This window comes from Frigoribacterium sp. CFBP 8766, from assembly GCF_014841435.1.
In the GTDB taxonomy this organism is placed as follows: domain Bacteria; phylum Actinomycetota; class Actinomycetes; order Actinomycetales; family Microbacteriaceae; genus Frigoribacterium.
The window spans coordinates 1-230,686 of record NZ_JACYTX010000003.1; the positions used below are offsets into that span (position 1 = coordinate 1).

Sequence of the window (230,686 nt, forward strand, 5' to 3'; positions counted from 1 at the left end):
CCCCGGCGTGACGACGCGCGTGGCGCGGCCGCCCCTGCGAGACTCGGGACATGCCCGTACACGGTTCCCCGCTGCAGCGCCTCGGCTTCCTCACGATCGGGTCGTTCGACCCTGCGTCCCCGGCCGGCGGCCACGAGGACACGCTGCGCGTCATCGAGCGCGGCGAGCAGCTCGGCCTCGACAGCGCCTGGCTGCGGCACCGGCACCTGCAGCCCGGCATCTCGTCCCCCGTCGCGATCATGGCGGCCGCGTCGCAGCGCACCAGCCGCATCGAGCTCGGCACCGCCGTCACGCCGATCGGCGCCGAGAACCCGTTCCGCCTGGCGGAGGACCTCGGCACGGTCGACGTGCTGCTCGGCGGCCGCCTCAACCCCGGCTTCTCGACGGGCACGCCGATGAACTTCGACCTCTACCGCGACGCGATCTACCCCGACACCCTCGACCAGGAGGACCTCGGCCCCGACCGCCTCCTGCGCCTCCGCGACCTCGTCCGCGGCGACGTCGTCAGCGCCTCGCCGGGCCGCCGCGGCATCGAGGAGTTCAGCGACGTCGTGCAGCCGCACAGCCCCGGCCTCGTCGACCGGCTCTGGTGTGGCGTCGGCAGCACCCGGTCGGCGGTCTGGGCCGGCGAGCACGGGTTCCACCTGCTGGCGTCGAGCGTCACGAAGGCCGAGCAGGGCACGGACTTCGCGACGAACCAGCGCGCCCAGATCGACGCGTACCGCGACGCCCACCCGGCCGGCGCCTCCGCCCGGGTGTCACAGGGCCTCGTCGTCGTGCCGACCGACTCGGCGACCCCGGAGCAGCGCGCCCGCTACGCCGCGTACGCCGAGTCGCGCGCAGGACGGGTAGGCGTGCCGCAGGGCCCGGGACAGCTGCTGTTCGCCGCCGACCTGGTCGGCACCTCGGCCGAGATCGCCGACGCGCTGCACGCCGACCCGGCCTACCAGGCGGTCGACGAGGTCGCCTTCGCGCTGCCCTTCTCCCTCGAGCCGGACGACTACGCGCAGATCCTCACGGACCTCGCCGAGCACCTCGGGCCCGAGCTCGGCTGGGCTCCTGCGCCGACGCCCTGACGACCGCGTCCCCCTCCGCGCAGGCGCGATGAACCGCGTTCCGAACGATGAACCGCGTTCTATCCCCGTTCATGGTTCGGAACGCGGTTCGAGGCGAGAGAAGACCGGCCCTGGGCCTCTCGCGAGGCGGAACGGGTCGTGATGCGACCACAGCACGAGATCAGGCGCTGCCAGCGCCGCTGCCGCCGCCGCGCACCACGCGCTCGAGCAGCTCGAGGTCGATGCCGACGTGCGCCCGAGCGAGTGACGCCGCCTCACGTGCCCGCCCCGCGCTGATCGCGTCGACGATCGCCTCGTGCTCGGCGAGCGCGCGCAGCTCCATCTCGCGCATGCCGTCCCGACCGCCCCAGGGGTGGGCCGGCGCGGCGATGCTGACCCGCGCCTCCAGCTCGAACAGGACGTCGCGCAGGACGGCGTTGTGGGCGGCCTCGGCGATCGCGACGTGCAGCAGCTCGTCGGCCTTCTGCGAGGCGAGCCCCGAGTCGGCGGAGCGGTAGGCCTCGAGCCGGTCGCGCAGCAGGGCGACGTCGGCGTCCGTTCGGTTCTCGGCCGCCGCCTCCGCGACGGTGCCGTGCAAGCGGCCGATGGCCGCGCTCGTGTCGCTGAGGTCCGACCACCGGGCGGCGAGGGTGCGCTGCGCGACGGCGGACGTCGACCGGGCGTCCTGCTCGGGGCGGGAGTCCTGCGCGAGCACGAACGACCCGCCCCCGCGCCCGCGCTGCGTCTCGATCAGCCCCTGCTCGACGAGCCGCGCGAGAGCCTGCCGCACGGTCATGCGACCGACGCGCAGCGAGGTCGCGAGCTCGCGCTCGGCGGGGAGGCGCTGGCCGGGCAGGTACTCGCCGGTCGCGATCGCGGTGACGAGGCGGTCGGTGATGTCGTCGGCCCGGGTGGTCGGCTCGAGCGGCGCGTCGAGGGCGCCGGAGGCGGTCGTCTCGCTCGTCGTCATCCGCCCTGCCCCTGCCTGCGTCCGTTGTTACGTCCACGTTAAGTCACGAACAAAGGTCTTGGCACGAGACCTTTCCGGGTGCATGCTCTCTCGCATGTCCACGAGCACCGCCGACGTCCTCCCCTTCCGTGACGGCCACACCTGGCTCCAGGTGACCACGCCCGACGAGCCGCGCGCGGGCGCCCTGCCCCTCGTCGTGCTGCACGGCGGCCCCGGCATGGCGCACGACTACCTGCGGAACCTCGCGGCGCTCGCCGACGAGACCGGCCGCACGGTCGTCCACTACGACCAGTTCGGCTGCGGCCGCAGCAGCCACCGCCCCGGCGCCCCCGTCGAGACCTGGACCCCGGCGCTCTTCGTCGCCGAGTTCGACGCCGTCGTGGCGCACCTCGGCCTCGAGCGCTTCCACGTGCTCGGCCAGTCGTGGGGCGGCATGCTCGGCGCCGAGATCGCGGTGCGGCAGCCCGCGGGGCTCGCCAGCCTCGCGATCTGCAACTCGCCCGCCTCGATGCAGCTCTGGGTCGAGGGCGCGGCCGAGCTGCGGGCCCAGCTGCCGACCGACACGCAGGAGGCGCTGCAGCGTCACGAGGACGCCGGCACCACCACCGACCCCGAGTACCTCGCCGCGACGCAGGTCTTCTACGAGCGCCACGTCTGCCGTGTGGTCCCGATGCCCCAGGACTTCGTCGACAGCGAGGAGCAGATGGAGGCCGAGCCGACGGTCTACCACACGATGAACGGGCCGAACGAGTTCCACGTCATCGGCACGATGCGCGACTGGAGCATCGTCGACCGGCTGCCGCGCGTGTCCGCCCCGACCCTCGTCGTGGCCGGCGAGCACGACGAGGCGACGCCCGCCACCTGGCAGCCCTTCGTCGACGGCATCGCCGACGTCCGCTCGCACGTCTTCGCCGGAGCCAGCCACTGCAGCCACCTCGAGCAGCCCGAGGAGTTCCGCCGCGTCGTCGCGGCGTTCTTCGCGGCGCACGAGTCCTGAACCACCCCCACCGCACCTCCTCGTCGTTCACCCGCCTCGACCCGAGAAGAGACACCATGTCCGAGAAGACCGCGTCACCCGAGCTGAGCAACCAGCAGCAGCTCGAGCAGTACGGCTACAAGCAGGAGCTGAAGCGGTCGGTCTCGACCGTCGACCTGCTCATCTACGGCCTGATCTTCATGGTGCCCATCGCGCCGTGGGCGATCTTCGGCACCGTCTACAACGCGTCGTCGGGCATGGTGCCCCTGGTCTACCTCGTGGGCCTCGTCGCGATGATCTTCACGGCGCTCGCCTATGCGCAGATGGCCAAGTCGATCCCGCTCGCCGGCTCGGTCTTCTCGTACGTCGGCCGGGGCATCCACCCGATCGCCGGGTTCTTCGCCGGCTGGGCGATCCTGCTCGACTACCTGCTCGTGCCGACGCTGCTCTACGTGTTCGCGGCCGAGTCGATGATCGGCATCTTCCCGGGCAGCGCCCGCTGGATGTGGGCGCTGATCTTCGTCGCGATCAACACCGCGGTGAACCTGCTCGGCATCAGCTCGATCAAGATGATGAACCGCGTGTTCCTCGCGATCGAGGTCGTCTTCATCGCGATCTTCGTCATCATCGCCGTGGTCGCGCTGAACAACGGCACCATCCCCGGCGCGGAGTTCACGACCGACCCGATCTGGGACTCCAGCAAGGTCACCGCGCCCCTCATCGCCTCGGCGCTGTCGATCGCGGTGCTGAGCTTCCTGGGCTTCGACGGCATCTCGACCCTCTCGGAGGAGAGCACCGGCAAGCGAGGAGGCGCGGGCAAGGCGATGATCATCGCCCTGTTCATCGTGGCGTTCTGCTTCGTGCTGCAGACCTGGCTGGCGAGCGCGCTGGCGGGGGGCCGGGACTCGTTCCCCGAGGGCGAGGCCGGCAACGCGTTCTTCGACCTGGTCAGGGCCGCGTCGAACAGCGGCTGGGCGACGGCGTTCTTCGTCGTGAACGTGCTCGCGGTGGGCATCGCGAACGCGATGGCGGCGCAGGCCGCGACCTCGCGCCTCTTGTTCTCGATGAGCCGGGACAAGCAGCTGCCCGCGTTCCTCTCGAAGATCAACACGCGCAAGGTGCCGCAGGCCGCGATCCTCGTCGTCTCGGCGCTGTCGGCCGTGCTCGTTCTGTTCTTCGTCGGGCAGATCAACGTGATCGCGTCGCTGGTGAACTTCGGCGCGCTGTTCGGCTTCATGCTGCTGCACGTCTCGGTCGTCGTGCACTACGTCGTCAAGAAGAAGTCGCGCAACTGGCTGCTGCACCTCGTCGTGCCCGTGGTCGGGTTCCTGATCATCGGCTACGTGCTCGTCAACGCGGCCCCCGAGGCGAAGATCGGCGGGCTGATCTGGCTCGTGCTCGGCGCGGGCGTGTTCCTGTACTACCGCAGCCGAGGAGGCGCCGCCCCGACCCTGGGACAGGGCGCCGACGACGCCGCGGTCGCGTCGACCCCGGCCACCGACTCCGAGCGGCACGACGCGTGAGCGGCGGCGACCTGAACGACCCGGCCCTCTCGGGCGGTCGTGACGATCTCGGCGAGGCGGCCCCCGCCTCCTCGGGGCAGCTCGTCGGCATCGACCACTTCCTCGGCAACGAGCTCGGCCGCCCCGGCTTCACCGCCTCCGTCGAGCCGGTGCTGCGGATCACGCCGGGCACCGGCGAGACGATCGGCTTCGAGACGAGCGACGCGGTCTATGCCGAGCTGCACGGGCACCACGACCTCGCGCAGCTGTCGGTGCCGATCAACCCGGTCACCGGGCCGGTGTACGTCGAGGGAGCGATGCCCGGCGACGCCCTCGCCGTGACGGTGCACGACATCCGGCTGGTCGACCGCGGCTGGTCGGTCAGTCTGCCCGGCTCAGGAGCGCTGCAGCACGTGATGGGCGACGAGATGTTCACCCGGCGCGTGCCGATCGACGCCGACGGGGTGCACGTGACGTCGCGGCACACCTTCGCGGCGCGGCCGATGATCGGCTGCATGGGCACCGCACCCGCCGAGGGCGAGAACTCGACGATCATGCCGGCGTACCCGCAGGGCGGCAACATGGACGTCACCGAGAACACGATCGGCTCGACCGTCTACCTGCCGGTGATGATCGAGGGCGCGTACCTCTCGATCGGCGACGTGCACGCGATCATGGCCGAGGGCGAGTCGTCGTTCGTGGCGATCGAGGCGCAGGGCACCGCGGTCGTCTCGATCGACCTCGTGAAGGGCCTCGGGCTCCGGGCGCCGCGGATCGAGACGGCCGACGACTGGATCTTCGTCGGCCTCGGCGACCCCGTGCAGGAGAGCGTCCGGCGGGGCTACGAGGACGCGTTCGCGTTCCTCGTCGACGACCACGGCTGGTCGCGGGGAGACGCCTACGCCGTGCTCAGCGCGGTCGGGCACTCCCGGCTGGGCGGGCCGACGGGGTCGGTCGCGCCCGACCCGCTGCACCCGTTCGCGGCGGTCGGCGCGGTGACGCTGCACCGCGTGCCGAAGAGCGTGCTGTAGCCGCGCCGAGCTGCACCGCTTCGAACCGCGTTCCGTTCAGAGAACCCCGTTGCTCGAGGGTTCTCTGAACGGAACGCGGTTCGTCGCGAAGGGTCAGCTCTCGAGGTGCGCGAGCATCGAGCCGATCAGGTCGTTCGTGGGCACGTTGTACTGCTCGACGGCGATGTAGAGGTCGCCCCGGACGAACCAGGTGTGAGCCGCCTCGACCGGGTACTGCTCGACCTCGATCGGCTGCTGGCAGAGCTGGCCGCCGTGCGCGTCCTCGCAGGTGGCGCCCGCAGCGGTGACCTGATCGAGCAAGGAGGCGGCGGTCGGCTGGTCGAGACGGCCGAGGATCACGCCGATGCCGGTGATGTCGGCGGCGGGGTCGCGCCAGAAGCAGTCGAGCTCGGCGGCGGCGTCGACGATCTGGAACGGCTGCGCTCCGGCCTCGGGGACGGTCGCCGTCCGTGAGCCCCTGGCGGTGCCGTCACGACGCGGGAACTCGACCGGGTTGAGCGGGGTGCTGCCGAACGTGGCGGCGTAGGTGGCCCCGTCGACGATCTGGGTGCAGTCGGTCGGGATGGTCACGACGGGCGCGGCGGTCTCCGTCTCGGCGGGCTCCGTCGGCTCTGCCGTGGGCGACGACGTCTCGCCCGGCGTCTCCGTCGGGGTCGGGACGGCCACGGTCTCGGTCGGCCCCGCCGTGACGTCGTCGCCGGACGCGCCGCCGGCGCACCCGGTGAGCCCGATCAGCGTGGCGGCCACGAAGGCGGCGGCCCCCAGCGTCGTGCTGTGTCGTCGGTTCGTCATGGCGTTCCCCCTGCTGTCGTCTGCGGTGCCGTGCGCCCGTCGGTACGGGTGCCTGCGCCCACGGTAGCGAGCACGAGGAGGCGCACCGTCCTCCCCGAGGATGACGGGGCCGCCTGCCCGGTCACGATCCGATCACGCTGCCCGCGTGCCCGGCGAGTGCCTACGCCAGCTCGACGAACAGCGCCGAGACGAACTCGGTGCGCTCGACCATGCCGCCGAGGCTGATCCACTCGTGGCGGGCGTGGGCGCCGCCGCCGACCCCGCCGACGCCGTCGAGCACCGCGCAGCCGAGCGCCGCGGCGAAGTTGCCGTCGCTGGCGCCGCCCACCGACACCTCGCGCAGCTCGAAGCCGAGCGAGTCGGCCACGGCGGCGGCGCGTCCGTAGAGCGCGGCCGTCGCCTCCGTGCGCTCCATCGGCGGCCGGTTCCAGCCGCCGGCCACCTCGACGCGGGCGACCGGGTCGTGCGGCGCGAGGGCGGCGAAGATGGCCTCGACCCGCGCGGCCTCGTCCGCCGACGTGACCCGCACGTCGACCGAGGCGCGGGCGTGGCCGGCGCGGACGTTGGTGCGGGTGCCGCCCTGCACGATGCCGACGTTGAGCGAGGTGCCCGCGTCGATGTCGGCGGCGCCGTGCAGCTGCAGGATGATCCGGGCCATCTCGTCGACGGCGCTCGCGCCCGAGCGCGGGTGCAGACCGGCGTGCACCTCGACGCCGAACGTCTCGACCTCGAAGATGCCGACGCCCTTGCGGGCGGTCTTGACGGCGCCCTCCGCAGCGGACTCGAAGACGAGCACCGCGCCTCCTCGGGATACCTCGGCCTCGATGGCGGTGCGCGACGCGAGGCTGCCGATCTCCTCGTCGCCGTTGAGCAGCAGCCGGACGCCCGGCCGGGGCAGCCCCAGGGCGTCGGAGGCGGCGATCGCGTGCCCGAGCTGGATCAGCCCCGACTTCATGTCGAAGACCCCGGGGCCGGTCATGTGGTCGCCGTCGATCGTGACGGGCCACTCGGCGAGGGTGCCCTCGGACCAGACGGTGTCGTAGTGGCAGAGCGCCGAGACCCACTCGGCCGAGCCGGTGGGCGACGGGTACTCGAGGGTGACGGTGTCGCCGTAGCCCTCGACGACGTGGACGCGGCGCTCGGCGGGCGGGCCCACGGTGCGGCCGAGCCAGTGCTCGATCCACTCGAGGCCGCGGGCGAGCAGGTCGACGTCGTCGGAGGGCGTCTCGAGCGACGCGTAGGTGACCAGGTCGGCGACCATCGCCTCGCGCCGCTGCTCGATGCGCTCGCGCAGGGCGGTGATGTCGAGGTCTGTCACGGTGGTGCCTCCGGGGGAGTGGCGGCGCGGACGCCGACGTCGCTCGCCAAGAGGACGCACCCCCAGGGTAGGAGGCGCGGGTCGTGACCGCCCGCCCGCCTCCTGCGCGCACGGGTCAGGGCGCGTGCTCGCCCGGGGCCGGCGGCTGCAGGACGACCTGCTCGGCGCCCTCGCGGTCGAGCGTGCCGGGGAAGTTGTAGCGGCCGAACGCGCCGGTCGGATCGTGCGGGCTGACTGGCCGGGCGATCCGCGAGCCGCGGATCACGGCGAGCAGCAGCTCTCGCCGCTCGTCGTCGAGGACGGGCTCGGCGCGGTCCCGCAGCAGGACGGACGCCTTGCGTCCCTTCTCCTGCCCGAACCTCAGCAGCAGCCCCGAGGCGTCGTCGTTCGACAGGGGCCTGAGCTCGGCCGAGTCGACCTGCTCGAACGCGAGCACCCGGCCGCGGATCCGGAGGCGCTTCCCCACGACGTCGACCGCGAACGGTCGTGAGAGGCGCAGCACGACGTTCCAGGTGATCGCGGCCGCCGTGCTCCAGCCGACGAACCAGATCGGCACCGTGATCAGGCCCCAGGTCTGGAACGGCGACTCGCCCGACTTCGAGAAGAAGGCGCTCGCCGTGCCGACGAGCACCGCGATCGGCAACGCTGTCCGCATCCCCCGGAGGAACGCCCGCTGCTTGGGGGCGTCGGCGAACTCGACCCAGGTGCCGGCGTCGTCGGACATGCGCTCGAGGGTACGGGAACGGTGCCGGGCGAGTGCCGATGTCCCAGCGAGCGTCCCTGCGGTGTCGGCGGTGTCGGCGGCCGCCGATACAGTGACGGCGATCTGACGACGGCCGTCACGGCCACACCGACCACGACGAGAGGGCGACCGTGCGCATCCTGCACACCAGCGACTGGCACCTCGGGCGCACCCTGCACGGGGTCGACCTGCTCGAGCACCAGGCCGCGTTCGTCGACCACCTCGTCTCGCTCGTGGCCGAGCGCGACGTCGACGTCGTCGTGGTGGCGGGCGACGTGTACGACCGGGCCGTCCCCTCGGTGCCGAGCGTCCGCCTCCTCGGCTCGGCCCTGCGGCGCCTGAGCGATCACGCCGTCGTCATCGTGACCCCGGGCAACCACGACAGCGCCGTGCGGCTCGGCTTCGCGGCCGAGCTGATGCGGCCGGGACTGCACGTGCTCGCCTCGGTCGAGGCCCTCGACCGGCCCGTCGTCGTCGCCGACGAGCACGGGCCGGTCGCGTTCTACGGGCTGCCGTACCTGGACCCCGACACGGTCCGGCACACGCTGGCGCTGGGTGTCGGTGCGGGTGCCGGCGAGGATGCGAGCCTCGGTGCCGATGCGGGGCCCGGCCCCGCCGCCGAGCGCCTGCCGTTGCCGAGGTCGCACGAGGCCGTCGTCGCGGCCGCGATGGACAGGGTGCGCGCCGACCTCGCCTCGCGCCCCGGCACCCGTTCGGTCGTCGTCGCGCACGCCTTCGTCAGCGGGGGCGAGGCCAGCGAGAGCGAGCGCGACATCCGGGTCGGCGGGGTCGACTCGGTGCCCTCGGCCGTGCTCGACGGCGTCGACTACGTGGCCCTGGGGCACCTCCACGGCGCCCAGCGCATCGGCGCGTCCCGCGGCGAGCGACCCGTGATCCGGTACTCGGGCTCGCCCGTGGCCTTCTCGTTCGGCGAGCTCGGGCACGTCAAGTCGACCGCGCTCGTCGACCTCGACGCTGGGGGAGGCGCGACGGTCGAGCTCGTGCCTGCTCCCGTCCCGCGCCGGCTCGCGGAGGTGACCGACACCCTCGAGCACCTGCTCGACGGCCGACACGACGGCCTGCGCGACGCGTGGCTGCGCGTGCACGTGACCGACCCGGTCCATCCCGAGCGCCTGTACAGCCGGGTCAAGGCGCACTTCCCGCACGCGCTCGTCGTGCTGCACGAGCCGGTCGGCGCCGTCGACGCCCCCGCACTCCGCCTCGTGACTGCCGAGACCGATCCGCTCGAGGTGGCCGCCGACTTCGTCGCCTTCGCCTCGGGCGGCGCCGCGACCGACGCCGAGCTCGCGGCCGTGCGGCACGCCTACGAGACCGCCCGCAGCGCCGAGGAGTCCGCGTGAACCTGCACCGCCTCACCCTCCGCGCCATCGGGCCGTACGCGGGCGAGCACACGGTCGACTTCGCCGAGCTGGGCGCGTCCGGCACCTTCCTGCTCGAAGGGCCGACGGGCGCGGGCAAGTCGACGGTGATCGATGCCATCGTCTTCGCGCTGTACGGGTCGCTGGCCGGCGAGGGTGCGAGCCGCGACCGGCTGCGCAGCCACCACGCCGCCCCCGACGTCGAGCCGTTCGTCGAGCTCGTCTTCGAGACCGCCGCGGGCATCCACCGGGTGAGGCGCACCCCGGCCTGGCGGCGGCCGAAGAAGACCGGCACGGGCACGACCCCGGCGAACGCCACGGCGACCCTCGTCCGCCTGACGTCTCCCGACGCGACCGGCGGCGAGCCGGTCTCGACCAGCACGCAGGAGGTGGGTGGCGAGATCGGACGCATCCTCGGCCTGACGCGCCAGCAGTTCGTGCAGACGGTCGTGCTGCCCCAGGGCGAGTTCGCCGCGTTCCTCCGCTCGACGGGAGAGGAGCGTCGCACGATGCTCCAGTCGCTCTTCGGCACCGAGATCTACGAGGCGACGACGGCGCAGCTCGTCGAGGCTCGGCGTTCGGCGAACACCGAGGTGGCCGCCGCCGACCACGCCGTCGAGCTCGGCTGGGCGCGCCTGCGCGAGGCCGCCGGCGTCGGCAGCGACGACGAGCTCGGGGGCGCTCATGACGAGCCCGCACAGGGTGGCTCCGCGCTCGACGGCGACGCAACCCAGGGTGACGGGGCGTCCGACGCCGACGCCGACGCCGCGATCGTCGTCGTCCGTGACCTCGCCGCGCGACTGGACGCCGGGCCCGACTCCGACCCGGACGCGGTCCTCGCCGACCTCGTGGCGGCGGCCGCCACGGCGCAGTCGCTCCGTGACCGGCGGGCAGCCCGTCGCGACGAGCTGAGGTCGACCCTCGACGCACGACGTCGGCTCCGTGAGGCCCTCGACCGTCGGGCCGCGCTGCTCGTCCGCGCCGCCCAGCTCGAGGCCGCCGAGCCGGCCGTCCACGAGGCGCGTGACGACCTCGACGCTGCCGCCCGTGCCGACCTCGTCACGGGAGCAGCCCGAGGTGCAGCCAGAGCTGAGGAGGCGGTCCGTGCGACGGCGGACGAGCTCGCCCGGGCTGCGCGCGCGGCCTCCGCAGCCGGGGTAGCCGCTGCCGGCGCCGCTGGTGCCGACGCTCGACCCGACGCCGCCGCCGCCGCTGAAGCCTCGAGCGTGCCCGCCGCCCCCGCCGCCGCCCCCGCCCCCGATGCCGATGCCGCCCCCGCCCCCGACCTCGACCCCGACGCGGCCGCGCTGGTGGCCGAGCGCGACCGGCTCCGGTCCGAGCTGGCCCTGCTCGCCGAGACGGCCAAGGTCGAGGCGGCGCTGCCGGCGCGGCGAACCGCCGTCGAGTCGACCCAGGCGCGACTGTCCGCACTCGACGAGGCCCGTGCTGCCGCCGACGCCGAGCTCGCCGGTCGGCCCGAGGCCCGCGAGGTGCTCGAGGCCGAGCGCGACGATGCCGCCCGTCGAGCAGGAGGCCGCCCCGCGGCCGAACAGGCGCTGGCGACCGCCGAGCAGCAGGCCGCCGCCCTCGACCGCGTCGCGGTCCTCGAGCGGGACGCGGAGCAGGCCGCGACGGCGCTCGCGTCCGCCAGCCGCGACGCGGTCTCGGCCGTCGAGGCCGAGTCGGCCCTGCGCCTCCGCCAGATCGCCGGGCTCGCGGGCCAGCTCGCGACGACGCTCTCGGCGGGTGAGCCCTGCCCGGTCTGCGGCTCCGTCGAGCACCCGGCCCCGGCTGCCCTCACCCCCGAGCACCCGAGCGACGACGACGCCGACCTCGCCGCCGCTCGTGCCCGGTCGGCGCAGGACGCGCAGCGCCGCGCGGCCGAGCTCGCCTCCGCCGCCGAGGCCCGACATGACGACGCGCGCACGGCTCTCGACGGCCTCGATGTCGACGCTGCCCGGGTGGTGGTCGACGCTGCCCGGCTGCTGGTGCGCGAGGCCGTGGCCGCCGAGCAGGTCCTCGCGGCGGCCGAGCGCGCGCTCGTCGCGTTCGACGCCGACACCGAGCGTCGCCGGTCGGCTCTCGCCGTGGTCCTGACCGAGCACGCGACCCTGGCCGAGCGTCTCGTCGGCGAGCAGCGGCGACTCGACGACGACGCGGCCGTGGTCGGGGCCGCGCTGGCGGGGGCAGGCGAGTCCGTCGCCGGCATCGTCGCCGAGCGTCGGGCCCGCGCCGAGGCCGCCGAGCGCCTCCTGCGCGCCGTCGACGCCCACGGGACCGCCGTCGACGCGCGAGCCCAACGCGCGGCAGAGCTGGCCGCTGCCCTCGCCGAGTCGGGCTTCGACGACGCCGCGGCCGCGGCGCGCGCCGTGCTGCCGGCGCCCGAGCGTGACGCGCTGCGCACCCGGGTCGGACGGCACGAGGCCGACCTCGCCGTCGTCGCCTCCGGGCTGGCCGAGCCCGAGGTCGCCGGTCTGTCCGGCGACGAGGAGGTCGACGTCGACTCCGCCGTCGAGTCGCTGGCCGCGGCCGAGGCCGCCCTCGCCGGGGCAGCCGAGCTCGCGACCCGGCGTGCCGCACGGGCGACCGCGTCGGCGGCGGCCCTCGACGACCTCCGACGTGCGCAGCGGGCCGGGGCCGAGGTCGCCGACGAGGCCCGGGCCGTCGTGCGGATGGCCGACCTCGCCAGCGCGACCGGCTCCGTCAACGTCAAGGGCGTGACCCTCGGCACCTACGTGCTGCTGCGACGCTTCGACGACGTGGTCGCCGCGGCCAACGCCCGGCTCGGCGTCATGTCGAGCGGCCGGTACGCGCTGGAGGCGTCGGACGAGCGCGAGCAGCGGTCACGATCGCGTCGGGTGGGCCTCGCCCTCGCGATCCGCGACCACGCGACCGACACGACACGCGACCCCGCGAGCTTCTCGGGCGGCGAGACCTTCTACGCGTCGCTCAGCCTGGCGCTCGGGCTCGCCGACGTCGTGCAGGCCGAGGCCGGCGGGCTCGAGCTCGGCACCCTCTTCGTCGACGAGGGCTTCGGCTCGCTCGACCCCGAGACCCTCGACGCGGTGATGACCGAGCTCGGGCGCCTGTCCGACACGGGTCGCGTGATCGGCATCGTCAGCCACGTCGACGAGCTCAAGCAGCGCATCGCCGACCGCATCGAGGTGCGACGGCAGCCGGACGGCTCGTCGGTGCTGCGCACCNCCTGACCGCGGCTGGCTGCGCCCGAGCCTGAGCCCGAGCCCGGCGCACAGGGACGGGCGGGTCCGTCGCGACCGGGCGCTCGTGAGCGCCCGCCCGGGACGAACCCGCCCGTGGATGTTCATCGACCCCGGGAGGGTGCGTGTCGGCAGAGCCGGTCAGACGACCGGGCCGCCGCCGTCCTGCGTCGAGCGACGCGTGACCTGCTCGCCGCTGGCCGGGTCGACGGCCGTGCGCGCCTCGGTCACGGTGCGGCGACGACGCGTCGCGAACACGATGCCGAGGATCGTCACGAGGACGCCCGCCGCGATGAGGATGTAGCCGATCAGCATGATGTCGATGCCCGCGACCTGGAAGTCCAGGGCGTACGCGAGGATCGCGCCGATCACGATCAAGGCGATTCCGCCGCCGATGCTCATGGTGTCTCCTTCGTCGAGCGGGGGAGTGTCCACCGCGGTGGGCCACGGTACCGACGCCGCGCCTCCTGCGTCACCCCTTCTTCGGGCGTGCACGGGGGCAGACGGCGCCACGGGGGCGACGACCGTCGCACAAGTACGTCGGGAGACCTCCTCCCGCCGGGCCGCGTCCTCGCGGTATCCTCAACTCACTTCGGCGGGTACCCGGCCCTGGAGTCCCTGTTCAGCGACGTCCGTCGCTCGTGTTTCCCGGTGTGGGACACAGGGCCGGGTCCGTCGGAGCCCACGGTGCGCAGCCCGCCCCGTCCCCGGCCTCAGCCCCCGCAGCCCGCAGCCCGCAGCCCGCAGCCCGCGCGCGGCTCACGCCTCGGGCGTCGTCGCTCCGTGCAGCAGCTCCAACGCCGAGCGCACGCCCGCCGCGTCGAGCTGCCCGGGCGCGCTCGCCCCGTCCGCCGTCGCCGCGGCGAACGTGAGGCACGACCCGAAGGTCTCGCCGACGAGCCGGGACGCCGCGCCGAGCGGGCCCATCGACATGGTGATCGCCGGCACGAGGCCGGGGCCCGACCGGAAGTCGTCCGTCGCCGCGAGCAGGGTGAGCACGTCGGCCGGGCTCGCGGGCATCGCGGCGAGCTTCACGACGTCGGCGCCGTGCTCCTGCTGCTGCAGCAGGCGCGAGAGGATCTCGGCCCGCGGCGGCGTGCCCGCGAAGTCGTGCGACGACATGACGACGACGACGCCGGCGTGGTGCGCGGTCTCGACCACCGCCTCCCGGATGTCGGGCTGCGTGAACATCTCGACGTCGACCGCGTCGACGCCCCCGTCGCGGATCGTGCGGGTGAGCAGGTCGCCGTACTCCTCGGGCGTGATGTCGCGGTCGCCGCCCTCCTGCTTCGTGCGGAACGTGAACAGCACGGGGACGTCGTCGGGCAGCGCGGCCCGGACGGCCGCGACCGCCTCGCGGACCTTCTCGGCGTCGTCGACGGCCGTGAGGTGGTCGACCCGCAGCTCGACGAGGTCGTAGGAGGCGCGGGTCAGCTGGCCGGCAGCCTCGCCGAGCGCCGAGGCGGTCCGGGCGATCAGGGGAACGCACACCGCGGGCCGGCCGTCGCCGAGCACGAGCGACCGCAGCGTCGCGGGCTGGGGCGTCGGGCGCACGTCAGGCCACCGGCGAGGTCGTCGTGGCGGCGGAGACGATGGCGGCGTCCGCAGTGCTCGCCGCGGTCGCGGCCGTCGCCGCGGTCGAGCCCGTCTCCGGCAGGCCGACCGCGGCGCGCATGGCGGCGCGCACGCGGTCCTCGTCGTCGAGCCGCTCCTCCTGCGCTCGTCCGGTGAAGAGGCGCACCTGCGACACCGCCTGCTCGAACAGCATGTCGAGCCCGCTGAACGCGATGCCGCCGTCGGCCGACCAGGTCGACGCGACGCGGGTCGGCCACGGCTCGTAGGCGACGTCGAACAGGATCGACGACCCGCTCCGCGGACGCAGCGGGAGGTCGTCGGCGACCCCGCCGGGCAGGGTGCTGATGACGAAGTCGAGCGGAGCCAGCGTGCCGAGCTCGGTCAGGGGCGCGATGCTGATGTCGCCGCCCAGCTCGCTGGCCAGCGAGGTCAGCTCGCCGGCACGCATGGGGTTCCGCAGGTGCACCGAGAACGAGCGGGCTCCGAGCTGCCACGCGGCCCACATGGCCGAGGAGGCGGTGGCCCCGCCACCGAGGATCGTCGCGCTCTCGGGGCGCGCGTCGTGGTGCGCCTCGACCGTGCGGACGATGCCGTCGACGTCGGTGTTGTGGCCGTGGCGGCGTCCGTCGTCGTCGATGACGACCGTGTTGGCCACGCCGAGCGACAGGGCGAGCGGCGAGACCGTGTCGAGCAGGGGGAGGACCTCGCGCTTGAGCGGCATCGTGAGGCTCAGTCCGCGCCAGGGTCGGTCGCCGGTGTCGCCGGTGCCGGTGCCGCCGGTGGTCCCGGCCAGGAACTGCTCGAGCTCGCCCGAGGCGACCTCCGCGCGGTCGTAGTGCCAGTCGAGCCCGAGCTCCGCGTAGGCCGCCCGGTGGAGGGCGGGCGACAGGGAGTGGGCGATCGGCGAGCCGAGCACGGCCAGGCGGCGGGGAGCAGCGGACAAATCGGGCACCTCTCTGACGGCGGACGGACGCGACACAGTATGCCCGGGCCCCCTGGGCCGTCCCTCCTCCCGTCCGTGCCAGCATCGTCGGATGCAGATCCGTCCCTTCGCCCCCGCCGACACCGAGGCCGTCGTCGCCCTCTGGCACGAGTGTGGCCTCACGCGCCCCTGGAACGACCCGCACCGCGACATCGAGCGCAAGCTCGCGGTGCAGCCCGAGCTGTTCCTCGTCGGCACCGAGCTCGTCGAGCCGGGCGCCGCGGACGGCGACGGCGTCGCCGAGAGCGACGGCACCGGCGGCGGCGGCAGCCCCGAGGAGGTGGTGGTCGCGACCGCCATGGCCGGTCACGAGGGCCACCGCGGCTGGCTCTGGTACGTCGCCGTCGCGCCCGGGCACCGCGGCGGCGGACGCGCCCGTCAGATCGTCGCCGAGGCGGAGCGGCTCCTCACGGAGGCCGGCTGCCCGAAGGTGATGCTGATGGTGCGGTCCGGCAACGACGCCGCCGCGACCACGTGGGGCAGCCTCGGCTACGAGGCGGACGACGTCGTCGTCTACGGCAAGCGCCTCATCGCGGACTGAGTCGCGCCCTCGGCGAGCGGCAGGCCTGCGCGGCCGACGGGCACCCGCCGTGCGGCCGACGCTCAGTCCAGCGCCAGCAGCGCCGCCGCGCCGAGGGCCAGCACGAGCCCGCCGATCTGAGCCCTCGTCAGCCGCTCGCGCAGCACGACGGCCGCGAGCACGACGGTCGCCGCCGAGTAGAGCGCGGTCAGCACGCTCATCACGGTGAGGTCGCCGACCCGCAGCCCCACGAGGATCAGCACGTTCGCCCCGCTGTCGGCGACGCCGCAGGCGAGGGCCAGCCCCAGGGCGCGATGCAGGGGCAGGAGGTGCGGGGCGGCCTCGGCGACCGGCGCCGCGCCTCCTTCGCCCTGCTGCCGCAGCGGAGCGCGCCCCGGCTCCTCGGCCCGCGCGCGCCCCCGCACCCGCGCGACGAGAAGCAGCAGCAGCACCGCCCCTCCCGTCAGCACGAGGTTCGCCGACCGGTTGGCGACGAGCGGCACGAGCCCGGAGTCGTCCGGCGTCCGGTCGAGGAACACGAGCACCAGCCCGATCCCCGCGCCGGCGCCCAGGGCCATCAGCAGCCCGCGCGCGCTCGGTCGCGGAGCCGACGGATCGGGCACGAACCCGACGAGCACCACGGCGACGAGGGCGAGCGCGATGCCGGCCCAGCCCGCGCCTCCCAGCCGGGAGCCCTGCGCCAGTCCGACCCCCACCGGCACGATCGCCGAGACCACCGCCGTGAGGGGCGAGAGGATGCTCATGGGCCCGAGGGCGAGGCAGGCGTAGAGCAGGGCGAGGGCGACGGCTCCCGCGACGCCGCTGAGCAGGCCCCAGCCGACGGCCGCCGTCGAGGCCGTGCCGGGCACGACGAGCAGCAGCAGCGCGAGCACCACCAGCCCGCTCGCGGCGGCGATCGCCGTGACGCGCAGCGGGGCGATCCGGCGGGCCGCGAGTCCGCCGAGGAAGTCGGCCGAGCCGTAGGAGGCGGCGGCCAGCAGGCCGATGACGGCGGCGATCACGGCGACTCCAGGAGGTGCGGGGCGAGCCAGGACGACAGCTGTCGCCTCGCGAGACGGCCGTCGCGTTAACAACGGATGACGAAGCTGCGGGAGGCCTTGTCGGACTCCCAGCTGGATCTTATGGTCGTGGGGGCCGTCCCTCGACCGGGGGGCAGGCCGTCGAGGCCGATCCGGCCCCCACCCCGCAGCCCACCAGGAGACACACTCGTCATGCGCCCCCGCCCCGCCGCCACACCCCAGCGCGAGAACGGGGGCCGGCGACGTCGCCGCGCCGCCCTCTCGCTCGTCGCCGTCACCACGATGGGCCTCGGCGTCCTCGTCGCCGCCCCGGCCGCCCAGGCCGCCCCGCTCACCGTCGACATCGTCGGCATCAACGACTTCCACGGCCGCATCGAAGCCGACGACGGCGTGGGCCGCAACACGGTGATCGGCGGCGCTGTCTCGCTCGCGGGCGCCGTGGACGCGGTGCGGGCCTCGAATCCGAGCACGCTCTTCGTGTCGTCGGGCGACAACATCGGAGCGTCGACCTTCACCTCGTTCATCCAGCAGGACGAGCCGACGATCGAGGCGCTCAACTCGATCGGCCTCGACGTCTCGGCCACGGGGAACCACGAGTTCGACCAGGGCCAGGACGACCTCGACGGACGGGTCGACGACCTCAGCGACTTCCCCTACGTCGCGGCGAACATCATGCGCGGTGCCGAGCACGCGTACGACCCCTACGTCGTGAAGACGACGGCCAACGGCGTCCGCGTCGCCTTCATCGGCGCCGTCACCGAGACGATGCCGACGCTCGTCTCGCCGGACGGGATCGAGGGGCTCACCTTCACGCCCATCGTCCCGGCCGTCAACGCGGCGGCCGCGGAGATCGTCGCCGCCGACAGCGCCGACGCCATCGTGCTGCTCGTCCACGAGGGCGCCGCGGACGCGACCCCGGCGGCCATCGGGGGCGACACCGCCTTCGGGCGCATCGCCCGCGGCGTCAGCCCCGACGTCTCGGCCATCCTGTCGGCGCACACGCACGCCCAGTACAACACCACCGTCGTGCCCGACGGCGGCACCGTCCCGCGTCCTGTGGTCCAGACCAGCAGCTACGGCGCGTTCCTCAGCCACTTGACGCTGTCGGTCGACCCGGCGGCGACGGGTGCGCCGCGAGACACGGTCACCGCGAACCTGCTCGCCCAGCAGAAGCTGTTCGGCTACCCGGCGGGCCCGAACCCCGACATCGCGAAGATCGTGGCCGACGCGGTCGCCGTGGCCGAGGTGCGGGGGCGTGAGGTGATCGGCTCGATCGGCGACTCGTTCAACCGTGCCCGGCAGTCCGGCGGCGTCATCGAGAACCGCGCCGGCGAGTCCACGCTCGGCAACTTCGTCGCCGACGCCCAGCTCGCCACGACCACGGCCAACGGCGCGCAGCTCGCGTTCATGAACCCGGGTGGCCTGCGCGCCGACCTGACGTACGTCGGTCCGGACGGCGACGTCACCTACCGCGCCGCCGCTGCGGTCCAGCCGTTCGCGAACACCCTGGTCGTCGTCGACATGACGGGCGACGACATCCGCCGCGCGCTCGAGCAGCAGTGGCCGACGAGCACCCGGACGACCACGCTCAAGCTCGGCACGTCGGCGAACGTCTCGTACACCTACGACCCGACGGCCCCCGCAGGTGCACGCATCCGCACCCTGTCGATCGACGGCACGCCCGTCGACCCCGCCGCGGTCTACAAGGTGACGGTCAACTCCTTCCTCGCGTCGGGCGGCGACGGCTTCACGGCCTTCGCGAACGGGCTCCCGCACGCCGACAGCGGCAAGGTCGACCTGCAGAGCCAGCTCGACTACTTCGCCGCCCAGCCTGAGGACGAGCAGTCCCAGCCCGACTTCGCGTCGCGGTCCGTCGGCGTGGCAGGCCTGACGCCCGCGCCCGCCGCCGGGTTCGCTGCCGGCGACGTCGTGTCGATGACGCTGTCGTCGCTCGTGCTCAGCCAGGCCGCCCCCGAGGCGACGGGCGTGGTCACGGCCTCGCTCGACGGCGTGCAGCTCGCGTCGGCACCGATCGACGCGACGAACCTCGACTCGGGCGACGAGCAGGGCACCGCGACCCTGACCTTCACCGTCCCGGAGGGCATCATCGCCCCCACGGCTGGCCCCGTCACGCGCTCGCTCCGCCTCGCGGTGGCGGGCACCGGCACGGAGGTCGACCTGCCGATCGTGTTCGCCGCCGCCGCGGCCCCCGTGGTCGTCGACCCGACCCCCGGCGACGGTGACCCGGGCACGCCCGGCACCCCGGGCACCGGCGCGGGTGCCGCACCCGGCGCGGGTCCCGGCACCGGCGCGGGCACGGGCTCCAGCTCGACCCCGCGCCCCGCGGCCGCGGGCGACCTCGCCTTCACCGGCTCGGACGCGGCCACGACGGGCCTCCTGGCGGCGCTCGCCCTGATGCTCGCCGGAGCCGGCGTGCTCACGGCCACGCGCCTCCGCCGCCGTCGCGAGCTGCTCGCCGAGGCGACCGACTGAGCCCACGGGCATCTCCCGGCGGGCCGGTCGCACCTGCACAGGTGCGGCCGGGCCGCCGGCGTTAACCTCGGGGGCGTGACCACCGCCTCCGTCGAGTACCACCGGCTGTTCCGTGCGCTGCCGACGTACCGCTGGTGGCGGCCGCTGCTCGCCGCCGTGATCGGCGCCGTCCTCTACTGGGTGCTCGCGAACGCGGTCGTGCTGGCGATCTTCGCGGTCCTCCGGGCGGTCGGCGGCCAGGAACTCACCTCGACGGTCGCGCAGGGCGTCCAGGACGACCCGCTCGACGCCTCCCAGCCGCTCGTCCTGCTCACGACGCTCGCGTCCATCGCGACGCTGCTGCCTGCTGCCCTGCTCGCGACGAAGCTCGCCGGCCTCGGACGACTCGGCCAGCTGTCGAGCGTCACCGGCCGCCTCCGCTGGCGCTGGATGGCCCGCACGCTGCCCGCCGCCCTCGTGCTCATGACGCTGACGGTCGGCCTCAGCTACCTCGTGCTGCCCCCGCTGACGGGCCAGGCGATCGGCACGGGTCCCGTGACGACGCCGCCGGCCACGATCGTCTGGTCGGCGCTCGTCATCCTGCTGCTCGTGCCGCTGCAGGCCTCCGCCGAGGAGTTCGTCTTCCGCGGCTTCGCCATGCAGGCGCTCGGGTCGTGGATCGCCTGGCCCGTGGTCGCGATCGTGCTGCCGACGGCCGCGTTCGCGCTGTCGCACGCCTACAACCCGTGGGGAATGCTCGACGTCGCCGTGTTCGGGGTCGCGGCGGCGTGGCTGACCTGGCGGACGGGAGGGCTCGAGGCCGCCATCGTCGGCCACGTGCTCAACAACACCGTCCTGTTCCTGCTGCTGGCGCCCTTCGCGGGCACCGAGGCGAGCGACGGCAGCCCGCTGGGTCTCGCCGTCACGGTCGTCTGCACGCCGGTCTGGGCGTGGCTCGTGACCCGTGCCTTCCACAGGTCGGGGGAGCGTCGGTCCTCCCCGGCATCGCCCGCCGACGGCACCGTCCACGAGGAGGCGCAGGTCGGCTGACGCTGTCGGCGCAGCCTCCTAGACTCGTCGCGTGACCGACCCCGCCGCACCCACCGCCACCGCCGCGCCCTCCTCGTCGGGCCCCGCCGGCGCTCCCCTCGAGGTGCTGCAGCGCGTCTTCGGCTACGACGCGTTCCGCGGCGACCAGGCCGCGATCATCGACCAGGTGGTCGGCGGCGGCGACGCCCTCGTGCTGATGCCCACCGGCGGCGGCAAGTCGCTCTGCTACCAGGTGCCGGCGATCGTCCGGCCGGGCACGGGCGTCGTCGTCTCGCCCCTCATCGCGTTGATGCAAGACCAGGTCGACGCCCTCGAGGCGGTCGGCGTGCGGGCGTCGTTCCTCAACTCGACACAGGATCCCGACCAGCGGCGAGCCGTCGAGCAGGCCTTCGTCTCCGGCGAGCTCGACATGCTCTACCTCGCTCCCGAACGGCTGAAGCTCGACTCGACCAAGTCGCTGCTCGACCGCGGCCGGGTCTCGTTGTTCGCCATCGACGAGGCGCACTGCGTGGCTCAGTGGGGCCACGACTTCCGCCCCGACTACCTCGAGCTGTCGGTGCTGCACGAGCGCTGGCCCGACGTGCCCCGCATCGCCCTCACCGCCACTGCGACCGAGACGACGCACCGCGAGATCTCCCGTCGGCTCGAGCTCGACGACGCGGCGCACTTCGTCGCCGACTTCGACCGGCCCAACATCCAGTACCGCATCGAGGCGAAGGACGGCCCGCAGCAGCAGCTGCTCCGGTTCATCCGTGCCGAGCACGAGGGCGACGCGGGCATCGTCTACTGCCTGTCGCGCAAGTCCGTCGAGGGCACGGCCGAGTTCCTCGTCAAGCAGGGCATCGCCGCCCTGCCGTACCACGCGGGCCTCGACGCCGGCACGAGAGCACGCAACCAGTCGCGGTTCCTCCGAGAGGACGGCATCGTGATGGTCGCGACCATCGCCTTCGGCATGGGCATCGACAAGCCCGACGTGCGGTTCGTCGCGCACCTCGACCTGCCCAAGTCGGTCGAGGGCTACTACCAAGAGACCGGTCGAGCGGGGCGCGACGGCCTGCCGTCGACCGCGTGGCTCGCCTACGGGCTGCAGGACGTCATGCAGCAGCGCCGGATGATCGACCAGTCCGAGGGCGACGCCGAGCACCGTCGCAAGCTCGGTGCCCACCTCGACGCCATGCTCGCCCTCTGCGAGACCGTCGAGTGCCGGCGCGTGCAGCTGCTCGGCTACTTCGGCCAGGCGAGCACGCCGTGCCACAACTGCGACACCTGCCTGAACCCGCCGCAGGCCCTCGACGGCACCGTCCCGTCGCAGAAGCTGCTGTCGACGATCGTGCGCCTCAAGCGCGAGCGGAACCAGCAGTTCGGCGCGGGGCAGATCATCGACATCCTGCTCGGCCGCACGACGCCGCGCATCACCCAGAACCGCCACGAGCAGCTCTCGACGTTCGGCATCGGCACCGAGCTCACCGAGATCGAGTGGCGCGGAGTGGTCCGCCAGCTGCTCGCCCAGTCGGTGCTCGCGGTCTCGCCCGACGGCTACGGCACCCTGCTCATCACCGACGCGGCCGCCGAGGTGCTCTCGGGGGCGAAGCAGGTCCGCCTCCGCAAAGAGCCGGAGAAGGCTCCCCGTGTCCGCGGAGCCCGCGGGTCGTCGGGCAGCGGCTCGTCGCGCGGGTCACGCGGCGGCTCGGGGGCTGCCGACCTCGACGCGGCCGACGTGCCGCTGTTCGAGACGCTCCGTCAGTGGCGTGCGGGCATCGCGAAGGCGCAGGGCGTCCCGGCCTACGTCGTCTTCGGCGACGTGACGCTGCGCGGCATCGCGTCGAGCCGTCCGGGCTCGATGGGCGAGCTGGCGGGCATCAGCGGCGTCGGCCAGAAGAAGCTCGACACCTACGGGCAGCAAGTGCTCGACGTCGTCTCGGGGGTCGCCCCCGAGGAGGCGGCGGCCCGGGCGGCCGAGTCCGGTGCCGGCACCGGCGCGGCCGGCTCGGGCTCGACGTCTGGCTCGACCTCGGCCTCTGGCTCGACCCCGTCGTTCCGGGCGGAGACGAGCTCCCGCAGTCGTCCCGCCGCACGCAGTTCCCGCCCGGCGCCGACGACGAGCACGGCCCCGGCGGCCGACTCGGAGCCGTTCCCGTTCGACGACGAGCCGCCGTGGGACCCGTACGACGAGTCCGTCCCGCCCGACGACAACTACTGACGGGCCGCCCAGCCGGATACCGGGCCTGGCTGACGCGAACGGGACGAGGTGACGCGGGGCCCCGCGTCACCTCGTCCCTTTCGGGTCGTATGAGGCACCAGGGTCTCGCGTGAACGACCGCGTCGGCGCGGAGGAGTCGTGGCGGCAGATCAGCGGCGCGGGGCAGCCTGCTCGGAAGGGACGCCGGGAGGCACCACAGGTGCAGGCACGATCGCGACCGGCGCCGTCGGCGTCCGTCGCTCCGAGACGGGCCCGGCCGACCCGAGCCGCAGCTCCGTCGTCCGCTGGGCGAGCATCACGAGTGCGACGGTGAGGGCGATCATCGCGCCGAACCCGCCGAGGAAGGGCCCGCCGCCCAGTCGGGTCACGTACGCCGCAGAGAGCAGCATCGCGCTCGCCAGGGGCGTGGTCAGGTAGGCCGCGCGCACCGGGACCAGCGGCACCGTGCCTCCTCGGGTGCCCTGCACGCGGAGGGCGACGAGCGTCGCCGCCACCGCGGCGAAGAGCGCCCCGGCGGTCGCGTAGAGCGCCGTCGCGGCGAGCGGGGCCACGGTGCCGACGTGGCCGGCGTGGACCGCGCCGAGCACGGAGAGCACGGCGAAGCCGACGTGCCAGACGGGGGCGAGCAGCCAGGCGGCCCGCCTCACGCGACCCGCGGGCAGCGGCAGCAGGCCGTCGAGCGGCCCCTCGACGAGGTCGCCCTGCGTCCGTCGTCCGTCGTCGAGCGTCAGCCCCCGCTGCGCTCCTGTACCTCGTCCAGTCCCCACGCGGCGAGCATAGGGAGGGGCTCGGACGGGCCGCAATCCTCCCTGAGGGGGACACCCGTTGTCCCCGCACCGGGCGACAGCGGGCGAGAGGGGCGGCCCTGCCCGCCACCCGCCCCGCCCGAGGAGGCGGTGAAAGGGTGAGTAGATCTCGCTTCCGCGGAGGCCGACGTCGCTGCCGCGACCGGTCCGGGAACGGACCCCAGGAGGGCTCGTCGGCAGGTTCGACGCGACGCGCACGATGCTGCGCATGCCCCGCGAGGCATGCCGTCTGCGCCACAGTGGTGCCGTGCTCACCTTCCTCAGCCGCGTCGTGCTCGTGCCCCTCGTCCGGCTGCTCTGGCGCCCGAGGGTCGTCGGGCGGCGCAACGTCCCCCGCCGCGGTGCTGTCATCCTCGCGAGCAACCACCTCTCGTTCATGGACAGCGTCGTGATCACGCTCATGGCCCCGCGCGAGGTCTCGTTCCTCGCCAAGAACGCCTACTTCACGGGCACCGGCCTCAAGGGGCGGCTCAGCCGGTCGTTCTTCTCGGGCATCGGCGCCATCGGCGTCGAGCGGGGCGCAGGCGCCGCCGCCCAGCAGGCGCTCGACCTCGGCCTGGGCCGGCTCACCGAGGGGCACGCCTTCGCGATCTACCCCGAGGGCACGCGGTCGCTCGACGGTCGCCTGTACAAGGGCCGGACCGGCGTCGCCTGGCTCGCAATGACGAGCGGCGCCCCGGTCGTGCCCGTCGCGCTGACGGGCACCCAGGAGCTGCAGCCGGTCGGCACGACCGTGCCGCGCCTCCGTCGCTTCACCGTCGAGTTCGGCGAGCCGATCGACCTCTCGCACCACGGCGACGCCAAGTCGGGTCGCGCCAGGCGGCACGCGACGGACGAGGTGATGGCCGCGATCCAACGACTGAGCGGCCAGGAGGAGGCCGGCACCTACAACGAGCCGCCGACCCCGTCGGTCGTCGAGCGGGTCCGCCGCGCGATCCGGCGCGACCCCCTCGGGTCGGACGCCATCGACTGACCCGGACCGCGCCTCCCGGGGCCCCTCGAGGAGGCGCGTGACGCTTTCCGGGAACGGCTGCCGGAGGCGCGTCGCCCCTCCCCGGATCCGCTGCAGGAGGCGCGGTGCGCCTCCCGGGTCCGGTGTCGGCGGCCGGGCGTACGGTCGACCCCGGCGGCGCGCGGCGCCATCGGTGCGTCGACCGAACACGATCGACACCACGAACACGAACACGAACACGAACACGAACACGACGACGCGGCCCGGCGAGACGCCCGGCCGCAGGCGAGGAGCAGGCATGAAGGTCGCGGTGCTGGGCACGGGGATCATGGGGCAGGGCGTCGTCAGGACGCTCCTGCGCGAGGGGCACGACGTCACGGCGTGGAACCGCACCCGCGACAAGGCCGAGCCGCTCGCCGGCGTCGGGGCGACCGTCGTCGACACCGCCCGCGAAGCGCTCGACGGTGCCGAGGTCGTCGTCACGGTGCTGTTCGACGGCGAGGCCGTGCTCAGCGTGCTGCGCGAGGCGACCTCCACGGCCGACGCGACCGCCGCCTCCGACGCGACCGCCGCCGGCACCGAGGCCGACGGCCCCGTCTGGGTCCAGGCGAGCACGATCGGCGCCGCCGACACCGCGCGGGTCGTCGACCTCGCCGCCGAGCGCGGCGTGCCGCTGGTCGAGGCGATGATGCTCGGCACCAAGAAGCCCGCCGAGACCGGCACGCTGGTCATGCTCGCCGCCGGCGCCCCCGACCTCCTGGCCCGGGTGCAGCCCGTGCTCGACGCGATGGGCGCGAAGACGATCACCGCGGGCGACTCCGTCGGCCAGGGCACGGCGCTCAAGCTCGCCGCCAACGCGTGGATCGCGTCCGTCACCGCCGCGGCCGCCCAGTCGCTGGCCCTGACCCGGACGCTCGGGCTCGACCCGCAGCTGTTCCTCGACGCGATCGAGGGCGGGCAGGCCGACACCCCTTACGCGCACCTCAAGGGCGCCAGCATGATCGCCGGCGAGTACCCCGTGCAGTTCGCGCTCGACGGCCTCCGCAAGGACGTCTCGCTGATGCGCGAGGCCGCGACCGCGGCCGACGCCGGGTTCGACACCTCCCTGCTGGAGGCGCTGGCCGGTCTCTACGGCACCGCCTCCGACCGAGGGCACGGCGGCGACGACATCGCCGCGGTGCACACCGCCTTCACCGGGTGACCGCTCCCGGGGGCTGCGCTCCCGGAGCTGCTCCCCTGAGGCCGCGCCGCCCGGAGCTGCCTCCCCGGGGCTGCGTTCCTGAGGCTGCGTTCCTGAGAACTTCCTCCTCCGTGCTCGTCGGACGGAATGACCGCGCCGTGACCCGGGTTGGGTCGCAGGTGCGCGACGACGGGCACTCTCCCTGACGCGTCGCGAGGCGACGCGACCACCTCCTCCCTCACCACCGGAAAGGACCCCTTCGTGGATCTCTTCTCCTCCGCCGTCCTCGGCGACCTCGTCCTCTCGAACCGCGTCACCATGGCGCCGCTGACCCGCACCCGCGCCGACGCGGGCGACGTGCCCGGCGACATCGTGGTCGAGCACTACGGCCAGCGGGCCACCCTCGGCATGATCGTCACCGAGGGCACCTACCCGACCCAGGAGGGCAAGGGCTACACCGGCCAGCCCGGCATCGTCACCGACGAGCAGGTCGCCGGCTGGAAGCGCGTCGCCGACGAGGTGCACGCGAACGGCGGCACCATCGTCATGCAGGTGATGCACGCCGGCCGCGTCTCGCACCCCGACGTCACCGGCACCGAGCGGATCGTCGGCCCGAGCGCCGTCGCCATCGACGGCCAGCTGCACGTGCCCTCCGGCAAGGCCGCCTACCCCGTGCCGCACGCCCTCACCACCGAGGAGGTGCGCCAGACCGTGCAGGACTTCGTCACCGCCTCGAAGCGCGCCGTCCTCGAGGCCGGCCTCGACGGTGTCGAGCTGCACAGCGCCAACGGCTACCTGCTGCACGAGTTCCTCTCGCCCGTGTCGAACGTCCGCACCGACGAGTACGGCGGCAGCCCCGCCGCGCGCGCCCGCCTCGGCATCGAGGTGGCCGAGGCCGTCTCCGCCGCGATCGGCGCCGGCCGCGTCGGCATCCGCATCTCGCCGATGCACAACATCCAGGACGTCGTCGAGACCGACCTCGACGACGTGACCGCGACCTACGACGCCCTGATGGACGGCCTCGCCCCCCTCGGCCTCGCCTACATGAGCGTGCTGCACTCCGACCCGCGCGGCGAGCTCGTCCAGCGCCTCCGCCGCCGCTTCGGCCAGGCGGTCGTGCTCAACAGCGGCTTCGGCACGGTCACCGACCTGGCCGAGGCGAAGGACCTGGTCGAGAACGGCCACGCCGACGCCGTCGCCGTGGGCCGCATGGCCATCGCGAACCCCGACCTCGTCGCCCGCTGGGAGCGCGAGACGGAGCTCAACGAGCCGAACCCGGCCACGTTCTACGCCGACGGGGCGACCGGCTACACCGACTACCCGACGCTCGAGTCCGTCTCGCGCTGACCTCGGGGCGCCCCCCGCGCCTCCTCGGCACGCTCGCCGAGACGGAGCGAGAGCCCCGGCCCGGCACCTCCGGCCACGCCACGGCGTGTGCCCTGCACCTGCAGGGCGCACGCCGTCGTGCGTCCGCCCCCGATCGAGGTCTGTCCGAGGTCGGCGGCGCGGGATACGATCCTCGCGGCGGACGCACCCGGTCCGCCGTCGAGGAGCCGTCGCACCCGGCCCCGCCCGTCAGGAGCAGCCCGTGTCGCCGTCGATCCCTCCCACGCCCGCCGACCTCGAGCGCCTGGCCGGCCTGCTGCGCCACGGCCTGACGGGGGCCGAGATCGCCGTCGTCCCGTCCGCGTACTCGGCCGACCCGCGTGGGGCGGTCCGGGTCCGTCTCGGCCACCGCGCGTTCCTCGACCTCGCCGACGACGGCGCGTCCTGGTTCGTCGCGGGCCTCTGGGCCGACCAGGGCGGCGAGACCCCTCCGGGCGAGCGCCGTCGCGAGTTCCTCGCCGTGCCGCTGCAGGCCGAGGCCCCCGTCGTCGCGACCGCGGTCGTCGCCTCCGTCTGGCGCTGGGTCGAGGCGATCGGCGCGCAGGAGGCGGACGCTCCGTTCACGCGCACGTCCCGTTCCGCTCCTCCCGCGATCCCCGGCCCGGCCGCGTTCGGCGCGCCGGCGCCCGCGCCATACGCGACGGCCGCGCCCGATCCTCACGCGACGGCGCCCACGCCGTACGCGCCGTACGCGTCGACCGCGCCCGGCTCCACCTGGTCCGCTCCGTCCGCCCGGCCGCCGCGCCGCCGCAAGGGTCTCCTCATCGGGGGCATCGTCGCCGCCGGCCTCCTCGTGCTGGCGGGCGGCACCGCTGCCGCGGTCGCCGTCGCGCACTCGGCGGCGGAGCTCGCGTCGGCGTCGACCTCGCCGAGCGACGGTCCCGGCACGACCGGCGGCGACGCGGACGACCAGGGCGTCCAGCGCGACCCGGACGAGGCGGGCAGCGGCTCCGGCACGACCGGGGGCACCCCCGACATCTCGGCCTTCGACATCAGGGTGGGCGAGTGCTTCGGCTTCGGCGAGGGCGCGGCCAGGGGGTCAGGCGACATCGACGGCGTCGTCTACCAGCCGTGCGACGAGGAGCACGACAACGAGGCCTACGCGACCGTCGACGCCACGCAGCCCGGCTGGCCCGGCCTCGAGGCGATGACGGCGTTCGCGGACGAGGGCTGCTACGCCGAGTTCGAGTCGTTCGTCGGCATCCCCTGGGACGACTCGGTGGTCGAGTACGGCTACTTGACCCCCACCGAGCAGAGCTGGGCCGAGGGCGACCGCGAGGTCCTCTGCTACGCGTTCGTCGACGGCGACACGTCGCCGGGCACCCTCGAGGACTACGGCTACTGACGGCCGCCGTCCTCCGCTCCGCCGTGGCGCTGCGAGCCGCCGCCTAGGATCGTCAGGACGCCCGACCCGGATCGTCGCCGCCCCGCCCCCTGACCCAGGAGCCCCCGTGCAGCTCGTCGACCGCCTCTTCCGCACCGACGAGTGGCGGACCGTGCCGAACGCGATCACGGCCCTCCGCCTCCTCCTGCTGCCGGTCTTCGTCGTGCTCATCGTCGGCGAGCACTACTGGTCGTCGATGGTCGTCATCGCGGTCGTGTTCCTCACCGACTTCGTCGACGGCTTCGTCGCGCGCCGCACGCACACCACCTCCGAGCTGGGCGCCTGGCTCGACCCGGTGGCCGACCGGCTCACCGTCATCGTCGTGGTGCTGGCCTTCTGGCTGGGCGGACTGCTCAGCTGGCCGGTGTTCGTGCTGATCCTGCTGCCCGACGTGGTGCTGAGCCTGATCGCGCTGATCGCGTTCGGGGGCGCCTCCTTCCCCGTGACGTGGGTGGGCAAGGTCCGCACCGCCCTGATCTTCGTCGGCCTGCTGATGCTGCTCGTCGGCGTCGCGGTCGTGGCCCAGTGGCGCGGCTCCGAGGGCGGCGACGGCCCTGAGGCGCTCGGCCAGCTGCTCGTCGTCGTGAGCAGCTTCGTGCTGCTGCTCGGGCTCGTCGGGCACTACGTCGCCGCCGTGCTCTACGGCCGCGACCTGGCCCGCCGCTGGCGGGCTCGCGGCCGCACCGCCGCCTGACCGGCGTCCTGTCCTCGCCGGTGGACACCGCGCCTCCTAGGCTCGGGGCATGTCGTCGCGCACCCTCGCCGCCGCCCGTGAGCCACGGTCGCCCGTCGCCCTGCTGCTGCCCGGAGCCGGCTACGCGGTCACGGCGCCGCTGCTCGCCTGGTCGGGGGCCGTCCTCGCCGCCCGCGGCTGGCACGTCGAGGCGGTCACGTGGTCGTTCGACGCCCGCTCCGGTGAGGGCGACCCCGTCCCGCTGATCGAGGAGGAGGCGGTCGCGGCTCGCGAGTCGGCCCGCGCCGCCGGGGCGCACGGCCCGTGCGTCGTCGTGGCCAAGTCGCTCGGCACGCTCGCCCTGCCGTGGGCGCTCCGCGAGGGCCTCGCCGGCGCGTGGCTCACGCCGCTCAGCACCGACGTCGCCGTCCGGACGGCGCTCGGCGACGCCGGCCCGGAGCACCTCGTCGTGGCCGGCGACGCCGACCCGTTCTGGCGGCCCGCCGAGCTGGTGACCCGAGCAGACGTCGTCACCGTCCCGGGGGCCGATCACGGGCTCACGCTCGGCGACGACTGGCGTGCGTCGCTCGCGGCCCAGTCCGCCGTCTTCGAGCACCTCGACGCCTGGGCTGCGCGGTTCGGCGCGTAGTCGGCGGCCAGCGCCTCAGGTCGCGTCCCAGAGCCCCCGGTAGAAGGCGGTCCGCAGCGGGTCGGGGTCGATCCCGTAGGCGTCGAGCCAGACGGCGTCCCAGCCGGGGCCGTAGTTCCACTCGAGGCTCATCGTCGCGACGGCGATGTCGGCCCAGCGGTCGGCGGCCCCGAGCGCGTCGAGGTCGACGTGGCCCGACCACGTCCCGTCGTCGAGCAGCAGCGTGTTCGGCACGCACGCGTCGCCGTGGCAGACCACGAGCCGGTCGACCTCGGGGGCCGGCCCGAGCGAGTCGGGGTGCGACGACGGAGGCGCGGTGCGCGCCCGCGCACTCGTCGCGATCCGGTCCTCCACCGACCAGCTGAACGGGCAGTCGTCCACCGGCAGGGCGTCGTGCAGCACGCGGAGCCCGTGCCCCGCCGCCCGCACCGCACGCTCCGGGTCGCGCACCCACCGCAGGTCGACGGCGCTGCGGCCCGGCAGGCCCGCGGTCACGAGGTGGTCGCCCTCGTCGTCGCTGCCGATCTCGAGCACCCGCGGCACGACGGCGTGCTCGACGGCCCAGCGCAGGCGCATCTCCTCGGCGTGCAGGTCGAGCCCGCTGCCGTGCGGCGCCCACTTGGCGAACCGCCGGTCGGGACCGTCCCCGAGGCGGTACGTCACGCCTCCTGCCTCGTTCAGCCACACCGGCGTGACGGTGTCGCCGTCGGCCGCGGCGAGCACGGGCTCCGGCACCACGAGGAGGCGGTCGTCACCGGCCGAGGACGCGTCGGGGATCATCCGCCCACGCTACGGCAGCGCCCGCAGCGCCCGCAGCGCCCGCAGCGCCCGCAGCGCGGCGCCGACCGCGGCGGCGCCCACGTGGCCGCACCCCTCGGACCCGCGCGCACCCCTCGGCGCGCGCGAGGGTCTGCGCGGGTTCCGCGGGTCCGGACGCACTGGCGGCGCCTGCCGCGCACACGACGAGGCCCGCCCCGCTCAGCGGGACGGGCCTCGTCGACGTACGCGTGCTCAGGTCAGCGCGAGGCCTTCTTGGCCTTCTTGATCGCGGCCTTGCGGGCGACAGCGACGTTCTTCTTGGCGCTCTTGCGCGCCTTCTTCACCTGGGGGTCGTTCCAGAACGAGCCGACGTAGCCCGAGATCTGCTTGTAGCGACCGTGCCCGGCCTTCGCGCCGAAGGTGTAGGCGATGAACGCGATGATGGCGATGAGCAAGAATCGGAAACTCATGGGTCCTCCCAGGGAACGTTGACGTGTTGCCTCGACGGTAGTCCCCGCGCCTGTGCGGCGTCTCGCCCGTGCGGATGAGACCGCCGAGAACTCGCTCGGCGGCTCGACCGGGCCCCCGGCGAGCTCCGACCGGCCCCGACCTGGCCCCGCCGGGAGCCCCGTCCCCGCCCGCAACCGCCCGGAAACACCCTGGCAACACCCCGTCAGTAGCGTCGAGCCATGGCAGACCTCTTCGACCGCTACGCCGCGGCGACCCCGGCCCGGGGCTCCTCCATCAGGCAGCCGGCGCCCGCCTGGGACGAGATGTTCGCCTCCGACCGCGAGGTCCGCCGGGCGTACCAGGAGATCCACGCGACCCTCGAGGGCATGACGCAGGACGACCTGCGCGGCCGCACCGCAGCCCTCGCCGACTCGTACCTCGCGCAGGGCGTCACCTTCGACTTCGCGGGCGAGGAGCGACCGTTCCCGCTCGACGCCGTGCCCCGCGTGATCGAGCACGACGAGTGGCTGGACGTCGAGAAGGGCGTGAAGCAGCGGGTCAAGGCGCTGGAGGCGTTCCTCGCCGACGTCTACGGGCCGCAGCGCGCCGTCGCCGACGGGGTGATCCCCGCGGGGCTCATCACCAGCTCGAGCCACTTCCACCGCCAGGCCGCGGGCATCGACCCCGCGAACGGCGTGCGCATCCAGGTCAGCGGCATCGACCTGATCCGTGACGAGGCCGGCGCCTGGTGCGTCCTCGAGGACAACGTCCGCGTGCCCAGCGGCGTCAGCTACGTGATCTCGAACCGGCGGGTGATGGCACAGACGCTGCCCGAGCTCTTCGTCTCGATGAAGGTGCGCCCCGTGGGCGACTATCCCGCCCGCCTCCTCGCCGCCCTCAAGAAGAGCGCGCCGTCGGGGGTCGACGAGCCGACGGTGGTCGTGCTGACCCCCGGGGTCTTCAACTCGGCCTACTACGAGCACACCCTGCTGGCCCGGCTGATGGGCGTCGAGCTCGTCGAGGGCCGCGACCTGTACTGCTCGGGCGGCCGGGTGTTCATGCGCACGACCGGCGGTCCCGAGCGGGTCGACGTGATCTACCGCCGGGTCGACGACGAGTTCCTCGACCCGCTGCAGTTCCGTGCCGACTCCGTGCTCGGCTCGCCCGGCCTGCTGATGGCCGCGCGCCTCGGCACCGTCACCATCGCGAACGCGGTCGGCAACGGCGTCGCCGACGACAAGCTCGTCTACACGTACCTGCCCGAGCTGATCCGCTACTACCTGGGCGAGGAGGCGCTGCTGCCGAACGTGCGCACCTGGCGCCTCGAGGATCCCGGCGCCCTCGAGGAGGTGCTCGACCGCCTCGACGAGCTCGTGGTCAAGCCGGTCGACGGCTCCGGCGGCAAGGGGCTGGTCGTCGGGCCGGCCGCGAGCCGACGCGAGCTCGACGAGCTGCGCACCCGCCTGCAGCAGGACCCGCGCGGCTGGATCGCGCAGCCCGTCGTGCAGCTGAGCACCATCCCCACCCTCGTCGACGACGGCCTGCAGCCCCGCCACGCCGACCTCCGGCCCTTCGCCGTGCACGACGGCGACGACGTCTGGGTGCTGCCGGGCGGGCTGACGCGCGTGGCCCTGCCCGCGGGCCAGCTCGTCGTGAACAGCAGCCAGGGAGGCGGGTCGAAGGACACCTGGATCGTCGGCGGCGACGTGGCGGCCTGGGCAGGCCACGACGTGAGCGCCCTCATCGCGGAGCAGACGACGCCGACGCAGTCGATCCCGGTGATCACGCCGGAGGCGGCGGCCGCGGCAGCAGCGGCGGCCGCGGACCACACGCCCGACCACGCACCCCAGGACGACCCCCGCAACGACCAGCAGGCGCAGCAGCAGCAGCAAGAGCAACAGCAGAGACCCACGACCACGACTGAAGGACGACCATGCTGAGCCGCATCGCCGAGAGCCTCTTCTGGATCGGCCGGTACATCGAGCGGTCCGACGGGACGGCGCGCATCCTCGACGTGCACCTGCAGCTGCTGCTCGAGGACCCGTGGATCGACGAGGACACCGCCTGCCGCAGCCTGCTCGCGGTGATGGGCAGCGAGGCCGCCTCCGACGAGGCGCTGACACGCGGCGACGTGCTCGCCCGGCTGGCCGTCGACCGGCACGACCCGGCCTCCATCGCCTACTCGCTCGGCGCCGCCAGGGAGAACGCCCGACGGGCCCGCGAGATCGTCTCGACCGAGCTGTGGGAGTGCCTCAACACGACCCGCGCCCGCATGCCGCGAAAGGTCGCGGACGACAAGGTGCACGAGTTCTTCGCCTGGGTGCGGGAGCGCAGCGCGCTCGCCGTCGGCATCATCGAGAGCGCGACCAGCCGCGACGAGGTGTGGCAGTTCTTCACCCTGGGCCGGTCGATCGAGCGCGCCGACATGACGGCGCGGCTGCTCGCGACGCGCACGCTGACCGAGGCGTCGGGGCCGTCGTGGACGACGATCCTCCGCTCGTGCGGTGCCTACGAGGCCTACCTGCGGACCTACCGGGGCGTGCCGAGCGCCCGCAACGCGGCGGAGTTCCTGCTGCTCGACCGGCTGTTCCCGCGCAGCGTGATGTTCGCGGTCAGCCGTGCCGAGGCGTGCCTCCGCGAGGTCGAGCCGTCGAACGGGCGGGTGATCGCGACCGACGGGGGAGTGCGGATCCTCGGGCAGATGCGCAGCGAGCTCGAGTTCCGGCCGATCGGCGACATCCTCGACGACCTGCCGGCCCAGATGGACGCCGTCCAGGCGGCGACGAGCGCCGCCTCCGAGGCCATCCGCCAGCGGTACTTCCCGACCAGCGCGGCCCCGACCTGGGTCGGTGAGCGATCGTGAGCCGGCTGCGGATCCGCCACCACACCGGCTTCTCCTACGCCGGCGAGGCCGTGGCGAGCTACAACGAGGCGCGCATGCTGCCGGCGCACGCCGAGGGGCAGTTCGTGCTCTCGTCGCACCTCCGCATCGACCCCGCCGCAGGGACCCACGAGTACGTCGACTACTGGGGCACCCGGGTGTCGGCCTTCGAGGTGCTGCTGCCGCACCGGCAGCTGTCGCTGACGGCGACCTCGACCGTCGAGCTGCGGCCGGTGCTGCACCCCGAGACGACGACGGGCTGGGACGACCTGGCCCGCGTCGCCGGCGCCACCGCCCAGTTCGTGGAGCACCTCGAGCAGACGCCGCTGACGGCGCCGCCGGCCGACCTCGTCGACCTGGCCCTCGAGGCGAAGGGGGCGTCGACCTCGCCCTGCTCGACCGCGATGGAGATCTGCCAGAGGGTAGGAGGCGCGGTCCGGTACCTGCCCGGCGTCACCAACGTGAAGACGACGGCCGCCGAGAGCTGGGCCGCCCGGGCCGGGGTCTGCCAGGACATCGCGCACGTGACCGTGGGGGCGCTCCGCGCGGCGGGGATCCCGGCGCGGTACGTCAGCGGGTACCTCCACCCGCGGCCGTCGGCGGAGCTCCGCGAGACCGTCACGGGAGAGTCGCACGCCTGGATCGAGTGGTTCTGCGGAGCCTGGCACGGCTACGACCCCACGAACCTGATCGACATCGGCGACCGTCACGTGGTCGTCGGCCACGGCCGCGACTACCGCGACGTGCCGCCGCTGCGCGGGGTGTACGCGGGGTCGGGCGCGTCGTCGCTGTTCGTGACCGTGGAGATCACGCGCGAGGCGTAGCCGGCTCAGCAGCGAGCGAACGAGTACCCGGGGTCGTCGGCCGGCACCAGGTCGCGGTCGCGCACGACGGTGCTGCGCGGGGTCGTCGCCCGGGCGCAGAGCCCCTCGACGGTGTCGCGCAGGTCGTCCGTGTACTCGATCGCGAGCACGTGGTCGCCGTAGACGGACGTGTAGGCGTCGCACTCCGAGTAGCGGTCGCACTCCTCGGCCACCGCGAAGTCGAAGCCGATCTCGTCGCGGCCCCGCGCCTCCAGCTCGGCGGTGTTCTTCTGCCCGGCGAGCAGCCCGGTGTCGTGGGCCTCGCCGACGAGCAGGGTCGCGAAGGCGACCGCGTCGTCGAGGTCGAAGGCGCCGTCGGACCGGGTGTACGAGTCGAGGTTGTCGAACTCGACGGCGTCGAAGCCGTCGTCTGCGCAGCCCTGGACGGTCGCGCGCATCCGTTCGGCCACCGCCTCCCTCGTGGTCGCGTCGGCGAGGTCGAAGAGGTGCTCGTCGGGCCAGCCGGGGTCGACCAGCAGCTCGCCGGAGGAGCGGTGCAGCAGCCACTCGTCGGGCCACTCCACGCCCGGCTGGGTCTGGAACCCGTTCACGTAGCAGACGTTCCACACCCCGGAGGCAGGCTGCTCGGTGCTGTCCCGCACGACGATCCCGGTGCCGCTCGGCGGGTCGGAGGAGCCGCCGAGCTGGTAGTCGAGCGCCGCGCCGACGGGGAAGCCGTCCGGGTCCGGCGTGGCCGCCGGCATCGTCTCGACGAGGAGGGGAGCGCTGGCGCCGGACTCGCCCGGCGTGCAGCCCGTCAGCGAGAGCGCGAGGACGACCATGCCCGCGGCGGCTGTGCCGAGCGCCCTGGCCGCGGCTGTCCTGGGTCTGCGCATGCAGCGAGCATAGGTCCCCGGACAGCCGCGACCGCAGCTGCGGCCACGGCCGTGCCCGGTCCCTAGAAGGTGCGCAGCGGGATCTCCGCCGGCGCCTCCAGCAGGCGCTTCACCTCGTCGTCGAGCTTGACCAGGGTGATCGACGCGCCGGCCATGTCGAGCGACGTGCAGTACTCGCCGACGTAGCTGCGGACCGGGGTGATGCCCTGGGCGACGAGCTTCTCGTGGGCGATGCCGTAGAGCAGGTACAGCTCGCTGATCGGAGTGCCGCCGAGGCCGTTGACCATCAGAGCCACCTCGTCGCCGTCCGAGAACGGCAGATCGGACACGATGGGCTCGAGCAGCAGGTCGACGATCTCGTCGGCGGGCACGATCTTCTGACGGGCCCGGCCCGGCTCGCCGTGGATGCCGACGCCGACCTCGATCTCGTCGTCGCCCAGCTCGAACAGCGGCGAGCCCTTCGAGGGAGGCGTGCAGGCCGTCAGGGCGACGCCCATCGTGCGCGTGACCGAGTTGACCTTCTCGCCGACGCGGACGACCTCGTCGAGGTCGGCGCCCTCCTCGGCCGCCGCCCCGACCGCCTTGATCACGAAGAAGTTGCCGGCCACGCCTCGACGGCCGATCGTGTAGGTCGAGTCCTTGACGGCGACGTCGTCGTCGATGAACAGGGTCTTCACCTTGATGCCCTCGGCGTCGGCGAGCTCCTCGGCCATCTCGAAGGCCATCTTGTCGCCGGTGTAGTTGTTGACCAGCAGCAGCACGCCCTTCTCGCTCTGGACCCGACGCGCCGCCTCGACCACGTAGTCGGTCGGCGGGGCCGCGAAGACGTCTCCGGGGCAGGCAGCATCGAGCATGCCCTTGCCGACGACCATCACGTGGGCGGGCTCGTGGCCGGAGCCCGAGCCCTGCACGATCGACACCTTGTCCTGGTCCGGCGCGTCGGCGCGGACGATCAGGTTGTACTTCGGGTCGTAGGTGAGCGTGTCGGGGTTCGCCAGGGCGAGGCCCTTGAGCATCTCGGGGACGAACGCCTTCGGGTCGTTGATGAACTTCTTCATTGCGGGTGCCTCACTTCGTCGTGTGTCGCCGTGGTGGGAGGGGGAGGGGAAGTCGGTCGGACGTGCCGGGTCACCACGCGCCCGCGACGCGCTCGGCGAGCACGGCGACCGCGATCGCTCCGGGGTCGGGGGACCCGATGCTCCGCGCGCCCGTGTAGGAGGCGCGGCCCCGTCGTGCCTGGAGGCTCGCGGTGGCCTCGGCGGCGGCCCGCGCGACCTCGGCGGCGTGCCGCGCCGTCCCGGCCGCGTCGGTGCCCGCGGCGACGTCGGCCTCGACGGCGTCGGTCAGGGGCACGAGCGCGTCGAGCAGGGTCTTGTCGCCGACGTCGGCGCCGCCGCGCTTCTTGATGCCCTCGATCGCGGCCCGGAGCATCGCGACCGCGTCGTCGGGCGTCGTCTCGCTCTTGCCCTTCATCGTGATCGCGGCACGGAGGAAGGCGGTGCCCCAGATCGGGCCCGAGGTGCCGCCCATCCGGCTGCTCATCGTCGTGGCCACCTTCTGCAGGAACGCCCCGAGGTCGTCGTGGTCGAACTGGTCGAGGTCGGCGAGGACGGTCTCGAAGCCGCGCGCCAGGGAGTAGCCGAAGTCGCCGTCGCCCGCGACCGCGTCGAGGTCGCAGAAGTACGCCTCGTTGTCGACGCAGGTCTGGGCGATCAGCCGGACGGCGTCCACGAGACGGGACGAGTTCGTGTCGGCGGGGGGAGCGTCGTTGCTCATGTGTTCCTCGGTCTCCTGTGTTCGGGGTTCGGGTTCGGTCGGGTCAGTGCGTCAGCGCGACGAGGGTGCCGAGGTCCACGACGTCGAGGGGCCCGACGCCACGCGGGTCGGCGAGCACCCGGCTCGGGGAGGCGGGCAGGTCGCCCAGGCTGTCGACGACGAGCGCGGCTCCCGAGAAGTCCTCGTCGACGGTGAAGCTGCTCGTCGTCACGACCGTCGACAGGCCAGCGGCGACCGCAGCACGCAGGCCGTTGGCGCTGTCCTCGACGACGACGGCGTCGTCGGCCGGCACCCCCAGCTCGCGGAGCGCGAGCTCGTAGATGTCCGGGGCGGGCTTCTTGCGGGGGACGACGTCCCCGGCGAACACCGCGAACCGCGAGGCGGCCTCGGGCCCCACCACGTGCTCGAGCACGGCCCGGACGGACTCCTCGGCCGAGGTCGACGCGACCGCGAGCAGCCAGCCGGCGGCGTGCGCCTCGTCGGCGATGCGGGCGATGCCCGGGCGGCCGGGCATCTCGCCCGCCCGCACCTTCGCGGTGTACCGGCGGGTCTTCTCCGCGTGCCATTCCGCGATCGTCGCGCGCTGCGCCTCCTCGTCGTCGGGCAGGCCGGCGCGCTCGACGAACTCGGGTGTCAGCAGCGAGGTGAGACGCTCCTTGCCGCCGCCGATGCGCAGCACCCGTGCGTAGTCGTCGGCGCTCCACCGGACGGGCAGCCCGAAGTGCTCGAACGTCTCGTTGAACGCGGGGAGGTGGCCGTCGCGTTCCGTGTCGGCCAGCACCCCGTCGCAGTCGAAGAGGAGGGCCCTCGTCATCGTGCGCTCCCGGTGCCGGCGGCCTTGCCGTCGGCCCCGAACCAGGCGACGTGCTCGGCGATGACGTCGGTCACGGCGGCGGAGACGTCGGCGATCAGGCGGGGCGGGTCCCAGCGGTCCTTCGCGCGCGCCACCTCGAGGTGGGCCAGGGACGCCTGCATGTAGGCGTGCTTGACCGCCGTCGAGATGTTGACCTTCGAGACCCCCGCGTCGATGAACGACCGGAAGTCCGCCTCCGACAGGCCGGTCCCGCCGTGCAGCACGATCGGGCGGTCGGTCAGCGCCGCGAGCTCGGCCGCCCGCTCGGGCAGCAGCTGCGGGTGCGCCTTGTAGAGCCCGTGGCTCGTGCCCAGCTGCGGGGCCAGCAGGTCGCTGCCGGTGCTCTCCGCGATCTCGGCGAGCTGCTCGACGGAGTAGGCGTGCTGCGACTCGTCGCTGCCGACCCCGTCCTCGACGCCGAGGATGTTCTCGATCTCGGACTCGACGTCCACGCCGGCCGCGTGGGCCTCGGCGGTGACCTCGTGCGTCTCGCGCACGGCGTCGTCGAGGTCGCGGTCGGAGGCGTCGAAGAGCACCGAGGACCAGCCGGAGGCGATGACCTCGGTGAGGACCGCCCGGTCGGGGCAGTGGTCGAGGTGCAGGGCCACCGGCACGGTCACGTCGCGGGCCAGGGCGGCGAAGAGGTCGGTGACGAACGCGCAGCCAGCGGTGCGGACGGTCTTGGTCGAGATCTGGACGATGAGCGGGGACGCGGTCCGCTCCGCGGCGGCGAGCACGGCTCGCATGCTGATCTCGTCGAAGACGTTGACCGCGGGCACCGCGTAGCCGGCGTCCCGCGCGGTCCGGGTCATGGACAGTGTCGATGCGACCACGGATTCGACCTCACTTCCTCGTGGGGGTGGTGCCGCCTCCGGCACCTGCTCGGAATGTACATGTCCATACAGGGCTAGACAAGTAGACTCCGCAAGAATTCGCCGTGAGGGATCTGGGAGGGTGGTGCTCGTGTCCGACGTCGTCGACCGGGACTCCCTCGTCCCCCTCTACCAGCAGCTCGAAGAGATCTTCCGCGCGCGCATCGCGAGCGGCGAGTGGGCCCCGAGCCAGCGCATCCCGTCCGAGAACGAGCTCAACCGGCTGTTCGGCCTGAGCCGGATGACCGTCCGGGGGGTCCTCACGAAGCTCACCGCCGACGGGCTGCTGGTGCGGGTCCAGGGCAAGGGCACCTACGTCGCCCCCGACAAGATCACGGCCGTCTCGCCGGCCTACCAGGGTATCCGCGAGCAGCTCGAGGTGCTCGGCTACGACATCTCGACCGAGCTCGTCTCGTTGGTCTGCGAGCCCGCGCCGACGCGCGTCCGCGAGCGGCTGAGGCTGCCGCCGGGTGCCCTCGTCTTCGCGATCGTCCGGCTGCGCTCCGTCGACGGGCAGCCGCTGAGCGTCCACCGCTCGTTCGTGCCCGCCGACCTCGCACCGACCCTCGACCGTCTCGACGTCGTGGGCGAGCAGCTCTGCGTCGTGCTCGAGTCGGCGTTCGACCTGGCCATGCACGACGTCGCCGAGTCGCTCGAGGCGGTGGCCGTCACCGCGGTCGACGCCGAGCTGCTGCACCTGCAGCCGCGCGACCCGGTCCTGCAGCTGACCGACGTCATCTCGGACGCCGCAGGCGGTGCCTTCGAGTACTCGACGATCGTGTTCCGGGGCGACCGGATGCGGCTGTCGTTCGACTACAGCAAGCGCTGAGCCGCGGCCCCGCGGGGTGCTGCACCGTGCCCGCCCGCCAGGGCACCTGGGCCGTCTGGGCGCTCAGGGGGCTCGGCCGGGCTCTGGTCGTCGTGCTGCGGACGGTCCAGGTCCCGGGCTGCCGCGGGCGACGACGTGGCGAGCGGGACGCCCGCGCCGACGGCGGTCCGCTCGGACTCGTCCTCGAGTGGTCCGGGAGCCGAGGTCGCGTGCGCAGCCGTCGACCTCGCCGCCCCGGCGGCACGCGCAGCGGCCACGGACCGCGTGACCGCGTCCGTGAGGGAGCTCGTCGCGGAACGCCGCGCCGCAGCCGCTCGGTGGGTCGCCGAGGTCGCCGCGCGCCCTGCCATGGCCGCGTGCCGGCGGGTCGTCGTCCAGGCCGACGCGAGAGCAGCCGGCTCCGAGGCCGACGTGCGGACCGCCTCCTCGGGGGTGAGCACGGGCGCGGCGGGGGGCGGGGTCGGCGCCGTCTCCGAGCTCGACGCCGGCAGCCGTCCGAGCAGGCGGTCGGCCAGCGCGACGAGCAGCACGACGACGCCCCCGACGACGAGTGCGGACGCCAGCAGGAGGAACGAGACCGCGACGTAGTCGTAGGGGCCGTCGACGGCGCGGGCGTCCGCTGCCAGGCCGAGCGCACCTCCGGCGACGACGGCGGCGAGGGCCGCTGCCGCACACCGCGCTGTCCTGCCCATGTAAGGACCCTCCACGACGGGACGCCGCGGGGCCGGATCAGACCCGAGGACTCGTCATGGGCGGACTGTACGCCGGGCGGCCCGACCGTGGTAGCCCCTTGCGCTCAGCGGCCACGCGCTCACGACGTGCGCGACGCGACCTCGTCGGCGGCCAGCACGGCGGCGGCCTCGTCGCGCCGCTCGCGCGCGGGTCGGCCCCCGTCGCCGTCGTGCTCGACGGTGAAGTGCGGCACGAGCCGCGGGGCGATCCGCCGCACGACCCCGGCGTCCGCGGCCGCGGCGACCGGTGCCACGCGCCGCACCCGCAGGTGCTGACGGCGCACGAGCCAGACCACGGCGATCCCCGCGGCGACGAAGCCGGCCGCGGCGCCGACGCCGATCGCCCAGCGGGGCCCGGCCGTGTCGGCGACCCAGCCCACGATCGGGGCGCCGAGCGGCGTGCCGCCCGTGAAGATCGCCATGTAGAGCGCCATCACGCGGCCGCGCATCTCGGGCGCGGTCGACAGCTGCACCGTGCTGTTGGCCGTGGTCATCAGCGTGATCGACGACAGCCCGACGGCGACGAGCACGGCGGCGAACGTCCAGTAGCTGGGCATCAGCGCGGCGACGGTGCAGGTCACCCCGAAGGAGGCGGCGGCCAGCACCAGCACCCGCATCCGCGGGCGCTCGCGTCGGGCCGAGAGCAGGGCGCCCGTCAGCGACCCCACGGCGATGCACGACGACAGCAGGCCGAACCCGCTCGCGTCGACGCCGAACTCGACGCTCGCCATCGTCGAGGTGAAGATCGGGAAGTTGAGCCCGAAGGTGCCGATCACGAAGATCATCGTGAAGACGACGAGCAGGTCGGGGCGCCCCTTCACGTAGCGGAACCCCTCGCGGATCTGGCCCTTGGCCCGCGACACCGGCGGCTTGTGCTCGAGCTGCGACACCCGGATGAACCGCAGCGACAGCAGCACCGCCGCGAACGACGCCGCGTTGATCAGGAACACCCAGCCGGTGCCCACGCTCGCGATCAGCACGCCGGCGACGGCCGGGCCGAGGAGGCGCGCGCCGTTGAACGAGGCCGAGTTCAGCGAGACGGCGTTCGAGAGGTGCCCCGGGGGGACGAGCTCCGACACGAAGCTCTGTCGGATCGGGGCGTCGATCGCGTTCACCGTTCCGAGCAGGAGCGCGAAGATCCACACCATCCAGAGCTGCGCGACGTCGGTGAGCACCAGCAGGCCGAGGGCCAGGCCGAGCAGGGCCATCGTGCCCTGGGTGAGCATCAGCATGCGGCGCCGGTCGAACCGGTCGGCGATGAGGCCGGTGACGGGCACGAGCAGGATGGGCGGCGCGAACTGCAGCGCCATGGTGATGCCGACCGCGGTCGCGTCGTGGTCGGTGAGGTGGGTGAGCACGAGCCAGTCCTGCGCGGTGGCCTGCATCCACGTGCCCGTGTTCGAGACGAGCGCGCCGCCGAACCAGAGCCGGTAGTTGTAGAGGCCGAGCGAGCGGAACATCGCGCTCACGACCGGTTCAGCTTCCGCAGGATCTCGGTGGCGTCGGCCAGGGTGCGGCGCTCGTCGGCGGTCAGCGCGGCCAGCCGCGGCACCAGCCACTCGTCGCGGCGGCGTCGGGTCTCGAGCACGAACGCGGCACCCGCCTCCGTCGTCTCGAGCACCACCCGGCGACGGTCGTCGTCGTCGACCCGACGGCTGACCAGGCCGGCGTCGACGAGCTTGCCGACCGTACGGTTCATCGACGGGGGAGTGACGCCCTCGTGCTCGGTCAGGGCCCCGATGGTGAGCGGCTGCTCGTGGAAGACGTAGCCCAGGGCCGTCATCTGCGCGTCGGAGACGTCGACGTCGGCCTTCTGCTGGCGCATCCGGCGGGCGAGGCGGAGCACGGAGCCGCGCACGTCGGAGGCGAGCTGGGCGTGCGGGACGGTGCGGCGTGCGGGTGCTGCAGCTGCGGGTGCGGTGGTCTCGGTCATCGCCCGCCAGCCTAATCATTTAGCTCGCCTAAGTAAACGATCTGCCACGATGTACGACACCTGTTGCTGTCAGGTCCATGCAGGCGTATCGTCGAGGGCGGCTCGTCGAAGAGCCCCACACGACACGAGGAAGAAGCGACAGCATGGGCAAGTTCAGCGGCAAGACGGCGATCGTGACCGGCGGCGGGAGCGGCATCGGCGCCGAGGTCTCGCGCCAGCTCGCGGCGGAGGGGGCGTCGGTCGTCGTGACCGACATCAACGTCGAGGCGGCACAGCGCATCGTCGACGAGATCACCTCGGCCGGCGGCACCGCGGCCCCGTTCGAGCAGAACACCGCGAAGTGGGAGCACTCGGAGGCGGCCGTCGCGTTCGCGAAGGAGACCTACGGCGCCCTGCACCTCGCCGTCAACAACGCCGGCATCGGCGCCGCGCCGCAGACCATCGGCGACTACGACATCGCCGCCTGGGACAGGGTCCGCTCGGTCGACCTCGACGGCGTCTTCTACGGCCTCAAGTTCCAGCTGCCCGCGATGGTGGAGGCCGGCGGCGGAGCCGTCGTCAACATGGCCTCCGTGCTCGGCTCGGTCGGCATCGCGAAGAACGCCGCGTACGTCACGAGCAAGCACGCCCTGATCGGCCTGACCAAGGTCGCGGCGCTCGAGTACACGGCGCAGGGCGTCCGCACCAACGCCGTCGGCCCGGGCTTCATCGACACGCCGCTCGTCCGCTCGTCGATGTCGACCGACGAGCTGCACGCCCTCGAGGGCCAGCACGCGTCAGGCCGCCTCGGCACCGACTCCGAGGTCGCGGCGCTCGTGCTGTTCCTCCTCAGCCCCGAGGCCTCGTTCATCTCCGGCAGCTACCACCTCGTCGACGGCGGCTACTCGGCGCACTAGCGCGCGGCTCCTGCGATCCGCCCCGCGCGCCGCTTCAGCCCCGCTTCAGCGCACCCGCGCCAGGATGGGCACGCGGGCAGGGTGCGCGCGAAGAAGGGGCTGCCGTGCGCGTGCTCGTCGTCGAGGACCAGCCGACGCTGGCCGAGGGGCTCCGCGTCGGGCTCGAGGCCGAGGGCATGGCCGTCGACGTGGCGGGCACCGGCACGGACGCGCTCTGGCGCACGCGCGAGGGCAGCTACGACGTGGTCGTCCTCGACATCATGCTGCCCGGCATGAGCGGCTACGCCGTCTGCCGCGCGATGCGCGAAGGAGGCGACTGGACGCCGGTCATCATGCTCACGGCCAAGGACGGCGAGTGGGACCAGGTCGAGGCCCTCGACACCGGTGCCGACGACTACCTCACCAAGCCGTTCTCGTTCGCGGTGCTGCTCGCCCGCCTCCGTGCGCTCGTCCGCCGCGGGGCCCGGGAGCGGCCGGTCGTGCTCGAGGCCGGCGACCTGAGGCTCGACCCGGCGTCGCGCGACGTCCGCCGCGGCGACGAGCAGATCGAGCTGACGAGCCGCGAGTTCGCCGTGCTCGAGTTCCTGATGCGCCGTGCCGGCAGCGTCGTCACGAAGCGCGAGGTGCTCGACGGCGTCTGGAACGACGACTTCGAGGGCGACCCGAACATCGTCGAGGTGTACGTCCGGCACCTCCGCAACAAGGTCGACCGCCCCTTCGGCCGCGAGTCGATCGTCACCCTGCGTGGGGCCGGCTACCGGCTGGAGGCGCGGGGTGGCTGACGACGCCGGTCGCGTCGGCCCCGGTGGTCGCGACGACGACGGTGGCCGCGCGGCCCGCGCCGGTCGACAGGCCCGCACCGGTCGCCGTGGCTCGCTGCGCCTCCGCATCACCGCGGCCGCCGTGCTCGCTGTGGCGCTCACGCTCGGCGCGTTCGCGCTCGTCTTCGCGCTGGTGCAGCAGGCGGTGCTCGCGGACGCCCCGCGCTCGGCCGCGTCCGCCGACGTCGACCGGGCCGTCGCCGCGCTCGCGGGCGGGTCGAGCCCGGCCGTCGCCGTCTCCGGCGACGCGGACGGAGCGCTCGTGGCCGTCTTCGACTCCGCGGGGCAGCTCGTCGCGACGGGCGGCGACGACGACCTCGCCGGGTACGCGCGACAGCTCGCAGGGGCCGCCTCGGGCAGCCGGGTCTCGCTCGACGGGGACGACTTCGTCGTCGAGACCGACGGTGCCGAGTCGGTGAGCACGACCACGTCGACTCCCTCGCCGTCGTCGAGCCCGAGCGCGAGCCCGTCCACCGCGCCGGAGCCGTCGGAGTCCCCGTCCGACGACGACGACGCACTCGACGAGGACGACGCCGCCGAGGCCGCTCGCGACGCGGCCGACGACGCGCGTGAGGCAGCCGAGGACGCGAGCGCTGCGGCTGCCGCTGCCGCCGCCGCCGAGGGCGACGACGACCTCGACGTCCAGACCGTCACGACACGGTGGGACGTCGTGGCCGCGCGCTCCCTCGACGAGGCGCAGGCCGCCTCCTCGGCCAGCCTGCTGACGCTCGGCGTGGCCGTCCCCGTGGCGCTGCTCGTGCTGGGGGTGACGACCTGGTTCGTGGTCGGGCGGGCGCTGCGCCCGGTCGAGTCGATGCGCCGCGAGGTCGCCGAGGTGACCGCCGCGAACCTGTCGCACCGCCTCGCCGACCCAGGTGGGGGAGACGAGGTGTCGCGGCTCGCCTCGACCCTCAACGGCATGCTCGACCGGCTGGACGCCTCCGCGACCGCGCAGCGGCGCTTCGTCGGCGACGCCTCGCACGAGCTCAAGACGCCGCTCGCGACCATCCGCCAGCACGCCGAGGTCGCGCTGCTGCACCCCGAGAGCATCGACGGGCGGGCGCTGGCCGGCACCGTCCTCGGCGAGGAGGCGCGCCTCACCTCACTGGTGCAGGGCCTGCTGGTCCTCGCCCGCGCCGACGAGGGCGCGCTCGGCGTCGCCCGCCGCCCGGTCGACCTCGACGACCTCGTGCTGACGGAGGCGGCTCGCCTGCGGTCGGGCACGGGCACGGGCACGAGCGCGGGCGCGGGTGGGGGTGCGGCCTCGGGTTCGGGGTCGACCTCGGGCTCGGGCGAGGGCGTCGGTCGTGGCGTCTCCGTCGACGCCACGGCCGTGGGACCGGCACGTGTGCGCGGCGACGAGGGGCTGCTCGGCCAGGTCGTCCGCAACCTCGTCGCTAACGCCTCGCGGCACGCGCGCTCGGCGGTGGCCGTGGGGCTCGTCGAGACGGCCGACGGTCGCGCGGTCCTGACGGTCGACGACGACGGTGCGGGGGTCGACGCGGACGACCGCGCGCGGATCTTCGAGCGCTTCGTCCGCCTCGACGAGGCCCGCGACCGCGACGCCGGAGGCAGCGGCCTCGGCCTCGCCATCGTCGCGGAGATCGTGCGAGTGCACGGAGGGTCGGTGCGGGTCGAGACGGCGCCGCTCGGCGGGGCGCGCTTCGTCGTCGACCTGCCGGCCGACGCCGCCTGACCTGCAGGCCGACCTGCCTGACCTGTCGGCGTGACCAGCGCCTCCTCGCCGCCTCGATGTCGAGACACCCCGGAGTGGACCATGCACCCCGGAACGACGGGGTGCATCGTCCACTACGGGGTGCGGCGCGCAGTGACGGGCGGCGGGTGACTGACGGGCGGGCGGCGACGCTCGCTGAACGTTCCTTCAGGTCGCTTCAGGGGCGCTTCAGCGCCTGCCCGAGACAGTGGGGTCATCGCTCGAGAGAGCACCACTCGCCGCACCGCGGCCCACGATCGGAGACACCGTGAAGAACGTCCTGAAGAGCAAGAAGTCCCTCCTCGTCGCCGGCGGGGTCGTGGGGATCCTCGTGCTGGGCGGCGGCGGCGTGGCCGTCGCGTCGACCCTCGACGACCGCGTCGGCGGCGCGGCGAACGACCGGGCGCAGGAGGCGGCGCTCGCCGAGACCGGCGGAGGCACCGTCACCGACGTCGACCGCCTCGACGACGGCCTGCCCGGCTACGAGGTCGACGTCGTGCTGCCCGACGGCCGCGAGAGCACCGTGCTGCTGGGCGACGACTTCAGCGTCTCCTCGTCGCGCATCGACGACGACAGCGCCGGCCGCGACGACCGCTCTGGCCGCGACGACCGCTCCGGCCGTGACGACCGCAACGGCGACGACGACTCCGGCCGGGACGGCCGCGGCGACGACGACCTCTCCGACGACTCGACGGCCACGCCCGGCTCCTCGAGCACGCCCGGCTCCGGCAGCACCTCGGGCAGCGACGACGACCTCGTCGGAGCCGACTTCGACCAGGCCGCCGCAGCCGCGATCGCCGCTGCCGGCGGGGGCACCGTGACCGACGCCGACCGCAGCGACGACGGCGACACCGCGTACGAGGTCGACGTGCGCCTCGACGACGGGACCGAGGTCGACGTCGACCTCGACGCCTCCTTCGGGGTGCTCCGCACCGACGTCGACGACCGCCGCTGACCTGCCCGGCGCGCTCCGCGCCTCCTCCGCACCCTCCGGACCTGCGCACGCCCCCGTGCGCGCCGGAGGGTGTGCGGCGTAGGCCCGGGCTCCGGTTCGGGCTCCGCAAATGCCGACCGTTCGGGCCCTCCGTCGGCTGCAACACCGCGACATCCGGTGGTTGCAGCCCTCCCGGTCGGGTCCTGCAGCCCGAGTCGCCCCAGGCGCCGAGCCGCCCGCCGCCCACGGCCCGCTGATGCGAGGATGGCACCGTGCCCACCTTCTCCGCCGCGCGAGGCGACCACACGTTCGTCGACGCCCACGGCGTCACCGTCCACTGGTACGTCTGGCGGGCGGCTGACCCGCGCGGCTCCGTCCAGCTGATGCACGGCGTCGGCGAGCACGCGCTCCGCTACGAGGAGCTGGCGCAGGAGCTCGTCCGCGCCGGCTGGACGGTCTACGCCGACGACCACCTCGGCCACGGCGCGACCGGCCTCGGGCAGCACAGCGGTGACCACACGAAGCTCGGCCGCCTCGGCCCGTCGGGGCTGCGGGGAGCGGTGGAGGCGGTCGTCCAGTTCACGGGGATCATCCGCGACGACGCACCCGGCCTCCCCCTCGTGGCGCTCGGCCACTCGTGGGGGTCGCTGATGCTCCAGAAGATCGTCGACGAGCGGGCCTCGCTCTACGACGCCGTCGTGCTCAGCGGGACCGCGTACCGGGTGCCCGGCAGCATGAACGGCGGCGACCTCAACGCCCGGCACGCGCACCTCGGCACGACCGGCTTCGAGTGGCTGAGCCGCGACCCGGCGGTCGCGGCCGAGATGGCGGCCGACCCGCTGGCCGTCGACGCGAAGGTCGCGACCCTGTTCGGCTGGCGCGACGCGCTGCGCCTGCTCGGGCGTCCGGCCAAGCAGCTCGACCGCGACGTGCCGCTGCTGATCCTCGTCGGGGGAGACGACCCTCTCGGCGGCGAGGAGAGCGCCCGCAAGCTCGCCGAGGCCTACGTGTCGCGCAGCGGCCTCACGGACGTCGAGCTCGTCGTCTACGACGGCGCCCGGCACGAGGTCTTCAAGGAGACGAACCGGGCCCAGGTCTTCGCCGACCTCGTCGCGTGGCTCGACGCCCGCCTCCCGCGCCCCTGACCTGCCCTGCCGCGCCCCTCGACCCGCGGCGCGCCGTCGCCGTGCGCAAGCCGCAAATGCCGACCGCGGGACCTCGCATAGTGGGATATCCAAGGGTTGCGGGGCCGTTCATGCTGCTGCGGTCGGCATTTGCCACAGCCCCGACGCAGAGCGCGCAGGCATAGGCTGCAGCCATGCACGGTGAGTACAAGGTCCCTGGCGGCAAGCTCGTGGTGGTCGACCTGGAGGTGCGCGAAGGACGCATCGCCGAGTTCCGGCTCGCGGGCGACTTCTTCCTCGAGCCCGACACGGCGCTCGACGCCATCGACCATGCCGTGAACGGCCTGCCGGTCGAATCCGACGCGGCGTCCATCGCCGCCGCGATCAAGGCGGGCCTCCCCGACGACGCCGTCCTGCTCGGCTTCTCGCCCGACGCGGTCGCGACGGCCATCCGCCGCAGCCTCTCGAAGGCGACCGACTGGCGCGACCACGACTGGCAGATCATCCACGACGCGCCCGTCTCGCCGAACATGCACCTCGCCCTCGACCAGGTCCTGACCGAGGAGGTGGGGGCCGGCCGCCGCCAGCCCACCCTCCGCTTCTGGGAGTGGGACCAGCCCGCCGTCGTCATCGGCAGCTTCCAGTCGCTGCGCAACGAGGTCGACCTCGACGCGGCCGCCGAGCACGGCTTCGAGGTCGTGCGGCGCATCAGCGGAGGCGGCGCCATGTTCATGGACGCCCAGTCGATCGTCACCTACTCGCTCTACGCCCCCGGCGAGCTCGTGCAGGGCATGAGCTTCGCCGACAGCTACGCGTACCTCGACGAGTGGGTCATCACCGCCCTGAAGTCGCTCGGCATCGACGCGTTCTACCAGCCGCTGAACGACATCACCAGCGCGAAAGGCAAGATCGGCGGGGCCGCCCAGAAGCGCCTCGGCAACGGGGCCCTGCTGCACCACGCCACGATGTCGTACGACATGGACGGCGAGAAGATGGTGAAGGTGCTCCGCATCGGCCGCGAGAAGATGAGCGACAAGGGCACGACCAGCGCCGCCAAGCGCGTCGACCCGCTGCGCAGCCAGACCGGGCTGCCGCGCGCCGAGATCATCGAGCGCATGAAGCAGACGTTCACCGGCCTCTACGGCGCCGAGGTCGGCCACGTCACCGACGACGAGCTGCAGGCGGCCGAGCAGCTCGTCACCACGAAGTTCGCGACGCCGGAGTGGCTCCGCCGCGTCCCCTGAGCAGCAGAGCCTGACCGAAGGAGGCGCGGGCTCGGCCCCGGGGACCGGTCGCCGACCTCCCAGGACCCGGCCCCGAGCTCGGGACCCTCGAGTGGTCAGCAACTGTCCGTCCCGCGCGGGGGAACGACAGGAACTGACCACTCGACGTGACGCCCGGGCCATCGCGGCCCGTGCCCGTGCCCGTGCCCGTCCCCGAGCCTGAGGCCGGGCCCGTCCCCGAGGCCAGGGCCTAGCGCGTCAGGAGCTCCTGGTAGTCGACGTGTTCGTCGACCCAGTCGACGACGAACGGGCACATCGGCACGACGCGCAGCGACGTCTCGGAGCGGACGTCGTCGAGCGCGCCCTGCACGAGCTGTGCCCCGAGGCCGGCGCCGCGGCGGGCCGGCTCGATCTCGGTGTGCGTGAAGCGGATCTCGTCGCCGACGACGTCGTAGGCGGCGAGCCCGATCGTGCTGCCGTCCTCGACGAGGACGTACTGGTTCTGATCGGGGCGGTTCTCGACTGCTGTGCTCATCCCGACACGGTACGCCGGGTGGCTCCGGGGGTGTCCACCGGTGCGAGAGGATGGCGACCATGCCCGTCGACTGGACCCGCGCCTCCTCGAGTCTCGTGGTCCACGGCGACAACCTCGACGTGACCCCGACGCTGCCCGACGGCGCGTTCACGGTCGTCTACCTCGACCCTCCGTTCAACACGGGCCGGCCGCAGACGCGGCGCTCGACGACGTCGGTCCGCAGCGTGCCCGACTCGGTGACCGCCGTGACCGGTTTCAAGGGCCTCGGCTACGAGCGGATCCGCGGCGACCTGATGCGCTACGACGACCGCTTCGACGACTACTGGTCGTTCCTCGAGCCGAGGCTCGCCGAGGCGTGGCGGCTGCTCGCCGACGACGGCACGCTCTACCTGCACCTCGACTACCGCGAGGCGCACTACGCGAAGGTGCTGCTCGACGCGCTGTTCGGCCGCGACTCGTTCCTCAACGAGATCATCTGGGCCTACGACTACGGCGCCAAGAGCCGCAACCGCTGGCCGACGAAGCACGACACGATCCTCGTCTACGTGAAGAGCCCGAAGGGGTACTTCTTCGACTCGGAGACCGTCGACCGCGAGCCGTACATGGCGCCCGGCCTGGTCACGCCCGAGAAGGTCGCGCGCGGCAAGCTGCCGACCGACGTCTGGTGGCACACCATCGTGTCGCCGACGGGACGCGAGAAGACCGGCTACCCGACGCAGAAGCCCGAGGGGGTGCTGCGGCGCATGGTGCAGGCGTCGTCGCGCGAGGGCGACTGGGTGCTCGACTTCTTCGCCGGCAGCGGCACGCTCGGCGCGGTGGCCGAGGCGCTGGGTCGTCGCTACGTGCTGGTCGACAGCAACGAGGAGGCGGTGGCCGTCATGCGCAGACGCCTCCCGGACGCGACGTTCGTCGTCGCCGAGCCGCCCCGCGCCTCCTCGGCCAGCTGACCTGCGGCCGCAGCCGCCCGAGTTGCCGTCATGGCGGCTATAGCTCCGCAAATGCCGACCATCTGCCCGAAATCGCCCCTGCAACAAGGGGAAAAGCCGGTATTGCAGCGCGCCCGGTCGGCATTTGCGGCCAGCGGGTCCGGTCAGGCGGAGACGGGCTCCGAGCCGGCGTGGGCGTCGCGCGACGGCTCGGCGGCGGCAGTCCCAGCGGGGACGGCGTCGCGGCCCTCGAGCTCGGCGAGTGCCTCGGCCTCTGCCTCGGCCCGCGCCTCGGCCAGGGCGATCTCGGCGAGGGCGTGATCGTCGACGTCGACGGCGGCCGTCATGGCCTCGAGGAACGAGACGACGGCTGCGGTCTCGTCGGGCGAGAGCCCCTGGGCCGCGGTGATCATGCGGCCGTGCATGCCGGAGAGCGTGTCGGTGACCTCGGCGTGCGTGCCCTCGGTGGCCCGCAGCAGGACGCCGCGCTTGTCGGTGGGGTGGGGCAGGCGCTCGACGTGGCCGCTGGCGACGAGGCGGTTGATCAGCACGGACGTGGACGCGGAGGTGATGGCGAGGTGCTCGGCCAGCACCTTGGCGCTGACGGGCTCGTGCTTGCGGCCGGCCCGCACGAGGAACCGGAGCGCGGCGAGGTCGGTCTCGTTCATCTTCATGCTGTCGCGGGTGCGACGACGCATGTCCGACTCGGCGGCGCGGTAACGACGGAGGGCGTTCAGCACGGCGACTCCGCGCTCGCTGGCGCTGGAGCCGTACCAGTACCCCGTCGCGTCGTAGTTACGCCGGGTCGGCTCGGGAGGCATGCTAGAGAGTGTAGCTAAGCCGATCAGGGAGTCCTAGCCTGCGGCGAGCGTCGCGAGGGGTTCCCAGTCAGTTCATGGCGGGTGCGACCAGCCCCGGTCAGCTCGAGGAGGGTCGGTCCGAGGACGGCCCGCCCGACGCGGGGCGGTCCGAGGACGGCCCGCCCGACGCGGGTCGCTCCGCCGACGGCCCGTCGCCCTCGACGACCGGGACGCTGCCCGTCGTCGGCGCGACCAGCGCGCCCGATGCGGCCGCCGCCTCCTGCGCTGCCAGCTCGGCCGCGAGCCGGTCGTCGTTCGCCTCGTCGATGGCCGACTTCTGCCTCAGCGGCGTCGCCTTGAGGAAGAAGCTGAGCACGAAGGCGACGAGCACGATGCCGAGCGCGACCCAGAACACGGTGACGGTCGCCTGCGCGAACCCGTCGAGGAACGGCGCCGCCAGCCGGCTGTCGGCCGTGTTCAGGAACGACGTGTTGCCGTTCAGCGCTCCACCGACCTGCGACGTGTCGCCGTTCTGTGCCGCCTGGTAGAGGCCGAGGATGCTCGCGTTCGCGCTGTCGGCGGTGACGCTCGGGTCGGCGAGCGCGGCCTGGGCGTCGCGCTGCAGGGCCGGGTCGGCGAACGCCGCGGCGATCGTCTGCGGGATGCGCGAGAAGAGCACCGAGAACAGCACGGCGGTGCCGAGCGTGCCGCCGATCTGGCGGAAGAACGTCGACGCCGAGGTGGCCACGCCGATGTCGCGCGGGCCGACCGAGTTCTGCGACGCGATGGTGAGCGTCTGCATCAGCTGCCCGAGCCCGAGGCCGATCAGCAGCATGCCGATCATCATGAACCAGTAGGGCTTGTCGTACGAGAGGTTCGTGAACCAGAAGAAGCCGAGCGACATGAACGCGGTGCCCGTGATCGGGAAGATCCGGTAGCGGCCCGTCCGAGAGATGAGCTGGCCCGAGACGATCGACGAGATCATCAGCCCGGCGATCATCGGCAGCATCTGGAACCCGCTCTCGGTCGGCGTCGAGCCGAGCACGAGCTGCAGGTAGAGCGGCACGGTCAGCAGCGCGCCGAACATGCCGAAGCCGACCAGCACGCCGAGCACGGTCGCCATCGAGAAGGTGGCGTTGCGGAACAGCTTCAGCGGGATGAGCGCGTCGTCGCCCATCGCCCGCTCGACCAGGACGAACGACACGATGCCGATCGCGCCGATCACGTAGCAGGCGAAGGCGCCGGGCGACGACCAGCCCCACTCGCGGCCCTGCTCGGCGACGAGCAGCAGGGGCACGGCGGCGACGATCACCGAGGCCGCGCCCCACCAGTCGATGCGGACGTTCTCGCGACGCACCTGGCCGGGGATGTGCAGGAACCGCACGACGACCGCGAGCGCGACGACGCCGATCGGCAGGTTGACGAGGAACACCCAGCGCCAGCCGGTGACGAACAGGATCTGGTCGGCACCCGCGAAGAGCCCGCCCACCAGCGGGCCGATCACGCTCGAGATGCCGAACACGGCGAGGAAGTAGCCCTGGTACTTGGCGCGTTCGCGCGGAGCGAGGATGTCGCCCATGATCGTCAGCGGCAGCGCCATCAGGCCGCCGGCGCCCATGCCCTGCACGGCCCGGAACAGCGCGAGCTGGTACATGCTCGTCGAGAAGCCGGCCAGCAGCGAGCCCAGCAGGAAGATCGAGATCGCGATCAGGAACAGCGGCCGCCGGCCGAAGATGTCGGACAGCTTGCCGTAGATCGGCGTCGAGATCGTCGAGACGATCAGGTAGGCGGTGGTCACCCACGCCTGCAGGCTCAGCCCGTCGAGGTCGTCGGCGATGGTCCGCATCGACGTGCCGACGATCGTCTGGTCGAGCGCCGACAGGAACATGCCCGCCATCAGGCCGAAGATCACGAAGAGGATCTGGCGGTGGGTCATCAGCCCCTGTCGCTCCGCGGGTGCCGAGGAGGCGGTGGTCGCAGGGGAGGAGGAGGCGGTGGTTCTCGACATGGCGCGGCGTCCTTCGGAGGGCACGAGGTGGTGAGGCTGCGGAGCAGGGCGGGGGCTGCGGGACCGGGCGTGAGCTGCGGGACCGGGCGTGGGCTGCGGAACGGGAGGAGCGAGGCGGCGACGCTGCAGCCGAGGGAGGCGCACCGAACGTGCGCAGACCGCAAAAGTACTGCACCGGCACGGCTTCCACCAGACGTGGTGGCGAGCCTGGGGACGGAGCAGGCAGAGCTGCTGTCGGGGGAGGAGCCGTAGCCTGGTGCGATGCCGTCCTCCCGCCGCCGACCGTCGCGACACCGCCCGTCGGCGTCAGCCCCGCTGGCCGCGCTCGCGCTCGCCCTGGTGACGGCTGCGCTCGCGGGGTGCACCTCGGGTGCCGCGCCGGACGCGAGCACGAGTGCGAGGCCGAGCGCGCCTCCGTCGTCCTCTGCTCCCGCCGCGACCGCCGAGCCCTCCGAGGAGCCTGCCCCCGTGACCAGCCCCGCCGAGCCCCCGACGCCTGCCGCGCCCGCCTTCGACAAGTCGGCGATGTCGATCGACGACCCCGCGAGCCTCTGGGTCGTGAGCGACAAGCTGAGGCCGCTGAGCCCGATCGACTACGTGCCGAGCGACCTGGTCACCATCGACGTGGCGTCGCAGAACCCTCCCGTGTTCCGTCGCGAGGCCGGCGACGCCCTGCTCGCGCTGTTCGCCGCGGGGGAGGCGGAGGGGGCCGGGCAGTTCCAGGTGCAGAGCGCGTACCGGTCGTACGCCACGCAGGTGAGCGTCTACCAGGGCTGGGTCGACCGGCTCGGCCAGGCGCAGGCGGACATCCAGAGCGCTCGCCCCGGGCACAGCGAGCACCAGACGGGCCTCGTCGCCGACATCAGCCCGATCCCGCTGAGCTGCGCCCTGCAGGCCTGCTTCGGCGACACCGCCCAGGGGCAGTGGCTCGCCGCCAACGCCTGGCGGTACGGCTGGCTGCTGCGCTACCCGGCCGACAAGACGGCCGTCACGGGGTTCACCTACGAGCCGTGGCACTTCCGCTACGTGGGGGTGCCGCTCGCGACCGAGCTGCACACCACGGGAGTGACGACGCTCGAGGAGTTCTTCGGGCTGCCGGCCGCGCCGACCTACGCCGGCTGAGCCCGGACGCGCCGGCGGGCGAGTCCGGCGCCGGCGGTCCGTCGTGACGGACCGCGCCGACGCCGAACTCGCCCGTCGAGCCAGACCCGCCGTCCGGCGCCTGGCTAGGCGCCGAGCGCCGCGTCGACGATCTGCTTCGCCTCGGCCTGCACACGCGTGAGGTGCTCGGGGCCCTCGAACGACTCGGCGTAGATCTTGTAGACGTCCTCGGTGCCGCTCGGGCGGGCCGCGAACCAGGCCTTGTCGGTGACCACCTTGAGGCCGCCGACCGCAGCCCCGTTGCCGGGCGCCTCCGCCAGCTTGGCCGTGATGGGGTCGCCAGCGAGCTCGGTCGCGGTGATGTCGTCGCCGCTCAGCTTGCCGAGGCGTGCCTTCTGCTCCTTGCTGGCGGCGGCGTCGATGCGCTCGTAGACGGGGTCGCCGAATTCCTCGGTCAGCTCCGCGTAGAGCTGCGAGGGGGTCTTGCCCGTGACGGCGATGATCTCGCTGGCGAGCAGCGCGAGCAGGATGCCGTCCTTGTCGGTCGTCCACACCGTGCCGTCCTTGCGCAGGAACGACGCCCCCGCGCTCTCCTCGCCGCCGAAGGCGACCGAGCCGTCGACCAGGCCGGGCACGAACCACTTGAAGCCGACCGGCACCTCCCACAGGCGACGACCGTGCTTCTCGGCGACCTTGTCGATGATGCTCGACGACACGAGCGTCTTGCCGATCGCGGCGTCGTCGCGCCACTGCGGGCGGTGGGTGTAGAGGTAGTCGATGGCGACCGCGAGGTAGTGGTTGGGGTTCATCAGGCCGCCGTCGGGCGTGACGATGCCGTGGCGGTCGGCGTCGGCGTCGTTGCCCGTGAGCACGTCGAACTCGTCCTTGCGGTGCACGACGCTGGCCATCGCGGAGGCGCTCGACGGGTCCATCCGGATCTTGCCGTCCCAGTCGAGCGTCATGAAGCGCCAGGTGGGGTCGACGCCGGGGTTCGTGACCGTCAGGTCGAGGCCGTAGACGTCGCGGATGGCGCCCCAGTACTCGACGCTCGCGCCGCCCAGGGGGTCGGCGCCGATCTTCACGCCGGCCGCCTTGATGGCGTCGATGTCGATGACGTTGATCAGGTCGCCCACGTAGCCGCGCAGGAAGTCGTGGCGCCCGGCGCTGCCGTCGGCCTTGACGACGTCGACGTTGCCCGCGGCGATGATCTCGTTCGCGCGGTTCGCGATCCACGACGTGGCGTCGCTGTCGGCAGGCCCGCCGTGCGGGGGGTTGTACTTGAAGCCGCCGTCGCGGGGCGGGTTGTGGCTGGGGGTGACGACGATGCCGTCGGCCTTCTCGGTGTTGGCCGGGTCGGCGTTGTGCACGAGGATCGCGTGGCTCAGCGCGGGTGTCGGCACGTAGCCGCCGTCGGCGTCGGCGAGCACGTGCACGCCGTTGCCGACGAGCACCTCGATCGCCGTGCGCTCGGCGGGGGCGCTGAGCATGTGGGTGTCGCGCCCGATGAAGAGGGGGCCGGTGATGCCCTGGCCGGCGCGGTACTCGACGATGGCCTGCGTGATCGCGGCGATGTGCGTCTCGTTGAACGCGGTGTCGAGCGACGAGCCGCGGTGGCCCGAGGTGCCGAAGACGACCTTCTGCTCGGGCACCGACACGTCGGGGACGAGCGAGTAGTAGGCGTCGACGAGCTCACCGGTGTCGATGAGGTCGCTGTCGAGTGCGGGGGTGCCTGCGCGATCGGTCATGCGCTCATCCTGGCACCAGCCGCCGACCTCCGTCGCTGCCCGGCCACGGCGCTCAGCAGGCTCTCGGACATCAGCAGGCCCTGGGTCGTCAGCAGGCCCTGGGTCCTCAGTAGGCTCTCGGACATGCCGACCCCCGCCTCCTCGTCGACCTACAGCTACCTCGGCCCGGCCGGCACCTTCACGGAGGCGGCCCTCAAGCAGGTGCCCGAGGCCGCGGGCGCCGAGTGGCGCAGCGTGAACAACGTGGGCGAGGCGCTCGCCGACGTCGTGTCGGGCCGCAGCGTCGCCGCGATGATCGCGATCGAGAACAGCGTCGAGGGCGGCGTCTCGGCCACGCAGGACGCCCTGGCGACCGTGCCCGGCCTCCGCATCGTCGGCGAGTACCTGGTCGCGGTCGACTTCGTGCTCGTCGCGCGTCCGGGCACCCGCCTCGAGGAGGTGCGGGTCGTCAACGCGCACCCGGTCGCCTACGCGCAGACCCACCTCTGGCTCGAGGCGAACCTGCCGGGGCACGGGCACCTGCCGGCGACCTCGAACGTCGCCGCGGCGGCCGACCTGCTGTCGACGCCGGCCGGCGCAGGCCGCGCGGACGCCGCGGTGGCCCCGCCGACGATCACCGAGCACCACGACGTCGAGGTGCTGGCCCGCGAGATCGGCGACAACCGCAACGCCGTGACCCGCTTCGTGCTCGTCAGCCGCACCGTGCCGGTGCCGCCCGCGACGGGCGCCGACAAGACGAGCATCATCGTCGAGCTGCCCGAGGACGGCGCGGGCGCGCTCGTCGACATGCTCGAGCAGTTCGCGACCCGCGGCATCAACCTCAGCCTGATCCAGTCGCGGCCGATCGGCGACGCCCTCGGACGGTACCGCTTCGTGATCGACCTCGAGGGGCACGTGCTCGACGAGCGCGTCGCCGACGCGCTGCTCGGCCTCAAGCGGTTCAGCCCGAACGTCATGTTCCTCGGGTCGTACCCCCGGGCAGACGCCCGCCCGGTCGTCGTCGTGCCGCGCTACGACGACGACGCGTTCGTCGACGCGCGCGACTGGCTGCGCGGGCTGGTCTCGGGAGCCTGAGCCGCGCCTCCTGGGGTCGAGCGCGTCCCTCGGTCCGGCGTGCCCGACCGGGGGAGCGGAGGAGGCGCCGGTCGTCAGGCCGGGACGCGCACCGTCAGCGCCCCGGGGTCGACCCACGTCTTGATGGCGACGGCCTTGCCGACCGAGTCGCCGTCCATCTCGAAGTCCTGCGGCTCGTCGAGGCGCACGACGATCTCGCGCCCCTTCGAGTAGCGGACCGTGCGCACCTCGCGGCTGTGCGCCATGATCTTGCGTCCGACCGAGCTGCGACGCAGCACTCCGTTCTCCCACACGATCTTGACCCAGATCTGCACCCAGCCGAAGAAGCCGTCGGGGCGCAGGGCGACGATGTCGAAGACGCCGTCGTCGACCGCGGCGTCGGGCAACAGCATGATGTTGCCGGGCAGCAGCCCGCAGTTGCCGACGAGCACCGTGTGGGCACGCATCGTCTTGCGGCCCTGGCCGTCGAGGTCGTACCGGATGACCATGCTGTTGTCGTCGCGGAGCGAGCGCGCGATGGCGTCGACGTAGGCGAGCCAGCCGACGCGGGCCTTGAGCTTCGGGTTGGTGTTGGCGAGCATCTTGGCGTCGAGGCCGATGCCGGCCATGACGACGAACGCGAAGCGCTCCCGCTCGCCGTTCTCGCGCTCGACGTCGACGAGCCCGAGGTCGATGGCGCGGTCGCGGCCGGAGAACGCGGTGGCGACGGAGCCGTCGAGGTGGTCGAGATCGAGGTCCAGGTTGCGGGCCAGCAGGTTGCCCGTGCCGCTCGGCAGGAGGGCGATGGCGGCGTGCGAGCCCCGGAGCGCCTCGGCCACGGCGCGGACCGTGCCGTCGCCGCCGGCCGCGATGACGACGTCGGCGCCCTCGGCCACGGCCGTCGCGGTGATGCCGCCGCCGGGATCCTCGACGCTGGTCTCGTAGAAGCGGGTCGGCCCCCAGCCGGCCTCGGCCTCGTGCCGCAGCACGGCCGCGCGGAGCTTCGCGATGTCGACCTTGATGGGGTTGTAGACGACGGCAGCCGTCTTCTGGGCCGTCGCGGCGTCGGGCGCCGAGGGGGACTCGGCGGGCGAGGCAGCGGGGGAGGTCGTCATCCGCCCACCGTAACGGGCGGGCACGACGCGAGGCCTGCCTCCTGCACCGCCTGTGGAAGGATGCGCGGCCCGCACCTGTGCCTGGGGAGAGCGCCGAGCGTCAGGGGGCGTCCATAAGATGGACCCGTGATCGATCCCCAGCTGCTGCGCGATGCCCCCGACGTGATCAAGACGAGCCAGCGTGCCCGAGGTGAGTCGGAGTCGCTGGTCGACGACGCGGTCGCCGCCGACGCCGCCCGCCGTTCGGCCATCGCCTCGTTCGAGGAGCTGCGGGCCGAGCAGAACGCGTTCGGCAAGACCGTCGCCAAGGCGCCGAAGGAGGAGAAGGCCGGTCTCGTCGCGCAGGCCCAGCAGCTGGCCGCGAAGGTCAAGGAGGCGCAGGCCGCGTCGACCGAGGCCGACACCGCCTTCGACAAGGCCGTCCGGTCGCTCGGCAACGTCGTCGTCGACGGCGTGCCCGCCGGCGGGGAGGAGAACTTCGCGACGCTCCGCGAGGTCGGCACCCGCCCCTCCTTCGACTTCGAGCCCCTCGACCACGCCGACCTCGGCGAGAAGCTCGGCGCGATCGACATCAAGCGCGGCACGAAGGTGTCGGGCTCGCGCTTCTACTTCCTCCGCGGCATCGGCGCCCGCCTCGAGCTCGCGCTGATGAACATGGCGCTCGACAAGGCGATCGAGAACGACTTCACGCCGCTGATCACGCCGACGCTGGTGCGACCCGAGATCATGGCGGGCACCGGGTTCCTGGGCTCGCACTCCGACGAGGTCTACCACCTGCCCGCCGACGACCTCTACCTGACGGGCACGAGCGAGGTGGCCCTCGCCGGGTACCACTCCGACGAGATCCTCGACGTGACGGCCGGGCCCATCCGGTACGCCGGCTGGTCGACCTGCTACCGACGTGAGGCGGGCGCCGCCGGCAAGGACAACCGCGGCATCCTCCGCGTCCACCAGTTCAACAAGCTCGAGATGTTCAGCTACGTGCACCCCGACCAGGCCGAGCAGGAGCACGACGCGCTCGTGGCCCTTCAGGAGTCGATGATGCAGGCGCTCGGCCTCAACTACCGCGTGATCGACGTGGCGGCGGGCGACCTCGGCTCGAGCGCTGCGCGCAAGTTCGACATCGAGGCGTGGGTGCCGACGCAGGGCACCTACCGAGAGCTCAGCAGCACCTCGAACTGCACCACGTTCCAGGCTCGTCGCCTCGACACCCGCTACCGCACCGAGAGCGGCAAGACGGCGCCCGTCGCGACGCTGAACGGCACGCTGGCGACCACGCGCTGGCTGGTGGCGATCCTCGAGACGCACCAGCAGGCCGACGGCTCGGTCGTCGTGCCCGAGGCGCTGCGTCCGTGGCTCGGCGGCCTCGAGGTCATCGAGCCGGTCGCGTGAGCGGGGGCGACGTGGCGACGGACTCACCCGTGCCTGCTGGCTCGGGCGCCGTGTCCGGCCCGGGTGTCGTCTCGGCCGACGAGCGCTGGCTCGTCGCGCTCGACGTCGACGGCACCATCATGCAAGAGGGCGGCACCATCTCGGAGGCGGTGGCCGACCAGATCACCCGTCTCGCCTCCCAGGGGCACGCGGTGATGATCGCGACCGGACGGTCCGTGTCGATGACGCTGCCCGTGATGGACCGCCTCGGCCTCGTGTCCGAGTACGTGGTCTGCGCGAACGGGGCGATCACGCTGGGTCGCGACGAGTCGGCGCCGACCGGCTACTCGCAGTTCCACGTCGAGGAGTTCGACCCGACCGACGTGCTGACCACCATCCGCGAGGGCCTGCACGAGGCGGCCTACGCCGTCGAGGACCGCGACGGGGTCATGCGCTACTGCGGCTCGTTCCCCCAGGTGGAGCACACGGGCGGCGCCGAGAAGGTCGAGTTCGAGCAGCTCTTCGACATCGCGGCGACCCGCGTCGTCGTGGTGTCGCCGTCGCACGACACCGACGACTTCCTCGAGGTGGTCGAGCGGATGGGCCTGCAGAAGGTGAACTACAACGTCGGCTGGACGGCGTGGCTCGACATCGCGCCCGACGGCGTGACGAAGGCGACGGCCCTCGAGCGCGTGCGTGCCGAGCTCGGCATCCCGCGCGAGCGCGTCCTCGCCGTGGGCGACGGCCGCAACGACATCGCCATGCTGCACTGGGCCGCCGCCGAGGGCCGGGGCGTCTCGATGGGGCAGGCTCCCGACGACGTGCACGAGGTCGCCAACGAGCGCACCCGCACCGACCTCGACGACGGCCTCGCGGAGGCGCTCGCGCAGCTCTGAGCTGCCGCGGCGGCGCTGCGGCGCTGCCGCATGGCGCAACGCACCGGGTTTCGTGCACTGCACCGCGTCTAGACCCGGTGCGGTGTACGAAACCCGGTGCGGTGTCCTCGCGCGCGGGTTCGCGGGCCGCGGCGGCCTGCTGCCGCCGAGACCCGCGGAACCAGCGCGGACCCTCGCTCGCGCGGAGGGGTGCGCGCGCGTTCGGCTGGTGCGGACGCACCAGCCCCGCGGCGCCCGACGTGTGGGCCAGGCGCCGCGACGATCCTGCCCGGCTGGCGAGGCGCCTCCTCGGCTAGACTCGGCGCGGTCGCACCGGCTCCGGCGGGTGTGCCGGGAGGGCTGTCCGAGCGGCCGATGGAGCTTGTCTTGAAAACAAGTGGGCAGAGATGTCTCGTGGGTTCGAATCCCACGCCCTCCGCCACCACGGCCCGAACGAGCAGCCTCCCGAGCCCGGCCAGCCGGATCAGCCCGCCCAGCCGGATCAGCCCGCCCAGCCGGATCAGCCCGCCCAGCCGGATCAGCGCGCCGAGCCCGCCCAGCCGGATCAGCGCGCCGAGCCCGCCCAGCCTGCTCAGCGCGACGACGCGAATCGCCGGCGTCGAGACGCGCTAGTCGTCCGTCGGGCGGCGGCGCTGCTGCTTCGTGGCAGAGCGCTCGTTCTTCGCGGTGAGTCGACGGCGGTCCGAGCCGCGGGTGCGCCGGGTCGGACGTCGAGGCGCCGCGTCGGGAGCGAGGCCGGCCGCGACCACGTCGGCGAGCTTCGCCAGCGCGGTCTCGCGGTTGCGCAGCTGCGACCGCTGCTCGGACGACGTGACCGTCAGGGTCCCGTCGACGAGCCGGTCGCCGAGGCGGGCGAGCAGCAGGTCGCGCTGGTCGTCGCTGACGGCGGCCGAGGAGGCGACGTCCCACGAGAGCTGCACCCGGCTGTCGGACGTGTTCACGTGCTGACCTCCCGGGCCCGACGAGCGCGAGAACCGCCAGACGAGCTCGGCCGCGGGCACGGTGAGCGCACGCGACACGACGAGGTCCATGCGGTCAGCTTCGCACGAGGGAGGCGCGGGCGGTGAGGGAGGCGCGGGTGGGGCTGGGGCGGCGCGGCTACGCGCCCTGCCCGGTCGCCTTGCGCAGCAGCGCCGCGATGACGGGGCTCGTCGTCTCGTCGACGCTCGCGAGAGCGTACGACGTCGGCCACATGTCGCCGTCGTCGAGCTGGGCCGCGTCCTGGAAGCCCATCGTCGAGTAGCGGCCGCCGAACTTCGAGCCGGGCTGGAAGAACACGACGATCTTGCCGTCCGCGTCGGCGTACGAGGGGAACCCGTACCAGGTCTTGGGGGCGAGCATCGGGGCGTGCTCGAGGACCAGGGCGTGCAGTCCCTCGGCGACGACCCGCTCCTCCTGGGGCATCGCGGCGTGCGCGTCGAGGACCGCCTGCAGCTCGGCCGCCGCCTTGTCCGCGGACTTCTGCCGCTTCGCCTCGGCGCGCAGCTCGGCCGCGCGCTCCTTCATCGCCGCGCGCTCCTCCTTGCTGAAGCCCTGCTCGCCTGACGCCATGATGTGTTCCTCTCGTCGTGGACCCGTCGCCGCTGCTCGCACAGCCGCAGCCGCAGCCGCAGCCGCAGCCACGCGCACGGCAGCCGCGAGCGGGTCGCGCTCATCCTGGCCGCGCACCCCCGGCGCCACAAGTGCGCGCCCCTAAGGTGTGCACATGTCGTCGCCGTTCACGCGCATCCCCGCCGACCAGCACGTCGCCGCGAACGACCTCGCCTTCGCGGTGCGCGACGCGAACCCCGTCTCGCCCGGCCACACGCTGGTCGTGCCGCGACGCGAGGTGGCGACCTGGTTCGACGCGACGGCTGACGAGCACGCCGCCCTCACGGCCCTGGTCGAGGAGGTGCGGCTGCAGCTGGACGACGAGCTCGCGCCCGACGGCTACACCCTCGGCGTCAACGTCGGGGAGGCGGCCGGCCAGACGGTCATGCACCTCCACGTGCACGTCATCCCCCGGTGGGCGGGCGACGTGCCTGCGCCCCGCGGGGGAGTCCGGGGCGTGATCCCCGAACGGCGCGACTACCCGCCGACGCCGTAGGCGGCCAAGGCGGCCGAGCCGGCAGGCGGCCGGGCAGGCAGCCGAGCCGGCAGGCGAGCGCGGAGGAGGCCAGGCGACCAGTTGAAGCGGGGACGGCAGACCTGCCGTCAGGCGATCGACACCGCCGCCACGATCCGCTCCGCACCGAACCGCCAAGCAGCGTCGACGTCGCCGCCGAGGCCGAAGCCGCCGGCGAGCTCCATGCTCACGAAGCCGGCGGCCCAGGCGGTCACCGTGCGCGCCGCCTCCAGCGCCCGGTCCTCGCCCGCGAGGGCACCCGCGTGACGCAGGATCGGCCGGCTCGTCGCTGCACCGAACTCGGGCCGCGCGGTCGGGACGCCCGGCCCCGGCGTCATCACCAGCTGGAACGCCGCCGGCCGCTCGTGCCCGAAGGCGCGGAACCGGTCGACCAGGTCGCCCAGGTCGGCGCTCTCCTCGAGCCGCACGCCCACCTCCTCGAGGGTCGCCTCCGCCACCAGCTGCACCAGCTGGTCCCGCCCCTGCACCCGCTTGTACAAGGAGGGGGCGCGCACGCCGACCCGCTCGGCCACCGCCTGCATGGTCAGGCCGGCCAGCCCCTCCGTCTCGAGCAGGTCGCGGGCGGCGGTGACGATGGCCTCCAAGGAGGTGCGGTCGGGAGTCGGCATCCGTCCACCATACCTATTGACCGTAGCCATGATGGCTATGTATCGTAGCCATCATGAAGATCAGCGAGCACGTCCACCGCCTCGGCAACGACATCGTCGCCTCCTACCTCGTCGTCACGCCCGAGGGCGTCACCGCCGTCGACGCCGGCCTGCCCGGCCACCGCCGTGAGCTGCTCGCCGAGCTCGCCTCGCTCGGCCTCGGACCGGCCGACGTCGCCGGCGTCGTCCTGACGCACGGCGACTCCGACCACGTGGGCTTCGCCGAGTGGCTGCGCCGCGAGCACGGGGTGCCGGTCTTCGTCCACGCGGCCGACGCCTCCCGCGCGAAGGGCGGCGACAAGCCTGCCGGCTTGAAGCAGCAGATGAAGATCGGCGCGATGCTGCAGTTCCTCACGTACTTCGTCCGCAAGGGCGGCGCACGTTCGGCCTGGCTCAGCGAGGTCGTCGAGGTCCACGACGGCGACGTGCTCGACCTGCCCGGCTCGCCGCGCGTGATCAGCGTGCCCGGCCACTCGGAGGGCAGCATCGCCGTCCACGTGGCGCTCGCCGACGCCCTGTTCGTGGGCGACGCGCTGACGACCAGGCACGTGCTCACCGGAGCGGAGGGGCCGCAGCCGGCGCCCTTCACCGACGAGCCCGAGCGTGCCGTCGCGTCGCTGCGCGCCCTGGTCGACACGGGCGCGACGTGGGTGCTGCCCGGGCACGGCGCCCCCTGGGGCGGGGGAGTCGCCGCCGCGGTCGCCGCCGTCGAGGCCGCCGCCGCGCGCCTCTGACCCGCACGCTGCCGCGCCGGGTCCACGCGCGGACAGTGCGCGCACCGTGAGCGTCGAGGAGGCGCCCACCCGACGTGCAGGATCCCGCACCCCAGTCCTGCGCAGCGGGGACGCGCGACGTACCCCCACCCCCGAAGACGGGCGACGTGCGCCTCCGGACGGGGGGTAGGGGCAGCCGCGCCGTCGTGGTGCACTGAGCCAGTCGCGGCGCTCGCCGAGCGGGCCGGCGTGACCGGCACCTCCTCGTCAGCACCCTCCACGCACCTGCTCGCACACCACCTCCTCACCCCGAAGGACCCTCCCGTGATCGACCTCGCCCGCGCGGGCGTCGTCGCCGGGGCCGTCGTCGCGCTCGCGGCCGGTCTCGTCGTCGCACCTCCCGCCTCCTCGTCCCCCGGCTCGGCTGCGGAGGCCGCGGCTCCCCGCACGACCGCGACCACCACCTCCTCGACGATCCGCACCGCGTCGGCCGCGACCGTCTTCAAGGGCGGGCTGCACGTCGAGCAGTACGGTCCCGCGGCCACCGCCGCGACCCAGCTCGCCGCCCAGGGGCGCACCGTCGACGCCGCCGCGGCCCGCACGATCGCGGCGCAGCCGATCGCGATCTGGCTCGGCTCCTGGTACGACGACGCGATGCTGGTGAAGGTGATCCAGCGGAACCTGGCCGCCGCCGAGGCGAAGGGGACGACGCCGGTGTTCGTCACGTACGACATCCCCGGGCGCGACTGCGGCGGGCACTCCGCAGGAGGCGCGGCGAGCGACGCCGCCTACCTGGCCTGGAACCAGAAGGTCGCGACCGCGCTCGCGGGGCACCGTGCCGTCGTGCTGGTCGAGCCCGACTCGCTGGGGCACCTCAGCTCGTGCCCGGCCCTGACCGCGACCCGGACCGCCACGATCGCGAGCGCCGTCGCCGCCTTCTCGCGCGCCGGCGTGCCCGCCTACCTCGACGGGGGCAACTCGAACTGGGTGAAGCCCGCGGACATGGCCGTCAGGCTCAAGGCGGCGGGGATCGACAAGGCCCGCGGCTTCTACACGAACGTCGCGAACTACTACACGGTCGACCAGGAGCGGGCCTACGCCGACGCAGTCTCCGCCGCGACGGGCGGGGCTCGGTACGTGATCGACGTGTCCCGGAACGGGCGCGGGTGGAAGGGCACCTGGTGCAACGCCCCCGGCGCCGGACTCGGACAGACGCCCCGCGTGGCGACCTCGGGGACGAGCGCGCTCGACGCGCTGCTGTGGGTCAAGACGCCCGGCGCGAGCGACGGCACGTGCAACGGCGGGCCCGCGGCGGGCGTGTGGTTCCCGTCGTACGCGACGGCGCTGGTCGCGAACCGGCGCTGAGGCTCGGGCCGGGCGGGAGTCCCTCGGGCCCGTCGCGCGCTGATCGGCTTCCTGCCCGCGTGCGCTCGGAGCCGCAGATGCCGACCGCAGGTGCCCTGCAGCTCCGATCGTGACGGGAAAACCCGCTGTTGCAGGGGGCGCGGTCGGCATTTGCGGAAAGCAGACCCGCCGCGCTCCGGGGAGGACGGGCTGGTCTGAGCATGGGCTGCGCAGTCGCCCGGCCGCAGACGCGCAGGAGGCGCGGCGCGAGCCTCGCTCGCACCGCGCCTCCTGCAGGCGGCCGGGTCGTCCCGGCGGGGCCGACCTAGAGCGTGGCCTCGGACGGGTCCCAGGCCTCGGCGAGCGGCTGCGGCTTCGCGACGGTCGAGGCGACCTCGACGACCGAGCGCGACTCCGCGGCCTCGCTGACCGCGAGCAGCACATCGAGCACGTGCGAGGCGACGGCGCCGCTCGCACGCTCGGCGTCGCCGCCGCGCAGCGCCCGGGCGAGGTCGAGCACGCCCGAGCCTCGGCCGTACGTCGATCCCGCGGCCGTGAGGGTGCTCGGCTCGTCCTGGCCGAAGCGCCAGATCGTCGAGTCGCCCTCGAAGGTGTTGGGGTCGGGCAGCACGATGGTGCCCTCGGTGCCGCTGATCTCGACGAAGCCCATGCGGGGCAGCGCGTTCTGGAACGAGAAGGTCGACTGCGCCGACTGCCCGCCCTCGAACGAGATGAGCGCCGCGTGGTGCGTCGGCACCTCGACGGGGAACTCCGTGCCGGCACGGGGGCCGCTGCCGATCGAGCGCGTGGTGCGCGACGTCGACGAGACGGCGCTGACCGAGCTCGCGGCGCCGAACGCGTGCACGAGCGTCGTCACGTAGTACGGGCCCATGTCGAACAGCGGGCCGGCGCCTTTCGCGAAGAGGAACTCGGGGTCCGGGTGCCACGCGTCGGGCCCTGGCACGTGGAACAGCGTCGTCGCGGTCAGCGGCTCGCCGATGTCGCCGCGGGCGATCGCGCGCATCGCTGACTGGATGCCGGCGCCCAGCACGGTGTCGGGTGCGCAGGCGACACGGACGCCCGCGGCGTCGGCCGCGGCCAGCAGGTCGCTGCCCGAGGTGTGGTCGAGGGCCAGCGGCTTCTCGCTCCAGACGCTCTTGCCGGCGGCGACGATCTGGCGGCCGACCTCGGCGTGCACGGCGGGGATCGTCAGGTTGACGACGATCTCGATCTCGTCGATCGCCAGCAGCTCCTCGACGGTGCCGTGGCGGGGCACGCCGTACTCCTCGGCGCGCGACCGGGCGCGGTCGGCGATGAGGTCGGCGACGAAGAGGACCTCGAGGTCGGGGAACCTCGTCATGTTCTCGAGGTAGGTGCCGCTGATGACGCCCGCGCCGATGACGCCGACTCCGACGCGGCCCGTGCGGCCGGTCCCGCCGGTGGCGTCCGTCTCGACGCCGGTCACTTGTCGTTCTCCGCGAGCCACGCGAGCGACTCGGCGATGCCGTCGAAGACGTCTGCGCTGTAGTCGTCGAACTCGACGACGCGCAGCGCGTGCGGCGCGGCGGCGAGCACGGCGGCGACGTCGACGTCGCCCTGGCCGGCGGGCGTCTGGTTCTTGAACGCGGCGGCGAGGGCCTCGGGCACCTCCAGGGCGCTCTCGCTGCTGGGCAGCGCGGTGGCGATGTCGCCCGAGATGCGGCCGTCCTTGACGTGCAGGAACTGGACGCGGTCGCCCAGCGACCGCAACAGCGCGGGGGTGTCCATGCCGCCGACGGTCGACCAGAAGGTGTCGATCTCGAGCACGACGTCGTCGTTCAGGCGCTCGAGGAAGAACTCGTAGACGGGGCGCCCGTCGACCTTGTTCGCGAACTCCCACTGGTGGTTGTGGTAGCCGAACCTCAGTCCCGTCGCGGCCGCCTGCACCTGCAGCTCGTTGACGCGGTCGGCGATCGCGCGTGCGTCGTCGGCGGTCTGCCAGCGGTCGCTGGGGATGAAGGGGTCGATGACCGTGCCGACGCCGAGCTGGGCGGCGGCGGCGAAGGCGCGCTCGGGCTCGGTCGAGTCGATGACCGGCGCGTGGGCGGAGGGGGCGGTGACTCCCGAGGCGGCGAAGGCCTTCTCGAGCTCGTCGGCGCGGGCGACGAAGTCGTAGGGCTCGACCTTGGTGAAGCCGATCTCGGCGACGCGGGCGACGGCGCCCTGCAGGTCGGCCGAGAGGGCGTCCCTGACCGTGTAGAGCTGGACGGAGGGTGACGAGGTCATGGCGAACTCCTTTGTCGTGGTGGATCTCGTGGTGGCCGGAGGGCCGGAGAGGAAGATCGAGGGCGTGCACGTCAACTCTGTCACTTCTGTCGACCCATGACAAAAGGTTCCCGACGATCGACAGGACGGATCTCGGGATCGAGGAGGCGCCTCCTAGGCTGACGGGGTGCGCCTGCGACTCAGCCCCCGACTGCAGGGCGCCCCTCCCGTGGTCGTCGTGCTCGTGCTGTACGCCCTCTCGCGGCTCGTCTCGAGCGCCTGGCTCGGCGGGCTCTTCTCGCTCGCGATCTCGCAGGGCTGGGCCTTCGCGAGCCATCGTGCCGACCCGAGCTTCGCCTCCTTCTCGGGCTCGTGGGACGCCAGCTTCTACCGGACCATCGCCCAGCAGGGCTACCCGACCGAGCTGCCCGTCGACGACGACGGCCACGTGCTGCCCAACCCGTGGGCGTTCCTGCCGGTGTTCCCGGGGCTCGTGCGCGGCGTCGCGTCCGTGCTCGGCGTCGAGCTCGCCGGGAACGCCTTCTTCGCGATCGGCCTCGTCGTGGCCGTGGTCGCAGGAGGCGGCGCCGCGGTGCTGCTGCACCGGGTCGTCCTCGAGACGGTCGGCCCGCAGAGCGCCCTCTGGGCCGTCGCCCTGTTCTGCTTCGGGCCGCTCTCGTTCGTCCTGCAGGTCGCCTACGCAGAGAGCCTGATGCTGCTGCTCACCTTCGCGGCGCTGCTGGCCCTGGTGCGCCGGCAGTACCTGCTGATGGTGCCGTTCGGCGTCGTCGCCGCCTTCACCCGGCCCGGCGTGCTGGCGCTCGCCCTGGCGCTCGCCGTGACCGCGATCGTGCGGCTGCGACGCGAGGGTCGAGGGTTCAGGAGGCGCGAGCGCGTCTCGGTCGTCGTGGCCGGGCTGCTGATCTCGGCGGCGGGTCTCGCGTGGCCCGTGATCGCGGACCACGTGACCGGCCGCTCGGGCGCCTACCTCGACACCGAGCTCTCGTGGTGGGTCGGGTTCGTCGGGCGCCAGCACTTCGCCCCGCTGACGCCCTGGTTCGTGATGGCAGGCACGTTCCTCGGCGTGGCGGGGATCGTGCTCGTCGGGGTGCTGCTCGGCGTCGTGGCCTGGGCGTTCACCCGTCGCTCGACGCAGGCGATGGGCGTCGAGGTCGTGTCGTACGCCGCGAGCTACCTGCTCTACCTCGTCGCGGTCTTCCTGCCGCAGCAGAGCCTGCCGAGGTTGCTGCTGCCCGTCGCGCCGCTGCTCGGCCACCCCGTGGTCGTGGCCGTGCCGCGCCTCCGGTGGGTGCTGCTCGGGGTCGGCGTCGTGCTGCAGCCCGTCGCCGTCGTGCTGCTCTGGTTCGTCGGCTACCCCTGAACCCCACGAGCCCCCCGTTCTGGGCGACGGACCGTTTCGTCGGGTTCCGCCCGTTACGATGCCGTTCTGCCCGCCCATCGCGCAGGCACGATCCCCGCCGACCGTCACCGGGTCCGCGTCGTGCCCGCGTCGACCGAGAGGACTCCGCGTGACCGACGACCGCGACCGCACCGCCAGCCGCACCGAGAGCCGTACGGGCCGCCGCGCGGCCGAGACCTCGGGCCGAGGCGTCGCCCGTCACGGGCGCCTCCGGGCCACGGGTCCGCTCGGCACGATCGGCAAGGTCGTCGCCGGCGCCCTCGCCGTCGTGCTCGTGAGCGGGGCGTCCGTCGGGGCCATCGCGGCCTACCAGGTGCGCTCGGACCTCGGCACGGGCGTCGCGCTGCCCGCCGCGAAGGGGAAGACCCCGGTCGTCGCGTCCCCGCCGTCCGTCGACGCCTACCCGGGCGGCTTCAACGTGCTCGTCGTCGGCACCGACAACGACGCGGCCCAGGACGAGGGCGCGTTCGGCAAGCGCGACGCCACCCTCAACGACGTCAACATCCTGCTGCACGTGTCGGCCGACCACTCCAACGCGACGGCCGTGAGCATCCCGCGCGACATGGTGGTCCCGATCCCCGCCTGCGCGAAGGAGGACGGCAGCGGCTACTACTCGGCCATGTCCGCCCGGCCGATGAACGAGGCGTACTCGTACGGCGGCCTCAGCTGCGTCGTGTCGACCGTGTCCGAGCTGACCGGCCTCGACATCCCCTTCGCGGGCATGATCTCGTTCAACGGCGTCATCGAGATGTCGAACGCCGTCGGCGGCGTCCCCGTCTGCGCCGCGACCCCGATCAAGGACCGCTACACCGGCCTCGACATCCAGGCCGGCGAGACGGTGCTCCAGGGCGAGCAGGCGCTGCAGTTCCTCCGCACGCGCCACGGCGTCGGCGACGGATCCGACCTCGGCCGCATCAGCAGCCAGCAGGTCTACCTGTCGTCGCTCCTGCGCACGGTCAAGAGCGCCGACACCCTCACGAACCCGACCAAGCTGTATTCCCTCGCACGAGCGGCCGCGAGCAACATGACCCTGTCCGAGCAGCTCACCGACCTCGGCACCATGGTGCAGATCGGCTCGGCGCTGCGCGACCTCCCGCTCGACCAGGTCAACTTCGTCCAGTACCCCGGCACGACCGAGGGCACCGGCGTCTACGCGGGCAAGGTGCAGCCGATCACGTCGGTCGCGACGAAGCTCTTCGACGCGATCCGGGCCGACCAGCCGTTCACGCTCGAGGCAGGGAGCGAGGGGCTCGGTGCGGCGTCCGCCGCCATGGACGACGCGGCTGCGGGCGACGCGGCTGCGGGTGACGTCGCAGGAGGCGCCTCCGCGGCTCCCGAGACTCCCGCCGCCTCCGCGTCCGGGACGCCTGCCCCCACGACCCCGGCGACCGGCACTCCGACCGACCCTGCCGTGGCCCCTGCCGGCCCGGAGGTCATCTCCGGCCTCACGGGCCAGTCGGCGGCCGAGCAGACCTGCTCGGTCGGCTTCCTGCAGAAGTAGTCCTGCCGCCGGCGCCGGCGCCGGCGCGGTGCCCGGCAAGGCGGGAGAGAGGGCGCCCCGGCGAGTAACCAGCTCGCCGGGACGACCGGGGATCCCCGCGCGGGCGCCCGAACGCGCCGTGGGGGGCCCTGCGGTGCCGGGATCAGGGGTTCGGCACCGCAGGGGGTGTGACGTCGACGTCGTCGTCGACAGAGATGCCTCCGGTCGGTGCCGCGTCGGGAGCGGCACAGCGTCGGGAAGTGCGTCGGAGGTCGGGGTCGGCGCTGTCAGGGGGGGAGCCGTCGCGTCCGGGGACGCCCCGTGCTGCCGGGTGGTGCACGACTCCGCCGTCTCCGGCGCCAGGGGTACTCTATGAGTCGGCATATAGGTGGACAAGGCCGGGACGCCCCCCGAAAGGGGGATCAGCGGGTGAAACACGGGTGAGCAGGCCCGCTCGTCGCGCCGAGGAGGTGCGGCTCGGCCCGCCGACGAGGCATGGTTCGGCAGATCGCGTCCAGCCCGCTATGATCGTGGGTGCGCCGTCACGTCCCGCACGAGACTGCGCATGGAGCCGTCGCATAGTTCGGCCTAGTGCACCACCCTGCTAAGGTGGAGTTCCCTTTGTGGGAACCGTGGGTTCAAATCCCACCGGCTCCGCGGGGCCCCGTCGCGTTGTGATCTCGCCAGATCGATGCACGGGGCCTTTTTCTTTGCCCCGGCATGGTCGGACCAGCCGACACGGGGATGCAGGCCTCTCCCAGCCGCACCCCGTCAGCGAACCGCGGGGATGCAGGCCCCTCCGAGCCGCACCGCGTCAGCGAACCGCGAGGATGCTGCCCGCCGCCGTAGGGAACCCGTGAGGACGGCCGTCCGGACCCGTGCGCCGGTGTCTGCTGGGTGACCGTGCCCCCGTCGGGCACGCGACCGGCGCCGCCGGCCGCACCCGCTCCTCCTGGACTCGGAGTCACCACCGTGCTCGACCTCGTCTACCTGCTCGCCATCGTCGCCGTCATGGCGGTCGTCGCCCTCGTGGCGAAGGGGGTGGAGCGCCTGTGACCGCCCTCGGCATCGTCGCGGTCGTCCTCGCCGTCGCCGCCCTCGTCTACCTCGTGGTCGCGCTCGTCGCGCCCGAGAAGTTCTAGGCGGCCGGCGTGAACGACACCTTCGCGGGCCTCCTCCAGATCGCCACCGTCGTGCTGGTGCTCGTGGTGCTGCACCGGCCGCTCGGCGACCACATGGCGCGCACCTTCACGAGCACCCGCGACCTCGCGGCCGAGCGGCTGCTCTACCGCGTCATCGGCGTCGACAGCTCGTCCGAGCAGACGTGGCGGGCCTACCTCCGCGGCGTCCTGGCCTTCTCGGTCGTGGGCCTCGTCCTGCTCTACGTGCTGCAGCGCACGCAGGCGCTGCTGCCCGCCTCCCTCGGCCTGCCGGCCGTGCCGCCCGACCTCGCGTTCAACACCGCCGCGAGCTTCGTCGCGAACACGAACTGGCAGTCGTACTCGCCCGAGCTGACGATGGGCTACGCCGTGCAGCTCGCCGGCCTCGCCGTGCAGAACTTCGTCTCGGCGGCCGTCGGGATCGCCGTCGCCGTCGCTCTGATCCGCGGCCTCGCCCGCGCTCGCAGCGGCACCCTCGGCAACTTCTGGGTCGACCTCACCCGCTCGGTGACGCGCATCCTGCTGCCGCTCGCGGTCGTCGCAGCGTTCGTGCTGCTGGCCGGCGGCGTCGTTCAGACCTTCGCCGCGCCCGAGACGGTCGGCACGCTCACGGGAGGCTCGGCCGTGATCCCGGGCGGGCCGGTGGCCTCGCAGGAGGCGATCAAGCTGCTGGGCACGAACGGCGGCGGCTTCTTCAACGCCAACAGCGCGCACCCGTTCGAGAACCCGACCGCCTGGACCAACCTGTTCCAGGTCGTGCTCATGCTCGTCATCCCGTTCTCGTTGCCCCGCACCTTCGGCCGCATGGTCGGCTCGGCCCGCGAGGGCAGGGCGATCGCCGCCGTCATGACCACCATCGCCGTCGTCTCGCTCACCGCGATGACCTGGGCGGAGGTCCGGGGCGCCGGCACGGCTCCGCAGCTCGCCGGCGGTGCCCTGGAGGGCAAGGAGGTGCGGTTCGGCGTCTGGGGATCGACCCTGTTCGGCTCGACCTCGACGCTCACCTCGACGGGCGCCGTCGACTCGATGCACGACTCGTACACGGCGCTCGGCGGCATGGTCGCGATGATCGACATGATGCTCGGCGAGATCGCCCCCGGCGGGGTCGGCTCGGGGCTCTACGGGATCCTCGTGCTCGCCGTCATCACGGTGTTCATCGCGGGGCTGCTCGTCGGCCGGACGCCCGAGTACCTCGGCAAGGCGATCGGGCCGCGCGAGATCAAGCTCGCGAGCCTGTACATCCTCGTCACCCCGACCCTCGTGCTCACCGGCACGGCGCTGAGCTTCGCGATCCCGGCGGTGCGCGCCGACGTCGAGGGCACGTCGATCTGGAACCCCGGCCTGCACGGCTTCAGCGAGGTGCTCTACGCCTTCACGTCGGCCGCGAACAACAACGGCTCGGCCTTCGCCGGGCTCACGGCGAACACGCCCTGGTTCAACACGGCTCTCGGCGTCGCGATGCTGCTCGGCCGGTTCGTGCCGATCGTGATCGTGCTCGCCCTCGCCGGCTCGTTCGCCGCCCAGGGCAAGGCGCCCGCGACCGCGGGCACCCTGCCCACCCACCGCCCGCAGTTCGTGGGCCTCCTCGCCGGCGTCTCCGTGATCGTGACGGCGCTGACCTACTTCCCCGTGCTCGCACTGGGGCCGCTCGCCGAAGGGCTGAACTGACCATGGCCACCTCCACCGACACACCGACCGACTCGCCGACCGGCTCGTCCGTCGAGTCCACCACCCCCGAGCAGGGCGCCGGCGGCGCGACGGACGGCTCTGCCGGCTCGGGCTCGTCCCGGGGAGGCGGCGCCTTCAGCGTCGCCCAGCTCGCCGTGGCGCTGCCCGGCGCGCTCCGCAAGCTCGACCCCCGCCTGATGTGGCGGAACCCCGTCATGTTCATCGTCGAGGTCGGCGCCGCCTACACGACGGTGCTCGCGGTCGCGGGCCTGTTCGCCGGCCCGCAGACCTCCGGCGGCTCGGCCGTGCCCGGCTCGTTCACCTGGGCCATCGCGCTCTGGCTCTGGGCGACCGTCGTCTTCGCGAACCTCGCCGAGTCCGTGGCCGAGGGCCGCGGCAAGGCGCAGGCCGAGACGCTCCGGGCGACCCGGACCAGCACGACGGCGCGACGCGTGGCCTCGTGGGACGAGACCGGCGACCCCTCGGCCGAGCGCGCCTCCTCGGAGCAGGTGTCGTCGTCCGACCTCGTGCTCGGCGACGTCGTCGTGGTCGTGGCCGGCGAGGTCGTGCCGGGCGACGGCGACGTCGTCTGGGGCATCGCGAGCGTCGACGAGTCGGCCATCACGGGCGAGTCCGCCCCGGTGATCCGCGAGTCCGGCGGCGACCGCAGCGCCGTCACCGGCGGCACCCGCGTGCTGTCCGACCGCGTCGTCGTGCGCATCACGAGCAAGCCCGGCGAGACCTTCGTCGACCGGATGATCAGGCTCGTCGAGGGCGCCTCGCGGCAGAAGACGCCGAACGAGATCGCGCTGAACATCCTGCTCGCGAGCCTCTCGGTCGTCTTCGTCGTCGTGACCCTGACGCTGAACCCCATCGCCGCCTACAGCGACGCGTCGGTGAGCATCCCGGTGCTGATCGCCCTGCTGGTCTGCCTCATCCCCACGACGATCGGCGCGCTGCTCAGCGCCATCGGCATCGCGGGCATGGACCGCCTCGTGCAGCGCAACGTGCTCGCGATGTCGGGCCGGGCCGTCGAGGCCGCGGGCGACGTGACGACCCTGCTGCTCGACAAGACCGGCACCATCACCTACGGCAACCGGCGCGCGTCGGAGTTCGTGCCGCTGGACGGCGTCGCCCCGGGCGAGCTCGTCGACGCCGCGGCGACCGCGTCGCTCAGCGACCCGACCCCCGAGGGGCGCTCGATCGTCGACCTCGCCCTGACGACGGGCTGGCACGAGGGAGGCGCGTCGGGCTCCGCGGGCGACGGGAGCGTCGTCGTGCCGTTCACCGCCCAGACCCGCATGAGCGGCCTCGACCTGCCGGACGGGAGCGTCGTGCGGAAGGGGGCCGCCGCCTCCGTCGTCGCCTGGGCCGAGGAGGCACGCGCCCTGCCCGCAGACGGGCGCGAGCAGCTGCGGGGCCTGGTCGACGCCGTGTCGGAGGCGGGCGGCACGCCGCTGGTCGTCGCCGTCGCGGACGCCACGGGCGAGCGCCGGGTGCTGGGTGTCGTCCACCTCAAGGACGTCGTCAAGGACGGCCTGAGCGAGCGCTTCGCCGAGCTGCGCACGATGGGGATCCGCACCGTGATGGTCACGGGCGACAACCCGCTCACCGCCAAGGCCATAGCGGCCGAGGCCGGCGTCGACGACTACCTCGCCGAGGCGACACCGGAGGACAAGCTCGCGCTGATCCGCCGCGAGCAGGAGGGCGGCGCGCTCGTCGCCATGACCGGCGACGGCACCAACGACGCCCCGGCCCTGGCCCAGGCCGACGTCGGCGTCGCGATGAACACGGGCACGTCGGCCGCGAAGGAGGCCGGCAACATGGTCGACCTCGACAGCGACCCGACGAAGCTGATCGACATCGTGCGCATCGGCAAGCAGCTGCTCATCACCCGCGGCGCCCTGACGACGTTCTCGATCGCGAACGACGTCGCCAAGTACTTCGCGATCATCCCGGCCATGTTCGCCGGGGTGTTCCCGGGGCTCGGGGTGCTGAACGTGATGCAGCTGAGCTCGCCGGCCTCGGCGATCCTCTCGGCGATCGTCTTCAACGCGCTCGTCATCGTCGTGCTCATCCCGCTGGCGCTGCGGGGCGTCGCCTACCGCGCGGCGTCGGCCTCGCAGGTGCTCAGCCGCAACCTGCTGGTCTACGGGGTCGGCGGCGTCGTCGCGCCGTTCGTCGGCATCAAGCTGATCGACCTCGTCGTGGCGCTGATCCCCGGCTACTGAGCGCGCGCCTCCTGCTCGGCCCGCTCCTCCTGCACCACCGCCTCCTGCACCGCACCCGCACCACCAGAAGAAGGAACCCCATGGACACCCGCTCGACGCTGCGCCAGTACGGCACGGCACTCCGCGCGATGGTCGTCGCGACCGTCGTGCTCGGCCTCGGCTACACCCTGCTGGTCACCGGCGTCGGACAGCTCGTGCTGCCGCACCAGGCGGACGGCTCCCGGCTCACCGTGGACGGCGAGGTCGTCGGCTCGTCGCTGCTCGGCCAGTCGTTCGTCGACGCCGACGGGGCCGCCCTGCCCGAGTGGTTCCAGTCGCGTCCCTCGGCGGCGGGCGACGGCTGGGACGCCGGCGCCTCGAGCGGCAGCAACCTCGGCCCGGAGAACGCCGACCTGATCGCCGCGATCGAGGAGCGTCGCGCCGCCGTCGCCTCCCTCGACGGGGTGGACCCCGCGTCGGTGCCCGTCGACGCGCTGACCGCCTCGGCCTCGGGCCTCGACCCGGACATCTCGCCCGAGTGGGCGCGCCAGCAGGTCGAGCGCGTCGCCGCCGCGCGGTCGCTGCCCGTCGACGAGGTGAGCGAGCTCGTCGAGCAGCACGTGCACGGCCGCGAGCTCGGCTACCTGGGGGAGCCCACGGTCGACGTGCTCGAGCTGAACGCCGCGCTGGCGGAGCTCGGGTCGTGAGGGCGGCGGGCGGGGCCGGTGCGACGCGCGCGGCGTGTGCGGCCCGTGCCGTGGGCGTGGCGCGTGCCGCGGGCGTCGCCGTGTGCGCGGCCCCGGACGTGTCGGCGGCGCGTGCGAAGCTGGGCGCATGACACGAGGTCGGCTGCGGGTGCTGCTCGGTGCCGCTCCCGGCGTCGGCAAGACCTTCACGATGCTCGAGGAGGGCGCGAGGCTGCGCGACGAGGGCAAGGACGTCGTGGTGGCCGTGGTCGAGACCCACGGCCGGGCAGCGACCGCCGCCCGGCTTGGCGACCTCGAGGTGGTGCCGCGCGAGCGGCACGTGCACCGCGGGGTCGAGCTCGACGAGATGGACCTGGAGGCGGTGCTCGCCCGGGCGCCGCAGGTCGCGCTCGTCGACGAGCTCGCGCACAGCAACGCCCCGGGCTCCCGGCACGACAAGCGCTGGCGCGACGTGCAGGCCCTGCTCGACGCCGGAATCTCGGTGGTGTCGACCGTCAACGTGCAGCACGTCGAGTCGCTGGCCGACGTCGTCGAGCAGATCACCGGCGCGGCGCAGCACGAGACCGTGCCCGACGCGGTGCTGCGCGCGGCCGACCAGATCGAGGTCGTCGACCTGGCGCCGCAGGCGCTCCGCGACCGGCTTGCGGCGGGCGATGTCTACCCCGCCGCCCGGGTCGACGCGGCGCTCTCGAACTACTTCCGGCTCGGCAACCTCACCGCGCTGCGCGAGCTCGCCCTGCTCTGGCTCGCCGACGAGGTCGACAGTGCCCTCCGCGCGTACCGCGTCGAGCACGGCATCGACGCCGCGTGGGAGGCGCGCGAGCGCGTGGTCGTGGCCCTCACCGGAGGCGCGGAGGGCGAGACCCTGATCCGTCGCGCCGCGCGCATCGCAGCCCGCAGCGCCGGGGGCGAGCTGATCGCCGTGCACGTGAGCACCCCCGACGGCCTCCGGCAGGGCGCGCCCGGCGCGCTCGCCGCCCAGCGCGCCCTCGTCGAGAAGCTCGGCGGCAGCTACCACCAGGTCGTCGGCTCGGACGTGCCGAGGGCGCTGGTCGACTTCGCCAAGGGGGCCGACGCCTCCCAGCTCGTGATCGGCGTCAGCCGGCGCGGGCGGCTCGGGTCGCTCGTCACCGGGCCGGGCATCGGCGCGACCGTGATCCGCGAGTCGGGCCAGCTCGACGTGCACATCGTCACGCACTCGGCGGCCGGCCGGGGCTGGTCGCTGCCCAAGCTCGGCGGGGCCCTGTCGCGCTCGCGGGTCGTCACCGGCTTCGTGCTCGCGGCCGTCGTCGGGCCGCTGCTCACCTGGCTGCTCGCGGGGCACCGCACCGAGGACGGCATCGCGGGCACCGTGCTGCTGTTCCAGCTGCTCGTCGTCGTCGTGGCGGTGACCGGCGGCGTCTGGCCGGCGCTCTTCGCCGCCCTGCTGTCGGGCGTCACGCTCGACCTCTTCTTCATCGCGCCCATCTACAGCGTCACGATCGCCGAGCCGCTGCACCTGCTCGCGCTCGTGCTCTACGTGCTCAACGCCGCCATCGTCAGCTGGGTCGTCGACCAGGCGGCACGGCGCAGCCGGTCGGCGGCCCGGGCCCTCGCCGAGACCGAGCTGCTCGCGACCGTGTCGGGCAGCGTGCTGCGGGGGCAGGACGCGCTGCAGGCGCTCGTCGCGCGCACCCGCGAGGCGTTCGGTCTGAGGCGGGTGCGGGTGCTGTCGGGCGACGAGGTGCTCGGCGACAGCGGGGTGGCGGGCGACGGTGCTGGTGCTGGTGCTGGTGCTGCTGCTGCGGCTGCGGCTGCGGCTGCTGGTGGTGGTGCACGTGCGGGTGGGGCTGCTGCTCGTGCGCGTGCCGGTGCGCCTGATGCGGGTGCCTCGGCCGACGTCTCGACGCTGCCCGCGGGGGAGCACGGCGTGCTCGAGCTCACGGGCGAGCCGCTGCAGGCGGGCGACCGACGCCTCCTCGCCGTGGTCGCCGCGCAGGTCGAGGCGGCGCTCGAGCACTCGGCGCTCACCCGCACGGCCGGCCAGGTCGCGCCGCTCGCCGAGGTCGACCGGATGCGCAGCGCGCTGCTGGCCGCCGTCGGACACGACCTGCGCCGCCCGCTCGCCGCGGCGACCGCCTCCGTCAGCGGCCTGCGCCAGCCCGGCGTCGAGTGGAGCGACGCCGACCGGGACGAGCTGCTCGCCACCGCGTGGGAGAGCCTGGAGTCGCTGTCGTCCCTCGTCACCAACCTGCTCGACGTCAGCCGGGTGCAGGCCGGCGCGCTGGCCGTCCGCACGGCGGTCGTCGACGTCGACGACGTCGTGCTCGGGGCGCTCGACGAGCTCGGGCTCGGGCCCGCCGACGTCGAGCTGGCGCTGCGCGCCTCGGTGCCGGCCGTCGTCGCCGACGCCGTGCTGCTGCAGCGCGTCCTCGTCAACCTGCTCGACAACGCGCTGCGCCACTCGCCCGACGGCACCCTCGTGCGCATCTCGACCAGCGGCTTCGCCGGCCGGGTGGAGGTGCGGGTCGTCGACCGCGGGCCCGGCGTCCCGCCGGAGCGCCGCGACGAGATCACCGTCGCGTTCCAGCGGCTCGGCGACACCGACAACTCCACGGGGCTCGGGCTCGGCCTCGCGCTGAGCAAGGGGTTCACGGAGGCGATGGGCGGCACCCTCACGATGGACGACACCCCGGGCGGCGGCCTCACCGCCGTCGTCTCCCTGCCCGAGGCCCCTGCCCCTGGTGCCGGCGCGGATCCTCACGGGATCCCTACGTCGGGAGCGCGATCGGCGCCTCCTGCGGGCGGTACCGTCGTCGAGGAGGGCCCGTGAAGATCCTGATCGCCGACGACGACCCGCAGATCCTGCGGGCGCTCAAGGTGACCCTCGGCGCCCACGGCTACGAGATCCACACCGCGTCCGACGGCCGTGAGGCCCTCGACGTCGCCATGACGCAGCACCCCGACCTGGTCATGCTCGACCTCGGCATGCCCCGACTCGACGGCGTCGAGGTGATCGCGGGCCTGCGCGGCTGGTCGACCGCCCCCGTGCTCGTGGTCTCCGGGCGCACCGACGCCGCCGACAAGGTCGAGGCGCTCGACGCCGGTGCCGACGACTACGTGACGAAGCCGTTCGCGATGGAGGAGCTGCTCGCGCGGATCCGCGCGCTCACCCGCCGCCTCGCTCCCGGCGACGACGACGCGCCCGTCGTCGAGTTCGGCGACGTGAGGGTCGACCTGTCTGCCACGACGGTGACGCGCGCCGGCGAGCTCGTGCGCCTCACGCCGACCGAGTGGCGCGTGCTCGAGCTGCTGCTGCAGAGCCCCGGCAAGCTCGTCACCCGCGAGACCCTGCTGACGCAGGTGTGGGGCGCGTTCCACGCGAAGGACACGGGCTACCTCCGCCTCTACTTCGCGCAGCTGCGCAAGAAGCTCGAGCCGGTGCCGGCCGAGCCGCGCTACCTCGTCACCGAGCTGGGCATGGGCTACCGCTTCGTGCCGGACGGAGGCGCCGAGAAGCCCTGACCCCAGAGGAGCCAGACCTCAGAGGAGCCAGACCTCAGAGGAGCCTGCCCGCCGAGACCGTCGCCGGGCTGCCCCGCACGTGACCTGCGGGCCCGCCGTGGGCCCGCTGGGCGCCTGCTGCGGACGTCCGAAGTCCTCACGACATCCTTACGGCCGACCGCCCCGTGCCGCCTCGCGCCGGGCGTAGCGTTGCTCCGTCGAGCCGTCCCGGGTGCGACGAGCGACGAGAGGTCACCGTGTCCACGACGTCCGAGCAGCGCGACGCCGACGCGCTGGAACCGGCGCTCTCCCGCACGTCGGGGTCGCGCCTCCGTGGCTGGCTGCTGGGCGGCCTCTCCGAGAACAGCGGAGCCCACCAGGGGCCGCACGCCACCACCGTCGAGAAGACGCACTCGTGGTGGCGCGTCATGTGCCTCACCGGGGTCGACTACTTCTCGACCCTCGGCTACCAGCCGGCGATCGCCGCCGTCGCGGCCGGCCTGCTCTCGCCGCTGGCGACGATCGTGCTCGTGCTGCTGACCCTCTTCGGCGCGCTGCCCGTCTACCGCCGCGTGGCCCGTGAGAGCCCCCGCGGCGAGGGCTCGATCGCGATGCTCGAGCGCCTGCTGCCCTGGTGGGGCGGCAAGGTCTTCGTGCTCGTTCTGCTCGGCTTCGCCGCCACCGACTTCATGATCACCATCACCCTCTCAGCCGCCGACGCCACGGCGCACGCCGTCGAGAACCCCTTCGCGCCGTCGTGGTTCCACGGCGCCGAGGTGCCGATCACGTTGTTCCTGGTCGCGCTGCTGGCCGCGGTGTTCCTCCGGGGGTTCAAGGAGGCGATCGGCATCGCCGTCGTCCTGGTCGGCGTGTTCCTGGCGCTGAACCTCGTCGTGATCGCCGTGGCGCTCGCCCACGTCGCCGAGAACCCGGTCGTCATCGGGAACTGGTGGCAGGCGCTGACCGTCCAGCACGGCAACCCGCTCGTCATGGTGGGCATCGCGCTGATCGTGTTCCCGAAGCTCGCGCTCGGCCTGTCGGGGTTCGAGACCGGCGTCGCCGTCATGCCGCAGATCACCGGCGACGCGAGCGACACCCCGCAGCAGCCGGTCGGCCGGATCCGCGGCGCGCGCCGCCTGCTCACGTCGGCCGCGATCATCATGAGCTCGTTCCTCATCCTGTCGAGCTTCGTGACCACGCTGTTGATCCCGCAGGAGGAGTTCCAGTCGGGAGGCGAGGCGAACGGCCGTGCCCTCGCCTACCTCGCGCACGCCTACCTCGGCAACGGCTTCGGCACCCTCTACGACGTCGCCACCATCTGCATCCTCTGGTTCGCCGGTGCCTCGGCGATGGCGGGGCTGCTCAACATCGTGCCCCGCTACCTGCCGCGCTACGGCATGGCGCCGCAGTGGGCGCGGGCCGTGCGGCCGCTCGTGCTCGTCTTCACGGCGATCGCCTTCGTCATCACGATCGTGTTCGACGCCGACGTGGACGCCCAGGGCGGGGCGTACGCGACGGGGGTGCTCGTGCTGATCACCAGCGCCTCCGTGGCGGTGACCCTGTCCGCGCGCCGGGCGCGTCAACGGAAGCGGACCGTCGCCTTCGGCGTCATCGCGGTCGTCTTCGTCTACACGACCGTCGTCAACGTGGTCGAGCGTCCCGACGGCGTCCGGATCGCCGCGATCTTCATCGTGGGCATCATGGCGGTGTCGCTGATCTCGCGGGTGCGGCGGTCGTTCCAGCTGCGCGCGACGTCGATCTCGTTCGACGACACGTCGCTCGGCTACGTCCGCGAGGACGCCGACGAGTACGGCTCGATCCGCATCATCGCGCACGAGCCGGGTCGCGAGGTCGCCGAGATCTACAAGAAGAAGCTGAGCGCGGAGCGCAAGTACAGCGGCATCCCGCAGCGCTCGCCCGTGATCTTCCTCGAGGTGCACCCGGGCGACTCGTCCGACTTCGAGGAGGACCTCGAGGTCACCGGCTGCGTCGTGCACGGCTACCGCGTGCTGCGCGTCACGAGCGGCGCCGTGCCCAACACGATCGCGTCGGTGCTGCTCGCGGTGCGCGACGAGACCGGGGTCGTGCCCGACGTCTACTTCGAGTGGACCGAGGGCAGCCCGCTGTCGAACATGGGACGGTTCCTGGTGACCGGGGCCGGCGAGGTGGCGCCCGTGACGCGCGAGGTGCTGAGGCAGGCGGAGCCGCACCGCTCGCGCCGCCCCGACGTGCACGTCAGCTAACCGCCGCCCCGCCGGCCGCCGCCCGAGGGCGCCGCCGCCGCCGCGCCCCAGCTCGCCTGCCCACCGCCTCCCTCCCCCTTCCGAACCGCGTTCCGAACCATGAACCGCGAAAAAACGCGGTTCATGGTTCGGAACGCGGTTCATCGCGGTCAGCCGACGAAGCGCCTCAGGGCGATGCGGGCAGCGGAGTCGACCCGTCGCGGGTCGAGCCCCACCCCCACGCCCTGCAGCAGTTCGGCCAGTCGGCGAGGCTGGACGATGTCGAGGTACTCGCAGTGGACCACGTGCTCGATGTCGTCCGACTCGAGGAGGCGTCTGTCGCGCCGCCCACGGTCGCGCACGACCTCTGCAGGGGTGCGTCCCGCGAGCATCGTGGGGTCGGTCAGCTTGATCAGCCCGTTGAACTCCAGGGCGACGCCGTGCTTCGCGAGGAAGATGTCGCAGCGCCCGGCGAATCGACCTCGGCTCTCGAACGACCGCTGCAGATGGACGTCGGAGAGCCCTAGTTCGAAGAGGAGGAGACGGAGCAGGGACTCGCCGCCGTTCTCGGCCCAGGGCGACGCGAACTGCACGACGCGGCGCGCGGCGCGGTCGCCCGGCCGTGAACCGTCGCCGATGCGCTGGAGGAGCTGCGTCCGGACCGTGGCGAGACGTTCGACGACACCGGGGCTCGTCTCGTGGCCGCGAGGGAGGACGAGACGACGCAGCACCGCGTCGACACAGAGGACGGCGTCGGCGAAGGGAGACGTGCGCGACACGTCGACGGCCGTCCTGGAGAGATCTGTGACGCAGAGTCCGTGCACGAGCGACGTCTCGCTGGCGGGGGCCCGCCCCGGACGCCGGAGCAGGTGAGTCGAGCGGGCGGTCGTCGTCCGCCGCGGATCGACCACGGTGACGACGTCCGGCATCGCCGGGGAGACGGCCGGCAGATCGTGCAGGACCGCTGCCGACGTGTGCGACACGACGCAGACGTCGGCCAGGCCCAGGGCGACTGCTCTCGCGAGCACGACGTGTAGACCGCGCTCATCGAGACGACGGAAGTCGTCTGCCCGGAGGTACGTCCCCTGGTGGATCCTCACGAGCTGGCCCCGTCGGACGCTCCTCCGCAGGGCCGCGGTCTCTCTGGCACCGTCTCCGTGCGTGGCGGCGAAGAGCAGCTCGCAGCGGGAGGGGTCGGTCGTGTCGTCCACGGCTTGAGGCTGACGGAGACCGGCGTCGCGAGCCTGCGCCGCACCTCCCCGATGGGGACGTTGGGGCGAGGACGGCAACTGTGGAGGAGGAGCCACCAAGCCCCATGAACCGGGTTCCGAACCATGAACCGCGATAAAACGCGGTTCATGGTTCGGAACGCGGTTCCCGGCGTGGCGGGGCATGGGCGGGCGGAGGCACGGGCTAGGCGCGCGGAGCGCGCGCAGGGCGGCGGGGTACAGCGGGCCGGGCGCTCAGCTTGGCCCCCGCAGCCGCGCAGCCTGTATGTCTGGTGCATGACCGCTTCTCGCTCCCTGCCCTACCCCCTCGGCGTCACGCCCCTCGAGGGCGGCGGCGCCCACGTCGCCGTGTACTCCGAGACCGCCGACAAGATCTGGTTCTGCCTGTTCCACGACGCGGACGACGGCACCGACGGCACCGGCAGCACCGGCGGCACCGAGACCCGCTTCGAGCTCACCGAGCGCACCGGCCACGTGTTCCACACCGTCGTCGAGGAGGCGCGCGTCGGCTCCCGCTACGGCCTGCGTGTCGCAGGCCCCTGGGACCCGGCCGCCGGCCTCCGCCACAACGAGAACAAGCTGCTGCTCGACCCCTACGCCACGGCCCTCGACGGCCGCTTCGACTGGGGCCAGGCCGTCTTCGGCCACGACATGGACGAGCCCGGGACGATGGACACGACCGACTCCGCGTCGGCCATGCCGCGCAACGTGATCGCCGACCGCGACTTCGACTGGGGCTCCGACGAGCGCCCGCTGACCGCCCTCGAGGACACGGTCGTGTACGAGGTGCACGTCAAGGGCTTCACGCAGCAGCACCCGGACGTGCCCGAGGAGATCCGCGGCACCTACGCGGGCCTCGCGCACCCGGCCGCGATCAAGTACTTCACCGACCTCGGCGTCACCGCCGTCGAGCTGCTGCCGACGCACCAGTTCGTGCAGGACAGCCACCTCGAGGAGAAGGGCCTCCGCAACTACTGGGGCTACAACTCCATCGGCTTCTTCGCGCCGCACGACGAGTACGCCTCGGAGGCGGCAGGCACGCGAGGCGGCCAGGTCGCGGAGTTCAAGGCCATGGTCAAGGCCTTCCACGAGGCCGGCCTCGAGGTGTGGATGGACGTCGTCTACAACCACACGGCCGAGGGCAACCACATGGGCCCGACGATCTCGTTCAAGGGCATCGACAACGCGTCGTACTACCGCCTGGTCGAGGGCGAGGAGTCGGCGTACTTCGACACCACCGGCACCGGCAACAGCCTGAACGTCAGCCACCCGGCGGCGCTCGGCCTGATCATGGACAGCCTGCGCTACTGGGTCACCGAGATGCACGTCGACGGCTTCCGCTTCGACCTGGCGACGACGCTGACGCGTCAGGGCGGCGAGGCCAGCGAGCACAGCGCGTTCCTCACGCTGATCCACCAGGACCCGGTGCTGCAGAGCGTCAAGATGATCGCCGAGCCGTGGGACACCGCCGGCTACCAGGTCGGCGGCTTCCCGGCCGACTGGTCGGAGTGGAACGGCAAGTTCCGCGACGACGTCCGCGAGTTCTGGAACGGCGAGCCCGGCGTCCTGTCGACCTTCTCCGACCGCGTGCTCGGCAGCCCCGACGTCTACGAGGACTCGCGCCGCTCGCCCCTCTCGAGCGTCAACTTCGTCACCGCGCACGACGGCTTCACGTTGGCCGACCTGACGATGTACGCCGAGAAGCACAACGACGCCAACGGCGAGGACAACCAGGACGGCGAGAGCGACAACAAGTCGTTCAACGGCGGCGTCGAGGGCCCGACCGACGACGGCGCCGTCAACGAGTACCGCGACCGCCAGCGCCGCAACTTCCTCGGGACGCTGCTGATCAGCGCGGGCGTGCCGATGATCCTCGGCGGCGACGAGATCGCGCGCAGCCAGGGCGGCAACAACAACGCCTACTGCCAGGACAGCGAGATCTCGTGGTTCGACTGGGAGCGCGCCGACCGCGACCTGCTCGCCTTCACGACCGAGCTGATCACGCTGCGTCGCGAGAACCCGGCGCTGCGCCCCGACTGGTTCCGCTACGCGCCCGAGGTCGAGAGCGACGACCACGTGCAGGTGCGCCGCGCCGACGACCACTCGTTCTCGACGGGCGACTGGCAGCAGGGCGAGAACAAGGCGATCACCTTCGTGCTCACGCACAAGGACGCCGACGCCTTCGCCTACCTCACCAACGGCTCGACGAGCGTCGTCGAGTTCCAGGTGCCCGAGGCGCCGCACGGGGAGTGGGAGCTCGCCAGCTCGAGCGACCCCGACCAGCAGGTCGAGGGCCCGGTGACGACGCTGCTCGTGCGCGACGCGAGCTTCACGCTGCTCCGCAGCCGCGCCTCTTAGGGGCACCAGGCGAGAGCCGACCCGAGGAGGCGGGCGTCGCCTCCTCGGGTCGGGTCACGCCGGTCCCGGGAACAGGACCGCGGACGAGAACGCCGGAGGGCGGGCACCCAGGGGTGCCCGCCCTCCGGCGTGTGGTCGGGTCGGAGGCGTCAGGCCGTCGCGAGGTGCCGCGCGGGCTCGACGAAGAAGTCGGCGTAGGAAGGGCCTGCGGCGACGACGGGCACACGCGGCGCCCGCGAGGTGCGGCGGCGCTTCGGGTACGCGCCGATGCGGGCCGGCGCGACGCTGGACTCGCGGCGGTAGGAGCTGTCGCTGGTGACGTCGACCCGGGAGCGGACGTGCTGGACGAGCTGCTCCGGGACGAGGCCGGCGAGGTCGCGGGCCGACACGGAGCGGAGAGGGGAGCGGGGGGTCGATGCGGACATGTTCGGCTCATTCCTGGCGCCCTGCGAACGCCTGATCGAACTGCGGATGATGGCTGCGCCGCCGTGAATCGGCACGTCCCCACCATCGCAGTCGACCCCGGAAGTGTCTAGCTCACCTAAGCATTGTTCGCGTCGCGGATACCCGCACTACCACGTGAGCCGCCCTCATGGCCGGTCGGCCGCTTCGCGTCGCGCGCCCGGTCGGCCTCGCGGCGTCGCATCCGCCGCGTCGGACGAGCCCGGTCAGACGCGCCGGTCGACGAGCGCGTCGGCCAGCTGCCGGGTGACCTCGGCGTCGATCGCCACCGGCTCGCCGTCCAGCGACGAGAGCGGCGCGACCAGCCGGCCGCTCGAGACGAGCCAGAGCGCGTCGGCCCGGCGCACCTCGTCCATCGGCAGCAACACCTCGGCGACCTCGTGCCCCAGCGAGCGCAGCACCTCGAAGGCCGCGGCCTGGGTCGTGCCCTCCAGGATCCCCTGGTCGGTGCGCGGCGTGACGTAGACGCCGTCGAGGCGCGCGATGAGCGACGCCGACGGCCCCTCGAGCGCGTAGCCGTCGCTGCTCACGAAGAGCACGTCGTCGGCTCCCCGGCGGGCGGCCTCGCGCAGCACGCTCTTGTTGACGGCGTACGACAGCGTCTTGGCGCCCTGCAGCAGCCACGGCGAGGTCTGTGCGACGTCGTGCCGGTAGCCGCGGTCGAGCGACACGACGCGGATGCCGTGCACGCGCTCGGCGTCGTGGTCGGGCATCAGCTCGGTGCGCACCCACGCCGTGGGCGAGCCGTCGCCTCCCTCGATCCCTCGCGTCACGACGAGCTTCTGCAGGAGGAGCGGCGCCGGCTCGTGCAGCCTGGCCGACTCGAGGCAGGCGGCCCGGATCACGTCGAGGTCGAGCTCGGGCAGGTCGAGCAGGGCCGCCGAGCGGGCGAGCCGGGCGAGGTGCGGCTCGAGTGCCTGGATCGAGCCGTGCGAGACGCCGAGGCCCTCGAAGATCCCGTCGCCGCGGGTGACGCCGAGGTCGGTGACGTGGATCGTGTGCTCGGACGGCTCGACGACTCGCCAGCCCGTCTCGCCCGGACCGAGCGGGGGTCCGCCCGCGGCCGCTCGGTCGATCATCACGAGCACGGGAGGCGGGGCGTCGGTCATGGGGGCGACGCTAGCAGCGCCCCAGGTCCACGGGGTGGTCGCTAGACGGACTAGTCAGAGCGTCTAACGAAAGTGGATGGTGACCAGGCTTTTTCGTCAGAGTCAACCCCTGTCGGGGAGTCGCCTGCGGCCGTAGGCTGGCGGAGCCCGCCTCGAGCAGGCACGTGGCTCTCCGCACCGTCGGAGCTTCACGCAGGGACGATCGCTGCGGAGGGTCACGAGGGGCAGGCACGCGACACGTCGCCGCCGGGCCCGTCGCCTCCCGGCCTCACGCCGCCGTCTGGCCGATCCTCCGAGGAGGGGCCGCGCCCCTCGAGCGAGGAGCGCGACCCGGATGCCGCTGCGCGAGCGTGAGCTTCACGGGCAGGGAACGCTCGCGGGGAGCGACATCCTGTGGGACCGGTGAGGTCCCGACACGACAAGGCTACGCGTTCCGTCGAGTCCCCCGGAAGGGGGCCAGTCGACGTGCACGGCATGCACAGGCTGCACGGAGCAGCCCGGCCGGGCCCGTTCCCCGGCGAGGTCCCCCGTCCTGCCCACGACCGTGCCGTCCATCACCGTGCCGTCCACGGCCGTCCAGGGCCGTCCACGACCGTCCCGCCTGGGTCGTGCGCCAGACTGACGCCATGAGTCCCGAGCAGCCCCGCACGACCCTGACCGCCCGGGCGGTCGTCTTCGACATGGACGGGACGCTCGTCGACTCGACCGCCCTCGTCGAGCGCATCTGGACCGAGTGGTGCGGCCCGCTCGGCCTGCACCCCGGCGAGGTGCTGGCCTTCGCGCACGGTCGGCAGACCGCGGACACGGTCCGGCGGTTCCTGCCCGAGCTGGACGAGGAGGCGGTGCTCCGGCACGTCGACGCGCTGCTGTCGGTCGAGGGCGAGGCCCCTGACGGCGTGGTGGAGATCCCCGGCGCGGCCGCGTTCGTCACCGCCCTGCCCGTGCAGCTCGTCGCGCTGGTGACGAGCGCCCCGGGGACCATCGCGCGGAGCCGCACCGCCGTCGCGGGGGTCGGGCTGCCCGCGGTCGTGCTCGCCTCCGAGGACGTGCCCGTCGGCAAGCCCGCTCCCGACGGGTACCTGCGGGCGGCCGAGCTGCTGGGCGTCGAGCCGGGCGACGTCGTCGTCTTCGAGGACGCGGAGGCGGGGCTGCAGGCTGCGCGCGCCTCCGGGGCCCAGGTCGTGGTCGTGGGCGACCACGACGGGCCGGCCGCCGAGGGGCTGACGCGCATCGCCGACTACCGCGGTGCCGCGGTCGAGCTCGGCGACGACGGGCTGATCACGATCACGCTCTGAGCCTGGGCGGCAGCGCCCGCGCGGCTGTCAGCCGCTGAGCGGGTGCGAGCCGGCGTGCGAGTCGCGCCGGCCGATCGCGCGGGCGAAGGCGCGCAGCGTGTCGCCGGAGGAGTGCCGGGGCGTCCAGCCGAGCTGCTCGCGCGCGGCGTCCGTCGACATGACGGGGACCTTCGCGGCGATGTCGAGCCAGCCGGGCTCCGTCGGCTGCAGGCGCAGCAGCCACGTCACGAGCGCCGCGGCGCGCATCACGCGGTAGGGCACGGGCAGCAGCCGCGTGCCGAACGCCTCCGCCACCATCTGGGGATCGACGATCGGCTCTGCCGCGAGGTTGAAGGCCCCGCCCACCCGGCGGTCGATCGCGCGCCAGAAGGCGTCGGCGACGTCCTCGGCGTGCACGACCTGCGACACGAAGCGCGGCGCGAGGGGGAGGAAGGGGAGGCGGTGGTGCTGCATCCACCGGGTCGGGACCCAGCGGCCGAGGAACAGGCCGATGATCTCGCTCGCGGCGGCAGGCTGGAACACGAGCCCGGGACGCATCCGGGTCAGGACGACGTCGGGGTGCTTCGCTGCCCACGCGTCCATCAGGCGTTCGTTGACCGCCTTGTGCTTCGAGTAGCTCGACCGGCGCACGCCCTTGGTCTTGTAGGACTCCGAGACGCGACGCGACTTGGGGCCGCGGCTGTAGGCGCCGACGGACGACGCGACGAGCACGTGCGGCACCCCGGCCAGGGCGACGGCGTCGAGCACGTGGCGGGTCCCGACGACGTTGGTGCGCCACATCGCGTCGCGGTCGTGGCTCGGCTGCAGCGCCCAGCCGAGGTGCACGACGGCGTCGGCGCCGACGAAGGCGCGGGCCAGCCGGTCGGGCGAGGCGTCGTCGCCGACGTCGAGGGTGAACCACTGGACGTCGCCGTACGGCGGCGAGGCCGTGCGGGGCGCACGACGGGCGATGCCGACCAGCTCGGTGACGTCGGCTTCGGACTGGAGCCGCGTCAACAGGGCCGTGCCCAGGTTGCCGGTGGCTCCGACGACGACCACGCGCATGCTGCGGTCTCCCTCGCATAGCTCTCGGACAGGTGTGGACGCCTCGGCCCGCCCACGCGGACCCGACGTCGCCTCGACCCTACGCGGCGCGCCTGGGCCGACGCCCGGCACCGCCCGCCGCCCGGGGTCGCCCGCCCCCGTCGCGGGCACGTCGAGTTGCTCCGAACGGCTGCCTGGCCGTCGAGGAGGCGACCGTTCGGGGCAACTCGATCACGCTCGTCAGGAGGAGGAGGAGGAGGAGGAGGAGGGGGCCGGGGCACCGGCGGCCGCGGCGATCGCGCGCACCGCCTCCTCGTCGAGGACGAACACCTCGTCGCCGTCGTGCTCGTCGTGCACCCGCACCGGCGTCGAGCGCACCGAGCCGTCGGGGAGCAGGTCGACGAGGAGGAACCCCGACCCGCGCACGGCCCGCTCCGTGCCGTGCGGCGCGCAGACGTCGGTCTCGTTGGCGACGGCGGGCGCGACGAGCACGGGCAGGCCCGCCAGCGAGCCGACCACGTGGCGGTGGTAGTGGCCGGCGAGGACGACGCGGACGTCCGTTCCCTCGACCGCCTCGGTCAGCGCCTCCGGGGCCTGCAGGGCCAGCGACTGGTGCAGGGTGGTGGGCGCGGGGAGCGGCGGGTGGTGCAGCACGACCACGGTGCCGCGCGGCGCGGGCTCGGCGAGCAGGTCGCGGAGGCGGTCGAGCTGCTCCGGCCGCAGCAGGCCGTAGCCGGCCCGCGGCACCGAGGTGTCGAGGGTGACGACGCGCCAGCCGTCGACGAGCGAGACGCCGTCGACGGGGCGCGCGGCGTCAGGTCGCTCGCGGGCTGGCTGGCCGGCGTCGGGCCGGGCGCCGTGCGCGAGGTGGCCGTCGCCGAGCACCTCCGTGAAGCCGGCGCGCAGGTCGTGGTTGCCGGGCACGAGGACGACGTCGACCTGACCGTCCCGGCTCGTGGCCCAGGCCTCGACCCGGTCGCGCAGCAGGGCGTAGGAGGCGGTGCTCCCGTCGTCCGACAGGTCGCCCGAGCCGACGAGCAGCCGGACGCCGTCGACCCGGGCCGCCTCGGCGAGGACGCGGTCGAGGGCGGCGAGCGTGTCGACGGAGCCCTGGTGCAGGCTCCCGTCGCCGCTCAGGTGGGAGTCGCTCAGGTGGACGACGCGCAGGGCTCCGGGCGGAAGGGCGAACATGCGCCGACCCTACTGGCCGCCACCGCCTCCTCCTCGACCGACCGCACGACCGGACGAGGGGTCGGCGCGGCTAGGCCAGGAACTGCTCGACGGGCCCGAGGCGCGCGTCGAGCTTGGCGCCGAGCTCGGCGAACATCGCGGTGACCGCGTCCCACTGCTCGTGCGAGGGGTTCTGCGGCTCGACGTAGAGGCCGTAGAAACGGCGGCCGAGCGCGAGGGTCTCGAGCAGCACGGTCTCGGTGTCGTCGAGGAACTGCGTGCCGTCCTTGTTCAGGTCGGACGGCGACACGTTCAGGCCGGTCAGGGTGCGGAACCCGCCCGCCGTCAGCGCCTTCGCGGTCGCCGACCGGGAGAGCCGCGGCAGTCGTTCCCGGCCGCCGCGCGGGTCGCCGTGGATCGTGCTCGCCTCGAGGCGGGCCCGGACGTGCGCGAAGACGAGCTCCGGCTCGAGCACGGGGTGGGTGCCCGGGGGCGGAGGGGTGGCCATCCGTCAACTGTGGCAGGGCGCGCGACGCCCGGTCACGCCCAGTTCGGGGCCGACCCGGCCGGGGGTGGTGGCGCCTCCTCGACGCTGCCATCATGCCGGGAGGCAGCGCGGCCGCCGGCCCACGCCGCCCTCCCGACGTGCCGGCGACACGACCGAGGGAGCACCGATGTCCGTCCAGCTCACGCCGTATCTCGCTTTCCGCGCCCAGGCCCGCGAGGCGCTCGACTTCTACGCCTCCGTGTTCGGCGGCGTCCCCACCTACAGCAGCTACTCCGAGTTCGGCATGGGCGGCGAGGGCGAGGGCGACAAGGTCATGCACGGGCAGCTCGCGACCCCGCACGGGCTCCTCCTCATGGCGGCCGACCGGCCCGACTCGGTCCCGCTCGAGAGCGAGAACGCGATCTCGCTGTCGCTCTTCGGCGCCGCCGAGGACGAGGACCGGCTGACCGGCTGGTTCGCTGCGCTCGCCGAGGGCGGCACGGTCCACGAGCAGCTCGCGAAGGCGCCGTGGGGCGACAGCTTCGGCCAGCTCGACGACCGGTTCGGCATCCACTGGATGGTGAACATCGGCGGCGAGGCGGCCTGAGGCGCCGAGGTCGGCCCAGGGCGAGGGAGCCGAGGAGGTGCGGGGCGGCCGGGCAGCCGCGCAGCACCTCCTGCGCTCGGTCGGCTGCACGTCGGCCCGCCGGGGTCGGCGATGATGGACGGATGGACGACTCCGCACGCTGCCCCTGCCTGAGCGGCGAGACCTACGGGGCGTGCTGCGGGCCCCTGCACGCGCACGTCGTGCCGGCTCCCACCGCCGAGCGGCTGATGCGCTCGCGGTACTCCGCGTTCGCCGTCGGCGACGCCGCATGGCTGCTCGAGACGTGGCACCCGTCGACCCGCCCGGACGAGCTGGAGCTCGACCCGACGGCGCGGTGGTTCCGGCTCGACGTGCTGCGGACCGAGCGCGGCGGGCCCCTCGACGACCAGGGCGTCGTCGAGTTCGCGGCGCACCGCCGGGTCGACGGGGACGCCGAGGTGCAGCGCGAGGTCAGCCGGTTCGTCCGCGACCGTTCGCGCCGATGGCTGTACGTCGACGGCGTGCCCGGCTAGCTGGCGCTCGGCGGCGCGGGCTAGCCGGCGCTCGGCTGGCCGAGCCGACGAGAAGTGCTCTCCGAGGTGTCGCCGAGGGCAGTTCTCGCCGGTTGACCGGGCTGAGGCCTGGACTAGGGCTGCGGGGTGCCCTGCGGGTGCGCGCCGGGGTCGAGCTGCCCGCCCGTCGACGCACGGCCGAGGGCGTGGGCGAGCTCGGCGAACGCCTCCTGCGACCGGGCCGCCCCGAGCGCCCCGCCCTTGACGAGGCCGGTGCCGAGGTCGCGGCTGAGGCGCACCACGAGGCGGTCGGAGTCGTCGACGAAGTACTGCAGCCACAGCACGACGTGGAACGCCTTGCCGGCGAAGACCCCCAGGAACAGCGTCTTGGTGAGGTCGCCGCGCACGGCCTTGGTGCTGCCGTTCGGCATCTGCTCGAGCCGGAACCCCTGCGCCTGGGCCACGTGGTCGACGAGCCTCCGCGAGTCGTCGTGCGGTCCCGTGAAGAAGTAGTCGTAGCTGCTGTCGGCCATGCGTCCCCCGTGTGGTTCCCCTGTCGCCCGAGCGGGCTCCGAGCGACAACCTAGCGCCACGCGCCGTGCTCGGACGCGTCCGCGCACGGCGACGCACCGCAGGCCCTGAACCGGTCTGCGGTGCGCCGCCGTGCGGAGCTGTCGCTGTTGCTGCCGCCGTTGCTGTTGCCGTCGCGGTCGCAGGTGCGATCGCGTCGTCGCTCAGGCGCGTGCCCGGCGGCGAGCCGCGAGCAGCAGTCCGAGCCCGGCGAGCAGGGCCAGCAGGCCGGCCGCGAGGCCGCCCGTCGACTCGCTGCCGGTGAACGCGAGGGCCGAGGTGTCGGCCGCCGCGGCGACGGGCTGACCAGCCGAGGAGGCGGTCGAGACGAACACGGTGCGTCCCGCCGTCGAGGCGGTCACCACGCCGGTGCCGGAGTTGGTCGTCACGACGACCTCGCCACCGCCGGTCGTCGGGACGTCGCCGTCACCCTCGGTCGTCGGGGTGGTGGGGTCCGACGGGTCGAAGGGGAAGGCGGGCGTCACGGGGACCACCGGGGTGCCGGGGTCCGTCGGGTCGACGGGGGTGCCGGGGTCGACGGGCGTGGTGCCGGTGGTGCCCGTCGTGTCGGTGCTGCTGTCGCCGACGACGGTCACGGCGTTGCCGCCGAGGTCGATCGGGATCGTGATGACGGGGATGATCTGGGTGCCGCCGCCGATGCCGTCGTCGCCCGAGGTGGTGCCGCCGGTGCCGGTGCCGGTGGCGGGCGTGGTGCTGGTGCCCGTTCCCGTGGTGGTGCCGGTGCTGCTGCTGTCGCCGATGACGCTGACGGCGTTGCCGCCGGCGGTGACCGGAGCGTTCACGACAGGCACGATCTGGGTGCCGCCGGCGATGCCGTCGGTGCCCGAGGTCGTGCTGCCGGTGCCGGCGGCGGGCGTGGTGCTGGTGCTGGTGCCCGTGCCGGTGGTGGTGCCGGTGCTGCTGCTGTCGCCGATGATGCTGACGGCGTTGGCGCCGGCGGTGACGGGAGCGGTCACGACGGGGACGATCTGGGTGCCGCCGGCGATGCCGTCGGTGCCCGAGGTCGTGGTGCCGGTGCCGGTGCCGGGCGTGGTGCTGGTGCCCGTGCCCGTGCCGGTGGTGGTGCCGGTGCTGCTGCTGTCGCCGATGATGCTGACGGCGTTGCCGCCTCCGGTGATCGGTGCCGTGATCACGGGCAGGACCTGGGTGCCGCCGAGGATGCCGTCGGTGCCGGTGGTGGTGCTGCCCGTGCCGGTCGCAGGCGTGGTGCCCGTGCCGGTGGTGGTGCCGGTCGAACTGCTGTCGCCGATGACGCTGACGGCGTTGCCGCCTCCGGTGACGGGAGCAGTCACGACGGGTGCGATCTGGGTGCCGCCGGCGATGCCGTCGTCGCCCGAGGTGGTGCCCGCCGAGCCTGCTCCGGACGAGCCCGAGCCCGTCGTGGGCGTCGTGCCCACGGCCGGCGTGGTGCCGGTCGAGCTGCTGTCGCCGAGGATGCTGACGGCGTTGCCGCCGACCGTGACCGGCACCGAGACGCCGGGGACGATCTGCGTGCCGCCGAGGACGGAGTCCTCACCGCTCGTCGTCGCCCCGGAAGTCGCCGGGGTCGACGTGGTCGGGGTCGTCGTCGCCGGCGCACCGACGTCCGTGCTGGAGCTGTCGCCGAGGAGCGACAGCCCGTTGCCGGAGATCGTCACCGGCAGGGCGACGTCGACGAGTGCCTGGGTACCGCCGCCGATCGAGTCGCTGCCGGAGGTGGTCGCCGCGGGGGCCTCGACCGGTGCGGTCGGAGCCGGGGCCGGAGCAGCAGGAGCGGGCGCGGCCGGAGCCGTGCTGGCCGTGTCGCCGACGACCGAGATCGCGTTGTCGGTGACCGTGATCGGCACGTCGACCGAGACGATTCCCTGTGTGCCCGAGAGCAGACCCGAGTCGCCGCTGGTCGTCGTGACCGGGGCGGGAGCAGGAGCGGGAGCCGGCGCGGGTGCCGGTGCCGGTGCGGGTGCGGGTGCGGGTGCCGGTGCCGGTGCGGCAACAGGCGCAGGGGCCGGTGTCGCTGCGGCAGCAGGCGCAGCGGGTGCCGTCGCGGCGCTGTCGCCGACGACCGAGATCGCGTTGCCGAGTGCCGACACCGGGGCGTCGACGACGGCCTGGACCTGGGTGCCCGAGAGCAGCCCGTCGTCTCCGGTGGTGGCAGGTGCCGCGTTCGCGGCGGTGGTTCCGAGGGCCCAGATGCCCCCGACGAAGAGCGCTCCGGTGAGCCCTCTCGAGACGTACTTGTTCATGACGAACTCCAAGACGATGTGAGGTGTGGTGCCGCGGTCTCGCGGCGTGGTCGCGTGTGTCGTCAGCAGGCAGGTGCCGGCTGCGGGTGCAGCAGGGCCCTGACGACGCGACCGACCTCAGTCGGGGGAGCTGTCGGTGTCGTACGTGGGCGTCGACGGGAGATCGTCGTCGCCGTCCGCGGAGCCCGCCGAGACGGCGAGAACGGGGAGCGAGGAGGGGCGGGCCGCGTCGCCGACGACGGCTCCCGCCGAGCCGGCACCCGCGCCGGCCGAGCCGGAGCCGGTCGACCCGGTGCCGCCCGAGGGCAGGCCCGGGAGGCCGTCGTCGCCGAGGGGCGAGCGGTCGTCGCCGGGCAGGGGAGAGACCGGAGCCGGGGTGCCCGCGCCTGCGGGAAGAGCAGCACCGGCAGCGGCCCCATGCGCCGCGATGCGGTCGCGCAGGATGCTGGCGGAGTCGGCCGCGACCACGTCAGCAGAGCCGGCCGTCGCCTCGTCGGCCAGGGCCGCGGCGGCCGCGTCGTCGCCGGCCGCGATGCCGCTGGCAGGAGTCGAGGGGAGCGAGCCGCCGACGTGCGCACCGGGCGTGCCGGGCCGGTCGGGCAGGGGAGTCGTCACGGGCCGTACCGGCACGCCGGGCAGACCCTCAGCAGGTGCTGCCGCCGCGTCACCTGTGCTGCCGAGCGCGGTGTCCACGACGCCGGCGACGGGGGCCGTGACGGTCGAGACCGGTGCCTGGCCGACGACGGCGGGGACGACGGGAGTGGCGGCGACGACCGTGTCGACGACCTGCGCGACCGGGGCCACGACGCTCGAGACGGGAGCCGCGGCGGCCACCTGCTGAACGGCCTGCGGCACCACCGGCGCCACGGCCTGGACGACCTGCTGCGCCGGGGGAGCGACCGCGGTGGCCTGGGTGGCGACCTGCGCGACCGTCGACACCGCGCCTCCTGCGGTCGTCCCTACGGCGGCGACGGGAGCGTCGAGCGACTGCGCGACGCCCTCGACCGCGGACGTGACGCCGCCGAGCAGCGACGAGTCGGCCGGGGGAGGGGCCGGTGCCGCCGACGCGGACGTCGACGAGAAGAACAAGCTCAGCACGACTGCCGCGAGAGCGACGAGGCCGGAGACCACGAGGAGGCGCACGAAGGAGAGCGCGGCCGGTCGCCGCATCGTCCCCTCGGCCGTCTGATCCACGGCACACCTTCTTCGGTCGCTGAGCTGCTGCCGGGGTGGTTGGGCCCGGCCGACGGGGGTGGTGGCCCCCGCTGTGCCCCTTTTCTACGCCGGTGTGCCTCAGATGTCCACGAAGATCCCTCATTTGTACCCCTGGATCCGCCTGGGCATCTCCTGTGGAGGAGGCACGACGTCGGACGGCGTCCGCGCGAGGCCGAGAGGGACCGCCCGGCCCGGGATCAGGCGAGCGGCAGCCTGAGCTCCAGCTCGCGGCTCGCGGGGTCGAGCACGTACGGCACGGTGACGCCGGTCGGCTCGAAGCCCCGACGGCGGTAGTACGCGATCGCCCGCGCGTTGTCCTCGTGGACGTGCAGCGTCAGCGCCGAGCCCTCGGTGCGCGCCCACTCGACCACCGTGTCGAGCAGGGCGTCGGCGACCCCCGCCTCCGTGCCTCGCCGGCTCGGTCGCACGTAGACGCCGACGAGCATCGGGCTGCCGGGCGCGTCGAGGTAGCCGCCCATCGTGCCGAGCCACTCGCCGGTCTCGTCGTCGATCGCGGCGACCATCACGCTGTGCGGCGCCTGCCCACGGGCGCCGCGCGAGCGCCACTCGGCCTCGCCGTGCGTCAGCCCGGTGGCGAGGGTCTCGCCGTAGGCCATCGGGGTGTCCTCGAGCATCTCGAGCCGCAGGTCGCGCACCTGCTGCCAGTCGTCGGCGGTCGTGCGGCGGATCGTGACGGTGCTCGGGACGCGCGGGCTCATGCGCCCAGCGTGCCACGCGCTGCGCGCCGCGTGCCGCCCGTCACTTGCCCGCTCGTGCGGCCGCTTCCGCACTGCACCGGGTTTCGTGCACTGCACCGCGTCTAGACCTGGTGCGGTGCACGAACCCCGGTGCAGTGACTGCGGCAGGGCGCCAGACCCGGTGCGGTGCACGAAACACGGTGCGCGCGACCTCAGCGCCGGGCGCGCCCGACGGGCACGGTGCCCTCGGGCGCGGCGAGCCGTTGCACCTCGCGCGCGGGTGAGATCAGCGTCGCGCGCCGGCCGAGCGCATCGGGCTCGGCGGCCGCGCCGAGCACCTGCATCCGCTCCGGGCGGCGGGCGCGCATCGACGCCGTCCACGCGCAGACGAGCGCGTCGAGCAGGTCCTCGCGGTGCTTGTACGGCCGGTCGACGAGCGGCGACGGCTCGTCGACGAGGAGGCGCGACACCGGGTGCGAGAGCAGCCGCAGCGGCGGGTCGGCCGATTCGAGGGCGGCCAGGCGCGAGATCAGGTCGTCGCAGGCGACCGCGCGTGCGCCGCGCCGCTCCTCCGCGGCGACGGTCGTGTCGGGACGCTTGTAGCGCGGCCGGCGCTCGTCGTAGCCGAGCTCCGGGGCGCCGACGAGCGTCGTGTACGGGTAGCACTCGAAGTAGGAGACGGCGTCGGCCGGCACCGTCGCGACACCGTCGTCGTACACGGCACCGGCAGCGGCGAGACGCTCGCCGAGGGTGCGTCCACCGAGCCACGGCAAGGAGGCGCTGGAGGCGTTCGCCGACACGTGCCACCGTCCGTACGCCCGGCCCACGAGCCGTTCGCTCGGCCGCATGCCGGTCGCGTTCGGCACCAGCACGGGGGCGTCGATCGCCACGTGCGACCCCGGGGTGGCCCAGTGCAGCACCCACTCGGTCACCTCGTCGACGCCGCGGGCCCAGCCGGCGTCGAGCACGGTCCCGTCGGCGGCGATCACCGCCAGGCCCGTCTCGTTCGCGGGCTTCGTCGGGGTGGAGTCGCGCCAGGCGAGGTCGACGCCGAGGTAGCGCGGGGCGTCGGCCGTCACGACCGTCCCGTCGGTCACGAGCGGCGGTCGAGCTTCCAGCCGACCCAGGCGGTGACGAGCACGACCCCGGCCGCGGCGAGCCGGGCGCCCGTCAGCACGCCGCTGCCGGTGGAGGTCGTCACGCTCATGTCGCTGCCGATCCCGATGCCCCAGACGAGACCCGAGATCGTGAGGCAGGCGACGAGTGCGAGCCCCAGCAGGCCGGAGGTGAGCGCGAAGGCCTTGGGCCCGACCGCGTCGACGGCGGCGGGGCTGCGGAGGCGGCCGCGGGCCCTCCCTGCGAGGCGCGAGGCGGTGAAGCGGACGGCGGCGAGCCAGAAGAGGGCGACGGCGCAGGCGCCGACGATGTCGCTCGAGCGGTGCCAGCCGTAGGCGACGGTCTGCTCGGCGACGATCGCGGCGAAGGCCGTGCCGATGAGGAACACGAGGGGGCGCACGTGGCGTCCGAACGCCGTCATCACGGCGAAGAGGGCGGCGACGGCGATCGTCGTGTGGCCGCTCGGGAAGCTGTTGCCGTACAGCTCGCCGGTGAGGTCGGGGCGCGGCACGAGCTGCTTGAGCACCTGGGTCGTCACCGTCGCGCCGATGATGAGCACGCCCGACTGCAGGGCCGCGCCCGGCCGTCGTCGGAGGAACGCGACCAGCATCGTCAGGCCGACGAGCAGCATGAGCGCCGCGGGCGAGATCGCGTCGAGCGCGGAGCCGGAGCCGAGGAGGCGGTCGTCGTCGACCGAGCTGAGGATGCTGTCCTCGACGGACTGGCCCGTCTCGGTCAGCACGGCCATGACGTACACGCCGCCGAACGCGACGACGGAGGCGCTCGCCGCGACGATCCACCGGGCCGACCCGTGTCGCCGGACGGCGCTCGAGGTCGGGAGAACGGGGGCTGCAGTCACTTCCCCATAGAACAGCACCCCTCCTGGACGCCGCCTCACACCCGCCTGGTGATGCGTCGAGAAGGGCTGTGGACTCACAGGGAGCGGTCGGCCCGGCGCAGCTCGGCCCGGAGCACGCGGACGCGACGGAGGCGGTGCAGGCTCGCGAACGGGGAGACGACGGTCAGCAGCCCGAAGAAGACGAGGCCGGCCCAGGGGATCCAGGTCGGGAGGGGCGCGTCGTCCGGTGCCCGCGGGAGAAGGAGCAGGACCACGTTGAGGCCGACGAACAGGGCGAACTCGAGGGTGAAGAGCCAGATGCCGCGCCGCGCCCAGGTCTCCTGCCGGGCGAGGATCGGATCCCAGGTCGCTACGTCAGCGCGGTGGGGGACGCGGCCGGTCTTCACGGCGCGGGCGATCCGGACGGCCTGGTCCGCGCCTCCCTGCTGTGACCAGGTCCAGGCGATGAGCAACGTCATGGTGACGCTGAACGACAGCCCCGAGGCCAGGCCCGTCGCGACCGCGGCGGCGACGCCCACCCCGGACGGGACGTCCGCGAGGGGAGCCAGGACGGCCACGACGGCGGCCATCGCCCCGCCGAAGACCACGGTCATCGCGAGGAAGAGCAAGAGCAACGTGCGGCGTCGTGGCGCCTCGAGCACGTGCTCCCTGATCCAGCCGCGCCGCTCGTCCACCCGTCGACCCTGGCACGGTCGGACACCCGCGCCGACTGCGGACGCGCACGCTCACCCGTCGACCCACCTGGTCGGTCGCCCGTGCTCTCGCTCGGGTCGGCGTCCTGGCCGTCCTCCTGGGAGGCGCGGAGGTCGCCGGAGCATGATCGACGCACATCAGCCGACACGGTCGGCTCGACACGAGGAGGCGCTCGATGAGCACCACGAACAGCAACGAGCCGCAGCAGGGCGGGGTCACCGACGAGACTGCCGAGTTCGGCGACCGCTCGCAGGTCCCCGTCGCGGGCAGCACCGAGAACCACGGCGACGTGGAGCAGCCCGTCGCGCCCGGCACCGACGACGAGCCCGACCACCTCACGGGTCGCGAGGCCACCGGCGACGTGCTCGACCGCACGGGATCGGTCGACGCCTCCGACGTCGACGACCTGCTCGGCCGCCGCGAGGACCGCGACGACGACCACGAGGGCCCGCGCGCCCCGTAGCTCGCGATCGATGTGACGCGTGTGAGGGGTCTGCTCGCCGCAGATGCCCTCGTCGCGTCACATGGTTCGCTACAGAGCAGGACCGAGACGAGGAAGCGCCCTCGATTCGCGAGGACGCCCTCGGTCGTGTAGTGTTTCCCCCGGCCATTCGGCCGAGGAAATGCGCCTGTAGCTCAACGGATAGAGCATCTGACTACGGATCAGAAGGTTGGGGGTTCGAGTCCCTCCAGGCGCACAGAACATCAGGAATGACCCGATCTGAGATCGGGTCATTCGTCATTTCAGGGCCCGGTCGCACAAAACTCGCCTTAAACGTCAGGTCTTCGCGCCGATGCTTGCTCTCGTCCAGTCTCGCTCTGGCGGGAGAATTTTCGGGAATGGGCACGCTTACCGCTAAACCGGTAGCGCTGAACTACTCTCGCCGGTACTCCGACGCTGTTGCTCACGGGCAGGGCGATCGTGTTGTCAGCGTTAATCAGCTGCCAGACGTGCGCCTTGGCGGTGAGTTCTCATTTACGACGGCAGCGCCAAAGGATGGACGAGCCGCGGGCGTGCCGGTCGACAATGCTCGGTCCAGCATCGTCGTCTGTAGTCAAACAACCGTCGCGGTCCAGGCTAGCCAAGTTGACCGGCAGCTGAGCGGACCCGAGTCCAAGTACCCAGGGGTACAGATGGCTCGAGTAGCGAAAATCATCAGCAGCACGTGAGCACAGCTGTCGGTGCTTGCTGGGAAGCTGAGCCTATGGATGATGTCGTAACCCCCCAGGTTGCCCAACTTGCAACGCAGCTCGCCGCCAGCGCCGCTCGAAACACGGCAACGGCAATCGCGGACAAGATCGGCGTGCTCCGCGCGTCGAAAGATGCAGTCGACCGCACCGACGCCCTTGAGCAGAGCGCGAGCGGGATTCCTCATCGTGGAGCCCGCCGTCAAGACGGGCGACACGTACCGATGGGCTCAGTGCACCGGCGGCAGCCGCACTCCACTACTCGTCGAGGTGGGCTTCGACAGCGGCGTAGGGATCGTCGCCCCGGCTGGCTCACCGTCTGCCGAACCCTGAACCGACCCCGTCGACGAAGTGACGCACGGTTGCCCACGGGGTCATTCCAGAAGACTCTGGGAATCGCCATCGGACCTCGGCTTCGGCTGCCTGCGACAGTTCTATAAGTTCTGGGTCTCGTTGAGAGCAATCGGTAGCGAACTGCATCTCGGTTCATGCGCGGCAATGCGACTCGCGAAAAGCGGGTTCGCGCGTTCTGCACGATGAGTGCAGGCTCGGACTCACGACGTTCAGCCGGAATATCCTCCTGTCATAAGGCTCTGACGTCATGGTTCGGCGACCGCCGAATGCTGAGTCAGAGTGTGGGGGCGGGCACGACTGGCTGTGGCCGTGACCGAGGAGCGGTGGGGGCAGGGCCGTTGGGGATCCCCGGTTACTGCGCTGGCTCGGGACACTAAGCTCGCCTCACGCATTCGCTCGCACGCGGCGCAGTCCTAGGGCAGTCGGGACATGGACGCTTACCGTCGGGAGTTGGTCGTCTTAAACCGTCTATCGAGACGCTTCTCTGGCTCGCTGGCTGGCTCGGGTCTAGTCTCGCGGCCCTGGCTCGGGACTAGGCGAGGGATGAGCCGGACGAAGATCACCATGCCGATGAGTTCGACGAGCGTCTGGGTCACGACAACCACCGGAGCAAGCGACAGCGATGACGGCAAGGCCAGCGCGAGCGGCAAAACCACGAGCGAGTTCCTGGTCGCACCGCTGAACACCAAAGCACGGGTCGCTGGCACGTCGAGCCGGAAGATGCGGCCGGCACCAACGCCGAGCGCTGCCATAACGACGAGGAACCCGGCGTAGATCGGCACCAGCACGAGCAGCTGCCCCAGGGAGTCCCCGACGGCTCCCGCTTGCGAGGCCACGACGGTGAACAGGGTCGCCATCATCAGCGGCACCATCAGGCCCAGCATCGTCCGCTCGATCACGACACCGGATCGGTGTCGCCGGGCGAGTGCCTGCACGAGCGCGGCCGCGGTGAGCGGGACGACGATCAGGAGGAGGAAGGCCCGGGCGAAGGGGCCGACCTCGACTACCGCGACGCCCTCTGGGCCGATGAACAGCAGCAGGTACAGCGGCAGGAGCAGGATCTGCGCCAGCATGAGCAGCGGTGCCGCAGCGAGGAGCCGTTCTGACGCGCCGCCAGCAAGGCCGGCGAAGACGATCACGTAGTCGATGCACGGGGTCAGCAGCACCAGCAGCACCCCGAACAGCAGTGCCGGCTCGGCCGCAACGAACCGGGACAGCCCGTAGGCAACGAGGGGGACGACGCTGAAGTTCAGCACCCCGACCGCGGCGAGGAATGGTCCGTCTCGGAGGGACTTCCCGATCGCGGCGAACGGGACTCCGAGGAACGTCGCGAACAGCAGCAGCGCGAGCACAGGCTCGATCGTTGCCTCTAGGTGGTGTGCTCCCGGCACGGTGAGGCCGACGATGCTGGCAACCGCGATCGCCACCAGGTAGAGGCCGATCTGCCGGTGTTCGAGCCAGGAAACGACCGCGTTCACGGCAGGACCGATGTGGAGGAGGTAGGCACGTCAGTGACCGTAGAGGTTCAAGCCGCTTGAAGGTCAAGCGGCGTCGGCGGCTCTAGGGTCGCGGTGTGCGAATCTCCGAGGTCAGTAAGCGCAGCGGCGTCTCCGCCACGGCGCTCCGGTACTACGAGTCCATCGGGCTTTTGACCCCAGCCAGGGCCCACAACGGGTATCGCGACTACAGCCCGGACGTGCTCAGCCGCCTCGACCTGATCGAAGCCAGCAAGGAACTCGGCCTGCCCCTCGATCAGATAGGCGCGCACCTCAGCACCATGGAGTCGACGTCCTGTACCGATGTCCGAGAGGCGCTACGGCCGCTCTTGGCAGAGCAGATGCGTCAGATCGAGGCGAAGCAGGCGCGCCTCGACCGGCTTCGGTCGCGTCTCGCTCGTGCGGAGCACGATCTGGCCGAGTGCCCAGATCGGTCTGAGCGGTGCTCGACCGAGTGCGTCTTCCGTTGCAGCGCCTAGGTGGCTGCCTGCGCCCGGAGAAAGATCGCTCACCGGATCGCGTGGCTTGGCCACCACCGTCACTTATGAGTGCGATCGGCTCGGGCGTTTCGAATGAAGCGCATGGCGAGTGATCCGGCTGTATAGATGGCGGCCTAGGCGAGGAAGGCGACCCAGACGGGCGGTTGCACGCGGTCGATGAGAAACCAGAAGAGGCCACCGCCGACGAAGATCAAGGCGAGGTTGAGGAGGACGGTTCTTGCCGGCAGCCACGGCGTCGGGCGCTCAGTCACTGCGGTCGCATCGACGGAGCGAGCACGCGATAGTCCTTCATCGTCGCTCATAGGACGAGCATGCCCCACGACATGATCCGGCATCGAATATCGTCCCAGTAGGGGATGGTCCCTAGCGATGCGTTCAGGTGGCGTACTCCCTGTGCCACCAGGCCGACAAGTGGTCAAGGGTCGCCGTGGCTGCGCCGTCCAGACGCTCGCGAGTGTCTCCCCGATGAGCATCCGAGAGGACCGCATCGCCGATGCTCGCGGTGGTTTGCTGCACCACCGAGACGAGGGCGGCCGCGTACGCCCGCTCGGACATCGCGTTCGGTCCCGTGCCTGCGAGTTCAGCTGCCACCGCGGTCGTGACGTCGTCGTAGAACTCCAGGGCCCGACGTCGGAGCAGCGCACTGAGCCGACACTGCGCGGGGAACTCGCCCTTGGCCAATCCCTCGTCGTCCTCGACGTACCTGTCGATGTCCTCGAGGATGAGGGAGCGCAGGGCATCGGCGGGTGACTGCTGGGGGTCTCGCCGGGAGATCGCAGCCCGGATCTTCTCGAGCACTTCGTCTGCTCGGTCGAAGACGAGGTCGGGCACCATGCACCCCGTCGTTCCGGGGTGCATCGTCCACTTCGGGGTGCGGCACCCCGCCGTGCGCGCGGGCACCTCGCCGCGGCACGCACGCATCCCTCCCTGCGCAGTGGCCACCTGAAGCCGTTTCGCGGACGAGTCCGTCGAGCTAGGCAGTCGTTCGGAACACGCATTCGGTCGAACACTTCTTGGACCGGTCGGGGCACGCGGCTCAGTCGAGCAGGGCCTACCGGGTTACCGCGGAAAGCGCTCGGCACCGGACGTCGCGGAGGTGGGCAGGTTGTCCTTCGGGAGCGTTTCTCCCTCGGCCAGTGCGGTGATCCAGGCGTTTGTTGACTCGACGGCGGCGAAGTTCGAGTTCAACAAGGCCATGAGGGTCGTGTGGACGGTCTCCGCGTCGACGTGGCCGGCGTCGTTGCTGATGCTGATGGCTCCGGTCGCGTCAGAGAGGACCTCAGCGGCGATGCCGATGGTCTCTGCCTGGGCAGCGGAGGCGATGATGCAGTTGTTGGTCATGTAGCCGACGAGGGTGACAGTGTCGACGCCGTTCTCCCGAAGCCAGTCGACGAGGTCGGTCCCGGCGAAGACGGAGCCGTACTGCTTCGTGATCGCCTTCCAGGCGGGGGTGCGGCGCTGCTCGATCTCGGGGTGCAGCGCGAACCCGGGAAGGGTGGGGTTGAACACCGGGGCGTCGTCGCCTGATGTGTGCTGGACGACGACGACGGGGATGCCGTTCGCTTCAGCGGCATCGATGGCGGCGATGATCCGCGGGAGCGAATCCGTCGGGGCGGGGTACTGGATCTCCAGCGGGCCGGTGAAGTACTCCTGTTGGATGTCGACGAGGACGAGGGCGCGAGCGGGCGTGGTCATGGTGTGCTCCTAACAGATCAACTTCGGGGGATGACAACGATCCTGCGGTGTTCACAGAACGTCTGCCATTGGCACGCGTGCACACTTACGATGATTCCAGGCCAACAGGAAGGGGCATCGTGAGGATCGCCATCCATGCGTTCGACGGTGTAACGATGTTCCATCTCGCCGTTCCCCAGATGGTTTTCGACGAAGTGAGGAGGCAGGGCCTCGCCGACTGGGAAACGGTGCTCTTCGCCGACCGAGCGGGGTCGGTCCGGACGGCCGAGGGCTACGCCATCAGTGGCGTGCAAGGAGTCGACGCCACGTCGGACGCCGTCGTCGTCGTCGTGCCCTCCTGGATCGCGGACGGCCGGGAACCCAGACCGATCCTCCGGCAAGCTCTGCTCGCAGCCCACGACCGCGGCGCCACCATCGCAGGCCTTTGCCTCGGGGCCATCGCCGTGGCGGACCTCGGCCTCCTCGACGGTCGCCGCGCCGTTACGCACTGGCATGCGATCGACGCCCTCGACCGAAAGCACCCGCGGGTCGATGTTGACCCCGACGTCCTCTACCTCGATCACGGGGACGTCATCACTTCGGCAGGAACAGCCTCGGGCATCGACGCGTGCCTGCACATCGTCCGGACCCGCCTGGGCGCCGAGGCCGCGAACAAGGTCGCCAGGAGCCTGGTCGTCGCCCCTCACCGCGAAGGTGGCCAGGCGCAGTTCATCGAGCGCCCGGTTCCTCAGGACGGGGCGGACGATCCGATCGCGCGAGCGACTGCCTGGGCACTGCAGAACCTCGGCGACGATCTGGGGGTCGACAAGCTCGCTGCCGCCGCTCACCAGAGTCGACGGACCTTCATCCGTGCCTTCCGGGCGGCCACCGGGTCCACACCCGCCGCGTGGGTCAGATCGCGCCGACTCGACGAGGCGCGACGCCTCCTGGAGGCATCGGAGCTTCCCATCGGACAAGTCGCCGCAGTATGTGGCTTCGGCAACGCCGTGACCTTGAGGCAGAATTTCGTCAGCACCTTCGGCAGCACCCCGTCGAGCTATCGCAAGCGCTTCGCGACGGTCCTCTGACGTTCCGCTTCTCTCTTTCTCGAGAAAGGGGATGACAGGTGCTTTCCCGTCGCGAGGTCAGGAGACCACATGCAACACCGGCGGTACGACGTAGCCCTCTTCGACATCGACGGAACGCTCTGCGACCCGGGCTCGGGCATCACGGACGCTGCAGCTCACGCCCTGGCCCAGATGGGCTTCGTCGAGAACGACCCCCTTGCTCTGCGTCGATTCGTCGGCCCGCCCCTGGAGCACTCGTTCCGTGATCTCTACGGGTTCGACGCGGCGGCTGTGACCGAAGCTGTCGGGCACTACCGCGAGCACTACGCAGACGTGGGGATCTCCCAGTACCGTCCGTACCCGGGCGTCGGCGAACTCCTCGAGCGCCTGCTCGCTGCCGGGGTCGAACTCGGCGTGGTGACGGCCAAGATCCAGGAATTCGCCGAGGGTGCCTTGCAGACGGCAGGACTCCGTTCCTCCTTCACGACGGTGCACGGTCGTGCTCCCGACGACGTGGTCGCCAAGGTCGTCACGCTCCGCCGCGCGATGCAATCGAGACGCGCTGCGCCGGAACAGGTAGTGATGATCGGCGATCGCGAGCACGACGTGGAAGCCGCCCTGGAGAACGGCGTCGACGTGATCGGCGTGCTCTACGGCTTCGGGACTGCCGATGAGCTCCACCGCGCGGGCGCACGGATGACGGCGGCCGCGCCTCGACGAGTAGGAGACCTCGTCCTGGGCGGGTCCGTCCCGCAGTGACGACACGTGCCCCGCGGGCTTGCGTGCAAGCCCGCGGGGCACCTGTCGCGACTCGCCCCGGAGCTGGCAACGACCTCGTCAGACGAGCGGAGATCGACGTTCGATGAGGATCGTGTCGCGCCAGCGCCCCGCCTGAGGCCCGGACAGGGGTGCGGCGATCCGCTCTCGCCGACCCACCACCCGGAACCCCAGCTCGGCGTGGAGCGCGAGGCTGGCCGTGTTCTCGGGGAACACCACGCCCTGCAGGGTCCAGATGCCGGACGCTTCGGTCGACTCCACGAGGGCCAGGAGCAGAGCTCGCCCGACTCCCTTGCCTCGCGCGACGGCGTCGACGTACACCGAGTGCTCGACGACGCCGCCGTAGACGGCCCGGCGAGACACGGGAGAGACAGCAGCCCAGCCGACGACGCGGCCGGAGGCTGAGGCCGCGACGATCCGGTGCTCGGCGAGCCGAGAGGCGTCGAACTCGCCGGGAGTCGGGGGTGCTGACTCGAACGTCGCAACGCCTCCGTCGATCCCTTGCTGGTAGATCGAGAGCACGGCGGGGAGGTCCGCCTCGCTCATCGCGCGGAGTGCATACGTGTCGTCCATCGTGATCCCGTCGTTCAGCAGGCCCGGCGCTCAACCGTACTGAGCGTCAGCCCTGCAGGTCGACCAGCCACTTCTCGACGGAGCGAGGGCTGAGACCGAGGCGTTCCTGAGCGCTCGTCGCCGGGGCGATCAGCTCGGACTCCTGGGTGGCGCGCCAGCGGTACGAGTCGACGACCGGGTCGGAGCCGGCCTTGCCGAAGAGCGGCTCGATCAGGCTCCCGAAGTCGTCGGGCTCCTGGGACTCGAAGTGCACTTCGCGCCCGAGCTGCGCTGCGAAGCCGGCCGCGAGGTCCGCTCCCCGCAGTCCCGGAAGCGCGCCGACTCCGACGATGCCGGTGACCGACGTGTCGGCGAGCAGTCGTGCGACCACATCCGCGACGTCGAGGTGCGAGCTCCACGACACGGCGTAGTCCTCTCGGATCGGGTAGCGGAGCACGCCGTCCCTCTCGACGACAGACGTGACGGGAGGAAGCAGGAGGTTCTCGAGGAAGAGGCGAGGCGCGACGATCGCGACCGAGACGCCCGTCGCCGTCAGCCCGGCCGCCAGCGCGGCCACGGGGTTCTCACCCGAGCCGTCGTCCTCGGCCGAGTAGCCGCTGGTGGAGACGACCACCCGTGCGGGCCGTGCCTTGTCGACCGCGGCGACGATGTTGCGGGCGTGAGCGAGCTGCTGCTCACCAGTGCCGATCGGTAGGTGGACGAAGACGCCGTCCACGCCCTCGTAGGCGGCCGCCAGCGATGCGACGGAGGTGAGGTCGACGGCGACGGCGGTGCCGTCTCCCGAGTAGGTGGAGGGGTCGCGGACAGCCGCGGCAACGGAGGCGCCGGACTTGGTGAGCGCGGCAACGACGGGGGAGCCCTGGGCGCCCGTGGCGCCGTGGATGAGATAGGTCATGAAACCATTAGTGCATCTGGTGCATCGGTTACGTCAACTGCACTAATAGCCTAAGCTCGCTTTTCATGGCTTTCTGTGGGGATATCTGGCCCGAGTGCGGCATCGCGAAGTTCCTGACCCTGCTCGATGGCCCTTGGGCGACTCTCATCGTCCGGAACTTGCTCGAGGGGCCGGCGCGGTTCTCCGAGCTGAAGGAGTCGCTGCCGGGCATCAGCGCTCACACCCTGACGAACCGCCTCCGCAAGTTCGAGACGTCGGGCCTCGTCACCAGGACGGTGTACGCCGAGATCCCCCCGAGGGTCGTCTACGAGCTGACCCCGACGGGCCTGGGTCTCCGGCCCGTGCTCGAGTCGATGAACGCCTGGGCCCTGGCCGTCCCTGCCGTCGCGGACACCGAGGACGACGCCTCGACGACGAACGCCCACCAGCGCGCGGTGTCGGCCATCTAGGCTGAGAGCCGGAACGAGCGGGAGGCGGCCACAGTGCAGTCGAGATGGGGACGCCTGGCGCGTGGCTCATCGGCGACCCTGGCGGCGGTGACCCTGGCGGCGTTCTCGCACGTCGCGGGTGGGGGTTCCTCTCCTGGCGTGCTCGGTGTCGTCCTCGCGATCGGACTCTCGCTGCCGCTGAGCGTCGCCCTGGCGGGACGAGGGCCGTCGCTCGTCCGGCTCTCGATCGTCGTCGCCGTCTCCCAGGCGGCTTTCCATCTGCTCTTTTCCCTGGGCGGAGGAGGCGCCGCGCGCGTCGACGTCTCAGGTGGCGGGCACCACGCGCACGAGACGATGGTGCTCGCGGCCGACACATCGATGTCGTCGGGCACGATGCCCGCCATGCACCACGGCGGCGCCATGTGGATCGCGCATGCCGCGGCTGCGCTCGTCACCGTCGTCGGTCTCTGGCGTGGCGAGAGGGCTGTCTGCGCTGCCGTCGGCCTGGCGGACCAGGTACTCCTGACCGTGATCACGGTCTCGGGGATCGCGGCGACCACAGCACCGCAGATAGTGCGGCACCTCGTGCCGCGAGTCGCACGGATCGTCCCCCATGCGCTCCGCGCCGCGGTGCCCGCCCAGCCCCTCCGAGGGCCGCCGCTCCCCGCCTGATCCGAATTGATGCACGATGCGCCGAGAAGGCGCCTCGTGTGCTTCGCCGAAGCGTCCGCGCAGGCGAAGCTCCCCGCGCATCCTCGCCGTGGACGACGTCCCGGCATGCGCCCGTCTGCGTCCCTGCGACCGGACGAGACCTCATGGACACTCCGGCACCCCGTGCCGACGAGAACGAGACGAGTCATCTTGTCGACAACACAGAATTCTGAGACCAAGCGCGAACGACGGGAGTCGGCCCGCGAGAAGGCCCGCATCACCCGGGAGGCAGAAGCCAAGAGACGGCGCCGCAACAAGTGGGCCCTGCAGGGCGGCCTCGTCGTCGGCGTGCTCGCGGTGCTGGCCGTCGTCGCCCTGGTGATCACCCGGTCGATCGCACCCGCGGGCCCCGGCCCCCTCAACATGGCCAGCGACGGGATCGTGCTCTCGGGCGACGGCGCGACCGTCTCCGCCCTGTCGACGGACGCGACGCCCGCCGACGGCTCCCCCACGCCGTCCGCGGCCGGCACGGCCGAGAAGCCGAGCATCGTCGTCTACCTCGACTACATGTGCCCCTATTGCGGCCAGTTCGACACCACGAACGCCGAGCAGCTCGAGACCTGGGTCACGCAGGGCGTGGCCGACCTCGAGATCCACCCCCTCGGGTTCCTCGACAACGCGAGCCTCGGGTCGAAGTACTCGACCCGGTCGGCGAACGCCCTGGCCTGCGTCGCGAACTACCAGCCCGACACGGCGCTCGACGTCAACACCGCCCTGTTCGCGCAGCAGCCGGCCGAGAACACGACCGGCCTGACGAACGACGAGCTGGTCACGCTGGTCCAGGGCGCCGGCGCCGACGACCCAGACATCGCCTCCTGCATCACCGACGGGCAGTTCACCGACTGGGTCGCCTCCGCGACGGAGCGCGCGCTGAACGACCCGGTGCCGAACTCCGACCTCGCCGCGGTGTCCGCGACGCCGACCGTGCTGGTCAACGGCCAGCAGTACCAGGGCTCGCCGACCGACGCCGCCGCGTTCGCGAAGTTCGTGGCGCAGGTGTCGGGTGGGGCAACGGGCACGGAGGCGCCGTGAGTGCCGCGGAACCCCGAGCCGTCGTGACGATCGAGGGGGCCCTTGCCCGGATAAGATCGAGCGATGACCGACAAGTCCGACACTCCCGCCAAGCGTTCTCGCGGCGAGCTCGAGAACGAGGTCATGAGAGCCCTCTGGCGTGCGGGCGCGCCCGCCTCAGCGAAGGAGATCCAGGCGACCTTCGAGCACGACGCGACCCCGGCGATCACGACTGTGCTCACGATCCTGGATCGGCTCCACAAGAAGGGGTCCGTCAACAAGGCACCCGCGGCGGGCGGCGGATTCGTCTTCTCGGCGGCACAGTCGGAGTCGGAGTCTGCGGCGAGCACGATGGTCTCTGCACTCGTCGCGAGCAGCGACCGCAGCGCTGCGCTGCTGCGCTTCGCCGGGCAGCTCGACCCTCGCGACGTCGAGGCGCTACGGGCGGCGCTCGAGGCCGACTGACCCCTGGTGAACTGACCCCCGGCCGACTCACCTCGGGCGGGGTGATCTAGGTGGCGGTCGCCGTCACCGTGCTCGCCTGCATCGGGGCGTCACTTGTGCTGATCGTCGGTGCACCTTTCGTACTGGCCCATGGCCGCTGGCGGTTCCGCTTCCCGCGGCTGGCGCTCGCCTCCTGGTACACCGCGTTCCTTGGCGGCATTGCTGCGGCTGCTCTCGGGCTCGTCAACTCGATGGCAGCGGTCGCGTTCTCTCGGGAGGCCCCGTCGGGCCCGATGGGCGGTTGGTTCGCGTCGACGGTGCTGGTCGTGGTCGGTTGGGGCGGTCTCGTCGCCGTCGGGGGGCTGGTGGCGCTCGTCACGACGCGGTTCGAGCCGCTCGCGGCGACGGACCGGGCCCTGCACCAGCAGATGGCGCTGGTGGCTGCCTGCCACCCGAGTACACGGGTGCGAGGGGTGGACGTGACCGTGGTGCCCTTCGACCGCGCCTTCGCGATGAGCATCCCGGCCCCGAGCAACCGCGTGCTCGTCACGACGGCGCTCGAGCGGGCTCTGACCGCTGTCGAGCTGGCGGCGGTCGTCGAGCACGAGCGGACGCATCTGCGGCAACACCACGGCGTGATCGCGCAGCTCGCGCAGCTCAACAGGGCGTGCACTCCGGGCCTGGCTGGAGCCCGTCACCTCGAGCGCACCACCAGGATGCTCGTCGAGCTCATCGCCGACGACGCGGCCGCGCGGCGCCTGGGAGCCGTGCACACCGCCAACGCGCTGGTCAAGATGGCGCACCTGGCCGAGGACGAGTCGTTGACGCTCCGCGCTCGTCGCCTCGTGGACGCCAGCAACCGGCACGCACCCTCCCACCGGCGGTCTCTGCTGGCGGTACGCGTGCAGGGCTGACCGACGTCAGCGGAGGCGCATCACCCGCGAGGTGCGCCTCCGCTGCGGTTCGGCTCGAACGAGCGCAGTCGCAGGCTGTTCGACACGACGAGCACCGACGACAGGGCCATCGTCGCCGCCGCGATCAGCGGGTTGAGCAAGCCGACCGCAGCCAGCGGGATGGCGAGGACGTTGTACCCGAACGCCCAGACGAGGTTTAGCCTGATCGTCCGGAGCGTCTGGCGTGACAGCTGGACGGCGTCCACGACCACCCGGAGGTCGTCCCTGACCAGGATGATGTCGGCGGCCTTCATCGCGATGTCGGTGCCCTGCACCATCGCGAGCCCCAGGTTGGCGGTCGCGAGGGCAGCGGAGTCGTTCACGCCGTCGCCCACCATCGCGACCCTGTGCCCGTCGGCCTGGAGGGCGGAGATCGCGGCGGCCTTGTCGGTCGGCAGGACGCCCGAAATTACCTCGTCGACTCCGATGGCTGCGCCGACCGTCTGTGCCACGCCGTCCGTGTCCCCGGTCAGGAGCACGGTGCGCAGGCCGAGTGCTCGGAGGCCCGCGACCGCGGCGGGTGCGGACGGCTTGATGTCGTCGTGCACCCCGAACACTGCCGAGGCGATGCCGTCGACCGCCAGCAGGACCGCGGAGGCGCCGGTCGAGCCGAGCCGTTCGACCGCCTCGGTGAGCACGGCGTCGAGCTCGATCCCGTTCTCGCGAAGGAGGCGGGCGTTGCCGATGAGGATCTGGTGGCCGTCGACGACGGCGCGTGCTCCGAGGCCGGTCAGCGCCGTGAAGCCCTCGGGCGTGGACAGGGCACCGACCTCGGCGGATGCTGCCGCCGTGACGGCGCGGGCCACAGCGTGTTCCGAGGCGGTCTCGACGCTGCCGGCGAGGTGCAGCAGGGTCTCCCGATCGAGCGTCCCGGTGACGACGACGTCGACGACGCGCATGCCGCCGGTGGTGACGGTGCCGGTCTTGTCGAGGACGACGGTGTCGATGACGCCGCTCGCCTCGAGGGCGTCCTGTCCCTTGATGAGCACGCCGAGCTGGCCGCCGCGGCCGATGCCGACCATGAGCGCGGTCGGGGTGGCGAGGCCGAGGGCGCAGGGGCACGCGATGATCAGGACAGCGATGCCGTTGCCGACGGCCGTCGAGGGTTCGGCGCCGGTCAGGAGCCAGATGGCGGTCACGATGGCTGCGAGGGCGATCACGCAGGGCACGAAGACGGACGAGACCTTGTCGGCGAAGGTCTGCACCCCGGCCTTGCGCCTTTGGGCGTCCTCGGTGAGGGCCGCCATCTGTGCCAGGCGGGTGCGGGCGCCGACGGTGACTGCGGTGATCTCCAGACGCCCGGTGACGTTGACCGTTCCGCCGATGGCGTCGTCTCCCGGTGCCAGGTCTGCGGGGACGGACTCACCGGTCATGGCGCTGGTGTCGACGGTGGATGTCCCGGACGAGACGGTCCCGTCAACGGCGATGCGCTCGCCAGGGAGGACGACGACCGTGTCTCCGACACGGAGCTCGGTCGACGGCACGACACGCTCGGCACCGTCGGCGTCTCGGATGCGGGCCTGCCGGACGGCGAGGTTCCCGATGGCGTTCAGCACGTCACCGGCGCGGCGGCGCGAGCGGGTCTCGAAGTAGCGCCCGCCGAGCTGGAACGTGACCATGCCGGCGGCGACGTCGAGGTAGATGGCGTCGGCGCCGGCGGGGGTCACGCCGAAGCCGAGCCAGTAGCCCGGCTCTGTGCTCGGGGCGAAGACGAGCGTGTAGACAGCCCACCCGAAGGACACGATGCTGCCGAGCGAGACCAGGCTGTCCATGCCGAACGTGCCTCGACGAAGGCTGCGCCAGGTCGCCTTGTGGAACGGCCACGCCGCCCACGTGACGATGGGCACGGCCAGCAGGACGCAGACGAGCTGCCAGCCCGGGAACCGGAAACCAGGCACGAGCGCGAGCAGGATCGTCAGGTCGCAGAGCGGGATGGTGAGCAGCGCCGCCACGGCGAGTCGGCGACGCAGCGACGTGATCGTGGTCTCGGTGGCCCTGGCGGTCCAGCTGTCGTCGTCGCCCTGTCGCATCGCGGCGGCGTAGCCCGCCTTCTCGACCGCGGCGATGGCCGTGTCGACCTGCGCGGGGGCCAGCCCCGAGACGAGCGCGCGCTCGGTGGCGTAGTTTACCGAGGCGGTCACCCCGGGGAGCTTGTTGAGCTTCCGCTCCACGGCGTTCGCGCACGAAGCGCAGGTCATGCCGCCGACGTCGAGCTCGAAGTACGCCTCCGACGGGCCGGTGGTCGTGTCGACGGCTGCCGTGGGCTGGGAGGTGGTGGTCACGTCTGGTCCTTCATCTCGGGCACCCGCTCGGCGGTCGCCGTCGTCTCGGGCGGTCCCGAGGGGGTGGTGCTCCGGCCGGAGAGCCGGTGGAGCATGTCGTTGTAGGCCTCGAAGCTGTCGTCGATGCCGCTGTCGAGGTGGCGGTCGACCCGCTTCGCGCGTCGGGAGTCCTGTCTCGACCACTGGGTGACGAGGGCGATGACGACTGCGATCAGGGGAAGCTCGCCGGCGGCCCAGGCGATGCCGCCGCCGACGTACTGATCGTGGGCGAGATCGGTCATCCACCACTTGCCGATGTACTCGTAGTAGTTCTGTGCGATCACGGTCTCGCTCGACATGATGACGACGCCGAAGAAGGCGTGGAACGGCATCGCGGCGAGGACGAGGCCGAGCTTGCCGATGTGGGGCAGCGGACGTGGCGGGTGGTCGACGCCGATGACGAGGCTGTAGAAGACGTAGCCGATGACGAGGAAGTCGAGGTTCATCAGCTGGTGTGACCAGTGGTACCTCAGTGCCTCCCCGAAGATCGGCGTCAGGTAGAGCAGGTAGTAGGTGCCGACGAACGAGACGAAGACGTGGACTGGGTGGTAGAACGCGTGGGTCAGGCGCCAGTTCAGCACCGCGGTGATCCACTCGTGCACGCCTGCGGGCTCGTTCCTCCGGTGCGCGGTGCTGGCTCGCAGGGCGAGCGTCACGACGCCGCCCATCACGAGCAGCAGCGGCCCGAGCATGTTGAGGGACATGTGCAGGATCATGTGCAGGCTGAAGGACACGCTGGAGTACTTGCCGAGGCCGGAGGACGTCGTGAGGAACACCGTGGCCCAGCCGAGCACCCATGCGACCGTGCGTCCCACGGGCCAGGCGTCGCCTCGCTGTCGGAGCCGTCGGACACCCCAGAGGTACAGGCCTATCCCGGCGGCGGTCAGGACGGCGAAGAGAATGTTGGGCCGCCATTCCAGGAGGAGCACGAGCGGGCTCGGCTCGCTGTCGACGTCGTAGCCGAGGAACACCTGGTCCACCGAGGTGGGGACGAAGTACTGAGGAGGCGGGATGCGCGTCATGGCGCTGGCGATCCCCAGGTGTGCAGAGAGCAGCAGGGCAGTGAGTGACGTGATCGTCCAGGTCGAGTGCTTCGGAGCGGCATCTGGTCGTGTCGCCCGCCAACCGAGCACGCCGAGGGCGCCGAGGAGGGCGAACCGCACCAGGAACAGCCACCCCGTCGCTGTCTCCCACGGAGCCGAGCCCGCCAACATGAACGCGGCGATGATCACCTGGGTGCCCGCGGCGATCGCGCCGGTCACGACCGCCGTCCACCGCAGGCGGCGGGACTCGACGGCGCCGAGGGCATCCCCCCGCGCAGCAGCCCAGGCCACCAGGAACACGAGCCCCGTGAGGATGGTCATGGCGGGTGTGCCAATGATGGCAGCGTCGCCGCCGAAGTCGTGTTGCGGTCCGACTAGGACCTGCCCGACGACGACAGGGGCGAGGACGGCGATGAGGCTGAGGGCGAGCATGACGAGAAGCGGCTGCCATGTGCCCAGGAAGTTCGCCATCAGGTAGATGGTCCACGCGACTACAGCTGCCACCACCCACGCGCCGGGCAAGTAGGAGGCGGACATCAGGTACGAGAGCGAGCCAGGCTCCAGCAGGCGGTCGAGCGATTGGCCGCTGGCGTCGGCGGCGTCGACGGCTGCGAGGCTCGTCGCGCTGAGGGCCCAGAGGAGCGAGGCCCACCGGATGGTGCCGAGGTCACGACCGTTGTCGACGACCAGCCGGCGTGCGCCCGAACGCGCTCGGACGAAGGCGGCGAAGAACAAGGCGCCCACCGTCACGGAGCTGGCGCACTCGGCCACGACCCGGAGCAGGCCGCTCGTCAGGGACGTGACGAGGTCGGGCACAGGTCGGTGCAGGGACTCGTACCCGGACGGGCCCATCACGACGACGGTCACGACGACGGCGAGCAGCGGGATGCCGACGAAAACGGAGCCGAGGGCCGTGCGCCGATCGCGAGTTCGCTGGGCGGGGTCGGCTGCCGTTTGTGGCGAGACCGTCTCAGCCATCGACGACGGTGTAGCCCGCCTCCTCGACCGCCTCGCGGACAGCCTCGGGATCGGGCGCAGAGGCGCTGGTCACTGAGATCAGGCCCGTCACGTGGTCGGCGGTCACGGACTCGACACCGAAGACATCGCCCACCTCCCCGGCGACTCGCTTCTCGCAGTGCTCGCAGGTCATGCCGGCGACGGTGAACGTGGTCTGCACAGGGGGTCCTCTCAAATGGAGGCCTCCCGGTCGACGCCTCACGCACCTCCTACTCTACGTGCTGTAGAACGCGGTGGGGAGCGTGTTCTCTCGACGTCGACCGGTTCCTCAGCGAGCGATCGAGAATGCTCCGACCGCCGAGAGGCTGGCGCCGACCTCGGCGTCGCTCAGCTCGCGCGTGCCGTGCGCGGTGACCGTCGAGGTCTTCCCGGGGGCGAGGTCGACGTCGACCGAGTCGACGCCGTCGAGGCCGGTGAGAGTCTCGGTGACCGTCGTCACGCAGCCGTTGCAGGTGAGGCCGTTCACGGGCCCTGTCCAAGTGGTCATCATGCATTCCTTTCCATCGTGGGCCGCGCGGGCGTGATGCCCGAGCGGTCGTCGGCAGTCTCGTCCGACATCTCGCGACTCGGCTGTGTGATCAGACCGAGCCGAAGAACTTGCGCAGGCGCGGGACTCTGCGGATGAGCAGCTGGTCCAGTGCCAGCACGAGGATCAGGGAGAGTCCGAAGACCGGTAGGAAGAGCCCTAAGGCCACCATCGCGACGAGCAGGACCCTGCTGCTCCAGACGGGGAGCGCTGCCCGGGGGGCTGAGAGTCCCGAGGCGCGTCCTCGACGGGTCCACCACATGAGTGGCCCCGAGATGCAGAGGAACATCACGGCGAGGCAGAAGAGCACCGTGAGGACCGTGTTGACAGTGCCGAAGCGACGTCCCTCGTGCAGCGCGACGCCCTGTGACACCGTCTTGGCGGTGGCGCTGAAGTCGTCGTAACCATAGGTGCCGGCGACGTCGCCGGTGTACTGGTCGACGTGGACGGTCTTCTCCAGGGCCACGTCGGACTCGGAGGGGTTGCCGTTGTCGTTCCACTGGCTGCCCATCACGCTGAAGACGCCGTCGTCCCCCTCTGGGTAGACGATCGAGTACGGCTCGGGCGCGCCTTCGTTGCGAGCGGCCGCGACGGCTTCGTCGATCGAGATCATCGGGCCGGCGCCCTGGCTCGTCCCCAGGGGGCCGCCTGCGATCGCCCAGCCGGCCGGCGCCGTCGTGCCGTTGGTGTCCTCGATCAGGTCGCCGAGGGTCGACTCGGCGCCGGGGTCTGCGCCCCACAGGGATTCTCCGTCGCCCGCCGCGACCTGCTCGGCAAGGGAACCCCAGACGCCCGTCCACGGTAGGCCAGAGACGACCAACATCAGGATGCCCAGCCCGACCGGCAGGCCGGCGATCGCGTGCATTCCGCGCAGCCTGGAGCCCGGCACCTTCTTCGCCCGAGCGGCGCCTCGGGGGCGGCGACCCAGGAAGAAGATGATGAACCCCGTGATGGTCAGGACGATCGCCCAGCTGGCCCCGAGCTCGACGATCCGGTCGCCGATCTGCTCGTCGCCCAGCAGCAGGTCGCCGTGGATGCGCTCAGCCCAGTTCGACACGAGCTCGTTCTCGGTCAGGTCCCCCGTCACGGTGGTCGAGTACGGGTCGACGTAGACGTTGCTCCCGACACCGTCGGCGCTTTCCGTGACGAAGACGGTCGAACGGTCGCCGGTCGCGTCCACGACGGAGAGAATCTCCCTGTCCGGGAAGGCCTCCCGGACAGCGGCCTCCTGGCTCGACAGGGAGGCGCGCTCTGCGCCCTCGGGGGCGGTGACGGTGAGGACGCCGGGATGGGTGAACGAATCGACCTCGGCTCGGAACATGTAGGTCAGGCCCGAGATCGAGAGGATGAACAGGACCGGGACGACGATGATGGAACCGTAGAAGTGCCACCGCCAGAAAGCAGCGAACCAGTTCGTCGGACGCTTGCCTGGACGGTGAACTCGGCTTGTCGGTCTGTTCGGGACGTCGGCTCCGGTGCGGCGGTCCATCTCGGTCGCGGTCATGCCAGCCTTTCGATCGGGACCGGGGTCGTCCGGTCGTCGAGTTGGCACTCTACAAGATGTAGAACTAGCCTGGCGACGTGATCGACTACCCCTGGAACATCGTCCTGACCATCGCCTTCGCGTTCACCTTCGTGGTCTGCGTGGGGGACGCCCTGGTGGGAAGGCTCCGTGCCACGGACCGGCGAGCAGCCATCACCGACGGCGAGCTCGTCGACGTCAACCACGGCGTCATGAGCATCGCCATGATCGCCATGACCTGGTTCTTCGCGATGGACGTCGTGACCTGGGCGCAGGTCCTCCTGTTCGTGATCCTCGGCCTCTCGCTCGTGCCGCCCCTCCTGCGCGCGTCGTCCCGGCGTGGGCGCACCGAGCTCGTGGGCCACATCGCGCTGGACGCGGCCATGATCTGGATGCTCGCCGCGATGCCGTTGCTGATGGCCGGTGCCATGAGTGCCGCCGGCGGATCGATCCACGCCGAGCACGCCGGAGCGGATGCCGGTGCCGACATGCTGATGGCGACCCCGATCTGGGCCGACGTCGTCAACGTCCTCTTCGTCGTCGTCTCAGCGGTGGCGGCCCTCTGGTGGCTCGTGCAGATGTTCATCAGCCGAGGGCACCGCGTCCACCTGCTCTGCCACGTCGTGATGGCCGCGGGCATGGCGTGGATGCTCGTCCTGATGAACGTGTAGAGAACACCTCCCGCCGCCCAAGGCCCAGGCCCACGGGCCCGCGTGACCGCCCACGGCTCACACGTCTAGTTCGAGGACGGAAGAGAGCGACCGCGAGCAGCAGGTGTTGATGTGGGTCCCTGCGGTGTGGTCCGCCTCCGTCTGGAAATCGTCCCGATGATCGGGGACGCCGGCGAGCACGGCGGTCAGGCACGACCCGCAATGACCCTGGCCACAGGAACGGTAGGTCTCATAGCCTCGCCGCTCCAGGGCCTCCGCAAGGGACTCGTCCGCCCCGACCTCGATCCTCTCGCCCGTCGAGCGGGCCACGACGGTGAAGCTCCGATCGCCGTCTCGTGGCGTCTCGGCGGGTGGGTCGAAGCTCTCGGATCGCACCTGGTCCGCCCGCCAGCCCGCCGCGAGGGCGCGGTCCCGGGCCACGCTGACGAAGCCCGCGGGCCCGCAGGCGTACACCGCGCCTCCGTCGTCGACCGTCTCGAGCGACCGTGGCCAGCTCGTCCGGAAGGAGTCGCCTTCATCGCTGTGGTGCAGGGTGACGCGATCACGCCAGGGGCTGGCGGTGAGGACGGCGAGGAGGGGGAGGGCGTCGGCGTCGCGGGACCAGGCGTGGAGCTCGAAAGGCGTGCCCCACCGGTGCAGTTGCTCGGCCATCGTCACGAACGGCGTGATGCCCACACCTCCTGCCAGGAGGACCGCCATCGAGTCCGACCGGCCGAGGGGGAACGTGTTGCGGGGCCTCGACACGTCGACCACGTCGCCCACGGTGAGCCGCTCGTGCACCGCCGCCGAGCCGCCGCGACCGTTCGGGTCGTGGCGCACGCAGACGAGGTACCTCGCCGTGTCGTCGCCGTGGCTGACGAGTGAGTACTGGCGCACGAGGCGCTCGTCGAGGTGGAGGTCGACGTGCGCCCCGGCCTCGAAGGTCTCGAGCTCCTGGTCCGGATGCACGGGCCGGAGCTCGACGAGGAGCGCGTCGCGGGCCGCCCGGGTGATGTCGTGCACGCGTACTGACTGTCTTGCAGGCCGGGTCATTCCCCGAGTCGAGGAGCTGGGCGTCCGGCGGGCGCGCAGGGCCCGGAACAGCGGCGGGGTCACGACGGGTCTCTCGGTGCTCGACGCGTTCGAGCGAATCGGGAGGCGAGCCGGTCGGCGAGGTGCCTCAGGGAGGCGACGTCGTCGCCGAGGGTCACGGCCCGCGGGTCGTCGTCGTCCGGCGTGGGTCGAGCGAGCACCAACACGATCAAGACGGCGATGGCGACCACCTGTGTGAGGCTCGTCGCCGTGTCGAGCCACGGGAGGTGGTCGACCTCGTTGGCGGTGGTCATCGATGCTCCCTCGAATCGTTCGTCGGTGTCGTCGCGACGGTGTTCTACAGAATGTAGTTCATGGTCGAGAAGTGTTGCCCGAGCCCCTTCTACGATACGTAGAATAGACGTCATCACCGACTGAAGGAGTCCCATGCGGCCCACTGTCCGACGCGTCCTCTCCGGAACCGGGGCAGCGGCCGCGCTCCTGCTCCTGACCACCGCGTGCACTGCCACGGGCGACGAGGCGACGCCCGCGAGTCCGCCTGCCGGTGCGACGTCGACTGACGCGACGTCGAGCGCATACCCCCTCACCCTCGAGAACTGCGGTCGACAGATCACCATCGACGCCCCGCCGGAGCGTGTGGTGAGCCTGTGGCAGTCGAACACGGAGGCGCTCCTCGCCCTGGGCCTGGGCGACCGGATCGTCGCGGTCCAGGAGAACTACGCGCCGTATCCCGAGTCGGTCGCGTCGCAGGCGACCGGGCTCAAGAACGTCGGCAGCGAGATGGGCTTCCCCTCGAAGGAGGTCCTCCTCAGCGAGAAGCCCGACTTCGTGACCGGTCAGGTCCTCGACGGCTTCGCGTTCGACGCCTCGCAGGGCTACGCATCCGTCGAGCAGCTCGAACAGGCCGGGGCGGCCGTCTACGGCGCCAACCTCTGCGGCTCGACCGACTCGCAGAGCACCGAGACCTGGAACATCGAGTCCGTCGAGAAGACGCTCCGCGACTACGGGACGATCTTCGACGTCGCCGACAGGGCCGACGAGGTCGTCGCGGAGCTCGAGGCTGACAGGTCGGCCGTCGTCTCGGCCGTCGAGGACGAGCCGATCACCAGGACGGCCTACTTCAACGGCGGGACCGGCCCGGTGATCGTCCTCGCGGGTGGCATCTACGACGACCTGATCACCACCGCGGGAGGTGAGAACGTCTTCTCGTCGGACTCCGTCTACGTCAGCAAGGAGGAGTTCGCCGCCTCCGACGCGGACGTCGTCCTGGTGGGGACCTTCCCCGGACAGGACTTCGCGTCCCAGAAGGCGTTCCTCGAGGAGAACTTCCCCGACTTGCCCGCCGTGCAGGCCGGCAAGATCACCGAGGTGCCCACGCAGGAGACTGACTCCTCCATCTCGGTCATGGTCGGGCTGACGAAGATCGCCAACGCGATCCACCCCGACCTGAAGCTCCCGGTTCCCTCGTCGTGAGCGAAGGGGCCGCCGTGACTCGGCGACCGGCTCCCCGTCGCCCGAAGCTGATGGTCGGCGCGCTCGTCGCCGCCTGCCTCGTCGCCGTCGTCCTGTCCGTGGCTGTCGGCAGCGTCGGCATCGCGCCGAGTCGAGTCCTCGAGGTCGTCGGCGGGCGCCTGGCGCCGTGGGCCCTCGGCCAGGTCGACGGTCTCGACGACCAGATCGTGTGGGTGTTCCGTCTTCCTCGCGCCCTGCTCGGCCTCGTCGTCGGAGCGGCCCTCGCGGTCGCGGGTGCCGTCCTCCAAGCCGTCGTGCGGAACCCCCTGGCAGACCCGTTCGTGTTCGGTGTCTCGTCGGGCGCCTCCGTCGCCGCGGTCGCAGCGCTCACCCTCACGACCGGTGCCCTCGCCTCCGTGTCCACACCGCTGGCCGCTTTCGTCGGAGCTCTCGTCGCGACACTCCTCGTCTTCGTGCTCGCCCAGCAGGGAGGGCGCGTCACACCGAACAGGCTGCTGCTCGCGGGCGTCGCGTTGTCGTACCTGCTGAGCTCCGTCACGAGCTACCTCGTCCTCCGGTCGAGCGGCACGAACCAGGGCGTCGGGCCGGTGCTCTCGTGGCTCGCCGGCAGCCTCGCCGCGGCGACCTGGAGCGACCTGGGTGTGCCGGCCCTCGTGCTGGTCGCGTCGACGGCCGTGCTGGTGCTCCTCGCTCCCGTCCTCAACGCGTTCCTCACCGGTGACGAGACGGCCGCGAGCCTAGGTGTCGACGTCGGCCGGGTGCGACTGGGGTTGTTCGTCATCACCTCGTTGCTCGTCGGCGTCGTCGTGGCGGTCAGCGGCTCCATCGGGTTCGTCGGACTCGTCGTGCCGCACGCCGTCCGCATGGTGATCGGCTCCGACCACCGCTGGGTGCTTCCTGCGTCCGCTCTCGCCGGAGGGCTCCTCCTGGTGCTGGTGGACATCGGTGCCCGGCTGCTTCTCGCGCCGACCGAGGTGCCGGTCGGCCTCCTCACCTCCGTCGTCGGTGCACCGTTCTTCCTCTGGCTGTTGCGCCGCTCCGGGCGGAGCGGACGATGAGCGTCAGGGCAGGCGGAGCGCTCCGCGTCGAAGGCGTCAGCGTCGACCTCGCCGGACACCGGATCATCGAAGAGGTGGCCTTGAGTGCCCACGGGAACGTCGTCGGCCTCGTGGGCCCGAACGGGAGCGGCAAGTCGACGCTCCTGCGGACGATCTACCGCATGCTGCGGCCGGCCGAGGGGACCGTGCTCGCCGAGGATCGTGACGTGTGGTCGATGTCGGCCAAGGAGGCGGCGCGCATCACCGCAGCGGTCGTCCAGGACAGCCCCGTCGACCTCGAACTCACCGTCGTCGACTGCGTCACGACCGGACGCCTACCGCACGGCAGCTTGCTCGGATCGGGCCGTGCCGAGGACGGGCGAGTCGTCGAGCTGGCGATGAGGAGGGCCGGTGTCGAGGACTTCGCCGACCGTGGCATGAGCACGCTCTCGGGTGGAGAACGGCAACGCGTGCAGCTCGCCCGCGCGCTCGCGCAGGAGCCGCGGCTCCTCGTTCTCGACGAGCCCACCAATCATCTCGACATCCGACACCAGCTCCAGCTGCTCGCTCTCGTCCGGGCGCTCGACGTCACGACCCTGGTCACGCTGCACGACCTGAACCTCGCGGCGTCCTACTGCGACGAGATCGTCGTGCTCGAACACGGCCGGGTCGTCGCCTCGGGACTGCCGGGCGAGGTCTTCACCCCGCAGCTGCTGCAGCGCGTGTTCGGCGTCCGCGCCGACACGCTCGTCAACCCGCTCACCGGCCGCCTCCAGCTCGTCTACGCGGACAGCTGACGGCCGACCCCGACCGGTCACGACCACTACGAGAAGGAGAACCACACGTGAACGACGAACTCAACGACACCGCCGAGACTGCGGCGCTGCCCGGACACACGGCAGGGAACGACCCGACCGGGAGCACCTTGTTCAGCGTGGTCGGCGACGACCCCGCCAAGCAGGACGCCATCGACCGTTCGATCGCCGCTCACCACACCCTCGCCGCGCGGCCCGGGATGCGCTTCGCCACGGGCAAGACGATCCTGATCGTCCTGCACCCCGGCTTCGAGCTTCTCGACGTCGTCGGTCCTTTCCACTTCCTGGCAGCGACGGGCGCGGACGTGCACTTCGTCACGACGGGCTCCGCGGATGAAGCGGTGCTGAGCAGCAGCGGTGTGGCCCTGGTGCCCGCGCTGGCGCTCCACGACATGCGTGTCGCCCCGGAAGTCCTCCTCGTGCCCGGTGGCGACACGGGCATCCTCCTCCGTGACGCCCGTGCCATGGCCGACCTGCGACGCCTCGGCGACCAGGCGACCTACGTCACCAGCGTCTGCTCCGGCTCGATCGCTCTCGCCGCCGCAGGCCTCCTCGAGGGACGACGTGCGACGTCGCACTGGTCCGTCCGGCACCTCCTGGCCGGCTACGGCGCCGTCGAGGTGAATGAGCGCGTGGTGGAGGACGGCAACCGGCTGACCGCGGCGGGAGTCACCGCGGGGATGGACCTCGCCATCAAGCTGGTCTCGTACCTGTGCGGGGACGAGATGGCACGCTTCGCCGTTCTGGGCGCCGAGTACGCCCCCGAGCCCCCAATCGACACGGGCACTCCCGAGAAGGCCGGCCCGGCACTGACCGACCTCTCTCGCGACTTCCTCGCACCGCTCGTCGAAGAGCTCCGCGCCCCCGCACGCTGACACTGCACGGGCATCCGTTCGCCATGCGGCGCACGGTGTGTCGACGTGGAGGAATCCGCGTGTCGCTGTGTTCTACAACTTGTAGAGTCAATCATTCCCTCTGAAGAAAGGCCTTCCCATGCACTTCGCCAGATCACGTACCGCGCTGGCCCTCGGATCACTCGTCACCCTCACCGCCCTGGTGGGGTGCTCGGCCACTACGTCTCCTGCCGATTCAGCCGGCCCGGTCGGCGACGGGACGACGCTCACCGGCGGGCCGACGTCGTATCCCCTCAGCGTCGAGAACTGCGGCCTCACCCAGACGTTCGACGAGCGGCCCTCTCGAGTCGTCCTGATGAACGGAGCGTCGGTCTCCGAGGTGGAATCACTCGTGATGCTCGATCTCGAGGACACGATCCTCGCGAACACCCAGAACTACGGCATGTCCGACATGCCGGGACTGGTCGAGCAGATCGACGCGCTCCCGACGGGAGACGTCGACACGGCCGGCAGTTTCGAGATCCCCGCCGAGCAGCTCCTCGCGCTCGAGCCGGACCTCGTCATCGCGACGACCTCGGGAGGGTTCGACCCGAGTTCCGGTCAGTCGTCACGGGAGGAGCTCGCCGAGGCGGGCATCGAGACCCTCGTCAACCCTGCCAACTGCGCCATGGGCAAGGAGGACGCGACAGAGGAAGAACTCGGCGCGTTCGACGAGGCCACCGTGGAGTCGTCCTTCGATTTTCTCAACTTGGTCGGCAACGTCTTCGACGTGCAGGACGAGGCGCAGGTCCTCGTGGATGACCTGCGCGGTCAGATCGACGCCGTGTCGGCAGCCGTCGAGGGCAAGGAAGAGCCCACGGGGCTGATCGTGTTCCCCGGCATGTCGATGATGACGCCCAACGGGATGCCCGCCGTGTTCCTCGGGGGGATCTTCGACGACGTCCTCGCCCGCGCAGGGGTCTCGGGCGCACTGAAGGACAGCGGGTTGACCTTCACCTCGGCCATCGACGAAGAGCAGCTATCCTCCGCCGATGTGGACATCCTGGTCGTCGGCGGGTTCACTCGGGGAGAAGACCTCGACGCTGAGGCGGCAGCGCTCTTCGCCGAGTACCCGCAGTGGGACGCAGCCAAGAACAACAGCTACGTGACCGTGTCGGACGGGGTGTACGTCGGGCCGACGAACGCCGCCGCGATCGACAAGATCGCTCGCGCTGCGCACCCCGACGCCTTCTGATCGGCCGGGGCTCGTGGAGGTTCGTACGTCGCCGACGCGACAGGGCTCGCTGCTCGCGTGGATGGTCGTCCTGGCCGCCGCGACGACCGTCGTCGCCGTCGTGGCGGTCTCGATCGGCAGCGTCTCCGTGAGCCCCGAGGCGGTCGTGCGGACCGTCGTCGGCAACCTCGGCGGGGACAGGGGCTCGATCGATCCCCTCGACCAGAGGATCATCTGGGAGCTGCGAGCTCCCCGGGTCGTCCTCGCCGGGATCGTCGGGGCATCCTTCGCCCTCGCGGGGGCAGCTCTCCAGGGGCTGCTCCGCAACCCCCTGGCGGACCCGTACATCATCGGGGTGTCTTCGGGCGCCTCCTTCGGGGCCGTCCTGGTGATGGCCTTCGGGTCGGCCGCCCTGCTGGGCGTCACGACCTCCGTCGCCGCCTTCGTCGGGGCGATCGGGCTGCTCGGACTGGTCTTCGCGTTCGCGCAGCGGTCTGGCTCGTTCACCGACATGAGGCTCGTGCTGTCGGGGGTCGCCCTGGGCTACGTCGCCATGGCCGGCACGAGCTTCGTCCAGCTCCACGCGGATCCCGGTGAGCTGCGAGGCATCCTGTTCTGGATGATGGGAAGTGTCGCCGGGGCACGGTGGTCGGCCTTGGTCCTGCCCGCGGTGGTCCTCGTCGTCGCGGGGGCGTGGTTGCTCGCTCAGTCGCGAGGCCTGAACGCTCTCGCACTCGGCGACGACGACGCCACCGCAGTCGGCGTCGACCTGCGGCGCACCCGACTCGGGCTGCTGCTGGTCTCGGCAGTCCTCACGGCGGTGGCGGTGAGCGTGGCCGGGGGAGTGGGCTTCGTCGGCCTCATCATCCCGCACGCGATGCGGCTGCTCGTCGGGTCAGACCACAGGCGCCTGCTGCCGGTCTCGGCGATCGCGGGGGCGCTGTTCCTCATCCTCGTCGATCTCGTCGCACGCACTGTCGGCAGCCCCAACGAGTACCCGCTCACCGTGTTCACCGCCCTCATCGGCGGCCCCTTCTTCCTCTGGCTGATGAACTCCGAGGGGAAGCGAGCATGAGGGTCTCCCTCGACCACGTCACCATCAGCCTGGGCGGACGCCCGTTCATCCACGACCTGAGCCTCGAGGTGGAGCAGGGCTCGTTCGTCGCGATCGTGGGCCCGAACGGCTCGGGGAAGTCGACCCTCCTCCGCGCGATGTATCGAGCCCTGCAGCCCGATTCGGGAAGCATCCTCATCGGTGACACCGACGTCTCGACGATCACCCCTCGCCACGCCGCACGACTCCGCGCAGTCGTCACCCAGCACCAGACGACGAACGACAGCCTCCTCGTCCGAGACGTGATCGCGACCGGACGCCATGCTCACCAGAGATGGTTCGCCGTGGAGTCCGCGGCGGACCGCGAGATCATGCGGCTGTGCCTCGAGAAATGCGGCGCCGTGCACCTCCTCGACCGTCGCTACCTGACGCTCTCCGGTGGCGAGCGTCAGAGAGTGCTCCTCGCCAGGGCCCTGGCCCAGGACGCGCCTGTGCTCCTGCTCGACGAGCCCACCAACCACCTCGACGTCCGGGCGCAGCACGACCTGCTCGCCCTCCTCGAGGACGTCGACCTGACCAGGGTCGTCGTGCTGCACGACCTGGACCACGCCGTCGCCCACGCCGATCATCTGTTCGTCGTGCACGAAGGGCGCATCCGCGCCTCCGGGCACCCCGTTCAGGTGCTCACCTCAGGGCTCACGGAAGAAGTCTTCGGCTGCCGTTCGGCGATCACCGAGCACCCGTTGACCGGGCGCCCGCACCTCGTCACGGCGCCGGTGGGCCGGTGACAGACGGGACACACCAGGACCACGTCACGAGAGCGGCAGAGCTCATTTCCCCAGGCTCGTCGCCCTCGACGAACCGGGATCCGTCGTCAGCGGCACCCGAGGGATGACGCTCACGGCCAGCCATGTCCTGGACCAGAAGCACTTGGCATGGTGATCCTGCCCGGAGCGTCAGGACCCACCGTCGGGGATCCGGACATGGTCAGGACCATCCCCGTCATCCTCGCCGGCCTCGGCGAGACTGCTTTGCCCGACCTCTTGCGTCGAGCCCTAGCGGCCCCCGACACACTCGTTGCCACCATCTGCGTCGGCGGCCTCGCGCTCGGCATGGCTGGCCTCCTCGAAGGGAGGACGGCGGTCACGCACACCCAGGGCAACGACGTCCTCGAGGCGACCGGGACGACCGTGGTCAGAGCTCGCGTCGTGGACGAGGGCGACCTGGTCAGTGCCGGAGGTGTGACGTCTGGCCTCGACCTCGCTCTTTACCTGCTGGAGCGGGAGTTCGGGCCCCGCATCGCCCACGCAGTCGATGGGCTGTTCGAGTAAGAGCGCCGAGGTACCGTCTGGGCCGCGCGCGGACCTGAGGTGCTCGCGCTGTGACGACCCGGACCGCGCCAACTTCTGACGACCGGGGTGGCGCTTCCATCGACCGCGTCGCCGGCACATGGGACATCTGGATGCGAACGCCCATCGGGACCATGCGAGCCGTGCTGGTCTTCTCTGTCGATGACGGAACGGTGAGGGGAAGGGCTCCAGGCAAGTCGGAGGAAGTGCCCTTGCGGGACCTTCGCGTCGAGGGCGACCGCGTCATCTGGACGCAGTCCGTCACGAAGCCCATGAGGCTCGAGCTCGCCTTCGATATCTCTGTCCTTGGGGATCAGATGACTGGCCATTCTCGCGCAGGACGACTGCAGCAGAGCACTGTGTCCGGCGCTCGAAGGCCCAATTGACTTGTGTGGTGTCCCAGACCAAATCGTCAGTATTGGCTGTATAGTCAGCACATGCTGACCCTTTCGACGCGGGCCGACGTCATGAACCGCATCGGGCGTGCCATGGCCGATCCCACCCGATCGCGCATCCTGCTGCACCTGCTCGATGAACCTGGCTACCCAGGCGCACTCGCCGATCAGCTCGAACTCACCCGGTCCAACGTGTCGAACCACCTCTCCTGCCTCCGTGGCTGCGGCATCGTCGTCGCCGTGCCCGAGGGCCGATCGACCCGCTACGAGATCGCCGATGCTCACCTCACGAAGGCGTTGACGGCCCTGGTCGACGTCGTGCTCGCCGTCGACGACGGGGAGCCCTGCACGGACGACGCCTGCGATGTCCCTCTCTGCTGTGGGACCGGCGCGTGAGCGCGACCACGCTCCCTGCCGTGCTCGTACCGGCCCGACGGCTCCTGCTGCAGCGTCGCATCCGGATCATCGTCGCCGTGACGATCGCCTACAACGTCGTCGAGGCCATCGTGGCGATCGCTGCCGGCACCGTCGCCTCGTCGACGGCTCTCATCGGGTTCGGTCTGGACTCGATCGTGGAGGTGCTGTCGGCCGCCGCGATCGCGTGGCAGTTCGCCGCACCCGATCCCGAGAAGCGAGAGCGGGTGGCGTTGCGCGTGATCGCCGTATCGTTCTTCGGCCTAGCCGCCTACGTCACGGTCGACGCAGTGCTGTCACTCACGGGTCTTCGTGAGCCCGAGGACTCTCCTGTCGGGATCGTCCTCGCCGCGGTGAGCCTAGCGATCATGCCGTTCCTCAGCCTGATCGAGCGCCGCACCGGCACCGAGCTCGGCTCCGCGTCAGCCATCGCCGACTCGAAGCAGACCCTCATCTGCTCCTACCTCTCCGCGGCGGTCCTCATCGGCCTCGTCCTCAACCTTGCGTTCGGGTGGACATGGGCTGATCCGGTAGCCGGGCTCGTCATCGTCGTATTCGTCGTCCGCGAGGGCCTCGAGGCCTGGCGCGGGGACGCCTGCAAGACCCCCGTGTCGGCCCTGACAGGCGAGCGCCAGGTCGAGACCTGCGACTGCTGCTGACCGACCCCGACCACCCCTGACGGCACGACGTCCGTGCCGCGACCGCCAGGAGAACCATGAAGCGCACCACGAAGATCAACCTTGCCCTGATCGGCGCCCTCGTCGCCGCAGCGACGATCGCCGCAGTCGTCCTGATCAGACCCGCAGCGCCACAGGCAGAGCCGGCGGAGGTGACGGTCGTCGCAGAGAACAGCCACCGCCTCGACACCGCATCTAACGGGTCGGTGGTGTTCACCGAGTTCCTCGACTTCGAGTGCGAGGTCTGCGCGGCCGTCCACCCGATCGTCGAGGAACTGCGTGACACCCACGCCGGCGAGGTCACCTTCGTCACTCGGTACTTCCCGCTGCCGGGCCACGCGAACTCGATGAACGCCGCGGTCGCCGTGGAGGCCGCGGCCGAGCAGGGTCAGTTCGAGGCGATGTACCAGCGCATGTTCGAGACCCAGGCTGAGTGGGGCGAGCAGCAGGAGTCGAAGGCAGGCGTCTTCCGTGGCTACGCCGTGGAGCTGGGCCTCGACATGGAGCAGTACGACCACGCCGTTGGTGATCCGTCGACGGAGGCGCGGGTGCAACAGGACTTCGACGCCGGCATGGCGCTCGGGGTGGAGGCGACACCGACGATCTTCCTCGGCGACGAGCCGATCGAGCTGTCGACACCCGACGCGTTGAGGCAAGCTGTCCGAGACGCCGTTGACCAGAACTGACGGCCCGCCGCCCGGGACTGAGGAGGTCGGCCCATGACTGACCTGCTCACGCGCACCCGACCCAAGGTCGCCCGCCGCGCTCAGCGCATCGGGCTCCTCGTCGCTGCCGGCGGACTCGCGGCAGTGTTCCTCGTCCGCACGCTCACGGGAGACATCGCCCTCGTCGACCTGCCCAATGCCGCGCAGGACCTCGTCACCCTGACCGTCAGTGTGATGATCGAGTCCCTCGGGTTCGTGATCCTCGGGATCCTGATCTCGGTCCTCGTGCAGGTCTGGATACCCGACCGGTGGATCGTGAAGGTCCTTCCTCGGAACGCGGCAGCTCGGCGGGTCGTGATCTCCGTCCTCGGGGTGCTCCTGCCCGTCTGCGAGTGCGGCAACGTGCCCCTCGCGCGCGGCCTCATCGCGAAGGGGTTCTCGGTCCCGGAGGCCATGACGTTCCTCGTCGCGGCGCCGATCGTGAACCCGGTCACGATCCTCACCACCTACCAGGTGTTCGGCTTCACCGACGGCATCCTGGTCTCCCGGATCGTCGGTGGGTTCCTGATCGCGAACCTCGTCGGCTGGCTGTTCAGCCAGCACCCGACCCCCGGGAAGCTGCTCACGGAGAAGTTCGCCGCGGAGTGCGCCCTCCCCGCCGCAGACGACCACGACCACGGCGGATCCCGCTGGCAGGAGAGCCGGGACCTGTTCGCCCGGGAGGCAGCCGCGGTGATGCCGGCCCTGGTCCTCGGAGCGTTCATCGCCGGCCTCGTGCAGGTCGCCGTTCCCCGTTCTGTGCTGGTGGCGCTCGGCAGCAACCCGGTGTGGTCGGTCCTGGCGCTGATGGCCCTCGCGTTCGTCATCTCGATCTGCTCGAACATCGACGCGTTCTTCATCCTCCCGTTCGCCGCAACGTTCATGCCCGGCGGGATCGTCGCGTTCCTGCTGTTCGGCCCCATCGTCGACATCAAGATGCTCGCCATGATGCGGACCACCTTCACGACCAAGACCCTCGTCCAGATCACGACAGTCGTCGCTCTCATGAGCGCCACGATCGGATTCATGGTGAATTTCTATGCCTGACCTCAAGCGCTACCAAGGCCTCGCCCTCATCGGCGTCATGTCCGCCTCGACCCTGTGGCTCGCCGCCACCGGACAGCTCGAGCTCTACGTCGCCCCCAAGCACGCGATCTTCGCCGTCGTCATGTCGAGCCTCGGCCTCGCCGCCGTCCTCGTCAGCGCCATGCGTGTCACCGTCCATCACCACGCCGAAGCACGGCCGCGGATGCTCGGCCGCGTCACTGCCGGCGTCGGCGGCACGGTCGCGGCACTCGTGACCGCGACGATGGTCCTCCTGCCGCCGGCGACCTTGACCTCTGCCACGGCGGCGCAGCGCGACGTCAACAGCACAGCCCCGCTCACGGACACCACGACCCTCGACGAGCAATCCGAACCCGACGCCTCGACCGCGAACCTCTCACTGCTCGACTGGGCATCCCTCCTCAGGCAGACCAGCGACCTCGGCTTCTACGAAGGCAAGACCGTCCAAGCCACAGGGTTCATCACCCCCGACAGCGACGACCCCGGCAACGTGTTCTACGTCTCGCGGTTCTACATCAGCCACTGCGCCATCGACGCCCAAGCCGTCGGCGTCCCCGTCTACATGCCGAACTGGGACAGCACCTACGACGCGGACGAGTGGATCGACCTGGAGGGCGAGTTCGCCGTGAACGCCAGCACGAGCAGTGCTCAAGGCATCGCCGTGACGGCCGACGCCGTGCGGAAGGCCGCCCAGCCCGACGATCCCTACATCTACAAGTAGGAACGACTCGAGATCGCGCACGTCGTGTCCGACACGCGACTCCCCGTGAGATGAGGGGACCTTCGACGTACGTGACACCGATCTCCGACTCGACCAGCACGGCCGGACGACCACGAGCCGGCATGTGAGGCTTCGTCGCGGACCGATATGGTCGTCGAGGTGTGACGCTCGGTCCGCCCTCGCTCGCGCCCCAGGAGGACGCCCGTGACGAACGCCCGCCTCAGGACTGCAGGAGGCGTGGTCTCGACGCTGCTGGCCTGCCTGCTCGTGGCATCCTGTGCCACCGCGCCTCGCGCCTCCGTCGTCCCGGGCCTCGGGGGAGGCGCCTCCGAGCTGACGACCGCCGAGGCGGATGCCTGGCTCGACGGGTTCGTCCCGACGGCCCTGGAGAGGGAGGGTATCGTCGGCGCGACCGTGTCGATCGTCGCCGAGGGTCAGGTCGTCACCGAACGAGGCTGGGGCTGGTCCGACCTCGGTGACGAGCGGGCGAACTGGCGTCCCGTCGATCCCGACAGCACGCTCTTCCGGATCGGGTCGATCTCGAAGGTCGTCACGGCGACCGTCGTCATGTCCCTCGTGGAGGAGGGCGTGCTCGATCTCGACAATCCCGTCCAGGACCGCCTCGACGTCACGCTGCCCCGCGCGTTCGACCGTCCGGTGACCCTGCGCCACCTGCTGAGCCACACCGCGGGCTTCGAGGACGAGCTGGCTGGCGTCATCGCAGGCCCGGGGGAGGGACCGACGACGCTGCGGGACGCCGTGTCCGTCGAGCCGCCCGAGCAGATCTACGAGCCCGGCACGACCCCCGCCTACTCGAATTGGTCGAACGGAGTCGCGGCGTACGTCGCCGAGCGGGCCACCGGACGCCCGTGGGCTGACCTCGTCCAGGAACGGGTCTTCGACCCCGCAGGCATGGTGTCCGCGACGCTCGACCAGCCCCTCTCCTCCAGCGACGCTGCCGTGGTCTCCGGGGGCTGGGACGCCGCTGGGGCAGCGGCGGTGCCCTTCGAGATCGTCTCGCCAGCGCCCGCCGGCGCGGTCTCAGCCACGGCGTCGGACATGAGCGCGTTCATGCTCGCCCAGCTCGGGCACGCCGACGGCATGCTCGGGCCGGAGGCCCTCGTGGAGATGCACGCACCTGCCCTCGATCATGACGACCTCGGCGGGCTCGCTGCCGGGCCTCGCATGACGCTCGGCCTCTTCGAGGAGGACCGGAACGGACACCGGGTCCTCGGCCACGGCGGCGACCTCACGGCCTTCCACGCCCAGATGGACCTCTGGCCCGACGACGACGCCGGGATCTACGTCTCCCTCAACAGCACGGGGGTGCGGGGCGATGCCACGACTGCCGTGCGCGAAGCCCTGGTGGACGGCTTCGCCGACCGGTGGTTCCCGTCCGACGCCGCGGGGGAGACGGCCGTGACCGCCACGGAGACTGCCGGGGAGCACGCGGACGCTCTGGTGGGCAGCTACCAGGTGTCGAGGCGTGCGGAGTCGACCTTCGTCCGGCTCTTCTACGCCCTGTCGGCGGTCGAAATCTCCCGAGGTACCGGCGACTCCGTCCTGATCTCAGCCCTCACGGACACCTCGGGGGCGCCGGTCGAACTGGTGGAGGTCGAGCCATGGGTCTGGCAGGAGATCGACGGCGACCGCAGGGTCGCCGTCGACCAGGTCGACGGGTCCGTCCAGGCCGTCGGGCTCAACCCGGCGTTCACCCTCCAGCCGATGCCGACGACACGGCAGGTACTGCCCCTCGTCCTCGTCGCGTCCCTGGCCGTGCTGGTGCTGGCACTCGTCGGCACCGCCGTCGCGGCGGGACGCCGGGTCTGGTTCGGGAGGCGCGTAACGGAGCCTGCCCAGTCGCGTGCAGAAACGATCGGTCGAGTCGGGGTCGCCGTCGCCCTGCTGGCCCTCGTGGTCGCCGGCGTGCTCTGGGCCACGGTCGCGTCCGCCCTCCTCAGCGACGCCGGACCACCGTCCACGGTCGTGCTGCGGACGGCGCAGGTCCTCACGGCCGTCACCGCGGCCGGGGTGCTGCCTGCGGTGGTCGTCCTCGTCGGGCGGGTGAGGCGCGCACCTGCTGAGCCGGCAGCCGGGGGCGGAGCGCCTCCCCGCCTCCGGAAGGTCGTCGCCGTCGCCGGTCAGGCGCTGCTGGTCCTTGCGTTCACGGGGCTCGGGTACGCCGCTGTGACCGGTGGCCTGCTGCTCCCTGACATCTCCTACTGACCTGCGCGATCTCGGCTTCCACGACCGGATCGGTGTCCCGTTGTCGGAGAAGGGCCCCGCGTAGGATGGGCGCGCGCCATCCAGGACCTCCACGCCGGCGCAGATGACGCCGAGCTGCGTTGCGAAGCGTGCAGGACGGAGTGTGGGTGAGCGTCAGAGGCGGCGGTGAGCGGTTGGGTCTTCGCGAGGTGGCCGAGCGTGCCGGCGTCTCGCACATGACCGTGTCCCGCGTGCTCAACGGCCATCCGCAGGTGAAGGAGTCCACGCGCCAACGCGTGCTCGAGGTCGTCGCCGAGCTCGACTTCCGGCCCAACAGCGCTGCGCGCGAGCTCGTCACCCAGCGGGCTCTCCGGATCGGCGTGCTGATCGAGAGCGCCGTCGAGTTCGGTCCGTCGAGCATCTTGCGGGCCATCGAGCGATCGGCGCGCGACGGCGGGTACTCCGTTGCGTCGTTCGCGCTCCGCGACGACTCGGCGACGCCCGAGGAAGCCGTACGCCACCTCACAGGCCAGGGCATCGACGCACTCTGCGTGGTCGCTCCGCGCTCGTCGTCAGTGGCCGTGCTCCGGACCATCACGACGGGGCTGCCGACCCTGGTCGTCAAGGCCGAGAAGGACCCGGCCTTCCTCACGGTCTCCGTCGACCAGGCCGCGGGCACGAAGCTGGCCGTCGATCACCTCGCGTCGCTCGGCCACCGCGACGTACTCCATCTCTCAGGGCCCCTCGACTGGTTCGACGCGCGCGCCCGCGAGCGTGCATTCCACACCCGCACCAGGGCCTGGGGCATGCACGAGAGGCCCATCGTGATCGGCGACTGGTCGAGCGACTTCGGCTACGACTTCGCACGCGGGCTCGCCAGCGTCCCCGAGTACACCGCGGTGTTCGTGGCGAACGATGAGATGGCGCTCGGGGTGATCCACGGTCTCCACGACCGCGGCATCCGCGTGCCGGAGGACCTCAGCGTCGTCGGCTTCGACGACCTGCCTGTCTCGCGCCACTTCCTCCCTCCGCTCACGACCGTGCGGCAGGACTTCCCGGCGCTGGGGTCGCTCGTGGTGGACGTGCTCATCGCAGCGATCGAGGGCCGCGAGATCCCGCAGAACAGCCGGATCCCCGCCGAGCTCGTGGTGCGTGACTCCAGCGCGGCTGCGCGCCCGGTCGACTGAGACGGCCAGCTCAGGTAGTCCTGCTGGTCGTCGCTCGCCCTCGGGCATGGCGACAGCTACAGTCGTGCACGTCGGGCACCGCCCGGCGCGAGGCCGTCGAGGCCTCCGACCCGAGGAGCACCACGTGCGTCACGTACGGGCATCGACGACGATGCGCCCGATCGGCCCTCAGGCCGCGGGCCCGACCTGGCCCGATCGCGGCGAGCGGCGGGACGGACCCGCCCGTCCCACGGTGCAGATGCGGGGCGTCACCGTCGCGTTCTCGAACGCCGTCGCGCTCGACAGGGTCGACCTCGACCTGCACCCGGGCGAGGTGCATGCTCTCCTGGGCGAGAACGGAGCGGGGAAGTCCACGCTCATCAAGGCGCTGCTCGGCGTCTACCCGATCGATGCAGGGGAGGTCTTCGTCGACGGTGAGCCCGTCCGTCTCGGCGGGCCGGCTGACGCGCGGGCCCTCGGCATCCAGGCCGCGTTCCAGGAGACGCACCTGGTGGAGAACCTCAGCGTCGGTGAGAACGTGATGCTCGGCCACGAGGTACGCGGTCGCGTCGGCATCTCGTGGCGTGCGACGCATGAACGCGCCGCCACGATGCTCGCCGAGCTCGGACTGGCCGAGCTGGACCCGCGAGCCCTGCTGGCGGACCTCACCCCCGCCAGCCGCCAGCTCGTCTCCATCGCCCGCGCCATGGTCGACCGGCCACGGGTGCTCGTCCTTGACGAGCCCACGTCGAGCCTCGATGCCGTGGACGTCGCGCGGCTCTTCGAGGTGATCCGCCGGCTCCGCGACCAGGGCGTCGCGATCCTCTTCGTCTCGCACTTCCTCGAGCAGGTGCTGGCGCTCAGCGACCGGATGACCATCCTCCGCGGCGGCGTGAAGAAGGGCGACTACCTGCCGCACGAGATCGGCCGGGCCGAGCTCGTCGCGCGGATGATCGGCAAGGACATCGCGCACCTGCAACGCATCGGGTCAGAGCGTCGGGCCCATCGTGTGGATCCGATCGGCCCTCCGCTCTACCGGGCCACCGGGGTCGGACGCCGCGGCATGCTGCGGCCGGTCGACTTCGAGCTGCACGCGGGCGAGGTGGTGGGCATCGCGGGGCTCAGAGGCTCCGGCCGGACCGAGCTCGCGCGCCTGCTGGCCGGCGCCGACCGAGCTGACGGCGGCGTGGTCACGCTCGGCGGTCGGGCCGTCGTGATCGACCGCCCCGCGGACGCATTGCGGAACCGGGTGGCGCTGTCTGCCGAGGACCGAGGGGCGGAGGGACTCATCAACGAGCTCAGCGTGCGGGAGAACATCGTCCTCGCCCTGCAGGCTCTGCGGGGCTGGGCGCACCCGCTCTCCAAGGCCGAGCGCGAGGACCTCGTCGAGCGGCACATCGAGCACTTCGACATCACGCCCGCCGATCCGGCGACACCCGCCGGCGAGCTCTCGGGCGGCAACCAACAGAAGGTGCTGCTCGCCCGCTGGCTGGCGATCCGGCCGCGCGTGCTGATCCTCGACGAGCCGACCCGCGGCGTCGACATCGGCGCCAAGGTCGACATCCAGGCGCACATTGCACAGCTCGCGCTCGAGGGCGTGGCCGTCGTGTTCATCTCGAGCGCGTTCGACGAGCTCGTGCGGGTGAGCGACCGGATCGTCGTCCTCAAGGACCGGCAGAAGATCGGCGAGCTGAGCAACGGGCCCGGAGTCACGGTCGACACGCTCGTCGAGCTCATCGCCGCCCCCGACGACGAGGACGACGAGGACGACTTCCCCCCGCCACGGCAGGGCGTGTCCCTCCCGCGTCCGGCGCCCTAGCGACGCCGGGTCGGACCTGCCGCTTTCCACCGGCGTGGATGATCCTCGCAACTCTTGTCTTCGCAAGACTGTTACCGGTAACATTCCTGACAAGCGGAAGCACCCGAGCCCACGCAGCACGACCGGCCCACGGCCACGAGCGGACGCAGACGTCCGGTCATCTCAAGGAGGAGATCCATGTCCACGAAGAGGCACATCGCCACAATCGCCGCCGTAGGGGCCATCGCCCTCAGCCTGGCGGCCTGCAGCTCCGGCACCGGTTCGACCGACGGCGGTGACGAACTGGCCACGATCGGCTTCGTCGCGGTCGGCCCCGAGGGCGCCTGGCGCCAGGCCAACGAGTCGAACATCCAGGACACCTTCACGAAGGACGCCGGATTCGACCTCAAGTACGCCCCTGCCACCAACAACGACCAGAAGTCGCAGATCGACGCCTTCACGTCGTTCGTGGACGAGGGCGTCGACGTGATCCTGCTCTCGGCCACCGAGGGCTCCGGCTGGGAGGACTCGCTGGAGCGGGCACAGGAGGCCGAGATCCCCGTGGTCCTCATCGACCGCGGCATCGAGCCGGACGACACCTCGCTCTACGCGACCCGGATCGCCCCCGACAACATCGCCGTCAGCGAGTCGGTCGCCGAGTGGGCCAAGACCGCTCTCCCCGAGGGCGGCAACTACTTCACGCTCGAGGGCCCAGCCGGCGTCTCGGTCGTGAACGAGCGCAACGAAGGCTGGGACGAGGTGATCGGTGCCGAGAGCTCGTTCACGAAGATCGGCGCGCAGACCGCCAACTGGTCGACCGAGGAGGCCAAGAGCGTCTTCGAGACGGTCCTGAAGTCGAACGGCAACGACGTGCAGCTCGTCTTCGCTCAGAACGACGAGATGGGCCTCGGCGCCGTCCAGGCTGTCGAGGAGGCGGGACTCACGCCCGGCGTGGACGTCAAGATCGCCACGATCGACGGAACGAAGAGCGCACTCGAGGCGCTGGCCGACAGCAAGCTCAGCTTCGTCGCCGAGTACAACCCGCTGTTCGGCGACACGGCCCTCGAGGCAGTGCAGAAACTGCTCGACGGCGACACCGTCGAGTCGTCGATCGTCGTCGAGTCGGCCACGTTCGACTCGCCCGAGGCGGCCGCCACGGCACTGCCCGACCGGAAGTTCTGACCAGTCCGCACGGCCACACCCGGCGGCGAGGCGGACCTGACCGCCTCGCCGCCCCCGCCACCCCCGCCCGCTGCCACGGCAGCGGGCGGGGGGGTCGGCAGACAAGGAGCACACGCCATGCAGGCATCCAGTCCGATCGTGGAGATGCAAGCCATCACCATCGCCTTCCCCGGGGTCAAAGCGCTCGACGGGGTCGACCTCCGCCTCTTCCCCGGCGAGGTCCACACGCTCATGGGCGAGAACGGCGCCGGCAAGTCGACGCTGATCAAGGCGCTCACGGGCGTCTACGGCATCGACTCCGGCCGCGTCGTCGTCGACGGCGCCGAGCGCCGACTCTCCGGCACCGCCGATGCGCAGGCTGCCGGGATCTCCACGGTCTACCAAGAGGTCAACCTCTGCGCCAACCTCACCATCGGCGAGAACGTCATGCTCGGCCATGAGCGGCGCGGCCGGTTCGGGATCGACTGGAAGGGGACGCACGCCGCCGCCTCCAAGGTCCTCGCCCGTGTGGGTCTGGGGCATCTCGACCCCCGCACCCCGCTCTCCTCACTCAGCCTCGCGCTCCAGCAACTCGTCGCCATCAGTCGTGCCACGGTCGTCGACGCCAAGGTGCTGATCCTCGACGAGCCGACCTCCAGCCTCGACGCCGACGAGGTCGAGGGTCTCTTCCGAGTGATGCGACGGCTCCGCGACGAAGGAGTCGCCATCCTCTTCGTCTCCCACTTCCTCGACCAGGTCTTCGCCATCAGTGACCGGCTCACCGTGCTCCGGAACGGCAAGCTCGTCGGGGAGCACCTCACCCGCGACATCGACCGGGCCGGCCTCATCGCCGAGATGATCGGCAAGGACCTCCAGAGCCTCCGCTCCCTCGACCGGGAGCGGGCCAGCCGACAGGTCGCCGAGGGCGAGCCCGTCTACCGGGCCACCGGGATCGGCCGGAAGGGCTCGCTCGACGCGACCGACGTGGCTCTCCGCCGAGGCGAGGTCGTTGGCCTCGCGGGGCTCCTCGGCTCCGGCCGCACCGAGCTCGCGCGCCTCCTCTACGGCGTCGACCGACCCGACACGGGAACCGTGACCATGGACGGCGTCCCCGTCGCCATCTCCTCTCCCGCGAAGGCGCTCAAGCACCGCATCGCGTTCTCGAGCGAGAACCGCCGTGACGAGGGCATCATCCGTGACCTCAGCGTCCGCGAGAACCTCGTGCTCGCCGTCCAGGCGAAGCGCGGCTGGGCCCGGCCGCTCTCCGCGAAGGAGAAGGACCGGGTCGTCAACAAGTACCTCACCGAGCTCAACGTCAGACCGGCCGATCCTGATCGGCCCATCCGGAACCTGTCCGGCGGCAACCAGCAGAAGGTGCTGCTCGGCAGGTGGCTCGCGACCGAGCCCGAGCTGCTGATCCTCGACGAGCCCACCCGCGGCATCGACGTGGGCGCCAAGGCCGAGATCCAAGAGCAGGTCGCGGCACTCGCCGACACGGGTGTCGCCGTCGTGTTCATCTCCTCCGAGCTCGAGGAGGTGGTGCGGCTCAGCGACAGGATCGTCGTCCTGAAGGACCACCGCAAGATCGCGGAGCTCGAGGCGGGGCCAGACGTGACTGCTGAGTCCATCGTCGCCGCCATCGCGGAAGAGGGCGTCTCCGAGGTCCCTCTCGAGACCGTCCCCCACACCACGCCTGAGGAGGCAGCCCGATGAGTGACCCGACAATCCCCGTGACCAGGCGCCTGGGCCTGCACGGCCTCGGCGACGTGCTCCACCGACCCTGGGTCTGGGGCACGGTCGCGATCGTCCTGCTGCTGGCGATCAACGTGGCCAAGGACCCCGGCTACCTCGCTCTGTCCGTCAACCCGGACACCGGCAACCTCGTGGGCAACCTCATCGACATCCTCCGCGCAGCCGCCCCTGTGCTCATGATCGCGGTCGGCATGTGCCTCGTCGTCGCCACCGGCGGCATCGACCTCAGCGTCGGCTCGATCATGGTCGTCGCCGGCGCAGTCTCGATGGAGTTCCTGAAGGCAGCCGGCTCCGACTCCCTCGGCGTCGCGCTCGCGGCGATGGGGCTGGCTCTCCTGATCGCCGGCGTCCTCGGCGCGGTCAACGGCATGCTCGTCTCGGTCGTGGGGCTGCAGCCGTTCATCAGCACGCTGGTGATCATGCTCGCCGGCCGCGGCCTGGCGAAGGTCATCACGGGCGGCCAGAACACCGCCGCCGCCAACGAGCCGTTCCGCTGGGTCGCCAACGGCTACCTCGTGGGGCTGCCGGTCGTGTTCCTCCTCGCGATCCTGATCACGCTCGGCGTCGCTGCGCTCGTGCGGCGCAGCGCCCTGGGCCTCATGATCGAGGCGATCGGGATGGACCCGAAGGCCGCGCGCCTCGCGGGACTCGACCGCCGGGCGCTCCTGTTCACCGCCTACATCGGCAGCGGCCTGCTCGCCGGCGTGGCCGGCATCTTCGCCACGTCGAGCGTCATGACGGTCGACGTCTCCCGCACCGGCTACCAGCTCGAGCTCGACGCCATCTTGGCAGTCGTGATCGGGGGCACGTCCCTGGCAGGCGGGAAGTTCCACCTGCTCGGAGCTGCCGTCGGAGCGTTGCTGATCGCCACGCTCGACAAGACCGTCGTGTTCCTGGGCGTCTCGTCCTCGGCCACGCCTGCCTTCAAGGCGATCGTCATCGTCGCGATCGTGCTCCTGCAGTCCCGGCGCGTCCGCGCCCTGTTCACGAGGCGCCGACGTCCGGTGCCCACCCCCGTGCCCACCGAGAAGGAGGCCGTGTCCGCATGAGCGCCACCACGATCCGCCCGCCCCTCACCCCGACGCCGGCACCTGGTCCCGGCAGCGGGCCCCTCGAGCCGCGGCGCCGCATGCGACTCCGGCTCGACTCCCTGCCGACCGTCGCCGCCCTCGTGATCCTGATCGCCATGCTGGCCTACGGCGAGATCGCCTACGGCCGCATCGTGCAGGCCGCGACCCTGTCGAACCTGCTCATCAACAACGCGCATGTGATCGTCCTGGCCGTGGGGCTGACGTTCGTGATCCTGACGGGCGGGATCGACCTCTCCGTAGGCGCGATCGTCGCCGTCAGCAGCGTCGCAGGCGTCCTGCTCGCCAACGCCGGCTGGAACCCGTGGGCAGTCATGGTGCTCATGATCCTCATCGGCACGGCATCCGGCGTCGTGTCCGGCGTGCTGATCCAGTTCTTCGACGTGCAGCCGTTCATCGCGACGCTCGCGATGATGTTCCTCGGCCGCGGCCTCGCCTCCATCCTCAGCACGGTGCCCGAGCGCCTCGCCGACGAGTCGCCCATCCGGTCGCTCGCCACGAACATGAAGGTGGTCGACGGCCCGAAGGTGAACGACGTCGTCACGACGCCGGGCGTGCTGATCGCGCTGGTCGTGGTGGCCGTCGCGTTCTTCGTCCTGCACCGCACACGCCTCGGCCGCACCGTCTACGCGATCGGTGGATCCGAGCAGTCGGCCGCCCTCATGGGACTCCCCGTCCGCCGAACCAAGCTCGCGGTCTACGTCATCAGCGGTTCGCTCGCCGGGCTCGCCTCGGTCATCTACACAGCCCGACTCGGGAGTGCGCAGAACATCACCGGCATCGGGTGGGAGCTCGACTCGATCGCCGCCACGGTGATCGGCGGCACCCTCCTCACGGGCGGCGTCGGCTTCGTGCTCGGATCCGTCGTGGGGGCACTCGTGCTCGGACTGATGAACGTGCTCATCACGCGAGACGGGGGCATCCCTCCCGAGGCGACCACCATCATCACCGGTGGGATCCTCCTGGTCTTCGTGCTCCTGCAGCGCGCCGTGATGGCGAGACGGCGGCAGACCTGACGACCACGACGGAGCTGATCCGACACGCTCGGGGTCAAGCCCCGACGTCGCTGACCGGTGCGACCACGAACGACCTCGCTGCCTCAAGGACCGGCGCGCGGAGATCGCTGACCACCGTGCACGCGAACAGGCTTGACGGGCGGCGCAACAAGACCACGGAGAACGTGCTGCTCGGGGCGAGCACGACGGTCTCGCGGCACTGTGCCTGCAGCGCGCCTCTTCTGTCGGTCTCTCGGCTGCGGAAGGTCGACACTGAGGCTGCCCCACATCCGTCCCGCTCTCCGTTTTGCTCGTCTTAAACGGCTCCACGCAGATGCATCTCGATGGTTCTCGGTAGCAAAGGCTGCCCGGCCGTCGTGAAGCCCGCGATGCCATGAGCTCTTGTTCTTGGCGTAATGGTCACCCCCCCCGGGGCATCTGACCACGGATCAGAAGGTTGGGGGTTCGAGTCCCTCCAGGCGCACAGAACACAAGGGAAAGCCTGGCCATGAGCCAGGCTTTCTTCATTTCTCGGGGTTGCTCGTCCTTCGCTCGACGTGGACGCCCCCCGGCGGAGGTCTCGGCGCCGAGCTGCACGCACCCTGGGCAGTGCCTCGGTTCTGTCGTGGCCTCCCACGACCCTGGGCTGGCCACCTCGATGCGAGAACTCCACAAGCGTCTTGGCGACATGACGACGAGGGCGTAGGCTGAACAACAGATCAGCTTACGAACAATTGTTCCCAGTGCAGCGGAGACATCGGAGTCCATGTGCAACGACGCACCCAGATCATCCTCGGCATCGACGCGGGCACCACGTCGGTCAAGACCGTGGCCTTCACGCTCAACGGGTCGATCGTCGGCGTCGCCCGATCGACCGTGCACATCACACGAGGGCCCCGGGGCGAGGCCGAGGTCGACATGGAAAGGGTGTGGCAGGCCACCGCCTTCACCGTCAGCGCTGTGGTCGACCAGCTCGGCGAGCTGAGCGGGGACGTCATCGCCATCGGCCTCACGGGCCAGGGTGACGGCGCCTGGCTCGTCGGTGACGACGGCCGGCCGCTGCGCCCCGCCGCGCTCTGGCTCGACGGTCGCGCCTCCAACGTGGTCGAAGCGTGGTCGGCTGACGGTCGCGGCGCCGCGGTGGCCGAGGCCACCGGATCCCCGCTGTTCCCGGGGGCTCTCCCCGTGCTCGTCGACGCCTTGGACGCCGACGGATCGCTCGATCGCGACCGCGGCGTCCACCAGCTGAACTGCAAGGACTGGCTGCGGTTCCGTCTCACCGGCAAAAGGGCGACCGACCCCAGCGAGGCCTCTCGCACCTACTTCGACACGGCGACGCTCGAGTACTCCGGCCAGCTCTTCGGACAGGTGGCGCAGGAGGAGGTGGCCGGCTGGCTCGCACCGGTCCTGTCCCCGTCGTCCGTCGCCGGTCGCCTCACCCGGCACGTCGCCGACGTCGTAGGCCTGTCGGAGGGGATCCCGGTGGCTGTCGGGCTCGTCGACACGGCCGCCGCAGGCGTCGGCATCGGTGCGGTGGCCGACGGCGATGGCTACGCGATCCTCGGGACGACCGGCTTCGTCGGCGTCAACCACCCGTCCCGCGACCACGTCCGGTCCGACCAGAGCATCGTCCTGGCCACCGGCCGAGGCCGTTAGGTGCTCGAGTCGCTCGCGCCGATGACGGGGACGCCCAACCTCGACTGGGTCCGCGAGTGCCTCGGCCGGGGGGCCGAGGACTGGGCCGACATCGAGCGCGCCGCCGCCGGGGTGCCGCCCGGCAGCGGCGGCGTCCTCTACCTGCCGTACGGCTCGCCCAGCGGCGAGCGCGCCCCGTTCTCCGACGGCGCTGCCTCGGCCGCCTGGCTCGGGATGAGCGTCACGACGTCGTCGGCGGAGTTGCTCCGCAGCGTCTACGAGGGACTCGCGTTCGCCTTGACGGAGTGCCTCGACGTCCTGCGGCTGGACGGCGTGCTCGCGATCTGCGGGGGAGGCTCCGACTCCGACCTCTTCTGTCGCGTTCTCGCCGACGTCTCCGGCCGGACCGTCGTGCGTCAGGATGCCCCCGAGGTCGGTGCACGCGGCGCGGCGACGCTCGCAGGGGTCGCCGCCGGGGTCTTCGGCGACCTCACGAGCGGCGTCGCCGCGCTCGCGCCGACGACCACCCGGTTCGCCCCCCGCGCCGAGAGGGCCGAGCTCTATCGCCGCGCCTTCTCGACCTTCATCGCGACCCGCGATGCGCTCCGCCCCTCCTGGCCCGAGCTGCGGGTGCTCCGTGGCCTGGTCCCGGATCTCGTGGCCGAACGGCCCGAGCTAGCCCCGTCACACCACTAGGAGGCACCATGACCACCAGCGACAAGCCCACAGTCCTCGTCACGGCGTCGTTCGACGCCGACGTCGCCGCCTCGCTCGGCGACGTCTTCACCGTCCGCACGGTCGCCCCGCGCACGGACGGCACGAGCTTGGCCGACCGAGGGCTCGGCACCGAGCTGGCGGAGGCCGACGCGATCGTGGCCGAGCTCGACCTCGTCGACGCCGCGACCCTCGCCGCGGCGCCGCAGCTCCGCTTCGTGGTCTCGTGCCGCGCCGCGCCCGTCAACGTCGACCTCGCCGCCTGCTCCGCCAGGGGCATCCCCGTCGCGACGACGCCGGGACGCAACGCCGAGGTCACCGCCGACCTCAGCTTCGCCCTCCTGCTGGACACCGTCCGCCACGTGAGCGCCGCCGAGCGCTGGCTGCGGGACGGCCACTGGAGCGAGGAGGACGTCTTCGAGCCCTACGAGCGCTTCCGCAGCATCGGCCTCGGCGGCCGGACGCTGGGCATCCTCGGCGGCGGAGCCGTCGGTGCGCGCGTGCTGCGGCGCGCCCGCGGCTTCGGCATGACGGTCAAGGTCTACGACCCGTTCCTGCCGGCGGACCACTTCGGCTCGGAGGCGACCGTGGTGTCGCTCGAGGAGGTCATGTCGACCTCAGACGTCGTCACCGTGCACGTGCCGCTGATGCCGGAGACCGAGGGCCTGATCGGGGCGGCGGAGCTCGCGATGATGCAGCCCCACGCGTTCCTCGTCAACGCAGGCCGGGCCGCGATCATCCAGGAGGAGGCGCTGATGGACACCCTGCGCGAGCGGCGCATCGCAGGCGCCGGCTTCGACGTCTACTACCAGGAGCCGCTGCCCGCGGAGTCCGAACTGCGGACCTTCGAGAACGTGACCCTGACGCCCCACATCGCCGGTGCCTCCGACGACGTCATCGTTGAGCACTCGAGGATCGCGGCGGAGGCGCTGCGGGCGTGGCACGCGGACGAGCCCGTCCGAGCCGTCGCGAACCAGCGCGACCTCGCGGCAGCCGTGTCGTCCTGACCCGTCCGCGCCCGCTCGTCAGCGCAGGAGCACCCGGGCGGTCTCGACGTCGGTGACCAGGGCCGTCGCGAGGCCGCCCTCGAGCGCGGCCCGGAGGGGCTCGACCTTGGCGGGCCCGCGAGCGATGACGAGGCGACGCGGGATGCGCCGCAGGGCGTCGAGGGTGAGGCTCACCACGCGGCGGTCGAGATCGCTGTCGATCGGGCGGGCCGAGCGGTCGAAGTACCGGCCCGCGAGGTCGCCGACCGCGCCCCTCTTCGTCAGGTCGTTCCGCACCTCCTCGTCGAGGGAGGGCAGGAGCAGGCCTTCGCCCAGGGACATCCCGCCGAGGCCGGAGATCATGACGTCCGCCTCGGCGGCGCGTGTCATCACGGCTCTCACCGACGGATCACTGAGGGCGAGGCGCGCTGCCTCCTGCGTCGCGGCCACCAGTGGCGCGGGGACGTGGAAGGCCTGCCCGCCGGTGCGGGCGGCGAGCTGCAGCGCGAGTTCGTGGGGATTGGAGGCGACGGCGCGACCGCCCGTGGAGCCGCCCAGAGGGACGAACTCCGCGCCCGGCCGGGGATGGTCCCCGAACGCCGCGACGGCCGCCGCGACGGCGCTCGACAGGCTCAGGGCGACGACGGTCTCTCCGTCGGTGACCGACTCGACGGCCTCGGCCCCGACCGTCGCGAACGAGCGGGCGTCCTTCTGCTGGTCGCCGATCGACGGCGAGAGCCACACCTGGGAGAGGCCGAACCGGTCCGTGAGGGCATGCTGCTCGTCGGCGAAGAGCGGCTCGTCGCTGTGCACCGTGATCTCGACGATTCCCTGTGCCCGCGCATCGGCGAGCAGCCGTGTCACCCGGATGCGCGACAGCCCCAGGGCCGTCGCGATCTCCTGGTGCGTCATGCCGAGCTCGTAGTACATGCGTGCGACGCGACCCAGGAGCATCTGGCCATCTTCCCACCCGCTTGACACCGACGCCGTGCCGCCCCAGGATAAGTGCATCGGTTCAGAACCTTGAACATATGTTCACCATCAGGTCGGCCACCGATCCACTCAACGAGGAGTACGACATGGTCAGCACCCCCGCCCCCGTCAGCGAGGGCCGCTTCGCGCGGCTGCTGCGCACCCAGGGAATCTCCCGCCCCATCGCCTGGGGCTTCGTCGCCGTCACGATCTTCATGGTGGGCGACGGCATCGAGGCGGGGTTCCTCTCGCCCTACCTGGACGAACTCGGCTTCTCGAACGGGGACATCGCCCTGCTCTTCTCGGTCTACGGCATCGTCGTCGCGGTCGCCGCCTGGCTCAGCGGGGCACTCGCCGAGGCCTGGGGCCCGAAGCGGGTGATGATGCTCGGATTCGGCATCTGGTTCGTCTTCGAGATCGTGTTCCTGCTGTTGGGGGTCATGCAGCAGAACTTCGCGGTCATGCTCCTGGCGTTCGGCATCCGAGGCCTCGGCTACCCGATGTTCTCGTACGGGTTCCTGGTGTGGGTGACGATGGGCACCCCCGAGCCGGTGATGGGCAGGGCGGTCGGCTGGTACTGGTTCTTCTCCACGCTCGGCCTCGGCGTGATCAGCTCGTACTTCGCCGGCGCGGTCATCGGCACCCTCGGCGAGCTCGGCACCCTCTGGACGTCGCTGGCCTTCGTCACCGTCGGCGGCCTGATGGTCGCGTTCCTGCTGCGAAATCCCGTCCGCGAGCCGGTCACCCTGAGCAACAGCGTCCGGGGAGTCGTCAGCAGCATCACGATCGTCGGATCACGACCCAAGGTCGGGATCGGCGGAGTCGTGCGCATCATCAACACGCTGTCGTTCTACGCCTTCGTCGTGTTCCTCAGCACCTACATGGTCCGCGAGATCGGCTTCACGCAGGGGCAATGGCAGGTCATCTGGGGCACGATGCTCGCGGCCAACGTGGCCGCCAACCTCATCTCGGGGTACCTCAGCGACTGGATCGGCCGCATCAACGTCATCGCGTGGGCGGGCGGCATCGGCTGCTTCGCGACCGTCCTCGCGCTGTTCTACGTGCCCACGGCCCTGGGCCCGGCCTTCGGCGTCACGCTCGTCATCGGCATCTTCTACGGTCTCGCCCTCGGCATGTTCGTGCCTCTGTCGGCGGTCGTCCCGCTCCTGGCCCCGCGCAACAAGGCGGCCGCGGTCGCGATCCTCAACCTGGGCGCCGGCCTCAGCCAGTTCGCCGGGCCCGTCATCGCCGGCCTGGTGACCCCGCTCGGCGTCCAGGGGACCGTCTGGATCATCGCGTCGTTCTACCTGGTCGGCTTCGTCCTGACCTTCTTCCTGCGGCAGAACGACGCCGAGCGGGACGAGGCCCGGGCCATCTCGGACGAGGAGGCGGCCCTGGTCGCCGCCGTCTAGCCGCACCCCGTCCGGCCGGGTGCGCCCTGCGCCCGGCCACCGCCTCCTCGGAAGGAACCACCGTGACCACCACCACCACCACCACCGACGTCGACCTCGACCTCGACGCGACGATCGCTGAGCTCATCGACGTGGGCCGCACCGCCGTCGACCGAGGCCTCGTCCTCGCCTCGGGCGGCAACCTCTCCGCCCGGGTGGGCGCGGACCGGTTCGTCGTGACCGGCGCCGGCACCTGGCTCGACCGGCTGACCCCGGAGCAGTTCGCCCTCATGGGCCTCGACGGCGAGCACCTGGGCGGCGCCGAGAAGCCGTCGAGCGAGTGGAAGCTGCACCAGCGCAGCTACCAGGTGCGCAGCGACGTGAACGCCGTCGTCCACGTGCACCCGCAGGCCGCCGTGCTGCTCGACGCGCTGGGGCACCAGGTCCGGCTCTTCACTCTCGACCACGCGTACTACGTCAAGAGCGTCGGCAGGACCGACTTCCACCCCAACGGCTCGGACGCCCTAGCCGACTCCGCCGCGGAGCAGGCGACGGAGCACGACTGCATCATCATGGGCCACCACGGCTGCTCGGCCCTCGGCGAGAGCATCGAGATGGCGTTCCGTCGGGCCCTGAACCTCGAGGAGGCGGCGACCGCGACGTTCCGTGCGCTCCAGCTCGGGGACACCACGACCACCTTCCCCGCAGCGGCCTTCGACGCGCTGCACCACGCCTGAGTCGCCGAGGAGCACCCACATCGTGACCACCGCCGCGCCCCACAGCGTCGACGACCAGATCGACGCCACCACCCGCGCGTTCCTCGAACGCCCCCCGCGCCTCCTCATCGACGGCGAGCTGGTGGAGGCCCGGTCCGGCCGGACCCTCGACGTCGTCGACCCGGGCACCGGGCAGAAGATCGCCGTGGCTGCCGCCGGCGACGCGCTCGACGCCGACCGGGCCGTCGGTGCGGCGCGTCGTGCGTTCGAGCCGGGCGCGCCGTGGCGGACCATGTCCGCCCTCGACCGCGGGCGCCGCATCGAGCGCTTCGCCCGCCTGCTCGAGGAGCATGCCGACGAGATCGTCGCCCTGGAGGTGCTCGACGGCGGCAAGCTGCGTGGGGCCGTCGTCGCGGGAGACCTTCCGCTGGCGGTGAAGCACCTCGACTACTTCGCCGGCTGGGCCTCGAAGATAGAAGGGAACACGATCCCCGTGTCGGTGCCCGACACCATGGTCCGTACCGAGCGCGAGCCCGTCGGCGTCGTGGCGCAGATCGTGCCGTGGAACTTCCCGCTGCTGATGGCCATGTGGAAGATCGCCCCGGCGCTCGCCGCGGGCTGCACGATCGTGCTGAAGCCGGCCGAGAACACTCCGCTCACCGCGATGCGGTTCGGCGAGCTGGCTCTCGAGGCCGGCATCCCGCCGGGGGTGCTGAACATCCTCACCGGCTTCGGCGCCGAGGCGGGGGAGGCGCTCGTCGACCACCCGGGCGTGGACAAGGTCGCCTTCACCGGCTCGACCGCCGTCGGCATCCGCATCGCGCAGAGGGCGGCGTCGCAGGTCAAGCGCGTCACCCTCGAGCTCGGCGGCAAGAGCCCGAACATCGTCTTCGCCGACAGCCCCGTCGAGGAGGCCGCGCTCGGCGCCGCGTCCATCTTCGGCAACGCGGGTCAGGCCTGCTCCGCCGGCACCCGGCTCTACGTCGAGCGGAAGTCGTTCGACGACGTGGTCGGCCGGCTGAGCGAGATCGCCTCGGGCATGCGGATCGGACACGGCCTCGCCGAGGGCAGCGACCTCGGGCCCGTCATCAGCGATCGCCAGCACGAGCGCGTCCGCGGGTACATCGACGGCGCGCTCGAGCAGGGTGCGACCCTCGCCGCCGGCGGGTCGAGCATGCCCCGCGGGGTCGACGACCGCGGCTACTACGTGCAGCCGACCGTCCTCACCGACGTCGACGACACCTTCACCGCCGTGCGCGAGGAGATCTTCGGCCCCGTCGTCGTCGCCCAGCCGTTCGACGACCTCGAGGACATCGCTCGACGCGCGAACGACTCGCCCTACGGTCTGGCTGCCGGCATCTGGACCCGCGACATCGCCCGGGCGAACCGCTTGGCGCGGCTGCTCCAGGCCGGGACCGTCTACATCAACATGTACGGCCAGACCGACGCCGCTGCACCGTTCGGCGGCTACAAGCAGTCGGGCTACGGCCGCGACATGGGGCACGCCAACCTCGAGAGCTACCTCGAGACGAAGACCGTCTGGACGAGCTTGGCCTGAACCGCCGCGAGCGGCCGTCAGGGGACTCGAGGCCTGCCCGACTCGTCGGATAGTCGGCAGAGGGTCGTCTCGCTCACGGAGCGAGGCACGGACGTCAGGGAAGCCATGATCGAGGCCGTCATCGCGCACGGTCCGCTCAGCACGCTCGACCAGGACGAGCTCGCCGTCGTAGGGCGGCTCCTGGCCAAGGCGCTCCGCCTGAGCTAGTCCTTGACGGCCGGAGGCGCGGGGCGAGGGTGCCGGATCGTCGCGACGGTGCCCGTCACGCAGACGGCCGTGGCGACGAGCAGCGCGACGAGGATCAGCACGTCCACGAGGGCTGCGCCGCCCTCGTCGGTCGCCATCCTCACGATGACGCTCACCACGCAGGACAGCCACACGACCGCGGCGATGCCCCAGCCCACGGAGGAGCCGCGGAACGTCGGCTTCTGCAGCCGGAGTCGCCCCTGGTCGCGGTTCGTCTCGTCGTCCATCGTCGTGGTCCCCTCGTCGTCGTCGACCTCTCCACCGTACGTCGGGCCCCCTCGCCGGCTCAAGGGCCGGGCCGCGAGCGGGTCCTCCTCCAGGATGGCCAGCATCGTCCGCGCGAGAGGGTCGGCGCGCGGCCGCCGACCTGTGATGCTCGCTGGATGACCCGTTCACTGGTGACGACCCTCGCGTGGTGGCTGCTCGGCGCGGCCGTGGGGCTCGTGCTCGGCGGTGCGACCTCACCCGGCCAGCAGTACCTGCCCGGCGGGCTGAGCTCGTTCGCGAACTCGAGCGGCGGCTGGACGATCCTCACCTTCGCGACGGTCGTGGTGGTCACCCGCAGGCCGAGCGCCCGGAGGTGGTGGACGGCAGCCGGGCTCGGTCTCGTCGTCTTCCACGCCGCGGTCCAGGGCTACGTGGTCGTGTCCACCCTGCGGGGCTTCCCCGACTCGTACGGTCCGGGCGACTTCTGGTTCACGGCGGCGACCCTGGCCGGGCCGGTCATCGGGCTCGCCGGGCTGTGGTGGTCGCGGAGCCCCGTCCTCCGTGCGGCGGGGATCGCGGTCCTCGCCGCCGTGATGATCGGCGACGGCGTCTCCGGCATGGTCCGTGTTGCCGACACGACCGGGACGACCTGGTGGCTGATCAGCATCGCCGTGGGCGTCACGGCTCTCGGCTGGGTCGTGGTCCGGCGACTCGACGGGTGGCGGGAGCGTGCGCTCGCCGTCGGGCTCACGGCCGTCGGGGCCGCGGCTTTCGTCGCCCTGTTCAGCGTGCTCTGACGGTGCCCGCCTCGAGGCGACCGTCGGCCGGGACGGCACGCCTGACACGAGCTAGACGGCGGGGCAGGTGAAGGTGCCGGACGCGCCCTCGTGGACGCCCGGGCCGAGGTCGGCGCAGACACCAGCCTGGCCGGCGAACACGGCCTGGAAGTAGACGACCCCGGCGATGAACGCGGCGGTCGTCGCGAGGCCGACGATGATCCCGACGAGGGCGACGGTGTCCTTCTCGCCTGCCCGGCGAGCGCGGAGCAGGGCGACCACGCTGACGACGACGCCGACGGGACCGGCGACGCAGGCGAGGATCAGACCGAGGACGGCCAGGCTGCGGGGGTTCGGCGGGGGCGGCGGCGTCGCGACGACCCTGGCCTCACGGGCGCGGCCCCGGTTCCTAGCCACGGGCGGGCATGTCCGAGTTGCGGCGCGACGACGACGAGCGCGCACACGAGGCGACGGACGTCGTGGTCATCGTGCCTCCTTCCCGGACGACGGTCGAGGACAGGCTATTCGCCGTCCTCGACCGCAGCCTGCACGACCTCGCGTCACGTCACGCTTCGTCACCGTCGTGCGGGTGTCGGCGGCGGCGGGCAGGGTGGGGGGATGAGTTCCCCCGACCCGGACACCGCCGAGCTGGCACCCGTCGTCCACGTGCTGCACGACAACGAGGAGTGGCTGCCGCCGCTGCTCGCCGCGCTCGACGCCGCGGGGGTGCCGCACGCTGAGCACCTGCTCGACGGGAGCTCCTTCGACCTGTCGGCCGCGCCTCCTGCGGGGGTGTTCTGGTCGCGTCTGAGCGCGTCGGCCGCGACCCGCGGCAGGGCGACCGCGAAGGAGGTGGCGCGTGCGACCCTGCGCTGGGCCGAGCGGCACGGGCGCCGGGTCGTCAACGGCAGCGGAGTCGTCGAGCTCGAGGTGAGCAAGGTCGCGCAGTACCTCGCGCTGTCGGCTGCGGGCTTCGACGTGCCGCGGACGGTCGCGGTCTTCGGCACCGCCGACCTGAAGGCGCGGGCGCGCGAGCTGCCGACGCCGTTCATCACGAAGCACAACCAGGGCGGCAAGGGCATCGGGGTCCGCCGGTTCGACGACCACGTGTCGTTCGACGCCTACGTCGACGGCCCCGACTTCGAGCAGCCCGCCGACGGCGTCACCCTGCTGCAGGAGTACCTCCAGGCCGAGGAGCCGTTCGTCACCCGCGCCGAGTTCGTGGGCGGCCGCTTCGTCTACGCGGTCAGGGTCGACACGTCCGCCGGCAGCTTCGAGCTGTGCCCGGCGGACGCCTGCGTCGTCCCGGCGGGTGCCGACCCGGCGACCTGGGCGCCGTTCGCGGTGCGTCCGTCCGTGACGGCCGAGCACCCGCTCGTGGTCCGGCTCGAGGAGTTCCTCGCCGCGCAGGGCATCGAGGTGGCCGGCGTCGAGTTCATCGAGACGGTCGACGGCCGCGTCGTGCCCTACGACGTCAACACGAACACGAACTACAACCCCGACGTCGAGCGGGAGTCGTCGGTGTCGGCGACGGCGGCGCTCGCCGATTTCCTCGGGGGCGCGCTGGCGGACGCCGCGTAGGCGCGCCGACGGCCGCCGCCGGGTGCCGACGCGTCCGGCGCCCGGTGCCGCCCGGGTCCCGACGCCAAAGCGACGAAGGGACGCGGGGCCCCGCGTTGTTTCGTCGTTTTCGCGTCGGCACACCCGGCCGCGACCGCCACCGGCCCGGCGCGGCCGCGGGCGTCAGCGGCCGTCGAACAGCTCGACCACCTGCCGTCGCACGGACGCGCGGTCCGTGATCGGCGCGGGCCACGGCACGGTGAGCACTCCCTCGACGCCGTCGGCGTCGGTGACCGACCAGGTCGTCTCGAGCGCGTCGAACCCGAGCATCAGCGCGGCCGTCGCCCCCGCGGCCCCGTGTCGACGCACGATGACGACGCCGTCGGAGGCGTGGTCGTCGCGCATGTGCGCCAGCACCGCCTCGACCACGTCGTCGCCGAAGGGCAGCCGACGGGCGTCGGCGTCGGCGCGGCTCACGAGGAGGCTCCCGTCGCGACGGCAGTGGACGGGCCCTCAGTGGCCGGGCCCGGCGCAGCCCCGAGGCCGCGCTCGGCGTCGAGCTCCGCGAGGAGGCGGGCGTTCAGGTCGTAGGCGTGCAGGACCTCCGTGACCATCGCCTCCTCGTCGGCCTCGCCCCAGGGGAGGGAGTCGAGCCGGGCGCGGTACTCGTCCTTGAAGGTGGTCGGGTCGGGGACGCCGTCGAAGGTGAAGAACGTCGTCGCCTCGTCGAGCAGCCCGTAGCGCTGCCGCAGGGCACGGCCGATGTGCTGCCCGCCCGACAGGTCGCCGAGGTAGCGCGTGTAGTGGTGCGCGACGAACGCGGTCGGCGACGACGAGGCAGGGCCCCGGAGGCGGTCGACGTACTCGACCGTCGCGGGCACGGCGTCGAGACGGTCGCGCCAGCCGGGGCCGGCCAGGTGTGCCAGATCGGCCTCGAGCGACGGCAGCCGTGTCAGTCGGTCGGTCACGAACGCGCCCGCGACCGGGTGCGCTGCCGCGCCGACGGCCGCCTGCTCGAGCGCTCGGTACACGTGCCAGTACTGGGCGAGGAGGCGGACGAGGTCGTCCCTGGTGCAGGTGCCGCGCATCAGGTCGGACATGAACCCCGCCCGGCTGCTGGTGCCGTGGCCGCTGCGCGTGCGGGTGCGCAGCCGCTCCGAGAACGGGACGGGGGCCGGCGGCACGGCCGGATCGAGCTCGTCGACGGTCGTGTCGCCGAGGGAGGCGCGGGGCGCGCCCAGGGGCTCGGCGGCGATCGTGGGGGGAGGTGCGGTGGTGGTGGTCACGATGTCTCCTTCTCGTCGTCGTGCGCGGTGTGGGACGTTCCCGTCGTCGAGCTGTCGGTCGAGCCGCCGGTCGTCGAGGCGCCGGCGGCCAGCCGACGACGGCGCACGAGGAGCCACGCGGGCGCCCCGAGCCGCGCCGCCGCGGCGACCGCCGACCAGGCCAGGGCGGCCGGCGTCGGGCCGGTGTCCGTCGCGGTGCCGGTGCTCGCGTCCGGCGAGCCCGCCGCCGCAGGGGCGGACGTGGCCGTCGGCGACGCGTCGGCCTCGTCCTCGGAGGCGACCGCCGCCTCCTCGGCGTCGACCGGTGCGGTGCAGGCGAGCGGCACATCCGCGGTCAGCGGGTCGAGTGCGGTGCCCGGCTCGTAGCTGCCGAACGCGGCGGCTCCCTCGGCGGTCAGCGTCGTCGGCGCCCCCGCGAACGAGAGCGCTCCCGTGGACGGGTCGACGGGCGAGGCGCTGAGGTCGACGTCGGCGAAGGGGACGTCGGGCGAGCTGACGGCCACCCCCTCCTGCGTCGTGCCGGCCACGTCGAGCAGCAGCTGGGCCGAGGTGGCCGACGTGAAGCGCAGCACCGGGTCGGCGATGGTCGTGTCGAGCACGCCCTGGTGGCCGGTGAAGCGGACGCTGCCGCCGAACGCGACGTCGCCGGCCGCACCGGCCGTCGGGTCGCCGAGCTGGCCTGCTCCGGAGGACCAGCCGAACGACGGCGTCGCGTAGGTCGCGCCTCCCTCGGGCGTCCAGGCGCCCTTGGCGATCGATCCGCTGATGTACGACCGGAACGACTCCTTCACGCCCCAGCTCAGGGTCGCCCCCGAGACGGTGCACGAGGAGGCGCCCGTCGCGGCGGCAGCACCGGCGACGGCCCCCGAGGGGGCCGGCAGCACCGCCGCGGCGGCCGCCAGGGCGAGAGCCCCGACGACCACCGCGGCGGCGCGGCGCCGAGCGGCGCCTGCGGCACGAGCCTCAGGCACGGGCGGCCTCGAGCACAGCTGCACCCTCGGGCGCACCGGCGCGACGACGGCGCACGGCCACCGCCCCGAGCCCGGTGAGCAGCAGCAGCGAGCCGAGCAGCAGGCCGCCGAGGCCCTGGTCCCCGCCCGTGAACGCGAGGGCGGACCCGGCCGGGGCGGTGCTGCCGTCGCAGGCGACGGTCGCGCCGAGCGGCATCGAGAACGACACGGGGTCGAGCGCCTCGCCCGCCTCGTAGAAGTCGCCGAACGCGACGGCGCCGGCCGCGGTGAGCGTCGCGGGGACGCCCGACCAGCCGAGCGTGCTGTCCGTCGCCGTGCGCGAGCCCTGGCCGAGGGCGAGGGTCGCGAGGGCGAGCCCCTTCGTCGTGACGGCGGACCCGCCGGCGAGCGGCTTGCTCGTCATGTCGACGACGAGGGTCGCCTGGCTGCCCGAGACGAGCTGCACGCGCGGTGCCGAGATCGTCATGTCGAGCGAGCCTCCGTGGCCGGTGAAGTGCACTCCGCCGCGCCACCTCGCCGAGCCGCGGCCGGCCTCGGTGTTGACCGAGCCCGAGCCGCCCGACCAGGCATAAGCCCCGCCGGAGGTGGTGGTCACGCCGTCGAGGGACACCGCGCCCTTCGCGATCGGTCCCGTGATGTACGAGCGGTAGCTCTCCTTGACGCCCCAGCTGAGGGTCGCGCCGCTGACCGCGCGGGCGACGCAGCGGTCCTGCTCGGCGGCCGCGCCGGTCGGCGTGCCGGTGCCGGTCGGGACGACGCCGTTCCCGGGGCCGGTGCCCGCGCCTCCTCCGGGCAGCGGGGCGACGATCGGGGTGTCGCCGCCGGGCTCGGCGACCGCGGTGCGGAAGCCGAACGAGACGGGGTCGGCGGCCTGCCCGCGGTACTGCGCCCAGCCAGCGGGCGACAGGGTGTCGCTGAAGGTGCTGGCGACCGAGTCCCAGCGGGCGGTCGGCGCCGCGGCGGCGTCGAGGGCGGCGAGCAGGCTCACGGCGGGAGCGCCGGTCGCGGCGCTCTGGTTCGCCGCGCTCGGGACCGCCGTGCTCTGCGCCAGGCGGACGAGCTCGATCCGCTCGGTCGAGTCGAGGCCGGCCGTGTCGTTGGTCGAGGTGCGGGCGGTGAGCACCGAGCCGCCGTCGGCGGTCGTCGTCACCCACGGGTCGGCGAAGCCGATGCTGAAGCCGTGCGAGGCGCTCGTGAAGAGCACGGCGCCCGTGTAGCGGATGGTGCCGAGCCCCGTGGCGGGGTCGAAGTCGCCGCCGTCGACCTGGTCGAAGACGAAGCGCCCGTCGGGGGCGACGGTGGCGCCTCCGGAGACCGCCGTCGTGCCGGCCGCGACGGTCGCGAGGTAGCCGCGCCAGGAGTCCTTGAAGCCCCAGGCGAGGTTGCCCTGCCCGGCCTCGGGCTCGGTGCCGGGGACCTCGGGGTCGGGCGTCTCGGGCTCGGGGGTCTCGGGCTCGGGCGTCGTCACGGGTGCGGCGCCCCAGGCGAGCGAGACGGGCGACGGCGGCTTGGTCGCGTTCGCGGCCGTGGTGCCCGACGTGTAGTAGAAGGCGCGCACGGCGCTCGGGACCTGCAGCACGAAGGCGTTCGACCAGGCGTCGTCGAAGTCGCGGCTCCAGGTGCCCTGCGCGGTCGTGCCCTCGTAGGCCAGGGGAGCGGTGAGCTCTCCGTCGGCGGCGAGGTCGGGGAACGCGGCCCCGGTCACGGCGGCGACGACGGTCTCGACCGGTGCGGAGGCGTTCTCCGCGCCGACGCCGGTGCGGACGCCGGCGCTCCAGGTGCCGGTGCCGTCGGAGGCGATCGACAGCGACGGGTCGACGAGCTCGACCCACTGGCCGGCGGGCGGGAAGAAGCTCGCGTACGCCGCGACCCTCATCGTGCCGGTGAAGTCGACGACGACGCAGTCCGCGTCGCCGATGGCGGTGCCGCCGGTGAGCGCGAAGGTCTGGCCGTCCTCGGCGAGCGAGATGCCGCCTCCTGCGGTCTTGGTCCAGCCGGAGCTGTAGGTCGACCAGCCCCAGCGGGCCGTGACGTCGTCGGAGGTGGCGACGGCCGCGCTGCCCGGCGTGCAGGCCGCGGGCTGCGTCGCGTCGACGACGGACCAGTTGGCTGCTGAGGTCGCGCCCTGGCCGGTGCCCATCAGCGGAGCCGAGGAGGCGCGGAACGCGGTGCTGCCGGAGGTGCCGCCCGCGTAGGCGGCCGAGATCGCGTGGCCGCCGGGCGCGAGGGGCGTCGTCAGCGTGGCGACGCCGTCGACGAGGGGAGCGGTGCCGAGGTCGACCGGCGTCGTGGAGCCGGCCGGGGTCGCGCTGAAGGCGACGGCGCCGGTGGGCGTCGACGTGCCGTCGGAGGCGACCGTCGCGGTGAAGGTCGAGGGGGCAGGCGCGACGACCGGGGCCGGGGTCGTCGCCGCGACCTTCGTGGTCGTTTCGAGCGTCGTGACGGGGTCGGGGTCCGCGGTCGGGTCGGGCGTCGGCTCGGGGTCGGGGGTCGGCTCGGGCTCGGGCTCGGGCTCGGGCTCGGCCGCGAGCGTGCGGTCGACCGTGATCGTGACGGGGTCGAGCGACGAGCCGGTCGCGCGCACCTGAGGCGTCTGCGAGGCGTCGGAGCCCTCGAGCAGCGCGAGCACCTGGGCGCCCTGCGCGGTGATCGCGGCGGGGGCGGCGGTCCAGGTGATGGAGGTCGGCGTGCTGACGGCCTGCACGGCCGAGAGGTCGACCGTCGCGAACGTGCGCGTGGCCTTCGCCGCCGTCGGCAGGGCCGGGTTCAGGTCGTGCGACGAACCGGCGGTGGTGCCGGAGATCGTGGCGACGCCCCCGGAGATCGAGACCGTGGGGGAGCCGAGGTGCACGTAGTTGCCCTGGGCCGTGCCGACCTGGGCGTCGCTGCCGAGCACGTAGCCGATGCGCGCGGTGCCCGAGAAGGCGAGCTCGCCCTGCTGGGAGGCGTCGTCCCACGTGCCGCCCGAGAGCGGGAAGGTCGCGAGGTCGTCGACGAACGAGGCGGGGGCCGTGGCCGTGCGGTAGTTCGCGAAGGTCGCCCGGTAGTCGGCGTCGATCCCCCAGCTGAGGGAGCCGGCGGTCGCGTCGACCGGTGCTGCGGCCGCGGGTTCGACCGGGGCCGCGAGGCCGACGAGGCCGGCGCCGGCCACGAGCGACGCGGCGACGAGCAGGGACAGGTGGCGGCGCGCCGAGGCGCGCGGGAGTGGTGTCACAGAGGGGCTCCAGAGATGTCGGAGGGGCAGGTCGGACTCGACCGCCGGGGACTCCTGCACCGTATTTAGGTAAGCCTCATTAAGGCAAGCCTTACCTAACTATTGCCCTCCGTCGTTACCGGACCGTGACGTTCGGTCTCGGGCCGCTGCCGGGTGCGGCTCACTGGCCGGGCGCGTAGACCGCGCGGGCCAGTGCCTCGAGCACCTCCGGCGTGCGGGGGCCGAAGCTGAGCACCTGCCCGTCGGCCATGTCGACGAACCGCCGGTGCTCGCCGGCCGCCGTCAGCGCGACCGCGGGCTTCGCCGCGAGCAGTCCGTCGACGCCCCCGGCGCTCTCGAGGCCGCCCGTCATCACGAGGAACACGTCGGGGTCGGCCGCGACGAGCGCCTCGTCGGTCATCGGCCTCGCGCCGACCCATCCGATCTCGGCCGCCACGTCGACCCCGCCGAGCCCGTCGACGAGCGCGTCGGCGCCCGTCCCCTCGCCGAGCAGGTAGTAGATGCCCGCACTGCCGCGCAGGTAGAGGAACGCGATGCGCAGCCGGTCCGCCTCGGCGGCCGGGGCGAGCCCGGCGATCTGGGCCTGCACCTCCTTCGTGCGCTCGCCCACCGCGTCGGCCAGCGCCTCGCCGGCCGCGGGCACCCCGAGGGCGGCCCCGACCGAGCGCGCCAGGTCGCCCGCCCCGGCCGGCGACGGCTCGTTCTCGACGTAGACGACGGTCACCCCCGACTGGCGGAGCTGCTGCACGACGTCCGTCGGTCCGATGCTGCCGTCGGTGATCACCAGGGTCGGCTCGAGCGCCAGCACGGCCTCGGCGTTGATCGAGTGGCCCTCCTTCGTGACGACGGGCAGGTCGGCGGCGCTGTCGAAGGTCGTCGAGACGTCGCGTCCGACGAGCAGGTCGCCGAGCCCCAGCCCCGTGACCGTGGCCGCGAGCGCGCCCGAGATGTCGAGGGCGAGCAGCCGCGACGTCTCGGTGACGACCTGGGTCGTGTCACCGGTGAGGTCGTGGGAGGTCACCTGGGCAGGGAGGCTCGCGGTGCCGGGGTCGACGAGCGGCACGACCTCGTCGGAGGCGAGCACCGCGGTCGACGGGCCCTCGACCGCGCGCAGGTCGGCGGGCACGTCGAGCTCGTCGAGCGGGGTCGCTGCTGCTGCGCCTGTGCCGGTGCCGACGCCGGTGGTCCCGTCACCGCTCGCTGCGTCGCCCGATGTGCAGCCGGTCGCGACGAGGGCGATGCCGAGGGCGAGCGCGGTCGCGACGCCCGCCCGCCGCCGTCCGGCCTGCCTCGAGTCGCGGCGCGACGGGGGAGCCGAGGTGGGGGCCGGCGACAGCGGCGAGCACGGGAGATCGAGGGGCAACATGTAGGTAAGGCTATCCTTACCGAGTGCCCCTCCGCATCGACCGCTACGCAGACCCGCGCGCAGACCCCCGCGCGGCCCACCGCACCGGCCACCGCACCCGGCACCGCCGCCTGGTCGCCCTCACCCTCGTCGTGCTGCTCGCGCTCGTGCTCGTCGTGGCCGTGCTCTCGGCGGGCATCGGCCAGTACCCGGTCGCGCCGCGCGACGTCGTCGGCGCGGTGCTGAGGGCCTGGGGCGCAGGAGGCGCCCCCAGCGACCCCGACGCCCGCTTCGTCGACCAGGTGGTCACCGGCATCCGGCTGCCGCGGGTGGCCCTCGCCCTCGTGGTGGGCGCCGCGCTCGCCGCCGCCGGCACGCTGATGCAGGCCGTCTTCGCCAACCCGCTGGCCGAGCCCGCGGTGATCGGGGTCAGCTCCGGGGCCGCGCTGGGCGCCTCCTCGACGGTCGTGCTCGGCTGGGTGTCGGCCGGGCTCTGGGTGACGCCGACGGCGGCCTTCGCCTGCGGCCTGGTCACGACCCTTCTCGTCTACGGCCTCTCGCGCTCGGGAGGGAAGACCGAGGTCGTCACGCTCGTGCTCACCGGCATCGCCGTCAACGCGGTCGCGGGGGCGGGCATCGCGCTGCTGACGTTCCTCGCCGACACGCAGGCGCGGGAGCAGATCGTCTTCTGGCAGATGGGCAGCATCAACGGGGCGCTCTGGACCGACGTCGCGGTCGCGCTCCCGATCGTCGTGGTGGGTGTCGGCGGTGCTGCCCTGCTCGTCCGCAAGCTCGACCTGCTGGCCCTCGGGGAGCGGAGCGCCTCGCACCTGGGCGTCGACGTCGAGCGCCTGCGGATCGTCGCCATCGTGCTCGTCGCCCTGCTCGTCGGGGCCGGAGTCGCGTTCACGGGCATCATCGCGTTCGTCGGGCTCGTGGTGCCGCACCTGCTGCGGATGGTCGTCGGCCCGTCGCACGGCGGGCTGCTCGCCACGAGCACGGTCGCCGGGGCGCTGCTCGTGCTCGTCGCCGACACCGCCGCACGCGTCGTCGTGCCGAACGCCGACCTGCCGCTCGGGCTGCTCACCTCGCTGGTGGGCGGGCCGTTCTTCTTCTGGCTGCTGCGACGCACCCGGCGCCGGGCCGGGGGCTGGGCATGAGGGCCGGGAGGTCGGCGGCTGCGGAGGGCGAGCGCGAGATCCCCGCCGCCGCGCTGCGCGTCCGCGGCCTCGGGGTCGAGCTCGAGGGCACGACGATCCTCGACGGCGTCGACCTCGACGTCCGCCCCGGCGAGGTCGTGGCCCTGCTCGGCCCGAACGGCGCGGGCAAGTCGACCCTGCTCGGCTGCGTGGCCGGCGACGTCGCGGCCGCTCGCGGCACCGTGGAGCTGGACGAGCGCCTCCTGGGCTCCTTCAGCTCGGGAGAGCGGGCGCGTCGTCGCGGGGTCATGACGCAGGAGGCGCACGTCGCGTTCCCCTTCACGGTCGCGGAGGTCGTCGCGCTCGGCCGTGCCCCGTGGTCGCGCAGCCCGGAGGCGGACCGCGACGACGCCGTCGTCGACGAGGCGCTCGCCGCGACGGACACGACCGAGCTGCGCGACCGCCGGTTCCCGTCGCTGTCGGGGGGCGAGCGCGCCCGGGCCTCGTTCGCCCGGCTGCTGGCACAGCGGACGCCGGTGCTGCTGCTCGACGAGCCCACCGCCGCCCTCGACCTCGGCCACCAGGAGCAGCTGCTCGGCACCCTCCGCGACCTCGCCTCGGCGGGCGCCTCCGTCGTCGTGGTGCTGCACGACCTCAGCCTCGCGGCGGCCTGGGCCGACCGTCTCGTGCTGCTCGAGCGGGGCCGCGTCGTCGCGGCGGGCACCCCGGCCGAGGTGCTCACGGCCGAGCGCGTGTCGCAGGTGTACGGGCACCCGGTCACGATCGTGCCCGACCCGTCGACCGGGGCGCCGCTCGTCGTGCCGGTGCGGGTGCGCGGGGGGTCGCCTCGCGAGCTGCACCCCCGGATCGGCCTCACACCCTCGGTTCCGGGGACGTAGCGCTGGATCAGGGGTGCAGCCGGGACGGAGCGGGGGCCGCGAGCCTGGAGCGCGTCGCTACGCTGGGGGTCGGCAGGGGAGGTCGCCGTGGGGAGCACGAAGCCGGTCGCCATGGCGGCGGTCCACGCGCTGGTCGTCGGCGCCGCCGTCGCGGTCGCGACTCCGTGGGCGCTCGTCGTGCCGGTGCTCGTCTCCCTCCTGACGGGTCCGCTCGGTGGTGCGGCGGTGGCCGGGGTGCCCGCGTTCGGCATCCTGTGGCTCCTCGACGCGGCGTTCCGGAACGGCCTGCCCGGGTCGGGCCTGAGGGCGGCGCTGCCCGCCGGCGTGCTGGCCTTCGGGGCGTTCGCCGTGTGCTCGGCGCAGCTGCAGCTCCTCGAGGACCCCGACGCGGCACTGCCGTCGGACCTCGCCGTCGCGCTCTGGACGGGCGGGCTCAGCGCGGCGGCCGTGCTCGTGACGCACGTCCTGTTCGACCGCGACCCGACAGCCGCGCGCGCCGAGCCCGGCGCCGCCGATCCCGACCCCGGCCCCGGCGCCGGCGCCGCCGATCCGACCACGAGGAGCCCCGTGACCACGAGAGACGGCGCCGAGCCCGCCGCCCCCGCCGAGCAGGTCGAGCCGACCGAGCAGGTCGAGCCGACGGCTCCTGCCCGCGAGCGCTTCGACCACGTCGTCGTCGGCGCCGGCGTGATCGGGGCGGCGACTGCTCGTTCGCTCGCCAGGAGCGGCGCGCGCGTCCTGCTCGTCGAGCAGTTCGGCCGCGGCCACGACCGCGGCTCGTCGCACGGCGCGAGCCGGATCTTCCGTCGCGGATACACCGCCGACGACTGGGTCGCGCTGACGGGCGACGCGATCACGGCCTGGCAACAGCTCGAGGCCGAGACGGGCCGCACCCTGCTCGACTTCACGGGCGCGCTCGACCACGGCGACCCGGTCGTGCTCGACGAGATCCAGGCGGCCCTCGAGCGCGGCGGCGTCGCGCACGAGCGGCTCACGCCCGACGAGGCCGCGGCGCGCTGGCCGGGGCTCCGCTTCGACACGAGCGTCTTGTTCCACGCGCAGGCCGGGCGGGTCCGCTCGGCCGACGCCGTCGAGGCGCTGCTCGACAGCGCCGCGGCCGCGGGCGCCGAGCTCCGTTCCGACACCGTCGTGGCCGCGATCGAGACGGAGGGGGACGACGTGGTGCTGCGTCTCGAGGGCGTAGGAGGCGCCTCCTCGACGGTCGTGTCGACCAGCGTCGTGCTCGCGGTCGGCTCCTGGGCGCGGTACCTGGCCGGGGACCTCGTGCGGCGCGGGGGAGCGGCGCTGCCCGAGGTCAGGGTCACGCAGGAGGAGCCCGCCCACTTCGCGACGGAGCTGCCCGACGACGCCTGGCCGAGCTTCGTCCACCACCCGACCGACCCGGCGCTGCGGGCCCGGGTCAGCACGATCTACGGGCTGCTCACCCCGGGCGAGGGCGTCAAGGTCGGGACCCACGGCACCGGCCGCGAGGTGCACCCCGACGCCCGTCTGGCCTCGCCCGGCGCGGAGGGGCAGGCCGTGCTGCGCGACTACGTCGCCGAGTGGGTGCCCGGCGTCGACGTCGACACGCTCGCGCCGATCAGCTGCCTCTACGACACGACCCCGACGGAGGACCCGGTGCTCGACCGCGTCGGCTCCGTCACCGTCGCGACGGGGTTCTCGGGGCACGGCTTCAAGTTCGGCGCCGTCTTCGGCGAGCTGCTGGCCGGGGTCGCGACGGGCACCCCCGCGCCGGAGCGGTTCCGGCTGCGCCGCCGCTGAGCGCCGGCCGCGGCTCGGGGTGGAACCCGCGTCAGTCGTCGGTGCTGCGGCGTCTGCTGCCCTTCATCCCGAGGGCGACGAGCACGACGCCGACGACGAGCATCGGCACGCCCGCCCACGGGCTGTCGAGCGTCAGGAAGAGGGCGACGCCGACCAGGGCGAACACCACGCCGACGCCGACGTTGTCGTTCCGCTTCTTCTTCTCGGTGACGGCGTCCGCGCCTGCCTCGGTCTCGGGTCGCTCCTCGTCCATCGTCCAAGGCTAGGCAGGAGCGCCGGCAGCGACTTCCCCCACGCGACGGACCCGAGGAGGCGGCAGTCCCGCCCGCGCATCCCTCACGACGCGTCCCTCCGCGAGAGCGACGAAGCGACGCGATGTGCCGCGCAGGTTCGTCGCTTCGACGGAGCTTCGCGCGCGTCTCGCGGAGCTTCCGTCAGCAGGCAGGGCCGAGCAGGTCGCGCGCGAGCTCGCGCACCGCGGCGCGGCCGGCGCGGTTCGCGCCCACCGTCGACTGTGACGGCCCGAAGCCGATCAGGTGCACCCGCCGGTCGCGGGCGGCCCGGGTGCCGACGAGCGGGACGCCCCCGAGCGGCCCCCGCAGGTCGAGCCCGTCGAGGTGCCCGACGCTCGGCCGGAACCCCGTCGCCCACAGCACGACGTCGACGCTCGTCGACGAGCCGTCGGCCTCGACGACGTGCCGCGGCCCCATCGCGGTGAACATCGGTCGCCTCTCGAGCACGCCGCGCCGCGCGGCCTCGCGGGCGTAGCCCGTCCAGATCAGCCCGGTGTACGACACGATGCTGCCCGGGAGGCGGCCGGCCGCGGCGTCCTCGGCGACGCGTCGCTCGACGTCGACGCCGTCCGACCCCGAGGTGAAGTCGTGGTCGAGGAACACGGGCTCACGCCGCGTGTACCAGAGCGTCGTCGCGACCCGGCTGATCTCGTCGAGCAGCTGCACCGCCGAGATGCCGCCGCCGACGACGGCGACGCGCCTTCCCGCGAACTCGGCCGCCGAGACGTACTCGCGCGTGTGCAGCTGACGACCTGCGAACGAGGAGGCGCCGGGCACGTCCGGCAGCACCGGCTCGTCCCAGGTGCCCGTCGCGTTCACGAGCGCGCGCGTGGTCCACGTGCCGGCGTCGCTCTCGACCCGCAGCAGGCCCGCGGGGTCGTCGTCGACGGCGTCGACCCTCGTCACCTGCACGGGACGGTGCACCCGCAGCTGCTCCGCCTCCTCGTAGGCGGCGAAGTAGCGCGGCACGGCGACCCGGCTCGGCTCGGACTCGTCGACGGGCGGCAGCGCCATGCCCGGCAGGTCGAAGATGCCGTTGACGGTGGCCATCCGCAGCGACTCCCAGCGGTGCTGCCACGCGCCTCCCGGTGCCTCGCCGGCGTCGACGACGACGAACGTCGGCGCAGCGTCCGCAGAGCCAGAGCCAGAGCCAGAGCCAGAGCCCGAGCCCGCACCGCCCTCGGCCGCGACGAACCCCCGGAGGCGCAGGTGGTGCGCCGCGGAGAGCCCGGCCTGGCCTGCCCCCACGACGGTGACCGTCGCGTGCCGCAGGTCGTGGAGGAGGTGCACGGGACCACGCTACGGCGGTGACCCGGGAGGCCCGTCACGCAGCGCGCACGGCCGGTCACCCGCGCCGCCGGCGCCCCCCTCGCCCACCTCCTCCTGGACCCCCATTCCGGGGGTCGATCGGCCGGATCGGGGGACATGCGGCGAAATAGGTCGAGCGATCCTCGCCGACGTGCCCTATCGTCGGCCAGGTAGCGAGTCTGCTGCCTCGGTCTCACCAACCGACGGCGCAGGCGCCAACCACCGCTGCCATGAGGATCAGGAGCGAGTCCATGAGGACTGAAGCACTCGCGCGCGCCGAAAAAGGGCGACCGACCGCGCACCGTCACCACTCCAGGGCGAAGCAGGGCGTGGCCGTGCTCACGGCCGCCCTGCTCGGCATCGGCGGCAGCGTGCTCGCCGCGGCCCCGGCCACGGCCGCCCCGGCGGCCTCGATCGCCGAGGGCAGGTTCCTCGACGGCACCGCCCTCGGGCTCGACCTCGCGAACGTGCTGCTGCTGCAGCCCGCCGCGGCCACGAACACGGGGCAGCCGGCCCCGGTGACGCAGTCGACGCCCCTCGACGTGACGGTGCTCAACGCCGCCCGCGCCGACCTCGGCAGCGGCATCCAGCTGCTCGGCCCCAACGGACTCCTCACCGTCGGCGCCGTCAACGAGTTCGCGCAGGCGAACGCGAACGGCAGCTCGACCGCCGCCTCCGGCGCCGTGACGAACGCCGGCGGGATCGGCGTCGGCGGGCAGGCCGGGGTGCCGCAGGCGAACGCCAGCTTCAACCTCAGCCGCCTGGCGAACACGCAGGCGCTCGCGAACCTCCGGGTCACGACGGGTGCCCTCTCGGCCACCGCAGCGCAGGCCGCCGGGCCGAACGGGGCCCAGACCGGCGCGTACCAGATCGCCGACCTCGACCTCAGCCTCACCAGCCCGGTCCTCGCGACGACGATCAACGGCCTCCGCTCGACCCTCACGAGCCTGCAGCCGACGGTCGACGCGATCCCCGCCACGCTGACCGGCCTGCTCGGCCCGACCGTCCAGGTCTCCGGCCTCCCGAACCTGACCACCCTCGGCAACTCGCTCACGACCGTGACCAGCGCCGACGGGTCGATCACCGCGAACCTGCAGACGGGCGCCATCACGGTCGACGTCCCCACGGTCCTCGCGTCCCAGGGGCTGGACATCAACACGCTGCCGGCCGGCACCGAGCTGACGCCCTACATCACGACCGCGCTCACGACGCAGCTGCTCCCGGCCGTCACGGTCGCCCTGCAGTCCCTGGTGACGCAGATCACCAGCAGCCTCAACGGCGTCACGGCGACGGTCAACGCGCTCGGCCTCCGGGTCCCCGTCAACGTCGGTGTGCTCGGGCCCGTGCTCGCCGACGCGCTCGCCCTCGCCGTCGCGCCGGTGAACACCGTCATCGCTGGCCTCGGCACGACCGTCATCACCCCGCTCGCGAGCGCCCTCACCGGCGTCGTGTCGCTGCGGGCGAACAACAAGACGACCGCCGGCGGCACCTTCACGCAGAGCGCCCTCCGCGTCGGCCTGCTCGGCGTCCTCCAGGCCGGCACCGCCGTGGAGCTCGCCTCCGCCTCGGTCGGCCCGAACGCCGGCCCGCTCGCCGCGCCGACGCTCACCGGCATCACGCCCGTCGAGGGCCCGGTCGCGGGCGGCACCGCCGTCACGCTCACCGGCTCGGCCTTCACCGCGGACTCGCGCGTGAGCGTCGACGGCGGCGCGCCGATCACGCCCACGGCGGTCTCGGACGACGGCACCTCGCTCACCTTCGCCACGCCCGCCCACGCGGCAGGCCCGGTGCCGGTCACCGTCACAACCGCCGTCGGCACCTCCGGCCCGCAGACCTTCACCTACATCCCGGTCCCCGCGATCACGGGCCTCACCCCCGCCCAGGGCCCCGTCGGAGGCGGCACCACGGTGACCGTCGCCGGTTCCGGGTTCCTCGACGGCTCGACGGTCTCGGTCGACGGCTCCGCCCCGATCACGCCCGACAGCATCGCCGGCGACGGCTCCTCGCTCACGTTCACGACCCCGGCGCACGCCGTCGGGCCGGTCGGCGTGACCGTGACGACGCGCGGCGGCACCAGCGCCCCGCAGACCTTCACCTACCAGCCCGCCCCCGTCGGCGCGCCCGTCCTGACCGGCATCACGCCGGTCGAGGGCCCGGCAGGAGGCGGCACCCCCGTCACGATCACCGGTTCGGCCTTCACCGCCGGCTCGACCGTCTCGGTCGACGGGTCCGACCCGATCACGCCCGACACGATCGCGACCGACGGCACGACGCTGACGTTCACGACGCCCGCCCACGCCGCCGGCCCCGTGCCGGTGACGGTCACGAACGGCACGGGCACCTCGGCGCCCCAGACGTTCACGTACCTCGCGCCTCCGCTCGCCGCTCCCGTCCTGGACACGATCACGCCCGACGAGGGCCCGGTGGGAGGCGGCACCTCCGTCACGATCACCGGCACCGGCTTCACCGCCGGCTCCACGGTCTCGGTCGACGGCTCCGCCCCGATCACGCCCGACGCGCTCGCCGACGACGGCACGTCGCTGACGTTCACGACGCCCGCGCACGTCGAGGGCACCGTCGCCGTCACGGTGACGAACGCCGGCGGCACGTCCTCGCCGGTGGACTTCACCTACACGCCCGCCCCGGCCACCGCGCCGGTGCTCGCGACGATCGCCCCCGACGAGGGACCGGCCGGAGGCGGCACCGCCGTCACGATCACCGGGACCGGCTTCACCGCCGACTCGACGGTCTCGGTCGACGGCTCCGCCCCGATCACGCCCGACGCCATCGCGACCGACGGCACGTCGCTGACGTACACGGCTCCGGCGCACGTCGCCGGCACCGTGCCCGTCACGGTGACGAACGCCGGCGGCACGTCGGCGCCGCTCGAGTTCACCTACCTGCCGGCCCCGCCGACGGCGCCCGTGCTCGCCACGATCGCCCCCGACGAGGGACCGGCCGGAGGCGGCACCGCCGTCACGGTCACCGGGACCGGCTTCACCGCCGACTCGACGGTCTCGGTCGACGGGTCCGCCCCGATCACGCCCACGGCGATCGCCGCCGACGGCACCTCGCTGACGTACACGGCTCCGGCGCACGTCGCCGGCACCGTGCCCGTCACGGTGACGAACGCGGGCGGCACCTCCGCCCCGCTCGACTTCACGTACCTGCCTGCTCCTCCGACGGCCCCGGTGCTCGAGACGATCGACCCTGCCCAGGGACCGGCCGGAGGCGGCACCGTCGTCACCGTGACCGGCACCGGCTTCACCGCCGGCTCGACCGTCACCATCGGCGACACGACGGGCCTCGTGCCCGACGCGGTCTCGGACGACGGCACGTCGCTGACCTTCACGACGCCGCCGAACGCCGCGGGCGACGTGACCGTCACGGTGACGACCGAGGGAGGCACGTCCGCACCGCTGCCGTTCACGTACACCGCGCCTCCTGCGGGTGCTCCGGTGCTCGCGACGATCGACCCCGTCGAGGGACCGGTCGCCGGCCGCACCGTCGTGACGCTCACCGGCTCGGGCTTCCTGCCCGGCTCGACCGTCAGCATCGGCGACACGACGGGCCTCGTGCCCGACTCGATCGACCTGACCGGCACGACCCTGACCTTCACGACCCCGGCGAACGCCGCGGGGCCCGTGGCCGTCACGGTGACGAACCTGGCGGGCACGAGCGCACCGCTCGGCTTCACCTACCTGCCGGCCCCGGCCGACGCGCCCGTGCTCATCTCGGCCACCCCGGTCGAGGGACCGGTCGGAGGCGGCACGATCGTCACCGTCGCCGGCTCGGCCTTCGCGCCCGGCTCGACGGTCTCGATCGGCGACACGGTCGGCCTCGTGCCCGACTCGATCTCGACGGACGGCACCGAGCTGGTCTTCACGACCCCGGCGAACGCCGCGGGCCCCGTGAGCATCACGGTCACGAACGCCGCCGGCACGAGCGCCGGGCTGCCGTTCACCTACCTGCCGGCCCCGGCCGACGCCCCTGTGCTCACGACGATCGACCCCACCTCGGGCCCGGTCGGCGGCGGCACCGAGGTGACGATCACCGGCACCGGGTTCACGGACGACTCGACCGTCACCATCGGCGACACGACGGGCCTCGAGCCCGACCTGGTCTCCGACGACGGCACGTCGCTGACGTTCACGACCCCGCCCAACGCCGTCGGTCCCGTGACCGTGACGGTGACGAACGACGCGGGCACGAGCGCCCCGCTGGGCTTCACCTACGTGGCGGCCCCGGTCGGCGCACCGGTGCTCGCGACGATCGACCCCGTGGAGGGACCGGTCGGCGGCGGCACCCCGGTGACGATCACCGGCACCGGCTTCGCGGCCGGGTCGACCGTGTCGATCGGCGCGTCCGCGGGCATCGTGCCCGACGACATCGCCGCTGACGGCACGTCGCTCACCTTCACGACCCCGGCGAACGTCGCCGGTCCCGTGGCGGTCACGGTGACGAACGACGCGGGCACCAGCGCGCCGCTCGGCTTCACCTACGTCGCGGCGCCCGTCACCGCACCCGTGCTGACGACGCTGGCGCCCGACTCGGGCCCGGTCGGCGGCGGCACCCCGGTGACGATCACCGGCACCGGCTTCACGCCCGGCGCCACGGTCACCGTCGGCGGCACCGCCGGCATCGTGCCGGACGACGTCTCCGACGACGGCACCGAGCTGACCTTCACGACCCCGCCGGGCACCGTGGGCGACGTGCCGGTCACGGTGACGACCGACGGCGGCACCTCCGCGCCGCTGACCTTCACCTACGAGGCGGCCCCGGCCGGCGCGCCGGTCCTGACGTCCCTGACGCCCGAGTCCGGCCCGGCCGGCGGCGGCACGTCCGTCACGATCACCGGCTCGGCCTTCCTGCCCGGGTCGACGGTCACGGTCGGCGGCACGGCAGGCATCGTCCCCGACGCGATCGGGGTCGGCGGCACGACGCTCACCTTCACGACGCCCCCGGGCACCCCGGGCGACGCTGCGGTGACGGTGACGAACCTCGCGGGCACGAGCGCACCGCTCGAGTTCACCTACGTGGCGCCTCCTCTGGGCTCGCCCGTGCTGACGGCCATCGCGCCCGACGCCGGACCGGCGGCGGGCGGCACCTCGGTGACGCTCACGGGCACCGGCTTCACCCCCGCGTCGACGATCACGATCGGCGACGCGACGGGCATCGTCGGCACCCTCTCGCCCGACGGCACGCAGCTCACGTTCACGACCCCCGGCGGCACCGCCGGCGACGTGCCCGTGACGGTCACGAACGCGACGGGCACCAGCGCGCCCCTGACGTTCACGTACCAGGCGGCGCCCGTCGTCGCACCGACGCTGACGACCCTGACGCCCGCCGAGGGCCCTGCAGGAGGCGGCACCCCGGTCACGATCGTCGGCACCGGCTTCACGGGCGACTCGACGGTCACGGTCGGCACCACGACGGGCATCGTGCCCCTCTCGGTCTCGACCGACGGCACCTCGCTGGTCTTCACGACGCCGGCCGGCGCCGTGGGCCAGGCCGACGTCTCGGTGACGACCCCGGCAGGCACGAGCGGCACCCTGCCGTTCACCTACCAGGCGGCCCCGGTCGGCGCGCCCGTGCTGGCGACGCTGTCGCCGACGAGCGGTCCTGCAGGAGGCGGCACCACGGTGACGGTCACCGGCACCGGCTTCACCCCCGGGTCGACGGTCTCCGTGGACGGCTCCGCGCCGATCACCCCCGTGATCGACGGTGCCGGCACGTCGCTGACCTTCACGACCCCGGCTCACGCCGCGGGCCCCGTGCAGGTCACGGTGACGAACGAGGCGGGCACCTCCGCCCCGCTGCCCTTCACCTACCTGGCGCCGGCGTCCACCGCGCCCCTGCTGCTGAGCCTGGCGCCCGCGTCCGGCCCGGTCGGCGGAGGCACCGTCGTGACGATCACCGGCTCGGGCTTCGTGGTCGGCGCGACGACGGTCTCGATCGACGGAGGCGCCGCCCTGACGCCCTCGTCCGTCTCGCTGGACGGCACGCAGCTGACCTTCACCACCCCGGCCGACACGGCCGGCCCGGTGCCGGTCACGGTGACCACCGCCGGCGGCACCAGCGCGCCGCTGACCTTCACCTACGTCGCGGCTCCCGCCGGGGCGCCGGTGCTGGCCTCGCTCACGCCGAGCTCCGGCCCGGTCGGCGGCGGCCAGACGGTGACGATCACGGGCACCGGCTTCGCGGCCGGGTCCACGGTCTCGGTCGACGGCGGGGCAGCGATCACGCCCGCCACGATCAGCGCCGACGGCACGTCGCTGACGTTCACCACTCCGGCGCACGTCGCCGGGCTGGTGCAGGTGACGGTCACGAACGCCACGGGCACGAGCGCCCCGCTGACGTACTCGTACCAGGCCGCGGCCGCGCTGGCTCCCCAGCTGACGTCGCTGACGCCTCCGACGGGTCCCGTCGGCGGCGGCACCGTCGTCACCGTGACGGGCACCGGGTTCACGCCGGGCTCGACCGTCTCGGTCGGCGGCTCCGCCCCGATCACGCCGGACAGCATCTCGGCCGACGGCACGACGCTGACGTTCACGACCCCGGCCGGCACGGCGGGCAGCACGACCGTCACCGTGACGAACGCCGCAGGGACCAGTGCCCCGCTCCCCTTCGTGTACGCCGACGCGGGCGCGCCGCCCGTCGTCACCTCGCCGGTGCCGGGCCAGGTCGTCACGACGCCGAACCCGGTCGTCACGGGCACGGGGACGCCGGGCTACACGGTCACCGTGACCGTCCCCGGCCGGGTGCTCTGCACGACGGTCGTCGCGGCCGACGGCTCCTGGGCCTGCTCGCCGCTCGGCGGGCTGCCCGAGGGCACGTACACGCTGACGGCCACGCAGACCGGTCCTGACGGAGTCGCCTCGGCGGCCTCGGCTCCCGTCCGGTTCGCGGTCGACCTGCCGGCTGCCGGCGGACCCGGTGCCGGGACGCCCGGCGCGGGCACGCCCGGCACCGGCGGCAACGGCGGCTCGGGCTCGGGCGGCTACTACAGCGGCACCGCGGGCAGCGGCCCGCTGGCCTTCACGGGCAGCGACACCGCGCCGGTCCTGCTGGCCGCGCTGCTGCTGATGGTCGCGGGCGGGTTCCTCACCCTGCGGAGGAGGTCGCGCCGCAGCTGAGCCCGCTCAGCGACCACAGGAGGTGCCCGTCCGGCCGTGCCGGACGGGCACCCCCTCGTCTGCGCCCGTGCCGTGGGCCGTGCCTCACGGGACGGTCTGTCGGTAGCGTCGGGGCATGAGCGATCCTGTGACTCCTCCCTCGGCCCACGTCCCCCCTCCGGCCGCAGCCTCGGCGTCCGCGGGCATCGACCGCAGGGCGCTCGTCGTCGCGGGCGCACTCGTCGGGCTGGCCGCCCTGGTCACGGCCGCGCGCTTCCTGATCGGCCTGGCCGCTCTCTCGACGACCTCGCTGTACGCGGTCCTGCCGGTCTTCGCCCTGATCGCGACCCTCGCCACGTCAGCGGGGCTCTGGCTGGTCAGCGGCCGAGGGGGCATCTGCGCGACCTCGCCCGCCGGACGCGTCGCGCTGCGCATCGCTGCCGTCACCCAGGTGCTGGTCGCCGTCCTCGCGTTCATCCCAGCCGTCCTCGCTGCGGGTCCGGGGTCGCTCGTCGTCCTCCTCCTCTCGGTCGTGTCCGTCGTCGCGGCCCTCGTGGGCGCCGTGCTGGCGGCGCGCTCCGGCAGCGTCCGGGGCGTCGCGGGCTGGGTTCTCCTGCCGTGGACGGTGGTGGCCCTCGTCCGCACCGTCGTGTTCTCCACCCCGGTCGGGTTCGCGCTCGGCGCCTCCTCGATCACGGCGTTCGCGTACGGCGGGCAGGTGCTCTCGATCGTCACCCTGCTCCTCGTGGCGGTCGCGTGGCTGGTCGCCGGGCTGCGCACAGCTCGCTGACCTGCCCGCCGCGCGCACGAAGAACCGGGTTCCGAACCATGAACCGCGAAAGAACGCGGTTCATGGTCCGGAACGCGGTTCATGGGCACGGGTGGCGGGCACGCGCGGCGGGCCGGGCGGCAGCCCGGGCGGCAGCGACACAGGCTCGTTGACACGCCCGGGCGGCGGGACTACGTTCTGGCCATGAGCGGTCCCGACGCTTCTCCCGGCCGAGTGCCGACCTCCTCCTCGCGCCCGGCCGCCCCCGGTGCACCGGGGCCCGCCGCCACGGCCCCCGACACCTCTGCCCCTGGTGTCCCGTCCGCCGGCAAGGGCCTCGCTGCCGGCACCCTCGGCCTCTGGGGCTCGACCGTCATCGGCCTCGCGAGCACGGCGCCCGTCTACTCGCTCGTCGCGACGCTCGGCTTCGTGGTCGCCGCCGTCGGGGCGCAGGCGCCGATCGCGTTCATCGTGGCGTTCATCCCGATGCTGTTCATCGCCTTCGCCTACCGCGAGCTGAACCGGGCCGTGCCCGACTGCGGCACGACCTTCACCTGGGTGACGAAGGCCTTCGGCCCCCGCGTCGGCTGGATGGGCGGCTGGGGCGTCGCGATCGCCGGCATCGTCGTGCTGGCCAACCTGTCGCAGATCGCCGGACAGTACACCTGGCTGATGGTCGGCGACGGCTCGCTGGCCGAGAACGTGCCGCTCGTCACGGCGACCGGCGTCGTGTTCATCGCCCTGATGACCTGGATCAGCTACCGCGGCCTCGAGCTCGGCGAGCGCGTGCAGAACGTCCTGCTGGGCGTCCAGTACGTGGCCCTCGCGCTCTTCGTCGTCGTCGCGCTCTACAAGATCGCGACGGGCGACGCCCCGAACGCGACCCCGGTCGAGTGGAGCTGGTTCGACCCGACGGCGTTCACCGACTGGTCGGGGTTCGTCGAGGCCGTGCTGCTCGCCCTCTTCATCTACTGGGGCTGGGACGCCTGCCTCGCCCTCACCGAGGAGACGAAGGACCCGCAGCGCACCCCCGGCCGCGCCGCCGTGCTGTCGACGGCGATCCTGCTCGTCACCTACGTCGGCGTCACCGTCGTCGCGATGTCGTTCGCGGGCCTCGGCAGCACGGGCATCGGCCTCGCGAACGAGGCCAACGCCGACGACGTCTTCTTCGCGCTCAAGGACCCGGTGCTCGGCCCGCTCTCGGTCGTGCTCGTGATCTCGGTGCTCGTCTCGGCCGTGTCGTCGACCCAGACGACCATCTTGCCGACGGCCCGCGGCACGCTCGCCATGGCCGTCTACGGCGCCCTGCCCGCCCGGTTCGGCCGGGTGCACCCGAGGTTCCGCACCCCGTCGTTCTCGACCTTCGTGATGGGCGTCGTCGCGATCGTCTTCTACGTCGTCATGACGCTGGTGAGCGCGAACGTGCTGCAGGACTCGATCCTGTCGCTGGGCCTCGCCATCGCCTTCTACTACGGGCTGACCGGCTACGCGTGCGTCTGGTACTTCCGGCGCGAGCTGACGTCGTCGTGGCAGGCGTTCCTCTTCAAGGGCCTGCTCCCGCTGCTCGGCGCGCTGATGCTCACGTACGCCTTCGTGCAGTCGGTGGTCGACATGCTCGCGCCCGACTACGGCTACACGGTGCTGCTCGGCATCGGCGGCACCTTCGTGATCGGCATCGGCTCGCTGCTGCTCGGCGCCGTGCTGATGGTCGTCTGGTCGGCCTTCGCGGAGTCCCGTCCGTTCTTCCGCGGCGAGAGCCTGAACCGCGACACGGAGGTGCTCGTGCCCGACGAGCCCGAGATCTACACCCGCTCGATCGACGGAGGACTGGCATGACGACGGCACCCACCACACCCGCACCCGGCGACGTCGCCGCGGCACCGGCCCGCATCCTGATCGTCGGCGCGGGAGGCGTGGGCTCGGCCGCGGTCCGCATCGCCGTGCGTCGCGCCTTCTTCGAGCTGCTCGTCGTCGCCGACTACGACCCGGCCCGCCCGCAGGCGCTGGTCGACTCGCTGGCCGACCCGCGCCTCCTCGGCGCCTCGGTCGACGCGTCGAGCGCCGACTCGGTCACGGCCCTGATCCGCGAGCACGCGATCACGCACGTGCTGAACGCCGTCGACCCGCGCTTCGTGATGCCGATCTTCGAGGGCGCCTTCGCGGGCGGAGCGGTCTACCTCGACATGGCGATGAGCCTGTCGCGGCCGCACCCCGACGAGCCGCACGCGCTGACCGGCGTCAAGCTCGGCGACGAGCAGTTCGCGCAGGAGGCGCGGTGGCGGGACGCAGGACGACTCGCCCTGGTCGGCATGGGCGTCGAGCCCGGCATGTCCGACGTGTTCGCGCGCTGGGCGGAGGACGAGCTCTTCAGCGAGATCGACGAGCTCGGCGTGCGCGACGGCGCCGACCTGGTGGTCAGGGGCTACGACTTCGCCCCCTCGTTCTCGATCTGGACCACCATCGAGGAGTGCCTGAACCCCCCGGTGGTCTGGGAGGAGGGGCGCGGCTGGTACACCACCGCCCCGTTCAGCGAGCCCGAGGTCTTCGACTTCCCCGAGGGGATCGGCCCGGTCGAGTGCGTCAACGTCGAGCACGAGGAGGTGCTGCTCATGCCCCGTTGGACGAGCGCGAAGCGCGTCACCTTCAAGTACGGCCTCGGGCAGGAGTTCATCGACGTGCTGAGGACGCTGAACAAGCTCGGGCTCGACAGGACGGCCCCGGTCGACGTCAAGGGGGTGCAGGTCTCGCCGCGTGACGTGGTCGCGGCCGTGCTGCCCGACCCGGCGACGCTCGGCGACGTGATGTCGGGCAAGACGTGCGCGGGCGTCTGGGTGCGGGGCACGGGCAAGGACGGCAGGCCGCGGTCGACGTACCTGTACCACGTGGCCGACAACGAGACCTCGATGCGCGAGTACGGCTCGCAGGCCGTCGTGTGGCAGACGGCGCTCGGGCCGGTGATCGCCCTCGAGCTGCTCGCCACGGGCGTCTGGTCGGGCGTCGGGATCCTCGGGCCGGAGGCGTTCCCGGCCGGGCCGTTCCTCGACCTGCTCGCCTCGCCCGAGGGGCACGACTCGCCCTGGGGGATGGTCGAGAAGCCGATCTGAGCGGCGACGCGGCTCGGCCTCGGCGCAGCCGCGTCGGACCTCAGGCAGCCCTCCGTCGGCCCTCCGGCGGCGGCGACCGCCAGGATGGTCGGATGGCCCTCTCGCACCGTGCCCGCTCCGTTCGCCGCTCGACGGCGCCGTCCGGTGCGTCCGGCCCGTCCGACGCCTCGTCGTCCGCGCGCTCGACTGCGTCTCGTGACCAGTCGTCCAGCCCGCTGCGGCGCCCCGGCGCGTTCCGGTTCGGCCTGATCGCGACCCTCGGCGGCGGGCTCGGCGTCGGCATCATCGTCGCCCTGATGGCGCTCTCGACGATCCTCGTCTACATCGGCCTCGCGTTCTTCCTCGCCCTCGCCTTCGAGCCCGTCGTGCGGCGCCTCTCCCGGGCCGGCGCCCCGCGCTGGGTCGGCGTCGTCGTCTCGATCGTGCTCGTGCTCGGCGCGGTCGTCGGCATCCTCGCCGCCGTCGTGCCCGCGCTCGTCGACCAGGTCGGCCACGTGATCCGCACGGCGCCCGCCGCCCTGCAGGACATCTCGCGCCAGCCGTGGGTGCAGCAGGCCGTCGAGACCCTCGGCCTGGAGGTCGACGTCGACGACGCGGTCGCCGCCGTGAGCTCGTACCTGCTCGACCCCGACCGCCTGCTCGCCCTGGGAGGCGGCGTGCTCGCCGTCGGCCAGGGCATCACCAACGGCATCACCGCGGTGATCATCGTCGCGATCCTCACGATCTACTTCGCCGTGACGCTGCCGCAGATGCTCCGCTCGCTCAGCCGGGCCGTGCCGCGCAGCCACCGCGAGCGTGTGATGGACATCTCGGACGAGATCTTCCTGTCCGTCGGCCGCTACGTCGCGGGGCAGGTGGCGCTCGCCGCGATCAACGCCGTCTTCGTCTTCGTGGTGCTGACCATCGCCGGCGGTCCGGTGCCCGTGCTCTTCGCCGCCCTGGCGTTCCTCGGAGCGCTCATCCCCGTCGTCGGCACCGTGGTCGCGTACGCGATCATCATCGCGGCGACCCTGAGCGTCTCGCCGGTGACCGCGATCGTCGTCGGCGTGGTGCTGCTGGTCTACGCGCAGATCGAGGCGTACGTGCTCACGCCGCGGGTCATGTCGAAGGCCGTGGCCGTGCCGGGGGCACTGGTCATCGTGGCGGCCTTCGGGGGAGGTGCGCTCGGCGGCGTGCTCGGCGCGCTCGTCGCGATCCCGATCGCCACGGCGGGGGTCGTCGTGTTCGAGCGCGTCGTCGTGCCGCGGCAGCAGAGGGTGTAGCGGCCCCGGCCGTCAGAGGAGCAGGCGCCGAGGGCGAGGAAGTGCCGCGGCTCAGGCCGTCAGGCAGTCGGCGCGTCGTCGGCGTAGCCCGCGGGCCGTGCCGGTCGAGCCGGGCGGAACGCGGGAGCCGGCTGCCTGCCGTCGTCGGGGTCGCGAGGCTCGGGCGGGCGGGTGCGGAGCGGCGCGTCGTCGGCGGACTCCGCGGCGTGCTCCTCCTCGTCGACCGAGCTGCCGGACGCGGCGTCCACGAAGCGCGCCCCGCCCACGGCGGCGGCGCGGCGCACGAGCTCGGCGACGAGCGCCTCGTCCTCGGGCTCGAGCTCGTCGTCGGGGGCGGTCTCGATCATCAGCTGGCTGGCGGGGCCGAGCAGCAGCTCGGCGGTCGCCGCCGACCCGTGCTCGTCGCTCGTGGGCACGTCGACGATGTCGGTCGTGCCGTTCTGCCCGAGGGCCGCGGCGTAGGCGATGACGGCCTCGGCGATCGCGTCGCCCGTCATCACGCGGTTCTCGCCGTAGACGATGTACTTCATGGTCCCCCTCGGTAGGCCTCCAGCATGCTCCGCCGGGGGTGTGCGCGCTCGCGGGAGGCGCCTCCTGCGACGAGCGGGAAAGTCACCCAATCGGGGGGTGCCTCGGCTCCGAAGACATGCCCGGGTGTTCCCTAGGCACCCGGCACGGCTCGCGGCCGTGCACCTCCGGGAGCCCGAACTCCCGGTGGGCGCCGAGAGCCCCGACTCTCGGCACGGGCTCCTGCGTCAAGGGCGACGCACGAGCCTGCCAGGGGGGCTCATCAGGGGCCCCGGCTCCGGACACCTCCCGTTCACCTAGCCCTCGTGCCGTCGGCGCACAAGGGGGTGTTCCTGATTGATTCCGGACAAAGTGCCCGTCTGGGAGCAAGCTGGTGGTCGACCTCGGGTCGCCTGCCCCGAAGCGGCCCCTCATCATCTTCAGAAAGGGCTCACCATGAGCTTCCTCGCCTTCATCCTCCTCGGCCTCATCGCCGGCGCCATCGCCAAGCTCATCCTCCCCGGCCGTCAGGGCGGCGGATGGCTCGCCACCCTCGTCCTCGGCGTGGTCGGCGCCCTCATCGGCGGCTGGGTCGGCGGCGCGCTGTTCAACGTCGGCTACGACGGCTTCTTCTCCATCCAGAGCTGGCTCATCGCCATCGTCGGCGCCATCGTCGTCCTGCTCATCTGGGGCCTCATCACCGGTCGTCGCGGCGCCAAGCGCTGACCCGACCCGCAGCACCCGAAGGCCCCCGTCGCTCTGCGGCGGGGGCCTTCGCCGTCCCCTGCCGCCCGCTAGCGGCCGTTCGGCGCCGGCACCGGGCCGGTCGTGCCGCGGACGACCAGCTTCGTCGGCAGCTGCACCTCGGGCCGGTCGATGACCCCGCCCTCGAGCAGCGTGAACAGCATCGTCGTGGCGACGGTCCCGAGCCGGTGCATCGGCTGCCGCACGGTCGTCAGCGCGGGCTGCTCCCGAGACGCCTCGGGGATGTCGTCGAACCCGACGAGGCTGAGGTCGTCCGGCACCCGCAGGCCGAGCTCGTGGGCCGTGCGCAGCACGGCGATCGCCGACAAGTCGTTGGCGGCGAACACGCCGGTCGGGCGGTCGGCCGGCCTGACGTCGAGCAGCTCGCGGGCGGCACGGCGTGCGGCGCCCATCTCGAAGTCGCCGTCGCGGGTCAGCGCCGGGTCGCGCGTGATGCCCGCCGAGCGGAGCGCGTCCGCGTAGCCGGCCTCGCGCAGCGACGCGGAGCGCAGGTCGGGCCGCCCGGCGAGGAACCCGATGCGCCGGTGCCCCAGGGAGACGAGGTGCTCGACCGCCTGCACCGCGCCTCCTCGGCTGTCGGCCTCGACGCTCGGCAGGTCGGCGCGCCCCTTGTGCGGGTCGACCGCGACGACCGGCACGCTCGTGGTGGTCGTGAGGACCGACGGGGTGACGAGGATCGCCCCGTCGATGAGCGTGCCGCTGAGGCGGCTGAGCGAGCGCCGCTCCCAGCCGTCGGCGCCGCCCTGGTGCGCGCCGCTGTAGGCCAGCAGGTCGTACTCGGCGCCGAGCTGGCGCACGGCGGTGCCGACGCCCTTGAGCACCTCCGAGCTGAACGGCTCGAAGTCGGCCACGAGCACGCCGATCACGCCGGTGCGGCGGGCCCGCATGCTGCTGGCGACGAGGCTCGACTCGTAGCCGAGCGCGTCGACCACGGCCATCACCTTCGCCGTCGTCTCGGGGGAGACCCCGTACCGGCCGTTGACCGCCTTCGACACGGTCGCGAGCGAGACGCCCGCCGCCGCGGCGACGTCGTGGATGGTCGGACGAGCGTTCACGAGCGCGAGCCTAGCCTTGTCGAAATGGTTTTCGAAAACGTTTGACACCCTCTCGGCCATTTCTGACACTGGTCCGACGCAGCACATCGGAGCGCTGCGTCCCGGGCCGACCACGGCCGCTCAACGACGAGGAACAGGTGGCACTGATGACGACGACGACCCGACGACTCCTGGCGGGGTCCGCAGCCCTGCTGGTGGGAGCAGGACTCCTGACCGGCTGCAGCGCAGGCGGATCCGGGGGAGCCGACGACGGCACCCTCACCCTGTGGCAGAACTCGACCACGGGCCCCGGCCAGGACTTCTGGGTGAAGGCCGCGGCCGACTTCACGGCGGCCAACCCCGACGTCGACATCGACGTCCAGACCGTGCAGAACGAGGACTTCGACAGCAAGCTGCAGACCGCCCTGAACTCGGGCGACGCCCCCGACGTGTTCCTGCAGCGCGGCGGCGGCAAGCTCCAGGCGATGGTCCAGGCCGGGCAGGTGAAGGACATCACGGACGGCATCTCGGACGACGCCCGCGCCGACATCAGCGAGGGCACCTTCGGGGCCGGCTCGATCGACGGCAAGGTCTACTCGATGCCGATCGCCGTGCTGCCCGGCGGCTTCTGGTACAGCCAGGACGTCTTCGACGCGGCGGGCATCACGACGCCCCCCACGACGATCGACGAGCTCGACGACGCCGTCACGGCGCTGAAGGACTCGGGCACCCAGCCCGTCGCTCTCGGCGGAAAGGATGCCTGGCCCGCCGCGCACTGGTACTTCTTCTTCGCCCTGCGTGCCTGCAGCAGCGACACCCTGGAGCAGGCCGCGACCGACCGCGACTTCAGCGACCCCTGCTGGGTCGACGCGGCGCAGGACCTCGCCGACTTCCGCGACACCGAGCCCTTCAACGAGGGCTTCCTCACCACGGCCGCCCAGCAGGGCGCCGGCAGCTCGGCCGGCCTCATCGCCAACAAGCAGGCCGGCATGGAGCTGATGGGCGCGTGGGACCCCGGCGTCATCGCCTCGCTCACCCCCGACGCGAAGCCCCTGCCCGACCTCGGCTGGTTCCCGTTCCCCGCGATCGACGGCGGCGACGGCGAGCCCGGCGCGATCATGGGCGGCGTCGACGGGTACTCGTGCTCGGCCGGCGCGCCCGACTCGTGCGTCGACTTCCTGAACTACCTGGCCACCCCCGACGTGCAGGAGGCCTACTACAAGGCCTTCAACGCGCCTCCGGTGAACACGGTCGCCCAGGAGGCCGTCACGGAGCCGTACCTGCAGGAGGTGCTGGCCGCCTACAACGACGCCCCGTTCGTCTCGCAGTGGCTCGACACCGTCTACGGCCTCAACGTCGGCAACGCGATGAACGTCGCCGTGGTCGACCTGCTCTCGGGCGACGGCACGCCGCAGGAGTTCGTGGACGCCGTCGACGCGGCCGCCAAGAAGGCGTAGGCCCCTCGTGAGCCTCCGCGAACCCCCCGTGCGGCCCGCCGCACCAGCCGGGGCTCACGCCACCGCCGGGGGCGAGGCAGTCGCCTCGCCCCCGGCGGCCTCCCGGGCCGTGTCCCGGCAGGGGCGTGGTGCCCGCGGCCTCGAGATCGCGCTGCTGGTCGGCCCGGCCCTCGTGGTCTTCCTGGCCTTCGTGGTCTTCCCGATCGTGATGGCCGCCTACTACGGCTTCTTCAGCTGGCAGGGCTTCGGCCCGCCGACCGACTTCGTCGGGTTCCGCAACTACCTGACGATCTTCCAGGACACGACGTTCCTCGACGCCCTGCGCCACAACGCCACGATCGTGGTGCTCTCGCTCGTGCTGCAGGGACCGGTCGCGATCGGCCTCGCGCTGCTGCTCAACCGCAAGCTGCGCGGGCAATCGCTGATCCGGGTGCTGATCTTCGTGCCCTACGTGATCAGCGAGGTCGTCGTCGGCACCGGCTGGAGCCTCATGCTCCAGGGCAGCGGCGCCGTCAACGACGTGCTGACGAAGGTCGGCCTCGGCGCCTTCACGCAGGACTGGCTCGCCGACCCGAGCATCGCCATCTGGACCCTGCTCGTCATCATCACCTGGAAGTACGTCGGCTTCGCCGTGATCCTGTTCCTCGCCGGCCTGCAGGGCGTGCCCGAGGAGCTCAGCGAGGCGGCGGCGATCGACGGCGCGAGCTGGTGGCAGATCCAGCGCCGCATCACGCTGCCGCTGCTCGGCCCGACCCTGCGCATCTGGGCGTTCCTGTCGATCATCGGCTCGCTGCAGCTGTTCGACCTCGTCTACATCATCTGGGGCCAGTACATCGCGGCCACCGCCGGCACCTCGACCATGGCGACGTACATGGTCGCCAACGGCCGCACCTCGGGCAGCTACGGCTACGGCAACGCCGTCGCCGTCGTGTTGTTCCTCATCTCGCTCGTCGTCGCCCTCGTCTACCAGCGCTTCGTGCTGCGGCGCGACACGGCCGGCGCCCTCACCACGTCAGGAGACGAGTCATGACCGCGAGCGCCCTGCCCGTGCGCCCCCGCGGCGCGGCGGGCCCGGACGGCGGAGGCGCGGGCACACCAGCGCGCACGCCCCGGTCCACGGCCGACCGGCCGACCCCCAGGAGGCGCGGCATCGCCGACCCCGGACGCGGCGTCGCGTACGTGGTCGCGGCGGTCGTCATCGTGGCGATGCTCGCCCCCGTGGCGTTCATCGTGATCGGCGGCTTCCGCACCAACGCGCAGATCACGACCGACCCCTCCGGGTTCCCGAGCCCCTGGCAGGTCGGCAACTACCTCGACGTGCTGACCGGCGGCACCTTCTGGCGGCAGGTCGGCAACTCGCTGATCTCGGCCGGGGCCACGACGATCGGCACGGTCGCCCTCGGCCTCGCCGCGAGCTACGTGCTGGCGCGCTACCAGTTCGCCGGGCGCGGGGTGCTCTACGCGCTCTTCGCCGCCGGGCTGATGTTCCCGATGACCGTGGCCATCACGCCGCTCTACCTCGTGATCCGCGACCTCGGGCTGACGAACTCGCTGGCCGGGGTGATCCTGCCGCAGATCGCCTTCGCGCTGCCGACGACGATCATCATCCTCGTGCCGTTCCTGCGGGCGATCCCGGACGAGATCGAGGAGGCCGCGTTCATCGACGGCTGCAGCCGACTCGGGTTCTTCTTCCGCATGGTCGTGCGCCTGTCGCTGCCGGGAGTGATCACGGTCGGCATCCTCGCGTTCATCGGCGCGTGGAACTCGTACCTGCTGCCGCTGTTCATCCTCAACGACCCGTCGACGTTCACCCTGCCGCTCGGCGTGCAGGCGTTCTCGTCGCAGTACTCGGTCGACACGGCACGGGTGCTCGCCTTCACGGCGCTGTCGATGCTGCCCGCGCTGATCTTCTTCAGCCTGTTCGAGCGCCGCATCGTGGGCGGCCTGACGGGGGCGGTGAAGGGATGACCATCGAGATGCAGCACGAGACGGATCGCCGCGGCGACGAGGGCCGGGCCGGGGAGGCGCGGGCCGCGACGAGCGCGACCGGTCTGGTCCTCAGCGACCGCGTCCGCCGCCTCCTCGACGACATGTCGCTCGACGAGAAGCTGGCCCAGCTGGTCGGCTGGTGGGTCGACCAGGGCGGCGGCGCCGTGGCGCCGATGCAGGGCGCGATGACCCCCAGCGACGACTACGGAGCGGCGACCGAGCACGGGCTGGGGCACCTGACCCGGGTCTACGGGACGCGGCCGGTCGACCCGGTGCAGCGCGCCTCCTGGCTGTGGGAGGAGCAGCGCCGGCTGCGCACCGAGACGCGTCTCGGCATCCCGGCGATCGTGCACGAGGAGTGCCTGACGGGCCTGGCCGCCTGGCAGGCCGCGACGTTCCCGACGCCCCTCGCGTGGGGCGCCTCCTTCGATCCCGACCTCGTGGAGCGGATGGCGGCGCTGATCGGCGGCTCCATGCGCGAGCTCGGCGTGCACCAGGGCCTCGCGCCGGTGCTCGACGTGGTCCGCGACCCGCGGTGGGGACGCGTCGACGAGTGCATCGCCGAGGACCCGTACGTCGTGGGCACCATCGGCACCGCGTACGTGCGCGGCCTGCAGTCGGCCGGGGTGCACGCCACGCTCAAGCACTTCGTCGGCTACTCGCTCTCGGACGCGGGCCGCAACCACGCCCCGGCGAACGTCGGGCCGCGCTACCTCGCCGACGTGCTGCTGCCGCCGTTCGAGATGGCCGTGCGCGACGGCGGCGTCCGCTCGGTGATGAACTCCTACGCCGAGGTCGACGGCGTGCCCGTCGGGTCGACGCCCGAGTACCTGACCGACCTGCTGCGCGGCGAGTGGGGCTTCGACGGCGTCGTCGTGTCCGACTACTTCGCGGTGGCCTTCCTCGAGGTCATGCACGCCGTCGCCGCCGACCGCGGAGAGGCCGCCGCGCTCGCCCTCGAGGCGGGCATCGACGTCGAGCTGCCCACCGGCGACGCCTACCTCGCCCCGCTCGCCGAGCGCGTGCGGGCCGGGCTGGTCGACGAGACGCTGGTCGACCTCGCGGTCGCCCGCGTGCTCGCGGAGAAGGAGGAGCTCGGCCTGCTCGACGAGGCCGCCCTCGACGCCGCGGAGGCCGCGGGGCCGCCGACCGAGATCGACCTCGACAGCCCGGCGCACCGCGCGGTCGCGCGCCGCCTGGCCGACGAGTCGGTCGTGCTGCTCACGAACGACGGGGTGCTGCCGCTCGGCGGCGGCGCCGGGGCCGGCCCGAGCGCCGGCCCGGCCCGCGTCGCCCTGATCGGCCCGAACGCCGACAGCGCCGAGGCGCTGATGGGCTGCTACTCGTTCGTCAACCACGTCCTCGCGCACCACCCCGGGGTGCCCACGGGCATCGCGGTGCCGACCGTGGCGGAGGCGCTCCGCGAGGAGCTGCCCGCCGCCGAGCTCGTCGTCGTGCCCGGCTGCGAGGTCGAGGGCGCTCTCGACGCAGACGCCCGCGCGGGCATCGACGAGGCGGTCCGCGAGGCAACCGCCTCCGACGTCGCCGTCGTCGTGGTGGGCGACCGCGCCGGGCTCTTCGGCCGCGGCACCGTCGGCGAGGGCAACGACGTCGAGAGCCTCGAGCTGCCGGGACCGCAGCGCGACCTGGTGGAGGCGGTCGTCGCCTCCGGCACCCCTGTCGTGCTGGTCGTGCTGTCGGGTCGTCCCTACGCGATCGGCTGGGCGGTCTCCGGGCCGTCCGCCCCGGCGGCGGTCGTGCAGGCGTTCTTCCCGGGGGAGGAGGGCGGCCCCGCGATCGCCGGCGTGCTCTCGGGCAGCGTCGTCCCGTCGGGCCGGCTGCCCGTCTCGCTGCCGCGGTCAGCCGGTGCGCAGCCGTTCTCGTACCTGCACCCGCCGCTCGGCGGCCCGAGCGAGGTGACGAGCGCCGACAGCACCCCGGTGCTGCCGTTCGGCCACGGCCTGTCGTACACGACCTTCGAGCGGTCGGGGCTCGTCGTCGAGGCGGCCGACGGTCCGGGCCGCGCGGACCGCGACGGGGCGTCGGGCCGGTCGGGCGAGGTGCCCGCAGGAGGCGCGTTCACCGCGACCGTGACGGTGCGGAACACGGGCGGCCGGGCCGGCGCCGACGTGGTGCAGCTCTACGCGCACGACGTCGTCGCCTCGGTGACCCGTCCGGTCGCGCAGCTGCTCGGCTACGCCCGGGTCGAGCTCGAGCTGGGGCAGGAGGCGCGGGTCACGTTCCGCGTGCCGACGCAGCGCCTCGCGTTCAGCGACCGCCGGATGCGGCGCGTGGTCGAGCCCGGCGCCGTCGAGCTCTGGGTCGGTGCCTCGTGCGCCGAGCGCGAGACGGAGGCGTCGCTCGCGATCACCGGGCCGGTGCACCTCGTCGGGCCGGGCGACGCCCGCGTCGTCGCCGTCGAGGTCGAGCTGCACTGAGCCCGGCCCGCCGGCACGCGGCCCGGCCCCGAGCTGCACCCCTGAACCGGCGCTGCACCCCGTGATCCGGGGGTGCAGCGCCGGATCGGGGGTGTGGCTCGCGCCGTGCTCAGCCCGACCGCGGCTGGCGCCGGACGCGCTCTACCGCTGAGTCCGGCCGGGTCGGACGCCAGGGAAGCGCGCGTCCAGCTGCGCGTCGATCGCCTCCGCGAGGACGTCGCCGACGTCGATGAACACCGTCTCGGCGGCGTCCGACATCGCCGACCCCACAGGCTCGCCCCGGTCGAGTGGCTCGTCTCCCCCTGCGCCGGCGAGCCCGCGCTGCACCAGCACCTCGGCCGCGTCCACCAGCAGCCCGACGGTGTGGCCGTCCCGGCCGAGGGCGTCGAGCACGTCGCCCAGGACGAGGGGCGCCACGGCGTCGAGGGTGTGCGGCCACAGATCCTCCTGCTCCGGGTCGTCGAGCAGCTCCCACCACCCCGTCGTGAGCTGATGGAGCAGGGCCGGCTCCACGTACGAGAAGAGCGTCCTCCAGGGCGGCTTCCCGGCCAGGTCCTGCAGGGACGTGGGCAGCCCGGGCGAGCTCCGGGCGACGGCGGCGCCGACCCGCGTCCGGGCGAAGGGCGTCGCGGTCCGGAGCTCGGCACGTCGCTGCTCCGACTCGACGATCGCGGCGTACCAGGCGGGCAGGTGCTCCGGCGACCGGGGGTGCGTCTCGAGGTCGGCGACCCACTCCGCGTCGCCGGGGCGCGCGTCCGCGGCACGCTCGGGCGCGCGCCAGCGGTCGGTCGCCTGCAGGTGCGTGTGCGGCCGCATGTCGAGGTTGAGCCGCAGGTCGAAGGAGGCGTCCGGGAAGACGGTGAGGAACGCGCTCAGCCAGGCGCCCCGGTCCGGGTCGGTCGTGGTCTCCCGCAGGTCGCGGAGCAGGTCGTGGACCCTCGCCCCCACGAGCGGGTCGCCGCGGTGCACGGTGCCGTCACGCAGCAGCGTCGTGCCGGTGCTCCAGGAACTCCGGTCGAGCACGACGAACTCGTGGTCGGTCCGCGACCAGGCCAGGCCCCGGTGCGCGTCGACGACGTCCATGGCGAGCTGGCGGACGAGGAGGCGCGCCTCGCCGCGCGTCCCGGGCTCGAGCAGCTCGTCGTCGGAGCTCACGGGCCGCCGGACGGCCTTCGTCAGCCACGCCGGCGTGTGCCTGCGGGACCGGGGGAAGTCGGCGAGGTCCAGCACGAAGTCGGTGTCGTAGGGGAGCGGCGGCACGGGCCACGCGCCCGCGCGGGCGGTGTCGCGGAGGAACTCCGGGCGGCCGTCGTGGTCGTAGGAGAACGTCTCGTGCACCGTCTCGCCGGTGAGCCTCCGGCTCACGTGCAGCGACGCGACGAACCAGGCGCCCCGGTCGGCGGTCGCGGTCTCGCGGCGGAGGTCGACGAAGGTCGACCGCAGTTCGTCCGGCACCGGGACGAGCCGGCGCCCGTGCTGCGGGTGCGACGCGAAGATCCGGCAGGTCGTGATGCCGGCGACCTCGCCGAAGACGACGTCGAGGCCGTCCCACGGGACGCGGCCCGCCGCGCGGCGGGCCAGCTCGACGACGTCCTGTTCGAGGGGGTGCACGGACCCACGGTACCGACTGCCCCGCCCCGTCACCCGGCGCGGAACGCCTCGCGGTAGCGACCCGGCGAGACGCCGACCTCGCGGGTGAAGTGCTCGCGCATCACCGCGGCGTTGCCGAACCCCGCCGTGGTGGCGACCGTCTCGACCGGGCAGTCCGTCGCCTCCAGCAGGTCCCGGACGAGGGCGACGCGCTGGCGCGCGATCCAGGTGGAGACGGACGACCCGGTCCGCGCCCGGAACGCCCGGGTCAGGGAGCTGCGGCTCAGATGGGCGACCCCGGCGAGCACGTCGATGGTGAGCGGCTCGGCGAGGTGGGCGGTGGCCCAGGCGCAGGCACGCCCGACCGCGTCGTCGGTCGGGTCGAGGAGCACGGGCTGCTCGACGAACTGCGCCTGGCCGCCGGGACGGTGCGGCGCGGCGACGATCCGACGGGCGACGCCGTTGGCCACGGACCGGCCCGCGTGCTCGGCGAGGAGGTGCAGGCACGTGTCGATGCCCGCGCTCGCCCCGGCGCCGGTCAGCACCGAGCCCTCGTCGACGTAGAGCGCCGTCGCGTCGAGCTCGACGGCGGGGAAGCGACGGCGGAAGGCGTCGGCCCACCGCCAGTGGGTCGTCGCGCGGCGGCCGTCGAGCACGCCGGCGTCGGCCAGGACGAACACGCCGAGGCAGAGCCCGACGATCGTCGCGCCTCCCGCGTGGGCCCTGCGGATCGCGTCGACGACGAGGGCGGGCGCCGGAGCGGACGGGTCGCCCCACCAGGGCACGATGACGACGTCGGCCGTCTCGAGGGCCTCGAGCCCGTGCTCGACGACGATGCCGAAGCCCGCGCTCGTGGTGAGCGTGCCGGGCGTGGTCGTGCAGACCACGAGGCGCCAGTCGTCGCCGTCGCGAGCGACGAGGTCGTCTCCGGGGTCGTGGTCGAGCACGAGCGACGGCACGGAGAGGTGGAAAGGGCTGATGCCGTCGAACGCGACGACGGCCACGGAGCGTGACGACACGGGCCCCTCCTCGAGTCCGATCCGATCCCGGCGTCGGTCGACCCGGATGCACCTGGGCGGGTCGCGCCAGGTGGCCCAGAATCTAGCTCACCGACCTGAAAGGACATGACATGTCACCCTCCACCACCCTCCGCGACGTGAGCGACCTCCCGACGACACCTGCCGTCCTCGCCGACTCGACCGTGATCCTCGTCGACTACCAGGTCACCTACACGACGGGCGTCATGGAGCTCGAGGGCTGGGAGCCGGCCCTCGACGCCGCGGCCGACCTCCTCGCTCGTGCACGGTCCGCCGGCTCGACGGTCGTCCACGTCGTCCACGACGGCGGCTCGGGCACGCCCTACGACATCAGCGCTCCGATCGGCCAGGTGCACGAGCGCGTCGCACCGATCGACGGGGAGGCGGTGGTCGTCAAGAACGCGCCGAACGCCTTCGTGGGCACCGACCTCGGCGACGTCGTCGACGCGGCAGGCCACGCCGACGTCGTCGTCGCCGGCTTCATGACGCACATGTGCGTCACCTTCACCGCCGAGGGGGCCTTCCTCCGCGGGAACAGGCCGACAGTCGTCGCCGACGCCTCGGCCACTCGGTCGCTGCCCGGCGTCGACGGGCCCGTGGCGGCGCGCGACCTGCACCGTGCCGCCCTGGCGACGATCGGCGACCTCTACGCCGTCGTCGTGCCGACCGCCGCCGAGCTGGGCTGAGCTCGAGCCCCCTCCCCGCACCGCGCCACACCCCGGAACCCGCACCACACCCCGAGTGATCAAGGTGTCGTGCGGGTCCCGGGGTGTCCCGGCAGCGCTACGCGCGGGTGCGGGCCGCCGTCACGAGGGCGTCGACCACGATGAACAGCACGAGCCCGAGCCCGACCATGGGCAGGAACAGCCCCACCACGAGGCCGACGGCGACGACCGCGACGAGCCCCTGCCACGGGGCGCGGACGAGAGCGCCTGCGGGAGCAGGGCGTCCGGCACGGAGGCGGCCGGCACCTCCTGCAGGGCCTCGACGCCACCACATCAGGTAGCCGAACACGACCATCGCGGCGACCCCGAGGGCCGTCACGACCAGGAGGAGCTGGTTCGGCAGGCCGAACATGGTGCCCATGTGCGTGTCGACGCCCCAGCGGGCCAGCTTCGCCATCAGCGGGTGGTCGGCGAAGTCGGTCCGGTCGACGACGGCGAGCGTCGCTCCGTCGACCGCAGTGGAGTCGACCTGGGTCGGCCAGCTCCGCTTGATCTCGGTCACGGTCCAGGCGCTGTCCGCGTCGGCGGGCGGCTTGATCTCGACGAGGCCGGTGTCGACGTTCACCGTGCGCGCGACGGCGAGCACGTCGTCGAACAGGGCCGGGTCGACGTCGGAGACGCCGGGGGCGGCCGCTCCGTGGTGACCGGCGTGGGGGTCGGCAGCGACGCCCGCGGCGTCGGATGCAGCGCCTCCTGTCGTGCCTGTGCCTGCGCTGGTGCCCTCGGCCGGCAGGGCGGTGTCGAGCATGGGAGCGGTCCAGCTGAGTGCGGCGCGCAGCGCGGTGACGTTGTCGCCGGCGTGCTGGGACCAGGTGATGCCCGTCGCCGAGAGGAACAGGGCGCCGACCGTCAGCACGACGCCGACGGACGCGTGCCACGAGAACAGCCGCCGCAGTCCCGTCGCGCGCAGGTCGGGACGTACGAGGTCGCGTCGTGCCCGGGCTCGTGCCTGCCCTGGCCCACGTGCCCTGAGGCGTCGAGCGATCCAGAGGCCGAGGCCTGCCAGCACGACGACGCCGAGCCAGCTGGCGGCGAGCTCGCTGTACAGGCGGCCGACGTCGCCGAGCCCGAGGCTGCGGTGCAGGTCGGAGATCGTCGTACGCAGCGGCAGCGAGCCGCTCGTGCCGTAGACGGGCAGGTCGCCGCGGATCTCCGCCGTCGCCGGGTCGACGAAGATCGCCCGGGTCTGGCTCTCGATCAGGTCGTCGCCGGTGAACAGCACGCGCGTGGTGTCGCCCGGCTCGGGTGCGGGACGCACGGCGACGAGCTCGCCGCCGTCGCCGACCACCCGCTCGGCCGCCTCGACCTGGTCGGCGAGCGGCAGCGCCGGCCCGGTGCCCGGAGCCGTCAGCTCGTCGGCGTAGACGACCTGCTCGAGCGTCGGCGCGAGCGCGTAGGCCGCGCCGGTCAGGGCCGCGACGAGGATGAACGGCCCCACCACGATCGCCGCCCAGAAGTGCAGGCGCAGCAGCAGCGGGCCGAGCCAGCTGCCGATCCCGCCGGGTGCGCGGGGCTCGCGAGCGGGGGCGCTGTCCCTCGCCCGGGCTGTTCCGTCTCGTGACGGATCAGCGGGAGCGGGGACGGGCGGGGCGCTCGCGCTCATCGGCGGGCCTCCGCAGCGCGACGGCGCAGGGTCGTCGTGAGCAGGACGAGCCCGACGACTCCCACGACGAGGGCACCCACGGCGAGGGCCCTGGCGGTCTCGTCGACGGGAGCAGGTGCCGAGGAGGCGGCGGCCGCCTCCTGCGAGCCGGTCGCGGCGTCGGTGCCGCTGGCACCCGCTCCGCCGCCGTCCGCGTCGGTCAGGGTCAGGACGGGCGCCGGCGACGCGGGCTCCGCCTCGGAGCCCGGCTCGGCGACCTCGACCCAGTCGTACGAGCCGACCTCGCAGGTCTGCACGGTGGGGAACGCGACGAGGTCGCCTGCCGCTCCCCCGACCGGGAGCAGGGCCGAGACGGCGACCGTGTCGCGGAAGCCGTCGGGGAGGGCGGAGCCCGGGTCGGCCGTCCAGGTGACGGTCGTGCCGGTGGCCGTCCCAGTGTCGGTGCTGGTGCCGGTGTCGGTCTCGGCGGTGTCGGCGGTCTCGGCACCGACTGCTGCGACGGCCGGCACCTCGGTGATCGACCAGCCGGGCTTGACGGTCGGCGTCACGGCCTGGACCTCGGCGGGGAACGTGACGGCGAGGGAGGTGGTGGGGGATCCCTCGCAGCCGTGGCCGACCGCGAAGGTCAGCACGCTGAGCGCCGCGGGCGCGGTCGACGAGGCCTCGAGCTCGACGTGGGCCTGGGCCGTGAGGGGCGCGGCGACGGCGAGGGCGAGCCCCGCGGCGGACGCGACGACGGTGCCGACGACGAGGGTGCGGGCAGGGGAGGTGGTGCGGGCGCGTGGGCGCATGGAGGTGTCCTTCGGGCAGGCGGGGCGGACCCCGCGGCGACAGGGGAGGCCGTCCGGGCCGGACCGGCGGGAGCGGTCGGGCACGCACGACGCCGCGCCCGCCGTCAGGAGGCGTGCGCGGCTCTAGGTCGTCGCCGGCGCGGGCGGCCCGCGCAGGGCTCGCGTGGTCGCGAGCAGCAGGGTGACGAGCGGTCGCGGGGCACGCTCGACGCGCACGGCGCCGCGCGGCCGGTGCGGCACGACGAGCGCCGTCACGCGGACGACGAGCCGCACGAGCACCAGCCCCAGCGCGCGGACGAGCTGCCGCACGGCCGACGTCCCTACGCGGAGCGACGCGATCGTCACGAGGCCGGCCACGACGTGCGCGCCGACCATGCTGCCGTCGTGGGCTCCGGCGGCGAGCTCGGGCAGCACGGCGGCTCCGGGGAGGTGGTGGCCGGCGTGCGTGCCGCCCGCGCCTCCTGCGCCCTGGTCGTCGGTCATCGGGGCCATGCCGCCCGCGAGCGTGAAGACGGCGTGCAGCAGGCCCTGGGTCGCCGCGACGGCGACGACGAGCCGAGGGAGCGTCACGCGGCGGCCGCCGAGCGCGAAGCAGACGAGCACGCTGACGACGACGGCGGTGCCGAGCAGCAGCGCGGGAGGGAACGTGCCGCCGCCGAGGGCGTGCGCGGCGGCCGTGACGAGGGTACTGACGCCCGCGGACAGGGCGGCGCGCAGCATGCGCTGCCGACGTGCGTCCACGGGGGCCTCCTGGGGGTCGGGCTCCACGGTAGCCGAGCGGGGGACGGTGTCGGGGGCAGGGTGCAGGATGGGCCGCATGGCACACCTCCTCGTCACCGGTTCCTCCGACGGCCTCGGGCACGGCTCGGCCGCGGCCCTCCTCGAGCAGGGGCACGACGTCGTCGTGCACGTACGGGGCGAGCAGCGGAGGGAGGCGGTGGCCGGCCTCCTCGAGCGTGGCGCGCGCCTCCTCGTCGCCGACTTCGGGGTGCGCGACGACGTCCTCAGCGCCGTCGCCGAGCTGAACGACGGCCCGGCCCTCGACGGCGTCGTGCACAACGCCGGCGTCTACTCGGGCGCGCCGCTGATCCCGGTCAACGTGGTCGCGCCGTACCTGCTCACCGCCCTGCTCGAGCACCCGACGCGGCACGTCTACCTCAGCAGCGGGATGCACCGCAGCGGCACCGCCTCCCTCGACGGGATCGACTGGGCCGGCGGGCGCGCGACGGGCAGCTACTCCGACAGCAAGCTCTTCGTGACGGCCCTGTCGGCCGCGGTCGCGCGCCGGTCGCCGGGCCTGTTCACCGCCTCCGTCGACCCGGGGTGGGTCGCGACGAAGATGGGCGGCCCCTCGGCCCCCGACGACTTCGAGCTGGGCCACCGCACGCAGGACAGGCTGGTCGTCGGCGAGGGCGCCGACTCCGGCGTCAGCGGCGCGTACTGGCACCACGATCGGCAGCAGCAGCCGGAGGCCGCGGCGCTCGACGAGGCGTTCCAGAACGAGCTGCTCGCCGCGCTCGCCGAGGCCACCGGCGTGGAGCTGCCGCACCGCTGACGCGGACGCCGCCCCGCCAGCTGCGGGGACGCCGGCCGCCGCCTCCATGGGGACGACGCGTCCGGCTGACGTCGTGCAGGGCGACAGGTGACGTTGATGGCGACAGGTGTAGCGTATAAGCCGATCTCGTGCGCGAGCACGCGGTCAGGACTCGCCGCACCGCTGAGCTCCGAGCCCTTCATCGTCGAAGTCAGGAGAGCACCATGACCACCACGCCCGCACCTGTCCCCACGCCCGCCGTCGACCGCTTCGCCGGCAAGGTCGTCCTCATCACCGGCGGGGGCTCCGGCCTCGGCCGTGCCGCCGCCGTCCGCCTGGCCGCGGAGGGCGCCTCCCTCGCCCTCGTCGACGTCAGCGAGAAGGGCCTCGCCGACAGCGTCGAGGCGATCCGGTCGTCCACGCCCGACGCCGAGGTGCTGACCGTCGTCGCCGACGTGTCGAAGGAGGCGGAGGTCGACTCCTACGTCACCGCCACCCTCGAGCGCTTCTCGCGCATCGACGGCTTCTTCAACAACGCCGGCATCGAGGGCCGCCAGAACCTCACCGAGGACTTCACGGCCGACGAGTTCGACAAGGTCGTGGCGATCAACCTGCGCGGCGTGTTCCTCGGCCTCGAGAAGGTGCTCGCGGTGATGCGCCGTCAGGGCTCGGGCATGGTCGTCAACACGGCGAGCGTCGGCGGGATCCGCGGCGTCGGCAACCAGTCCGGCTACGCCGCGGCCAAGCACGGCGTCGTCGGCCTGACCCGCAACTCGGCCGTCGAGTACGGCCGGTTCGGCATCCGCATCAACGCGATCGCCCCCGGTGCCATCTGGACGCCGATGGTCGAGGCCTCCATGACGCAGATCAGCGCCGATGACCCCCGCGGTGCGGCCGAGCAGTTCATCCAGGCCAACCCCACGAAGCGCTACGGCGAGGCACCTGAGATCGCGTCGGTCGTCGCGTTCCTCCTCTCGGACGACGCCTCCTACGTCAACGCGGCCGTCGTGCCGATCGACGGCGGGCAGTCCGCGGCGTACTGACGTCCCGGGGCGCGGGGCACGGGGCACGGGGCACGGGGCACACCCGAGCAGGCGGCACATCATGCTCCCGGGCGACGCGGCAGGACGCCCCCAGTTGTGGTCAGAACGACCGTCCTGAGTGATCCTCGCCAGTATCGTCGGCTCGACACTCGTGGTCACCGTGGCGGCGCTGGGCCGCCACGGTCCTCTCCCCACCAAAGGTCCCCTGTGCCCCGAACGCCCCGCGTCGCGCTGCCGTCGCGCCCGCTCCGCTCGTCCGTCTCACCCTCCACCCGATCCGCTCGCCGCACCTCCGTCGCCCGTCTCGGCACCGCCGCGGTCGCGGTCGTGGCCGTCGCCGCCCTGGGCCTGACCGGCACGAGCACCGCGCTGGCGGCGGACGCCCCGGCCGCCCCGGTGCAGACCACCTTCGTCGACGAGGGCTTCACGGGCACGACCGCCGGTTCCGGCTACGTGCTGCCCACCTCGCCGTCGGGCACGAACTCGGCGTGCCTCACCGGCAAGCCGACCCGAGCGACCTCGCCGGACGACTCGCTGCCCGGCTGCGTCACGCCCCTCGACGCCGCCGGCCAGGGCGCGCTCCGCCTCACCAGCGCCGAGCTGAACCGCACGGGCGGCGTCGGCGCCCGTCAGTCGGTCCCGATCACCAAGGGCATCGACGCGATCTTCGACAGCTACCAGTACAACGGCACCGCCGACGGCACGGGCACCACCGCCGACGGCATCGTGTTCTACCTCGCGGCGACCGACCCCTACGCACCGGCCGTGCCCCAGCAGATCGGCCAGCTCGGCGGATCGCTCGGCTACAGCGGGACGCGCTCGGGCTCGGGCCTCGCCAACGCCTACCTCGGCATCGGCCTCGACCGCTACGGCAACTTCGTCGCCCCCGACTTCCAGGGCACCGGCTGCTCGACGCCCTCGCCGCAGCGGGTCCGGACCCCGGACAGCGTGACCGTGCGCGGCCCCGGCAACGGGACGACCGGCTACTGCGTCGTCTCGTCCGCGAAGCTGCAGGGCGGCTCGCTCAGCAAGGCCGGCGTGACCGACCGGGACCAGGCCAAGGTGCCCGTCGAGATCCTCATCAACCCGACCGCCCAGCCCCTCACGGGCAGCCGCGCCACGGACGTGACCGTCGCGCCCGGCCAGTACTCCGTCGTCTTCACGCCGATCGGAGGCGCCCGCCAGGTCCTGACCGGCGACCTGCCGAAGCTCGGGGCGTCGAACGTCGCGGGCATCCCCTCCTCCTGGATCGACCAGGCCACCGGGTTCCCCTACAAGCTCACCTACGGCTGGGTCGCCGGCACCGGCGGCGCCTCCGACGTCCATGAGGTCAACTACCTGAAGGCGCAGACCCTGGCCGGGCCCGTGCCCGTCCTGTCGGCGACCGCCGCCGACGTCACGATCGCCCGCGGGACGCAGGGCGTGCACGCCGTGACCCCGACGGTCTCGGAGCAGGGCGGCAGCGAGTCGCAGCCGATCCGCACGACGACCACGTTCCCCGTCGGCGTGACCCCCGCCTCCTCGTTCGACCCCGGCGACGGCTGGACCTGCGACGTCGCAGGGCAGGAGGTCATCTGCGAGTTCGTGCCCACGACGGAGCTCGCGCCCGGCACGACCCTCCCGGCCGTGCGCGTGCCGGTCACCACGTCGGGGACGGCACGTGCCCTGAGCGTCTCGACCGTCGTCGCCTCGCGCGACGCCGAGGCCCGCACGGTCGCCTCCGTCGTGACCGTGCCGGTGCAGGCCGTCGTCGGCACGTCCTCCGACGTCGCGGCCCAGCGCGGCGTCGAGACGATGCTCCGCGCGACGTTCTCGTCGACCTCGGCCGGCGCGACGACGCCCTCCGGCCTCGCCGTGTTCCGAGAAGCCGAGACCGGTGTCGAGCTGTGCTCGGCGAAGCTCGACGGCACCGGCGCCGCCGCGTGCTCGACCAGGCCGGCCGAGGTGGGGACGCGCGGCGTCGTCGTCTCGTACGCCGGGAACTCCGACCACGCCGCGGCGTCGACCACCTTCGACCTGGTCGTCGCCCGGAGCGCCACCGCGACGGGCCTCGCAGAGCCCACGCAGGAGGCGCGTCACGGCGTCCCGACGACGCTGACGGCCACGGACCTGCCTGCCGACGCGACCGGCACGGTCGACTTCGTCGCGGCGGACGGCACCGTGCTCTGCACGGCGACCCTCCCGGCGACGTCGTGCGACGCCCCGGCCGACCTGGCCGCTGGTGACCACCAGGTGTCGGCGCGCTACTCGGGCGACGGCGACCACGAGGGCTCGACCTCGGCGCCTCGCGGTCTCCGCGTGGCCAAGGGGACGGCCGTGATCGGCGCGCCCGCGACGGGCGGCGGCACGGGCGACGGCACCGGCACGGGCACGGGCGACGGCGACGGCCCTGACGAGGCCGACACGACCGTCGAGGTCGTGCACGGGCAGCCGGCGGTCCTCGACTCCGAGGGCGTCCCCGCCGGGGCGACCGGGACCATCGTCTACACGACGGCCGACGGCGCAGTCCTCTGCACCGCGACGCTGCCCGACACCTCCTGCACCGTGCCCGCCGGGCTCCACGGCGGCACCCACGTGGTCCGCGCGGTCTACAGCGGCGACGCGAACTACGACCCTGCCGAGGGCGAGCCGTTCGACCTGGTCGTCGCCCCCGAGCCGACGTCGCCGACGGTCGGCACGTCCGGGGCAGGCGCCGTCGCCGGCAGCCCGGTGCGCCTCGTGGTGTCCGGCCTGCCCCGGGGCGCCACCGGCACGGTCGTGTTCCGCGAGGGCGACACCGTGCTCTGCACCGTGGTCCTGCCGGCCGACGGCTGCGACGTGACGGGTCTCGCTGCCGGCACCCGCTCGATCACGGCCGACTACAGCGGCGACGCCGACTTCGCCGCCTCGAGCGTCACGACCACGGTCGTCGTCGCGGCCGCTCCGGTGCCCGCCGCGCCCGCCGCGGGACAGGCAGGGGCGCCGTCCGCGCCCGCCGCCTCCTCGTCGGACGCTGCCGGCAGCTCGGCCGCAGCGGCGGCCTCGGCCCTCGCCTTCACCGGCAGCTCGGTCATGACGACGCTCGCGCTCTCGCTCGGAGCGGCCCTGCTGCTGGCCGGCCTCGTGCTGGTGCTGGCTCGCCGCCTCCGTCGCCAGGGATCGTCGCAGGGCTGAGCCTCCGCGGCCTGCAGGGGCAGGTCGAGCCCGAGACGGGCGAGTTCGTCGGTCTCGGGCTGTCGCGGCAGCCCGGCTGCGACGGACTCGCTCGTCTGCGGCACGCCGCGCGCGGTGGGGCGTAGAACGGACGCGTGTCCGCCGCCCCGCCGCTCCCGCACCGACCTGTCACGCAGCACGACTGGCGCGAGGTCGTCGGCCTGCACTGGCGGGTCGAGCCCGACCGCGTCGCCCCGCTCGTGCCGCCCGGCACCCGCCCCGACGAGCACGACGGCGCGGCCTGGGCCAGCCTCGTCGCCTACCGCTTCGTCGACAGCACCGTGCCGCCCCTGCCGAGGCTCGGCCGCCTCGGCACCATGACCGAGATCGTGGTGCAGCTCGCGACGGTCGACGACGCCGGCAGGCAGGGCGTCGCCTACCGGTCGATCGACACGCAGCACCTCCCCGCCGTGCTCGCCGCGCGCACGATCGGCCTGCCCTACGTCTGGGCCCGGGCCGGGTCCCGCGTGCGGCCGGACGACGTCGCGCACCGCACGCAGCGGCACCGAGGAGGTGCGGGCAGCCTCGTGCGCGTCGCCCCGGGCGACGAGGCGGTCGCGCCCGACCCGGCCCTCGAGTTCCTGACGGAGCGCTGGGGCGTGCACGCCCCCTCCTTCGGCTCGACGCGCTGGTGGCGGAGGGCCCACGAGCCCTGGCCCCTGCGGACCGCGACGGTGACCCGCCTCGACGACGAGCTGCTCGCGGCGGCCGGCCTGCCCGGCCTCGTCGACCGCGAGCCCGACCTCACGACGTGGTCGCCCGGCGTCGTCGTCCGGTACTCGCGCGGCTGACCCCTCGCGCGGCTGACGCTCAGCCTCCGCCCCTACGCTCGCCGAACCGAGACGATCAGTCTCGTTACACGCGAGGAAGCGAGACACCATGACCACGAACGACCGCCCGCTGACCGGCTCCACCTCCATCGGCGACTGGCTCGACCACCCCGAGGGCGGCGCCCTCGTCCGTGAGGTGCTCGGGCAGGGAGGCGCGTTCGACGAGTCGTCGCTCGCTCCCGTCCGCGGCCTGCCGCTGCAGCAGCTCGTCGCGCTGAGCCAGGGCCAGCTGCCGCAGGCCCTCGTCGACGACCTCGTGCTCCGGGCCAACGGCGGCGTGGTCCCCGAGGAGGCGGCGGGCGACGACGACACCGGCCCCTGGCGCGAGAAGGCCACGCCGGGCCGGTTCACGGGCAAGACCGTGGTCGTGACCGGCGCGGCCTCCGGGATCGGCCGGGCGACCGCCTCCCGCGTGGCCCGCGAGGGCGGCCGCGTCGTCGCCGTCGACCTGTTCGCCGACAAGCTGGAGGCGCTCGTCGCCGACCTGCCCGGCATCGACGTCCCCCTCGTCACGGTCGTCGGCGACATCACGGCGCAGGACGACGTCGACCGCATCGTCGCCGCCGCCGACAGGCGCATCGACGCCCTCGCGAACATCGCGGGCATCAACGACGACTTCTCGCCGCTGCACGAGACGAGCGACGCGATGTGGGACAAGGTCATCGCCGTCAACCTCACCGGCGCGTTCAAGCTCTCGCGGGCGGTGCTGCCGCTCATGCAGGAGGCGGGCCGCGGCTCGGTCGTCAACGTCGCCTCCGAGGCGGGGCTGCGCGGCAACGCCTCGGGCAACGCCTACACGGTGTCGAAGCACGGCGTGGTCGGCCTGACGAAGTCGGCCGCCTTCATGTACGCGGGCCAGGGCATCCGGGTCAACGCGGTGGCGCCCGGCGGCGTCGCGACGGGCATCCCGTTCCCCGCGGCCGTGTCCGAGGTCGGGTCGGCCCGGCTGCGGCCGTTCCAGGCGGCGATCCCGAGCGTCGCGACCGCCGAGGAGCTGGCGGCGTCGATCACGTTCCTGCTCAGCGACGACGCGGTCAACATCAACGGCGCGATCCTCGCGAGCGACGGCGGCTGGTCGGTGCAGTAGCGGCGATCGGCCAAGCTGGAGCCATGACCACGACACGACCCGGCCGGGCTCGCAGCGAGGAGGCGCGCCTCGCGATCCTGCTGGCGGCCCGCGACGAGCTCGCCGAGCGAGGATACGACAAGCTCTCGCTCGACCGGGTCGCGGCGGCGGCCGGCGTCGGCAAGCAGACGATCTACCGCTGGTGGTCGTCGAAGGCGGCGCTCGTGGCCGAGGGCGTCCTCGAGGGGCACCTGATGCCCGGCCTCGCCGTGCCGAGCCCCGAGACCGACAGCGACGACGTCTGGGCCGACGTCGCCGGGTGGCTGCGCGACTTCGGCCGGGCGCTCGCGACGCCGTCGACGTCCGCCCTGCTGAGGGCGACGTCGGCGGCCACGGCAGAGGACGACGAGGTGGCGGCTCGCTACGACGAGCAGCTCACGACGGTGACGAGGGTGGCCCTCGAGTCCCGGTTCGACCGCGCGGCGGAGGCAGGCCAGGTACGTGCGGACGCCCCGATCGCGACGGCGGTCGAGGCGTTGGTGGGTCTCCTCAGCTACCACATCGTGACGCGGCGGGAGCTGACGGAGGAGTCGATCGACGGCGTCGTCCGACTCCTCCGGGACGGCGTCGGCGCCTGAGGCCTGGGCCCGGCCGACGGCGGACTACTGCTTGGGCGGGCCCGGCTTCGGGTGCCCGGGGATCGAGTCGCCCGAGAGGTTCAGGTCGGCGGGGTCGACGTCGATCGTGCCGACGTCGTCGGGCCCGCCCGAGCCGGGCAGGGTCTTGACGGCGTCCTGGTCGATGTCGTCGTCGATCGCGGGGGAGTCCGACACGGGCGTCGACTGCATCTCCTCCACGGTCTCCTCGCTGGTCGCGGTCGAGGTGGTGGGGTCGTCGGTCTCGTGCTTCGCCTCGGAGGGGCGAGTGGTGTGATCGTCGTTGGTCATGGGCGCGAGCGTACGCCGTGTCCCGAGGGGCCACACCCAGGAGGCGGTGGTCGCCTTCCGAGGGACTCGCTCGCTTCATGGGGGAAAAGGGACGACATGGACGGGGGCCCACGTCCATGTCGTCCCTTCTCGCCTACGACTCGCGAGGGGCGGGTCGGGGCCGGCCCGCGCCTCCTACAGGGCGGTCGCGCGCAGCAGCAGCAGCTGCTCGGGGTGCAGCGCGGGCAGCTGCAGCCCCTGCTCGGCGAGCACGCCGCCCGACAGCACGACGCCCCCGTCCACGATCCACGGCGGCGGCGAGTCGGACCGCGTGCGCGGCACGTCGCCGGGCGCCTGCAGCTCGACGCGGTACCGGCGTGCCGGATCGAGCCCCGGCAGCGGCACGGACCCCGTCGCCGAGGTGAGCGGCGTCGTCAGCTGGACGAAGGCGAAGAGGGCGTCCGACCCGTCCTGCGACACGACGCCGTGCAGGAGCGACGACTCGTCGACGTGGTCGGCGCGCACGACGCGACCGGTGTGCACGAGCGGTCGCACCTCCTTGTAGAGGTCGACCCAGCGGGCGAGCTCGGCGCGCTCGTCGGCGGAGGCGCTGGAGACGTCCCACTCGATGCCGAAGTGGCCGAACAGCGCGGTGCCCGCGCGGAACGCGAGGGTGTGCGTGCGGCCCGTCGAGTGCGAGTGCGGCGAGCCGACGTGCGAGCCGACGATCTCGCCGGGCAGCAGCTGCGAGGTCCAGCGCTGGATCTGCTGGCGCTCGAGCGGGTCGATGTTGTCGCTGGCCCAGACCCGGTCGGTGCGCTCGAGCACGCCGAGGTCGGCTCGGGCACCGCCGGACGAGCACGACTCGATCTCGACGGCCGGGAACCGCCCGCGCAGCTCGTCGAGCAGGCGGTAGAGCGCGAGGGTCTGCTCGTGCACGCCCGGCGTGCCGGTGGGGGAGTGGCCGGCCTCGAGCAGGTCGCGGTTGTGGTCCCACTTGACGTACGCGACGTCGTGCGAGCCGAGCAGGTCGGTGAGTCGCTCGAGCAGGTACGCGTACGCCTCGGGGTGCCCGAGGTCGAGCACCTGCTGGCTGCGGCCGGTCATGGGGAGCCGGCCGGCCGGCGCGAGCATCCACTCGGGGTGCGCGCGGGCCAGGTCGCTGTCGGGGTTGACCATCTCGGGCTCGACCCAGATGCCGAAGTCGAGGCCGAGCTCGCGGACAGCGTCGATCAGCGGCTCGAGGCCGTCGGGCCAGACCGTCTCGTCGACGAACCAGTCGCCGAGGCCGGCCGTGTCGTCGCGTCGCCCGCGGAACCAGCCGTCGTCGAGCACGAACCGCTCGGCGCCGACCTCGGCGGCCGCGCGGGCGAGCTCGACGAGCCGGTCGAGGTCGTGGTCGAAGTACACGGCCTCCCAGGTGTTGAGGACGACGGGCCGCGGCGACGAGGGGTGCCCGGGGCGCGACCGGAGGTGCTCGTGGAACCGTGCCGCGGCGGCGTCGAGGCCTCGCCCCCAGGAGGCGTAGACCCACGGCCCCTGGTACGTCTCGCCGGCCGCGAGCCGCACCTCGCCGGGCAGCAGCAGCTCGCCGCCGCCGATCACGCTCGTGCCGCTCGCCATGCGCTCGGCGTACTCGCGGTGGTCGCCGCTCCACGCGACGTGCAGCGTCCACACCTCGCCGGACGAGAAGCCGAAGCCGGGCGTGCCGGCGGCCAGCACCAGGGAGGCGTCGGCCCCGGTCCGCCCGCGCCGCGAGTCGCGCAGGTGCGCGCCCACGACGAACGGCAGCCGCTGCGGGGCGCGCTCGCGGCCCCACCGGCCGGCGAGGTCGAGCACCTCCTGGGCGCGCCGGGGCACGGGCAGGGCGACCTGCAGCGAGTCGACGACGAACTCGTCGCCGGAGGTGCGGGTGACCGCGGCACGGCTGCGCAGCAGCCCGGACCCGAGCAGCTCGACGACGACGTCGACCGCGAGGCCCGACTGCTCGTCGACGCCGTGCACGGTGAGGACGCGGCCCTCGAGCGTGGTGGCCTCAGCCCGGAAGAGCGGCGTCCACGCCGTCCCCGCGCTGTGCCCCTCGAGGCCGGGCTGGCCCCGCCAGCCGCCCGAGGCGAGCGGCAGCAGCTCGACGACCTCGGGCTCGTCGAGCTCGTTCGGCACGACGCCGGCGAGGCCGCCGCGGACGACGGCGTCGAGCTCGTCCGCCGACAGGTCGCCGAGTGCGGCGCCCCACCAGGCGACGACGGGCAGGCGGCCCGCGCCGAGGTCGAGCACGACGCTCACGCCGCCGGAGGTCAGGTGGACCACCGAGGGGACCGCAGTCGCGGTCGGCTCGGCGGTCGCGGGGGTGGTCGTGGGGTCGGACGGCGTCGTCATCGTGCTCCTCGGGCGGGGTCGCGTGCGGCCGAGGTGGTCGACCTCGACGTTTATTTGTAGTGCGCAACGATCTGATCGGTCAAGCAGGTGGGCCGTCACTACACTGCTGATCGTCGGAGGAGGCACCGTGGGAGACGAGACCGGGACGGGTCCTGCCGCGACGCCCGCCTCCCTCCTGCCGCGGCGGGGCACCGGTCACCAGGTGGTCGTCGAGCTGCTGCTGCACGGCCCGCTGACCCGCGGCGGGCTGGGCCTCGCGCTCGGGCTCACGCCGGGCTCGGTGACGCGCGCGGTCCGGCCCCTGCTCGACGCCGGGGTGGTGTCCGAGCTCGGCCCGGTGCTCGGCCCCGGCCTCGGCCGACCGGTGACCCCGCTCGACCTGGTCGTCGACCGCGACGTCGTCGTCGGCGTCAAGATCACCACGGGGCGGGTCTGGGGCGTGGTCGCCGGCCTGCGCGCCGAGGTGCTGCACGACGCGTCCGTCGAGCTCCCCTCGACGGATCCGGGCGTCGTCGTCGCCGCGGTCGCCGATCTCGTGCGCCGACTGCTCGCCCTGTGCCCGGACCGAGCCGTCCACGGGGTCGGGGTGAGCGTCGGCGGACAGCTCGACGCAGAGGGCCGCGTCTCGGTCGCGCCGCTGCTCGGCTGGGTCGACGTCGACCTCGGCGCCGCCCTCCGGCAGCGCCTCGACCTGCCCGTCGTCGTCGACAACGACGTCGTCTCGCTCGTCCGCGCCGAGCGCTGGCTCGGGGCCGCGCGCGACCTCGACCGCTTCGCGCTGGTCACGATCGGCGCCGGCCTCGGCTACGCGCTCGTCGTCGGCGGGGAGATCCTCGAGCTGCCGTCGAGCGCGCGGAGCCCGATCGCCCACGTGCCCCTCGGCATCGGCGACGGCGTGTGCGACGAGGGCCACCGGGGGTGCGCCTCCTCGGTGCTGGCCGTGCCGGCCGTGCTCGACCGGGCCGCCGGGGCCCTCGGGCGGGGCGGCGACGTCTCGCTCGACGACCTGCTGGCCGCGCACTCGTCCGGGCAGGCCGGGGCGACGGCCGTCGTCGAGGAGGCGGCGGAGGCGCTGGGTGCGCTGCTCGCGCTCGTCGCCGACCTGGCCTGGCCGCGCGCGATCGTCGTCACGGGCGACGGGATCGGGCTGGCCCTGGCGGGCCGCGACGTCGTCGACACGGCGATGCGGGCTCGTCGGGCTGCGGACGCGGAGCCCGTGACGGTCGACCTGCAGGCGACCGGGTTCACGCGGTGGGCGCGGGGCGCGGCGGTCGCGGCGGTCGAGACGTTCGTCGTCGGCCGGTGACCGCCGGGTCCTTCCGCTGCAGGACGCCCAGGTCTCCATATCTGCTGACTTCCTCCGTAATTCTGGCTATGGTGGAGTGATGATCCCTACCGATCCTGTCCGCGCCGAGCTCGACGAGCTGCGCGAGACCCTGGCCGGAGCCCTCGCGCGCCTCGACGTGCTCGAGCAGGCGGCCGGTGCCGGTGCCGGTGCCGACGAGCCGGTGGGCGCCTCCTCGGCTCCTGCTGCCGCGGGCTCCTCGGCCGACGTGTTCTGGGCGCTCGACGGCGTCAAGCAGCGCCTCGACCCCCCGGGAGGCATCGTCTTCGCGGGCTCCGTCGCGGTGCCCGCGGGCCCCGTCGACTGGCAGATCACGCTGACGACCGACGGGCTGCTGTCCGCCGACTGGGCGCAGGTCGCTCCGTCGCTCGCCGCGCTCGGCAACGCCACGCGGCTCGGCCTGCTGCAGGCGGTCGTGGGAGGTGCGGACACGGTCGCGCAGATCTCGGCCGAGGGAGGCCTCGGGTCGACCGGGCAGCTGTACCACCACCTGGGGCAGCTGGTCGCGACGGGGTGGCTCGTGGCCGTGGGTCGGGGGCGCTACGCCGTGCCGCCCGAGCGGGTCGTGCCGTTGCTCGTCGTGCTCGGCGCCGCGGGGAGGACCTCGTGAGCGGGGCCGAGCGCACCGGACGCACCACCGGCAGCAACGGCGGCACCGTCGGCAGCACGGGCCGTGGCGGCCGTGGCGGGCGCCGCGTCGTCGCCGCCGTGGTCGCGGGCGTCGTCACGCTCGGCCTCGGCGCCGCCGCGATCCCGCGCCCGCCGTCGCTCTCGACCGAGGCGACCGGCGACGAGGCGCTGATCCAGCGGGTCCGCGACGAGCTGCCCGCCGGCGCCTTCGACCGGCTCGCCGTCGCGGTCGTCGACGGCGACGAGGTCACCCGTGCCGAGTTCGGCACGGCCACGGGGCCGGGGGCCGACGAGTTCGAGATCGGGTCGGTGACGAAGACGGTCACCGCCTCCTTGTACGCGGTCGCCCAGCAGCGCGGCGAGGTGCAGCGCGAGAGCACGCTCGGCGAGCTCCTCGGGGTGACGGGCGACGCCTCCTCGATCACCCTCGAGGAGCTGGCGACGCAGCACAGCGGCCTGCCGCGGCTCCCCGCCGACCTGCCGTTCACGGGGCGGGTGCTTCTCTCGAACTTCTCGGGTGCCGACCCGTACACCGACGACGTCGCCGCGCTCGTCGGGCAGGCCTCGCGGGCCGAGGTCGACGACGAGAAGCCGTACGGCTACTCCAACTTCGGGATGGCTCTGCTCGGGCAGGCGCTGGCCGCGGCGGCCGACACGCCCTGGGAGCAGCTCGTCGCCGAGCGCGTCGCCGAGCCGCTCGGCCTGGCCGACACGTACGCGCCGGGCGACCCGGACGGGCTCCGCGCGGACGCGCCCACCGGCTTCACGTCGAGCGGGCGGCACGCGGACGCCTGGACGATGCGGGCCTTCGGCCCCGCCGGCAGCGTCCGCTCGACCCTCGACGACATGGTCGCCTACACGATGGCGCAGCGCGACGACCGGGCCCCGGGAGTGATCGCGACCGAGCCTCTCGTCGAGGCGGGCGGCGGGGGCGCAGAGATCGGCTGGGCGTGGATGACGACGCCGCACGACGGCGACGGCACCTCGACCTGGCACAACGGGATGACGGGCGGCTACGCGAGCTTCGTCGGCTTCGACCGTGACTCCGACCGTGCGGTGGTCGTGCTGAGCAGCTCGGCCGTCAGCCTCGACGACCTCGCCTTCGAGCTGCTGGAGGAGGAGAAGTGACCTGGATCTCGGCCGTCGTCGTCGGCGTGCTCGCCCTGTTCGTGCCGGGGGCCTTCGCGTTCTCGGTCTGGACCGCGAAGGAGGCGCGGCGCACCCGCAGCCGCGTCGACCTGCTGATCGCCGCGCTGAACTCGGTGGTGGTCCTGGTGGTGCTGCACCAGCTGCTGCCCTGGAGCTCGGTCCCCGTGGCGCTCTGGCTGCTGCCGGTGCTGCTCGTCGCGGCCGGCGTGGTGGGCGCGGTGCTGCGCTGGCCGGCTCTGCCGTGGCTGCGGCCCGACCGGTCGCGTCGGCGGATCGTGGCGGACGTCGTGCTGGAGGTCGTCGTCGCGGCTGCGGTCGTGGTGGTGCTGATCGTCCTCTGAGGCGGGCCGGTCGGTCGGCCATGGCGGGCTCGCGCGGCGCAGATGCCGACCGTGGGCGCTGCAATACGTGGATATCCGGGTGTTGCAGGGCCCGTGCGGCGCGAACGGTCGGCATTTGCGGGCCCCACGCCGAGGAGGAGCCCGGGCCCGGCGCCGAGCGCGCGCGCGGCCGGGCCCGCTACGTGATCGTGATCGGCGTGCCGAGCGGGAGCATCGCGGCGAGCTCGCTGATGTCGGCGTTCGAGAGGCGGATGCAGCCGTGGCTGGCGGCCTGGCCGATGCTGGCCTCGTCGTCCGTGCCGTGCAGGCCGATCTGCCCGGGGCCTCCGCCGAACGAGTTCAGGGCGTCCGAGAACGCGGAGAGCCCGTAGGCGAACGGCCCGTAGCCCTGGTTCGTCGGGGCGAGCAGCTCGGTCAGGTAGAACGACCCGGTCGGCGTCGGCGTGCCGCCGGTGCCGGTCGCGACCGGGAACGACTTCTTCTCGACGCCGGCGTCGTAGAGCACGAGCGTGTTGCTCGTCGTCGAGGCGACCAGGGCGTAGGAGGTGGTGGTCAGGGTCACGGCGGAGGCCGGCACCCAGCCGCTGCTCCCGTTCGGACGCTGCGCGACGGAGACGTTCACCCAGTCGCCCTCCTGGCCGAGCACGAGCAGCACGAGCGGTGCCCCGGACGCCTGCGGGTTGTCCAGGGTGGTCGTCACGGCGCCGTCGGGGGCGTCGTGCACCTCGACCGACCGGCCCGTGACGCTCGCGACGGTCGACGTCGAGGGGACGGCGGGGGCGGCGCTCAGCGTCGGTGTCGGCGCGGGCGCGGTGGCCGACCGGGTGGAGCTCGGAGACGGACGGTCGGGCTCGTCGTCGGCGGTGGAGCACCCCGCGAGGAGGGCGGCGGAGAGCACGACGGCGGCGAGGGGAGCGAGGCGACGGAGCACGGCGTCAGTCTACGTGGACGTGACGAAGTCTCAGGCGGCCGCTCGGCGGAACAGCTCGCGCTCGATGTCGAGCGCGAAGCCGCGGAGCAGCTCGACCTGGAGGTCCGACACGTCGCGGGGCTGCGGATCGAAGACGCACAGAGCCCCGATCCGCGTGCCGTCGGCCGTGTGGACGGGCCAGCCCGCGTAGAAGCGGATGTCGTTGCGGGGCAGGTCGAGCCCCTCCTGCCAGGCGTCCGACACGACGAACGGCTCCTCCGAGCGGATCGTCGTGACGCAGAACGACTCGCTGAGGGGCATGGCCGTGGCCGACCCGAGCGTGCTGACCACGGCCCACTGGTGGTCGTCGAGCACCAGGTCGAAGGCGGCCCCGTCGGTCGAGAACGCCTCCCTGGCCCGGTCGGTGATGTCGTGCAGGGCCGCCGTCGGCTCGGCCTGGACGAGCCCCGAGGAGCTGATCGCGTCGAGCCTGACCCGCGCGGGCTGGGGCCGGTTCCGCGCCCGCTGCGGCGAGTCGGTCCGGGCGCGCTGGGCGTGCAGCAACGGCGCCACGTGCTCGCTGAGCGCGTCGGCCCACTGCTCGTAGAGACGGCCGGTGGGGTCGTCGACGCCGCCGGGCGCCTCCTGGGCCCCGATCCTGTGCGGCGCGGCAGATGCGGCCGACCCGTCGTGCCCCGCAGGGACGGCAGGCAGCGCGAGGTGCGTGACGCGCGCGTGATCGGCGCAGACGCGATCGGCGACGTCGCGGAGCACCCGAGCGTGCCGGTCGGCGGCGGGCGACGGGTGCAGCCCGAACGTCGAGAGGGCGTCCGACAGGGGGGCCGAGACCACGACCACCCGCGCGCACGGCCGGAGCCTGGCCAGGAGCGAGGTCACGAGCGCGTCGAGCTCGCGGCCCCAGGCGCGCGGCGAGCGGAGCGTCACGGCGTCGGCAGCTCCGAGCGTGACGACGACCACGTCCCAGTTCTCGAGGAACAGGTCGTCCAGGGCCTCACGGATCGCGGGGAGGCGGTGGGTCGGCTCCGCGAGGGAGGCCACGTGGGAGCCGCGGCCCGTGCGGCGAGCCAGCCGACGGGAGACGCGTCCCGGCAGGGCGAGGTCGTGCGAGCTGGTGCCCCAGCCGACGGCCGGCCCTGCTCCGACGACGAGCACCCGGTCGGGGTCGACGCCGGCGCCGGCGCCGAAGGGCACGTCGCTCGGACGCGGCGTCGACGTCGCCCTGGCGCGGAGCCTCGCGTACCGCGCGGCCGAGGCAGGGGCGCGGAGGAGGCGGCCGGCGGTCGTCGCGAACCGGTCCGGTCGGCCGCCGATCGCGCCGCCTGCGCTGCTGCTGCCGCTGCCGGCGGCGCCGGTGCCGCCTCCGCTGCCTGTCTTCGTCGTCGTCGACATGGTCCGTCTCCCTGATCGCGTCGTGCTCGCGAGTCGGTGAGCAGCAGCGCTGCCTCGCGTCCGGCACCCCCCGGTGCCGTGCCTCCACGGTAGCCACGCCGGGGCGGACGGACAAGGTCGTCTGCCCCTCTCGCAGCGAGCTGTCGGTCTCGGCGACCCGCCGGCCCGGACCCGCTGCCGCAGCACCGCCTACCATCGCCCGGATGCCCTCCTCACGCTCGCGCGCCTCCTCGACACCCGCCGACGCGACCGCGGACGCACCCGCCGACGCACCCGTGGCCGCATCGGCGGCCGCGCCCGCCGACGGCTTCGTCCGCGTCCGCGGCGCCCGCGAGAACAACCTGCGCGACGTCGACGTCGACGTGCCCCGCGACCGCATCGTCGCGTTCACCGGCGTCTCCGGCTCGGGCAAGTCGTCGCTCGCGTTCGGCACGATCTTCGCGGAGGCGCAGCGCCGGTTCCTGGAGTCGGTCGCGCCCTACGCCCGCCGCCTCATCGCCCAGGGCAGCACCCCGCACGTCGCGTCGATCACCGGCCTGCCGCCCGCCGTCGCCCTGCAGCAGCGTCGCGGCGCGCCCAGCTCGCGGTCGACCGTCGGCACCCTCACCACCCTCTCGAACTCGACCCGCATGCTCTGGTCGCGCGCGGGCAGCTACCCCGAAGGCGCCGAGCGGCTCGAGTCCGACTCCTTCTCGCCGAACACCGTCGCGGGCGCCTGCCCGCGCTGCCACGGGCTCGGCATCGCCCACGAGGTGACCGAGGCGTCGGCGGTGCACGACGACTCGCTCAGCATCCGCGAGGGCGCCATCGCCGCCTGGCCCGGCGCCTGGCAGGGCAAGAACCTGCGCGACGTCACCGCCGTGCTCGGCCACGACATCGACCGCCCGTGGCGCGAGCTGCCGAAGGCCGACCGCGACTGGCTCCTCTTCACCGAGGAGCAGCCCGTCGTCGAGGTCGTCCCGCAGCGCGACCGAGTGGCGAAGCCGTACAAGGGCCGGTTCTGGAGCGCCCGGGCCTTCGTGCTGCACACCCTCGCCGACTCGCAGAGCGAGACGCAGCGCGCCAAGGTGCTGCAGTTCGTCGAGTCGGGCCCGTGCTCGCTCTGCGGCGGCACCGGACTGACGCGGGCGGCGCTCGCCGTGACCTTCGCCGGCCGCACGATCGCTGAGCTGAACGGGCTGCCCCTGTCCGAGGTCGCCGAGGTGCTGCGGCCGACCGCCTCGCTGGCGCACGCGACCGCGGCGACCTCGCGGGCCTCCTCGGGCGAGGGCACCGAGGTGGCCGTCACCATCGCGCGCGACCTGCTGTCACGGGTCGAGGTGCTCACCGGCCTCGGGCTCGGCTACCTCAGCCTCGACCGCGCGACGCCGACGCTCTCGCCGGGCGAGATGCAGCGGCTGCGGATCGCGACGCAGCTGCGCTCGGGGCTCTTCGGCGTCGTCTACGTGCTCGACGAGCCGAGCGCGGGCCTGCACCCGGCCGACGCCGAGTCGCTGGTCGAGGTGCTCGAGGCCCTCCGCGCCGGGGGCAACAGCGTGTTCGTCGTCGAGCACGACATGGAGATCGTCCGTCGCGCCGACTGGGTCGTCGACGTCGGGCCGGGCGCCGGCACCGGGGGAGGCGAGGTGCTCTACAGCGGCCCCGTCGACGGCCTCGCCGACGTCGAGGCGTCGGTCACCCGCCGGTTCCTCACGCCGCGTCGCGCGGCGGTCGCGACGTCGGCCCCGGGGCACGAGGAGAAGCCCGAGGAGGCGCGCGAGACCGCCCAGGACGCGCCCGCCTCCCGTGCCCCGCGCGTCCCCGCCGCGTGGCTCGAGCTGCGCGACGTCGCCCGGCACAACCTCCGTGCCCTCGACGTCGACGTGCCGCTCGGGGTCCTCACCGCCGTCACGGGCGTGTCCGGCTCGGGCAAGTCGAGCCTCGTCGGCGGCGTCCTCGCCGAGCGCGCGACCGAGCACCCGCTCGTCGACCGCGTGGTGCAGGTCGACCAGGCGCCGATCGGCCGCACCCCGCGGTCGAACCTCGCGACGTACACCGGCCTCTTCGACGCGGTCCGCGCCTCCTTCGCGGCCACCGACGAGGCGAGGGCCCGCGGCTGGGGAGCCGGACGGTTCTCGTTCAACGTGGTCGGCGGCCGCTGCGAGGTCTGCCAGGGCGAGGGCTCGGTCACGGTCGAGCTGCTGTTCCTGCCGGGCAGCTGGGCGCCCTGCCCCGAGTGCCACGGCGCGCGGTACACCGCCGAGACGCTCGAGGTGACCTGGCACGGCGCGACGATCGCCGATGTGCTCGGGATGACCGTCGACGAGGCCGAGGGGTTCCTCGGCGACGTGCCGGCCGCCTCCCGCGCGCTCTCGACGCTGCGGCAGGTCGGCCTCGGCTACCTGCGGCTGGGGCAGCCGGCCCCCGAGCTGTCGGGCGGCGAGGCCCAGCGGATCAAGCTCGCGACCGAGCTGCAGCGGATGCGCGGCGGCCACACCCTGTACCTGCTCGACGAGCCGACGACCGGCCTGCACCCCGCGGACGTCGAGCTGCTCGTCGCGCAGCTGCAGCGGCTGGTCGACGCAGGCAGCACGGTCGTCGTGGTCGAGCACGCGATGGACGTCGTCGCGGCCGCCGACCACGTGATCGACCTCGGCCCCGGCGGGGGAGACGCGGGCGGGCAGGTCGTCGCGACGGGCACGCCGGGCGAGGTCGCCGCGTCGCGAGCGAGCCGCACGGCCCCGTACCTCGCGCGGGCCCTCGGCCGCTGAGGGGCCCGGCCGAACTTCCCAGCGATTCCCCACCTGGGCGCCGTGCACCGAGTGCGTCGCTGCACTTAGTGTAGGCAGGTGCCCACGACCGCTCCCGCCCTCGACCGACGCGCCGCCCTCAAGGCGCGGCACCGTCAGGCGATCCTCGACGCGGCCGACGCGCTGATCGCCGAGCGCGGCGCCCCGCGCTTCAGCGTCGACGAGCTCGCCGACCGTGCCGACGTGTCGCGCCGCACGATCTTCAACCACTTCGCGAGCCTCGACGAGGTCGTGATGACGCTCGGCACCGTGGCGATCACCGACGCCGTCGACGAGTTCCAGTCGGCCACCGCGGCCGTCGCGACGCCTGCCGTCGCCGGCACCCGCGCCTCCTTGTTCGACGAGGTCGCGCTCGCCCTCCGCGGCATCGACCTGCCCGCCGTCATCGCCTACCTGTGGCGCGTGCTCGACGGAGACGCTGAGGGCAACGGGGCGCCGAACGTCATGCAGGACGTCTTCTCGCGCGCGACCGAGCAGCTCTCGGCCGACGCGGCCCGCCGCAGCATCGACGTCGACGAGCTCGACGTCGAGCTGCTCGTCAGCTCGGTCATGCACGGCATCGCGGTCATCGCGGTGCACTGGGTCAGGCGCACGGAAGGCTCGCTCGACGACGCTTCCCGTGAGGTCTGGGCCGAGTTGTTCGACCGGCTGATCGCGACCGTGCGCAGCGGCTACGCGCCTCCTGCCTGACCTGCCCGACCCCCACCTCCTTCCCGACGACGCGACGCGAGGCTCCACCACCCCACGGACCGACCACCGGCCCACCGCACCACCAGGAGGACGACCGCCCATGGCATCCCTGCTCTACCGACTCGGCCGGCTGTCGGCCCGACGCGCCTGGGTGGTGATCGCCGCCTGGATCGTCGTGCTCGGCCTCGCCGGCGGCTCGTTCGCCCTCTTCGGCGGCACGCTCACCACCGCCGTGAGCATCCCCGGCACGAAGACGCAGGAGGTGTCGGACCAGCTCGCCGACAAGTTCCCGCAGGCGAGCGGCGGCACGGGCTCGGTCGTGTTCACGACCAGCGACGACAGCGCCTTCAGCGCCGACCAGCAGGCCGACATCGTCTCGCTGCTCGGCAGGATGACCGACCTCGACGACGTCAAGGGCACGGTCGACCCGTTCGCCACGCAGGCACAGCTCGCCGACCAGCAGGCGAAGATCGACGCCGGTCGTCAGCAGATCGCCGACGGCCGCACCCAGATCGAGTCGGGCCAGGCGCAGATCGACGCCGCCCAGGCGCAGCTGACCGCGGGCCAGCAGCAGCTCGACGCCGCACGGGCGCAGGCCGGGGCCGCCGGCCAGCTCGCCGCCGCCCAGGCGCAGCTCGACGCGCAGCAGGCCCAGATCACGGCCGGTCAGCAGCAGATCGACACGCAGCAGTCCACCCTCGACTCGAGCCTCTCCGAGCTCGAGACGCAGGAGACGACCCTCGAGGACGGCGCCTCGCTGCTCGACCTCTCGTCCGGCATCCGCCAGGTGTCGGAGGACGGCACCACGGCCGTCGCCACCGTCCAGTTCGACAAGGCGCTCAACCTGGTGCCCTCCGAGGCGAAGGAGGCGGTCGTCTCGCACCTGGAGGACGCCGACATCGCCGGCGTCGACGTCGAGGTCTCGAACGACATCGCCGCGACGATCCCCGAGATCCTCGGCCCGGGCGAGGTCGGCGGCGTGATCATCGCCGCGATCGTCCTGTTCGTCATGCTCGGCACCCTGATCGGCGCCGGCCTGCCCCTGCTCAACGCCCTGGTCGGCGTCGGCGTCGGCGTGCTCGCCTCGCTGTCGCTCTCGGGCGCCGTCGAGATGCTCTCGGTCACGCCCGTGCTGGGCGTGATGCTCGGCCTCGCGGTCGGCATCGACTACTCGCTGTTCATCCTGAACCGGCACCGCACGCAGCTCAAGGCCGGCGTGCCGCTCGACGAGTCGATCGGGCTGGCCAACGGCACGTCCGGCAACGCCGTCGTGTTCGCCGGCTCGACCGTGCTCATCGCCCTGCTCGCCCTCAACCTGACGGGGATCCCCTTCCTCGGCCTGATGGGCACCGTCGGCGCGGTCTGCGTGTTCGTCGCCATCCTCATCGCGATCACGCTGACCCCGGCGCTGCTTCGCCTGGTCGGCCCGCGCATCCTCACGAAGAAGGCGCGTGCCGCGGTCGGCCGCACCGGCGCCGTGAAGGTGCCGTCGACGCCGATGGGCACCGGCCGTGCCGTGCTGACGCTGATCGCGGGCGTCGCCGTGCTCCTGATCATCGCCATCCCAGCGCTGTCGATGCGCCTCGGCCTCCCGGCCGGGTCGTCGGAGCCCGTCGACTCGAGCGCCTACCAGGCGTACAAGATCGTCGAGGACAAGTTCGGCGCCGGCGTCAACGGGCCGCTGCTCGTCGTCGCCGACCTCGACCAGGCCGTCTCGGACGACGACCTCGTCGCCGAGCAGGTGCGCGTCGGCACCGAGCTGGCCGCCCAGGACGACGTCGCCGCGATCGCCCCGATCGGCGCCTCGGACGACGACACCCTGCTCGCGTTCCAGGTCGTGCCCGAGGGCGGGCCGACGGCCGAGTCGACCGAGCAGCTGGTCCGCGACCTGCGCTCGCTCGACGTCGAGGGCGTCTCGTCGCTCGGCGTGGCCGGCAACGCGTCCGGCAACATCGACGTCAGTGAGAAGCTCGCCGCGGCCCTGCCGCTGTACCTGCTCGTCGTCGTCGGGCTGTCGCTGATCATCCTGATCTTCGTGTTCCGGTCGATCCTCGTGCCGGTGACGGCGACGCTCGGGTTCGTCCTGTCGCTGTTCGCCGCGTTCGGCGGCGTGACCGCGGTGTTCCAGTGGGGCTGGCTGGGCCCGGTGTTCGGGGTGCACGACCCCGGCCCGATCCTGAGCTTCCTGCCGATCCTCATGGTCGGGGTGCTCTTCGGGCTCGCGATGGACTACCAGCTGTTCCTCGTCAGCGGCATGCGCGAGTCGTACGCCCACGGATCGCCGGCACGCCTCGCCGTCCAGCGCGGCGTCCACGCCGGGCGGACCGTGGTCATCGCGGCGGCGCTCATCATGGCCGCGGTCTTCTCGGGCTTCGTCTTCTCGAACTCCGTGATGATCCAGTCGATCGGGCTGGGGCTCGCCCTCGGCGTGCTCGTCGACGCGTTCGTCGTCCGCCTGCTGCTGATCCCCGCGGTGATGCACCTGCTCGGCGACGCCGCGTGGTGGATCCCGAAGTGGCTCGACCGCATCCTGCCCGACGTCGACGTGGAGGGCGCGTCGCTCGAGCGGTCGCACCCGGCTGCGGGTGCTGACGGCGGTGCGGGCTCGGGCTCCGGCACCGGCTCTGGTTCGTCGGAGGCCGTGTCGCACGTCGCGGCCGAGGCGCCCGTCGACGCCGAGACGTCGACCCGGCACCACGGGGACGGCGCCCACCGGGCCTGACCCGTCCCCCGGGCCACGGCCCGACCAGCGTCGAGGAGGCGCGGTGCGGCACCCTGCCGCGCCGCGCCTCCTCGTCTGCGTGCCCGACCTGGGCCGGGCCGTCGAGGGCACGACCGGGCACAGTATGGGGCATGCTCCTCTGCCGCGTCCGCGCCTCCTCCGCCCTCGAGGCCCGGCCGTGAGGGCCGTCCTGCTCCGCGCGCGGGAGTCGTTCTGGTTCTTCCCGGCGCTGCTCGGCGTCGTCGCGATCGCGGCGGCCGAGCTGCTCGTCGCCGTCGACCGCGGCCTGATCGGCGGCGGCACGGTCGGCCTGCCGTTCCTCGATGCGCTGAGCGCGAGCGGCGGACGGTCGCTGCTCTCGATCATCGGCTCGTCGATGCTGACGGTGGCGGGCACCTCGTTCTCGATCACCATCTCGGTGCTCGCGACGACGTCGTCGACCTACGGGCCGAGGCTCGTCCGCAACTTCATGGCCGACCGCGCCAACCAGCTCGTGCTCTCGGCCTTCACCTCGACGTTCCTCTACGCGATCGTCGTGATGCGCTCGGTGCACACCGAGGTCGACGGCGCCGACGCGTTCGTGCCGCTGCTCGCCGTGCACGGAGCCGTGCTGCTCGGCGTGGTCGACGTCGGCGTGCTCGTCTTCTTCATCCACCACATCGCGACGTCGGTGCAGATCACGTCGCTGCAGCAGCAGGTGCTCGGCGACCTGCGCGCGGCGGCCGACCTCGCCTACCCGGCCTCGCCCGGCGTCCGCGTCACGACCGACCCACAGGAGGCGCCCCGCACGACGGCCGCGGTGCGCACCGACCGGGACGGCTACGTCCAGGCCGTCGACTGGCCTCGGCTCGTCCGCGTGGCGGCCGACGCCGACACGGTCGTGGTCGTGTGCGCGATGCCCGGCAGCTGGGTCATCGTCGGCGACGAGCTCGTGGGCACGACGACGACCGCGTCGTCCGCCACGGCGACGGCGATCCGCGCCTGCGTGACGCTCGGCCCGTCGCGGACCCCGCACCAGGACGTCGACTACGCGCTGCAGCAGCTCGTGGAGATCGCCGTGCGCGGCCTGGCCTCCGGCACCAACGACCCCTACACGGCGGTCAGCGCGCTCGACATGTCGACGGCGGTCCTCGTGCCCGTGTGGCGCGGACGCGACCGCGTGACCGGGCACCGCGACGCCGACGGGGCGCTCCGCGTCGTCGTCGGGCTGCCGTCGGTCGAGTCGCTCGTCGACTCGGTCGTGGCGGGCGTCGAGACGTACGGCTCCGACCAGCCCGCCGTGGTCGCGGCGGCGCGCCGGCTCGTCGGGCGCCTGCGGGACGTGTCGCCGGAGCGGCGGCTCGGCACGGTCGACGAGCTCGAGCGACGGCTGGCGGCGTTGCCGGCCGCTATCTGAGCGACCCGGCGCCGCGTGCGCGCGCTCGCGCTCGCCCGGCCCGACGTACCCCGGCGGGAGGCGGCTGTCTGGGAGGTCCGTCAGCCGCGCGTTCGTAGTGTCGGCGGTGCCTCGTAGCGTTCGTCGTGGCCCCGCCGTCCGGGGGCACCGCGCCGAGGCCCTCGAGGAGCAACCGTGAACACACCCGTCGACGCGTCCCGTCCGACCATCTTCTTCCTGCACGCCCTGGGCATGAGCGCGCGCGAGTTCGACGGCGTCGCCGCCCGGCTCGCCGACACGGCCGACGTGGTCGCGCTCGACCTGCCCGGCTTCGGCGACGCGAGCGCCGCCTCCGGCGTCTCCGTCGACGACATGGCCGCGCTCGTCGTCCGCAAGGTCCGGCGCCACGCGCCCGGCCGCTGGCTGCTGGTCGGCCACAGCATGGGCGGCAAGATCGCCTCCGTCGTGGCCTCCCGGGCCCTCGCCGGCGAGCACGGGCTCTTCGGCCTCAGCGGCGTCGTGCTGCTCGCGGCCTCGCCGCCGACGCCCGAGCCGATGAGCGACGACGACCGCGCCGAGAAGCGCGCGATGGCCGACGGCGGGGCGCTCGACGCCGCCTCGGCTCGTGCGTTCGTCGACGCGAACGTGGGTGCGCCGCTCGACCCGACGTCCGACGCGACCGCCGTCGGCGACGTCCAGCGCGCCTCCGCCGAGGCCTGGACGGCCTGGTTCGACCGCGGCAGCCGTGAAGACTGGTCCGAGGCGGTCGGCGTGCTCGACGTGCCCGCCGTGATCCTCGCGGGCGGCAGCGACGGCGACCTCGGCGAGGCGGCGCAGCGTGAGCTCAACGGCCGCGTCTACCCGCGGGCCCAGGTGCACGTGCTCGAGGGTGCAGGGCACCTGCTGCCCCTCGAGCGTCCCGACGAGGTCGCCGCCGCGATCCGCGACTTCTGGCGCGACGAGGCCGGCACCGGCCCGGTCGTGCCCGTCGACGTGGTCCGCACCCTCGCCTCCTCCCGTGTCAGCACGCAGACCCGAGCGCTGCACGCGCGGCGCGTCCTGGCGGACGACCCCCGCTACGCCCCCGTCGTGCTCGACGAGGTGCAGCTGCGCACCCTGCGTGAGCTGAGCGACCGCGTCGTCCCGCAGCGCGCGCCCGAGCCTCGCCAGGCGATCGACCTGGCCGCCCGCGTCGACGCCCAGGTCGGCTCCGGTCGTGGCGACGGCTGGCGCAACGCCGCCCTGCCGCCCGACCCCGAGGCCTACCGCCGCGGGCTCGACGAGCTGGCCGGCTTCGGCGACCTGCCGCGGGCCGATCAGGACGCCCTCGTCACGGCGGTCGTCGCCGGCGAGCACGAGCCCCGCGCCGACGACTTCACGGCCGAGCAGCTGACGCTCTGGTTCGAGGACTGCCGGGTCGACCTCGTCCGCACGTGGCTGTCGCACCCGGCGACGATGTCGCGCATCGGCTACGACGGCTACGCGAACGGCGGCGACGGGCCGCGGTTCCAGGGCTTCCAGCTGCTGGCCGCCGATGCCCGAGAAGCGTGGGAACCGACCATGGAGGCAGCACGATGAAGCTCGACGACATGACCACCTACGGGCACGACGAGGTCGTCGACGCCGTCGTCGTGGGCACCGGCGCGGGAGGCGCGCCCCTGCTGGCGAAGCTGGCGGCGGCCGGCCTGCGCGTCGTCGCGATCGAGGCAGGGCCGAACTTCGACCCCGAGCTGTACACGAACGACGAGGACGCGGGCACGGCCATCAACTGGATGGACGAGCGCCTCAGCGACGGCGACGACCCGAACGCGTTCGGCCCGAACAACTCGGGCCGTGGCGTCGGCGGCTCGACCCTGCACTGGGGCGCCTTCGTGCCCCGGCCCGACGAGCGCGACCTGCACCTGAAGACCGTCACGGGCAAGGGCGTCGACTGGCCCGTCGACTCCGCCGAGGTCACGCGCTACATCGAGCAGGTCGAGGCATTCGTCGGCGTCTCGGGGCCGAGCGACTACCCGTGGGATCCCTCGCGGCACTACGCCTACCCGCCCGCGGGGCGGAACGCGGCGGCCGACATGATGGTGCGCGGCTGTGACGCCGTCGGCATCCGCACCGCCGACGCCCCCGAGGCGCTCATCACGCACGACCACCACCAGGAGCACGCCGGCCTCCGGCACGCCTGCGTCAGCTGCGGCAGCTGCCACCAGGGCTGCCGAAACGGCGCCAAGGTCAGCATGGACGTCACGTACCTGCCGAGCGCGGTCGCCCACGGCGCCGAGATCCGGCCCGACTCGACGGTGACGGGGATCGACACCGACGACAGCGGCGAGGTCACGGCCGTCGTCTATGTGCACGACGGCGTCGAGCACCGGCAGCGAACCGCCGCCCTGTTCCTCTGTGCCGGCGGCGTCGAGACCCCGCGGCTGCTGCTGCACACCGGCCTCGCGAACAGCAGCGGCCAGGTCGGTCGCAACTTCATGGCCCACGGCGCGACCCAGGTCTGGGGCACCTTCGAGGGCGAGATGCGCGGGCACCGCGGCTACCCGTCGTCGATCATCACCGAAGACCTACGGGCGCCTGCCGATGCCGACTTCGTCGGGGGCTACCTCATCCAGAGCCTCGGCGTCCCGCCGCTCACGCTGGCCACGACGCTGGTGCGCGGCGGCGGGCTCTGGGGCGACGAGCTGGCCGACGTCATCGGGGGCTACCGCCACCTGTCGGGCATCGGCATCAACGCCGAGTGCCTGCCGAGCGACGACAACCGCCTCGTGCTCTCCGACGAGCTCGACGAGGTCGGCGTGCCCAAGGCGCGCATCTCGTTCACGGCGGGCCCGAACGAGCAGGCCATCGACGAGCACGCCATCCGCACGATGACGTCGATCGTCGAGGCCGCGGGCGGCACCGACATCCGGGTCCTGGCCCGGACGGCGCACACCCTCGGCACCTGCCGCATGGGCGACGACGCGGCCGACGCCGTGGTCGACCCCGACGGCCGCAGCTTCGACGTGGCCAACCTGTGGGTCTGCGACAACTCGACGTTCCCCAGCGCCGTCGTGGCGAACCCCGCCCTGCTGCAGATGGCGATGTCGCTCCGCACGGCCGACAGGTTCCTCTCCCAGCACCCGACGGCCTCGGTCGTCGAGGTGCGTGACGGCGGGGCCGACGGCGACGCGGCGCAGGACGGTGCGGCTGACCGCCGTACCCTGGTCTCATGACCGAGACGACCCTCACCAGCGCCGACGCGGCGCGCCTCATCGACCACACCCTGCTCAAGCCCGAGGCGACCCGCGCCGACGTCGACGCCCTGATCGCCGAGGCCGTCGAGCTCGGCACGTACTCGGTCTGCGTCTCGCCGTCGATGCTGCCCCTCGTGCTGCCCGAGGGCGCCGACCTCAAGGTCGCCGTCGTCGCCGGGTTCCCCAGCGGCAAGCACACCTCCGCGGTCAAGGCCGCCGAGGCGGCCGAGGCCGTGCGTGCCGGGGCCGACGAGGTCGACATGGTCATCGACGTCGGCGCCGCGGTCGCCGGCGACTACGCCTCCCTCGAGGAGGACATCGCCGCCGTCCGCCAGGCCGTGCCGGCCCCGACCGTGCTCAAGGTCATCATCGAGTCGGCCGCGCTGAGCGACGACGCGATCGTCGGTGCCTGCAAGGCCGCCGAGTCGGCCGGCGCCGACTTCGTCAAGACCTCGACCGGGTTCCACCCGGCCGGCGGTGCGTCCGAGCACGCGGTCCGGCTGATGGCCGAGACCGTCGGCGGGCGCCTCGGCGTCAAGGCCTCGGGCGGCGTGCGCACCCTCGCCGACGCGCAGAAGTACGTCGCCGCCGGTGCCACGCGCCTGGGCGTCTCGGGGTCGCGGGCGCTCCTCGCCGACTCGGCCGCCGCCTCCTCGGGGGCCGGTTCGTACTAGTCCCTGAGCGTCTCTCGGAGGTCATGTCCCTGCCGCCGACCGCCCCTGCCGCCCACAGCCTCTGACGCCGCCGAGTCAACGGAACACCTGCTCGTCTGCCGGTGTCGCGCCCACTCGGCGGTGTCCGAGCCCGGGCGATGCTGGCAGCTCAGGGGCTGCCGGTTCAGCGGGCGACGCGGGGCTCGGCGATCAGCGCCGCGTGCGGGCGTGATCCGGGTCGGTGCGCGTCGTCGTCTCGAGTACGGAGCTCGCGCTGCCCGCACCCCGCGGACCCACGCACACCCTTCGGCGCGCGCGAGGGTGCCCGCGGGTTCGAGGGGTGCGGACGCAGCTGGCGCCGCGGCGCCGGCGCCGGCGCCGCACGCGGTGCAGCCCCGACGACGCGCTGCACCCCCGATCGTGCACTGCACCCCCGAATTCGAGGGTGCGGTGCACGACCGGGGGTGCGTCGAGATGTGTCCGGCGGTGGCGGCGCCGCACGCGTGGCGCGCACCCGCGTAGCCGCGCTCACGCCACGCGGCGACCGTCCACGAGGTGCACGACGTCGATGCCCGGCCCGCGCAGGGCGTGGTCGTGCGTCGCCTCGACGACGGTCGCTCCGCGGGCGAGCTCGGCGTCGACGGCTCCGCGGATCAGCGCCGTGGCGGCGGCGTCGACCCCGGCCGTCGGCTCGTCGAGCAGCAGCAGGTCGGCCTGGCGTGCCAGTCCCTGGGCCACGAGCACGCGCTGCCGCTGCCCGCCCGACAACGCCGCCAGCGGACGCCGGGCGAGGTCGGCGACGTCGAGGGCCTCGAGGCAGTCGTCCACGACGGAACGGTCCCGACGCCCCATCGGCCGCCAGGCACCGAGCGACCCCCACCTCCCCATCGCGACCGTCTCGCGCACGGTGATCGGCAGGCGGTCGGTGACCGCGCTCCGCTGGACGACGAACGCCGTCGTGCCGGAGGCGGGCAGGGCGACCTGCCCCTCCACGTCGCGGTGGGTGCCGGCCAGCACGCCCAGCAGCGTCGACTTGCCCGACCCGTTCGGGCCCACGAGCACCGTCAGCCGGCCGCCGAGCACGTCGACGTCGACTCCGCGCAGCGCGGTGCGTCCGTCGTGGTGGGCGCTGACGCCGAGGAGGCGCGCGACCGTCCCCGAGGTCGGCTCTGCGAGGCGAGAGTCGGGACGGGAAGCGAGGCGGGAGGGGAGGTCGGAGGCCGGTGCGAAGGGTCCCGGTGCGATGTTCATGCCTTGATCATACTGATAATCGTTTTCATGTATGGTCGTGCCTCGTGACCTTCCTCCTCGACCCGTTCAGCACGGCGTTCATGCTCAGGGCCCTCGTCGGCGGCGTGCTCGTCGCCGTGCTCTGCGGCGTCGTCGGCACGTGGGTCGTCGTCCGCGGCATGGCGTTCCTCGGCGAGGCCATGGCCCACGGGGTCCTGCCCGGCGTCGCCCTGGCCGCGCTCCTCGGGCTGCCCGCCGTGCTCGGCGCCGCCGTCAGCGCCGCCGTGATGACGGCCGGCGTCGGTCTCGTCACGCGACGCTCGCGGGTCTCTCCCGACACCGCCATCGGCCTGCTCTACGTCGCGATGCTCAGCGTGGGGGTCGTGATCGTCTCTCGCTCGCGCTCGTTCGCGACCGACCTCACGGCTGTGCTGTTCGGCGACGTGCTGGCCGTCGACCAGGGCGACCTCGTGTTCATCGCCGTCGCGGTCGTCATCGGGGTCGCCGTCACGGCCGCGTTCCACCGCCCGTTCGTGGCCCTCGCCTTCGACCCGCGGGTCGCGAGCACGTCCGGCCTCCGCCCGGGGCTGGCCCACGTCGTGCTGGTCGGGCTCGTCACGCTCGTGGTCGTCGCCTCCTACCAGGCGGTCGGCAGCCTCCTCGTCGTCGGCCTGCTGATCGCCCCGGCCGTGGCCGCGGCCCGATGGACCCGTCGCATCCCCACCACCATGGCCGCCGCCGCCCTCGTCGGCGCCCTGGCCGTGCTCGTCGGGCTGCTCGTCTCGTGGTACGCCTCGACGGCGGCGGGCGCGAGCATCGCCGCGTGCGCCGTGGCGCTGGCCGGGCTGTCGGCCGCGGCTCGTGCCGTGGTCGGGGACCGCGCCTCCTCGGCACCGACGCCTGGCGCGACCGCCGGAGCCGCGACCGCGCCCGCATCCGCGGCGACGGCACCCGCCCCCGCGACGACGGCGTCCGCGCTCGTCGCCTCCGTCGCCGCCCACCCCGCACCTGACCGCCCGACCCTCGACCTCGCGCCCCCGGCACGACAGGAAGCGACCCCGCACTCGTGACCAGAAGAACAGCCCTCCTCCCCGCCGCCCTCGTCACGCTGCTCGCCCTCGCGGCCTGCAGCCCCGGCACCGACTCCGCCGACGACGCCGGCACGGCCGGTGCCGACGAGACCGCCGTCCCGCACGGGTACGTCGAGGGAGCCCGCGAGCTCCAGGAGCCGCAGCTCCGCCTCGTCGCCCTCGACGGCGACGTGCTGAGCGCCCTCGACCCTGCCTCGGGCGAGATCGTCGAGCTGGCGTCCGGGGGCTCGCTCGGCGACGCCTCCTCGCTCACGACCGACGGCCGCCACCTGTTCGCGGCGACCCCGGACGGGCGGCTCACCGTCGTCGACGGCGGCGCCTGGACGGTGCCGCACGGCGACCACTCGCACTACTACCTCGCGGATCCCCGGGTCGTCGCCGAGCCCGACGACCTGGCCGACCTCGGCGTCGAGACCGGCACCGGCGTCGAGACCGGGAACGGCTCCGGCTCCGCTGCGGCCGGCGCGTCCGAGGGCAGTGCACAGGAGGTGCGGGCTGCCTCCAGCGCCTCCGTCACCGCCGCGTCCTGGTCGGCCACCGGCACGGGGCTCGTGCTCGACGGCGACGCCCTGGCCGACGGCGAGCTCGACGCGGTCGGGCGGATCGAGGGGACGCCGCACGACGGCGTGCTCGTGCCGCTCGGCGACCAGCTGATCGCGAGCGTCGTCAGCGACGCGGCCGACGCGTCCGACACGTCCTTGTCCGGGTCCGCCGACGCGTCCGGGCCGGCCGCGCCCGTGCGCGCCGACACGGTCGTCGTCACGACCGCCGAGGGCGAGCCCGTCGACGGCCTCGAGGAGCCCTGCCCTGCCCTCCGAGGCTCGGCCGCGACCCGCGTCGGGGTGGTCGTCGGCTGTGCCGACGGCGCCGTGCTCGCCACCGCCGACAGCGCCGGCGACGTGACGCTCGAGCGCATCCCGTACCCGGCCGGAACGGCCGCGTCGGACGTGGCCGCCTCGTTCCAGGCACGTCCAGGACGCCCGGCCGTCGCCTCCGTCGCCGGCACCCGCGGGGCCTGGCTGCTCGACACGCGGGCCCGCACCTGGACGCTGATCGAGACCCCGGAGCCGCTGCTGCGCGCCACGGCCGTCGGCGACTCCGACGACACGGTCGTGGCGGTCGACACCTCCGGACGCGTCGTGGTGCTCTCGCCCGAGGGCGTCCTCGCGCAGACCGAGCCGCTCGTCGCGGCCGACCTCGTCGCGGGAGCCGACGGCCCCGAGCTGCCCGCGGGCGTCGTGCTCGAGGTCGACGCGTCGCGCAGCTACCTCAACTCGCCGTCGGCGGGAGTCGTGCACGAGATCGACCACGCCGACTCCGCTCGCGTCGCCCGCACGCTGCCGCTGCCCGGCCGCCTGGTCGTGGAGACGGGCCGATGAGCCGCGCGCGCCTCCGCGCCGGCTCCGCCGCCGCCGCACCCGCGCCCGCCGTCCTCCCACACCCCGGAGTGGACGGAACACCCCGTCGTTCCGGGGTGCATTGTCCACTCGGGGGTGTCAGAGCATCGCGACCCGCGCGACTCGCACGGTCAGGGCGACCCGCACGACTCGCGCGATCAGGGCGACCCGCACGAGCAGCAGCAGCAACTGCATCAGCCGCCGCCGCCCTGGCCGTGCTGCTCGTCACGAGCGGCTGCTCGGCCCTCGCCGACGGCGGCCCGGGTGGCCCCGGCGGCACAGGCGGCGCAGCCGCCGGCACCCCGCGCATCGTCGTCACGACGAACATCCTCGGCGACGTCGTCGGCGAGCTGATCGGCGACCAGGCCGACGTCGTCACGCTGATGCCCCCGGGGGCCGACCCGCACAGCGTCGAGATCTCCGCCCGCGAGGCCGCCGACCTCCGCGACGCCGACCTGGTCGTCTCGAACGGCCTCGGCCTCGAGGAGGGCCTGCGGCAGCACGTCGACTCCGCCGCCGCGGCGGGCGTGCCCGTCGTCGAGGCCGGCGACCTGATCGAGCCCCTGGCCTACGCCGAGGGAGACGCCGAGGGCGAGCTCGACCCGCACTTCTGGACCGACCCGCAGCGGATGCTCGACGTCGTCGACGGGCTCGAGCGCGAGCTGTCGACGCAGGTCGACGGCCTCGACGCCGGTGCGCTCGAGTCGGCCGCCGCCTCCTACCGGGGACAGCTCGAGCAGCTCGACGCCGACCTCGCGGCGAGCTTCGGCGCGATCCCGGCCGAGCGCCGTGCGCTCGTCACGAACCACCACGTCTTCGGCTACCTCGCCGAGCGGTACGGGTTCCGCGTCGTCGGGGCGGTGCTGCCGAGCGGAACGACGCTGGCGGCGCCGAGCGCGTCCGACCTCGCCGGGCTCACCGACGCGATCGAGGAGGCGGGGGTCGGCACGATCTTCGCCGACGCCTCCCAGCCGGACCGCCTCGTGCAGGTCCTCGCCGACGAGGCCGACGTCGAGGTCGACGTCGTCGCCCTGCACACCGAGTCGCTCAGCGCCCCCGGCGGGGGAGCCGAGACCTACCTCGAGATGATGCGCTCGAACGAGCAGCTCATCGCGACCGGCCTGTCGCCCTGACCGGCCCGCACCACCCCCATCACCGAACACGGAAACGGATCACATGACCCCGCGACACCAGATCTCCCGACACCAGACCAGGGCCCTCGCCGGCCTCGCGCTCGCCGCCTCGGCCGCCCTCGCCCTCACGGCGTGCAGCGGCACGGGCCAAGGAGGTGCGGGAGGCGACGCCGCGACCGGCGCGGCCTCCGAGACGGGCGCGACCACCGCCTCCTCGGCGCAGCCCCGCATCGCGGCCACCTACGACGGCGGGGTGCTCGTGCTCGACGCGACCACCCTCGAGACCGTCGCCGACATCGAGCTGGCGGGCTTCAACAGGGTCAACCCGGCCGGCGACGGACGGCACGTCCTCGTCTCGACCGAGGAGGGGTTCCAGGTGCTCGACACCGGGGCCTGGACCGCCGACGGGACGTCGTACACCGCAGAGCCCGAGCTCACCGACCTCGTGTTCGAGGCGCCGACGCCCGGCCACGTCGTGCGCCACGGCGACAAGACCGTCCTGTTCTCGGACGGGACCGGCGACACCACCGTCTTCGACACCGCCGACCTGCTCGACGTCTCGTCGACCGGGGAGCTGCCCGCGACCGAGACGATCTCGTCGCCCGAGGCCCACCACGGCGTCTCGATCGAGCTCGAGGACGGCACGTTGCTCACCACGATCGGCGACTCCGAGTCGCGGGTCGGCGTGCGCGCGCTCGACGCCGCCGGCGAGGAGACCGCGCGCAGCGAGGAGTGCCCCTCCGTGCACGGCGAGGGCACCACGGCCGACGAGGTCGCGGTGTTCGGCTGCAGCGACGGCGTGCTGCTGTACGACGACGGCGCGTTCACGAAGATCACCGCAGCGGACGAGTACGGCCGCACCGGCAACGCCTACGTCACCGACTCGTCGTCCGTCATGCTCGGGGACTACAACAGCGACCCCGACTCCGAGGGCTACGAGCTGACGCAGCTCACCGCGGTCGACACCGCCGCGGCCACCTCGCAGGTGCTCGACCTGCCCGCCGGCGTGGCGTACACCTGGAAGGGCGTCGGCCGCACCGCCGACGACGACGCGCTCGTGCTCGGCACCGACGGAGCGCTGCACGTGCTCGACGTCGCCGCCGGGACGTTCGGGGCCTCGTACCCCGTGATCCAGGCGTGGGAGGGGCCCGCCGAGTGGCAGGACTCGCACCCGAGCCTCTCGGTCGTCGGCGACACCGCGTACGTGACCGACCCGGCGTCGGGCTCGATCCACGCGGTCGACGTCGCCACCGGCGAGGTCACGGCCACGGGCGACCTCGGCGTCGCGGCCAACGAGATCGCAGTCGTCACCGGCTAGCCCGGGCCCTCCCCATTCAGGAAGATGTGTCCTGAGTCGCGCAACGGGGGGAGCGGGAGTCCTGATTCGTGCACCGTTCAGGAGGCGCGGGTCCGCACCTCCTGAACGGTGACAGTGCCGAGCTGGTCCCGTCTCCGTCCCGTCGCCGGGCGACGAGACGACAGAGAAGGTCCTTTCCCAGAAGGGAAAGGACCTTTTTTGACGGTTCACGAGCGAACGGAGGGAGAACCCCGCCCCACGCCGGAGCGTGGAGCGGGGCCCCACCGGGAACACCGGCCCACGTGCAGGGTCGGGGCCGGTGTCGTCGTCACTCGGGTGAGGGCGGACCCTACTCGGTGGCGACGGTGATCTTCGCGACGCCGACGAGCATCTCGTCCTGGACGGCGTCGGTGTTGAAGGTCTGGTTCAGCAGGGCGGCGGCGTCGGGGCTGATGTGGACGGTGGTGCCCTCGAGGACGGCGTTGGTGCCCTCCATCTGGAGGGGCTTCAGGGTGCCGCCGTAGAGGTTGAAGAGGTAGGCGTCCTCGGCTGCGACAGCGCCGTTGGCGGTGACGGTGCCGTAGAGCTTGCTCTCGCCCGGGTCGATGCGGAAGTCGCTGAGCTCGACGACGGTGCCGTCGGCAGCGGTCAGGCTGAGGCCGGAGCCGTCGTGGTCGATCTCGCCCTGGACGTAGGGGCGCACGTCGGAGGAGGGGTCGTAGTAGTCGACGTTGCCGCCGGTGATGGGGAAGGAGAAGGTGCCCGTGGTGGCGTCGAAGCCGGCGGTGCCGACGACTCCGGGGGTGAGGCCGAGGCTGGTGAGGGCCTCGACGAAGGACGCGTCGACGGCGACCTGGGTGTCGACGCCCTTGCTGAGGTCAGGCAGCGACGCGACGGGCTCGGTCGACGCAGCCGACGACGACGACGACGGGGCGGCCGACGACGACGAGGTCGAGCCGGCGTCGGTGGAGGAGCAGGCGGCGAGGCTGAAGATGAGGGCGCCGGAGGCGACGGTGCCGAAGGCGGACTTGGTGATGGTCTTGCGTGAGATGTTCACGATGGTTCTCCTTGTCTGTGGTTCCCGGTGGGGAGTTGACAGGGGTTCGCCACCCTCGCGCAGATGGATGGGTACGCATCGACTTCGTTATCGCGCCGTTACTTTCCGGGACCGCCCACCGGTCGAGCGCTGGTCCGTCTAGCGGCGGGGTGCGACCACGGCCCAGCCGTGCGCGCCGACGACCAGCACGTCGCCGTCGAGGCCGGCGTAACGTCCCGCGACCCAGCCGTCGGCGGCGGGCGCCGGGTCCGCGACGCGGAGGGGCTCGTCGCCGAGGTTGAGCGCGACGAGCAGCAGCTCGTCCCCACCGTCGGCCCCGGCCCCGCGCACCTCGAGCACGAGCGTCTCGTTCGTCACCGAGACCGTGCGCGTGCGCGCCCCGTGCAGCCACGGGTGACGCCGACGGACGCCGACCATCTCCTGGTGGAGGGCCAGGACGGCCGGGTCGGCATCGGCCACGAGCGACACGGCGTCGTGGCCCGACCAGCGGGGGAACGCGGGACGGATCGCGTCGTCGCCGCCGACCCGCTCCTCCTTGACGGCCCGCAGCCCGAGCTCGTCGCCGTAGTAGACGGACGGCACGCCGCCCAGGGTGAACAGCAGCACGACGGCGTGCGCGTGGTGCCGCTCGTCGTCGATCTGGCTGGCGATGCGGGTGACATCGTGGTTGCCGACGAACGTCAGCGGCGCGAACTCGTCGAGGAACTCGTCGTGCCGCGTGAGGGCCCAGGCGAGCTCGTGCAGGTTGACGTCCTGGATGCCGTGCCAGGTGCCCTGCCAGAGCTCGTACTGGGTGACGCTGTCGAGGCCTCCGTCGCGGACGGCCGCCGCGTAGTCGCCGTGCAGCACCTCGCCGACCACCCAGACGTCGGGGTGGCTCTCGCGCAGGGGAGGCAGCACCTCGGCCCAGAACGACGACGGCACCGAGTAGGCGGCGTCGAGGCGCCAGGCGTCGGCGCCGCGGTCGGCCCAGTGCACGAGCACGTCGGCGACGGTGCGGACCACCTCAGGCGACGAATGGTCGAGTGCGATCAGCCCGCCGTGCCCCTCGAAGGTCGCCAGCTCGCCGTGCTCGTCGCGACGGAACAGCGCGGCGGCCGGCGAGGACGAGTCGGCCCGCGCCTCCTGCAGGGCCGGGAACTCGGGGCCGACGTGGTTGAAGACGCCGTCGAGCATCACCCGCACGCCCGCGGCGTGGGCGGCGTCGATCAGCGTCGCGAGGTCGTCGTCGGTGCCGAGCCGCGGATCGACGCGGAACCAGTCGATCGTGTCGTACCCGTGGGTCGACGACGCGAAGACGGGGCCGAGCGCGAGCCCGTTCGCGCCGAGCGCGAGCAGGTGGTCGAGCCACGGCACGAGGTCGAGGAGGCGCGGCTGCGGCGAGCGGTCCGCCCCGGTCGTGTCGGCCCCGCCGAACCCGAGCGGGTAGACGTGCCACCAGATGACGTGCTCGGTCCAGGCGCGCTCGGGGGCGGTCGGGGTGCGGACGTCGCTGGTGCTGTCGGCGCTGCCGTCGGTGGCCGGGGTGCTGTGCTGCATGCGGGCCACGGTAGCGGCGGGCGCGCGGGCCGGTCCGCCCGCACGTCGTCACGCGCGCTGCGCGGCTGCGCCTGCGCGGTCCGAGGGCGGTCGCGGGTCAGTCCGCGTCGATCTCGACCGGGTCGCTGAGGTCGAGCGACCAGACGGCGACGCCGGCGAGGCCCAGCCCGCGGGCGAGCTGGACGCGCGTGTCGAGCGAGCGCGAGTCCGACCACCAGAGCACCGCGCCGTCGGCGAGGGTCGCGGTCTGCTCCGCGGCCGTGGAGTCCCAGCGGGCGCTGCCGCCGGCGTCCCCGACGCGGTCGCGCGCCTCCTCGTCGGACACCTGCCCGGCGGGCTCGTCGCCGCCCCAGCGGTAGCCGTACCCCGCGACGCCGAGCACGACCTGGTCGGTCGGCGCGAGCGCGGTGAGGGCGGCGAGCGAGTCGATCGTCCAGCCGAGGGAGCCGACGGGGCCCGGGGCGTCGGGCTCCCACGGGCCGTGCTGGTCGTAGGCCATGAGCGTGAGGTGGTCGAGCGACGCCGCCAGCGCCGGCACGTCGTAGCCGAGGTCGCCGTAGCCCTCGACCGTCGTCGAGGCCTGCAGCGCGACGTCCAGACGCACGTCGGGGCCGACGGCCGCGCGCAGCTCCGAGGCGAAGGCGGTCAGCCCGGCGGAGTCGCCGGCCGTGAGGCCCTCGAGGTCGACCATGAGCGAGTCCCAGCCGCCCGTCGACACGCGCGAGGCCAGGTCGGCCGCGACGGCGGACCGGTTCGCCGGGCTCGAGAGCAGCGCGCTCGCGACCGGCTCGCTGAAGTCGCCGATCCGCTCGTCGTAGTTGCTCACGAGCAGCTGCGCCTGCAGCCCCCTGGCGTGGGCCGCGTCCCGCTGGGCCTCGGCGTCGAGCGACGGGCTGCTCACGCTCGCCCCGTCGGCGGCCACGAGCACGCCGTCGACCCCGACCACGTCGAGGGAGGCGGCGCTCGCGTCGACGAGGTCGGGGTCGGAGCCCTCGAGCACGAAGCCCGTGACGTCGAGGCCGGGGGCCGTGACGGCGTCGGCGGGGGCGGCGTCGGCAGGGACGGCGTCAGCGGGGGCGGCGTCGTCCGACGCCACGGCGTCGTCGAGCGTCGCCCCGGACGAGGAGGCGGCCGGCGCGTCCGGCGACGAGGCGCGAGTGGTCGACGTGCACCCGCTCAGCGCCAGGGCGAGCAGGGCCAGGGCCGCGACGGGGGCGACGGCAACGACGGGACGCGACCCGCCCGCGCGGACGGAGCGGGAGCGGCCGGACGTCGGTGTCATGGACGGATCGTACGACGACTCGCGACCGATGCGAACTCCCGCCGCCGCAGGGTGACGCGTCGACGCCCCGGCGTCCTGGCGCGGGAGGCACGACTCGTTCGTCGACATCGCCATGGTCGACTCCGCGACCGCCGCCTCCTACCCGGGCTGGCTGGCCGACCCGGCGGCCGCGCAGACCGAGCAGCGCTCCGGCGACGTGTACGACTGCACGGACCGTCTCGGCGGGACCGTCTGCCAGTTCACCCGCACCGAGGAGCAGTACGGGACGGACTCCACGCAGACCGTGCTCGTCCGCGACGACGTCGTCGTCACGGTGCGCCAGTCGAACTACCCCACGGACGACCTGCTCGGCGCGATCGTCACCCGCATCTGGGGCTGACGCCCGACCTCGCGCTCGTGCTCGTGCGCGGTGCCGGGAACGAAGTGAGGCTGCGGGGGAGTGGGAAGCTGCGGGACACCCCGGACGCGTCACATCGCTTTCACCTCAGGGCAGATCAGACGCGGCCGCCGGGGCGGGCGGCGGCGAGCTCGAGGTTCACGTCGTCGGGGTCCTGCAGCGAGAGGACTTCGAGGCCGAACGCGGGCAGGTCGGTGACCTCGCCGTGCTCGATCCCCGCTGCCTCGAGCCGCTCGGCCGCGGCGTGCAGCTCGTCGACGGAGCCGACCCGGAGGCTCAGGTGGTCGAGCCCGACCCGGTCGGGGTCGAAGCGGTCGCCGGCCGGGGCGACGGGGCGCAGCCCGAGCGTCTGGCCGCCGAAGGTGAACGAGCAGCCTCCGTAGGTGCGCTGCGGGTCGTCGTGGATCGTCGGGTCGTCGATCTGGTCGCTGAAGTCGCTGCCCGGCGGCATGCCGAAGAGCTGCTCGTAGAAGGCCTTGCTGCGGCGGATGTCCGTGACGGTGAGGCGCACGTGCGAGAAGCCGAGGGGGGTGACGATGGCGTCGTTCATGGGGCCATCATCGGCCGCCGTGCCCGGACCGGCCCGGGCCGTGCGGGGATCGGCCACACGGTCGGTCCCGCCTTGCTGCACGTTCCTCAGGGCCACGATAAATTTATCAACGGCGGCCGCACCCGTGATAAATTTATGGCCATGCGATCTCCCCTCACCAACCCGTTCCAGCCGGGGTCCGACGTCGTGCCCGACGTCTGGGCGGGACGGATCGAGCAGCTCAGCGAC

205 protein-coding genes and 3 tRNA genes (1 of these 208 cut by a window edge) are annotated in these 230,686 nt (G+C 72.9%); 126 read left to right on the top strand and 82 right to left on the bottom strand.

The annotated features are described in order from the left end of the window. The first annotated feature begins 50 nt into the window (after positions 1-50). Positions 51-1,076, top strand: coding sequence for an LLM class flavin-dependent oxidoreductase (locus IFT90_RS11585; protein ID WP_192042392.1), 1,026 nt, complete (start codon positions 51-53; stop codon positions 1,074-1,076). Between the two features lie 160 nt (positions 1,077-1,236). Here the strand turns inward: IFT90_RS11585 and IFT90_RS11590 are convergent, their stop codons facing one another. Beyond that, on the bottom strand, positions 1,237-2,025 hold the full coding sequence (locus IFT90_RS11590) for a FadR/GntR family transcriptional regulator (protein WP_192042393.1): 789 nt from the start codon (positions 2,023-2,025) through the stop codon (positions 1,237-1,239). A gap of 94 nt (positions 2,026-2,119) precedes the next feature. Here IFT90_RS11590 and IFT90_RS11595 point away from each other — a divergent pair, with 94 nt between their 5' ends. From IFT90_RS11595 to IFT90_RS11605, 3 genes are read left to right on the top strand one after another with little or no spacing between them, the layout of a single operon-like run. Next, positions 2,120-3,022 (top strand): proline iminopeptidase-family hydrolase, encoded by a 903-nt coding sequence (locus IFT90_RS11595; protein WP_244644935.1) that lies wholly within the window; start codon positions 2,120-2,122, stop codon positions 3,020-3,022. A 56-nt stretch (positions 3,023-3,078) separates the two neighbouring features. Beyond that, a complete protein-coding gene (locus IFT90_RS11600) occupies positions 3,079-4,524 on the top strand; it encodes an APC family permease (protein ID WP_192042395.1) in 1,446 nt (481 codons plus the stop codon). Further along, positions 4,521-5,534, top strand: a complete 1,014-nt coding sequence (locus IFT90_RS11605) for an acetamidase/formamidase family protein (protein WP_371812294.1) — start codon at positions 4,521-4,523, stop codon at positions 5,532-5,534. Before IFT90_RS11600 ends, IFT90_RS11605 begins: the two co-directional genes overlap by 4 nt. Positions 5,535-5,627: 93 nt before the next feature. Here the strand turns inward: IFT90_RS11605 and IFT90_RS11610 are convergent, their stop codons facing one another. The 3 genes from IFT90_RS11610 to IFT90_RS11620 form a co-directional block, all read right to left on the bottom strand. Then, entirely contained in the window at positions 5,628-6,326 is a 699-nt protein-coding gene (locus tag IFT90_RS11610; RefSeq protein WP_192042396.1) for a hypothetical protein, read from the bottom strand. A gap of 160 nt (positions 6,327-6,486) precedes the next feature. Beyond that, entirely contained in the window at positions 6,487-7,644 is a 1,158-nt protein-coding gene (locus IFT90_RS11615) for a M20/M25/M40 family metallo-hydrolase (protein WP_199861849.1), read from the bottom strand. A 115-nt stretch (positions 7,645-7,759) separates the two neighbouring features. Further along, a complete protein-coding gene (locus IFT90_RS11620) occupies positions 7,760-8,368 on the bottom strand; it encodes a hypothetical protein (protein WP_192042397.1) in 609 nt (202 codons plus the stop codon). A gap of 149 nt (positions 8,369-8,517) precedes the next feature. Between IFT90_RS11620 and IFT90_RS11625 the strand changes: the two genes are divergently transcribed. Next, positions 8,518-9,747 (top strand): exonuclease SbcCD subunit D C-terminal domain-containing protein, encoded by a 1,230-nt coding sequence (locus tag IFT90_RS11625; protein ID WP_192042398.1) that lies wholly within the window; start codon positions 8,518-8,520, stop codon positions 9,745-9,747. Next, positions 9,744-12,968, top strand: a 3,225-nt coding sequence (locus tag IFT90_RS17310) for an AAA family ATPase (protein ID WP_192042574.1), incomplete at its 3' end; no start/stop codon positions are given. The genes IFT90_RS11625 and IFT90_RS17310, both read left to right, overlap by 4 nt. A gap of 156 nt (positions 12,969-13,124) precedes the next feature. Here IFT90_RS17310 and IFT90_RS11635 read toward each other — a convergent pair. The 3 genes from IFT90_RS11635 to IFT90_RS11645 form a co-directional block, all read right to left on the bottom strand. After that, positions 13,125-13,385 carry a DUF6458 family protein gene (locus IFT90_RS11635; protein WP_123547128.1) on the bottom strand — a complete coding sequence of 87 codons (261 nt, stop codon included), beginning with the start codon at positions 13,383-13,385 and terminating at the stop codon, positions 13,125-13,127. A 357-nt stretch (positions 13,386-13,742) separates the two neighbouring features. Beyond that, positions 13,743-14,537: a type I 3-dehydroquinate dehydratase gene (aroD, locus tag IFT90_RS11640; protein WP_192042399.1), complete on the bottom strand. Its 795-nt coding sequence runs from the start codon at positions 14,535-14,537 to the stop codon at positions 13,743-13,745. Between the two features lies 1 nt (position 14,538). Beyond that, on the bottom strand, positions 14,539-15,510 hold the full coding sequence (locus IFT90_RS11645) for a shikimate dehydrogenase (RefSeq protein ID WP_371812295.1): 972 nt from the start codon (positions 15,508-15,510) through the stop codon (positions 14,539-14,541). Between the two features lie 82 nt (positions 15,511-15,592). On the opposite strand from IFT90_RS11645, the gene IFT90_RS11650 reads away from it, so the two are divergent. Beyond that, entirely contained in the window at positions 15,593-16,081 is a 489-nt protein-coding gene (locus IFT90_RS11650) for a GNAT family N-acetyltransferase (protein ID WP_192042401.1), read from the top strand. A gap of 62 nt (positions 16,082-16,143) precedes the next feature. On the opposite strand, the gene IFT90_RS11655 is transcribed toward IFT90_RS11650, so the two are convergent. After that, the gene (locus IFT90_RS11655; RefSeq protein WP_192042402.1) at positions 16,144-17,082 is read right to left on the bottom strand and encodes an EamA family transporter; all 939 of its coding nucleotides are present in this window, start codon (positions 17,080-17,082) and stop codon (positions 16,144-16,146) included. A 210-nt stretch (positions 17,083-17,292) separates the two neighbouring features. On the opposite strand from IFT90_RS11655, the gene IFT90_RS11660 reads away from it, so the two are divergent. The 3 genes from IFT90_RS11660 to recQ all read left to right on the top strand — a co-directional run bounded on the left by IFT90_RS11660 (position 17,293) and on the right by recQ (position 22,822). Continuing rightward, positions 17,293-19,593: a bifunctional UDP-sugar hydrolase/5'-nucleotidase gene (locus tag IFT90_RS11660; RefSeq protein ID WP_192042403.1), complete on the top strand. Its 2,301-nt coding sequence runs from the start codon at positions 17,293-17,295 to the stop codon at positions 19,591-19,593. A 75-nt stretch (positions 19,594-19,668) separates the two neighbouring features. After that, positions 19,669-20,622, top strand: coding sequence for a CPBP family intramembrane glutamic endopeptidase (locus tag IFT90_RS17580; RefSeq protein ID WP_192042404.1), 954 nt, complete (start codon positions 19,669-19,671; stop codon positions 20,620-20,622). A 31-nt stretch (positions 20,623-20,653) separates the two neighbouring features. Further along, on the top strand, positions 20,654-22,822 hold the full coding sequence (gene recQ, locus IFT90_RS11670) for a DNA helicase RecQ (protein WP_192042405.1): 2,169 nt from the start codon (positions 20,654-20,656) through the stop codon (positions 22,820-22,822). Positions 22,823-22,971: 149 nt separating this feature from the next. On the opposite strand, the gene IFT90_RS11675 is transcribed toward recQ, so the two are convergent. Beyond that, positions 22,972-23,589 (bottom strand): hypothetical protein, encoded by a 618-nt coding sequence (locus tag IFT90_RS11675; protein WP_192042406.1) that lies wholly within the window; start codon positions 23,587-23,589, stop codon positions 22,972-22,974. A gap of 238 nt (positions 23,590-23,827) precedes the next feature. Here IFT90_RS11675 and IFT90_RS11680 point away from each other — a divergent pair, with 238 nt between their 5' ends. The 6 genes from IFT90_RS11680 (at position 23,828) to IFT90_RS11705 (ending at position 29,852) form a co-directional block, all read left to right on the top strand. Continuing rightward, entirely contained in the window at positions 23,828-24,601 is a 774-nt protein-coding gene (locus tag IFT90_RS11680) for a lysophospholipid acyltransferase family protein (protein WP_192042407.1), read from the top strand. A 172-nt stretch (positions 24,602-24,773) separates the two neighbouring features. After that, positions 24,774-25,781, top strand: coding sequence for an NAD(P)-dependent oxidoreductase (locus IFT90_RS11685; protein WP_371812296.1), 1,008 nt, complete (start codon positions 24,774-24,776; stop codon positions 25,779-25,781). A gap of 240 nt (positions 25,782-26,021) precedes the next feature. Next, the gene (locus IFT90_RS11690) at positions 26,022-27,107 is read left to right on the top strand and encodes an alkene reductase (RefSeq protein WP_192042408.1); all 1,086 of its coding nucleotides are present in this window, start codon (positions 26,022-26,024) and stop codon (positions 27,105-27,107) included. Positions 27,108-27,348: 241 nt separating this feature from the next. Continuing rightward, positions 27,349-28,491 carry a septum formation family protein gene (locus tag IFT90_RS17585; protein ID WP_192042409.1) on the top strand — a complete coding sequence of 381 codons (1,143 nt, stop codon included), beginning with the start codon at positions 27,349-27,351 and terminating at the stop codon, positions 28,489-28,491. A 106-nt stretch (positions 28,492-28,597) separates the two neighbouring features. Further along, a complete protein-coding gene (locus IFT90_RS11700) occupies positions 28,598-29,224 on the top strand; it encodes a CDP-alcohol phosphatidyltransferase family protein (protein WP_192042410.1) in 627 nt (208 codons plus the stop codon). Positions 29,225-29,273: 49 nt separating this feature from the next. Next, positions 29,274-29,852, top strand: coding sequence for a hypothetical protein (locus IFT90_RS11705; RefSeq protein WP_244638821.1), 579 nt, complete (start codon positions 29,274-29,276; stop codon positions 29,850-29,852). Between the two features lie 15 nt (positions 29,853-29,867). Here the strand turns inward: IFT90_RS11705 and IFT90_RS11710 are convergent, their stop codons facing one another. Next, on the bottom strand, positions 29,868-30,632 hold the full coding sequence (locus IFT90_RS11710; RefSeq protein ID WP_192042411.1) for an aminoglycoside 3'-phosphotransferase: 765 nt from the start codon (positions 30,630-30,632) through the stop codon (positions 29,868-29,870). A 236-nt stretch (positions 30,633-30,868) separates the two neighbouring features. Further along, positions 30,869-31,081 (bottom strand): hypothetical protein, encoded by a 213-nt coding sequence (locus IFT90_RS11715; RefSeq protein ID WP_123547114.1) that lies wholly within the window; start codon positions 31,079-31,081, stop codon positions 30,869-30,871. A 219-nt stretch (positions 31,082-31,300) separates the two neighbouring features. Between IFT90_RS11715 and IFT90_RS11720 the strand changes: the two genes are divergently transcribed. The 3 genes from IFT90_RS11720 to IFT90_RS11730 are packed head-to-tail and all read left to right on the top strand — an operon-like array spanning position 31,301 to position 34,766. Next, positions 31,301-33,001 (top strand): circularly permuted type 2 ATP-grasp protein, encoded by a 1,701-nt coding sequence (locus IFT90_RS11720; RefSeq protein WP_192042412.1) that lies wholly within the window; start codon positions 31,301-31,303, stop codon positions 32,999-33,001. Continuing rightward, positions 32,995-33,924, top strand: a complete 930-nt coding sequence (locus IFT90_RS11725; RefSeq protein ID WP_192042413.1) for an alpha-E domain-containing protein — start codon at positions 32,995-32,997, stop codon at positions 33,922-33,924. Before IFT90_RS11720 ends, IFT90_RS11725 begins: the two co-directional genes overlap by 7 nt. Further along, entirely contained in the window at positions 33,921-34,766 is an 846-nt protein-coding gene (locus IFT90_RS11730; RefSeq protein ID WP_123547111.1) for a transglutaminase family protein, read from the top strand. Before IFT90_RS11725 ends, IFT90_RS11730 begins: the two co-directional genes overlap by 4 nt. 5 nt (positions 34,767-34,771) lie before the next feature. Here IFT90_RS11730 and IFT90_RS11735 read toward each other — a convergent pair whose 3' ends face one another. The 5 genes from IFT90_RS11735 to IFT90_RS11755 form a co-directional block, all read right to left on the bottom strand. After that, a complete protein-coding gene (locus tag IFT90_RS11735; protein ID WP_192042414.1) occupies positions 34,772-35,641 on the bottom strand; it encodes an endo alpha-1,4 polygalactosaminidase in 870 nt (289 codons plus the stop codon). A gap of 62 nt (positions 35,642-35,703) precedes the next feature. Beyond that, the gene (gene dhaK, locus IFT90_RS11740) at positions 35,704-36,699 is read right to left on the bottom strand and encodes a dihydroxyacetone kinase subunit DhaK (protein WP_192042415.1); all 996 of its coding nucleotides are present in this window, start codon (positions 36,697-36,699) and stop codon (positions 35,704-35,706) included. Between the two features lie 70 nt (positions 36,700-36,769). Further along, on the bottom strand, positions 36,770-37,417 hold the full coding sequence (gene dhaL, locus IFT90_RS11745) for a dihydroxyacetone kinase subunit DhaL (protein ID WP_192042416.1): 648 nt from the start codon (positions 37,415-37,417) through the stop codon (positions 36,770-36,772). Between the two features lie 43 nt (positions 37,418-37,460). Beyond that, entirely contained in the window at positions 37,461-38,231 is a 771-nt protein-coding gene (locus tag IFT90_RS11750) for an HAD-IA family hydrolase (RefSeq protein ID WP_192042417.1), read from the bottom strand. After that, the gene (locus IFT90_RS11755; protein WP_192042418.1) at positions 38,228-39,082 is read right to left on the bottom strand and encodes a class II fructose-bisphosphate aldolase; all 855 of its coding nucleotides are present in this window, start codon (positions 39,080-39,082) and stop codon (positions 38,228-38,230) included. The genes IFT90_RS11750 and IFT90_RS11755 overlap by 4 nt, the downstream gene beginning before the upstream one ends. Positions 39,083-39,233: 151 nt before the next feature. Here IFT90_RS11755 and IFT90_RS11760 point away from each other — a divergent pair, with 151 nt between their 5' ends. Then, positions 39,234-39,971, top strand: a complete 738-nt coding sequence (locus IFT90_RS11760; protein ID WP_197980861.1) for a GntR family transcriptional regulator — start codon at positions 39,234-39,236, stop codon at positions 39,969-39,971. Here the strand turns inward: IFT90_RS11760 and IFT90_RS11765 are convergent. The 3 genes from IFT90_RS11765 to IFT90_RS11775 form a co-directional block, all read right to left on the bottom strand. Further along, a complete protein-coding gene (locus tag IFT90_RS11765) occupies positions 39,956-40,663 on the bottom strand; it encodes a hypothetical protein (RefSeq protein WP_192042420.1) in 708 nt (235 codons plus the stop codon). The genes IFT90_RS11760 and IFT90_RS11765 overlap by 16 nt on opposite strands. Positions 40,664-40,782: 119 nt before the next feature. Next, positions 40,783-42,171 (bottom strand): MFS transporter, encoded by a 1,389-nt coding sequence (locus IFT90_RS11770; protein ID WP_192042421.1) that lies wholly within the window; start codon positions 42,169-42,171, stop codon positions 40,783-40,785. Beyond that, positions 42,168-42,635 (bottom strand): MarR family winged helix-turn-helix transcriptional regulator, encoded by a 468-nt coding sequence (locus IFT90_RS11775; protein ID WP_192042422.1) that lies wholly within the window; start codon positions 42,633-42,635, stop codon positions 42,168-42,170. The genes IFT90_RS11770 and IFT90_RS11775 overlap by 4 nt, the downstream gene beginning before the upstream one ends. 143 nt (positions 42,636-42,778) lie before the next feature. Here IFT90_RS11775 and IFT90_RS11780 point away from each other — a divergent pair, with 143 nt between their 5' ends. The 6 genes from IFT90_RS11780 (at position 42,779) to IFT90_RS11805 (ending at position 49,368) form a co-directional block, all read left to right on the top strand. After that, positions 42,779-43,531: an SDR family NAD(P)-dependent oxidoreductase gene (locus IFT90_RS11780; RefSeq protein ID WP_192042423.1), complete on the top strand. Its 753-nt coding sequence runs from the start codon at positions 42,779-42,781 to the stop codon at positions 43,529-43,531. Between the two features lie 104 nt (positions 43,532-43,635). After that, positions 43,636-44,313, top strand: coding sequence for a response regulator transcription factor (locus IFT90_RS11785; protein ID WP_133738958.1), 678 nt, complete (start codon positions 43,636-43,638; stop codon positions 44,311-44,313). Continuing rightward, positions 44,306-46,048, top strand: coding sequence for an ATP-binding protein (locus tag IFT90_RS17020; RefSeq protein WP_371812297.1), 1,743 nt, complete (start codon positions 44,306-44,308; stop codon positions 46,046-46,048). Before IFT90_RS11785 ends, IFT90_RS17020 begins: the two co-directional genes overlap by 8 nt. A gap of 286 nt (positions 46,049-46,334) precedes the next feature. Then, positions 46,335-47,021, top strand: coding sequence for a PepSY domain-containing protein (locus IFT90_RS17590; RefSeq protein WP_199861851.1), 687 nt, complete (start codon positions 46,335-46,337; stop codon positions 47,019-47,021). 251 nt (positions 47,022-47,272) lie between these two features. Further along, positions 47,273-48,145: an alpha/beta fold hydrolase gene (locus tag IFT90_RS11800; protein WP_192042424.1), complete on the top strand. Its 873-nt coding sequence runs from the start codon at positions 47,273-47,275 to the stop codon at positions 48,143-48,145. A 173-nt stretch (positions 48,146-48,318) separates the two neighbouring features. Then, the gene (locus tag IFT90_RS11805) at positions 48,319-49,368 is read left to right on the top strand and encodes a biotin/lipoate A/B protein ligase family protein (RefSeq protein ID WP_192042425.1); all 1,050 of its coding nucleotides are present in this window, start codon (positions 48,319-48,321) and stop codon (positions 49,366-49,368) included. A gap of 229 nt (positions 49,369-49,597) precedes the next feature. Here IFT90_RS11805 and IFT90_RS11810 read toward each other — a convergent pair whose 3' ends face one another. Beyond that, positions 49,598-49,882: a GNAT family N-acetyltransferase gene (locus IFT90_RS11810; RefSeq protein ID WP_192042426.1), complete on the bottom strand. Its 285-nt coding sequence runs from the start codon at positions 49,880-49,882 to the stop codon at positions 49,598-49,600. 59 nt (positions 49,883-49,941) lie between these two features. On the opposite strand from IFT90_RS11810, the gene IFT90_RS11815 reads away from it, so the two are divergent. Continuing rightward, a complete protein-coding gene (locus IFT90_RS11815; protein WP_192042427.1) occupies positions 49,942-50,829 on the top strand; it encodes a site-specific DNA-methyltransferase in 888 nt (295 codons plus the stop codon). A gap of 143 nt (positions 50,830-50,972) precedes the next feature. Here the strand turns inward: IFT90_RS11815 and IFT90_RS11820 are convergent, their stop codons facing one another. Together IFT90_RS11820 and IFT90_RS11825 are read right to left on the bottom strand one after the other, a co-directional pair. Next, positions 50,973-51,629 carry a MarR family transcriptional regulator gene (locus IFT90_RS11820; protein ID WP_192042428.1) on the bottom strand — a complete coding sequence of 219 codons (657 nt, stop codon included), beginning with the start codon at positions 51,627-51,629 and terminating at the stop codon, positions 50,973-50,975. 97 nt (positions 51,630-51,726) lie between these two features. After that, entirely contained in the window at positions 51,727-53,616 is a 1,890-nt protein-coding gene (locus IFT90_RS11825) for an MDR family MFS transporter (RefSeq protein ID WP_371812298.1), read from the bottom strand. A gap of 468 nt (positions 53,617-54,084) precedes the next feature. On the opposite strand from IFT90_RS11825, the gene IFT90_RS11830 reads away from it, so the two are divergent. Then, a complete protein-coding gene (locus IFT90_RS11830) occupies positions 54,085-54,738 on the top strand; it encodes a M15 family metallopeptidase (RefSeq protein WP_233569025.1) in 654 nt (217 codons plus the stop codon). 104 nt (positions 54,739-54,842) lie between these two features. Here IFT90_RS11830 and pgm read toward each other — a convergent pair whose 3' ends face one another. Beyond that, positions 54,843-56,462, bottom strand: a complete 1,620-nt coding sequence (gene pgm, locus IFT90_RS11835) for a phosphoglucomutase (alpha-D-glucose-1,6-bisphosphate-dependent) (RefSeq protein ID WP_192042430.1) — start codon at positions 56,460-56,462, stop codon at positions 54,843-54,845. After that, positions 56,459-56,587, bottom strand: a complete 129-nt coding sequence (locus IFT90_RS17315; RefSeq protein WP_256413482.1) for a hypothetical protein — start codon at positions 56,585-56,587, stop codon at positions 56,459-56,461. Before IFT90_RS17315 ends, pgm begins: the two co-directional genes overlap by 4 nt. Between IFT90_RS17315 and pheA the strand changes: the two genes are divergently transcribed. Then, complete coding sequence (gene pheA, locus IFT90_RS11840) at positions 56,586-57,536, top strand: prephenate dehydratase (RefSeq protein WP_123547095.1); 951 nt, start codon at positions 56,586-56,588, stop codon at positions 57,534-57,536. The two genes, IFT90_RS17315 and pheA, sit on opposite strands and share 2 nt — an antisense overlap. A 74-nt stretch (positions 57,537-57,610) precedes the next feature. On the opposite strand, the gene IFT90_RS11845 is transcribed toward pheA, so the two are convergent. After that, positions 57,611-58,630, bottom strand: a complete 1,020-nt coding sequence (locus tag IFT90_RS11845; protein ID WP_192042431.1) for a diacylglycerol kinase family protein — start codon at positions 58,628-58,630, stop codon at positions 57,611-57,613. Between the two features lie 126 nt (positions 58,631-58,756). Between IFT90_RS11845 and serS the strand changes: the two genes are divergently transcribed. The 3 genes from serS to IFT90_RS11860 all read left to right on the top strand — a co-directional run bounded on the left by serS (position 58,757) and on the right by IFT90_RS11860 (position 61,318). Then, positions 58,757-60,022, top strand: coding sequence for a serine--tRNA ligase (gene serS / locus IFT90_RS11850; protein WP_192042432.1), 1,266 nt, complete (start codon positions 58,757-58,759; stop codon positions 60,020-60,022). A gap of 11 nt (positions 60,023-60,033) precedes the next feature. Further along, the gene (locus IFT90_RS11855) at positions 60,034-60,897 is read left to right on the top strand and encodes an HAD family hydrolase (protein ID WP_371812299.1); all 864 of its coding nucleotides are present in this window, start codon (positions 60,034-60,036) and stop codon (positions 60,895-60,897) included. Positions 60,898-61,230: 333 nt separating this feature from the next. Continuing rightward, positions 61,231-61,318, top strand: a tRNA-Ser gene (locus IFT90_RS11860). Between the two features lie 187 nt (positions 61,319-61,505). Here IFT90_RS11860 and arfB read toward each other — a convergent pair. Then, positions 61,506-61,928, bottom strand: coding sequence for an alternative ribosome rescue aminoacyl-tRNA hydrolase ArfB (gene arfB, locus IFT90_RS11865; protein WP_192042433.1), 423 nt, complete (start codon positions 61,926-61,928; stop codon positions 61,506-61,508). 67 nt (positions 61,929-61,995) lie between these two features. After that, positions 61,996-62,448: a hypothetical protein gene (locus IFT90_RS11870; RefSeq protein ID WP_192042434.1), complete on the bottom strand. Its 453-nt coding sequence runs from the start codon at positions 62,446-62,448 to the stop codon at positions 61,996-61,998. Between the two features lie 154 nt (positions 62,449-62,602). Here IFT90_RS11870 and IFT90_RS11875 point away from each other — a divergent pair, with 154 nt between their 5' ends. Next, a complete protein-coding gene (locus IFT90_RS11875; RefSeq protein WP_192042435.1) occupies positions 62,603-62,983 on the top strand; it encodes an HIT family protein in 381 nt (126 codons plus the stop codon). Between the two features lie 107 nt (positions 62,984-63,090). On the opposite strand, the gene IFT90_RS11880 is transcribed toward IFT90_RS11875, so the two are convergent. Next, the gene (locus IFT90_RS11880) at positions 63,091-63,630 is read right to left on the bottom strand and encodes a TetR/AcrR family transcriptional regulator (RefSeq protein WP_192042436.1); all 540 of its coding nucleotides are present in this window, start codon (positions 63,628-63,630) and stop codon (positions 63,091-63,093) included. A gap of 53 nt (positions 63,631-63,683) precedes the next feature. Between IFT90_RS11880 and IFT90_RS11885 the strand changes: the two genes are divergently transcribed. Further along, positions 63,684-64,403, top strand: a complete 720-nt coding sequence (locus IFT90_RS11885; protein ID WP_192042437.1) for an MBL fold metallo-hydrolase — start codon at positions 63,684-63,686, stop codon at positions 64,401-64,403. A 228-nt stretch (positions 64,404-64,631) separates the two neighbouring features. After that, a complete protein-coding gene (locus IFT90_RS11890; protein ID WP_192042438.1) occupies positions 64,632-65,747 on the top strand; it encodes a glycoside hydrolase family 6 protein in 1,116 nt (371 codons plus the stop codon). Between the two features lie 304 nt (positions 65,748-66,051). Here IFT90_RS11890 and IFT90_RS11895 read toward each other — a convergent pair whose 3' ends face one another. Together IFT90_RS11895 and IFT90_RS11900 are read right to left on the bottom strand one after the other, a co-directional pair. Next, positions 66,052-67,191, bottom strand: coding sequence for a Gfo/Idh/MocA family oxidoreductase (locus tag IFT90_RS11895; protein ID WP_192042439.1), 1,140 nt, complete (start codon positions 67,189-67,191; stop codon positions 66,052-66,054). Further along, positions 67,188-67,991: a sugar phosphate isomerase/epimerase gene (locus IFT90_RS11900; protein ID WP_192042440.1), complete on the bottom strand. Its 804-nt coding sequence runs from the start codon at positions 67,989-67,991 to the stop codon at positions 67,188-67,190. Before IFT90_RS11900 ends, IFT90_RS11895 begins: the two co-directional genes overlap by 4 nt. Positions 67,992-68,157: 166 nt before the next feature. On the opposite strand from IFT90_RS11900, the gene IFT90_RS11905 reads away from it, so the two are divergent. The 11 genes from IFT90_RS11905 to IFT90_RS11955 all read left to right on the top strand — a co-directional run bounded on the left by IFT90_RS11905 (position 68,158) and on the right by IFT90_RS11955 (position 82,341). Then, positions 68,158-69,351, top strand: coding sequence for a mannosyltransferase family protein (locus IFT90_RS11905; protein ID WP_192042441.1), 1,194 nt, complete (start codon positions 68,158-68,160; stop codon positions 69,349-69,351). Between the two features lie 148 nt (positions 69,352-69,499). Next, on the top strand, positions 69,500-70,891 hold the full coding sequence (locus IFT90_RS11910; RefSeq protein WP_371812300.1) for an LCP family protein: 1,392 nt from the start codon (positions 69,500-69,502) through the stop codon (positions 70,889-70,891). Positions 70,892-71,437: 546 nt separating this feature from the next. Then, positions 71,438-71,527, top strand: a tRNA-Ser gene (locus IFT90_RS11915). A gap of 240 nt (positions 71,528-71,767) precedes the next feature. Further along, positions 71,768-71,926 (top strand): hypothetical protein, encoded by a 159-nt coding sequence (locus IFT90_RS17595; RefSeq protein ID WP_192042443.1) that lies wholly within the window; start codon positions 71,768-71,770, stop codon positions 71,924-71,926. After that, the gene (locus IFT90_RS17600; protein WP_123547082.1) at positions 71,923-72,012 is read left to right on the top strand and encodes a potassium-transporting ATPase subunit F; all 90 of its coding nucleotides are present in this window, start codon (positions 71,923-71,925) and stop codon (positions 72,010-72,012) included. Before IFT90_RS17595 ends, IFT90_RS17600 begins: the two co-directional genes overlap by 4 nt. 9 nt (positions 72,013-72,021) lie before the next feature. Continuing rightward, the gene (gene kdpA / locus IFT90_RS11930; protein ID WP_192042444.1) at positions 72,022-73,698 is read left to right on the top strand and encodes a potassium-transporting ATPase subunit KdpA; all 1,677 of its coding nucleotides are present in this window, start codon (positions 72,022-72,024) and stop codon (positions 73,696-73,698) included. Positions 73,699-73,700: 2 nt separating this feature from the next. Further along, a complete protein-coding gene (gene kdpB, locus IFT90_RS11935; protein ID WP_192042445.1) occupies positions 73,701-75,929 on the top strand; it encodes a potassium-transporting ATPase subunit KdpB in 2,229 nt (742 codons plus the stop codon). An 80-nt stretch (positions 75,930-76,009) separates the two neighbouring features. Next, a complete protein-coding gene (gene kdpC, locus IFT90_RS11940) occupies positions 76,010-76,615 on the top strand; it encodes a K(+)-transporting ATPase subunit C (RefSeq protein ID WP_192042446.1) in 606 nt (201 codons plus the stop codon). A 127-nt stretch (positions 76,616-76,742) separates the two neighbouring features. After that, positions 76,743-79,427 carry an ATP-binding protein gene (locus tag IFT90_RS11945; protein ID WP_192042447.1) on the top strand — a complete coding sequence of 895 codons (2,685 nt, stop codon included), beginning with the start codon at positions 76,743-76,745 and terminating at the stop codon, positions 79,425-79,427. After that, positions 79,424-80,119, top strand: a complete 696-nt coding sequence (locus IFT90_RS11950; protein WP_192042448.1) for a response regulator transcription factor — start codon at positions 79,424-79,426, stop codon at positions 80,117-80,119. The genes IFT90_RS11945 and IFT90_RS11950 overlap by 4 nt, the downstream gene beginning before the upstream one ends. A 272-nt stretch (positions 80,120-80,391) precedes the next feature. Beyond that, a complete protein-coding gene (locus tag IFT90_RS11955; RefSeq protein ID WP_192042581.1) occupies positions 80,392-82,341 on the top strand; it encodes an APC family permease in 1,950 nt (649 codons plus the stop codon). Positions 82,342-82,490: 149 nt separating this feature from the next. Here IFT90_RS11955 and IFT90_RS11960 read toward each other — a convergent pair whose 3' ends face one another. Continuing rightward, positions 82,491-83,531, bottom strand: coding sequence for a hypothetical protein (locus tag IFT90_RS11960; protein ID WP_192042449.1), 1,041 nt, complete (start codon positions 83,529-83,531; stop codon positions 82,491-82,493). 294 nt (positions 83,532-83,825) lie between these two features. Here IFT90_RS11960 and glgX point away from each other — a divergent pair, with 294 nt between their 5' ends. Then, positions 83,826-85,907: a glycogen debranching protein GlgX gene (gene glgX / locus IFT90_RS11965; RefSeq protein WP_192042450.1), complete on the top strand. Its 2,082-nt coding sequence runs from the start codon at positions 83,826-83,828 to the stop codon at positions 85,905-85,907. A gap of 149 nt (positions 85,908-86,056) precedes the next feature. Here the strand turns inward: glgX and IFT90_RS11970 are convergent, their stop codons facing one another. Beyond that, positions 86,057-86,332: a hypothetical protein gene (locus tag IFT90_RS11970; RefSeq protein ID WP_192042451.1), complete on the bottom strand. Its 276-nt coding sequence runs from the start codon at positions 86,330-86,332 to the stop codon at positions 86,057-86,059. Between the two features lie 243 nt (positions 86,333-86,575). After that, on the bottom strand, positions 86,576-87,478 hold the full coding sequence (locus IFT90_RS11975; RefSeq protein WP_192042452.1) for an aminodeoxychorismate lyase: 903 nt from the start codon (positions 87,476-87,478) through the stop codon (positions 86,576-86,578). A 626-nt stretch (positions 87,479-88,104) separates the two neighbouring features. Here IFT90_RS11975 and IFT90_RS11980 point away from each other — a divergent pair. After that, a complete protein-coding gene (locus IFT90_RS11980) occupies positions 88,105-88,773 on the top strand; it encodes an HAD-IA family hydrolase (protein ID WP_192042453.1) in 669 nt (222 codons plus the stop codon). A 27-nt stretch (positions 88,774-88,800) separates the two neighbouring features. Here the strand turns inward: IFT90_RS11980 and IFT90_RS11985 are convergent, their stop codons facing one another. The 3 genes from IFT90_RS11985 to IFT90_RS11995 all read right to left on the bottom strand — a co-directional run bounded on the left by IFT90_RS11985 (position 88,801) and on the right by IFT90_RS11995 (position 91,474). Further along, a complete protein-coding gene (locus tag IFT90_RS11985; RefSeq protein WP_192042454.1) occupies positions 88,801-89,817 on the bottom strand; it encodes an NAD-dependent epimerase/dehydratase family protein in 1,017 nt (338 codons plus the stop codon). 219 nt (positions 89,818-90,036) lie between these two features. Continuing rightward, on the bottom strand, positions 90,037-90,987 hold the full coding sequence (locus tag IFT90_RS11990; RefSeq protein WP_192042455.1) for a metallophosphoesterase: 951 nt from the start codon (positions 90,985-90,987) through the stop codon (positions 90,037-90,039). 70 nt (positions 90,988-91,057) lie between these two features. After that, a complete protein-coding gene (locus tag IFT90_RS11995; protein ID WP_123547070.1) occupies positions 91,058-91,474 on the bottom strand; it encodes a hypothetical protein in 417 nt (138 codons plus the stop codon). A gap of 166 nt (positions 91,475-91,640) precedes the next feature. Between IFT90_RS11995 and IFT90_RS12000 the strand changes: the two genes are divergently transcribed. Both IFT90_RS12000 and IFT90_RS12005 read left to right on the top strand, forming a co-directional pair. Continuing rightward, positions 91,641-92,060, top strand: coding sequence for a VOC family protein (locus tag IFT90_RS12000; protein WP_192042456.1), 420 nt, complete (start codon positions 91,641-91,643; stop codon positions 92,058-92,060). Positions 92,061-92,182: 122 nt separating this feature from the next. After that, positions 92,183-92,572 carry a YchJ family protein gene (locus IFT90_RS12005; RefSeq protein ID WP_192042457.1) on the top strand — a complete coding sequence of 130 codons (390 nt, stop codon included), beginning with the start codon at positions 92,183-92,185 and terminating at the stop codon, positions 92,570-92,572. Between the two features lie 113 nt (positions 92,573-92,685). On the opposite strand, the gene IFT90_RS12010 is transcribed toward IFT90_RS12005, so the two are convergent. From IFT90_RS12010 to IFT90_RS12040, 7 genes are all read right to left on the bottom strand, one after another. After that, positions 92,686-93,084, bottom strand: a complete 399-nt coding sequence (locus IFT90_RS12010) for a hypothetical protein (protein WP_123547067.1) — start codon at positions 93,082-93,084, stop codon at positions 92,686-92,688. Between the two features lie 201 nt (positions 93,085-93,285). Further along, positions 93,286-95,364: a chaplin family protein gene (locus IFT90_RS12015; RefSeq protein WP_192042458.1), complete on the bottom strand. Its 2,079-nt coding sequence runs from the start codon at positions 95,362-95,364 to the stop codon at positions 93,286-93,288. Positions 95,365-95,481: 117 nt separating this feature from the next. After that, positions 95,482-96,558: a hypothetical protein gene (locus tag IFT90_RS12020; protein ID WP_192042459.1), complete on the bottom strand. Its 1,077-nt coding sequence runs from the start codon at positions 96,556-96,558 to the stop codon at positions 95,482-95,484. 218 nt (positions 96,559-96,776) lie between these two features. Then, entirely contained in the window at positions 96,777-97,298 is a 522-nt protein-coding gene (locus IFT90_RS12025; protein WP_192042460.1) for a GNAT family N-acetyltransferase, read from the bottom strand. A gap of 191 nt (positions 97,299-97,489) precedes the next feature. Further along, a complete protein-coding gene (locus IFT90_RS12030) occupies positions 97,490-98,374 on the bottom strand; it encodes a DUF429 domain-containing protein (protein WP_244644938.1) in 885 nt (294 codons plus the stop codon). Further along, positions 98,371-99,252 (bottom strand): phosphatase PAP2 family protein, encoded by an 882-nt coding sequence (locus IFT90_RS12035; RefSeq protein WP_192042461.1) that lies wholly within the window; start codon positions 99,250-99,252, stop codon positions 98,371-98,373. Before IFT90_RS12035 ends, IFT90_RS12030 begins: the two co-directional genes overlap by 4 nt. 74 nt (positions 99,253-99,326) lie before the next feature. After that, on the bottom strand, positions 99,327-99,926 hold the full coding sequence (locus IFT90_RS12040; protein WP_192042462.1) for a hypothetical protein: 600 nt from the start codon (positions 99,924-99,926) through the stop codon (positions 99,327-99,329). 194 nt (positions 99,927-100,120) lie between these two features. Between IFT90_RS12040 and IFT90_RS12045 the strand changes: the two genes are divergently transcribed. After that, positions 100,121-100,408 (top strand): hypothetical protein, encoded by a 288-nt coding sequence (locus IFT90_RS12045; protein WP_192042463.1) that lies wholly within the window; start codon positions 100,121-100,123, stop codon positions 100,406-100,408. A 162-nt stretch (positions 100,409-100,570) separates the two neighbouring features. Further along, a tRNA-Arg gene (locus tag IFT90_RS12050) sits at positions 100,571-100,643 on the top strand. A gap of 1,281 nt (positions 100,644-101,924) precedes the next feature. Here IFT90_RS12050 and IFT90_RS12055 read toward each other — a convergent pair. Then, the gene (locus IFT90_RS12055; RefSeq protein WP_192042464.1) at positions 101,925-102,965 is read right to left on the bottom strand and encodes a bile acid:sodium symporter; all 1,041 of its coding nucleotides are present in this window, start codon (positions 102,963-102,965) and stop codon (positions 101,925-101,927) included. 95 nt (positions 102,966-103,060) lie between these two features. Between IFT90_RS12055 and IFT90_RS17320 the strand changes: the two genes are divergently transcribed. Further along, positions 103,061-103,462 carry a MerR family transcriptional regulator gene (locus IFT90_RS17320; protein WP_192042465.1) on the top strand — a complete coding sequence of 134 codons (402 nt, stop codon included), beginning with the start codon at positions 103,061-103,063 and terminating at the stop codon, positions 103,460-103,462. A 134-nt stretch (positions 103,463-103,596) separates the two neighbouring features. On the opposite strand, the gene IFT90_RS12065 is transcribed toward IFT90_RS17320, so the two are convergent. The 3 genes from IFT90_RS12065 to IFT90_RS12075 all read right to left on the bottom strand — a co-directional run bounded on the left by IFT90_RS12065 (position 103,597) and on the right by IFT90_RS12075 (position 105,178). Beyond that, positions 103,597-103,785: a hypothetical protein gene (locus IFT90_RS12065; RefSeq protein ID WP_192042466.1), complete on the bottom strand. Its 189-nt coding sequence runs from the start codon at positions 103,783-103,785 to the stop codon at positions 103,597-103,599. Between the two features lie 73 nt (positions 103,786-103,858). After that, positions 103,859-104,317, bottom strand: a complete 459-nt coding sequence (locus tag IFT90_RS12070; protein ID WP_192042467.1) for a hypothetical protein — start codon at positions 104,315-104,317, stop codon at positions 103,859-103,861. Between the two features lie 225 nt (positions 104,318-104,542). Further along, positions 104,543-105,178, bottom strand: a complete 636-nt coding sequence (locus tag IFT90_RS12075) for an isochorismatase family protein (RefSeq protein WP_192042468.1) — start codon at positions 105,176-105,178, stop codon at positions 104,543-104,545. 119 nt (positions 105,179-105,297) lie between these two features. Here IFT90_RS12075 and IFT90_RS12080 point away from each other — a divergent pair, with 119 nt between their 5' ends. Beyond that, positions 105,298-106,245: a helix-turn-helix domain-containing protein gene (locus tag IFT90_RS12080; protein WP_192042469.1), complete on the top strand. Its 948-nt coding sequence runs from the start codon at positions 105,298-105,300 to the stop codon at positions 106,243-106,245. Between the two features lie 69 nt (positions 106,246-106,314). Next, positions 106,315-106,983 carry an HAD hydrolase-like protein gene (locus tag IFT90_RS12085; RefSeq protein WP_192042470.1) on the top strand — a complete coding sequence of 223 codons (669 nt, stop codon included), beginning with the start codon at positions 106,315-106,317 and terminating at the stop codon, positions 106,981-106,983. Between the two features lie 78 nt (positions 106,984-107,061). Here IFT90_RS12085 and IFT90_RS12090 read toward each other — a convergent pair whose 3' ends face one another. Both IFT90_RS12090 and IFT90_RS12095 read right to left on the bottom strand, forming a co-directional pair. Then, positions 107,062-107,547 carry a GNAT family N-acetyltransferase gene (locus tag IFT90_RS12090; protein ID WP_192042583.1) on the bottom strand — a complete coding sequence of 162 codons (486 nt, stop codon included), beginning with the start codon at positions 107,545-107,547 and terminating at the stop codon, positions 107,062-107,064. A gap of 73 nt (positions 107,548-107,620) precedes the next feature. Beyond that, a complete protein-coding gene (locus tag IFT90_RS12095) occupies positions 107,621-108,469 on the bottom strand; it encodes an SDR family oxidoreductase (protein ID WP_192042471.1) in 849 nt (282 codons plus the stop codon). A 65-nt stretch (positions 108,470-108,534) separates the two neighbouring features. On the opposite strand from IFT90_RS12095, the gene IFT90_RS12100 reads away from it, so the two are divergent. The 5 genes from IFT90_RS12100 (at position 108,535) to IFT90_RS17605 (ending at position 111,977) form a co-directional block, all read left to right on the top strand. Beyond that, positions 108,535-108,918: a helix-turn-helix domain-containing protein gene (locus tag IFT90_RS12100; protein WP_192042472.1), complete on the top strand. Its 384-nt coding sequence runs from the start codon at positions 108,535-108,537 to the stop codon at positions 108,916-108,918. 138 nt (positions 108,919-109,056) lie between these two features. Continuing rightward, the gene (locus IFT90_RS12105; RefSeq protein WP_192170322.1) at positions 109,057-109,569 is read left to right on the top strand and encodes a hypothetical protein; all 513 of its coding nucleotides are present in this window, start codon (positions 109,057-109,059) and stop codon (positions 109,567-109,569) included. A gap of 189 nt (positions 109,570-109,758) precedes the next feature. Next, positions 109,759-110,640, top strand: a complete 882-nt coding sequence (locus tag IFT90_RS12110; protein WP_192042474.1) for a thioredoxin domain-containing protein — start codon at positions 109,759-109,761, stop codon at positions 110,638-110,640. Positions 110,641-110,703: 63 nt separating this feature from the next. Next, on the top strand, positions 110,704-111,084 hold the full coding sequence (locus tag IFT90_RS12115) for a BlaI/MecI/CopY family transcriptional regulator (protein WP_192042475.1): 381 nt from the start codon (positions 110,704-110,706) through the stop codon (positions 111,082-111,084). A gap of 50 nt (positions 111,085-111,134) precedes the next feature. Further along, positions 111,135-111,977 (top strand): M56 family metallopeptidase, encoded by an 843-nt coding sequence (locus IFT90_RS17605; RefSeq protein ID WP_192042476.1) that lies wholly within the window; start codon positions 111,135-111,137, stop codon positions 111,975-111,977. A 20-nt stretch (positions 111,978-111,997) separates the two neighbouring features. On the opposite strand, the gene IFT90_RS12125 is transcribed toward IFT90_RS17605, so the two are convergent. The 5 genes from IFT90_RS12125 to IFT90_RS12145 form a co-directional block, all read right to left on the bottom strand. Further along, positions 111,998-114,298, bottom strand: a complete 2,301-nt coding sequence (locus tag IFT90_RS12125) for a heavy metal translocating P-type ATPase (RefSeq protein ID WP_371741067.1) — start codon at positions 114,296-114,298, stop codon at positions 111,998-112,000. Then, a complete protein-coding gene (locus IFT90_RS12130) occupies positions 114,295-116,358 on the bottom strand; it encodes a cytochrome c oxidase assembly protein (protein ID WP_192042477.1) in 2,064 nt (687 codons plus the stop codon). The genes IFT90_RS12125 and IFT90_RS12130 overlap by 4 nt, the downstream gene beginning before the upstream one ends. Then, positions 116,351-116,557, bottom strand: a complete 207-nt coding sequence (locus IFT90_RS12135) for a heavy-metal-associated domain-containing protein (RefSeq protein ID WP_342212123.1) — start codon at positions 116,555-116,557, stop codon at positions 116,351-116,353. Before IFT90_RS12135 ends, IFT90_RS12130 begins: the two co-directional genes overlap by 8 nt. A gap of 108 nt (positions 116,558-116,665) precedes the next feature. Continuing rightward, positions 116,666-116,884, bottom strand: coding sequence for a heavy-metal-associated domain-containing protein (locus IFT90_RS12140; protein ID WP_244637981.1), 219 nt, complete (start codon positions 116,882-116,884; stop codon positions 116,666-116,668). A gap of 91 nt (positions 116,885-116,975) precedes the next feature. Beyond that, positions 116,976-118,427: a PepSY domain-containing protein gene (locus tag IFT90_RS12145; RefSeq protein WP_192042479.1), complete on the bottom strand. Its 1,452-nt coding sequence runs from the start codon at positions 118,425-118,427 to the stop codon at positions 116,976-116,978. A gap of 77 nt (positions 118,428-118,504) precedes the next feature. On the opposite strand from IFT90_RS12145, the gene IFT90_RS12150 reads away from it, so the two are divergent. Beyond that, positions 118,505-119,116 carry a DUF5134 domain-containing protein gene (locus tag IFT90_RS12150; protein ID WP_192042480.1) on the top strand — a complete coding sequence of 204 codons (612 nt, stop codon included), beginning with the start codon at positions 118,505-118,507 and terminating at the stop codon, positions 119,114-119,116. Positions 119,117-119,173: 57 nt separating this feature from the next. Here the strand turns inward: IFT90_RS12150 and IFT90_RS12155 are convergent, their stop codons facing one another. Both IFT90_RS12155 and IFT90_RS12160 read right to left on the bottom strand, forming a co-directional pair. Then, positions 119,174-120,118 carry a PDR/VanB family oxidoreductase gene (locus IFT90_RS12155; protein WP_192042481.1) on the bottom strand — a complete coding sequence of 315 codons (945 nt, stop codon included), beginning with the start codon at positions 120,116-120,118 and terminating at the stop codon, positions 119,174-119,176. Between the two features lie 89 nt (positions 120,119-120,207). Further along, entirely contained in the window at positions 120,208-120,810 is a 603-nt protein-coding gene (locus tag IFT90_RS12160; protein WP_192042482.1) for a hypothetical protein, read from the bottom strand. Between IFT90_RS12160 and IFT90_RS12165 the strand changes: the two genes are divergently transcribed. From IFT90_RS12165 to IFT90_RS12275, 23 genes are all read left to right on the top strand, one after another. Continuing rightward, positions 120,788-121,621, top strand: coding sequence for an ABC transporter substrate-binding protein (locus IFT90_RS12165; RefSeq protein WP_192042483.1), 834 nt, complete (start codon positions 120,788-120,790; stop codon positions 121,619-121,621). The genes IFT90_RS12160 and IFT90_RS12165 overlap by 23 nt on opposite strands. Positions 121,622-121,635: 14 nt before the next feature. Then, complete coding sequence (locus IFT90_RS12170; protein ID WP_267658547.1) at positions 121,636-122,679, top strand: iron ABC transporter permease; 1,044 nt, start codon at positions 121,636-121,638, stop codon at positions 122,677-122,679. Next, positions 122,676-123,455, top strand: coding sequence for an ABC transporter ATP-binding protein (locus tag IFT90_RS12175; RefSeq protein ID WP_192042484.1), 780 nt, complete (start codon positions 122,676-122,678; stop codon positions 123,453-123,455). The genes IFT90_RS12170 and IFT90_RS12175 overlap by 4 nt, the downstream gene beginning before the upstream one ends. 47 nt (positions 123,456-123,502) lie before the next feature. Beyond that, on the top strand, positions 123,503-124,348 hold the full coding sequence (locus IFT90_RS12180) for a DJ-1/PfpI family protein (RefSeq protein WP_192042485.1): 846 nt from the start codon (positions 123,503-123,505) through the stop codon (positions 124,346-124,348). Positions 124,349-124,466: 118 nt separating this feature from the next. After that, positions 124,467-125,561, top strand: a complete 1,095-nt coding sequence (locus IFT90_RS12185; protein WP_192042486.1) for an ABC transporter substrate-binding protein — start codon at positions 124,467-124,469, stop codon at positions 125,559-125,561. A 13-nt stretch (positions 125,562-125,574) separates the two neighbouring features. After that, positions 125,575-126,615, top strand: a complete 1,041-nt coding sequence (locus IFT90_RS12190; protein WP_371812301.1) for a FecCD family ABC transporter permease — start codon at positions 125,575-125,577, stop codon at positions 126,613-126,615. After that, positions 126,612-127,382 carry an ABC transporter ATP-binding protein gene (locus tag IFT90_RS12195; RefSeq protein ID WP_192042487.1) on the top strand — a complete coding sequence of 257 codons (771 nt, stop codon included), beginning with the start codon at positions 126,612-126,614 and terminating at the stop codon, positions 127,380-127,382. The genes IFT90_RS12190 and IFT90_RS12195 overlap by 4 nt, the downstream gene beginning before the upstream one ends. 147 nt (positions 127,383-127,529) lie before the next feature. After that, positions 127,530-127,925 carry a DJ-1/PfpI family protein gene (locus tag IFT90_RS12200; protein ID WP_207106321.1) on the top strand — a complete coding sequence of 132 codons (396 nt, stop codon included), beginning with the start codon at positions 127,530-127,532 and terminating at the stop codon, positions 127,923-127,925. A 455-nt stretch (positions 127,926-128,380) separates the two neighbouring features. Further along, on the top strand, positions 128,381-128,734 hold the full coding sequence (locus IFT90_RS12205) for a helix-turn-helix transcriptional regulator (RefSeq protein WP_192042488.1): 354 nt from the start codon (positions 128,381-128,383) through the stop codon (positions 128,732-128,734). Then, positions 128,731-129,411: a cation diffusion facilitator family transporter gene (locus IFT90_RS12210; protein WP_371812302.1), complete on the top strand. Its 681-nt coding sequence runs from the start codon at positions 128,731-128,733 to the stop codon at positions 129,409-129,411. Before IFT90_RS12205 ends, IFT90_RS12210 begins: the two co-directional genes overlap by 4 nt. A gap of 56 nt (positions 129,412-129,467) precedes the next feature. Then, positions 129,468-130,115, top strand: a complete 648-nt coding sequence (locus tag IFT90_RS12215; RefSeq protein WP_192042489.1) for a thioredoxin domain-containing protein — start codon at positions 129,468-129,470, stop codon at positions 130,113-130,115. Between the two features lie 33 nt (positions 130,116-130,148). Then, on the top strand, positions 130,149-131,180 hold the full coding sequence (locus IFT90_RS12220; protein ID WP_192042490.1) for a permease: 1,032 nt from the start codon (positions 130,149-130,151) through the stop codon (positions 131,178-131,180). Continuing rightward, positions 131,173-131,919 carry a TIGR03943 family protein gene (locus IFT90_RS12225; protein WP_192042491.1) on the top strand — a complete coding sequence of 249 codons (747 nt, stop codon included), beginning with the start codon at positions 131,173-131,175 and terminating at the stop codon, positions 131,917-131,919. Before IFT90_RS12220 ends, IFT90_RS12225 begins: the two co-directional genes overlap by 8 nt. A gap of 204 nt (positions 131,920-132,123) precedes the next feature. Beyond that, positions 132,124-134,145 (top strand): serine hydrolase domain-containing protein, encoded by a 2,022-nt coding sequence (locus IFT90_RS12230; protein WP_192042492.1) that lies wholly within the window; start codon positions 132,124-132,126, stop codon positions 134,143-134,145. A 188-nt stretch (positions 134,146-134,333) separates the two neighbouring features. Beyond that, positions 134,334-135,311: a LacI family DNA-binding transcriptional regulator gene (locus IFT90_RS12235; RefSeq protein ID WP_371812310.1), complete on the top strand. Its 978-nt coding sequence runs from the start codon at positions 134,334-134,336 to the stop codon at positions 135,309-135,311. 124 nt (positions 135,312-135,435) lie between these two features. Continuing rightward, on the top strand, positions 135,436-137,109 hold the full coding sequence (locus IFT90_RS12240) for a sugar ABC transporter ATP-binding protein (protein ID WP_371812303.1): 1,674 nt from the start codon (positions 135,436-135,438) through the stop codon (positions 137,107-137,109). A gap of 177 nt (positions 137,110-137,286) precedes the next feature. After that, positions 137,287-138,270, top strand: a complete 984-nt coding sequence (locus tag IFT90_RS12245) for an ABC transporter substrate-binding protein (protein WP_192042494.1) — start codon at positions 137,287-137,289, stop codon at positions 138,268-138,270. Positions 138,271-138,387: 117 nt separating this feature from the next. After that, on the top strand, positions 138,388-139,962 hold the full coding sequence (locus IFT90_RS12250; RefSeq protein WP_192042495.1) for a sugar ABC transporter ATP-binding protein: 1,575 nt from the start codon (positions 138,388-138,390) through the stop codon (positions 139,960-139,962). Next, positions 139,959-141,050, top strand: a complete 1,092-nt coding sequence (locus IFT90_RS12255; protein ID WP_192042496.1) for an ABC transporter permease — start codon at positions 139,959-139,961, stop codon at positions 141,048-141,050. Before IFT90_RS12250 ends, IFT90_RS12255 begins: the two co-directional genes overlap by 4 nt. Further along, positions 141,047-142,105 (top strand): ABC transporter permease, encoded by a 1,059-nt coding sequence (locus IFT90_RS12260; protein WP_192042497.1) that lies wholly within the window; start codon positions 141,047-141,049, stop codon positions 142,103-142,105. Before IFT90_RS12255 ends, IFT90_RS12260 begins: the two co-directional genes overlap by 4 nt. A gap of 747 nt (positions 142,106-142,852) precedes the next feature. Next, positions 142,853-143,740, top strand: coding sequence for an FGGY family carbohydrate kinase (locus IFT90_RS12265; RefSeq protein WP_192042498.1), 888 nt, complete (start codon positions 142,853-142,855; stop codon positions 143,738-143,740). After that, positions 143,741-144,415 (top strand): FGGY-family carbohydrate kinase, encoded by a 675-nt coding sequence (locus tag IFT90_RS12270; RefSeq protein WP_192042499.1) that lies wholly within the window; start codon positions 143,741-143,743, stop codon positions 144,413-144,415. Positions 144,416-144,423: 8 nt separating this feature from the next. Beyond that, positions 144,424-145,440, top strand: coding sequence for an NAD(P)-dependent oxidoreductase (locus tag IFT90_RS12275; RefSeq protein WP_192042500.1), 1,017 nt, complete (start codon positions 144,424-144,426; stop codon positions 145,438-145,440). A gap of 18 nt (positions 145,441-145,458) precedes the next feature. On the opposite strand, the gene IFT90_RS12280 is transcribed toward IFT90_RS12275, so the two are convergent. Then, positions 145,459-146,373, bottom strand: a complete 915-nt coding sequence (locus tag IFT90_RS12280) for a sugar-binding transcriptional regulator (protein WP_192042501.1) — start codon at positions 146,371-146,373, stop codon at positions 145,459-145,461. Between the two features lie 77 nt (positions 146,374-146,450). Here IFT90_RS12280 and IFT90_RS12285 point away from each other — a divergent pair, with 77 nt between their 5' ends. The 3 genes from IFT90_RS12285 (at position 146,451) to IFT90_RS12295 (ending at position 150,056) form a co-directional block, all read left to right on the top strand. Continuing rightward, positions 146,451-147,803, top strand: a complete 1,353-nt coding sequence (locus IFT90_RS12285; RefSeq protein WP_199861853.1) for an MFS transporter — start codon at positions 146,451-146,453, stop codon at positions 147,801-147,803. A gap of 62 nt (positions 147,804-147,865) precedes the next feature. Then, positions 147,866-148,519, top strand: coding sequence for a class II aldolase/adducin family protein (locus IFT90_RS12290; RefSeq protein WP_371741070.1), 654 nt, complete (start codon positions 147,866-147,868; stop codon positions 148,517-148,519). Positions 148,520-148,541: 22 nt separating this feature from the next. Beyond that, positions 148,542-150,056, top strand: a complete 1,515-nt coding sequence (locus IFT90_RS12295; protein WP_371812304.1) for an aldehyde dehydrogenase family protein — start codon at positions 148,542-148,544, stop codon at positions 150,054-150,056. 203 nt (positions 150,057-150,259) lie between these two features. On the opposite strand, the gene IFT90_RS12300 is transcribed toward IFT90_RS12295, so the two are convergent. Further along, positions 150,260-150,634 carry a hypothetical protein gene (locus tag IFT90_RS12300; RefSeq protein ID WP_192170331.1) on the bottom strand — a complete coding sequence of 125 codons (375 nt, stop codon included), beginning with the start codon at positions 150,632-150,634 and terminating at the stop codon, positions 150,260-150,262. Positions 150,635-150,685: 51 nt separating this feature from the next. Here IFT90_RS12300 and IFT90_RS12305 point away from each other — a divergent pair, with 51 nt between their 5' ends. Continuing rightward, the gene (locus tag IFT90_RS12305; RefSeq protein WP_192042503.1) at positions 150,686-151,306 is read left to right on the top strand and encodes a DUF6518 family protein; all 621 of its coding nucleotides are present in this window, start codon (positions 150,686-150,688) and stop codon (positions 151,304-151,306) included. Between the two features lie 51 nt (positions 151,307-151,357). Here the strand turns inward: IFT90_RS12305 and IFT90_RS12310 are convergent, their stop codons facing one another. Continuing rightward, the gene (locus IFT90_RS12310) at positions 151,358-151,702 is read right to left on the bottom strand and encodes a hypothetical protein (protein WP_192042504.1); all 345 of its coding nucleotides are present in this window, start codon (positions 151,700-151,702) and stop codon (positions 151,358-151,360) included. Positions 151,703-151,903: 201 nt separating this feature from the next. On the opposite strand from IFT90_RS12310, the gene IFT90_RS12315 reads away from it, so the two are divergent. Continuing rightward, positions 151,904-152,866, top strand: a complete 963-nt coding sequence (locus tag IFT90_RS12315; protein ID WP_192042505.1) for a RimK family alpha-L-glutamate ligase — start codon at positions 151,904-151,906, stop codon at positions 152,864-152,866. 162 nt (positions 152,867-153,028) lie between these two features. Here IFT90_RS12315 and IFT90_RS12320 read toward each other — a convergent pair whose 3' ends face one another. From IFT90_RS12320 to IFT90_RS12340, 5 genes are all read right to left on the bottom strand, one after another. After that, a complete protein-coding gene (locus IFT90_RS12320) occupies positions 153,029-153,322 on the bottom strand; it encodes a DUF2470 domain-containing protein (RefSeq protein WP_199861854.1) in 294 nt (97 codons plus the stop codon). Beyond that, positions 153,319-154,131: a heme oxygenase (biliverdin-producing) gene (locus tag IFT90_RS12325; RefSeq protein WP_371812305.1), complete on the bottom strand. Its 813-nt coding sequence runs from the start codon at positions 154,129-154,131 to the stop codon at positions 153,319-153,321. The genes IFT90_RS12320 and IFT90_RS12325 overlap by 4 nt, the downstream gene beginning before the upstream one ends. Beyond that, positions 154,128-155,102, bottom strand: a complete 975-nt coding sequence (locus IFT90_RS12330; protein ID WP_192042506.1) for an HtaA domain-containing protein — start codon at positions 155,100-155,102, stop codon at positions 154,128-154,130. Before IFT90_RS12330 ends, IFT90_RS12325 begins: the two co-directional genes overlap by 4 nt. Further along, positions 155,095-158,316, bottom strand: coding sequence for an HtaA domain-containing protein (locus IFT90_RS17425; protein WP_192042507.1), 3,222 nt, complete (start codon positions 158,314-158,316; stop codon positions 155,095-155,097). Before IFT90_RS17425 ends, IFT90_RS12330 begins: the two co-directional genes overlap by 8 nt. A 160-nt stretch (positions 158,317-158,476) precedes the next feature. Beyond that, entirely contained in the window at positions 158,477-159,682 is a 1,206-nt protein-coding gene (locus IFT90_RS12340) for a hemin ABC transporter substrate-binding protein (RefSeq protein WP_192042508.1), read from the bottom strand. A 23-nt stretch (positions 159,683-159,705) separates the two neighbouring features. Between IFT90_RS12340 and IFT90_RS12345 the strand changes: the two genes are divergently transcribed. From IFT90_RS12345 to IFT90_RS12355, 3 genes are all read left to right on the top strand, one after another. Continuing rightward, positions 159,706-160,821 (top strand): FecCD family ABC transporter permease, encoded by a 1,116-nt coding sequence (locus IFT90_RS12345; RefSeq protein WP_371741073.1) that lies wholly within the window; start codon positions 159,706-159,708, stop codon positions 160,819-160,821. After that, positions 160,818-161,699, top strand: coding sequence for a heme ABC transporter ATP-binding protein (locus IFT90_RS12350; protein ID WP_197980864.1), 882 nt, complete (start codon positions 160,818-160,820; stop codon positions 161,697-161,699). The genes IFT90_RS12345 and IFT90_RS12350 overlap by 4 nt, the downstream gene beginning before the upstream one ends. A gap of 87 nt (positions 161,700-161,786) precedes the next feature. After that, positions 161,787-163,481 carry an FAD-dependent oxidoreductase gene (locus tag IFT90_RS12355; RefSeq protein ID WP_371812306.1) on the top strand — a complete coding sequence of 565 codons (1,695 nt, stop codon included), beginning with the start codon at positions 161,787-161,789 and terminating at the stop codon, positions 163,479-163,481. Positions 163,482-163,512: 31 nt separating this feature from the next. Here IFT90_RS12355 and IFT90_RS12360 read toward each other — a convergent pair whose 3' ends face one another. Beyond that, positions 163,513-163,734 carry a hypothetical protein gene (locus tag IFT90_RS12360; RefSeq protein ID WP_192042509.1) on the bottom strand — a complete coding sequence of 74 codons (222 nt, stop codon included), beginning with the start codon at positions 163,732-163,734 and terminating at the stop codon, positions 163,513-163,515. A 181-nt stretch (positions 163,735-163,915) separates the two neighbouring features. Beyond that, entirely contained in the window at positions 163,916-165,064 is a 1,149-nt protein-coding gene (locus IFT90_RS12365; protein ID WP_371812307.1) for an NAD(P)-binding domain-containing protein, read from the bottom strand. A 269-nt stretch (positions 165,065-165,333) separates the two neighbouring features. Here IFT90_RS12365 and IFT90_RS12370 point away from each other — a divergent pair, with 269 nt between their 5' ends. From IFT90_RS12370 to IFT90_RS12390, 5 genes are all read left to right on the top strand, one after another. Then, positions 165,334-172,218 (top strand): IPT/TIG domain-containing protein, encoded by a 6,885-nt coding sequence (locus IFT90_RS12370; RefSeq protein ID WP_192042510.1) that lies wholly within the window; start codon positions 165,334-165,336, stop codon positions 172,216-172,218. Between the two features lie 115 nt (positions 172,219-172,333). Further along, positions 172,334-172,987, top strand: a complete 654-nt coding sequence (locus IFT90_RS12375) for a hypothetical protein (RefSeq protein ID WP_192042511.1) — start codon at positions 172,334-172,336, stop codon at positions 172,985-172,987. A gap of 183 nt (positions 172,988-173,170) precedes the next feature. After that, positions 173,171-174,802, top strand: coding sequence for an APC family permease (locus IFT90_RS12380; protein WP_192042512.1), 1,632 nt, complete (start codon positions 173,171-173,173; stop codon positions 174,800-174,802). Continuing rightward, on the top strand, positions 174,799-176,070 hold the full coding sequence (locus IFT90_RS12385; protein ID WP_192042513.1) for a saccharopine dehydrogenase family protein: 1,272 nt from the start codon (positions 174,799-174,801) through the stop codon (positions 176,068-176,070). The genes IFT90_RS12380 and IFT90_RS12385 overlap by 4 nt, the downstream gene beginning before the upstream one ends. Before the next feature lie 92 nt (positions 176,071-176,162). Then, the gene (locus tag IFT90_RS12390; protein ID WP_192042514.1) at positions 176,163-177,332 is read left to right on the top strand and encodes an AI-2E family transporter; all 1,170 of its coding nucleotides are present in this window, start codon (positions 176,163-176,165) and stop codon (positions 177,330-177,332) included. A 59-nt stretch (positions 177,333-177,391) separates the two neighbouring features. On the opposite strand, the gene IFT90_RS12395 is transcribed toward IFT90_RS12390, so the two are convergent. Then, the gene (locus IFT90_RS12395) at positions 177,392-177,862 is read right to left on the bottom strand and encodes a hypothetical protein (protein WP_192042515.1); all 471 of its coding nucleotides are present in this window, start codon (positions 177,860-177,862) and stop codon (positions 177,392-177,394) included. Positions 177,863-178,295: 433 nt separating this feature from the next. Between IFT90_RS12395 and IFT90_RS12400 the strand changes: the two genes are divergently transcribed. After that, positions 178,296-178,565 carry a GlsB/YeaQ/YmgE family stress response membrane protein gene (locus IFT90_RS12400; protein WP_192042516.1) on the top strand — a complete coding sequence of 90 codons (270 nt, stop codon included), beginning with the start codon at positions 178,296-178,298 and terminating at the stop codon, positions 178,563-178,565. A 68-nt stretch (positions 178,566-178,633) separates the two neighbouring features. Here IFT90_RS12400 and IFT90_RS12405 read toward each other — a convergent pair whose 3' ends face one another. Then, positions 178,634-179,659 (bottom strand): substrate-binding domain-containing protein, encoded by a 1,026-nt coding sequence (locus IFT90_RS12405; protein ID WP_192042517.1) that lies wholly within the window; start codon positions 179,657-179,659, stop codon positions 178,634-178,636. A 146-nt stretch (positions 179,660-179,805) separates the two neighbouring features. On the opposite strand from IFT90_RS12405, the gene IFT90_RS12410 reads away from it, so the two are divergent. The 4 genes from IFT90_RS12410 to IFT90_RS12425 all read left to right on the top strand — a co-directional run bounded on the left by IFT90_RS12410 (position 179,806) and on the right by IFT90_RS12425 (position 185,522). Continuing rightward, the gene (locus tag IFT90_RS12410; protein WP_192042518.1) at positions 179,806-181,095 is read left to right on the top strand and encodes an ABC transporter substrate-binding protein; all 1,290 of its coding nucleotides are present in this window, start codon (positions 179,806-179,808) and stop codon (positions 181,093-181,095) included. A 7-nt stretch (positions 181,096-181,102) separates the two neighbouring features. After that, on the top strand, positions 181,103-182,125 hold the full coding sequence (locus IFT90_RS12415; protein ID WP_123546985.1) for a carbohydrate ABC transporter permease: 1,023 nt from the start codon (positions 181,103-181,105) through the stop codon (positions 182,123-182,125). Beyond that, positions 182,122-183,063 (top strand): carbohydrate ABC transporter permease, encoded by a 942-nt coding sequence (locus IFT90_RS12420; protein ID WP_192042519.1) that lies wholly within the window; start codon positions 182,122-182,124, stop codon positions 183,061-183,063. The genes IFT90_RS12415 and IFT90_RS12420 overlap by 4 nt, the downstream gene beginning before the upstream one ends. Before the next feature lie 122 nt (positions 183,064-183,185). Next, positions 183,186-185,522, top strand: coding sequence for a glycoside hydrolase family 3 N-terminal domain-containing protein (locus tag IFT90_RS12425; protein ID WP_244644956.1), 2,337 nt, complete (start codon positions 183,186-183,188; stop codon positions 185,520-185,522). A gap of 141 nt (positions 185,523-185,663) precedes the next feature. Here the strand turns inward: IFT90_RS12425 and IFT90_RS12430 are convergent, their stop codons facing one another. Both IFT90_RS12430 and IFT90_RS17610 read right to left on the bottom strand, forming a co-directional pair. Beyond that, entirely contained in the window at positions 185,664-187,133 is a 1,470-nt protein-coding gene (locus IFT90_RS12430) for a hypothetical protein (RefSeq protein WP_192042520.1), read from the bottom strand. 29 nt (positions 187,134-187,162) lie between these two features. Further along, on the bottom strand, positions 187,163-188,131 hold the full coding sequence (locus IFT90_RS17610; RefSeq protein WP_192042521.1) for a helix-turn-helix domain-containing protein: 969 nt from the start codon (positions 188,129-188,131) through the stop codon (positions 187,163-187,165). A gap of 110 nt (positions 188,132-188,241) precedes the next feature. Between IFT90_RS17610 and IFT90_RS12440 the strand changes: the two genes are divergently transcribed. Then, positions 188,242-188,835 carry an isochorismatase family protein gene (locus tag IFT90_RS12440; protein ID WP_192042522.1) on the top strand — a complete coding sequence of 198 codons (594 nt, stop codon included), beginning with the start codon at positions 188,242-188,244 and terminating at the stop codon, positions 188,833-188,835. 97 nt (positions 188,836-188,932) lie between these two features. Here IFT90_RS12440 and IFT90_RS12445 read toward each other — a convergent pair whose 3' ends face one another. The 3 genes from IFT90_RS12445 to IFT90_RS12455 form a co-directional block, all read right to left on the bottom strand. Continuing rightward, positions 188,933-190,477 (bottom strand): PepSY domain-containing protein, encoded by a 1,545-nt coding sequence (locus IFT90_RS12445; protein WP_192042523.1) that lies wholly within the window; start codon positions 190,475-190,477, stop codon positions 188,933-188,935. Next, positions 190,474-191,268, bottom strand: a complete 795-nt coding sequence (locus IFT90_RS12450) for a DUF1775 domain-containing protein (RefSeq protein ID WP_192042524.1) — start codon at positions 191,266-191,268, stop codon at positions 190,474-190,476. Before IFT90_RS12450 ends, IFT90_RS12445 begins: the two co-directional genes overlap by 4 nt. A gap of 123 nt (positions 191,269-191,391) precedes the next feature. Then, the gene (locus IFT90_RS12455) at positions 191,392-192,087 is read right to left on the bottom strand and encodes a hypothetical protein (RefSeq protein ID WP_244644940.1); all 696 of its coding nucleotides are present in this window, start codon (positions 192,085-192,087) and stop codon (positions 191,392-191,394) included. Here IFT90_RS12455 and IFT90_RS12460 point away from each other — a divergent pair. The 6 genes from IFT90_RS12460 (at position 192,086) to IFT90_RS12485 (ending at position 199,571) form a co-directional block, all read left to right on the top strand. Next, positions 192,086-192,823 (top strand): SDR family NAD(P)-dependent oxidoreductase, encoded by a 738-nt coding sequence (locus IFT90_RS12460; protein WP_192042525.1) that lies wholly within the window; start codon positions 192,086-192,088, stop codon positions 192,821-192,823. The two genes, IFT90_RS12455 and IFT90_RS12460, sit on opposite strands and share 2 nt — an antisense overlap. 203 nt (positions 192,824-193,026) lie before the next feature. Then, a complete protein-coding gene (locus IFT90_RS12465; protein WP_192042526.1) occupies positions 193,027-193,845 on the top strand; it encodes an SDR family oxidoreductase in 819 nt (272 codons plus the stop codon). Positions 193,846-194,052: 207 nt separating this feature from the next. Further along, a complete protein-coding gene (locus IFT90_RS17615) occupies positions 194,053-196,998 on the top strand; it encodes an Ig-like domain repeat protein (protein WP_192042527.1) in 2,946 nt (981 codons plus the stop codon). A 134-nt stretch (positions 196,999-197,132) separates the two neighbouring features. Next, positions 197,133-197,828 (top strand): DUF2071 domain-containing protein, encoded by a 696-nt coding sequence (locus IFT90_RS12475; RefSeq protein WP_192042528.1) that lies wholly within the window; start codon positions 197,133-197,135, stop codon positions 197,826-197,828. Positions 197,829-197,916: 88 nt separating this feature from the next. Further along, a complete protein-coding gene (locus IFT90_RS12480) occupies positions 197,917-198,954 on the top strand; it encodes an SDR family NAD(P)-dependent oxidoreductase (protein ID WP_192042529.1) in 1,038 nt (345 codons plus the stop codon). A gap of 23 nt (positions 198,955-198,977) precedes the next feature. After that, positions 198,978-199,571 (top strand): TetR/AcrR family transcriptional regulator, encoded by a 594-nt coding sequence (locus IFT90_RS12485; protein ID WP_192042530.1) that lies wholly within the window; start codon positions 198,978-198,980, stop codon positions 199,569-199,571. Between the two features lie 24 nt (positions 199,572-199,595). On the opposite strand, the gene IFT90_RS12490 is transcribed toward IFT90_RS12485, so the two are convergent. Both IFT90_RS12490 and IFT90_RS12495 read right to left on the bottom strand, forming a co-directional pair. Further along, positions 199,596-199,880 carry a hypothetical protein gene (locus IFT90_RS12490; RefSeq protein ID WP_192042606.1) on the bottom strand — a complete coding sequence of 95 codons (285 nt, stop codon included), beginning with the start codon at positions 199,878-199,880 and terminating at the stop codon, positions 199,596-199,598. Between the two features lie 174 nt (positions 199,881-200,054). Beyond that, the gene (locus IFT90_RS12495) at positions 200,055-202,238 is read right to left on the bottom strand and encodes an alpha-galactosidase (protein WP_192042531.1); all 2,184 of its coding nucleotides are present in this window, start codon (positions 202,236-202,238) and stop codon (positions 200,055-200,057) included. Between the two features lie 127 nt (positions 202,239-202,365). Here IFT90_RS12495 and IFT90_RS12500 point away from each other — a divergent pair, with 127 nt between their 5' ends. From IFT90_RS12500 to IFT90_RS12515, 4 genes are all read left to right on the top strand, one after another. Next, positions 202,366-203,544 (top strand): ROK family protein, encoded by a 1,179-nt coding sequence (locus tag IFT90_RS12500; protein WP_192042532.1) that lies wholly within the window; start codon positions 202,366-202,368, stop codon positions 203,542-203,544. A gap of 79 nt (positions 203,545-203,623) precedes the next feature. Then, the gene (locus IFT90_RS12505) at positions 203,624-204,193 is read left to right on the top strand and encodes a helix-turn-helix transcriptional regulator (protein WP_192042533.1); all 570 of its coding nucleotides are present in this window, start codon (positions 203,624-203,626) and stop codon (positions 204,191-204,193) included. Next, positions 204,190-205,341, top strand: coding sequence for a serine hydrolase domain-containing protein (locus IFT90_RS12510; RefSeq protein ID WP_192042534.1), 1,152 nt, complete (start codon positions 204,190-204,192; stop codon positions 205,339-205,341). Before IFT90_RS12505 ends, IFT90_RS12510 begins: the two co-directional genes overlap by 4 nt. Then, a complete protein-coding gene (locus IFT90_RS12515) occupies positions 205,338-205,703 on the top strand; it encodes a hypothetical protein (protein ID WP_192042535.1) in 366 nt (121 codons plus the stop codon). The genes IFT90_RS12510 and IFT90_RS12515 overlap by 4 nt, the downstream gene beginning before the upstream one ends. 178 nt (positions 205,704-205,881) lie before the next feature. Here the strand turns inward: IFT90_RS12515 and IFT90_RS17620 are convergent, their stop codons facing one another. Both IFT90_RS17620 and IFT90_RS12525 read right to left on the bottom strand, forming a co-directional pair. Beyond that, positions 205,882-206,634 carry a L,D-transpeptidase family protein gene (locus IFT90_RS17620; protein ID WP_371741076.1) on the bottom strand — a complete coding sequence of 251 codons (753 nt, stop codon included), beginning with the start codon at positions 206,632-206,634 and terminating at the stop codon, positions 205,882-205,884. A gap of 30 nt (positions 206,635-206,664) precedes the next feature. After that, a complete protein-coding gene (locus IFT90_RS12525) occupies positions 206,665-208,023 on the bottom strand; it encodes a GDSL-type esterase/lipase family protein (RefSeq protein ID WP_192042536.1) in 1,359 nt (452 codons plus the stop codon). A 203-nt stretch (positions 208,024-208,226) separates the two neighbouring features. Here IFT90_RS12525 and IFT90_RS12530 point away from each other — a divergent pair, with 203 nt between their 5' ends. From IFT90_RS12530 to deoC, 7 genes are all read left to right on the top strand, one after another. Then, a complete protein-coding gene (locus IFT90_RS12530) occupies positions 208,227-210,773 on the top strand; it encodes an excinuclease ABC subunit UvrA (RefSeq protein ID WP_192042537.1) in 2,547 nt (848 codons plus the stop codon). A 78-nt stretch (positions 210,774-210,851) separates the two neighbouring features. Further along, entirely contained in the window at positions 210,852-211,502 is a 651-nt protein-coding gene (locus IFT90_RS12535; RefSeq protein ID WP_192042538.1) for a TetR/AcrR family transcriptional regulator, read from the top strand. Between the two features lie 100 nt (positions 211,503-211,602). Beyond that, positions 211,603-214,224: an MMPL family transporter gene (locus tag IFT90_RS12540; protein WP_192042539.1), complete on the top strand. Its 2,622-nt coding sequence runs from the start codon at positions 211,603-211,605 to the stop codon at positions 214,222-214,224. Positions 214,225-214,402: 178 nt separating this feature from the next. Beyond that, on the top strand, positions 214,403-215,620 hold the full coding sequence (locus IFT90_RS12545) for a DUF2254 domain-containing protein (RefSeq protein ID WP_192042540.1): 1,218 nt from the start codon (positions 214,403-214,405) through the stop codon (positions 215,618-215,620). A gap of 174 nt (positions 215,621-215,794) precedes the next feature. Next, a complete protein-coding gene (locus IFT90_RS17625) occupies positions 215,795-217,177 on the top strand; it encodes an alpha/beta hydrolase (RefSeq protein WP_192042541.1) in 1,383 nt (460 codons plus the stop codon). After that, positions 217,174-218,811, top strand: coding sequence for a GMC family oxidoreductase (locus IFT90_RS12555; RefSeq protein WP_192042542.1), 1,638 nt, complete (start codon positions 217,174-217,176; stop codon positions 218,809-218,811). Before IFT90_RS17625 ends, IFT90_RS12555 begins: the two co-directional genes overlap by 4 nt. After that, positions 218,808-219,506: a deoxyribose-phosphate aldolase gene (gene deoC / locus IFT90_RS12560; protein WP_123546959.1), complete on the top strand. Its 699-nt coding sequence runs from the start codon at positions 218,808-218,810 to the stop codon at positions 219,504-219,506. Before IFT90_RS12555 ends, deoC begins: the two co-directional genes overlap by 4 nt. Before the next feature lie 507 nt (positions 219,507-220,013). Here the strand turns inward: deoC and aztA are convergent. After that, the gene (gene aztA, locus IFT90_RS12565) at positions 220,014-220,736 is read right to left on the bottom strand and encodes a zinc ABC transporter ATP-binding protein AztA (protein ID WP_192042543.1); all 723 of its coding nucleotides are present in this window, start codon (positions 220,734-220,736) and stop codon (positions 220,014-220,016) included. Positions 220,737-220,780: 44 nt separating this feature from the next. On the opposite strand from aztA, the gene aztB reads away from it, so the two are divergent. The 4 genes from aztB to aztD all read left to right on the top strand — a co-directional run bounded on the left by aztB (position 220,781) and on the right by aztD (position 225,654). Further along, positions 220,781-221,785 (top strand): zinc ABC transporter permease AztB, encoded by a 1,005-nt coding sequence (gene aztB / locus IFT90_RS12570; protein ID WP_192042544.1) that lies wholly within the window; start codon positions 220,781-220,783, stop codon positions 221,783-221,785. Continuing rightward, complete coding sequence (locus IFT90_RS12575) at positions 221,782-223,185, top strand: ABC transporter (RefSeq protein ID WP_192042545.1); 1,404 nt, start codon at positions 221,782-221,784, stop codon at positions 223,183-223,185. The genes aztB and IFT90_RS12575 overlap by 4 nt, the downstream gene beginning before the upstream one ends. A 236-nt stretch (positions 223,186-223,421) precedes the next feature. Then, positions 223,422-224,336 carry a zinc ABC transporter substrate-binding protein AztC gene (gene aztC / locus IFT90_RS12580; RefSeq protein ID WP_244644963.1) on the top strand — a complete coding sequence of 305 codons (915 nt, stop codon included), beginning with the start codon at positions 223,422-223,424 and terminating at the stop codon, positions 224,334-224,336. 43 nt (positions 224,337-224,379) lie between these two features. Further along, positions 224,380-225,654 (top strand): zinc metallochaperone AztD, encoded by a 1,275-nt coding sequence (aztD, locus tag IFT90_RS12585; protein WP_192042547.1) that lies wholly within the window; start codon positions 224,380-224,382, stop codon positions 225,652-225,654. 328 nt (positions 225,655-225,982) lie between these two features. Here the strand turns inward: aztD and IFT90_RS12590 are convergent, their stop codons facing one another. The 3 genes from IFT90_RS12590 to IFT90_RS12600 form a co-directional block, all read right to left on the bottom strand. Beyond that, entirely contained in the window at positions 225,983-226,690 is a 708-nt protein-coding gene (locus tag IFT90_RS12590; protein WP_192042548.1) for a hypothetical protein, read from the bottom strand. A 138-nt stretch (positions 226,691-226,828) separates the two neighbouring features. Beyond that, entirely contained in the window at positions 226,829-228,229 is a 1,401-nt protein-coding gene (locus IFT90_RS12595; RefSeq protein WP_192042549.1) for an alpha-amylase family glycosyl hydrolase, read from the bottom strand. A gap of 97 nt (positions 228,230-228,326) precedes the next feature. Beyond that, positions 228,327-229,511, bottom strand: coding sequence for a glycosyl hydrolase family 18 protein (locus tag IFT90_RS12600; protein WP_192042550.1), 1,185 nt, complete (start codon positions 229,509-229,511; stop codon positions 228,327-228,329). Positions 229,512-229,623: 112 nt separating this feature from the next. On the opposite strand from IFT90_RS12600, the gene IFT90_RS12605 reads away from it, so the two are divergent. After that, complete coding sequence (locus tag IFT90_RS12605) at positions 229,624-229,890, top strand: hypothetical protein (RefSeq protein WP_192042551.1); 267 nt, start codon at positions 229,624-229,626, stop codon at positions 229,888-229,890. Between the two features lie 115 nt (positions 229,891-230,005). Here IFT90_RS12605 and IFT90_RS12610 read toward each other — a convergent pair whose 3' ends face one another. Further along, complete coding sequence (locus IFT90_RS12610) at positions 230,006-230,458, bottom strand: VOC family protein (protein WP_192042552.1); 453 nt, start codon at positions 230,456-230,458, stop codon at positions 230,006-230,008. A gap of 141 nt (positions 230,459-230,599) precedes the next feature. On the opposite strand from IFT90_RS12610, the gene IFT90_RS12615 reads away from it, so the two are divergent. After that, positions 230,600-230,686, top strand: the beginning of a protein-coding gene (locus IFT90_RS12615) for an ATP-binding protein (protein ID WP_192042553.1). Its footprint extends 1,146 nt past the window's final position; 87 of the gene's 1,233 nt are visible here — the first part of the coding sequence; its start codon is at positions 230,600-230,602; the stop codon falls past the right edge of the window.

Excerpts from the sequence above, each read along its gene's own strand:
- IFT90_RS12090 (WP_192042583.1), bottom strand. The coding sequence starts at position 107,547 with ATGAGCGAGGCGGACCTCCCCGCCGTGCTCTCGATCTACCAGCAAGGG.
- IFT90_RS11650 (WP_192042401.1), top strand. The coding sequence starts at position 15,593 with ATGCAGATCCGTCCCTTCGCCCCCGCCGACACCGAGGCCGTCGTCGCC.
- IFT90_RS12425 (WP_244644956.1), top strand. The coding sequence starts at position 183,186 with ATGTCGCTCGACGAGAAGCTGGCCCAGCTGGTCGGCTGGTGGGTCGAC.
- IFT90_RS12075 (WP_192042468.1), bottom strand. The coding sequence starts at position 105,178 with ATGACCACGCCCGCTCGCGCCCTCGTCCTCGTCGACATCCAACAGGAG.
- IFT90_RS11750 (WP_192042417.1), bottom strand. The coding sequence starts at position 38,231 with ATGACGAGGGCCCTCCTCTTCGACTGCGACGGGGTGCTGGCCGACACG.
- IFT90_RS12205 (WP_192042488.1), top strand. The coding sequence starts at position 128,381 with ATGCTGACCCTTTCGACGCGGGCCGACGTCATGAACCGCATCGGGCGT.
- IFT90_RS12600 (WP_192042550.1), bottom strand. The coding sequence starts at position 229,511 with ATGACACCGACGTCCGGCCGCTCCCGCTCCGTCCGCGCGGGCGGGTCG.
- IFT90_RS12300 (WP_192170331.1), bottom strand. The coding sequence starts at position 150,634 with ATGCTGGCCATCCTGGAGGAGGACCCGCTCGCGGCCCGGCCCTTGAGC.
- IFT90_RS12005 (WP_192042457.1), top strand. The coding sequence starts at position 92,183 with ATGGACGACTCCGCACGCTGCCCCTGCCTGAGCGGCGAGACCTACGGG.
- IFT90_RS11980 (WP_192042453.1), top strand. The coding sequence starts at position 88,105 with ATGAGTCCCGAGCAGCCCCGCACGACCCTGACCGCCCGGGCGGTCGTC.
- IFT90_RS17315 (WP_256413482.1), bottom strand. The coding sequence starts at position 56,587 with ATGTCCGAGAGCCTACTGAGGACCCAGGGCCTGCTGACGACCCAGGGC.
- IFT90_RS12015 (WP_192042458.1), bottom strand. The coding sequence starts at position 95,364 with ATGAACAAGTACGTCTCGAGAGGGCTCACCGGAGCGCTCTTCGTCGGG.
- IFT90_RS11755 (WP_192042418.1), bottom strand. The coding sequence starts at position 39,082 with ATGACCCGGACCGCGCGGGACGCCGGCTACGCGGTGCCCGCGGTCAAC.
- IFT90_RS12250 (WP_192042495.1), top strand. The coding sequence starts at position 138,388 with ATGCAGGCATCCAGTCCGATCGTGGAGATGCAAGCCATCACCATCGCC.
- IFT90_RS11635 (WP_123547128.1), bottom strand. The coding sequence starts at position 13,385 with ATGAGCATCGGCGGCGGAATCGCCTTGATCGTGATCGGCGCGATCCTC.
- IFT90_RS12280 (WP_192042501.1), bottom strand. The coding sequence starts at position 146,373 with ATGCTCCTGGGTCGCGTCGCACGCATGTACTACGAGCTCGGCATGACG.
- IFT90_RS12220 (WP_192042490.1), top strand. The coding sequence starts at position 130,149 with ATGACTGACCTGCTCACGCGCACCCGACCCAAGGTCGCCCGCCGCGCT.
- IFT90_RS12305 (WP_192042503.1), top strand. The coding sequence starts at position 150,686 with ATGACCCGTTCACTGGTGACGACCCTCGCGTGGTGGCTGCTCGGCGCG.
- IFT90_RS12185 (WP_192042486.1), top strand. The coding sequence starts at position 124,467 with ATGCACTTCGCCAGATCACGTACCGCGCTGGCCCTCGGATCACTCGTC.
- IFT90_RS11705 (WP_244638821.1), top strand. The coding sequence starts at position 29,274 with ATGTCGTCGCGCACCCTCGCCGCCGCCCGTGAGCCACGGTCGCCCGTC.
- IFT90_RS11815 (WP_192042427.1), top strand. The coding sequence starts at position 49,942 with ATGCCCGTCGACTGGACCCGCGCCTCCTCGAGTCTCGTGGTCCACGGC.
- dhaL (WP_192042416.1), bottom strand. The coding sequence starts at position 37,417 with ATGAGCAACGACGCTCCCCCCGCCGACACGAACTCGTCCCGTCTCGTG.
- IFT90_RS11720 (WP_192042412.1), top strand. The coding sequence starts at position 31,301 with ATGGCAGACCTCTTCGACCGCTACGCCGCGGCGACCCCGGCCCGGGGC.
- IFT90_RS11990 (WP_192042455.1), bottom strand. The coding sequence starts at position 90,987 with ATGTTCGCCCTTCCGCCCGGAGCCCTGCGCGTCGTCCACCTGAGCGAC.
- IFT90_RS12175 (WP_192042484.1), top strand. The coding sequence starts at position 122,676 with ATGAGCGTCAGGGCAGGCGGAGCGCTCCGCGTCGAAGGCGTCAGCGTC.
- IFT90_RS12595 (WP_192042549.1), bottom strand. The coding sequence starts at position 228,229 with ATGCAGCACAGCACCCCGGCCACCGACGGCAGCGCCGACAGCACCAGC.
- IFT90_RS11765 (WP_192042420.1), bottom strand. The coding sequence starts at position 40,663 with ATGGGCAGGACAGCGCGGTGTGCGGCAGCGGCCCTCGCCGCCGTCGTC.
- IFT90_RS12395 (WP_192042515.1), bottom strand. The coding sequence starts at position 177,862 with ATGAAGTACATCGTCTACGGCGAGAACCGCGTGATGACGGGCGACGCG.
- IFT90_RS12555 (WP_192042542.1), top strand. The coding sequence starts at position 217,174 with ATGAAGCTCGACGACATGACCACCTACGGGCACGACGAGGTCGTCGAC.
- IFT90_RS12195 (WP_192042487.1), top strand. The coding sequence starts at position 126,612 with ATGAGGGTCTCCCTCGACCACGTCACCATCAGCCTGGGCGGACGCCCG.
- deoC (WP_123546959.1), top strand. The coding sequence starts at position 218,808 with ATGACCGAGACGACCCTCACCAGCGCCGACGCGGCGCGCCTCATCGAC.
- IFT90_RS11590 (WP_192042393.1), bottom strand. The coding sequence starts at position 2,025 with ATGACGACGAGCGAGACGACCGCCTCCGGCGCCCTCGACGCGCCGCTC.
- IFT90_RS12065 (WP_192042466.1), bottom strand. The coding sequence starts at position 103,785 with ATGAGCGACGATGAAGGACTATCGCGTGCTCGCTCCGTCGATGCGACC.
- kdpB (WP_192042445.1), top strand. The coding sequence starts at position 73,701 with ATGGCCACCTCCACCGACACACCGACCGACTCGCCGACCGGCTCGTCC.
- IFT90_RS11715 (WP_123547114.1), bottom strand. The coding sequence starts at position 31,081 with ATGAGTTTCCGATTCTTGCTCATCGCCATCATCGCGTTCATCGCCTAC.
- IFT90_RS12445 (WP_192042523.1), bottom strand. The coding sequence starts at position 190,477 with ATGAGCGCGAGCGCCCCGCCCGTCCCCGCTCCCGCTGATCCGTCACGA.
- IFT90_RS12000 (WP_192042456.1), top strand. The coding sequence starts at position 91,641 with ATGTCCGTCCAGCTCACGCCGTATCTCGCTTTCCGCGCCCAGGCCCGC.
- IFT90_RS12525 (WP_192042536.1), bottom strand. The coding sequence starts at position 208,023 with ATGTCGACGACGACGAAGACAGGCAGCGGAGGCGGCACCGGCGCCGCC.
- IFT90_RS11875 (WP_192042435.1), top strand. The coding sequence starts at position 62,603 with ATGTCGTCGCCGTTCACGCGCATCCCCGCCGACCAGCACGTCGCCGCG.
- IFT90_RS12095 (WP_192042471.1), bottom strand. The coding sequence starts at position 108,469 with ATGACCTATCTCATCCACGGCGCCACGGGCGCCCAGGGCTCCCCCGTC.
- IFT90_RS12225 (WP_192042491.1), top strand. The coding sequence starts at position 131,173 with ATGCCTGACCTCAAGCGCTACCAAGGCCTCGCCCTCATCGGCGTCATG.
- IFT90_RS11870 (WP_192042434.1), bottom strand. The coding sequence starts at position 62,448 with ATGGCGTCAGGCGAGCAGGGCTTCAGCAAGGAGGAGCGCGCGGCGATG.
- IFT90_RS11620 (WP_192042397.1), bottom strand. The coding sequence starts at position 8,368 with ATGTCCGACGACGCCGGCACCTGGGTCGAGTTCGCCGACGCCCCCAAG.
- IFT90_RS12460 (WP_192042525.1), top strand. The coding sequence starts at position 192,086 with ATGGCACACCTCCTCGTCACCGGTTCCTCCGACGGCCTCGGGCACGGC.
- IFT90_RS11845 (WP_192042431.1), bottom strand. The coding sequence starts at position 58,630 with ATGACGACCTCCCCCGCTGCCTCGCCCGCCGAGTCCCCCTCGGCGCCC.
- IFT90_RS11975 (WP_192042452.1), bottom strand. The coding sequence starts at position 87,478 with ATGACCGACGCCCCGCCTCCCGTGCTCGTGATGATCGACCGAGCGGCC.
- IFT90_RS12505 (WP_192042533.1), top strand. The coding sequence starts at position 203,624 with ATGATCCCTACCGATCCTGTCCGCGCCGAGCTCGACGAGCTGCGCGAG.
- IFT90_RS12605 (WP_192042551.1), top strand. The coding sequence starts at position 229,624 with ATGGTCGACTCCGCGACCGCCGCCTCCTACCCGGGCTGGCTGGCCGAC.
- IFT90_RS12490 (WP_192042606.1), bottom strand. The coding sequence starts at position 199,880 with ATGACCAACGACGATCACACCACTCGCCCCTCCGAGGCGAAGCACGAG.
- IFT90_RS11880 (WP_192042436.1), bottom strand. The coding sequence starts at position 63,630 with ATGCCGACTCCCGACCGCACCTCCTTGGAGGCCATCGTCACCGCCGCC.
- IFT90_RS11595 (WP_244644935.1), top strand. The coding sequence starts at position 2,120 with ATGTCCACGAGCACCGCCGACGTCCTCCCCTTCCGTGACGGCCACACC.
- IFT90_RS12350 (WP_197980864.1), top strand. The coding sequence starts at position 160,818 with ATGAGGGCCGGGAGGTCGGCGGCTGCGGAGGGCGAGCGCGAGATCCCC.
- IFT90_RS11600 (WP_192042395.1), top strand. The coding sequence starts at position 3,079 with ATGTCCGAGAAGACCGCGTCACCCGAGCTGAGCAACCAGCAGCAGCTC.
- IFT90_RS12285 (WP_199861853.1), top strand. The coding sequence starts at position 146,451 with ATGTTCACCATCAGGTCGGCCACCGATCCACTCAACGAGGAGTACGAC.
- IFT90_RS11610 (WP_192042396.1), bottom strand. The coding sequence starts at position 6,326 with ATGACGAACCGACGACACAGCACGACGCTGGGGGCCGCCGCCTTCGTG.
- IFT90_RS12385 (WP_192042513.1), top strand. The coding sequence starts at position 174,799 with ATGACGACGGCACCCACCACACCCGCACCCGGCGACGTCGCCGCGGCA.
- IFT90_RS12540 (WP_192042539.1), top strand. The coding sequence starts at position 211,603 with ATGGCATCCCTGCTCTACCGACTCGGCCGGCTGTCGGCCCGACGCGCC.
- IFT90_RS12485 (WP_192042530.1), top strand. The coding sequence starts at position 198,978 with ATGACCACGACACGACCCGGCCGGGCTCGCAGCGAGGAGGCGCGCCTC.
- IFT90_RS11825 (WP_371812298.1), bottom strand. The coding sequence starts at position 53,616 with ATGTCGAGAACCACCGCCTCCTCCTCCCCTGCGACCACCGCCTCCTCG.
- IFT90_RS11945 (WP_192042447.1), top strand. The coding sequence starts at position 76,743 with ATGACACGAGGTCGGCTGCGGGTGCTGCTCGGTGCCGCTCCCGGCGTC.
- IFT90_RS12420 (WP_192042519.1), top strand. The coding sequence starts at position 182,122 with ATGACCGCGAGCGCCCTGCCCGTGCGCCCCCGCGGCGCGGCGGGCCCG.
- IFT90_RS12465 (WP_192042526.1), top strand. The coding sequence starts at position 193,027 with ATGACCACCACGCCCGCACCTGTCCCCACGCCCGCCGTCGACCGCTTC.
- IFT90_RS12390 (WP_192042514.1), top strand. The coding sequence starts at position 176,163 with ATGGCCCTCTCGCACCGTGCCCGCTCCGTTCGCCGCTCGACGGCGCCG.
- IFT90_RS11985 (WP_192042454.1), bottom strand. The coding sequence starts at position 89,817 with ATGCGCGTGGTCGTCGTCGGAGCCACCGGCAACCTGGGCACGGCCCTG.
- IFT90_RS12340 (WP_192042508.1), bottom strand. The coding sequence starts at position 159,682 with ATGTTGCCCCTCGATCTCCCGTGCTCGCCGCTGTCGCCGGCCCCCACC.
- aztA (WP_192042543.1), bottom strand. The coding sequence starts at position 220,736 with ATGAACATCGCACCGGGACCCTTCGCACCGGCCTCCGACCTCCCCTCC.
- IFT90_RS11885 (WP_192042437.1), top strand. The coding sequence starts at position 63,684 with ATGAAGATCAGCGAGCACGTCCACCGCCTCGGCAACGACATCGTCGCC.
- IFT90_RS12450 (WP_192042524.1), bottom strand. The coding sequence starts at position 191,268 with ATGCGCCCACGCGCCCGCACCACCTCCCCTGCCCGCACCCTCGTCGTC.
- IFT90_RS11680 (WP_192042407.1), top strand. The coding sequence starts at position 23,828 with ATGCTGCGCATGCCCCGCGAGGCATGCCGTCTGCGCCACAGTGGTGCC.
- IFT90_RS11805 (WP_192042425.1), top strand. The coding sequence starts at position 48,319 with ATGCACGGTGAGTACAAGGTCCCTGGCGGCAAGCTCGTGGTGGTCGAC.
- IFT90_RS12315 (WP_192042505.1), top strand. The coding sequence starts at position 151,904 with ATGAGTTCCCCCGACCCGGACACCGCCGAGCTGGCACCCGTCGTCCAC.
- IFT90_RS11735 (WP_192042414.1), bottom strand. The coding sequence starts at position 35,641 with ATGCGCAGACCCAGGACAGCCGCGGCCAGGGCGCTCGGCACAGCCGCC.
- IFT90_RS12130 (WP_192042477.1), bottom strand. The coding sequence starts at position 116,358 with ATGGCTGAGACGGTCTCGCCACAAACGGCAGCCGACCCCGCCCAGCGA.
- IFT90_RS12145 (WP_192042479.1), bottom strand. The coding sequence starts at position 118,427 with ATGACCGCGACCGAGATGGACCGCCGCACCGGAGCCGACGTCCCGAAC.
- IFT90_RS12380 (WP_192042512.1), top strand. The coding sequence starts at position 173,171 with ATGAGCGGTCCCGACGCTTCTCCCGGCCGAGTGCCGACCTCCTCCTCG.
- IFT90_RS12070 (WP_192042467.1), bottom strand. The coding sequence starts at position 104,317 with ATGGTGCCCGACCTCGTCTTCGACCGAGCAGACGAAGTGCTCGAGAAG.
- IFT90_RS12440 (WP_192042522.1), top strand. The coding sequence starts at position 188,242 with ATGTCACCCTCCACCACCCTCCGCGACGTGAGCGACCTCCCGACGACA.
- IFT90_RS11900 (WP_192042440.1), bottom strand. The coding sequence starts at position 67,991 with ATGACCTCGTCACCCTCCGTCCAGCTCTACACGGTCAGGGACGCCCTC.
- IFT90_RS12495 (WP_192042531.1), bottom strand. The coding sequence starts at position 202,238 with ATGACGACGCCGTCCGACCCCACGACCACCCCCGCGACCGCCGAGCCG.
- IFT90_RS11710 (WP_192042411.1), bottom strand. The coding sequence starts at position 30,632 with ATGATCCCCGACGCGTCCTCGGCCGGTGACGACCGCCTCCTCGTGGTG.
- IFT90_RS12115 (WP_192042475.1), top strand. The coding sequence starts at position 110,704 with ATGACCGACAAGTCCGACACTCCCGCCAAGCGTTCTCGCGGCGAGCTC.
- IFT90_RS12140 (WP_244637981.1), bottom strand. The coding sequence starts at position 116,884 with ATGACCACTTGGACAGGGCCCGTGAACGGCCTCACCTGCAACGGCTGC.
- IFT90_RS12275 (WP_192042500.1), top strand. The coding sequence starts at position 144,424 with ATGACCACCAGCGACAAGCCCACAGTCCTCGTCACGGCGTCGTTCGAC.
- pgm (WP_192042430.1), bottom strand. The coding sequence starts at position 56,462 with ATGACCGATCGCGCAGGCACCCCCGCACTCGACAGCGACCTCATCGAC.
- aztD (WP_192042547.1), top strand. The coding sequence starts at position 224,380 with ATGACCCCGCGACACCAGATCTCCCGACACCAGACCAGGGCCCTCGCC.
- IFT90_RS11820 (WP_192042428.1), bottom strand. The coding sequence starts at position 51,629 with ATGCCTCCCGAGCCGACCCGGCGTAACTACGACGCGACGGGGTACTGG.
- IFT90_RS11970 (WP_192042451.1), bottom strand. The coding sequence starts at position 86,332 with ATGTCCGCATCGACCCCCCGCTCCCCTCTCCGCTCCGTGTCGGCCCGC.
- IFT90_RS12370 (WP_192042510.1), top strand. The coding sequence starts at position 165,334 with ATGAGGACTGAAGCACTCGCGCGCGCCGAAAAAGGGCGACCGACCGCG.
- dhaK (WP_192042415.1), bottom strand. The coding sequence starts at position 36,699 with ATGAAGAAGTTCATCAACGACCCGAAGGCGTTCGTCCCCGAGATGCTC.
- IFT90_RS12085 (WP_192042470.1), top strand. The coding sequence starts at position 106,315 with ATGCAACACCGGCGGTACGACGTAGCCCTCTTCGACATCGACGGAACG.
- IFT90_RS12480 (WP_192042529.1), top strand. The coding sequence starts at position 197,917 with ATGACCACGAACGACCGCCCGCTGACCGGCTCCACCTCCATCGGCGAC.
- IFT90_RS12245 (WP_192042494.1), top strand. The coding sequence starts at position 137,287 with ATGTCCACGAAGAGGCACATCGCCACAATCGCCGCCGTAGGGGCCATC.
- pheA (WP_123547095.1), top strand. The coding sequence starts at position 56,586 with ATGCCGACCCCCGCCTCCTCGTCGACCTACAGCTACCTCGGCCCGGCC.
- IFT90_RS12200 (WP_207106321.1), top strand. The coding sequence starts at position 127,530 with ATGGTGATCCTGCCCGGAGCGTCAGGACCCACCGTCGGGGATCCGGAC.
- IFT90_RS11780 (WP_192042423.1), top strand. The coding sequence starts at position 42,779 with ATGGGCAAGTTCAGCGGCAAGACGGCGATCGTGACCGGCGGCGGGAGC.
- IFT90_RS12045 (WP_192042463.1), top strand. The coding sequence starts at position 100,121 with ATGAGCACCACGAACAGCAACGAGCCGCAGCAGGGCGGGGTCACCGAC.
- IFT90_RS12360 (WP_192042509.1), bottom strand. The coding sequence starts at position 163,734 with ATGGACGAGGAGCGACCCGAGACCGAGGCAGGCGCGGACGCCGTCACC.
- IFT90_RS12400 (WP_192042516.1), top strand. The coding sequence starts at position 178,296 with ATGAGCTTCCTCGCCTTCATCCTCCTCGGCCTCATCGCCGGCGCCATC.
- IFT90_RS12025 (WP_192042460.1), bottom strand. The coding sequence starts at position 97,298 with ATGAGCCCGCGCGTCCCGAGCACCGTCACGATCCGCCGCACGACCGCC.
- arfB (WP_192042433.1), bottom strand. The coding sequence starts at position 61,928 with ATGGACCTCGTCGTGTCGCGTGCGCTCACCGTGCCCGCGGCCGAGCTC.
- IFT90_RS12610 (WP_192042552.1), bottom strand. The coding sequence starts at position 230,458 with ATGAACGACGCCATCGTCACCCCCCTCGGCTTCTCGCACGTGCGCCTC.
- IFT90_RS12410 (WP_192042518.1), top strand. The coding sequence starts at position 179,806 with ATGACGACGACGACCCGACGACTCCTGGCGGGGTCCGCAGCCCTGCTG.
- IFT90_RS12100 (WP_192042472.1), top strand. The coding sequence starts at position 108,535 with ATGGCTTTCTGTGGGGATATCTGGCCCGAGTGCGGCATCGCGAAGTTC.
- IFT90_RS12215 (WP_192042489.1), top strand. The coding sequence starts at position 129,468 with ATGAAGCGCACCACGAAGATCAACCTTGCCCTGATCGGCGCCCTCGTC.
- IFT90_RS12530 (WP_192042537.1), top strand. The coding sequence starts at position 208,227 with ATGCCCTCCTCACGCTCGCGCGCCTCCTCGACACCCGCCGACGCGACC.
- IFT90_RS12455 (WP_244644940.1), bottom strand. The coding sequence starts at position 192,087 with ATGCGGCCCATCCTGCACCCTGCCCCCGACACCGTCCCCCGCTCGGCT.
- IFT90_RS11725 (WP_192042413.1), top strand. The coding sequence starts at position 32,995 with ATGCTGAGCCGCATCGCCGAGAGCCTCTTCTGGATCGGCCGGTACATC.
- IFT90_RS12255 (WP_192042496.1), top strand. The coding sequence starts at position 139,959 with ATGAGTGACCCGACAATCCCCGTGACCAGGCGCCTGGGCCTGCACGGC.
- IFT90_RS11585 (WP_192042392.1), top strand. The coding sequence starts at position 51 with ATGCCCGTACACGGTTCCCCGCTGCAGCGCCTCGGCTTCCTCACGATC.
- IFT90_RS12260 (WP_192042497.1), top strand. The coding sequence starts at position 141,047 with ATGAGCGCCACCACGATCCGCCCGCCCCTCACCCCGACGCCGGCACCT.
- glgX (WP_192042450.1), top strand. The coding sequence starts at position 83,826 with ATGACCGCTTCTCGCTCCCTGCCCTACCCCCTCGGCGTCACGCCCCTC.
- IFT90_RS12375 (WP_192042511.1), top strand. The coding sequence starts at position 172,334 with ATGAGCGATCCTGTGACTCCTCCCTCGGCCCACGTCCCCCCTCCGGCC.
- IFT90_RS11995 (WP_123547070.1), bottom strand. The coding sequence starts at position 91,474 with ATGGCCACCCCTCCGCCCCCGGGCACCCACCCCGTGCTCGAGCCGGAG.
- IFT90_RS11775 (WP_192042422.1), bottom strand. The coding sequence starts at position 42,635 with ATGACCGAGACCACCGCACCCGCAGCTGCAGCACCCGCACGCCGCACC.
- IFT90_RS12010 (WP_123547067.1), bottom strand. The coding sequence starts at position 93,084 with ATGGCCGACAGCAGCTACGACTACTTCTTCACGGGACCGCACGACGAC.
- IFT90_RS11660 (WP_192042403.1), top strand. The coding sequence starts at position 17,293 with ATGCGCCCCCGCCCCGCCGCCACACCCCAGCGCGAGAACGGGGGCCGG.
- kdpC (WP_192042446.1), top strand. The coding sequence starts at position 76,010 with ATGGACACCCGCTCGACGCTGCGCCAGTACGGCACGGCACTCCGCGCG.
- IFT90_RS11810 (WP_192042426.1), bottom strand. The coding sequence starts at position 49,882 with ATGAGCACAGCAGTCGAGAACCGCCCCGATCAGAACCAGTACGTCCTC.